The 230,686-nt window shown below is 34.5% G+C and carries 232 protein-coding genes, 2 pseudogenes, 1 riboswitch and 2 other annotated features (2 of these 237 running past the window's edge); of the genes and pseudogenes, 44 read left to right on the top strand and 190 right to left on the bottom strand.

What is annotated here, in order from left to right; genetic code table 11:
- From pulA to J0J69_RS01985, 5 genes are all read right to left on the bottom strand, one after another.
- Positions 1-1,396 carry the 5' portion of a type I pullulanase gene (gene pulA / locus J0J69_RS02005; protein ID WP_212725829.1) on the bottom strand. The gene continues 2,891 nt to the left of window position 1, outside the view, so the window shows 1,396 of its 4,287 coding nt (coding positions 1-1,396); the start codon lies at positions 1,394-1,396; its stop codon lies off the left edge, out of view.
- A 164-nt stretch (positions 1,397-1,560) separates the two neighbouring features.
- Positions 1,561-2,736: an alpha/beta hydrolase gene (locus J0J69_RS02000; protein WP_212725830.1), complete on the bottom strand. Its 1,176-nt coding sequence runs from the start codon at positions 2,734-2,736 to the stop codon at positions 1,561-1,563.
- 485 nt (positions 2,737-3,221) lie between these two features.
- Entirely contained in the window at positions 3,222-4,391 is a 1,170-nt protein-coding gene (locus tag J0J69_RS01995; protein ID WP_055275759.1) for an aminotransferase class I/II-fold pyridoxal phosphate-dependent enzyme, read from the bottom strand.
- Positions 4,388-4,867, bottom strand: a complete 480-nt coding sequence (locus J0J69_RS01990; RefSeq protein ID WP_055244170.1) for an Lrp/AsnC family transcriptional regulator — start codon at positions 4,865-4,867, stop codon at positions 4,388-4,390. Before J0J69_RS01990 ends, J0J69_RS01995 begins: the two co-directional genes overlap by 4 nt.
- A gap of 45 nt (positions 4,868-4,912) precedes the next feature.
- Positions 4,913-5,146 (bottom strand) — a binding site (T-box leader).
- Between the two features lie 63 nt (positions 5,147-5,209).
- Entirely contained in the window at positions 5,210-6,562 is a 1,353-nt protein-coding gene (locus J0J69_RS01985) for an MATE family efflux transporter (RefSeq protein ID WP_055304182.1), read from the bottom strand.
- 238 nt (positions 6,563-6,800) lie between these two features.
- Here J0J69_RS01985 and J0J69_RS01980 point away from each other — a divergent pair, with 238 nt between their 5' ends.
- The gene (locus tag J0J69_RS01980) at positions 6,801-6,950 is read left to right on the top strand and encodes a hypothetical protein (protein WP_162492327.1); all 150 of its coding nucleotides are present in this window, start codon (positions 6,801-6,803) and stop codon (positions 6,948-6,950) included.
- A gap of 391 nt (positions 6,951-7,341) precedes the next feature.
- On the opposite strand, the gene J0J69_RS01975 is transcribed toward J0J69_RS01980, so the two are convergent.
- Complete coding sequence (locus tag J0J69_RS01975; protein WP_212725831.1) at positions 7,342-8,487, bottom strand: AI-2E family transporter; 1,146 nt, start codon at positions 8,485-8,487, stop codon at positions 7,342-7,344.
- A gap of 96 nt (positions 8,488-8,583) precedes the next feature.
- Positions 8,584-8,865: a DUF503 domain-containing protein gene (locus tag J0J69_RS01970; protein ID WP_212725832.1), complete on the bottom strand. Its 282-nt coding sequence runs from the start codon at positions 8,863-8,865 to the stop codon at positions 8,584-8,586.
- 143 nt (positions 8,866-9,008) lie between these two features.
- Here J0J69_RS01970 and J0J69_RS01965 point away from each other — a divergent pair, with 143 nt between their 5' ends.
- Positions 9,009-9,161: a hypothetical protein gene (locus J0J69_RS01965; RefSeq protein WP_172676242.1), complete on the top strand. Its 153-nt coding sequence runs from the start codon at positions 9,009-9,011 to the stop codon at positions 9,159-9,161.
- Positions 9,162-9,217: 56 nt separating this feature from the next.
- Complete coding sequence (locus tag J0J69_RS01960) at positions 9,218-10,366, top strand: DEAD/DEAH box helicase (protein ID WP_212725833.1); 1,149 nt, start codon at positions 9,218-9,220, stop codon at positions 10,364-10,366.
- 26 nt (positions 10,367-10,392) lie between these two features.
- Here J0J69_RS01960 and J0J69_RS01955 read toward each other — a convergent pair whose 3' ends face one another.
- The 3 genes from J0J69_RS01955 to J0J69_RS01945 all read right to left on the bottom strand — a co-directional run bounded on the left by J0J69_RS01955 (position 10,393) and on the right by J0J69_RS01945 (position 13,478).
- The gene (locus tag J0J69_RS01955) at positions 10,393-11,403 is read right to left on the bottom strand and encodes an aromatic acid exporter family protein (RefSeq protein ID WP_212725834.1); all 1,011 of its coding nucleotides are present in this window, start codon (positions 11,401-11,403) and stop codon (positions 10,393-10,395) included.
- A 23-nt stretch (positions 11,404-11,426) separates the two neighbouring features.
- Positions 11,427-12,884 (bottom strand): cardiolipin synthase, encoded by a 1,458-nt coding sequence (gene cls, locus J0J69_RS01950; protein WP_212725835.1) that lies wholly within the window; start codon positions 12,882-12,884, stop codon positions 11,427-11,429.
- Positions 12,885-13,025: 141 nt separating this feature from the next.
- Positions 13,026-13,478 carry a YaiI/YqxD family protein gene (locus J0J69_RS01945; RefSeq protein WP_212725836.1) on the bottom strand — a complete coding sequence of 151 codons (453 nt, stop codon included), beginning with the start codon at positions 13,476-13,478 and terminating at the stop codon, positions 13,026-13,028.
- A 160-nt stretch (positions 13,479-13,638) separates the two neighbouring features.
- Here J0J69_RS01945 and J0J69_RS01940 point away from each other — a divergent pair, with 160 nt between their 5' ends.
- The 3 genes from J0J69_RS01940 to J0J69_RS01930 all read left to right on the top strand — a co-directional run bounded on the left by J0J69_RS01940 (position 13,639) and on the right by J0J69_RS01930 (position 16,569).
- On the top strand, positions 13,639-14,487 hold the full coding sequence (locus tag J0J69_RS01940; protein WP_055244186.1) for a DegV family protein: 849 nt from the start codon (positions 13,639-13,641) through the stop codon (positions 14,485-14,487).
- A 73-nt stretch (positions 14,488-14,560) separates the two neighbouring features.
- A complete protein-coding gene (locus J0J69_RS01935) occupies positions 14,561-14,977 on the top strand; it encodes a hypothetical protein (RefSeq protein ID WP_055244188.1) in 417 nt (138 codons plus the stop codon).
- 158 nt (positions 14,978-15,135) lie between these two features.
- Positions 15,136-16,569: an alanine/glycine:cation symporter family protein gene (locus J0J69_RS01930; RefSeq protein ID WP_055304192.1), complete on the top strand. Its 1,434-nt coding sequence runs from the start codon at positions 15,136-15,138 to the stop codon at positions 16,567-16,569.
- A gap of 42 nt (positions 16,570-16,611) precedes the next feature.
- On the opposite strand, the gene J0J69_RS01925 is transcribed toward J0J69_RS01930, so the two are convergent.
- From J0J69_RS01925 to ade, 4 genes are all read right to left on the bottom strand, one after another.
- Positions 16,612-17,040 (bottom strand): EamA family transporter, encoded by a 429-nt coding sequence (locus tag J0J69_RS01925; RefSeq protein WP_055244192.1) that lies wholly within the window; start codon positions 17,038-17,040, stop codon positions 16,612-16,614.
- 76 nt (positions 17,041-17,116) lie between these two features.
- A complete protein-coding gene (locus J0J69_RS01920; RefSeq protein WP_055275746.1) occupies positions 17,117-18,229 on the bottom strand; it encodes a radical SAM protein in 1,113 nt (370 codons plus the stop codon).
- Between the two features lie 123 nt (positions 18,230-18,352).
- The gene (locus J0J69_RS01915; protein ID WP_055244196.1) at positions 18,353-18,778 is read right to left on the bottom strand and encodes a hypothetical protein; all 426 of its coding nucleotides are present in this window, start codon (positions 18,776-18,778) and stop codon (positions 18,353-18,355) included.
- A 118-nt stretch (positions 18,779-18,896) separates the two neighbouring features.
- Positions 18,897-20,642 carry an adenine deaminase gene (gene ade, locus J0J69_RS01910; protein WP_212725837.1) on the bottom strand — a complete coding sequence of 582 codons (1,746 nt, stop codon included), beginning with the start codon at positions 20,640-20,642 and terminating at the stop codon, positions 18,897-18,899.
- A 179-nt stretch (positions 20,643-20,821) separates the two neighbouring features.
- Between ade and J0J69_RS01905 the strand changes: the two genes are divergently transcribed.
- Positions 20,822-21,913, top strand: a complete 1,092-nt coding sequence (locus J0J69_RS01905; protein WP_212725838.1) for a DUF3810 domain-containing protein — start codon at positions 20,822-20,824, stop codon at positions 21,911-21,913.
- Between the two features lie 50 nt (positions 21,914-21,963).
- Positions 21,964-22,647: a TIGR00266 family protein gene (locus J0J69_RS01900; RefSeq protein ID WP_212725839.1), complete on the top strand. Its 684-nt coding sequence runs from the start codon at positions 21,964-21,966 to the stop codon at positions 22,645-22,647.
- A gap of 38 nt (positions 22,648-22,685) precedes the next feature.
- On the opposite strand, the gene J0J69_RS01895 is transcribed toward J0J69_RS01900, so the two are convergent.
- From J0J69_RS01895 to J0J69_RS01880, 4 genes are all read right to left on the bottom strand, one after another.
- The gene (locus J0J69_RS01895; RefSeq protein WP_212724812.1) at positions 22,686-23,465 is read right to left on the bottom strand and encodes a hypothetical protein; all 780 of its coding nucleotides are present in this window, start codon (positions 23,463-23,465) and stop codon (positions 22,686-22,688) included.
- A gap of 5 nt (positions 23,466-23,470) precedes the next feature.
- Positions 23,471-26,005, bottom strand: a complete 2,535-nt coding sequence (locus J0J69_RS01890; RefSeq protein ID WP_212724811.1) for a UvrD-helicase domain-containing protein — start codon at positions 26,003-26,005, stop codon at positions 23,471-23,473.
- A gap of 288 nt (positions 26,006-26,293) precedes the next feature.
- Complete coding sequence (locus J0J69_RS01885) at positions 26,294-27,712, bottom strand: MATE family efflux transporter (RefSeq protein ID WP_055275736.1); 1,419 nt, start codon at positions 27,710-27,712, stop codon at positions 26,294-26,296.
- A gap of 286 nt (positions 27,713-27,998) precedes the next feature.
- On the bottom strand, positions 27,999-28,199 hold the full coding sequence (locus J0J69_RS01880; protein ID WP_006785622.1) for a cold-shock protein: 201 nt from the start codon (positions 28,197-28,199) through the stop codon (positions 27,999-28,001).
- A gap of 479 nt (positions 28,200-28,678) precedes the next feature.
- Here J0J69_RS01880 and nhaC point away from each other — a divergent pair, with 479 nt between their 5' ends.
- A complete protein-coding gene (gene nhaC / locus J0J69_RS01875; protein WP_055243652.1) occupies positions 28,679-30,076 on the top strand; it encodes a Na+/H+ antiporter NhaC in 1,398 nt (465 codons plus the stop codon).
- A gap of 42 nt (positions 30,077-30,118) precedes the next feature.
- Here the strand turns inward: nhaC and J0J69_RS01870 are convergent, their stop codons facing one another.
- The 4 genes from J0J69_RS01870 to J0J69_RS01855 all read right to left on the bottom strand — a co-directional run bounded on the left by J0J69_RS01870 (position 30,119) and on the right by J0J69_RS01855 (position 32,345).
- Positions 30,119-30,571: a hypothetical protein gene (locus J0J69_RS01870; RefSeq protein WP_055304330.1), complete on the bottom strand. Its 453-nt coding sequence runs from the start codon at positions 30,569-30,571 to the stop codon at positions 30,119-30,121.
- Between the two features lie 2 nt (positions 30,572-30,573).
- A complete protein-coding gene (locus J0J69_RS01865; protein ID WP_068759657.1) occupies positions 30,574-31,116 on the bottom strand; it encodes a GNAT family N-acetyltransferase in 543 nt (180 codons plus the stop codon).
- 18 nt (positions 31,117-31,134) lie between these two features.
- Positions 31,135-31,722 carry a hypothetical protein gene (locus tag J0J69_RS01860; RefSeq protein ID WP_055275728.1) on the bottom strand — a complete coding sequence of 196 codons (588 nt, stop codon included), beginning with the start codon at positions 31,720-31,722 and terminating at the stop codon, positions 31,135-31,137.
- Positions 31,723-31,865: 143 nt separating this feature from the next.
- Positions 31,866-32,345, bottom strand: coding sequence for a hypothetical protein (locus J0J69_RS01855; RefSeq protein WP_055275726.1), 480 nt, complete (start codon positions 32,343-32,345; stop codon positions 31,866-31,868).
- A 195-nt stretch (positions 32,346-32,540) separates the two neighbouring features.
- Between J0J69_RS01855 and J0J69_RS01850 the strand changes: the two genes are divergently transcribed.
- Complete coding sequence (locus J0J69_RS01850; RefSeq protein WP_212725840.1) at positions 32,541-34,055, top strand: bifunctional metallophosphatase/5'-nucleotidase; 1,515 nt, start codon at positions 32,541-32,543, stop codon at positions 34,053-34,055.
- A 40-nt stretch (positions 34,056-34,095) separates the two neighbouring features.
- On the opposite strand, the gene J0J69_RS01845 is transcribed toward J0J69_RS01850, so the two are convergent.
- Positions 34,096-34,272 carry a hypothetical protein gene (locus tag J0J69_RS01845; RefSeq protein WP_212725841.1) on the bottom strand — a complete coding sequence of 59 codons (177 nt, stop codon included), beginning with the start codon at positions 34,270-34,272 and terminating at the stop codon, positions 34,096-34,098.
- A 191-nt stretch (positions 34,273-34,463) separates the two neighbouring features.
- Between J0J69_RS01845 and J0J69_RS01840 the strand changes: the two genes are divergently transcribed.
- Complete coding sequence (locus J0J69_RS01840; RefSeq protein WP_055275722.1) at positions 34,464-36,416, top strand: aryl-sulfate sulfotransferase; 1,953 nt, start codon at positions 34,464-34,466, stop codon at positions 36,414-36,416.
- 208 nt (positions 36,417-36,624) lie between these two features.
- On the opposite strand, the gene J0J69_RS01835 is transcribed toward J0J69_RS01840, so the two are convergent.
- Together J0J69_RS01835 and J0J69_RS01830 are read right to left on the bottom strand one after the other, a co-directional pair.
- Positions 36,625-39,408, bottom strand: coding sequence for a calcium-translocating P-type ATPase, PMCA-type (locus J0J69_RS01835; protein ID WP_237252559.1), 2,784 nt, complete (start codon positions 39,406-39,408; stop codon positions 36,625-36,627).
- 25 nt (positions 39,409-39,433) lie between these two features.
- Positions 39,434-40,288 carry an SGNH/GDSL hydrolase family protein gene (locus tag J0J69_RS01830; RefSeq protein WP_055275720.1) on the bottom strand — a complete coding sequence of 285 codons (855 nt, stop codon included), beginning with the start codon at positions 40,286-40,288 and terminating at the stop codon, positions 39,434-39,436.
- Positions 40,289-40,561: 273 nt separating this feature from the next.
- On the opposite strand from J0J69_RS01830, the gene J0J69_RS01825 reads away from it, so the two are divergent.
- Positions 40,562-41,932: an MATE family efflux transporter gene (locus J0J69_RS01825; RefSeq protein WP_055275719.1), complete on the top strand. Its 1,371-nt coding sequence runs from the start codon at positions 40,562-40,564 to the stop codon at positions 41,930-41,932.
- A 50-nt stretch (positions 41,933-41,982) separates the two neighbouring features.
- On the opposite strand, the gene J0J69_RS01820 is transcribed toward J0J69_RS01825, so the two are convergent.
- From J0J69_RS01820 to J0J69_RS01760, 13 genes are all read right to left on the bottom strand, one after another.
- A complete protein-coding gene (locus J0J69_RS01820; protein ID WP_055243631.1) occupies positions 41,983-42,369 on the bottom strand; it encodes a Fur family transcriptional regulator in 387 nt (128 codons plus the stop codon).
- Positions 42,370-42,493: 124 nt separating this feature from the next.
- Positions 42,494-42,742 carry a GIY-YIG nuclease family protein gene (locus J0J69_RS01815; RefSeq protein WP_212725842.1) on the bottom strand — a complete coding sequence of 83 codons (249 nt, stop codon included), beginning with the start codon at positions 42,740-42,742 and terminating at the stop codon, positions 42,494-42,496.
- Positions 42,743-43,076: 334 nt separating this feature from the next.
- On the bottom strand, positions 43,077-43,247 hold the full coding sequence (locus J0J69_RS01810) for a hypothetical protein (protein WP_212724804.1): 171 nt from the start codon (positions 43,245-43,247) through the stop codon (positions 43,077-43,079).
- A 106-nt stretch (positions 43,248-43,353) separates the two neighbouring features.
- Positions 43,354-43,710 carry a hypothetical protein gene (locus J0J69_RS01805; protein WP_055243626.1) on the bottom strand — a complete coding sequence of 119 codons (357 nt, stop codon included), beginning with the start codon at positions 43,708-43,710 and terminating at the stop codon, positions 43,354-43,356.
- 534 nt (positions 43,711-44,244) lie between these two features.
- Positions 44,245-44,376 (bottom strand): hypothetical protein, encoded by a 132-nt coding sequence (locus J0J69_RS01800; RefSeq protein WP_256637906.1) that lies wholly within the window; start codon positions 44,374-44,376, stop codon positions 44,245-44,247.
- Between the two features lie 264 nt (positions 44,377-44,640).
- Positions 44,641-44,904, bottom strand: coding sequence for a DUF1294 domain-containing protein (locus J0J69_RS01795; RefSeq protein WP_055305850.1), 264 nt, complete (start codon positions 44,902-44,904; stop codon positions 44,641-44,643).
- Position 44,905: 1 nt separating this feature from the next.
- The gene (ybaK, locus tag J0J69_RS01790) at positions 44,906-45,388 is read right to left on the bottom strand and encodes a Cys-tRNA(Pro) deacylase (RefSeq protein ID WP_055305851.1); all 483 of its coding nucleotides are present in this window, start codon (positions 45,386-45,388) and stop codon (positions 44,906-44,908) included.
- A 141-nt stretch (positions 45,389-45,529) separates the two neighbouring features.
- Positions 45,530-47,182 carry an aspartate 4-decarboxylase gene (aspD, locus tag J0J69_RS01785; RefSeq protein WP_055305852.1) on the bottom strand — a complete coding sequence of 551 codons (1,653 nt, stop codon included), beginning with the start codon at positions 47,180-47,182 and terminating at the stop codon, positions 45,530-45,532.
- A gap of 832 nt (positions 47,183-48,014) precedes the next feature.
- Positions 48,015-48,566, bottom strand: a complete 552-nt coding sequence (locus J0J69_RS01780; protein ID WP_055243617.1) for a type II toxin-antitoxin system PemK/MazF family toxin — start codon at positions 48,564-48,566, stop codon at positions 48,015-48,017.
- 4 nt (positions 48,567-48,570) lie between these two features.
- Positions 48,571-48,744 carry a hypothetical protein gene (locus J0J69_RS01775; RefSeq protein WP_237252561.1) on the bottom strand — a complete coding sequence of 58 codons (174 nt, stop codon included), beginning with the start codon at positions 48,742-48,744 and terminating at the stop codon, positions 48,571-48,573.
- Between the two features lie 766 nt (positions 48,745-49,510).
- A complete protein-coding gene (locus J0J69_RS01770; RefSeq protein WP_055243611.1) occupies positions 49,511-49,750 on the bottom strand; it encodes a hypothetical protein in 240 nt (79 codons plus the stop codon).
- A gap of 64 nt (positions 49,751-49,814) precedes the next feature.
- The gene (locus J0J69_RS01765) at positions 49,815-50,462 is read right to left on the bottom strand and encodes a type 2 periplasmic-binding domain-containing protein (RefSeq protein WP_055275712.1); all 648 of its coding nucleotides are present in this window, start codon (positions 50,460-50,462) and stop codon (positions 49,815-49,817) included.
- 220 nt (positions 50,463-50,682) lie between these two features.
- On the bottom strand, positions 50,683-52,395 hold the full coding sequence (locus tag J0J69_RS01760; RefSeq protein ID WP_055243607.1) for a glycoside hydrolase family 13 protein: 1,713 nt from the start codon (positions 52,393-52,395) through the stop codon (positions 50,683-50,685).
- 727 nt (positions 52,396-53,122) lie between these two features.
- Between J0J69_RS01760 and J0J69_RS01755 the strand changes: the two genes are divergently transcribed.
- Complete coding sequence (locus tag J0J69_RS01755; protein ID WP_055305855.1) at positions 53,123-53,983, top strand: hypothetical protein; 861 nt, start codon at positions 53,123-53,125, stop codon at positions 53,981-53,983.
- Positions 53,984-54,065: 82 nt separating this feature from the next.
- On the opposite strand, the gene J0J69_RS01750 is transcribed toward J0J69_RS01755, so the two are convergent.
- From J0J69_RS01750 to J0J69_RS01725, 7 genes are all read right to left on the bottom strand, one after another.
- Positions 54,066-54,431: a hypothetical protein gene (locus J0J69_RS01750; protein WP_212725843.1), complete on the bottom strand. Its 366-nt coding sequence runs from the start codon at positions 54,429-54,431 to the stop codon at positions 54,066-54,068.
- Positions 54,432-54,802: 371 nt separating this feature from the next.
- Complete coding sequence (locus tag J0J69_RS13475) at positions 54,803-54,958, bottom strand: transposase domain-containing protein (protein ID WP_082704926.1); 156 nt, start codon at positions 54,956-54,958, stop codon at positions 54,803-54,805.
- A 42-nt stretch (positions 54,959-55,000) separates the two neighbouring features.
- Positions 55,001-55,381: an IS66 family transposase gene (locus tag J0J69_RS01745; protein WP_256637905.1), complete on the bottom strand. Its 381-nt coding sequence runs from the start codon at positions 55,379-55,381 to the stop codon at positions 55,001-55,003.
- Positions 55,344-56,435 (bottom strand): IS66 family transposase, encoded by a 1,092-nt coding sequence (tnpC, locus tag J0J69_RS01740; RefSeq protein ID WP_256637903.1) that lies wholly within the window; start codon positions 56,433-56,435, stop codon positions 55,344-55,346. The genes J0J69_RS01745 and tnpC overlap by 38 nt, the downstream gene beginning before the upstream one ends.
- A gap of 63 nt (positions 56,436-56,498) precedes the next feature.
- Positions 56,499-56,819 carry an IS66 family insertion sequence element accessory protein TnpB gene (tnpB, locus tag J0J69_RS01735; RefSeq protein ID WP_305888113.1) on the bottom strand — a complete coding sequence of 107 codons (321 nt, stop codon included), beginning with the start codon at positions 56,817-56,819 and terminating at the stop codon, positions 56,499-56,501.
- Positions 56,820-56,893: 74 nt separating this feature from the next.
- Positions 56,894-57,088 (bottom strand): hypothetical protein, encoded by a 195-nt coding sequence (locus J0J69_RS01730; RefSeq protein WP_055276830.1) that lies wholly within the window; start codon positions 57,086-57,088, stop codon positions 56,894-56,896.
- Between the two features lie 471 nt (positions 57,089-57,559).
- Positions 57,560-58,087 (bottom strand): Yae1 family protein, encoded by a 528-nt coding sequence (locus tag J0J69_RS01725; RefSeq protein ID WP_212725587.1) that lies wholly within the window; start codon positions 58,085-58,087, stop codon positions 57,560-57,562.
- Positions 58,088-58,281: 194 nt separating this feature from the next.
- Between J0J69_RS01725 and J0J69_RS01720 the strand changes: the two genes are divergently transcribed.
- A complete protein-coding gene (locus J0J69_RS01720; RefSeq protein WP_212724308.1) occupies positions 58,282-58,944 on the top strand; it encodes a hypothetical protein in 663 nt (220 codons plus the stop codon).
- 180 nt (positions 58,945-59,124) lie between these two features.
- Here the strand turns inward: J0J69_RS01720 and J0J69_RS01715 are convergent, their stop codons facing one another.
- From J0J69_RS01715 to J0J69_RS01630, 18 genes are all read right to left on the bottom strand, one after another.
- A complete protein-coding gene (locus J0J69_RS01715; RefSeq protein WP_055306062.1) occupies positions 59,125-59,919 on the bottom strand; it encodes an endonuclease/exonuclease/phosphatase family protein in 795 nt (264 codons plus the stop codon).
- Between the two features lie 10 nt (positions 59,920-59,929).
- Positions 59,930-61,585 (bottom strand): PTS transporter subunit IIBC, encoded by a 1,656-nt coding sequence (locus J0J69_RS01710; RefSeq protein ID WP_055306061.1) that lies wholly within the window; start codon positions 61,583-61,585, stop codon positions 59,930-59,932.
- A 36-nt stretch (positions 61,586-61,621) separates the two neighbouring features.
- Entirely contained in the window at positions 61,622-63,286 is a 1,665-nt protein-coding gene (locus tag J0J69_RS01705) for a glycoside hydrolase family 13 protein (protein WP_055243470.1), read from the bottom strand.
- A 293-nt stretch (positions 63,287-63,579) separates the two neighbouring features.
- The gene (locus J0J69_RS01700) at positions 63,580-64,533 is read right to left on the bottom strand and encodes a carbohydrate kinase family protein (RefSeq protein ID WP_055243469.1); all 954 of its coding nucleotides are present in this window, start codon (positions 64,531-64,533) and stop codon (positions 63,580-63,582) included.
- 153 nt (positions 64,534-64,686) lie between these two features.
- Entirely contained in the window at positions 64,687-64,989 is a 303-nt protein-coding gene (locus J0J69_RS01695; RefSeq protein WP_055243468.1) for a Dabb family protein, read from the bottom strand.
- Between the two features lie 93 nt (positions 64,990-65,082).
- Positions 65,083-66,459: a CehA/McbA family metallohydrolase gene (locus tag J0J69_RS01690; protein WP_212725588.1), complete on the bottom strand. Its 1,377-nt coding sequence runs from the start codon at positions 66,457-66,459 to the stop codon at positions 65,083-65,085.
- A 134-nt stretch (positions 66,460-66,593) separates the two neighbouring features.
- Complete coding sequence (locus J0J69_RS01685; RefSeq protein ID WP_212725589.1) at positions 66,594-67,142, bottom strand: hypothetical protein; 549 nt, start codon at positions 67,140-67,142, stop codon at positions 66,594-66,596.
- An 18-nt stretch (positions 67,143-67,160) separates the two neighbouring features.
- The gene (locus tag J0J69_RS01680) at positions 67,161-67,520 is read right to left on the bottom strand and encodes a zinc ribbon domain-containing protein (RefSeq protein ID WP_055243465.1); all 360 of its coding nucleotides are present in this window, start codon (positions 67,518-67,520) and stop codon (positions 67,161-67,163) included.
- On the bottom strand, positions 67,517-67,801 hold the full coding sequence (locus tag J0J69_RS01675; RefSeq protein ID WP_212725590.1) for a hypothetical protein: 285 nt from the start codon (positions 67,799-67,801) through the stop codon (positions 67,517-67,519). The genes J0J69_RS01680 and J0J69_RS01675 overlap by 4 nt, the downstream gene beginning before the upstream one ends.
- Positions 67,802-67,812: 11 nt before the next feature.
- A complete protein-coding gene (locus J0J69_RS01670; RefSeq protein WP_256637901.1) occupies positions 67,813-68,340 on the bottom strand; it encodes a sigma-70 family RNA polymerase sigma factor in 528 nt (175 codons plus the stop codon).
- 237 nt (positions 68,341-68,577) lie between these two features.
- The gene (locus tag J0J69_RS01665) at positions 68,578-69,495 is read right to left on the bottom strand and encodes a PTS sugar transporter subunit IIC (protein WP_336511270.1); all 918 of its coding nucleotides are present in this window, start codon (positions 69,493-69,495) and stop codon (positions 68,578-68,580) included.
- A gap of 350 nt (positions 69,496-69,845) precedes the next feature.
- Positions 69,846-70,373, bottom strand: coding sequence for a transcription repressor NadR (locus J0J69_RS01660; protein WP_068759640.1), 528 nt, complete (start codon positions 70,371-70,373; stop codon positions 69,846-69,848).
- Between the two features lie 103 nt (positions 70,374-70,476).
- On the bottom strand, positions 70,477-71,658 hold the full coding sequence (deoB, locus tag J0J69_RS01655) for a phosphopentomutase (protein ID WP_068759639.1): 1,182 nt from the start codon (positions 71,656-71,658) through the stop codon (positions 70,477-70,479).
- 75 nt (positions 71,659-71,733) lie between these two features.
- Complete coding sequence (xerD, locus tag J0J69_RS01650) at positions 71,734-72,675, bottom strand: site-specific tyrosine recombinase XerD (RefSeq protein WP_212725592.1); 942 nt, start codon at positions 72,673-72,675, stop codon at positions 71,734-71,736.
- Between the two features lie 63 nt (positions 72,676-72,738).
- Positions 72,739-73,173, bottom strand: coding sequence for a Fur family transcriptional regulator (locus tag J0J69_RS01645; protein ID WP_055275455.1), 435 nt, complete (start codon positions 73,171-73,173; stop codon positions 72,739-72,741).
- A gap of 45 nt (positions 73,174-73,218) precedes the next feature.
- Entirely contained in the window at positions 73,219-73,941 is a 723-nt protein-coding gene (locus J0J69_RS01640; RefSeq protein WP_055243457.1) for a stage II sporulation protein M, read from the bottom strand.
- A gap of 192 nt (positions 73,942-74,133) precedes the next feature.
- On the bottom strand, positions 74,134-74,679 hold the full coding sequence (locus tag J0J69_RS01635) for an NUDIX hydrolase (RefSeq protein ID WP_212725593.1): 546 nt from the start codon (positions 74,677-74,679) through the stop codon (positions 74,134-74,136).
- A 2-nt stretch (positions 74,680-74,681) separates the two neighbouring features.
- Positions 74,682-75,872 (bottom strand): DNA polymerase IV, encoded by a 1,191-nt coding sequence (locus tag J0J69_RS01630; protein WP_212725594.1) that lies wholly within the window; start codon positions 75,870-75,872, stop codon positions 74,682-74,684.
- 95 nt (positions 75,873-75,967) lie between these two features.
- Here J0J69_RS01630 and J0J69_RS01625 point away from each other — a divergent pair, with 95 nt between their 5' ends.
- Complete coding sequence (locus J0J69_RS01625) at positions 75,968-76,111, top strand: hypothetical protein (RefSeq protein ID WP_172676275.1); 144 nt, start codon at positions 75,968-75,970, stop codon at positions 76,109-76,111.
- A gap of 43 nt (positions 76,112-76,154) precedes the next feature.
- Here J0J69_RS01625 and J0J69_RS01620 read toward each other — a convergent pair whose 3' ends face one another.
- The 11 genes from J0J69_RS01620 to J0J69_RS01570 all read right to left on the bottom strand — a co-directional run bounded on the left by J0J69_RS01620 (position 76,155) and on the right by J0J69_RS01570 (position 88,570).
- On the bottom strand, positions 76,155-77,990 hold the full coding sequence (locus J0J69_RS01620) for a glycoside hydrolase family 10-like protein (RefSeq protein ID WP_055275448.1): 1,836 nt from the start codon (positions 77,988-77,990) through the stop codon (positions 76,155-76,157).
- Between the two features lie 189 nt (positions 77,991-78,179).
- Positions 78,180-78,989, bottom strand: a complete 810-nt coding sequence (spo0A, locus tag J0J69_RS01615) for a sporulation transcription factor Spo0A (RefSeq protein WP_055243453.1) — start codon at positions 78,987-78,989, stop codon at positions 78,180-78,182.
- A gap of 207 nt (positions 78,990-79,196) precedes the next feature.
- On the bottom strand, positions 79,197-80,375 hold the full coding sequence (gene spoIVB / locus J0J69_RS01610; RefSeq protein WP_055243452.1) for a SpoIVB peptidase: 1,179 nt from the start codon (positions 80,373-80,375) through the stop codon (positions 79,197-79,199).
- A gap of 129 nt (positions 80,376-80,504) precedes the next feature.
- Complete coding sequence (recN, locus tag J0J69_RS01605; RefSeq protein ID WP_068759634.1) at positions 80,505-82,190, bottom strand: DNA repair protein RecN; 1,686 nt, start codon at positions 82,188-82,190, stop codon at positions 80,505-80,507.
- A 12-nt stretch (positions 82,191-82,202) separates the two neighbouring features.
- Positions 82,203-83,009: a TlyA family RNA methyltransferase gene (locus tag J0J69_RS01600; protein ID WP_212725595.1), complete on the bottom strand. Its 807-nt coding sequence runs from the start codon at positions 83,007-83,009 to the stop codon at positions 82,203-82,205.
- A 16-nt stretch (positions 83,010-83,025) separates the two neighbouring features.
- Complete coding sequence (gene dxs / locus J0J69_RS01595; protein ID WP_212725596.1) at positions 83,026-84,897, bottom strand: 1-deoxy-D-xylulose-5-phosphate synthase; 1,872 nt, start codon at positions 84,895-84,897, stop codon at positions 83,026-83,028.
- Between the two features lie 186 nt (positions 84,898-85,083).
- A complete protein-coding gene (locus J0J69_RS01590) occupies positions 85,084-85,959 on the bottom strand; it encodes a polyprenyl synthetase family protein (RefSeq protein WP_055243448.1) in 876 nt (291 codons plus the stop codon).
- Between the two features lie 3 nt (positions 85,960-85,962).
- Positions 85,963-86,190, bottom strand: a complete 228-nt coding sequence (gene xseB / locus J0J69_RS01585; RefSeq protein ID WP_055275441.1) for an exodeoxyribonuclease VII small subunit — start codon at positions 86,188-86,190, stop codon at positions 85,963-85,965.
- Between the two features lie 14 nt (positions 86,191-86,204).
- Entirely contained in the window at positions 86,205-87,557 is a 1,353-nt protein-coding gene (gene xseA / locus J0J69_RS01580; protein ID WP_055275439.1) for an exodeoxyribonuclease VII large subunit, read from the bottom strand.
- Positions 87,558-87,572: 15 nt separating this feature from the next.
- The gene (gene nusB, locus J0J69_RS01575) at positions 87,573-88,052 is read right to left on the bottom strand and encodes a transcription antitermination factor NusB (protein ID WP_055243445.1); all 480 of its coding nucleotides are present in this window, start codon (positions 88,050-88,052) and stop codon (positions 87,573-87,575) included.
- A 146-nt stretch (positions 88,053-88,198) separates the two neighbouring features.
- Positions 88,199-88,570 carry an Asp23/Gls24 family envelope stress response protein gene (locus tag J0J69_RS01570; protein ID WP_055243444.1) on the bottom strand — a complete coding sequence of 124 codons (372 nt, stop codon included), beginning with the start codon at positions 88,568-88,570 and terminating at the stop codon, positions 88,199-88,201.
- Positions 88,571-89,001: 431 nt separating this feature from the next.
- Here J0J69_RS01570 and J0J69_RS01565 point away from each other — a divergent pair, with 431 nt between their 5' ends.
- Positions 89,002-89,235, top strand: a complete 234-nt coding sequence (locus J0J69_RS01565; RefSeq protein WP_055243443.1) for a FeoA family protein — start codon at positions 89,002-89,004, stop codon at positions 89,233-89,235.
- Between the two features lie 17 nt (positions 89,236-89,252).
- Positions 89,253-91,385 carry a ferrous iron transport protein B gene (feoB, locus tag J0J69_RS01560; RefSeq protein WP_055243442.1) on the top strand — a complete coding sequence of 711 codons (2,133 nt, stop codon included), beginning with the start codon at positions 89,253-89,255 and terminating at the stop codon, positions 91,383-91,385.
- Positions 91,386-91,637: 252 nt separating this feature from the next.
- Here feoB and J0J69_RS01555 read toward each other — a convergent pair whose 3' ends face one another.
- The 15 genes from J0J69_RS01555 to J0J69_RS01485 all read right to left on the bottom strand — a co-directional run bounded on the left by J0J69_RS01555 (position 91,638) and on the right by J0J69_RS01485 (position 104,203).
- Positions 91,638-92,471 carry a Cof-type HAD-IIB family hydrolase gene (locus tag J0J69_RS01555; protein ID WP_055243441.1) on the bottom strand — a complete coding sequence of 278 codons (834 nt, stop codon included), beginning with the start codon at positions 92,469-92,471 and terminating at the stop codon, positions 91,638-91,640.
- Between the two features lie 102 nt (positions 92,472-92,573).
- Positions 92,574-92,753 carry a hypothetical protein gene (locus J0J69_RS01550; protein ID WP_055243440.1) on the bottom strand — a complete coding sequence of 60 codons (180 nt, stop codon included), beginning with the start codon at positions 92,751-92,753 and terminating at the stop codon, positions 92,574-92,576.
- Between the two features lie 183 nt (positions 92,754-92,936).
- On the bottom strand, positions 92,937-93,122 hold the full coding sequence (locus tag J0J69_RS01545) for a hypothetical protein (RefSeq protein WP_055305575.1): 186 nt from the start codon (positions 93,120-93,122) through the stop codon (positions 92,937-92,939).
- 135 nt (positions 93,123-93,257) lie between these two features.
- Complete coding sequence (locus J0J69_RS01540; protein WP_055245327.1) at positions 93,258-93,776, bottom strand: amidase domain-containing protein; 519 nt, start codon at positions 93,774-93,776, stop codon at positions 93,258-93,260.
- Between the two features lie 85 nt (positions 93,777-93,861).
- Positions 93,862-94,791 carry an ATP-binding cassette domain-containing protein gene (locus J0J69_RS01535; protein ID WP_055244523.1) on the bottom strand — a complete coding sequence of 310 codons (930 nt, stop codon included), beginning with the start codon at positions 94,789-94,791 and terminating at the stop codon, positions 93,862-93,864.
- Positions 94,791-95,858: an ABC transporter ATP-binding protein gene (locus tag J0J69_RS01530; RefSeq protein WP_055244522.1), complete on the bottom strand. Its 1,068-nt coding sequence runs from the start codon at positions 95,856-95,858 to the stop codon at positions 94,791-94,793. The genes J0J69_RS01535 and J0J69_RS01530 overlap by 1 nt, the downstream gene beginning before the upstream one ends.
- Positions 95,859-95,874: 16 nt before the next feature.
- Complete coding sequence (locus J0J69_RS01525) at positions 95,875-96,792, bottom strand: ABC transporter permease (protein WP_055244520.1); 918 nt, start codon at positions 96,790-96,792, stop codon at positions 95,875-95,877.
- Positions 96,792-98,285: an ABC transporter permease gene (locus tag J0J69_RS01520; RefSeq protein WP_055244517.1), complete on the bottom strand. Its 1,494-nt coding sequence runs from the start codon at positions 98,283-98,285 to the stop codon at positions 96,792-96,794. The genes J0J69_RS01525 and J0J69_RS01520 overlap by 1 nt, the downstream gene beginning before the upstream one ends.
- A gap of 77 nt (positions 98,286-98,362) precedes the next feature.
- The gene (locus J0J69_RS01515) at positions 98,363-100,393 is read right to left on the bottom strand and encodes a peptide ABC transporter substrate-binding protein (RefSeq protein ID WP_212725597.1); all 2,031 of its coding nucleotides are present in this window, start codon (positions 100,391-100,393) and stop codon (positions 98,363-98,365) included.
- 559 nt (positions 100,394-100,952) lie between these two features.
- Positions 100,953-101,117 (bottom strand): hypothetical protein, encoded by a 165-nt coding sequence (locus tag J0J69_RS01510; RefSeq protein ID WP_156344113.1) that lies wholly within the window; start codon positions 101,115-101,117, stop codon positions 100,953-100,955.
- 351 nt (positions 101,118-101,468) lie between these two features.
- Positions 101,469-101,672: a Sec-independent protein translocase family protein gene (locus tag J0J69_RS01505; RefSeq protein ID WP_055244513.1), complete on the bottom strand. Its 204-nt coding sequence runs from the start codon at positions 101,670-101,672 to the stop codon at positions 101,469-101,471.
- Between the two features lie 73 nt (positions 101,673-101,745).
- A complete protein-coding gene (locus J0J69_RS01500; RefSeq protein WP_055275430.1) occupies positions 101,746-102,213 on the bottom strand; it encodes a hypothetical protein in 468 nt (155 codons plus the stop codon).
- 95 nt (positions 102,214-102,308) lie between these two features.
- Positions 102,309-103,085 (bottom strand): glutamate racemase, encoded by a 777-nt coding sequence (murI, locus tag J0J69_RS01495; RefSeq protein WP_212724291.1) that lies wholly within the window; start codon positions 103,083-103,085, stop codon positions 102,309-102,311.
- Positions 103,086-103,221: 136 nt separating this feature from the next.
- Entirely contained in the window at positions 103,222-103,533 is a 312-nt protein-coding gene (locus tag J0J69_RS01490; protein ID WP_055305580.1) for a hypothetical protein, read from the bottom strand.
- A 13-nt stretch (positions 103,534-103,546) separates the two neighbouring features.
- Positions 103,547-104,203, bottom strand: a complete 657-nt coding sequence (locus J0J69_RS01485; protein WP_055244505.1) for an FMN-dependent NADH-azoreductase — start codon at positions 104,201-104,203, stop codon at positions 103,547-103,549.
- Positions 104,204-104,335: 132 nt separating this feature from the next.
- Here J0J69_RS01485 and J0J69_RS01480 point away from each other — a divergent pair, with 132 nt between their 5' ends.
- The gene (locus tag J0J69_RS01480) at positions 104,336-104,977 is read left to right on the top strand and encodes a phosphatase PAP2 family protein (protein ID WP_068759626.1); all 642 of its coding nucleotides are present in this window, start codon (positions 104,336-104,338) and stop codon (positions 104,975-104,977) included.
- Positions 104,978-105,079: 102 nt separating this feature from the next.
- On the opposite strand, the gene J0J69_RS01475 is transcribed toward J0J69_RS01480, so the two are convergent.
- From J0J69_RS01475 to J0J69_RS01420, 12 genes are all read right to left on the bottom strand, one after another.
- A complete protein-coding gene (locus tag J0J69_RS01475; protein WP_055244500.1) occupies positions 105,080-105,541 on the bottom strand; it encodes a GNAT family N-acetyltransferase in 462 nt (153 codons plus the stop codon).
- A gap of 26 nt (positions 105,542-105,567) precedes the next feature.
- The gene (locus J0J69_RS01470; protein ID WP_370456878.1) at positions 105,568-105,978 is read right to left on the bottom strand and encodes a methylglyoxal synthase; all 411 of its coding nucleotides are present in this window, start codon (positions 105,976-105,978) and stop codon (positions 105,568-105,570) included.
- Positions 105,979-106,245: 267 nt separating this feature from the next.
- Entirely contained in the window at positions 106,246-107,742 is a 1,497-nt protein-coding gene (locus J0J69_RS01465; RefSeq protein ID WP_055244496.1) for a glycoside hydrolase family 32 protein, read from the bottom strand.
- 187 nt (positions 107,743-107,929) lie between these two features.
- The gene (locus J0J69_RS01460) at positions 107,930-108,424 is read right to left on the bottom strand and encodes a GNAT family N-acetyltransferase (RefSeq protein ID WP_237252409.1); all 495 of its coding nucleotides are present in this window, start codon (positions 108,422-108,424) and stop codon (positions 107,930-107,932) included.
- Positions 108,425-108,495: 71 nt separating this feature from the next.
- Entirely contained in the window at positions 108,496-109,995 is a 1,500-nt protein-coding gene (locus J0J69_RS01455) for a carboxypeptidase M32 (protein ID WP_212724289.1), read from the bottom strand.
- Positions 109,996-110,066: 71 nt separating this feature from the next.
- Positions 110,067-110,564, bottom strand: a complete 498-nt coding sequence (queF, locus tag J0J69_RS01450; RefSeq protein ID WP_055244492.1) for a preQ(1) synthase — start codon at positions 110,562-110,564, stop codon at positions 110,067-110,069.
- Position 110,565: 1 nt separating this feature from the next.
- On the bottom strand, positions 110,566-111,225 hold the full coding sequence (gene queC / locus J0J69_RS01445; protein ID WP_055275419.1) for a 7-cyano-7-deazaguanine synthase QueC: 660 nt from the start codon (positions 111,223-111,225) through the stop codon (positions 110,566-110,568).
- A gap of 12 nt (positions 111,226-111,237) precedes the next feature.
- Entirely contained in the window at positions 111,238-111,834 is a 597-nt protein-coding gene (folE, locus tag J0J69_RS01440; protein WP_055275417.1) for a GTP cyclohydrolase I, read from the bottom strand.
- Between the two features lies 1 nt (position 111,835).
- The gene (gene queE, locus J0J69_RS01435) at positions 111,836-112,504 is read right to left on the bottom strand and encodes a putative 7-carboxy-7-deazaguanine synthase QueE (RefSeq protein WP_212725598.1); all 669 of its coding nucleotides are present in this window, start codon (positions 112,502-112,504) and stop codon (positions 111,836-111,838) included.
- The gene (gene queD, locus J0J69_RS01430) at positions 112,504-112,935 is read right to left on the bottom strand and encodes a 6-carboxytetrahydropterin synthase QueD (protein ID WP_055244484.1); all 432 of its coding nucleotides are present in this window, start codon (positions 112,933-112,935) and stop codon (positions 112,504-112,506) included. The genes queE and queD overlap by 1 nt, the downstream gene beginning before the upstream one ends.
- A gap of 924 nt (positions 112,936-113,859) precedes the next feature.
- A complete protein-coding gene (locus J0J69_RS01425; protein ID WP_055242270.1) occupies positions 113,860-114,636 on the bottom strand; it encodes an endonuclease/exonuclease/phosphatase family protein in 777 nt (258 codons plus the stop codon).
- A gap of 172 nt (positions 114,637-114,808) precedes the next feature.
- A complete protein-coding gene (locus J0J69_RS01420) occupies positions 114,809-115,972 on the bottom strand; it encodes a CD0519/CD1768 family membrane protein (RefSeq protein ID WP_055305404.1) in 1,164 nt (387 codons plus the stop codon).
- A 549-nt stretch (positions 115,973-116,521) separates the two neighbouring features.
- Here J0J69_RS01420 and J0J69_RS01415 point away from each other — a divergent pair.
- Complete coding sequence (locus J0J69_RS01415; protein WP_212724286.1) at positions 116,522-117,343, top strand: hypothetical protein; 822 nt, start codon at positions 116,522-116,524, stop codon at positions 117,341-117,343.
- 237 nt (positions 117,344-117,580) lie between these two features.
- On the opposite strand, the gene J0J69_RS01410 is transcribed toward J0J69_RS01415, so the two are convergent.
- The 5 genes from J0J69_RS01410 to J0J69_RS01390 form a co-directional block, all read right to left on the bottom strand.
- Positions 117,581-117,823, bottom strand: a complete 243-nt coding sequence (locus tag J0J69_RS01410; RefSeq protein WP_144436976.1) for a hypothetical protein — start codon at positions 117,821-117,823, stop codon at positions 117,581-117,583.
- A gap of 334 nt (positions 117,824-118,157) precedes the next feature.
- Positions 118,158-120,467 (bottom strand): bifunctional glutamate--cysteine ligase GshA/glutathione synthetase GshB, encoded by a 2,310-nt coding sequence (gshAB, locus tag J0J69_RS01405; protein WP_212725599.1) that lies wholly within the window; start codon positions 120,465-120,467, stop codon positions 118,158-118,160.
- Positions 120,451-121,779: an MATE family efflux transporter gene (locus J0J69_RS01400; protein ID WP_212725600.1), complete on the bottom strand. Its 1,329-nt coding sequence runs from the start codon at positions 121,777-121,779 to the stop codon at positions 120,451-120,453. Before J0J69_RS01400 ends, gshAB begins: the two co-directional genes overlap by 17 nt.
- Before the next feature lie 13 nt (positions 121,780-121,792).
- On the bottom strand, positions 121,793-122,191 hold the full coding sequence (locus J0J69_RS01395; protein ID WP_055242258.1) for an arsenate reductase ArsC: 399 nt from the start codon (positions 122,189-122,191) through the stop codon (positions 121,793-121,795).
- Between the two features lie 5 nt (positions 122,192-122,196).
- A complete protein-coding gene (locus J0J69_RS01390; RefSeq protein WP_055242256.1) occupies positions 122,197-122,496 on the bottom strand; it encodes an ArsR/SmtB family transcription factor in 300 nt (99 codons plus the stop codon).
- A 358-nt stretch (positions 122,497-122,854) separates the two neighbouring features.
- Between J0J69_RS01390 and J0J69_RS01385 the strand changes: the two genes are divergently transcribed.
- Positions 122,855-123,349: a DedA family protein gene (locus J0J69_RS01385; RefSeq protein ID WP_212724284.1), complete on the top strand. Its 495-nt coding sequence runs from the start codon at positions 122,855-122,857 to the stop codon at positions 123,347-123,349.
- A gap of 174 nt (positions 123,350-123,523) precedes the next feature.
- Here J0J69_RS01385 and J0J69_RS01380 read toward each other — a convergent pair whose 3' ends face one another.
- Positions 123,524-123,937: a YtxH domain-containing protein gene (locus J0J69_RS01380; protein WP_212725601.1), complete on the bottom strand. Its 414-nt coding sequence runs from the start codon at positions 123,935-123,937 to the stop codon at positions 123,524-123,526.
- A complete protein-coding gene (locus J0J69_RS01375) occupies positions 123,937-124,221 on the bottom strand; it encodes a hypothetical protein (protein WP_070099785.1) in 285 nt (94 codons plus the stop codon). Before J0J69_RS01375 ends, J0J69_RS01380 begins: the two co-directional genes overlap by 1 nt.
- Before the next feature lie 232 nt (positions 124,222-124,453).
- Here J0J69_RS01375 and J0J69_RS01370 point away from each other — a divergent pair, with 232 nt between their 5' ends.
- Positions 124,454-125,056: a DUF445 domain-containing protein gene (locus J0J69_RS01370; RefSeq protein WP_212725602.1), complete on the top strand. Its 603-nt coding sequence runs from the start codon at positions 124,454-124,456 to the stop codon at positions 125,054-125,056.
- A 166-nt stretch (positions 125,057-125,222) separates the two neighbouring features.
- Here the strand turns inward: J0J69_RS01370 and J0J69_RS01365 are convergent, their stop codons facing one another.
- Positions 125,223-126,269: an alpha/beta hydrolase family protein gene (locus J0J69_RS01365; RefSeq protein ID WP_212725603.1), complete on the bottom strand. Its 1,047-nt coding sequence runs from the start codon at positions 126,267-126,269 to the stop codon at positions 125,223-125,225.
- Between the two features lie 285 nt (positions 126,270-126,554).
- Positions 126,555-126,683, bottom strand: coding sequence for a hypothetical protein (locus tag J0J69_RS01360; RefSeq protein ID WP_256637900.1), 129 nt, complete (start codon positions 126,681-126,683; stop codon positions 126,555-126,557).
- 824 nt (positions 126,684-127,507) lie between these two features.
- On the opposite strand from J0J69_RS01360, the gene J0J69_RS01355 reads away from it, so the two are divergent.
- Positions 127,508-127,672, top strand: coding sequence for a hypothetical protein (locus J0J69_RS01355; RefSeq protein WP_212725604.1), 165 nt, complete (start codon positions 127,508-127,510; stop codon positions 127,670-127,672).
- A gap of 163 nt (positions 127,673-127,835) precedes the next feature.
- Here J0J69_RS01355 and J0J69_RS01350 read toward each other — a convergent pair whose 3' ends face one another.
- Positions 127,836-129,146: a GNAT family N-acetyltransferase gene (locus tag J0J69_RS01350; protein ID WP_212725605.1), complete on the bottom strand. Its 1,311-nt coding sequence runs from the start codon at positions 129,144-129,146 to the stop codon at positions 127,836-127,838.
- A 395-nt stretch (positions 129,147-129,541) separates the two neighbouring features.
- Here J0J69_RS01350 and J0J69_RS01345 point away from each other — a divergent pair, with 395 nt between their 5' ends.
- From J0J69_RS01345 to J0J69_RS01335, 3 genes are all read left to right on the top strand, one after another.
- Positions 129,542-130,225: a response regulator transcription factor gene (locus J0J69_RS01345; protein ID WP_212725606.1), complete on the top strand. Its 684-nt coding sequence runs from the start codon at positions 129,542-129,544 to the stop codon at positions 130,223-130,225.
- Positions 130,218-131,507 carry a sensor histidine kinase gene (locus tag J0J69_RS01340; protein ID WP_212725607.1) on the top strand — a complete coding sequence of 430 codons (1,290 nt, stop codon included), beginning with the start codon at positions 130,218-130,220 and terminating at the stop codon, positions 131,505-131,507. Before J0J69_RS01345 ends, J0J69_RS01340 begins: the two co-directional genes overlap by 8 nt.
- 111 nt (positions 131,508-131,618) lie before the next feature.
- Positions 131,619-132,377 carry an exodeoxyribonuclease III gene (locus J0J69_RS01335; RefSeq protein WP_212725608.1) on the top strand — a complete coding sequence of 253 codons (759 nt, stop codon included), beginning with the start codon at positions 131,619-131,621 and terminating at the stop codon, positions 132,375-132,377.
- Between the two features lie 29 nt (positions 132,378-132,406).
- Here J0J69_RS01335 and J0J69_RS01330 read toward each other — a convergent pair whose 3' ends face one another.
- From J0J69_RS01330 to J0J69_RS01310, 5 genes are all read right to left on the bottom strand, one after another.
- Entirely contained in the window at positions 132,407-133,660 is a 1,254-nt protein-coding gene (locus J0J69_RS01330; RefSeq protein ID WP_256637899.1) for a chloride channel protein, read from the bottom strand.
- Between the two features lie 56 nt (positions 133,661-133,716).
- A complete protein-coding gene (locus tag J0J69_RS01325) occupies positions 133,717-134,511 on the bottom strand; it encodes a CPBP family intramembrane glutamic endopeptidase (protein WP_212725609.1) in 795 nt (264 codons plus the stop codon).
- Between the two features lie 168 nt (positions 134,512-134,679).
- On the bottom strand, positions 134,680-135,252 hold the full coding sequence (locus J0J69_RS01320) for a hypothetical protein (RefSeq protein ID WP_212725610.1): 573 nt from the start codon (positions 135,250-135,252) through the stop codon (positions 134,680-134,682).
- 102 nt (positions 135,253-135,354) lie between these two features.
- Positions 135,355-136,215 carry a DMT family transporter gene (locus J0J69_RS01315; protein ID WP_212725611.1) on the bottom strand — a complete coding sequence of 287 codons (861 nt, stop codon included), beginning with the start codon at positions 136,213-136,215 and terminating at the stop codon, positions 135,355-135,357.
- 102 nt (positions 136,216-136,317) lie between these two features.
- On the bottom strand, positions 136,318-136,908 hold the full coding sequence (locus tag J0J69_RS01310) for a glycosyltransferase family 32 protein (RefSeq protein ID WP_212725612.1): 591 nt from the start codon (positions 136,906-136,908) through the stop codon (positions 136,318-136,320).
- A gap of 282 nt (positions 136,909-137,190) precedes the next feature.
- On the opposite strand from J0J69_RS01310, the gene J0J69_RS01305 reads away from it, so the two are divergent.
- Complete coding sequence (locus J0J69_RS01305) at positions 137,191-137,823, top strand: hypothetical protein (RefSeq protein WP_212725613.1); 633 nt, start codon at positions 137,191-137,193, stop codon at positions 137,821-137,823.
- 92 nt (positions 137,824-137,915) lie between these two features.
- On the opposite strand, the gene J0J69_RS01300 is transcribed toward J0J69_RS01305, so the two are convergent.
- The 8 genes from J0J69_RS01300 to J0J69_RS01265 all read right to left on the bottom strand — a co-directional run bounded on the left by J0J69_RS01300 (position 137,916) and on the right by J0J69_RS01265 (position 146,121).
- Entirely contained in the window at positions 137,916-139,823 is a 1,908-nt protein-coding gene (locus J0J69_RS01300) for a PTS fructose transporter subunit IIABC (protein ID WP_212725614.1), read from the bottom strand.
- Positions 139,824-139,838: 15 nt separating this feature from the next.
- The gene (gene pfkB, locus J0J69_RS01295; protein ID WP_212725615.1) at positions 139,839-140,759 is read right to left on the bottom strand and encodes a 1-phosphofructokinase; all 921 of its coding nucleotides are present in this window, start codon (positions 140,757-140,759) and stop codon (positions 139,839-139,841) included.
- Positions 140,756-141,502 carry a DeoR/GlpR family DNA-binding transcription regulator gene (locus J0J69_RS01290; protein WP_212723675.1) on the bottom strand — a complete coding sequence of 249 codons (747 nt, stop codon included), beginning with the start codon at positions 141,500-141,502 and terminating at the stop codon, positions 140,756-140,758. Before J0J69_RS01290 ends, pfkB begins: the two co-directional genes overlap by 4 nt.
- A 426-nt stretch (positions 141,503-141,928) precedes the next feature.
- Positions 141,929-142,105 carry a hypothetical protein gene (locus tag J0J69_RS01285; protein ID WP_172678164.1) on the bottom strand — a complete coding sequence of 59 codons (177 nt, stop codon included), beginning with the start codon at positions 142,103-142,105 and terminating at the stop codon, positions 141,929-141,931.
- 293 nt (positions 142,106-142,398) lie between these two features.
- Positions 142,399-143,829: a proline--tRNA ligase gene (proS, locus tag J0J69_RS01280; protein WP_212725616.1), complete on the bottom strand. Its 1,431-nt coding sequence runs from the start codon at positions 143,827-143,829 to the stop codon at positions 142,399-142,401.
- Between the two features lie 122 nt (positions 143,830-143,951).
- Positions 143,952-144,172 (bottom strand) — a binding site (T-box leader).
- A gap of 182 nt (positions 144,173-144,354) precedes the next feature.
- A complete protein-coding gene (locus tag J0J69_RS01275; protein WP_055242216.1) occupies positions 144,355-144,633 on the bottom strand; it encodes a hypothetical protein in 279 nt (92 codons plus the stop codon).
- A 451-nt stretch (positions 144,634-145,084) separates the two neighbouring features.
- On the bottom strand, positions 145,085-145,519 hold the full coding sequence (locus J0J69_RS01270; protein WP_212725617.1) for a hypothetical protein: 435 nt from the start codon (positions 145,517-145,519) through the stop codon (positions 145,085-145,087).
- Positions 145,520-145,809: 290 nt separating this feature from the next.
- On the bottom strand, positions 145,810-146,121 hold the full coding sequence (locus J0J69_RS01265) for a hypothetical protein (RefSeq protein WP_212725618.1): 312 nt from the start codon (positions 146,119-146,121) through the stop codon (positions 145,810-145,812).
- Between the two features lie 458 nt (positions 146,122-146,579).
- On the opposite strand from J0J69_RS01265, the gene J0J69_RS01260 reads away from it, so the two are divergent.
- Complete coding sequence (locus tag J0J69_RS01260) at positions 146,580-148,367, top strand: glycerophosphodiester phosphodiesterase family protein (protein WP_212725619.1); 1,788 nt, start codon at positions 146,580-146,582, stop codon at positions 148,365-148,367.
- Between the two features lie 132 nt (positions 148,368-148,499).
- Complete coding sequence (locus J0J69_RS01255) at positions 148,500-148,757, top strand: hypothetical protein (RefSeq protein WP_212725620.1); 258 nt, start codon at positions 148,500-148,502, stop codon at positions 148,755-148,757.
- Between the two features lie 172 nt (positions 148,758-148,929).
- Here the strand turns inward: J0J69_RS01255 and J0J69_RS01250 are convergent, their stop codons facing one another.
- Positions 148,930-150,459 (bottom strand): hypothetical protein, encoded by a 1,530-nt coding sequence (locus J0J69_RS01250; RefSeq protein ID WP_212725621.1) that lies wholly within the window; start codon positions 150,457-150,459, stop codon positions 148,930-148,932.
- Between the two features lie 205 nt (positions 150,460-150,664).
- Between J0J69_RS01250 and J0J69_RS01245 the strand changes: the two genes are divergently transcribed.
- Complete coding sequence (locus tag J0J69_RS01245; protein ID WP_055242202.1) at positions 150,665-151,054, top strand: (deoxy)nucleoside triphosphate pyrophosphohydrolase; 390 nt, start codon at positions 150,665-150,667, stop codon at positions 151,052-151,054.
- 43 nt (positions 151,055-151,097) lie between these two features.
- Here the strand turns inward: J0J69_RS01245 and J0J69_RS01240 are convergent, their stop codons facing one another.
- The 4 genes from J0J69_RS01240 to J0J69_RS01225 form a co-directional block, all read right to left on the bottom strand.
- Complete coding sequence (locus J0J69_RS01240; RefSeq protein ID WP_055275360.1) at positions 151,098-153,929, bottom strand: DEAD/DEAH box helicase; 2,832 nt, start codon at positions 153,927-153,929, stop codon at positions 151,098-151,100.
- Between the two features lie 109 nt (positions 153,930-154,038).
- Positions 154,039-154,722, bottom strand: a complete 684-nt coding sequence (locus tag J0J69_RS01235) for a hypothetical protein (protein ID WP_212725622.1) — start codon at positions 154,720-154,722, stop codon at positions 154,039-154,041.
- 559 nt (positions 154,723-155,281) lie between these two features.
- On the bottom strand, positions 155,282-156,244 hold the full coding sequence (locus J0J69_RS01230; RefSeq protein WP_212725623.1) for a helix-turn-helix transcriptional regulator: 963 nt from the start codon (positions 156,242-156,244) through the stop codon (positions 155,282-155,284).
- A 112-nt stretch (positions 156,245-156,356) separates the two neighbouring features.
- Positions 156,357-156,614, bottom strand: coding sequence for an SH3 domain-containing protein (locus tag J0J69_RS01225; protein ID WP_212725624.1), 258 nt, complete (start codon positions 156,612-156,614; stop codon positions 156,357-156,359).
- 184 nt (positions 156,615-156,798) lie between these two features.
- On the opposite strand from J0J69_RS01225, the gene J0J69_RS01220 reads away from it, so the two are divergent.
- Positions 156,799-157,449: a phosphoribosyltransferase gene (locus J0J69_RS01220; RefSeq protein ID WP_212724266.1), complete on the top strand. Its 651-nt coding sequence runs from the start codon at positions 156,799-156,801 to the stop codon at positions 157,447-157,449.
- A 24-nt stretch (positions 157,450-157,473) separates the two neighbouring features.
- Here J0J69_RS01220 and J0J69_RS01215 read toward each other — a convergent pair whose 3' ends face one another.
- From J0J69_RS01215 to J0J69_RS01200, 4 genes are all read right to left on the bottom strand, one after another.
- Positions 157,474-158,307 (bottom strand): L,D-transpeptidase family protein, encoded by an 834-nt coding sequence (locus tag J0J69_RS01215; protein ID WP_237252412.1) that lies wholly within the window; start codon positions 158,305-158,307, stop codon positions 157,474-157,476.
- 102 nt (positions 158,308-158,409) lie between these two features.
- Positions 158,410-158,835 (bottom strand): flavodoxin, encoded by a 426-nt coding sequence (locus J0J69_RS01210; protein WP_055242192.1) that lies wholly within the window; start codon positions 158,833-158,835, stop codon positions 158,410-158,412.
- A gap of 23 nt (positions 158,836-158,858) precedes the next feature.
- Positions 158,859-159,407 carry a DUF3793 family protein gene (locus tag J0J69_RS01205; RefSeq protein WP_212725625.1) on the bottom strand — a complete coding sequence of 183 codons (549 nt, stop codon included), beginning with the start codon at positions 159,405-159,407 and terminating at the stop codon, positions 158,859-158,861.
- A 275-nt stretch (positions 159,408-159,682) separates the two neighbouring features.
- Entirely contained in the window at positions 159,683-160,570 is an 888-nt protein-coding gene (locus tag J0J69_RS01200; protein WP_212725626.1) for a glycoside hydrolase family 73 protein, read from the bottom strand.
- Positions 160,571-160,863: 293 nt separating this feature from the next.
- Between J0J69_RS01200 and J0J69_RS01195 the strand changes: the two genes are divergently transcribed.
- Complete coding sequence (locus J0J69_RS01195; protein ID WP_212725627.1) at positions 160,864-162,171, top strand: IS1380 family transposase; 1,308 nt, start codon at positions 160,864-160,866, stop codon at positions 162,169-162,171.
- Positions 162,172-162,474: 303 nt separating this feature from the next.
- Here J0J69_RS01195 and J0J69_RS01190 read toward each other — a convergent pair whose 3' ends face one another.
- From J0J69_RS01190 to tnpB (J0J69_RS13470), 4 genes are all read right to left on the bottom strand, one after another.
- A complete protein-coding gene (locus J0J69_RS01190; protein ID WP_212725628.1) occupies positions 162,475-163,029 on the bottom strand; it encodes a DUF3793 family protein in 555 nt (184 codons plus the stop codon).
- Complete coding sequence (locus tag J0J69_RS01185; RefSeq protein ID WP_212724261.1) at positions 163,022-163,750, bottom strand: DUF434 domain-containing protein; 729 nt, start codon at positions 163,748-163,750, stop codon at positions 163,022-163,024. The genes J0J69_RS01190 and J0J69_RS01185 overlap by 8 nt, the downstream gene beginning before the upstream one ends.
- A 192-nt stretch (positions 163,751-163,942) precedes the next feature.
- Positions 163,943-165,382 (bottom strand): DEAD/DEAH box helicase, encoded by a 1,440-nt coding sequence (locus J0J69_RS01180; protein ID WP_212725629.1) that lies wholly within the window; start codon positions 165,380-165,382, stop codon positions 163,943-163,945.
- A 720-nt stretch (positions 165,383-166,102) separates the two neighbouring features.
- A complete protein-coding gene (gene tnpB / locus J0J69_RS13470; RefSeq protein ID WP_370456890.1) occupies positions 166,103-166,276 on the bottom strand; it encodes an IS66 family insertion sequence element accessory protein TnpB in 174 nt (57 codons plus the stop codon).
- Between the two features lie 362 nt (positions 166,277-166,638).
- Between tnpB (J0J69_RS13470) and J0J69_RS13585 the strand changes: the two are divergent.
- A pseudogene (locus J0J69_RS13585) lies at positions 166,639-166,806 on the top strand (IS30 family transposase); the annotation flags it as partial.
- A gap of 109 nt (positions 166,807-166,915) precedes the next feature.
- Here J0J69_RS13585 and J0J69_RS01170 read toward each other — a convergent pair.
- Genes J0J69_RS01170 through J0J69_RS01155 form a run of 4 tightly spaced genes read right to left on the bottom strand, consistent with a single transcriptional unit; the run spans position 166,916 to position 172,008 of the window.
- Complete coding sequence (locus J0J69_RS01170; protein WP_055305905.1) at positions 166,916-168,388, bottom strand: glycoside hydrolase family 32 protein; 1,473 nt, start codon at positions 168,386-168,388, stop codon at positions 166,916-166,918.
- A gap of 49 nt (positions 168,389-168,437) precedes the next feature.
- Entirely contained in the window at positions 168,438-170,099 is a 1,662-nt protein-coding gene (locus J0J69_RS01165) for an extracellular solute-binding protein (RefSeq protein WP_212725630.1), read from the bottom strand.
- A 31-nt stretch (positions 170,100-170,130) separates the two neighbouring features.
- Positions 170,131-171,030 (bottom strand): carbohydrate ABC transporter permease, encoded by a 900-nt coding sequence (locus J0J69_RS01160; protein ID WP_055305903.1) that lies wholly within the window; start codon positions 171,028-171,030, stop codon positions 170,131-170,133.
- A gap of 9 nt (positions 171,031-171,039) precedes the next feature.
- Positions 171,040-172,008 carry an ABC transporter permease gene (locus J0J69_RS01155; protein WP_212725631.1) on the bottom strand — a complete coding sequence of 323 codons (969 nt, stop codon included), beginning with the start codon at positions 172,006-172,008 and terminating at the stop codon, positions 171,040-171,042.
- A 499-nt stretch (positions 172,009-172,507) separates the two neighbouring features.
- On the opposite strand from J0J69_RS01155, the gene J0J69_RS01150 reads away from it, so the two are divergent.
- From J0J69_RS01150 to J0J69_RS01140, 3 genes are read left to right on the top strand one after another with little or no spacing between them, the layout of a single operon-like run.
- Positions 172,508-173,575, top strand: a complete 1,068-nt coding sequence (locus tag J0J69_RS01150) for a LacI family DNA-binding transcriptional regulator (protein ID WP_055305901.1) — start codon at positions 172,508-172,510, stop codon at positions 173,573-173,575.
- 25 nt (positions 173,576-173,600) lie between these two features.
- The gene (locus J0J69_RS01145) at positions 173,601-174,242 is read left to right on the top strand and encodes a YesL family protein (RefSeq protein WP_055305900.1); all 642 of its coding nucleotides are present in this window, start codon (positions 173,601-173,603) and stop codon (positions 174,240-174,242) included.
- Between the two features lie 22 nt (positions 174,243-174,264).
- Positions 174,265-174,858: a hypothetical protein gene (locus J0J69_RS01140; protein WP_055305899.1), complete on the top strand. Its 594-nt coding sequence runs from the start codon at positions 174,265-174,267 to the stop codon at positions 174,856-174,858.
- Between the two features lie 110 nt (positions 174,859-174,968).
- On the opposite strand, the pseudogene J0J69_RS01135 reads toward J0J69_RS01140, so the two are convergent.
- The 12 genes and pseudogenes from J0J69_RS01135 to J0J69_RS01085 all read right to left on the bottom strand — a co-directional run bounded on the left by J0J69_RS01135 (position 174,969) and on the right by J0J69_RS01085 (position 184,795).
- A pseudogene (locus J0J69_RS01135) lies at positions 174,969-176,292 on the bottom strand (IS3 family transposase).
- Positions 176,293-176,418: 126 nt separating this feature from the next.
- Complete coding sequence (locus J0J69_RS01130; RefSeq protein WP_082427846.1) at positions 176,419-176,970, bottom strand: IS66 family transposase; 552 nt, start codon at positions 176,968-176,970, stop codon at positions 176,419-176,421.
- On the bottom strand, positions 176,963-177,115 hold the full coding sequence (locus tag J0J69_RS01125) for a hypothetical protein (protein WP_156344119.1): 153 nt from the start codon (positions 177,113-177,115) through the stop codon (positions 176,963-176,965). The genes J0J69_RS01130 and J0J69_RS01125 overlap by 8 nt, the downstream gene beginning before the upstream one ends.
- A gap of 126 nt (positions 177,116-177,241) precedes the next feature.
- Positions 177,242-177,439, bottom strand: a complete 198-nt coding sequence (locus J0J69_RS01120; protein ID WP_212725632.1) for a hypothetical protein — start codon at positions 177,437-177,439, stop codon at positions 177,242-177,244.
- A gap of 278 nt (positions 177,440-177,717) precedes the next feature.
- Entirely contained in the window at positions 177,718-179,484 is a 1,767-nt protein-coding gene (locus J0J69_RS01115; protein WP_212725633.1) for a helicase-related protein, read from the bottom strand.
- 357 nt (positions 179,485-179,841) lie between these two features.
- A complete protein-coding gene (locus J0J69_RS01110; RefSeq protein WP_055242179.1) occupies positions 179,842-180,393 on the bottom strand; it encodes a biotin transporter BioY in 552 nt (183 codons plus the stop codon).
- Between the two features lie 104 nt (positions 180,394-180,497).
- Positions 180,498-181,460: a biotin--[acetyl-CoA-carboxylase] ligase gene (locus tag J0J69_RS01105; RefSeq protein WP_212725634.1), complete on the bottom strand. Its 963-nt coding sequence runs from the start codon at positions 181,458-181,460 to the stop codon at positions 180,498-180,500.
- Between the two features lie 585 nt (positions 181,461-182,045).
- Positions 182,046-182,402, bottom strand: a complete 357-nt coding sequence (locus J0J69_RS13465) for a DUF2752 domain-containing protein (protein ID WP_172676286.1) — start codon at positions 182,400-182,402, stop codon at positions 182,046-182,048.
- A 6-nt stretch (positions 182,403-182,408) separates the two neighbouring features.
- Entirely contained in the window at positions 182,409-182,822 is a 414-nt protein-coding gene (locus tag J0J69_RS01100) for a TM2 domain-containing protein (RefSeq protein ID WP_055275339.1), read from the bottom strand.
- A gap of 151 nt (positions 182,823-182,973) precedes the next feature.
- Complete coding sequence (locus J0J69_RS01095; protein ID WP_156343898.1) at positions 182,974-183,150, bottom strand: hypothetical protein; 177 nt, start codon at positions 183,148-183,150, stop codon at positions 182,974-182,976.
- A complete protein-coding gene (locus J0J69_RS01090) occupies positions 183,140-184,027 on the bottom strand; it encodes a S66 family peptidase (protein WP_212725635.1) in 888 nt (295 codons plus the stop codon). The genes J0J69_RS01095 and J0J69_RS01090 overlap by 11 nt, the downstream gene beginning before the upstream one ends.
- Positions 184,028-184,042: 15 nt before the next feature.
- Positions 184,043-184,795 carry an MJ1433 family protein gene (locus tag J0J69_RS01085; protein ID WP_055275337.1) on the bottom strand — a complete coding sequence of 251 codons (753 nt, stop codon included), beginning with the start codon at positions 184,793-184,795 and terminating at the stop codon, positions 184,043-184,045.
- 332 nt (positions 184,796-185,127) lie between these two features.
- Between J0J69_RS01085 and J0J69_RS01080 the strand changes: the two genes are divergently transcribed.
- The 3 genes from J0J69_RS01080 (at position 185,128) to J0J69_RS01075 (ending at position 186,290) form a co-directional block, all read left to right on the top strand.
- The gene (locus tag J0J69_RS01080; protein WP_212724256.1) at positions 185,128-185,280 is read left to right on the top strand and encodes a hypothetical protein; all 153 of its coding nucleotides are present in this window, start codon (positions 185,128-185,130) and stop codon (positions 185,278-185,280) included.
- A gap of 353 nt (positions 185,281-185,633) precedes the next feature.
- Positions 185,634-185,774: an IS3 family transposase gene (locus J0J69_RS13460; RefSeq protein ID WP_370456889.1), complete on the top strand. Its 141-nt coding sequence runs from the start codon at positions 185,634-185,636 to the stop codon at positions 185,772-185,774.
- Between the two features lie 12 nt (positions 185,775-185,786).
- On the top strand, positions 185,787-186,290 hold the full coding sequence (locus tag J0J69_RS01075; RefSeq protein ID WP_336510824.1) for a DDE-type integrase/transposase/recombinase: 504 nt from the start codon (positions 185,787-185,789) through the stop codon (positions 186,288-186,290).
- Between the two features lie 271 nt (positions 186,291-186,561).
- Here the strand turns inward: J0J69_RS01075 and J0J69_RS01070 are convergent, their stop codons facing one another.
- From J0J69_RS01070 to J0J69_RS01010, 14 genes are all read right to left on the bottom strand, one after another.
- A complete protein-coding gene (locus tag J0J69_RS01070) occupies positions 186,562-187,989 on the bottom strand; it encodes a glycosyltransferase family 2 protein (RefSeq protein ID WP_212724253.1) in 1,428 nt (475 codons plus the stop codon).
- 34 nt (positions 187,990-188,023) lie between these two features.
- Positions 188,024-189,112 (bottom strand): HEAT repeat domain-containing protein, encoded by a 1,089-nt coding sequence (locus J0J69_RS01065; protein WP_212724252.1) that lies wholly within the window; start codon positions 189,110-189,112, stop codon positions 188,024-188,026.
- 15 nt (positions 189,113-189,127) lie between these two features.
- Positions 189,128-191,188 carry a hypothetical protein gene (locus tag J0J69_RS01060; RefSeq protein ID WP_212724251.1) on the bottom strand — a complete coding sequence of 687 codons (2,061 nt, stop codon included), beginning with the start codon at positions 191,186-191,188 and terminating at the stop codon, positions 189,128-189,130.
- Positions 191,189-191,207: 19 nt separating this feature from the next.
- Positions 191,208-192,704, bottom strand: coding sequence for a CotH kinase family protein (locus J0J69_RS01055; RefSeq protein ID WP_212724250.1), 1,497 nt, complete (start codon positions 192,702-192,704; stop codon positions 191,208-191,210).
- A gap of 10 nt (positions 192,705-192,714) precedes the next feature.
- Positions 192,715-193,383, bottom strand: coding sequence for a DUF4956 domain-containing protein (locus J0J69_RS01050; RefSeq protein WP_212724249.1), 669 nt, complete (start codon positions 193,381-193,383; stop codon positions 192,715-192,717).
- Positions 193,384-193,399: 16 nt separating this feature from the next.
- The gene (locus J0J69_RS01045; protein ID WP_212724248.1) at positions 193,400-194,092 is read right to left on the bottom strand and encodes a polyphosphate polymerase domain-containing protein; all 693 of its coding nucleotides are present in this window, start codon (positions 194,090-194,092) and stop codon (positions 193,400-193,402) included.
- A gap of 12 nt (positions 194,093-194,104) precedes the next feature.
- Positions 194,105-194,881: a hypothetical protein gene (locus tag J0J69_RS01040; protein WP_212724247.1), complete on the bottom strand. Its 777-nt coding sequence runs from the start codon at positions 194,879-194,881 to the stop codon at positions 194,105-194,107.
- Positions 194,882-195,653: 772 nt separating this feature from the next.
- The gene (locus J0J69_RS13455; RefSeq protein ID WP_370456888.1) at positions 195,654-195,863 is read right to left on the bottom strand and encodes a DUF1919 domain-containing protein; all 210 of its coding nucleotides are present in this window, start codon (positions 195,861-195,863) and stop codon (positions 195,654-195,656) included.
- A gap of 322 nt (positions 195,864-196,185) precedes the next feature.
- On the bottom strand, positions 196,186-197,421 hold the full coding sequence (locus J0J69_RS01035) for an IS110 family RNA-guided transposase (RefSeq protein ID WP_212725294.1): 1,236 nt from the start codon (positions 197,419-197,421) through the stop codon (positions 196,186-196,188).
- 214 nt (positions 197,422-197,635) lie between these two features.
- Positions 197,636-198,709 carry an alpha/beta hydrolase gene (locus J0J69_RS01030; RefSeq protein ID WP_212725493.1) on the bottom strand — a complete coding sequence of 358 codons (1,074 nt, stop codon included), beginning with the start codon at positions 198,707-198,709 and terminating at the stop codon, positions 197,636-197,638.
- 263 nt (positions 198,710-198,972) lie between these two features.
- Positions 198,973-200,838 (bottom strand): molecular chaperone HtpG, encoded by a 1,866-nt coding sequence (gene htpG, locus J0J69_RS01025; RefSeq protein ID WP_212724504.1) that lies wholly within the window; start codon positions 200,836-200,838, stop codon positions 198,973-198,975.
- A gap of 150 nt (positions 200,839-200,988) precedes the next feature.
- Positions 200,989-203,142, bottom strand: coding sequence for a YhgE/Pip domain-containing protein (locus J0J69_RS01020; RefSeq protein ID WP_212725494.1), 2,154 nt, complete (start codon positions 203,140-203,142; stop codon positions 200,989-200,991).
- A 26-nt stretch (positions 203,143-203,168) separates the two neighbouring features.
- A complete protein-coding gene (locus J0J69_RS01015; protein WP_055275334.1) occupies positions 203,169-203,582 on the bottom strand; it encodes a Fur family transcriptional regulator in 414 nt (137 codons plus the stop codon).
- Positions 203,583-203,743: 161 nt separating this feature from the next.
- Positions 203,744-204,463: a gamma-glutamyl-gamma-aminobutyrate hydrolase family protein gene (locus tag J0J69_RS01010; protein WP_055242162.1), complete on the bottom strand. Its 720-nt coding sequence runs from the start codon at positions 204,461-204,463 to the stop codon at positions 203,744-203,746.
- Between the two features lie 228 nt (positions 204,464-204,691).
- Here J0J69_RS01010 and J0J69_RS13450 point away from each other — a divergent pair, with 228 nt between their 5' ends.
- Positions 204,692-205,024, top strand: a complete 333-nt coding sequence (locus J0J69_RS13450; RefSeq protein WP_055275332.1) for an SLC13 family permease — start codon at positions 204,692-204,694, stop codon at positions 205,022-205,024.
- On the top strand, positions 204,940-205,998 hold the full coding sequence (locus J0J69_RS01005; RefSeq protein ID WP_336511268.1) for an ArsB/NhaD family transporter: 1,059 nt from the start codon (positions 204,940-204,942) through the stop codon (positions 205,996-205,998). The genes J0J69_RS13450 and J0J69_RS01005 overlap by 85 nt, the downstream gene beginning before the upstream one ends.
- A 3-nt stretch (positions 205,999-206,001) precedes the next feature.
- Here the strand turns inward: J0J69_RS01005 and J0J69_RS01000 are convergent, their stop codons facing one another.
- Together J0J69_RS01000 and J0J69_RS00995 are read right to left on the bottom strand one after the other, a co-directional pair.
- A complete protein-coding gene (locus J0J69_RS01000; RefSeq protein WP_055242155.1) occupies positions 206,002-206,826 on the bottom strand; it encodes a sporulation peptidase YabG in 825 nt (274 codons plus the stop codon).
- 419 nt (positions 206,827-207,245) lie between these two features.
- Positions 207,246-208,397, bottom strand: a complete 1,152-nt coding sequence (locus tag J0J69_RS00995) for an alkaline phosphatase family protein (protein ID WP_212724509.1) — start codon at positions 208,395-208,397, stop codon at positions 207,246-207,248.
- Positions 208,398-208,568: 171 nt separating this feature from the next.
- Between J0J69_RS00995 and J0J69_RS00990 the strand changes: the two genes are divergently transcribed.
- Positions 208,569-209,099, top strand: coding sequence for a hypothetical protein (locus J0J69_RS00990; RefSeq protein ID WP_156343896.1), 531 nt, complete (start codon positions 208,569-208,571; stop codon positions 209,097-209,099).
- A gap of 448 nt (positions 209,100-209,547) precedes the next feature.
- On the opposite strand, the gene J0J69_RS00985 is transcribed toward J0J69_RS00990, so the two are convergent.
- Together J0J69_RS00985 and J0J69_RS00980 are read right to left on the bottom strand one after the other, a co-directional pair.
- On the bottom strand, positions 209,548-211,227 hold the full coding sequence (locus J0J69_RS00985; RefSeq protein WP_212724510.1) for a PTS transporter subunit EIIC: 1,680 nt from the start codon (positions 211,225-211,227) through the stop codon (positions 209,548-209,550).
- Between the two features lie 522 nt (positions 211,228-211,749).
- Positions 211,750-212,541 carry an EFR1 family ferrodoxin gene (locus J0J69_RS00980; RefSeq protein WP_055275325.1) on the bottom strand — a complete coding sequence of 264 codons (792 nt, stop codon included), beginning with the start codon at positions 212,539-212,541 and terminating at the stop codon, positions 211,750-211,752.
- 141 nt (positions 212,542-212,682) lie between these two features.
- Here J0J69_RS00980 and J0J69_RS00975 point away from each other — a divergent pair, with 141 nt between their 5' ends.
- Positions 212,683-212,928 carry a hypothetical protein gene (locus J0J69_RS00975; protein WP_055275323.1) on the top strand — a complete coding sequence of 82 codons (246 nt, stop codon included), beginning with the start codon at positions 212,683-212,685 and terminating at the stop codon, positions 212,926-212,928.
- Between the two features lie 31 nt (positions 212,929-212,959).
- Here J0J69_RS00975 and J0J69_RS00970 read toward each other — a convergent pair whose 3' ends face one another.
- The 3 genes from J0J69_RS00970 to yaaA all read right to left on the bottom strand — a co-directional run bounded on the left by J0J69_RS00970 (position 212,960) and on the right by yaaA (position 215,096).
- Complete coding sequence (locus J0J69_RS00970) at positions 212,960-213,724, bottom strand: MFS transporter (protein ID WP_172676276.1); 765 nt, start codon at positions 213,722-213,724, stop codon at positions 212,960-212,962.
- A gap of 230 nt (positions 213,725-213,954) precedes the next feature.
- Positions 213,955-214,104: a hypothetical protein gene (locus J0J69_RS00965; protein WP_156343895.1), complete on the bottom strand. Its 150-nt coding sequence runs from the start codon at positions 214,102-214,104 to the stop codon at positions 213,955-213,957.
- A 224-nt stretch (positions 214,105-214,328) separates the two neighbouring features.
- On the bottom strand, positions 214,329-215,096 hold the full coding sequence (yaaA, locus tag J0J69_RS00960) for a peroxide stress protein YaaA (RefSeq protein ID WP_055242145.1): 768 nt from the start codon (positions 215,094-215,096) through the stop codon (positions 214,329-214,331).
- 173 nt (positions 215,097-215,269) lie between these two features.
- On the opposite strand from yaaA, the gene bcp reads away from it, so the two are divergent.
- Positions 215,270-215,740 carry a thioredoxin-dependent thiol peroxidase gene (gene bcp, locus J0J69_RS00955; protein WP_055242143.1) on the top strand — a complete coding sequence of 157 codons (471 nt, stop codon included), beginning with the start codon at positions 215,270-215,272 and terminating at the stop codon, positions 215,738-215,740.
- Positions 215,741-215,791: 51 nt separating this feature from the next.
- Here the strand turns inward: bcp and J0J69_RS00950 are convergent, their stop codons facing one another.
- Positions 215,792-216,970, bottom strand: coding sequence for a cation diffusion facilitator family transporter (locus J0J69_RS00950; RefSeq protein WP_055242141.1), 1,179 nt, complete (start codon positions 216,968-216,970; stop codon positions 215,792-215,794).
- A gap of 869 nt (positions 216,971-217,839) precedes the next feature.
- Here J0J69_RS00950 and J0J69_RS00945 point away from each other — a divergent pair.
- A complete protein-coding gene (locus J0J69_RS00945) occupies positions 217,840-218,826 on the top strand; it encodes a threonine aldolase family protein (protein ID WP_237252356.1) in 987 nt (328 codons plus the stop codon).
- A 12-nt stretch (positions 218,827-218,838) separates the two neighbouring features.
- Here J0J69_RS00945 and J0J69_RS00940 read toward each other — a convergent pair whose 3' ends face one another.
- The 15 genes from J0J69_RS00940 to J0J69_RS00870 form a co-directional block, all read right to left on the bottom strand.
- Positions 218,839-219,057: a hypothetical protein gene (locus tag J0J69_RS00940; RefSeq protein ID WP_055242137.1), complete on the bottom strand. Its 219-nt coding sequence runs from the start codon at positions 219,055-219,057 to the stop codon at positions 218,839-218,841.
- A gap of 185 nt (positions 219,058-219,242) precedes the next feature.
- Positions 219,243-219,746 carry a MogA/MoaB family molybdenum cofactor biosynthesis protein gene (locus tag J0J69_RS00935; RefSeq protein ID WP_237252358.1) on the bottom strand — a complete coding sequence of 168 codons (504 nt, stop codon included), beginning with the start codon at positions 219,744-219,746 and terminating at the stop codon, positions 219,243-219,245.
- A complete protein-coding gene (gene modA, locus J0J69_RS00930) occupies positions 219,733-220,488 on the bottom strand; it encodes a molybdate ABC transporter substrate-binding protein (RefSeq protein ID WP_212724511.1) in 756 nt (251 codons plus the stop codon). The genes J0J69_RS00935 and modA overlap by 14 nt, the downstream gene beginning before the upstream one ends.
- 19 nt (positions 220,489-220,507) lie before the next feature.
- A complete protein-coding gene (locus tag J0J69_RS00925) occupies positions 220,508-220,948 on the bottom strand; it encodes an MOSC domain-containing protein (RefSeq protein ID WP_212724512.1) in 441 nt (146 codons plus the stop codon).
- A 1-nt stretch (position 220,949) separates the two neighbouring features.
- Complete coding sequence (gene moaA / locus J0J69_RS00920; RefSeq protein WP_212724513.1) at positions 220,950-221,918, bottom strand: GTP 3',8-cyclase MoaA; 969 nt, start codon at positions 221,916-221,918, stop codon at positions 220,950-220,952.
- Positions 221,890-222,975 carry a molybdopterin-guanine dinucleotide biosynthesis protein B gene (gene mobB / locus J0J69_RS00915; RefSeq protein ID WP_212724514.1) on the bottom strand — a complete coding sequence of 362 codons (1,086 nt, stop codon included), beginning with the start codon at positions 222,973-222,975 and terminating at the stop codon, positions 221,890-221,892. Before mobB ends, moaA begins: the two co-directional genes overlap by 29 nt.
- Positions 222,968-223,990 (bottom strand): sulfate/molybdate ABC transporter ATP-binding protein, encoded by a 1,023-nt coding sequence (locus J0J69_RS00910; RefSeq protein WP_212724515.1) that lies wholly within the window; start codon positions 223,988-223,990, stop codon positions 222,968-222,970. The genes mobB and J0J69_RS00910 overlap by 8 nt, the downstream gene beginning before the upstream one ends.
- Positions 223,990-224,766 (bottom strand): molybdate ABC transporter permease subunit, encoded by a 777-nt coding sequence (modB, locus tag J0J69_RS00905; protein WP_212725496.1) that lies wholly within the window; start codon positions 224,764-224,766, stop codon positions 223,990-223,992. The genes J0J69_RS00910 and modB overlap by 1 nt, the downstream gene beginning before the upstream one ends.
- Complete coding sequence (moaC, locus tag J0J69_RS00900) at positions 224,750-225,238, bottom strand: cyclic pyranopterin monophosphate synthase MoaC (protein WP_055305604.1); 489 nt, start codon at positions 225,236-225,238, stop codon at positions 224,750-224,752. The genes modB and moaC overlap by 17 nt, the downstream gene beginning before the upstream one ends.
- An 18-nt stretch (positions 225,239-225,256) precedes the next feature.
- Positions 225,257-226,462 carry a molybdopterin molybdotransferase MoeA gene (locus J0J69_RS00895; protein WP_212725497.1) on the bottom strand — a complete coding sequence of 402 codons (1,206 nt, stop codon included), beginning with the start codon at positions 226,460-226,462 and terminating at the stop codon, positions 225,257-225,259.
- Position 226,463: 1 nt separating this feature from the next.
- A complete protein-coding gene (locus J0J69_RS00890) occupies positions 226,464-227,489 on the bottom strand; it encodes a molybdopterin-binding protein (RefSeq protein WP_212725498.1) in 1,026 nt (341 codons plus the stop codon).
- A 66-nt stretch (positions 227,490-227,555) separates the two neighbouring features.
- Positions 227,556-227,692: riboswitch (molybdenum cofactor riboswitch) on the bottom strand.
- The gene (locus tag J0J69_RS00885) at positions 227,693-228,640 is read right to left on the bottom strand and encodes a TDT family transporter (protein WP_212725499.1); all 948 of its coding nucleotides are present in this window, start codon (positions 228,638-228,640) and stop codon (positions 227,693-227,695) included. It abuts the riboswitch before it with no gap.
- Positions 228,641-228,665: 25 nt separating this feature from the next.
- Positions 228,666-229,898: an NAD(P)/FAD-dependent oxidoreductase gene (locus tag J0J69_RS00880; protein WP_212725500.1), complete on the bottom strand. Its 1,233-nt coding sequence runs from the start codon at positions 229,896-229,898 to the stop codon at positions 228,666-228,668.
- A gap of 1 nt (position 229,899) precedes the next feature.
- On the bottom strand, positions 229,900-230,310 hold the full coding sequence (locus J0J69_RS00875) for a 4Fe-4S dicluster domain-containing protein (protein ID WP_055305609.1): 411 nt from the start codon (positions 230,308-230,310) through the stop codon (positions 229,900-229,902).
- A 1-nt stretch (position 230,311) separates the two neighbouring features.
- Positions 230,312-230,686 carry the 3' portion of a molybdopterin oxidoreductase family protein gene (locus J0J69_RS00870; RefSeq protein ID WP_212725501.1) on the bottom strand. It continues 1,713 nt past the right edge of the window, so only the last 375 of its 2,088 coding nucleotides appear in the window; its start codon lies beyond the right edge, outside the window; its stop codon occupies positions 230,312-230,314.

The raw sequence follows: 230,686 nt of genomic DNA, 5'->3' as shown, positions 1-230,686 counted from the left end.
AACCAAGTTGGGTCATTGAACCAATATCTTTTAAATTAATTTTTGCTACCTTCCCATACTCATCAAAACTTGTAAATGGATAGCCGGCTCCTTCTGCTTCATCCCCCCATGCCCAAACATTCCAGTTTTTATAATCTTCAGCATAGCGATAATAATGAACAAACACTTGTAACTCTGCTTCTTCATCTGAAATGTAATCTTCAAACTCATCTTCTGGAAGTTCAACACGCCCTTCACTTGGTCCTATCGCATTAAATCCATTTTGTCCTTGAGAAACCCAAATTTCAGTATCTCCTAAAACAAGCAATTTTTGATCATCTGAATGATTTTTTTCTGACCAATCATTTTTACGAATAATGTACCCAAAAGTATTTCCAGTTTTCACTTTAAATTCAGCTACTCGGCCAAATTCATCTTCATACTCAAATGGTTGTGAGTCTACAAATTCTGAACCTGTATCCCATAACCAAATATCCCAATTATCATAATCTTGATTTTCTCGATTATAATGAATCGTCACCGTTGAATATGTTCCGACTTCTTTGTTAGGGTTAGAATAGTGAATCGTATCTGCCCCTTGTTTAACGTAAATATGGGCCACATATTTATCCACATTTGATACAAGTTGTAATTGATTCAAGTCAAGATCTTTTTTATCTCCCCCATCTTTATGCTCATACCACGATGAACCTTCAACATCTTCATAGAGAATAAATCCAAAATTTTTCACATCTTGTAAACTGTCAAATGAGATTAATTTATTTGTCCCATAATCATCTTGATGCTCAAACGTTTTAAATGTTTCGCCTGCTCCCCACGTATAAAGCTTAAAGTCCTCATAGTCTTGATTTTCACGCTCATAATGAATGACTAGATCAAGTGGGGTTTCATCCGGAGCACTCAAATCCGGTCTTTCATTGTCATATCCATCTTGTCCTTGGGTAATCCAAATTTCAGTCGGTTGCGTAATTTTAATACTTTGATCATCATTGTGATTTTTTTCTGACCAATCACTTTTACGAAGAATATAATAATACTGTTTATCTGGTGTTAACTCTAATTCAAATAAAAGACCAAACTCATCCTGTCCACTCGCTTCAACTGCATGTCCTTCGACCCCATCTTCCCATAACCATAAATCCCACCCCTCATAATCAGCCTTGCCTCGATTATAATGAAGTGTTAACGTATAGGTTTGTTCTTGATTAGTATCTGTTACTGAATTAATGAGTTCATTTTCAAGCCAAGCTGAACCCTGCTCTACTTCCTCTAGCCGCTCTAGCTGATCAATCTCTGTTGCCTGAATCACTGGCCATGCCGATGAGAAATTCCCAATGAGCAAAGCAACAATTAATAGCCATGAAATCGTCTTCCTCCATTTTTTGATGACGTTCATTATTTTAAGCCCTCCCCTTTATCAATTTCATTATTTTTATAGCGCTTTCACCGTGTCGTTTTTCCTCCTTTTTTTGTTTATCTCTTATGTAACCGGTAACCTATTATACATTTAGACATTACAACATAAAAAAGAGCTAAATGACCCATAAGATTCATTTGCTCTTATTGTAATAAATTTGAGAAGATGTCTCCTACCGTTGTTTCGTCTGGTGCTTCTTCTGCTTGTGGAAACTTCTTTGCAATGAGGTCCTTCATCCACTGATAGATTATACTTTCATCTTCATTTGAAAAATAATGAGCGGAGTTATCTAAAATAAGCACCTCTTTTTTAGGAGCTTGTAATTGTTCAACCCAAGACTGTAATAATGAGACCGAACAAATATAATCATCAACACCTGTAGCAAAATAGATAGGAATTTTCACTTCTTTTATTTCCTCAAATAAATTGACCGCTTGCAACTGGGACCAATATTGACTCTGCTGTAAGGTTTGATGGGAGGCTCCAATTAATGTATCATACGCTTCCTTCAACGTTAAATCAGGACAAGCTAAAACTTGACCCATCCAATTTAAAACATTAACATTTGGTAATCCCTCCCGCCATTTAACATACGCATTACTTTGGTTTAGAATTTGCTGAAACCTTTCTTGACTACTTGCTTGTTCATAAGGTGGCTGACCCAATTGCTTTAACGATGAAACAAGTTGATGATGACCTGTTGATTCAAATTCATCTAAGAGCCAATCATATAATACTTGTTCAGATTGAAGGGGATGAACAACTTGAGATAAGCCAAAATAAGCATATAACTGCTCCGGAATTTCATGGACAAGTCGCATACCTAAAACACTCCCCCATGAATATCCGATTAAATAGATTTGATCTACCTCAAACTCACGTCTTAAATAGGTAATTAACTCTTTAGCATCTGCCTCTACTTGTTCATAAGTAAAAGACACGTCTGAGGGATTGGTACTATAAGTTTTTCCGGCGCCTCGTTGATCCCAATAAACAACCGTACAATGTGAGCTAATCGTTTCCAACTGATGCCGACTACTGATTCCATAAGGCAAAGATAAACCTGGGCCCCCATGTAAAAATAAGCAAACCGGATTATCCATGTTCTCTCCCTCAATAGCGATATATTGTAACATATCACCTAGTAGCACTTCTCGTACTTCACTGATTCCACCAGTGTGATTTAACTCATTCGCTGATGATAAAATAGACTGTCTAAAGAGTTGACGCATGACAAAGAAACCACCACTAATAAGGAAAATCATTAAGCCGATCGATATTAAGCATCGAATCATCATTTTTAATACGACTTCTTTCAATCTTCTCTCTCCTTTTGATGAGTCTCTTTCAAAACTATGAGTCACGTCCTTCAAATATGATAAAAGCCGTCATTTTATTTAATGACGGCTTCCTTTTTAGTCGTTTATCTTTGAGCAATCCAATTCTTTTTGTTTTAAGTTTTTAAATTCTCGTAAAAGACAAATCAAAGTAATGACAATCGCTAATATATCAGAGATTGGTTGTGCGAGCCACACCCCATTTAGTCCAAATATTAGCCGTTGTTCCGATTCCAACCAACATGCCACATGCTAGGATAATTGTAGAAATTGGCATAGTCATCCCAACTCCTGTAATAGCAAGTGGACCCTCCCCCTAGATATTCCCGATAAACATTCGATTCACCACATTATAAAGGGCATTAACCATCATCCCAATGATGGCAGGAACAGAATATTGAATAAGTAATCTTGTCACGGGTTTTATTGCTCATTCATCTTGATGCTTCAAACTTTCACCTTTTTTTCTATTTTGATAATGTTGTTAAAAAATGCTCAATACGCGCTAGCGCTTCTTTAATATTTTCCATTGATGAAGCGTAGCACGCACGAATATACCCTTCTCCACAGTCACCAAACGCATTTCCTGGTACAGTTAGTACTTTCTCACTTAATAGTAGCTTCTCACAAAACTCATCAGAAGATAGGCCGGTTGACTTGATACAAGGGAAGACATAAAACGCTCCAAGTGGTTCAAAGCAGTCTAGACCAAGTTTTCTAAATCCATCGACTAACACACGACGACGTTGATTATATTCCTTAACCATCATCTCGACACTAGTATCTCCATTTTTCATCGCTTCAATCGCAGCATATTGCGATGTCGTAGGTGAACACATGATAGCATATTGGTGAATTTTTTTCATAGCATTAATTAAAATTGGATGTCCACACACGTAACCTAAACGCCATCCTGTCATCGCATAAGCTTTTGAAAAACCATTAATAACAAGAGTTTGATCTTTTACTTCAGGGAAACTTGCAATTGAAACATGTTGCGTCTGATAAGTTAGTTCGGCATAAATTTCATCTGAAATAATAATAATTTCTTTATCTTTTAAGACATCGACAATTTCTTGAAGCTCTTCCTTTGTCATAATCGCCCCTGTTGGGTTATTGGGGAATGGCATAATTAAAACTTTTGTTTTTGGAGTAATCGCTTCTAATAATTCCTCTTTTGTTAATTTAAACTCATTTTCGGCTTTTAATTCAATCACCTTCGGCGTCGCTCCTGTAAAAGTTGTACAACCTTTGTAAGCAACAAAACTTGGTTCAGGAATAATAACCTCATCACCCGGTCCAACTAAGGCACGTAATGCTAAATCAATCCCTTCACTTCCACCGACAGTCACTAAAATTTCATTTTCTGGATGATAAGATAGATTAAAACGGCGATACAAATAGCGTGAAATTTCATAACGCAACTCTAAAAAACCAGCATTTGATGAGTAATGGGTATGCCCTTTTTCAAGTGAATAAATTCCCGCTTCACGAACATTCCATGGGGTTACAAAGTCTGGTTCACCAACACCAAGTGAGATAACCCCTTCCATTTCATGAACCATATCAAAATATTTACGAATCCCTGATGGGGGCATATTTTTTACATTTTCTAAAATCATATTTTCTAGCATCATAAGAAGATTACCTCTCGATCATCAAATTCTTTTTCCTTAAAGATCGTTCCATGATCTTTATATTTTTTCAAGACAAAGTGTGTCGAACAGCTTAAGACGTATTCTTGAACAGCTAATTTCTCCGAAACAAACATCGCCACTTCTTTCATCGTTTTACCTTCTACAATGACTGTTAGATCAAATCCACCAGACATTAAATAACACGCACGAACTTGTTCAAAATTATAAATACGCTCTGCGACTTTATCAAATCCTTCTCCGCGTTGTGGGGTCACTTTTACTTCAATTAATGCCGTCACGGTTTCTTTCCCTGTATTTTCCCAATTGATTAAGGTCGTATATCCGGCGATGATGCTACGCTCTTCATAGTCACGAATCGCTTCACGAACTTCTTCAACAGTTTTTCCAGCCATGACTGCAATTTCTTCATCTGTATAACGACTATTTTTTTCTAAAATCTCTAAGATTTCTTCCATTTATTTAAACCTCCTGTATCAAATAATAAAAAAAACCTTCATCCCAAAAGGGACGAAGGTTTAGCTTCGCGGTACCACCCTCATAAGCCACATCATAGTGATCTGACCCACTCGAAACTCGTAACGTGAGTTAACGGCTACACCTACATTAAGAGTTCTCTTATTTCTCAGTGCGCGATTCAAAGACTGCTTCAATTTAACGATCCTTACTGAATTTCCACCCTCATCAGCTCTCTAAAAAGTTCGTCTAAATTTACTCTTTCTTCTCGTTATCTTTGCTATTTTTTACTATTATAACGGGAAATTGTGTCTCTGACAAGCTATTTTTGTAATAATACGTTTTTAAGCCATATCTTTAACCATATTATTAATCCATTTATTTGATTTAAAACGACGTCGTAAAATAAAGAAACGTAAGACTTCTTCAAATGTCGATAAAAAAATTACTGAAGAAATGGACCATTTAAACACATAGGCTGCAATGAAAGCAAGTGGAATTCCGACTAGCCACATCGATAATCCTTGAGCAATCGAACCATACTTAGCATCGCCCCCTCCGCGTAAAATTCCGACGATTTGAACCCCGTTATAAACACGCGGTAACATAAAAATAGCATAAATCATTAGAATCTTCATCGCATCGTTACGAACCATTTCAGACACATTATACACTTGAACAATGAACGGAGCTAACACGGCTAAAGTAATCGCCATAATAATTCCAACCACCACAGCTAAACGAATAATTTTTTTCGCATAGGTAATTCCTTCTTCCTCACGATTAGCTCCAATTTCATTCCCAATGATAACGACTGAGGCATGTGCCATTCCAAAGATGACAATGGTAAATAAGTTGATGATCGTTGATGTAATTTGCGTCGTGGCAATAGCATTCACTCCAATATGACCATAAATCATCGTGTAGGTAATATTCGCCAGCCCCCAGCAAGCTTCATTTAAAACAACTGGTAAAGCTGTTTGATAAAGAAGTTTCACCATCGGTATTTCAATGTGTTTAAAATCTTTAGATGACAAACGAAGCGGCTTAACTTTTAACGTAACGACCGTTAAAATAATTAAACATTCAACAATACGTGCAATTAATGTTGCAATCGCCGCTCCAGAAACACCTAAGGCAGGAGCCCCTAATAAACCAAAAATTAAAATAGCATTTAAGACACCATTAATCACTAACCCAACTAAACTCCCCCACATGGGTAAAGCACTATTTCCAATACTTCGTAACGCCCCGGCGTAAACAAACGACAAGGCTGAGACAAAATAACTAAAAATAGAAATACGTAAGTAGTCACTTCCTAGACGAATAACCTCCGTATCTGAATTAAATAATCCAATAATCGTCTCTGAAGCAAAGAAGCCAATTATCATAAAAACAAGTGCAAAGCCAATGGCTCCGATTAAACCAAGTTTTAGAACCGAATGTATTTTCTCTTCATCTTTTTTCCCCCATAATTGGGCAATTAAAATGGAACACCCGGCACCTATTCCCATCACAAGTAAACTATATAAAAAATAAAATTGATTGGCAACTCCAACAGCAGCTAATTGGACTTCACCAAGATTACCAATCATTAAGGTATCTAACATATTTAATGAGGTTGTAATTAAGTTTTGAATGACGATCGGTAACGTTAGAATTAACAATCGCTTATAAAATCGTTTATTTTCTGTCATAAAATCCCTCTTTCTAACATACTGATTTTCTTAAAAATTGCATACAAAAACCCCCAATTTGAAGTTTGTTCAAAGTGGGGGTTCAACACTTATAGTAAAATATCTATTTTTTTACAATATCCATCACATTATATCTAATTTTCATGAAAGAATCAAGTCTTTTTCATGAAGAAGACTAGTCAAAAACATCATTTTTAGATAGAATGAAGGTAAAACATGTTAGAAAGGAGCATCTATGATGAGTCAAACCAAACAATCGATTAAAGCATTATTAGAACAAAAAAAACAAGCGACAGCCAATCAAAAGGCACAATTATTGCCAAGTCGTGAAATGGTCAAAGGACAAAAAGGAAAAAGTAAACGACGTAAAGCAGGTATTTTAGGTTAAATCATTCGCCTCTGTTACATCTTAAAGTTAAAAAAGCGATAGACATTCAATGGGTCTATCGCTTTTTTTCACTTTAAATACAGAAAAATCGAAGCCTCTTTCATCCTTAATCATCAGAATACTAGTGACTCAATGACATCGTTGATCATTTCTAACGACTATTTGCCTATTGTCCTTACCTCTAAAAATCATTAGTGCTTCATCTCTTCTTCATTTTCTAATTAATTGAATCCCAACACTATTAGAGAATTATCTAAATTTTTTATTATATAATTATATTGTTTTTGTTTATTAAAAACGCATAACTTCTAGACTAGTCATCAGTTACTAAAAGTTATGCATTTAACCTACTACTGGTATTCTCTGAAGGAATTATCAAAGAAGCAGGAATTTATACTGCTTCTTCAAGCGATTCCTCTTTTTGTTTTTGAGGGGACAGATATAACTTCTCATACTCTTGATTAATAAATTGAGTGAAATAAAGCTTAATCACCCCCATGATGGGTACACCTAAAATCATTCCGATGATTCCCATAAATTTTCCACCGATCGTCACAGCTAATAGCGTAAGAAAGGGGTTAAGTCCCATCTTTTGTCCGACAACTTTAGGGTCAATAATTAAAGTTTCTACCTGTTGAACAATTAACAAAAAGACGAGTATCATTAAAGCCACGAAAGGACTATAAAAAAAGTTAATTCCAACCGCAATCAATGTCCCGAAAATAGGTCCAATAAAAGGAATCATATTCGTAATTCCAAAAATAACACCGAGTAACAGCGCATATTTGGCTCCCATTAAAGATAAACCAACCACCGCACAAATCCCAACAAATAAAGAATCAATCGATTTCCCTATTAAATACTTACCAATGTTTGAATGAAATAAGTGAGCCATATGAAAAACATGCGTCGCTAGCTTAGGTCGACAGATAATACCAACTAATTTTCTTGTGATTGAACTAAACTTTTCTTTTTCAAGCAACACATAAATACTAATAATAAATGCTAATAAAACGTTACTTGTCCCCATGAGCGCATGATATGTTGCCCCAATAACAGACGTTAAGAAGTTCGTTAAAACATCCGTTAATTTCGGAATAATTCTTAAGATTTGATCCTGAATCGCAGCTAAATCACCAACATCTATCTGTTTAAACTGACTTGTCCAGTTAGTTAGCCAACTCTGAATCTCACTCGCATAGACAGGAATTTGTGAAACTAAATCTTTTGAACTTTGATAGATAACTGGAAATAAAAAACTCGCGCCAAGATAGCAAAAAAGCAATAAGCCGATATACGTCATCGCAATACTTACTGTTCGCTGACACTTAAACTTCTTTTCTAAAAACACAATGATGGGATTAAAAACATAAGCCAAAACAAAGGCAAGCAAAAAGGGCCAAATGGTTGCCAACATTCCATTGATCCCATTAAATAAAACTTCATAATGATCAATGACTTTAATCAAAATATAAGCCATTCCAACAAACAATAATCCCTTAAAAAAAGAGAGAGAGATGTTATTCATTCGATTCATACAGCACTTCCTTTAGTACAACATAATATAACAAATTATACTATTTCATACTAAAGTTTACAATTTAAGCTATTAAAATTCTACCTTTATTCTACATTATAAAATATCAATTTGTATTTCATCGATACTTACCTCATAATTCGATTCAATAAAGTTAACGACCTGATCCAAAACAGATTGAAGCTGTGCCGTTGAATTCGAACCGGTCGTAATGCCTAAAACAATCTGTTGATGAACATCATGATCATCGATTTCATGAACCGAAACATTGAACGTATTTCGAATTTTAGCCACTAAACTTCTTACAATCATTCGCTTTTCCTTTAAACTATGGACCCAAGGTGCACCTAATTTAATTTCTAAACAACCAATTTTCATTAAAAATACCTCACATTCTTGAAATTACCTTTACTTTTTTCGACAAATCTATCATGAAGAATAGATAAAACGTCTTAAATATTATAAAATAAGAGAGTTAATAAAATTTTAACATCATTATTTTATGTGTAGGAGAACAAATTATGGCAACAAATATGGATTTAATGAAAAAAATCATTGAAGAAAAACGTCAAAAAACGAAACAACAAGATAAATTAAAACGCCCTGACAAACAAATTGGTGAAGCACGTAAACGCATTAAACAACATAAAGGTGGCGGATTATTCGATAAATAAGACGAGCCAACCTTTTTAAGCCAACCGTCAAATGACACGATAAAAGGAGGATGACTATGTCTTTATCATTTGAAACTCTTAATCTAAGTCCTTCATTAATTGAAGGTTTAGCCAAACAAAACATTACAACACCGACAACGATTCAAGCGGAAGCTATTCCCGTTATTTTATCACGTCAAGATGTGATTGCACAATCACATACGGGAAGTGGGAAAACATTAGCTTTTGTCACGCCACTTTTCCAACTGATTGATAGTAGTAAACGTGAAATGCAAGTTTTAATTTTAGCTCCCACTCACGAATTAGTCATGCAAATTGATGCTCAGATTAAATTACTAGCTGCTAATTCAGGTGAACCCGTCACATCAACGACAATTATTGGGGGAGCAAACATTGAAAAACAAATTAAAAAGCTTAAAGAAAAACCTCACTTCATCGTCGGTTCAGCAGGACGTATTCTTGAATTAATCAAAAAGAAAAAAATTACAGCCCATACGATTAAAACAATTGTCTTAGATGAAGCGGACAGCTTATTAGATAATACGAATACGAAAACGATTCAAGATATCATTAAAACAACATTACGCGATCGACAATTATGTCTATTCTCTGCTTCAATTAGTGATAATACTTTAGAATTAGCCAAATCATTGATGAAAGAGCCGGTGGTTTTAAAAACAGCTGAGACAGTAGAAATGAATCCTAATATTGAGCACTTCTACTTAAAAGGTGATCGACGTGATAAATTTGAATTACTACGTAAATTAATTGTCGCTGAAGAACCACAACGTGCTTTAATCTTTGTTAATCAAAATGATTCAATGCAAGAAATTGCAGAAAAATTAAATTATCACCAAAAAGAAACATTTATGATGCGTGGAAACATTAAGAAAGAAGAACGCAAACGCGCCTTAGATGCCTTCCGTAGTGGAAAAATTAAATTATTAATTTCATCAGATTTAACCGCTCGTGGTCTAGATATTCCTGAAGTGACACATATCATTCATTTAGATTGTCCATCAAATCCAAATGAATATTTACATCGTGCTGGACGTACAGCTCGCGGACACGCCTCAGGTAAATCAATTTGTATCGTAACAGATAAAGATTTAAGTACGTTAAAAAAATATCAAAAGAAATTTAAGATTCATTTTGAAGAAATGAAAGTAAGCCATGGAAAGTTTATTTCAGCTGCTTCAAATTAAAAAAGATGACCTTGGCGTCATCTTTTTTAATTGATAGCTTCTTCAAGCGCATACGGATTAAATTTTCGAACTTGTTCATCTGTTAAATTCGCAATAAATTGGCGTTTAATTTCAAGCAAATGCATCACATCATTCAAATATTGAAATAGCATCGCACGATTTTCAAACTCTTCACGAGTTTTTGGTAACTCTTGATTTCGACAACTCGTTAAGACTGCTTTTGTCTTTTTAATCAAGTCATCTGCTGTATTGAATTCATGTAAACTCATTGCTATATGTTCAGTTAAATCAGCTAGCATGATTGACTGTTCAAGTGTCATGACTACTTTTCCAAGCGTTTGTCGCATATTCGTTAAGACGTGATATTGCATCGTGCGCATCTCCATATACTGTGCGTAATACGTCATCTCATCAAATAAGTAATTTTGACGATTTTGTTCTGCGCGAAGCCGTGCTACTTCTAAACGATTGGCTAATGATAAAAATAAAGCTTCTTCGTCAATTGACACCGATTGACTTCTCGTCGTATTCGCTAAACAAAATAAAACAGTACGTAAATGTTCCTCAATGTCATCTTGATCCTTCTTAATTTGATGTATCATTTTTGGCATATATAAGTTAAAAATTAAGGCGATTCCTGCTCCAATGAACATCAGCATCAATTCATTGATTAAGAGCGACAAATTAACATACCCCTCACCTAGTAAATGGGTAACTAAAACCGAACTCACAACAATCCCATCGCTTAATTTAAAATGAGCAGCTATTGGAATAAAAATTAATAAGTAGATACCAAAGGCAACTGGATGAAACCCTACTAACAAAAATAAAATACAACTAATTCCTAACGCAAGCAGCGTCGAATTTAATCGTAAAAGAGCAATTTCTAATGATTTTTTCTTGGTATTTTGAACACTTAAGACGGTAATAATCCCTGCTGATAAGGCGTATTTTAACCCTAATGACTGGGCCATTAAAATTGCAATGGTCGCACCAATTGCCGTTTTAATCGTACGCATACCTAATTTATGTTTCATTTTTTATCTCCTTTTTTTCTCTCTTACATTAACATTGAAAGTAGTCGATAAACAGATTCTTCTGCTTTCATAAACCATGATTTACTTTTTTCGTATTCAAAGTCTAAGCGACGACAATCTTTTTGATCTAATTTAAACTGCTCCACTAATTGTTTAGCCATCGTATCATTATAAATAAAAGCAGCTAATTCAAAATTAATACTAAAACTACGAACGTCCATATTAACTGAACCTACCGTTGCCATTTCTTGATCAATGATAATAATTTTCGAATGTAAGAATCCTTCGTAAAAGTATACCTCAATTCCCGCTTCGAGTAACTCTTTGATATACGATGTTGTCGTTCGATGAACAAAATGATTATCCGGAATCACGGGAATCATAATTTTAACATCAATTCCTGAATGGGCAGCTATTTTTAAAACATGTAAAAATTCACTATCTGGAATAAAATAAGGTGATTGAATCCAGATACTTTTTTTTGCCGTCATAATTAATTTAATATAGGCAGCACGCATATGATCTGTTTTTTGGTCAGGCCCATCACAAACCAGTTGCATAAACGTCTCATCTTCATCCAATGAAACCGAGCGGAAATAACGCTCAATATTTGATTCTACCTCATTTAAATCAGAGATATCTTCAATGACAGCCGCATAATCTTTAAAAAAGCGCAGCTGTAACAATTGGACAATTCCCCCTTTGACTCGCAGATGCGCATCACGCCAAGGCGTAAATTTAGGATTTTTCGATAAATATTCATCACCAATATTCATTCCTCCTAAATAGGCAATGGTTCCATCAATCACGACAATTTTTCGATGATTTCGATAATTCCAATTTAATGTAAAGATCTTAAATTTAGCGGGATAATGTTTGACAACAATTCCTCCAGCTTCCTTTAAAGGTTTAAAAACTGATGAAGGTGTCATAAAACTTCCTCCATCATCATAAACTAAGCGAACTTTAACACCTTCACGAGCTTTTTTAGCTAAAGCCTTAATTAAAGCTTTTCCACTTTCATCACCACGAATAATAAAATACAGGACGTTAATCGTATCCTGCGCCTGTTCAATATCGGATAGTAAACGTTCATATTTATCATTCGCATCACTAAAATACTCTAGCGTATTACGGCGTGTTAAAATGCTACGATTATAATTTAAGTTAAATTTTATTAAAGACATATAGGATGATTGTATTGTTGACACCGAATCCATCATTTCAAGTTGTGAATCAACGGCTTGTTGATAGTATTGTTCTTCTATCGCATCTAAAAATGTTCGCTTTTCTTTAATAATCGGTCCATGTCCAAATAAAAGGTACAATAAGAAACCGATAAACGGAATAAACGTCATAATCATTGTCCATGCAATAATATAAATAGGTTCATCTCTTCGACGAAAAATCATAACTAAAATCGTACATAAGTTAAGAACTTGTATCACCATAAGTGATAACGCAATAATCCAAGCAATCATGAACAAACCTCCAATCCCTCACCTCTTCGTATCCAATCTCAAAAGATGAGCATTTTCCTTCCTTTGCGTGATTTTATCATGATTCATGAAAAAACATAAGCTTTCCTATTATACCTTAAATTTCGACTTTTGGTAAGAGGGCTAATGTGACTGCCCTTCTTGTATCGATTTAAGAAAATTGGTTAAAGCTAAGATAAATTGTTGCGTATCTTCTCTCGTTCGTTTCTTTGGTCCTTTTAAACGCTGACCTGATTGACGTAACTTCGACGAAAGATGGCGGGTAAATAATAGCTGATCAATATTCTGATCCTCATACCTTTTTCCATTTTGATTCATCGCATAACCTTTTTTGGCCAATACAAGCGCACCTAAGCCATAATCTTGTGTAATTACTAAATCACCCGGTTGTAATCGATTAATAATTTCATAATCCACCGCGTCTGAGCCTTGCATGACCGTAATCGTCTGAACTCCCTCATGCATAAAATAATGAGCAGCATCACAAACAATAACGACGGGAACTCCAAATTGCTTAGCCACCTTAATCGTTTCTTTTACAACGGGACACCCATCGGCATCAATATAAATATTCATTTCTTTCACTCCTATTTCACAGCTTTAATTCGATTCATTTCTGCTATATTCAAAAAATTAATGGGAAATTTGTGAAAAACCTTATTTTTTCAGATTACATCGGATATAATTAACCTTATCAATAAATCCTATTTAACACAAACATGATTGGAGGCCTCATATGTCTGTTAAAATTATTACCGATAGTACATCATACATTCCTGAATCTATTCGTCAAAAACTCGATATCACCATTATTTCTCTTAATATTATCACGGATACCTCCTCAAAACGAGAAGTAGAAATAAATCTAGATGAGTTTTATCAGGAACTCCCTCACCTTTCAGCCATTCCAACCTCTTCTCAGCCAAGTCCAGATGAAATGTTAGCTGCCTTTGAGCAATTAACGAACGAAGGACATGAGGTACTCGGAATTTTTCTTTCCTCTAAAATGAGTGGAACGTATTCAAGTGCACATTTGATTAAAAATTTAATCCTCGAAACAAATCCCGATGCAAAAATTGAACTTTTTGATTCGTTAACGAACTGTATGCAAATGGGGCTAATCGTGATGGAAGCTGCTAAAGCAGCCCAATCAGGCTCATCTTTAGAAGAAATCTTATCGCTTATTCACACCGTGCAACATAACAGTCGTTTTTTATTCACACCACACACCCTAGATTATCTAAAGAAAGGTGGCCGAATTGGAGGGGCTTCCGCTCTACTTGGAAATCTATTTCAAATCAAACCAATCTTAACCGTTGAAAATGGTGAAACGACAGTATTTACAAAAGTGAGAACGAAGAAAAAAGCTATTCTAAGCATGATTAACAAATTAAAAGAAGACCTTGATGGTCATGAACTAGGAGGTCTTTTCGTGCATCATATTAGTTGTGAAGATGAAGGTCTAGAATTGGCCAAACAAATTGAATCTGAACTAAATACGCCAATTCAGATTCAATCCATTGGACCGGTCATTGGTTGTCATGTAGGCCCTGGTAGTATAGGAATTGCATATTTTGTAAAATAATGATTGCGACCACTCATAATGAATGATATAATGCAAAAGCTAAGAAAAACTATTAGAAATGCGAAGTGAGATTATGAAGAGTTCAGCTATTGAAAAGCGTATTGTAAAAATCGATCAAGAAATTCAAGCGATGAACATTGCTAAGAAATATTTAAATAACCATGAAGAAATTAAACAAGTGATTTTAGAGTTAAATCGCGAACGTCAATTATTAGTTAATGATTTATATCGTGATGATAAAGCGTCTTATGCCATCGTACGTGATCACATGGAATCATTAGTTGAAGTTGAATTAGATGCTACACAACAAAAAGAATTATTAGAGTACATTAAAGAAACATTCGGTCGTCAAGCGGCTACAGATGGAAAAACAGCCACAGGATTAAATGCCTGGTTAAAAAAATTAAACGTTAAATTCAATTGGCAAACAACAGATAATTCTGATTGGGCAACGTTAATTATTACGGGATTCGAACCATTTAAATGCTAATGATGAAAGACCTTTAGAACTTTTTTCTAGAGGTCTTTTTTAATTTTCTATTTTTTTCATTTAACTTCAGTTTTATTCCATTATTCTACATTTTAAGGTATACTTATCTTCGGAGTGTCAAAAAATGATGAAGACATAACAGACAAAGGAGGCTCATTATGGAAAAATTACAACTTATTGGAGAACGTATGTTAGCATTCCTAAGCGATTTGATTAGTTTTGGGAATACGTACATCGGAACATACTTATTAATTATTTTATTATTAATCGCAGGGTTCTATTTTACTTTCAAAACGCAATTTGTACAATTTAGAATGATAAAAGAGATGATTAAGCTATTAGGGGATGGCGTTGGAAAATCATCAAAAGATGGAAAGGTTTCATCTTTCCAAGCCTTTTGTATTAGTACTGCCTCACGTGTTGGAACAGGAAATATTGCAGGAGTTGCCTTAGCAATTGCTGTTGGAGGGCCTGGTTCAGTATTCTGGATGTGGATCATTGCGTTAATTGGTGGAGCTTCAAGTTTTGTCGAAAGTACATTAGCGCAAATTTATAAAGTGAAAGATGCGTCAGGAGCTTATCGTGGTGGACCCGCTTATTATATTGAAAAAGGATTAAACAAACGCTGGTTAGGGTTACTGTTCTCAATTTTAATTACAATCACTTTTGGATTTGTCTTTAATGCCGTACAAGCAAATACGATTACAGAAGCATTCCAAACAGCATTTGGTATGGATAAATTATTCATGGGAATTATCTTAGCCATTGTAACAGCTGCCGTGATTTTTGGAGGAGTTCAACGTATTGCTAAAGTCTCTGAAATTATCGTCCCAGTGTTAGCCGTTGCTTATGTGTTAGTAGCCCTCTTAGTGATTGCGTTAAATATCACCAAAATTCCAGCAATGATCAGTTTAATCGTTTCTAATGCCTTTGACTTCAGCTCATTCGCATCAGGTGCTTTTGGGGTCATGTTCATTCAAGGGGTTAAACGTGGGTTATTCTCAAATGAAGCTGGGATGGGATCTGCCCCAAATGCAGCTGCTACAGCAGAAGTTAACCATCCCGTTCAACAAGGTTTAATTCAAACGCTTGGAGTCTTCACAGATACCATCTTAATTTGTAGCTGTACAGCATTCGTGATTTTATTATCAGGAATTTATGCGGATTCAGACTTAACAGGAATTCAGTTAACACAAGCAGCTTTAACCTCACAAATTGGCGTAATCGGTAACTACTTTGTTGCCTTCTGTATTTTATTATTTGCATTCAGTTCAATTATTGGGAACTACTACTATGGTGAGTCAAATATCGAATTTATGAGTGCAAAAAAATTCTGGTTGGTCGCTTACCGTATTATCGTAGTTGGAATGATTATCTTTGGTTCATTGACAAAAGTCGCAATCGTTTGGGATTTAGCTGACTTATTTATGTCATTTATGGCGATTGTTAACTTAATCGCAATCTTACTATTAGGTAAGTTTGCATTTAAAGCCTTAAAAAATTATACTGATCAAAAGAAACAAGGAGTTAAAAATCCTATCTTTAAAGCGTCTGACATCGAAGGTTTAACAAACGTTGATGAATGGAAGTAAGCAAAAAAAACAGTTCTAGTCTATCTAGAACTGTTTTTTTGTTTAGGCTAAGGCAACAAATAAGGACCCCGCCGCAATTAAAATAACGCCGATGATTCCTTTAAGTGTGATTTCTTCTTGGAAAATTAAAATAGATACGATGACTGTCATCACAACCGATAATTTATCAATCGGTGCCACCTGCCACGTCTTTCCAGTCTTTAGAGCAATATTTAAAAACAACCAGGATAAAGCTCCTGAAATTCCTGCTAAAATTAAGAAACCAAAATCTTTTTTGTAGGTCACCAACTCTTTTAAGTGTCCGAAGTCCCCTTTGGTTGCAGAAACAATCACTAAAAAGACGGCCATAATCATCGCTCGAACTGAAGTTGCTAACGTAGGGGTTAAATGGTGAATCCCGAGTTTCGTAAAAATAGTAACAAAACTGGCACTAACCGCTGCAAGCAAACCGAAAATTAACCACTGAGCCATATAAAACCATCCTCTCTCACGCTACGGGATGATTATACGCTATGAATCCTCTCTTTTCAATCACTCGATTTAGATGTTAAGATTGAATCTTTCTTAACACTTGAATGAGCGGTTGATTTTGGCTATTTTTCACACTAAGTTGTGGGAAAAATAACACATGATGTTGCCCGTTAAAATCATAATGAAATAGTAATGGCCCCACGACACAACGACAAATAAATGGATTTCCACTTTCTAATACAATAGTCACGTAAGGTCGTGTCTGACGAATAAATGAAATTCGTGCCTCAAGCTCACTTAATTCATTAGCCCCCAACTGTTCAGATGGTGCTCCGTGAGAGGTTGTCACATACCAATTCATTCGAGAGCCTTTACGAATTAAAGGTAAAATAAAGTCATCTGAGGTGACAAATTTCAGGTTAGACTGTTTTGTTGGTGTCATAACCCCAAATAAGATGCCATGTGCTTTCATCCGATCTAATGAAGCTAGAATCTCTTGATAAGTTGAAGGTTCTATATATTGCTTAATTTCATCTCCTCCACCTTCTAAGGTGACTAACGGCAAAACATTTCCTAGTTTAGATAAGGCAAGACAACGTTGATCATTCAGTAAAACGCCATTTGTTAGAACGATAAATTCCATATCATCATATTTTTCATACACTTTAAATAAGCTATCGTTCATCAATGGATCCCCGCCAGTTAAAACGATAATATGAATGCCAAGCTCTCGTGCTTCAGCTACTAGTCGATCAATCTCTGCTAAAGGCATCGCTAAACTCGGATCTGATTTACATAAGCACCCTTTACACGCTAAAGAACAATTCATCCCAATATTGATAACGAGCGAGTGAGGGACATTAACTGAATATTTTTGTGACATTTGTTCTCGGATAGAAAGCCCCTCCCATAGTTCTTTAACTGCAATATTTTGTAAAAAGTGATTTAAACACGTTTTATTCGTATTATATATCATATTTTTAACATATCGCTTAATCGAAGGGTGGCTATCATAATAGCCTTTAATTTGTCCAATAATTGCCTTTATCTGAGAATCAGTAATAAAAGTTCCCGACATTTCATATAATTTCTCTACTCCATTATCAGGATCCTCTTTTAGCACTTCGACAATATTAGCCACAATAAAATTTTTCGGCAATAAATTCATATTATTTAAAAAGTTCATCATGTTCTTCACCTCATTTTTTTAATTCGATGAAACTTTACTTCATTTCATTATATTGTCGATTTTTATTATTCATGACTTTTCTTTGATGCTTTTGCACAAAAAAAGAAGAGACTCACTCTTCTTTTAATAAAATGTAACGTTATGATAATCGATATCGACTGAAATAGGTTGGGTTTTATTTTGTAACAAGAGGGGCTTTAAAAGTTGATAGACATAGGCGCGTGCATTACCCTCATCTGTATCAAAAAAGATAAAAACATATCGTAATCGTTTGCCTTTTAATTTTTTCAGTTCATAGGACGTTGAAGTATTAAAATGATTAATCGCCACAACATAATTCACTTCATCTTGTTCATCATTGAGCGTCGCTAAATGATGAGCAATAATACAAGCTTCATTGATTCCAAACCAATGTTGGTATAAATCATTAATCAGATCACTACTGGCGCCTTCTTGATAGTAGCGAACTGCTGAGCTATTTCGTCCAAACTTTTCAACAGCTTGTTGTTTATGATTTAAAATCAGAACTTCAATACGGTTGATATTCATGACACTTTCATCCCCTCTCTCTCATTTGGAGGGCATGCTCACTAGACTCCCATCTACTTCTGCTCTGCCTTTAATTAACACTTTATTATATGCATCATTAGGCAAAAATGGAACAATTCTATTCTGTCACTGGAATAAAATCAAAGATTGTCACATCAAATAAACCTTTATCCGTCAACTTAATACTTGGAATAACGGGTAATGTTAAAAAAGATAACGTTAAAAATGGATTAAAACCTAGATTCGGTGATAGCTGTTCTAGTGCCTCATGAAGTAAACTTAATTCAGAAACGACCTCATGTGCTGGACGAGCAGTGATTAATCCAGCTATTTCAAGCGCGATTTGAGCTAATACTTTTCCCTCATTCACCACAACAATTCCTCCACCTATATTTTTAAGCTGTTTAGCCGCCTCTAACATATCCGCATCATTTGTTCCACAAACGATTAAGTTATGTGAATCATGTGAAATCGTTGTTGCAATAGCTCCTTTTTGGAGTTTTAACCCTTTTAACATCCCTAAACCAATATTCCCTGTTAGATGATGCCGCTCAATGACTGCCACCTTTAATAAATCTTCTTCAATACATGATCTCACGTCGTTTGTCATATTTAGAGCTTTTAATTCATATTGGCGATGAATCGTTTCTAGCTTATTTGGAATAATTTCAATGACATTAAGCTTTTGGCAGTTGCTCGCCTGAATTTCAAACGATTTTTCACTTAAGTTTTCTGGTAAATGAACCGTATTTTCAAAGATGAAACGTTTGTTCTCACGCTCCTCATCTAGTTGAAGTTGTCCTTGTCTCACGACACACTTACCATTTTTATAAACCGAATTAATTTTAAAGGTCTCTAACTCATCTAAAATAATAAAATCGGCAATAAACCCAGGTGCAATCGCTCCTTTATTTTTGAGTTGATAGCATTCAGCTGTATTTAACGTACTCATCTGAATCGCTGTTTCAATTTTCAATCCACTATTAACGGCAATTTTAATGGCTTGATCAATACTTCCTTCACGAATTAAGTCATCAATATGTTTATCATCCGTACAGAAACAAATACGACGACTATTTGAAATACTGGCCACCTGAATTAAATCTTTTAAATTTTTAGCAACACTTCCTTCTCTCATTAACACATACATCCCACGACGTAAACGCTCAATCACTTCTTCAGCCGTATGACATTCATGATCTGTTAAAATCCCAGCTGTGATATAGGCATTTAACTGGTTCAAATCAAAACTAGCCCCATGTCCATCAATTCGATAACCTTTGGTTGTGGCATCGACTAACTTTTGTAACATATCGTCATCCCCATTGAGGACTGCTGGGAAATTCATAACCTCAGCCAATCCAATCACTTTTTCATAACAATACAAGGGATTTAAATCCGCGGCGAGTAAGGTCGCGCCTGAATTTTCAAAAGTTGTCGCCGGAACACATGATGGTAACATTACATACATATCAAATGGAATATTCTTTGATAAGTTTAACATTAACTCAATTCCTTTAACCCCTAGCACATTAGCAATTTCATGTGGATCCGTAATCATTGAAGTAATCCCATGTTTTAACGCTTCTTTATAATATTCTTTAGGTGATACAAGGGATGATTCTATATGAGCATGCGCATCAATGAGACCTGGACAAATATATTTATTGGTTCCATCAATTTCATTGATTCCCTCATATGACCCTATTCCGACAATATATCCTGCTTCTATCGCTACATCAGCCATAAATCGATCATTTTGAAACACATCAATGACGGTAATATTTTTGATAACGAACGATGCCTTTTGTTGATTTGAAGCACATTTAATACGTGTCTTTAATTCCATTAACTTCTCTTTCATCTGTCTCACCTCATGAAGTTTTTTTCTATTCAATCATATCCTCTTTAAAAAGTCTACTATTTGAACTTGTTTTTTATCATTTTATGTCCAATTTCAGTTTTTTATCCTAACTAATTACTACATTTTTACTTTTTTTGGTATAATAAGATAACTACTTTATGACTGGAGAGACAGAAAGAATGAATTCCTATAAACGACAGCTATTATGTATTGGATTAGGGATTGTTATTGCTCTTTTACGAGCTCTATTATCGGCTTTCCCTACTGTGATTGACACGTATTACTCCAAAGGGATTAATAAATGGTGGATTGAGCAACTAAGTCGTTTGAGCGCTCTATTTCCTTTTTCAATTTTTGAACTTCTCATCTATATCGCGATCGTGGTCTTCGTAGCCGCTCTTATTTTTTATTCGATTAAACTCATTCAAAATCATAAGAAATGGGGCTCTCTCATCCTTCAATATTTATTAAATCTTCTAGCAGCTTTCTCGATTGGCTACTGTATTTTTATCCTCTTTTGGGGACTCAATTACGACCGTCCGTCATTAGAGGCTGATTTCTCGTTGGCGAGTGAAGGACATGACCCAGAAGAATTAATTGCTCTTTATGAGCAATTAATTCAACAAGTCAATGAGGCCCGACTGAATACCCGTGAAAATGAACAAGGTATTTTTATCGCTAACGGATCTTATCATGACATTTTCAAACGAGCACCCATTGGTTATGAGCATGCCGCTCAAACATATCCTGTCTTAAGTGGAACATATGGGCTAGCAAAACCCATCCTTACATCCAAACTAATGAATTATACGAATATTACAGGAATCTATTCCCCCTTTACAGCAGAAGCCAATGTTAATGTGGCGGTACCAGATTCCACACTTTTATTTACAACAATGCATGAAATGGCTCATCAGCGAGGTTATGCGAGTGAAAATGAAGCAAACTTCATTGCTTTTTTGACCTGTATTCATCATCCAGACCCAGACTTTATTTATGCAGGTTATCTATCGGCGTTGAAATATACGAACGTGGCGCTTGCAAAAGTTGATTCTGAGTCATTAATCGAGCTCAATGCACAGTTAAGTGATGGCGTCCGGCGAGATATGCGCTATTTAAATCAATTTTGGGCGCAATATGAAGGGAAGGTCGAGGAAACCTTTAACTCTATGAATCAAACCTATCTCACACTCAACGGTATAAAGGATGGTGTTAGAAGCTATGGACGAGTGGTTGATTTATTATTAGCTTATTATGATCATGAATCGTAGGATAGTCAAATTCATTGAAATATGCTATGTTAAATTCAGGAGGGATTCAAATGAAATGTAACATTTTTGGAAATGATTTACCAGGTGTCTCAATTGTTCTAGATAAAGGCGAAAGTGTCTATACACAGTCCGGCGGAATGGCCTGGATGGATGAGAAAATTAAAATGGAGACGAATGTAAAAGGGGGGCTGATGAAAGGAATTGGGCGAATGTTTTCAGGCGAGTCACTGTTTATGGCAACCTATACTTCGATGGCCCCCGCACAAGAAATTGTCTTTGCCTCGACTTTTCCTGGTCAAATTCTTGAGTTTGATTTACTAAAAGGAGATGAGTGGATCTGTCAAAAAAGTTCATTTTTAGTCGGTGAACCTAGTATTCATTTAAATGTCGAGTGGACTAAGCGACTTTCTGCTGGCCTATTCGGTGGGGAAGGATTTATTTTACAACGTATTAGTGGACAAGGTAAAGTCTTTTTAGAAGCTGCAGGAAGTGTCGTCAAGCGAGAGTTAAAACATGGAGAAATTATCAAAGTTGACACTGGAAATGTCGTTGCTCTTAGTCGTGGGGTTAATTACGAAATTGAAACCGTTAAAGGATTTAAAAACATCTTCTTTGGTGGGGAAGGATTATTCTTAACTAAATTAACCGGACCAGGAACCGTTTATTTGCAAACCTTAACGATGCAAAACGTTGCCACTCGATTAATTCCATATATTCCAACAACTTCAAAATAAAAAGCATAGTGGAGTCATACCATACTCCACTATGCTTTTTATTTATTTAAATTCACAAAGACTGATTTTTTAGCTTCAGTTTGACAAATTAATTGATGATTTAAACGTTCGAATGAAACAATATGATTTAAAATGACTTCTTTTTCTAGTGTAAATAGATGGAATCTCATTAGTTTTGTGTCAGATAAGTAGTAAATATTAAATCCTACCACCACAAAATCTGTTGCATCTAATGAATGACGAGCCATCGGGATTCGCCCATTTAAGACAAATACGTCACCTGTCTCTTGATGGAGGGCAAACACTGTATCATTTTCACAAACAAGCTTTTTAGCAAGAATTCCATCAATTGGACCATTCTCATTTTCATTTTCCTTGGCCATTGCCATCAATTGATGCGTCTCCGTTTCAATATAATAAACATGACGACGATCTTCTAGGGCGATATAACTTGAACTTGCTTGCCCTTCTTTTTGATTCCCATCATCCATCGTTTCACGATCACTTAAACGCATAATTTTATCTTCAATTGCTGTTAAACGCTCGAAGTACTCCTCTTTAAATTCATCAACATGTAATAAACGTTCATACGTCTGCGAAATTTGATCTAAATTTTGATTTAATAATTGGATTTTTCGGCTCCCCTTTTCAGATAACTCTACAATCTCCTCGAGATGTACCATTTCTACAAGCTCATCTAAATTTTGGCGTAACCCCTCTACCACATCCTTGAAGTTTAAAATCGTTGTATCTAATGTTTCCAGTCGTTTAGCTGTTTTTTCAAATGTTTTTATTAAATCTAAAAATTCCGTTTCCATTCCTCTCATCCTTTCAACTCGTGTATCGTTTCAATCATTCGATCAATGACCTGTGCCTGTTTTAGAAGATGTCTTGAATATAGCTTATTAAATCGCTTCAACCAAGTGACACGTACGTCTTGCTCATAAACAAAAGTTAAAACATCACTTCCTTCTTTCTCAAACTCTTGTTGGATTTGAGCAAAGGGTAACTCCTGAAAGACCAATGCCTTTAAATAGTTGAGTCGGTCATGTCCTTGACGATAACAAAGCGCTGCTTTTTCATACTCTTTAAGGTGCATTAAGTCATGTCCCGCTTCAATGTGATGGCCCTCTTTGTTCTTCATTAATGCACGGCATCTTGCAATATCAGTTTTTGCTTCTTCAAGTTGTGATAGTTCATATTCCGTAATCGCTTGCTCATAAAGCTCACGACGCTCATATAATTGAGCTTCTTTATAAAATTGATTATCCGTTGATAATTGATTCAGCTTTAATTCGGTTTCATCAAATGTATCAAAAGATAAAAACTCACTTTCAAATTGCTCATAAAGTGACGGTGGCATATCTTCTTCAATGAAACATAAATGATGACGAGCTCGTGTCAATGCCACGTACAATAAGTTAAAGTAATAACGATATTGATTTTGATACATCACATCTTGATTTATGATTGTTTCCCACGCCGTTTTATACTTCGTCATGACATTATAGCAAATGATATACTCCTTTTCGATTCCTTTAATCTCTTCAACAGTAAAGACAGCTCCCTTTTGTTGAGTGAGTCGTTCAAAGTTTTTCTTTTCTTCTTCATCTGGAACAACAATGGCTACATAATGTCGATTGAGTCCCGTCTCAATTAACTTAACCATCTCAAGGGGATGTTTCGCATCAAAATAATAAATCGGATGCTGTTCTCCTCGAATTGGAATTTCATGATAATCATTTTTTTTATTTAAACCTAAACGCTGAATTCGCAAATTAACCACTTGATTAGCTAAATCGACAACTTCTTTCGTACTTCGATAATTTTTAACTAATTGATGTTTAATAAATCCTAAATGCGTATTTGACGTTTTTAAGATACTCTCAATTCGTCCTGTATGAAAATAAGTCGGGCGAATGGTTTGATTGATATCTCCACTAAATAATAAGTTATTTCGATTTCTGGCCAGACGAATTAAACAATAAATTTGAATTTCTGTTAAGTCTTGAATTTCATCAGCAATGACAAAATCAAATAAAGGAACATTTTGATTCATTAAACGATTGAGAAATTGTCTTGCAATGTCATTCTCGTCCACTTTTCCTTCAGCAGATAAGAACATTTGGTATCTTAAGGTTAGTTCATATAGTAATTCACGCTGAGACGATGAATATAAACAATACTGCTCATCTAACTTTAAATAGATTTCTTTTGGAATTAGGGCATGATTGAGTAAATACTGATCGAGAATTTGATGCATAAGTAAAACTGCTTTGAGTTCATATTGATCTAAAAATCGAGTCTTTGCTTCATAAAGTTTTTCGGCATGAAGCACGAGATCTTCTCCATCCACATGACCTAAACCTTTTTTAACAATCACCTCAACTAAATCTGATGCAAGAGACCACTCATTCATATTCACTCGATAATCTATCCATTCTTTTGGAATCATCCCTTTAATAATTCCTCGAATTTCTTTCCAAATATCATAAATTCCGATTCCTAATTGTTTTAAAAGCAAGGGCTGACGTTCAATAACCCACGTGCGAAACTGTTCATAACTCACCGTTTGATAAATTGAAACTTCTTGAGAAATATAATCGTTCAAATGATAAAAATGAACACGCTTTAATAATTCATCTGCACGATACTCCGGTGACTCTTCCAAAATTTTTTGAAATAACTTCTTCGCATCTTCGACAAGATAAGAAGAATAAGTAAAGTAAGCAATCTTAATGGGTTGCATCGCCAAAATAAACGCTTTATGAATATTAATTGTTGTTTTTCCGCTTCCGGCACTACCAAAAATAAAGGTAGGGGCATCTGTTGGTGCCAAGCATTCAAACTGTTCATCATTCAAATAATAAACCGCCTTATCCTCACGTTCATCTAATAACTGTCCCATGGTCTCGACATTGATGACACGAGTAATCACGCGATTAGGATCGTAATCAAAATTGATATATTGCTGATCGATGAATTCATCAATCGACTCTTCGGATGTCAAATATTCCTCAACTTGTTGATTTGAAACTCCAATCATTCGTCCTCGCATCGCTTGATCATCATGATGGCAATAATCTAAAAACAAAATCGCTTGACGGTATTCTGAACGTACCCGATCCGTATCAAACGTAAACAAAATCCGATCTCCTTTATTAATTCGGAGTTTAAAAATGCGTAACCCATTTCGATTATTTTTAATTTCACGGACGGATACACCTGCACGCATAGCAGACATATTAAACTTTGAAGCAACATATTCATGAACAAACTGACTCATTTTTTGTAGGACAAAGGATTCTTTCCCTTGAGGGATGTGACTTAAAAATAATTCAGTAACTAATATTTTCATAACCATATCCCCTTTCTACATAATCTTATCTCTATTCTATCAAATTAGACACTAAATGTATATTAAAACGTCGATACGCTGTCGTTAGTTGATAAGAATTTCTTCAAAAATTGTTTTATGAACGAAAGAAATCTTTTCATCTACACTAAATCTTTCATTTCCTTTATTTTTAACCTTTATTCTTTAAGTCATCCATGCTCGGTCAGTTCAGTAGGAATAAAACGAATAGATCAAAAGATTAAAAAAGCCGAATAACCGCACAGGCGCTTATTCGACTCTAAAACAAGACTAAGATTCGATTAAAGGAGGACTACTTTCTTCAAAATTATCCTCAGTATCGAGATCAAACTCTTGCATATCGTATAACTTTTTTCGTTTTTGTAAATAAAAATAAATCACAACTAAAACAATTCCCTTTGCCACACTGCTTAATGAAATAGCCCACCAAACACCATTAATTCCTAAAAGCGTAGGTGTTGCAATTAAATAAGCAAGGGGAATACGAGCAGCCGTTAAAATAATCCCCACTGCAGAAGGAATATACGTTCGACCTAATCCATTAAATAATCCTTGTGTTGTAATCTCAATACACATAAACAATTGTGAGTACCCTAAGATTTTTAAGTAATCTGTTCCTTGGTGAATTGCCTCTGCTTCAGGTAAAAAGAAGGTAAAAATAGGACGACCAGCAAAGATGAGTAAGGAGGTCGTAAATCCCCCTAGTCCTAAGGCTAACATTAACGTGGTACGATAACCTTTCTGAATTCGCTCATATTGTTTTGCACCATAGTTTTGACCAACAAACGCTCCTAAGGCTGTTGAAAAACCACCAGCTGTCATCCAAGAAATCGATTCAATCTGTGATCCCACTTTTTGAACCGCAATTGGAACTGCTCCATAAACCGCGACTAATCGTCCTAAAATCATCGCAATTAATGTAAATGACCCACTTTGGACAGCCCCTGGAAGTCCGAGTCTACAGAGTGTTTTCATGGATACAATATCCGGTTTCTTAAAAAGATCCACTTTTAAATCATTCACTTTACTTCTAATCATTACCACTACAAAGCAAATTGTGACCATAATTTGTGCAGCAACAGTAGCTAACGCGGCTCCTAATACCCCTAAGGCTGGAATAGAACCAAATCCTAAAATTAATAATGGGTCAAATATAATATTGAACAATAACCCAATCGTATTAATAATAAATGGAGTTTTACTATCCCCTGATCCATTAAATATAGCAGTTAAAACAGGATTAATAAAATAAAAAATCATTCCGAATGCCATCACCTCTAAATAGGTATATGACATCTGAATAATCTCAGTATCACCTAAGTTAAAGAAACTAATCAACGGTTCTTTTAAAATAAGTAAAACTAGCATATAGATTATGGCAAGTATTAAGTTAATTTGAATGGCACTTCTAACATACATTTTCGTTTCATCAAAACGCTTCGCTCCAGTTGATTGAGCGACCTTAATCTCAGCTCCATTTTTTGAAATCATGATAAAAGCCATCGCAAGCCACGTAAAAAAACCAGCCGTTCCGATAGCAGCCACTGCCTTACTTCCAACTTTACCAATCCAAATCATATCCGTCAGATTATAAGCCATTTGGATAAATGATGTTCCCATAATTGGCAATGCTAATTTAACTAACGTTCTCACAATGGGACCTTTGGTTAAATCAATACGCTTCTCCAAACTATAACACCCCTTTTAAAATTCATCTCTTTTAATTCTTCCTATTAATCCTTAACATTCCAAACTGAAAAAAACAAGAGATTTTTGATGTTTTGAATCAACTTTTGCTACTAGCTTCTAATCATTCATCTCATTTTAAACCTCATTGACAATTAGCGCATCATGACTCAATCATTGTTTTCTATAAAACATTTTACTAGATTCTCCATCTTCATTTAATCTTTTAATCCATAAGAAAAAAGCTAGTGATAAAATGATCACTAGCTCTAAAAAATGTTATGAATGATTATAATTTAACAACGTTAGAAGCTTGAGCTCCACGGTTTCCTTCAACGATATCGAAAGAAACTTTTTGTCCTTCTTCTAATGTTTTGAATCCTTCACCAGTAATTGCTGAGTAATGTACGAATACATCTTCTCCACCTTCAACTGAAATGAATCCGAATCCTTTTTCTGCGTTAAACCATTTAACTGTACCTGTATTCATAATAAATACCTCCGAAAACAAATAAAAATTTGTTACTTAATACTATTTTGCTACCCACATCATTACCCTTAGTTATAAACCCCAAGAAAATTTATTCATTTGAACCTGTGAAAAATACCAAAAGAATTATTAAGTACAGGTTAAATATAGCACGTTTTTCAGAAAAAGACAACCTTATATATAATATAATTTGAAAATCATTTCAAAAATATTCCTCTTCCCCCTCATCTTTTTTATTTTTTTGTTCTAAAACAGTGGTTCATGATGTTTAATTAACCCTGGATTAATTACCAAAATTTACGTTTCATTATTTTCAAAAAAACATTTGCAGTCCATCTAAGAACATGTTATATTATGTTTCGGCAATTCTCGATATTTTTCGTTTTTTTATTGGGTAAATTCTCATTAAATTCGGTTCATTAGACTAAATTCAATGTCAATAAACCATCAACATAATTGAGAGGAGAAGAGAGAATAAGATGAAACAACAACGAAAAGCAACACTATTTGAATCATTGATTCCTATCGTATTTTTAATTATTATTTTAGCGTTATCCTTAATTGTCTTTAAGGTGGATCCTCAAATCCCACTTTTATTAGGGACAGCTGTTGCTTCCTTAATCGGAGTCTATCGACTTGGCTTTAAATGGTCGGAGCTTGAAGACGGAATTATCGAAACGATTAAAATGGCTATCCAAGCCATTCTGATTTTATTAATTGTAGGAACACTAATTGGAACATGGATTTTAAGTGGGGTTGTTCCTTCAATGATTTACTGGGGATTAAATATTTTGTCACCTAGTATTTTCTTAGTGGCAACGTTATTAATTTGTTCAATTGTTTCTGTTTCAACAGGTTCGTCTTGGACAACTGCGGGAACAGTTGGGATTGCTCTATTAGGAATTGGTCAAACATTAGGAATTCCATCACCCGTTATTGCAGGAGCCATTATTTCAGGGGCTTATTTTGGTGATAAAATGTCACCTCTTTCAGATACAACCAATTTAGCACCAGCTATGGCAGGTGCAACTTTATTTGATCATATTAAGCATATGATGTATACGACTGTTCCGGCTTATGTCATCGCAATCGTCATCTATGCGATTCTTGGCGTTAAATATGCCGGTCAATCATTAGATATGGCTCAAATTAACATCATTAAAGAAACATTAGTTTCAAACTTTAACACCTTATCTCCAATTCTTTTATTAGCTCCTGTCTCTGTTATTGCCATGGTTATTTTAAAACTTCCTGCACTTCCAGCCTTATTAACAGGAACATTAATCGGTGGTGCTTTTGCAATCATTTTCCAAGGAGCAAGTTTAGGTGATGTCATGTCAGCCATGCATTACGGTTATCAGTCACATACAGGTGTCGTAGCGGTTGATGACTTATTAACTCGTGGTGGATTAGATAGTATGTTATGGACTGTTTCTTTAGTTGTATGTGCACTATCATTTGGTGGAGTCCTTGAAAAAACAGGTATGCTTGAAACGATTGCAACACGTATCTTACAGTTTGCTAAAGGAACATTCGGTTTAGTTTTTGCAACAATTATCACATGTATCTTTACAAACATTGTAACTGGAGATCAATATTTAGCAATTGTCATGCCTGGACGCATGTATAAAGACGAATATGCGAAACGTAACTTAGCAGCTAAAAACTTATCACGTGCGATTGAAGATAGCGCAACAGTAACATCAGCTTTAATCCCATGGACAACCTGCGGTTCATACATGATTGCCACATTAGGGATTAATCCAATTGCCTTCTTACCATATGCTTTCTTTAACTTATTATCGCCTATGATTTCATTAATTTTAGCAGCCACAGGATGGACAATGGAAAAACGTCAATCAACAGAGCAAAAATAGAAATAAAAAAAACTCTCGATTTCGAGAGTTTTTTTTATTTCCTTAGTCTATTAAGATTAATGACGGATGAAAAAATGTCACCCCAGTAACAATCCCCTTAAACTCCCAGCCAACTCTAACATAACAGTTATCTGCAGGAATAGGATAGGTCACACAAATTCGTTTAAAATGTGGAGTCACTTCAGAAGCAACATTATGACAACAAACATCAATACAAGAATCAGCTTCATTATAAAACGCAACTTTATAATTGATTTCATCCACATCATTTCCCCGAATAATCAATCCAATGGTCAATTGTCTTTTACCTACCGTGTTAATTGTTTCAGTATAAACTAAGCGCTCATAATCCTCTTTACTAAAACTAAGGCTACCAACCTTATAACCATCAATCTCTGTTTGATCAAAGTGAAGTTGTCCATCCGTTTTAAAATATCGGGGAAACTCCCCTTCCCTTTCACACCACACACTATTTTTAATGCTATTCCCTTTCATATTCACTCCCCCAATATTTCATACGATTGGCTTAAAGAAAGCTGATAAATATCTGTATTAAACCAATTCGGTGCTTGATTTTGCTTGTAAATCATTTCAACTTGAAATCCCACTTTTTGATAAAGCATCAACGCTCGGTGATTAGTTGAAAACACACTCAATCTTAACGTTTTAAGATGCCAATTGGTAAAGCAATCATCAATGAATGCTGTAAGAACCTTTGTTCCTATTCCCATGCCCCACCAAGTTGGCTTTATACCTATACTCATCCAAGCCTCACTTTGATCCTCATTAAAGTCAGTTAAACTAATAAAACCTATCCATTCTTTACCGCCTTCCATCCAAATTGAAAAGTAATACTCATCCAAAGAATGAATAGAATGCTCATACCAATCTTCTAACTGTTGTTTTGTCTGTCTGTCTTCATCTATTTTTCCGTATCCTTGAATAAATAATTTATCCTGGTATAACTTTAACAGTTCTTCTAAATCAGATTGATTTAAGGCACGATAACTAACGCTCACTGACTCTTCTGCTTTCAACATCTTAAAACTCCTCTAGACTTAACGTCCTTTAAATAAGATAATTCTTAAATCTAAACAAATAAACACCGTCATAATAAGGTCAATAATCCATAATAGATAACTTAAAAATAAAACAAAGCCTGGAGTAAAACACCAGCTAAGAAAAAATCTATAGATAACGATTGAAACCAAAATCCCAATAATCAAAGCAGCAATTAACGTCACCGGAGTCAAACATTTATAAAGAAAATGCATATCTCCAAAAAAGAGCAAATACACAATCGCCACAAGGGCTGCTCCTGTGAATAAAAAGTATCCAACTCCCCATAGCCAGCTCTTATAGCAAAACTGAATTAATACTTGTGAGACTAAAAATAATGATAGAATACTCGCTAAACTTCCGAAAAGATAGCATTCTTTCATGACTTTCCGACCTTTTCCTAAATTAGAATTCATAAATAGTGATAAAACTCCGATAATGGGTAAAATCAGAGCAAATAATTCGATTAAACCAATACTAAACCGTAGTGCCAGAATACAAATTAGCGTGACTATAAAACAAAAGGCATTAATCCCACAATGAACCTGTAAAATGAATTGTCGTTGATATTGGATTGGACCTCTCATCCTCACCCGCCTCCCTCATAAAGTCATCTAGTACAGTGTATTCTCGATGACTTTAAAACATGAATAAAGAAATGTTCTATAATCAAACACATTTTGATAAGAAAAAACAGCTAAGAAAGGATTCTCTCTTAACCGTTTTCATCTTATGACTTTTTACTAGTCACCACTCCATAAATCGCTGCCACTGTAAATAAGGCAACCGTTCCATAGCCCATTGTTTTTTTATGTTGTTCACTGAAAAAATACTGATCTCTTTCATCACACTTTTCAACTTTAATGGTTAATTCTTTTAATAATTCAATTAACTCTAACTTTAATTCATGAGCAATATCATCACGCTTTAGTAATTTCATAATCGCTTTTGACACTTTATAATAATATTTTTTCGTTCGTTTACTTGATTTCATGGTCTGTTTCATCGTTTTATGACTTGATTTAAGGACAAGTTTACTTTGTTTCACTAATTGAGGAACTTTTTTAACAGCTAACTCATAAAGTTCAGCATCCAGTTCTGCTCCCGATGTTAATAACTCTAAGAATTCAGTTCCCTCTAAATCTTTCCATTCTTTAATTGGTGACATGTTGATTTCAGACTTGTTATAATCAATTATTTTTTCTGTCATCTTTATTCTTCCTTTTTAATCCAAGTGTCTTTTTTATATTTTATCATAGTTTAGTGAATTACCTAGTATTTTTCACCCTTTTTTCCGTTACATCATTATTTTTTACATGATTTCATTAAATTATGCGACAATAACACTGTAGAAAAACAGTTTAATGTCGATTTTTGTGGTATAATTCGAATTGAGGTGTTACATATGAAACAGTTAAAAATTTACTTTACATCTGATTTACACGGTTACGTCTACCCAACAGATTATACCGATACAACAGAAAAACCAATGGGACTATTAAATATTTTGTCTCACTATCAAAAAGATGGAAACACATTAATTATTGATGCTGGTGATACCATTCAAGGCTCACCATTTATGACTTTTTTAAGTACTGAAAATCTAGAAAAACATCCGGTTGCAACCGTTATGAATCAAGGTGGATATGATTATATCACCTTAGGTAACCATGAATTTAACTATGGCTATGACTATTTAAAATCGTATTTAACAAACTTAAACGCGAAATGTTTATGTGCTAATATCATAGATAAAACTGGCATTTTACCGATTGCATCATCTGACATTAAAGTCATGGAAAATGGATTAAAAGTAGGTGTCATTGGATTTACAACTGACTTCATTCCAATTTGGGAAAAAGCGTATAACTTAACTAATTTTGATGTATTAGATACATTTTCTTCGATTCAAAAGATTCATGATGAATTAAAACCAAAAGTTGATGTTTTAATCGGGATTTACCACGGTGGATTTGAATATGATTTAGAAACTCACGAACAACTGAGCACATCATCTGAAAATATTGCTTATAAAATTTGTAAAGAATTACAGTTTGATCTCTTATTAACTGGACATCAGCATGTCCCACTTCAAGATCGAGATTTATTTGGAACGCATATTATCCAAACTCCACATAATGCCTCTAAGTACGCTCAAGTCAATATAACAGTTGCAGACGATCAAAAACTTTCTATTCATTCGTCTTTGAATGCCGTTTCAATCAATCCAGAGCCCCATTTATATCAAGAATTAATGCCGTTAGAAACTCGAGTTCAGCAATGGCTAGACTCTCCAGTGGGTTATTTAAATGTTGAATTACAACCTGCAGAGCGTATAGATATGGCAGTAAATGGTTCACTATTAGCGAACTTTATTAATCAAATCCAATTAGAAGTAGCTGAATCAGATTTAGCCTGTACATCCTTTGCTAATGCAATCAAAGGATTTGATACAAGTGTCACTGTTCGTGATATCGTGTCAACGTACGTTTATCCAAATACGCTTGTTGTCCTTGAAGTCACTGGAACGGTCTTAAAACAAGCATTAGAAGTTTGTGCTTCATACATTCATAATGAAAATGGTGAACTTTCAGTTTCTCGTCGTTTCTTACAACCAAAAGTCGCTCACTACAACTATGACTTCTTCTCAAATGTCTTCTATACCTTTGATTTAACCAAACCAGTTGGTGAACGCGTCACATCCATGATCGTAAATGACAAAAAAGTTCAACCTGAAGATACTTTCAGTTTAGTCATGAACAACTATCGTTCAAGTGGTGTTGGAGGTTATGAATTCTTCCGTGACTGCCCAGTTATTAAAGAAATCCAAATTGAAATGACTGAGATTATCATCAATTACTTCAAAAAACATCAATACATTACCGTCGATGATCGTCAATTTATTAAAGTCATCAAATAAAATTTAAAAAAGCCGTCCGTTTAAATGACGGCTTTTTCTATTAATCATCTTTCACTAGGCTACTGAACATCTGATAAACGCTAATCACAAACAAAGCAGCCATCCCAAATCCCAAAAAACATTGTCCATCAAAAGCACGTTCTTCCATAATGTGATGTTTAAAAAATGAGTAAGAAAGATAGACATAAATTGTAATAATCCATCGTTCTCTAATCATTTATAAATCTTCCTAAACTGAGTATGTTATATGCGCTTATTGATGTAAAAATATATGAAAATTACATTATTTTATTAAAATCTCCCCTTTTTTGAAAAAAAACATAATTTTGCTTAAAATTTACTAATTTTTATTATTATTTATATGATACTATAAGAAGGATTTTACAATCTTTTAGAAAGGAGACCTTTATGAAAAAAAGTTATCGACAATACTTACTAGGCTGCATTTGTCTAATCATAGCAATACTCGTTCTGTTTTTATATCACTCTAATTCCCCTTCTGTTGAAATCGTTCAAGATACCTTAACTTCTCAACAAGAGATTGATTCTACCTTAAGCGAAACGATCACAAATGGAACGTATACTCTAGAACAACCTTTTGTCATTCTGAATCCTTACGGGAATGCTCCTTTATCAGCTTTAATTGCCTTTTCAACTGAAAAAGAGACGTCTGTAACGATAACAGTTGCAGGAAAAGATGAACAATCAACCTTCACGCATGAGTTTGGTCAAGCTACCTCACACCTAATTCCTGTTTATGGACTTTATGCTGATAGCTTAAATCAAATCACACTCACTTTAAGTGATGGTCGTACACAAACAATTGAAATCCAAACGGATCCACTCCCTAACGACTTAGCACTTCCTTCATCTGTCTATGCGGATAAATCTAGGTTAGAAAATGACCTCTATTTCGTGACTCCATCCTCTCAAGGCTATACAGCTGCATATGATATCAATGGCGATGTCAGATGGTATTTAACTAGTAAAAATGTTTGGGACGTCAAACGTCTAGAAAACGGAAATCTCTTACTCAGCTCTGATCGAACGATGGCCCCACCTTATTATATGACCGGTCTAATGGAAATGGATTTACTCGGTAAAGTCTACGTAGAGTACGTCCTTGAAGCAGGATATCACCATGATGCTATCGAACTTCCAAATGGAAACCTATTAATCGCTGGTAATAATCCAGATCGCATGACGGTAGAAGATTATGTTGTGGAACTTGATCGTACAACAGGACAAGTCATCAAATCTTGGGACTTAACATCTATTCTCCCCACTGAGGCAGCAAAAAGTGAAAATTGGACTGAGCATGATTGGTTCCATAATAACTCCGTTGATTTTGATGAAGCAAATCAAGCCATTATTTTATCAGGACGCCACCAAGATGCTGTCATCAGTATTGATTACAAAACAGGTGATTTAAACTGGATTGTTGGGGATTCAACAGGTTGGCCTGAAGAAATGCAACACTATTTCTTTACTCCTATTGGCGAAAATTTTGAATGGCAATGGTCACAACATTCTGCAAAAATCTTCCCAAGTGGAGATCTTGCGATTTTTGATAACGGAAACAATCGTTCAAAGAATCCTTATAATTATGTCAATCCAAATAATAACTATTCACGAGGCGTGATTTATCACCTAGACACTAACAATATGACGATTGAACAAGTCTTTGAATATGGAAAAGAGAGAGGAAGCTCATTCTATTCTCCCTATATCTCAGAAATTGATTACTTAGGTGCAAACCATTACTTAATTCATTCTGGTGGTATCGGATCCATCAATGGGGAAGCTTTAAATCAGCCGGCTTTCTTCTATGAAAATGCCAATTTATCTAGCCAAACCGTTGAAGTTTTAGATGGTGAGCGCATTTTTGAACTCGATTTACCCAGTCATTTTTATCGTGCATCTAAGTTAAGCCTTTACACTGATTCAAATAACTATTCACTAACACCTGGAAAACGCGTCGGAACACTTGGAGAAACCAAAACCTTACCGATTAAAGTCAAGGGGTTACGTTTTAATAAAAATGAATTAGGTGAGGAGTATCAAATTAAACTCACGCAAGAGTCCGATCGTTTAATATTAACTGGAAATTTCAAAGAAGGACAAAAAGTCAAACTTATTTTAAATAAACTCGGTGATCAACGTGTCTATGACATCAGAATTACAACGACTGCTTATACGGCCATGTGTGTTGATTTATTCAATCCTGATCAGGTGACAAATGCTGATCGTCTAAGCATTACTAAATATGTCAATGCAGAGGGATTACTTGGACAATATGAACTATATTTAGAAGTTGACAATATCGTCTACCCTCTTCATCAATCCGTTACTTTTCAATAGTGATTTCCCCTATCACCTTCTTTGGTAGCTAAAAAGTTCTTTATGTTTGATCAAATGATCATTACTACTTAATGAATAGGGAGAAATAGATTTATTAATGTATACTTGATATAAATCTTGTCACCTAAGTACAACTTGTATATCTTTCAAAGAAAAAAGGATATCTGCTCGATATCCTTTTTTGCTTGTTTAAAGAGTTAGATTAATTCTAATTTGAAACCACAACGTCATGTTTTTTTGCACGACGTGCTCTCTTACGTGATTGATTAATTAAACGTAAAATCCATTTAAACACTTCATTAAATAAAACGACGGTTGAACCAACTCCGATAATCTTTAACCACATCACTCCACTTAATGGAACTGTGTGGAAGAAATCTCCTGCTACTTGTGTCACAATCACCTGGATTCCAAATGTTAGCGCTAAAATGAGAAGAGCAATTTTATTTTTAAAGAAATTCATAAAGATACTAACTAGTCCAAATTCTCGACAGTTTAAGGCATTAAACAGAACTAAGCTAACAAACAGACTAAAAATAACTGTTTGCCCTTCACTTGCACCACTGGTCACATGATTTAAATCCGCTCCAAGGAAGTTAAATTGTAATTGACCTAATAACACAATAATCATAAATAAACTATTAATCACAATGGTATGAATCATAAAGCGGTTAATAATATTTGCATTTTTTGATGTTGGCTTACGTCTCATTACCGTTTGTCGGACAGGTTCCATTCCTAGAGCTAACGCAGGTGGACCATCCATGATAATATTTACCCATAATAAATGTATCGTTGTAAATGGCAGCGGTTTGTCCATTAATTGAGTGATGATCGTAAGTAAAAAAGCAATGACATTAACTGTTAACGTAAATTGCAAGTAACGTTGGAAGTTATTATAAATCCCTCTTCCCCACTTAATTGCCTCAACAATCGTATTAAAACTATCATCTGTTAAGATAATATCTGCTGCATTACGACTCACTTCAGTTCCAGCAATCCCCATGGCAATTCCAACATCTGCTTTCGTTAAAGCTGGGGCATCATTAATCCCATCTCCTGTAACGGCTACGACTTCTCCATTTTTTTGAAGCGCAGCAACAATTCGCATTTTGGTATTTGGCATTGAACGTGCCACAATCGCAATATTTTTAATTTCTTTTCTCAATTCAGTATCGGTTAAGCCATCAATATAACTCGCTTCAACCGCACGTTTATCAGGTGTTAAAATACCTAGTTCATTTCCAATGGCGATGGCTGTATGGATATTATCCCCTGTCAAAATTTTTGTTTCGATTCGTGCCTGACGTGCACATTCAATAGATTCTTTAACGCCCTCGCGTAACGGATCATTAATCCCAACAAATCCATGAAACGTAAATTGCGCACTCCAATGATTTTTATCCATAAAATCTTCTTTTTTTGTCGTTTCTTGATAAGCAAAGGCAATAATTCGCATAGCATTTGATTGTAATTCTTTCATTTTATCTAAAATGGCTTGTTCACGAACTTTTGTTAATGGACGAACTTTTCCATCAACGATCTCATTTTTACATTGTTTTAAAATGACTTCTGGGGCACCTTTAGATAAGATGAGATACCCAGTTGGTCGCTTAGTGACCGTTAACATATATTTGTTCGATGAAGTAAATGGAATTTGATACACAATCTGTGCCGATTCTCGAACTTGTTGATAACTTGGATTGTTAATCATCGAGATAATCGCACCCTCAGTTGGATTCCCAATGTAATTTTGATGAGTTCCATTAAATTCAACATCAGCCGAACTGTTAACTAAACAGTTTTCAACTAAAATCGGATGTTCATTTACCTCTTTAAATAAAGTTTCATGGCCATCCACAAAAACTTTTCCAACTTTCATTTTATTCTCAGTCAATGTCCCTGTTTTATCGCTACAAATCACACTAACAGACCCTATTGTTTCACATGCTTCTTTCTTGCGAATTAAGACATTAATTTTGGCCATTTTAGCCATTGTCATAGCAAGCGTGATATTAACCATGGTTGGTAACCCTTCTGGTACGGCAGCGACAATCAATCCGACACAAACAACAAAAGCCGTTTTAATACTTGGGAATACCATGTTAACATCGTGTAAAGAATGAACGAAAGCATCCCAGCTAGAGAATTTCAACTGAATTTGACTATCTTTAAAGATTTGAATAATCATGTAAATAAAGAGCATCGCTGCAACTGCAGAAGAAATCGAAGAAATTCGCTGTCCAAGTTTTCCTAATTTTAACTGGAGTGGCGTCATTTGTTCTTCTTGATTTAAATCTTTTGCAATTACTCCCATTTCTGTGGCATCCCCAATTTTAGTCACCTGCATTAGGCCATATCCGTTTCCAACGAGTGTTCCGCCGTAAACAATATGTTCTTTTTCTTTTGTGACCTGATCAGCTTCACCTGTTAACATATCCTCCCGCAACTTTAATTCTGTCGCCTCTAAAATGACGCCATCTGCTGGAACCATATCTCCTGTTTCTAGATAAACTAAATCATTAGGCACGATTTCGGTTTTGTGTACCATCTGTCTTCGTCCATCTCGTAACACTTTAACTAAAACGTCGTCTGTCATTTTAGCTAATGATTCAGCGGCTTTTTTTGATCTTCCCTCTGTGACGCGTCCGATAATAATTCCGAGTAGCACAGCCATACAAATCCCTATTCCATCCTGATACTCTCCTACTAAAAAGCTCATTCCACTGGCAATAAATAAAATCACCATGAGTGGTTCCTTAAAAACATCAAGTAACTCAAATAATAGGCCACGTTCTTTTGGCTTTGTAAATTCATTAGCACCGTATTGGGTTCTTAAAGATTCGACTTCTTGCTGTTTTAATCCTGTTTTTAAATTTGTAACGACGATATTAGCTGATTCTGCTTCATTTGCCAAACGTTTAATGACCGACACCTTCTTTCTTTTTATTTTACAATCAACCTTATGCGGATTAACTAAAAAATAGAACAAAAAAAGCTCCTCTTAGGAGGAGTTTTTAATCATTCATTTCTTTTTCTAAAAATCCACGAACTAATTGTTCAATCATTTGAGCTGCCATTTTATTTTGATGGACGGTGTCAATTGTTAAACTTAATCCCGCTTCCTGTGAGATTTCCTCCCAGGATTTTTTCAGAACATAATGCTTAAAAGATGGGATAAAATAAGCGAAAGGAGAACGAACTACTCGTTTCTGTTTAGTCGGGCGATGGGTTTCATAATATTCGAGCTGACGCTCGTTTAGTGGTAAATAGGTGATGTTAGTTTCTTGCGCTACGGCGTGAATTTGTTTACTATACTCAACAGCCGCTTTAAAAGCAACTGAATCACTATCTTCGCTAATCAACGGCAAAGATAAAATCGCAATTTTCGCATTCGTGTGTAACTTAAGTAAGCTAATTAACTGTCTCAGATTTTGAATAAACCATGATTCGGTCGGTTTCTGTGGTAACTGTTTTTTGATTTCAAAATGAATTTCGTTTGACTTACTTAAACGAGCTAAAATATCGTTCGTTCCAATTAAAATAATAATATAATCTGGTTCACATTCAATAACATCTTCCACACGGTGTAACGCATTATAAACTAAATCCCCATTCACTCCTGCATTAATAAAATCATATCCTTTATCCCCCATCTGAACGGCTAAATCATTTACAAAGTTATGAGCCATCGTTCCTTGAGTATGACTATCCCCTAAACAAGCTACAACCTTTCGAGAAAAGTGTTCTGACTTGAGAAATTTTTCAGGTGTATTGGCGGGACGTTTACTAAAGCGATACACGGTATACCCAGCAATCGTCGTCACAATGCCCCCCACTGTAAATAACAACCATTTTCTTTGTTTTTTCATTTGAGACCTCCCACTCATAAGCTTCTCATCTATTCTATCATTGATTTGCTTCATAATCATCGTCTCATCTTGATGATTTATTAAATCCAATAAGAAACAAGGTCTAGCTTGAGCTTCTCTTTCTCATGCCATTTATCCAACACACTCCTTTGATTCATTCTAATAACCAATAAAGCTAACTTATTTTTTTCCATTTCATATTTCCCCTTACGTCAAAATATAGTATCATTATTTGATGAGAAAAGTAATTTTATTTTCTATAGGAGGAATATGATGTCTACACAAACAACAGATTTAGGGAGAGATTCTATTGGAAAACTCCTTTTCAAATTGGCTACTCCCGCTATTATCGCCCAGTTAGTCAATGTTTTATATAATATCGTAGACCGAATTTTTATTGGCCGATTACCAGAAGGAGATTTAGCAATGGCAGGTATTGGCGTAGCCTTCCCAATTATCATGCTAATCTCAGCAACCAGTGCTTTAATCGGAATGGGAGGTGCCCCACTCGCAGCCATAAAAATGGGAGAACAAGATCATGATGGGGCAGAAAAAATTATGAGCAATGCACTCTCTATGCTAGTTATCCTTTCAATTTTATTAATGATGAGCTTACTAATCTTTAAAGAGCCTTTATTATTAGCATTTGGCGCTAGTAGCCAAACCTTAGTTTATGCCAATGATTATTTAGGTATTTATATTCTAGGAACATTATTTGTTCAAATCGCTATTGGAATGAACCCTTTCATTAATACACAGGGCTTTGCTAAAATCGGGATGATGACCGTAATGGTTGGAGCAGTGGTTAATATTATTCTTGATCCCATCTTCATTTTTGGACTCAATTTAGGGGTTAAAGGAGCTGCATTTGCAACGATTACCGCTCAATTTATTTCAGCCATTTGGGTCATTCGCTTCTTATTCGGTAAGAAAAGTACATTAAAGATTAGAAAAGAGTTCTTAATCCCTGAACCAAAAGTGGTCTTACCTATCATGGCCCTTGGAGTTTCACCATTTATTATGCAAGCAACAGAAAGTATTGTATTAATTTCATTAAATAATCAATTAGCACACTATGGGGGAGATTTAGCAGTTAGTGCCATGACGATTATCAGTAGTGTGAATCAAATTATTTTATTACCCTTAATGGGATTAACCTCAGGAGCTCAACCGATCATTAGTTACAACTACGGAGCGCAACAGTTCGATCGCGTCAAAAAAACCTTTATCCTGTTGCTAATTGTTTGCTTGATTTATACAACTACGATGTGGTTAGGCATCCTGCTCGTTCCAGAAGTCTTCGTTAATATCTTTAATGATAAACCAGAATTGGTGGCCATCACATCTCGTAGTCTTCGTATTTTCTTCGCTGGAATATTCGTTTTTGGTGTACAAGTTGCTTGCCAACAAACATTTTTAGCATTAGGACAAGCTAAAATCTCATTAGTACTTGCCTTACTTCGTAAGATGATCCTATTAGTTCCATTAATCTTCATTTTACCAGCGACACTAAAAGCATTTATGGCCCCATTAGACTTAGTCTTCATGGCTGAACCCGTCGCTGATATTATTGCAGCCTTAACAACAGTCATTTGCTTTATTATATTCTACCGTAAAACATTTGTCCATTCCCCACAAGAATAGGAGCTTGAAACTTAAAAAAATCCGTTTAGATATTATCTAAACGGATTTTTTTAGTTAACGTGTTTTGATTTACATTTTGGACAAACACCTTTAAATGCCATTTCACATTTTGAGATGTCGGCACCTGTTGATTGTTCCACAACTGATCCGATTCCATATAATTCTTGAATGAATAAATCTTGAACTTCTCCACACTCTAAACATAAAAAGTGGAAGTGATCTTCTAAGGTTCCATCGAAGCGATCAGGATAGCCAGGAATACTGACTTTTCTAATCATATCATGATCCGCAAGCTGCGATAAATTACGATAAACAGTCCCTAAACTTAAGTTCGGATTATCTTTCTTTAACATTTCATAAATGGCATCGGCAGTTAAATGCATCGGGTTATCCTTAATACAATTATAAATCATTTCTCGTTGTTTTGAATATTTCATCTAAACCACCTATTCTACATTTTAATACCCAATTATAGTATATACCAATATTATAATAATAATGATTACTAATTTAAGTATAGAAGAATAGTTTGAGAATGTCAATATGCTTCACCATATAAACTTAAGCTTTCTTTTTGATTAACTCTTCTTTTTTCACACGTGATAATTGCTTAATCTCATATTCACGTCGACAAGCTGCTTGACGACTTTCAAAACTTTCTGCATATCTTAAGACAACGGGACGACGGCATCGAGTATACTTTGCTCCTTTTTTAGATTCATTATGCTCTTTAATCCGTTTCTCAACATTTCGTGTATACCCCGTATAGTACATTCCATCTGAACACTCTACAATATAAATCCAGTGCATCTCTTTCTCCTTTACTTCTTCCAACCTCATCTATTCCCTATTTTACCGAAGTGAATTCTAATTGACAAATCATAAATTTTGTCAATCAGAAAAAGATAGGATTCTATCTTTTTTATTTAATCATTCTTAAGTATGGATTAATCTCCTCTACGAGTAGAACCAGAAATTCTAACGTAATGACAAATTGATTCGTCAGACTAATACACTTGATTTAATTCTTGAACCTCCCTATCTGTTAAGTTGGAGTCATCAATGACATTCCTACTAAATCAAATAATACCCGCTACCTCTAGCTTAACGAATTGTTCATAACGTGCAGCATTTTAACCTTCCATTAATCAAAACGATTCTGCATTTGGCGGCTATCCGATAGGTCTATTTCTAAGACATCATAGGGTTCTAAGATCTTTAATTCAAGCGGCGAAACATCATTTGCTCTGACTTCACATGACTCTAATTCATAATAAATTTGAGGAACTTCTAACTCTTGAGATAATAAACTCATTGATTTTAACTCTTTTTAACTTCCCCCAATTCGGACAAATCCCAGGTGTTTCAATCGTAAAACAGCACACCCTCTTTATAAATCATGTCCTCCCCCATCAAAATGATTAAAGTTGTTCACTCTGATTGACGATATATTCAATTAAAGTTTCTGTCATCGGAATAGCATCTGTTAAGTAACAGTCAAATTGTTCATAATAATCAATCGGATCTTCTACTTTCCCAAGTAAAAACCGATATCTCTTACCATATGGCCTTGGGATATATAATAATTGAATATAGGATCCAGCATGATTCCAACCTTTTGCTACCACGACATATCTGACTAATGCTCCATCACCTGCTTCATAAGTTCCCATCTCTAACTTTTTTAACTCCGCTAGTTGATCAAGATATTCAATTAATAATCCGACACGAACAAATCCATTTCGTTGATGATGAATCTTGTCTAAGTCTTTAATCATCTCCTCACACTCCTTTATGTGCCTTACTTAACTATATGCAGCATAAAACTCTCACATGAGTTCTGAGGTGATGATTTCCAAAGTAATAGCCAAAATGAATTAAAATTTGATGTTTTCTACTTTAACTCGCCTCATAAACACAACATTCATTCACAAATGTTTGTCACACTTCAGTTTTTAATCAATCGATCGGCTCCAATTCAAAGATATCTTGATTTAAAACAATAAAGTCCACAAACTTTCCAACGTTTAACGAACCTTTTACACACTCTTTAAGTGTTAAAGCTTCTTTTATATTCCACCTGATTCTAGTTGTCCCGATAAATCTTGACGTATGATCGCACAATATAAATTAAGACATATTCAACCCCACCATCCGTTCCAAGGGAACTATGAATCCCTTTATTCAACATTATTTTAAAGGCGTATAATGCTTAAAATCCCCCTTATCCATACGACGATTAATCATTGGTGTATTAAAATCTAAGAAAACCAGTTGAGTATAAGGGAATATATTCAGCTTTACCAATCGTTCTAATCACCCATCCTCGTGATTTGACAACGGCCAATTCCACGTGGATGATCTTGATGATATTGGAGTGATCCAATGCCATTTAAAGCAGTCTCAATCGCTAAATCTCCAATGGCGTAAACGGCCACCTGCATCTTAGACTTATGATTTCATTTAACGTTTCTTGTGAATAACAAAGATGAGTTGATGGAAATAGGGCTGTCTCATCCCTGCAATTCTTCCACCAGGTGATTGCTGTTTTCATTTCCTATCCCTCTATTCGACTTCCTCATGTAAAAAAAGTAGGTCGGTGTTGACCTAGCTTCATCCCGTCAGTTTTAAAAATAAGCTTCTATCTCATACCATCGCCTTATTTCTTACATCTATAAAAAACGATATCGTCTATACTACATTTTTTGTCATTTCATCATTTGAAAGCCATAGCTAACCAATAAGAGTTGAATGACCATCAAACAAGGAATGCCGATTTTAAAAGACCAGTGTTTCGTTTTATGCCGAAATTGCTGCATGCCCGCGTACACTCCAAAACTTCCAAAACAAGCGGCGCATGTAAATAATGCTTTTTCACTGATTCGCCACTTTCCCTGAATAGCACGTCGTTTATCAATTCCCATTAACGTATAGCCCACTACATTCATGCCAATCCAAACAAACCACCACATCCTATGATTCCTCCACAACAACTGAATCAAACACGACTGAAATAACCTTTGATAAATCTTGTGGATTGAGTTCCATCTGTAATCCAATCTTTCCTCCACTCACAATAAATGAAGAAAGGTCTTTTGCACTTTCATGAATGATCGTTTGATAATTTTTCTTCATTCCAACTGGTGAGCACCCACCTCGAATATATCCAGTTAATTTATTAATCTCACTGACTGCAATCATCTCAATTTTTTTCTCTTTCACCACTTTAGCTGCTTTTTTTAAATCTAATTCTTTAGCGACTGGGATGACAAAAACATAAATCTCTTTACTATTTCCTCGTGTCACCAGCGTTTTAAAAACTTCTTCTGGATCACGTCCTATTTTATTTGCAACTGAAACCCCATCAATAGCCTCCCCCGCTTCATACGTCATGAGTTCATAACTAATTTTATGTTTATCTAGTATGCGTATGGCATTTGTTTTAACTTTTGACATCATGTTAACCTCCTGATTATTCGATAAATTTATTATACAATGATTTTCTTAGTTTATCATACCTTTCCCTTAGATTTATGTAAAAACCTCCCACATCTACGCTAGATGAGGGAGGTTTTGATTCATTTATCAGTTTAAAAACTACGCAAACGCTTTTTGATGTAGACGCCAATCTTTAGCATATTCATCAAATAGTTCATTAATGGCTTGACCAATTTGTTGATAATCTTGCTCGTTTAAGTTAGCTAATGATACACGAATAGACCACGCTGGACCTTCAAATCCACTTCCATTTAAAAGAACAATGCCATAGCGATGTGAAAGATCAAATAAAAATTCTAAAACACTTCGTTCATTTTCTAAATAAGTGGCGAATGATGCCCCGTATTTTAATTTTGCCCAAACTAATAAATCATATTTATTGTAATAAGCCGTATTCAATTGGTTCTCAAGATACGGATAACCTTTTAACTCATTGTAAACTAATTGCTCACGACGACGACAAATAGCTTTTGTTTGTTCTTTATAACGATTTTCTTCATCAAGAATCGCAAAGACTGAGAAAATGGCCATCTGTACTTGTTGTGGCGTCGATAATCCAGCAGTGTGATTTAAAGCAACCTGACGACTATCTGCCACAATGCGATCAATAAACGGAATGGCATGAGGTGTTGTTGTTAAAGCTTCATAACGGTGGTGTAAGATTTGTTTTTCTTCGGCTGGTAACTTTGCCATCAAGTCGTTATAAACATTCTCTTTAGCTAACGCAATGACACCTAAGCGCCATCCTGTCACCCCAAAATATTTAGAATAAGAGTAGACACCTAATGTATTGTATGGCATCGTTACCATTAATGATTTAAACCCATCACAGAATGTCCCATATACATCATCTGTAATAATCATTAAATTAGGATGATAGGTTGTGACAATTTCATTTAAATAAGCCATTGATGCTTCACTCATCGCAACTGCTGGTGGATTACTTGGATTGACCACACAAGCTAATTTAATACTTGTATCTTTTAATTTATCTAATTCCTCTTTTGGATATTGCCACGTTGGTATCCCATCTTCATTTACCTCAGATGCATGAATCATAACAATCTCGAACTCATTGGATGGTAAATTTGCAATTTCAACATATGGAGTAAAAATAGGCACAAATAACGCAATTTTATCTTTTGGTTTTAAAAGATAATTGGCTTTTAGTGAATCAAAAATACAGCACATCGCCGCTGTTCCACCTTCAACAGCAAATAAATCATGCGTCGACGTTTTAACATCTCCACCCATTTCTTTTATTAAATAATCTTTAACCACTTGTTCAATTTTAATCAGCATTCGATCAGGAACTGGATAATTATCACCAATGATTCCATCCACTAATTCAAAGACCCAAGCATCTGGATTAAACTGATGTTCTTCAATTCCATATTCCACAATGGCACGCAATAAATCAATACCTGGGGCTTCTTTATGCGTTTGAACATAGGCTAAAAAGCGCTCATAGGCTCCTTCTTGCTGTGGCATTCCCGCCAAATCCCCCTCACACCATGTTAACTGCGTTTCTTCAACAGCAAACTGACCTAAGGTAAAAAAGGCTTGGCGTGGTGTAGCCGCCGTCCAATTGGGATTTCCACGTCCTGCATTTAAAATCTGATGATTACTCACCTGTTTTGATTTTTGTGCCATTTTAATAAATTCATCTTTTAATTCAAATGGACTTAATGTTTTTACTTTTTCAATTAATTGTTTAATGTCATTTCTTCTTAAATTTCTCTTTGTTGTCATACTTGTTCGATACCCTTCTATTATCAACTACCTATCCTTCCACACTTTCTAATAAAGGCCGGATATTGCTAGATATAAATAGCTTCTGATTTAAAAACAAAAGCTATGTTAGATGTTATTCCCCATCAAAGAATCACTGATATTAATCCTCTTGTGATGAGAGAAATCAACTCATTCTTTGAATCAATATATAATTAATACCAAATTCAATCTGGTCATCTAACCAATCTACGATTAAAAGCTTCATCTAGCATAACTAATTTACCATACTCTTGATTGAAAACAAATAGCTTTAACATAATATTCGATATTTTATTCTCGTTTAATCTAACTGAATGACATGAGATCAATCTACCGCCATCACCTCATTCATTTTGAACCGATTATAGTCATCACCTTTTGGGGCATAGATCCTAAGATACTAACTATAACCTATCCTCTTATTTTGTACAATATGACACCTTAGACTAGCATGATTATTGCACCCCCCCATGAACTACCACCAAATAAATCACTAAATCGTTCCATCTTTTTAATATGCTCATAAGAAAAGGGCCACCATTTCTATGATAAAAAATAGGATAATAGCTCGCCTTCTCAACCTTTATTAAAAGGACTTCTAACATCTCATTTCATCCTTCCTCTAAAAATAAAACTTTGATAAATGAAACCATTCCGATATAAGATAACGTCTATTTGTCTAATCCAATAGAAATTTTAATTTTCTTTAAAAGGCAACGCTATCAACGTTTTAAAACCTCAATAACATGGTCTAACAGAGCGAAAAATAAAAAGAGGAATGTGAGCTCATTCCTCCTTACGTATCCTTTACTTATTCTGAACGTATTTTTTTGACAGCTAAGCACTCAGCAAAGCGCATCATTAATTCATCCATATCAATGTCGCTTTCTTCAATTTTTAATCGCCCCTCTACATAAAATAACGTATTTTTATAAACACGCTTTGGATCATTCACGGTAATGTAACAGTCATTTCCAAGATAGTAGAACTGATCCAAATCATTATGTTCAATGAGTCGTTTAAAAATAGGGCGCTGCTTATGTTCTTTCGTTAATGTCGCGATCGGTAGAACGACGACAAATGGATACTTTTCATTATGGTTATACTGATCTTTTTGAATAATAATGCATGGGCGTAACTTAATTCCTGTCACCACTTCAAGACTTTCTGAACGACGTTTTCCGGTTTCAGGTTCTGAGACTCCTTCAAATCCATCTGGTCGTTCGATGATTCGATATAAGTCTTCATGCTGTCCATCTTTCTCGACAAACCGAAACGGTCTTCCCTGCGTATACGGTAATGCGACATAGAAGATTTTCCCTCGATGGATATCTTTACTTTGAACAAGTCGGGGTAAATCCATTCGATTATTCTTCTTTCTTCACAGCATCTTCAAACTCTTTAACACCTGAACGATTTTCTTCTAAGTCAATGATATCGAATAAATTTTCTTCAAAGAAAGCCGCGACGTCAAATTGTTGAAGAGGTGTTTTTTTGTGGTTACGCGTACTTGAGGAAGACTTTGTTTCTCTTTGTAACATACCTTTATTCCACCCATCTTTGCCTCGATTAACCATTTTCTTCACCTCGAATTAGAGATTTCCTAAGTTCTTATCCTACTTTAAAACAACTACAATCCTTGCTCTACTGTATCTTATTCGTCTTTAGGTTTGAAATATATGTAATCGCCCGATGAATCGTAGATTTAACAACTTTATTCATGAAAAAAGAAGCGACTAAAAACTCTTCCTCATATGGTTAACAAAAGGGGTAACGTCTTTTTTGACGTTACCACATCTTTTATTCCTGTTTTAAATACTTATTAGAATCTTCATTAGTAGATTTAGACTCTAATAAAAGATCCTCAACTTTTTATTTCAAATGATTTCCATATAAGACTAAAATTCTTAAAATAATGTGACCGAATAGATCATAATTGGGAATTAACTCGATTCCACATACTTGAACCATCAGTGGAATTAATGAAAATAAACTTAGCTAAAATCCATAATTTCTGACACGCCACTTTAACTAATCTAATAGTTGTTTCATTTCAACTCATCTCCTGAGGGATTGATGAATTTTATTCTTCTAGTTAAGTTTACTACGTCAAGTGAGACAAATAAAAGCCAGAAGCAATATCTGTGATTTAGCTATCTATCCATAGAACGGTACGGGGGTGAACCCTTCCCCCACGATACTATATGAAATAGAAAAAAATTTGACTTTTCCTTTGTCTCATTCCACTCAAACAAAAAAAGACCTCATCATCCCTGGCCACTTCTGCAAGGTCTTAAGGTCTTTTTTTTATTTTTTTTCTTGTTTTTGAATCAGATAATAACTCCATACACAACCAATCAATGCAATAATCACACACCCATAGCGTAACCCTTTCGTTTCAATCCAAGGTAGCATACTTTTAGTTAAACCTAATAAACCTAAAGTTATTAATGTGACTAACAAATACATCTGAGGCTGTCTTCGGTACTGTTTTAGCACGATTATAAAACAAGCCATCAAAATCATTAGTTGAATAGCGACTTTCACAACGTTCTCCTTTATTCATCTAGCTTAGTTTAATTTTATCAATGGAAAATAGCTAAGACAATAGCTATTTGAATGATTTATTTAAAAGAGCTAAAATCAAGTCCGCACTCTCCTCTTGTCTTAACGAATTACTCAAGACCGTCACAACTTTATTTTTTGTCTCTATTCCTTTGGCCTCTAATAACTTATTTCCCTCTAATCGAATGGCATAAACATGGTCATCCTCTGCTAAAAGATAATCACTTGAATCGATTCCCTCTACTTCTTGTAACAGTTCATCCAGTGGTTTAAAAAGTCCTTGTTCGTAAAAATATGAGAAATCATTCTCCTCCAAGATAAACACATCCAGTTCACTAATAGCCACTTGAGCAACAAACTTCTCTAAATAGACTTGGGTTAAATCACTAGAACTACTTTCGATATTATTAAAAGGATAAGTATAAATGCGAATCGTTTCGTTCTCTTCTGCTTCAGACTTAACTAGTTGAGTTAACTGCTGTTCTAACTCCGTTACATCCGTCCTTTCATTGATCATTTCTGAAATCACGACATTTAGCAAAATAGTTGACTGGTTAGCTACCTCCCTTATAACAGTTCCCATCAATACAAGAATTAAACAAGCCCCAATCACATGATATCGATAATAATCCCAAAAATAACTGCATCGTTTTTTCATGGTCATCTCTTTTAACTTAATATTTTGTTTCACCATCTCTACTCCCCCTTTATCTTATGATGGGTCTATTTTACCAAATAATTTAGAGATTGAGTAGCATAAATGCAACCGTTTTCTATTTTTGAAATTGAATCCTGTGTTTAACTTTCAGTAACACCTCCTAACGAAGGCAATGAACCCTATTTCTTCTCTAAAAAAATCCGGCATGAAACTGATTCAACAGTAGTTTCATGCCGGACACTAAGATTCAATTAATTTATTTCTCTAGTTCAAAAATAATCGATTCAAATGGTCTTAGAGTTAAACAAGATAACTGCATCGATGAATCTTTGTAATTTGATAAAATAATTTGTTTAGCTGTAAATTTAGGTAAACAAATAATCGCAGGTTTCTCAAAGAAGTTTGAGACAACTAATAATTGTTGATCATTTGATGTTCTTAAATAAGCATAAACATTCGGATGGTTCTCACTTAATTGTGTATACTCACCGTAAACAATGACATCTTTATAAGAACTAAAACGTCTTAATTCAATTAATTTACGGTAATGTTGTAAAATTGAATCTTCGTCATTGATTTGATCTTGAACATTAATCGTTTGATAATTCGGATTTACTTTAATCCATGGTGTTGCCGTACTAAATCCGGCATTTTCTTCATTACTCCACTGCATTGGTGTTCTTGCATTATCACGTGCCGTTACGGCAATATGACGTTTAACTAATTCTTTTGGATGTCCTGCTTGCAATAAGAGGTCAATACTTTCAAGAACTGAAACATCACGATAATCTTCAAAATTTTCATAATTAGCATTTGTCATCCCAATTTCTTCACCATTATAAATAAATGGCGTTCCCCACATCATAAATAAACTTGTCGCTAACATTTTTCCAGATTCTTTATGATAATGAATCGGGCTACCGTATTGTGACATGACACGTGGATGATCATGATTTAACCAATAAAGTGGATTCCATGCCTTATTATATAAACCTAATTGCCATTTTTTAAATACTTTCTTAAGTTCGATTAAATCGGTTTGATTACTCCATGTTTCACTTAACGAATTAAACCCATTATTTAACCAACAGTGATCAAACGTAAATACCATATCTAACTCATTAGATGAAGTCGATGCATATAATAAAGCATCGTCTACACTTGCTCCTCCACCTACTTCACCAACAGTAAACATATCATAATTTGAGAACACTTCTTGATTTAACTCTTTTAAGTAATCATGAACCTTTGGAAGATTTGAAAATTTTGACCAATCTGGTTTATATCGGCCATCACTTTCTAATGTTGAATCAGTAAACGTTAAATCGCGATCAAGATGCGCTACCGCATCAACGCGGAATCCATCAATTCCTAATTCAAGCCACCATTTCACCATTTTATATAAATCTTTACGCATTTTTTCGTTTTCCCAGTTTAAATCAGGCATTTTTCTTGAAAAAATATGCATATAATATTCATTTGTCGCCTCATCTTTTTCCCAGCAAGACGGTGTAAAAAATGAAGCCCAGTTCGTTGGCTCTGTTTCATTTCCAAATTCATCGACTTTTCCTTTTTGCCAAATATAGTAGTCACGATAAGGACTATCAACAGATTTTCTTGCCTCTACAAACCATGGATGTTCATCACTTGTATGATTTAATACTAAATCCATCACAATTTTAATGTCACGTTTTTTAGCTTCTTCTAATAATTGTTTAAACTCCTCGATGGTTCCAAATTCTTGGGCAATTTGATAATAATCTGAGACATCATATCCATTATCATCCATCGGTGACTGATAAACTGGACATAACCAAATAATATTAATTCCTAAATAGGCCAAATAATCTAGCTTACTAATAATCCCTTTTAAATCACCAATTCCATCTCCATTGCTATCACAAAAGCTTTTTGGATAGATTTGATATCCTACGCCTTCTTTCCACCATTTACGTTCTGCTCCTGTCATTAACTTCATCCCCTCTTAGCTTTTTTTAGTTACAGCACCATTTTATCATAGGTCTGAAACTCTATCTAATCATTCCTAACTGTAATCGTTTCCATGTTATCACTTTATTGGTATAATATCCCGTTTTTTTATTTAAGGTAAAAACGACGTCATCACTGTTATAAACTAATCATTCATTACATGATAAAAGAAATTAATATTTAATCCTATAAATAAGGTTAAACTTGCTGTTAGGTAATGCCTAATTACTATTTGGATTTTCTCTCTTACAATAACTTGATTCGTCTCTTTAAATAAATCAGACGTTTTACTAAATCACATAATTCATCTCACCAATAAGACATTCGTCTCATTTCGAAAATTAAATCATAAATTTTCATGTCATTGCTAGGCTTATTTTCAATTTTCTTATCTTAATTCTCATTACTGAATGATAAGTGTTAACTGAGCTCATTGGTACATCCCCATTCAATATTTAGTTCAATAGGACGCATATGCTATAAAACATTATCCATTACTATAAAATTCACGACTTTTACAAGATATCCATATTCTTTTGAATTTTATACCATTAAAAGCCAATTCGATGCTAATTTTCAACATTTTTTATGTTTTTTTTATGTTCTTTGTTAAAAAAAACACAAAAAGGACTTACTTTATTGTTCCTTTATTGCTAGAATATAGCTTGTCTTTGAGATACAAAATTAACCGTAGGGGGTATAAACACATGTTAAAAGGTAAACTTTTAATCGCGTTAGCTTCGGCTGTCTTATTCTTAGGGGCTTGCTCAAATGAGACACCACAAGAACAAGAACAACCACAAACAACTCAATCAGAATCTCCTTCAGAGACAACTGAAGGATACACAGGAGCATTAACTTACGAACGTTTATATGATCCAACTGGAGCAAAAACTGATGTTGTTTCAATCGTCATGGAATTTGAAAACGGAAAACCTACATCAGTTGATATCGACGTATTAATGGATGGGCAATCTAAAAAAGAATTAGCTGCTAGTGGTGAATACGTAATGAGCACAGAAGAAGGTGCATTACAATGGGATGCACAAATCGTAGAATTAGAAAAAGCTTTAGCAGATAATAACTTTGACACAACAAAAATCAACATCACTGATGATGCTGGACATACAGATTCAGTAACAGGAGTATCAATTAAAGTTGGAACTTATGTACAATTAGTACAAGAATTGATCGATGCTGTTGCACAAGGTAATACTGACTTTGAATTCTCTGGTGTGAAAACAACAGAAATCGAAGGTGAAAAAGGAACTAATATCATCGAAATCGTTTATGATAATGGAAAAGCTGTTAACTTAAACATCGATATGATTCAAGAAGACGGATCTTCTAAACGTGCCGCTTCTGAAGAAGGAACTTATGACATGGGTGGAGAATTAGCTTGGCATGAGCAAATGGACTTATTAGAAGACTTCATCGTTGCAAACAACTTTGATTTATCAAAAGTAAACTTAACTGATGAAGATGGACACACTGATGCAGTTTCTGGTGTATCAATTAAAGTTGGTTCTTACTTACCATTAATCGAACAAGCTTTAGAAAATAAATAATTTCTGATTTAAGAATAGATTGAAAAAAAGGTGTAGAATGCTGATTCTACACCTTTTTTGTCATTGTTTTAATCAATTAAAATCAGAAGTCATTTCCAAACGTGTTGTTTCTACCGCAACATTTGCAGCAATTTTGACGACGACAAGCGCACCATCCGCGACGATAACCTTCACGTAACCCTTGTTGATAAGCATGGCGAGCACAACAACAGCAATTTTGACCCCATTGACAGTTACTAGCTCCTTGATTACTGTATTCTTGATTAGCAGATTGAGAAGAGGTTGTTGATGAAGACGTATAACTTCCCATCCATTCATCAGAAGCGTTATACATCGATGCTGTATTTGTACTCGCTTGTGAAGCAGCCATTCCCCTATTACCAGATAATTGATAAACAGACCCTGTTGCTAATACATTTCCGGTTGCTAATACTTCTTTATCTGTCATGATTGGACGTTCATGAGGTTTTAGAGGCGGTTTTTTACCTCTTCCTCGTTCTTTCTCATCTTCTTTTTTATCTCGCTGTTTTTTACAACGTTCTTTTCTGTCAGAGTCTTTATGACGTGCCTCTTTAGCATCATTTTTTCTTTCATCATCGTCTTCTTCAGCATATTCTCAGTCGTTGTTTTGTTCAAAACTAAAACTTTCATCACAATCAAGATATTTAGTTGTAATATTATAATTATTATACATTTCGTTGTCCCCTTTGTTCGTTGTAATTTCAACTACAGTATAACTGTAAGCGGGTAATAATAACATGTATAGAAAAAAAGAGACCTCACCTGTAGACTGAAAGTACAGATGAGGTCTCTTTTCTTTTAGATTCCTTTACAATGTTCTTGAACCTTTTTTGCCCATGGTAAAAAGTCCTCCAAGAGCTTTGGTTTCATTAAAAACTCAACATTTGGTAGGTGTTCAAATAAATAAGTTAAATACTTATAGACATTTAAGCCATGTTCCTTAGCCGTTTCGATGGGTCACCTGGCGATTATCGAAGATAATCTAATCCTCCACTGCTAGGGAATGACGCTATAAATGATCGTATTGGCTTCAGCCCCTGATAAGCTTGTTGAAAATAAGTAATTTTTCCGTCCAATCACCACGGTTTTGATGGCACGTTCGGCACGATTATTCGATACTTCTAATCGTCCATCTTTCAAAAATGCCATCAGTTCTTTCTTTTGATTTAAAACATAGTGAACCGCAGTTTGTAACTTACCTTTCATGGGAATGAAGCTCCCTAGAAAGTCATAAAAAGCTTCGATCACTGGCTTGACTTGTAACTGACGTTGCTCATAACGCTCCTCAGGCGATAATTCCTGGAGTTCTCGTTCAATCTTAAAAATTTGGTTACAGTAGTCAATGGCTTGTTTTGCTTTCCCATTCTTCCCTGGCACATCCTTGAACTTGCGACGGGCATGCGCCCAACATCCCATTCCCTAATTCAATATTCGGTAAGTTCTTATATCCGGAATAACCATCACAATGCAGGTAGCCTTTAAATCCATCGAGTAATTGTTCAGCGACGACTCTTGCACGAGTTAAATCTGCGTGATAATAAACGATGGGTGTTTCGCATTCTTTACCTGTTTGAATTAACCAGATTCGTGCTTGAGATGTTGCGTCACGTCCATCCATTCGATTTAACACTTGATAGTGCGTTTCATCGGCATGAAGAACTTCTTCTTTTACCAAGATTTTGGCGAAATAATCGTAAAGTGGGCGCAACCAATCCTTCGCCACCGTTATCATCCAATTCGCCATCGTGCGTCGACTTAATTGTAATCCGTACGTCTTCCATTCCTTTTCTTGGCGATAAAGCGGAAGACTTAATTCGTATTTTTGATGAATCATCCAGGCAAGAACACTAGGTCCTGCTAAGCTTCTTTGGATCGGTCCTTTAGGGACTTCAGCACATTGAATCGGCTGTGTTTCATAGGAGTCATCATGACAATCACACTTATAAGCGTGTGAATAGTACACTTTTTTATATAACTTGGCTGGGATAAAGCAGACCTCTTCGCGAATGAGTTTCTTTCCCATCGGTTTCATCTTTTGACCACACTGGTCACATGTACAATCTTCACCATGTAACTCACAGTGAATTTCTTCAACGGGTAAATCTTTTGTTAGCTCGGCTTTACGACCAGATGCCTTACGGCGGCGATACGTGATTTCTTCTGTTGGTTCAATCTTTGTTTGGTGGTTTTCTAAATGAGGATCCTCAAAAAGTGAGAGTTGATTTGGATCAACTTTAGTTTTCTCGCTTGAGGATCCATAAAGCTTTTTTGTTAAAAACTCAACCTGTTCAGTTAATTGTTTAATTTGTTGATCTTGTTCAGTGATTCGTTGAGTTTGTTGATCCAATTTTTTTAATAGGTTCTGATTTTCTTTGATTAGTTTCGATTCAAACGTACTCAACGGTGCCACCTCTTTTTCTAAATGATTCATGTTAGGCTTAGTATGCCCAAAATCAAATAGAAAATACAGGTTTTATTACCATTTTATAATGATTTAAATCAGACATCCTGTTTGAGCTGGTTTGATGGCTTTAGGTTGTTGAATAGATAAGCCTTCAAGTAGCCAACGAAGCTCCTGATGGGTTAAATTTTTGACTTCTTCTTGGTTTCGTGGCCATTGAAGGTTACCCTTCTCAATCCGTTTATATAATAAGATAAAACCGTCTTTATCCCAATAAAGGGCTTTGAATCGGTCTTTTTTTCGTCCACAAAATAGGAAAAGGGCATCGTTAAATAAATCAAGATTATACTTGTCTGTGATGATACCTGCTAGTCCATCAATGCCACAGCGCATATCAGTGTGACCACAAACGATGGGTCACCTACCATTTACGAAGTAAATATCTCCTCCACTGGTAGGGAATGAATATGTTTTGAACATTCGAGAAATTAACGAGCATGTTTAGACATCTCCGCTAAAACGGCATGTAAGATATGTTTATCAACTCCATTATAAAAAGTGGCTTCAGCTCCATTCATTTTAAGCTGACAGGAAGGGATAGAGCCTTGAGTTTTAGTACGATGTGCTTCAACCAAATTCGATTGATCTAGCTGAACGGGAACAATGATTGGATTCTCTTTCATAAAAAAATTGACCTCCTTTTCTTTGATAGCTTCATTTTAGCTCAAAGTTGGAGGTCAAAATAGACAGGTTTATATTACCCGCTTACGTATAACTTATTCATTTATAAAAATAATGGATATAGTTTGGCCTATAGACACTATGAATTCTAGAAAATACTCAAACTAAATCCGCTAGCAACAAGACCAATGTTTCATAATGAGCACTATCTAATAGCCACTAACTTGCGATGCAGCTACCTCCTTATCTGACTGTTGGAGCATAGGCACACAAGCTTGATTCAGTCACTTATAGAAAACACGCTATCATTAACAATAACTTCCCTTATTTAGTTTATAATCATTGAATTACCATAACTATTCACATCAAACGAGTTTACATGACTTTAGTCAAATCCTATTATTAAAAAAGTTATATCTAACTTGTCATAACAACAGCTTAGATATAACTCATTTTTATGAATTAATTAATGTCTAAAATAAAAAGAAATCATCAGCATTGTTCATGTTTGTATTTGTAGTTGAATTATTTGCAGTGAATCGACTGTTTCCAAAACTGCATCCATTGTTTGATCCTTGGCGGTACCCATCTCTAAAACCTTGTTGATAACCTTGACGACACCCATCTCTAAAACCTTGTTGATAAGCACTGCGACTGCGACAGCAACATCCACCGCGTGTCATAGATGTTCCAGTCGTACTTCGCGTACTTGATGTACCTGATGTACTTGATGTATTTGAATTATTTGAAGTCAAGTTCTGATTACTAATTGTAGAATTAGTTGAGTTACCTACACGGTAAACATTCCCTGTTGCAAATACATTTCCAGTTGCTAAAACATCTCCACTTGTAATGATTGGACGATAATCACGTTCTCGATCATCAGGATGACGACGATTTCGTCTTCTACATCCACAGTTATCATCGTCATTATCAAAATTAAAGATTGAATCAGGGTCAAAATTAGTAGTATTTATATTATTATTATTTCTATTACGCATATTTCTTCAGCTCCTTTGAACATGTTAATTTCAACTACACTATAATTTATTCATGAACTTTATTTTTGCATATGCTTTTATCAATATTCTTGCATGATGTTGATATTTATCGTTTAACCATAGAAATATCTAACATCTTTTGTTATAATGACCTAATGGATTAGAAAGAATATACAATAGAGGTGATCATCAGGATGACGCAAAATAAAAATCAATATGAAATCGATAATGATGTGGTTAAATTAACAGTTTTCAACAAAAAAGGAAAAGCCTTTACGGCTCAATTTGATTTAGAAGATCTTGAAAAAGTTAAAGCATTAGGAACGTGGCATGCCCAATGGAATAAAGACTTTAATAACTATATCATTCAAACCAGTACAGAAGTTATTCAAAAAGGTAAAAAGCGTTATATTAAACCTACCCTACAATCAACCGTCTTAGGAACAAGTCCTAACGCACCAATCCGTCATTTAAACGGTGATTTATTAGATAATCGAAAATCGAACCTAGAAATATATAATCGTCGTCAAATCAACGATTATGATGTTTTAGAGAATCAGGTCATTGCCATTCATTTAAAGGACCGCTATGGAAACTTAGTCAATAAAGCATTAATTTCTGCTGAAGACCTGGATCAAGTCGTAAATGAAAAATATACATGGGTTTGTCAGAAGAAAGCAAATGGTCAACCTTATGCCATTGCTCATACAGAAGCGGGACGTGTTTACCTAGATACTTATTTAACAAACTGTCAACCAGGGTTCCGTGTTCATCACATTAATAAAAACCCATTAGATAACCGTCGTCAAAACTTAGAGGTTAAAGCACTAGAGATTGCTGAACCAACTGAAATCTAATAAAAAGCAACTGAAATCTATCAGTTGCTTTTTATGTTCGTTTAATGATTATTTTCATAATTTAATAAACTCCAGAAAACATTTTCAATTACCGCAATCCTTTAATCGTTCTAAGAAGCTAAAGTACAGCTTTTCCCATACCCCATAAAAACCCCGCTACCAAAGTAGCGGGGTTTTGTATTAATGAGTTAATTCTAATTCCACTTCGACACCAAAATGATCCGAGACCACTTCTTTATTTTTGCCATTAAAAATAACATGTGATGACTTGACTCTGACTGGTTGATTCGTTAAAACTAGATCGATACGTAAATCTTTTTTATTGTCAGACCACCCATCGATCTTACCTTCAACGGTCATTCCCTCATCGTTTATGTTCGCTACCTTATAAGTATCGATTAAACCTTTACTTAATAAATAGTCATATCCTTCGTCACGAATATTTGCATCATTGTTAAAATCTCCCATAACGATATTGAGATGATTTGGATTTAACTGCGCAACTAATTCATTCACTTGCCCTTGAAATGGCTCTTCTTCATCATGATACCAACCTAAATGACATGAGTATACCGTAACGGGTTGATTTTCATGCATGATTTCTAACCCAATGACACGACGAGTACGGAAGTTTTTAATATCGTCACTCTTTGTCACTAAAAAAGATTTTGCATTGTTAATTTCACATCGTGTTAAAATGGCTAATCCTTCTTCATAAATATCAAACCCAATATGAGCAAGATCCCACACAAATTTATAATCATTAACGCCTAACTTCATTAATTCACTTAATAAAACGACTGCATAATTATCTTGTTTTACTTTCTCTGAAGTCGTTGTGTCAATTAACTGCATGACTTCTTGTAAAGCAATGACATCATATTGTTTTTCTTTAATGACTTGTGCTAAATGTTGAATTTTTTCAATTTGGTTTTCTTCTTGCCAAGCATGACAATTTAAGGTTAATAACTTCATAAATAATCTCCTATAGACCTAAAATATCTTGAATTTCTGATTTTAACACGTCTGCTTTTGGTCCATAAATCGCTTGGATTCCATTATCTTTAATGATTAATCCTAATGCTCCTGTTGCTTTCCAATCTGGTTGGTCTGAAACAGTTCCTGAATCTTTAACTGTCACACGTAAACGAGTCATACAAGCATCTACATCTACAATATTTTCAGCTCCACCTAACAAGAAAATGATATCATTTGCTAATTGACTACCAGATGCTGCTGTTGTTGATGTTGATCCTTCTCCTTGTGTTTCATCTTCTTCATTATAATTTCCTAATCGTCCTGGAGTTGCAATTTTGAATTTTTTAATCGCAAAGTTGAACACCCCGAAGTTTAAAGCAAAGAACCCTAAACATGCTAAGACAAAGTTAATCATATCTCCCGTTAATCCTGCATTCGCCATCATTGGAATACGAGTAATGAACTCAATGATACCAAAAGCATGGATACGTAAGTTAATAATATCAGCTAAAGCAAATGCTAATCCCGCTAAAATTGCATAGCATAAGTATAACACAGGTGAAATAAACATGAACATAAACTCTAATGGTTCAGATACCCCTGTTAAGAATGTTGCTAATGCTGCTGAAATAAACATTGATTTGTATGCTGATTTTTTATCTGAATCGACATTTCGGAACATGGCAAAGGCAGCTCCCATTAAAGATGCAGTTGATAAAATAACTTGACCTGCTTTAAAGCGAGCTGGAGTCACTGCATTTAATAACGAGTTATAAGCTTCCATATCACCTGCTGATTTTAAGTTATTTAAATCTGTTACCCAAGCTAACCATAAAGATTCTTGACCTGCAACGATTTGTCCAGCATTTGAACCTGTTAAGATTTCATACGTTCCACCTAATTCTGTATAATTCATTGGAATAGTTAACATATGGTGTAAACCGAATGGTAATAATAAACGTTCCCCTGCTCCATACACGAATGGTGCAAGAATTGGTGCTGTATCTTGTGAAGTTGCAATCCATTGACCAAAGTTATTTAAAGCTCCTTGAGCAAATGGCCAAATAATTGATAAAACTAATGCTGTCACTACTGATCCACCGATAACAACGAATGGAACAAATCGTTTCCCATTAAAGAAGGCTAATGCTTGTGGTAATTTATTAAAGTTATAGTATTTGTTGAATAATGATGCTCCTAAGAACCCTGAGATAATCCCAACAAACACTCCCATATTTAAAGCTGATGCGCCTAAAACTTCAGTGAAGTAATCTGAAACAACCATCTCAGATCCAAAGAATGATTGAACGGTTGCAGTTGGATCTGCCAACATCGCTGTTGATACTCCAAATAATGCTCCCGTAATACGGTTAATTAATAAGAATGCAATTAAAGCTGCAAATGCTCCACCTGCACGTTCTTTTGCCCATGATCCCCCGATGGCAACCGCAAATAAGACATGTAAATTTCCGATAATTGCCCATCCGATATCTTCCATCACTGTAGCAATCGTTGCAATAACAGCAATATCTCCCCCTGACATTCCAACTAATTTCCCTAAAGAAATCATAATCCCCGCTGCTGGCATAACAGCAATTACAACCATTAAGGCCTTTCCAAATTTTTGCCAGAAATCAAACGACATAAATCCTGGTTTTTTCATAACTATTCCCTCCTAATAACTCTATATCATCATAGCTTAATTTAAGCTGTAGATGCGTGCTTCAAATGGCTTTAATGTTAACTCTTGAATTGACTCATGTTCCTCAACTGGGATATTTGATAATAATAACTGATCCGTTGAAACTGTGATCTTTTCTAAGTTAATACTTGTTTGCTTATTCGTTAAGTTACATAAGATAAGCACACGTTTTTCACCTAATGTTCGTGTATAAGCATAAATCTCTTGATGATCTTCAAACACTAAGTCATATGTTCCATAAACGAAGATATCTTCTGATTTTCTTAAAGCAATCATTTCTTTATAGAAGTTTAAAATCGAATCTGGATCTTCTTCTTGTGCTTCAACATTAATGGTTTGATAGTTTGGATTAACTGCTAACCATGGTGTTCCAGTTGTAAATCCACCATTTGCTTCATGACTCCATTGCATCGGTGTACGACTATTTCCACGTGCTGTGGCCCAAATAATTTCCATAATATCTTCATGACTCATTCCTTGTTCAAGTTTAGAATAATAAAGTCCCGTACTTTGAACATCTTGATAATCCTCTACTTTATCAAACTGAACATTCGTCATTCCAATTTCTTGACCTTGATAGATAAATGGTGTTCCCTTCATCATAAAATACATCATTCCAAGAGATGTAGCACTTTCTTTCCAATAGTTTTGATCATCCCCCAGTGTGGATACAATACGGGCTAAATCATGATTTTCAATGTATAACGCATTCCATCCGACACCTTCTAATCCTTTTTGCCACTTTGTTAAGATTTTTTTCAATTGACGGACATCTGTTCCTTGATCGCCATTATCCTTCCATAAACCTAAGTGCTCAAACTGAAACACCATATTAAATTTTCCTTCTTCTTCGCCAACCCATAGATGAGCATCCTCAATTTTAACGCCGTTAGCTTCCCCTACCGTCATAATATCGTATTTATCAAACGTATTTGCCTTTAAGTCGTCTAATAAAGGATGAATCCCTTCCACATTCATATGTTTATCAAATGATGAAACATATTTTAATGCGTGGGGATTTGGCATATCTGTTAATCCCTCTTCTTTTTTAATATGACTAATCGCATCTACTCGGAAACCATCAATTCCTTTATCTAACCACCAATTCACCATTTCATATAATGCTTCACGTACTTCAGCATTTTCCCAGTTTAAATCGGGTTGTTTTTTTGAGAATAGATGCATATAGTATTGTCCAGTATTTTCATCATATTCCCAAGCTGAACCACTGAAGATACTTTCCCAGTTATTAGGTTCCGCTCCATTTACTCCATCTCGCCAAATATACCAATCTCGTTTTGGATGATCAACCGATGAACGAGATTCGATAAACCATGGGTGTTCATCACTCGTATGATTGATGACTAAATCTGCAATTAATTTCATTCCACGCTTATGTACCTCTTCTAATAAGCGATCAAAATCTTCCATTGTTCCAAACTCATCCATAATATCTTTATAGTCACTAATATCATAACCACAGTCATCATTTGGTGATTTATAAAATGGGCTCACCCATATGACATCGATTCCTAACGCTTTTAAATAATCAAGTTTTAAAATAATACCGTTGAGATCACCAATTCCATCTCCGTTCGAGTCCATAAAACTTCTTGGATAGATTTGATAAGCCACAGCTTCTTTCCACCATACTTTATTCATCTTCTCATACGACTCCTTTTTCTTCTTTCCTGCTGCTTATGGTAAAGTGTCACCTTCATTTAAAACGTTTACAACGGAAACTGTTCCGAAAGTAAACGCATTACTTTCTTCGACACCTTGATTATATCGCTTTCACAATAAGAAGACAACAGATAATCAGTATGTAACCGATAACACGTTTTTCGACAATAACTGTTCTTTTGTATAAAAATAGTTATAAAACTTATTTTTATACAAAAGAAAAAAGATGTCGTTATAAATAACGACATCTTTTTTCAAAGGTCTATAAGATTTTAGAATGTTGTAACAGTCCATTCAATAGCATCTATTTTTTCCTTAACATAATCAACTGCCATCTCTGGATGAATCGTTTCTTCGTGTGAAATTGTAATGATTGACATGGTTTGTGCTAATTTAACTGTTTCTAAAATTGATAACTGATTTAAATACGCATAACCTACACCTGCAATAAATGAATCACCAGCACCTGTTACGTTGATGACCTCTACACGATTCGGTTTAACAATTCCTTCTTCATCAGCTGTACAATAATAGACACCATCAGCATCTAAACTAATAAAGACATGTTTCACACCTAATGAAAGTAAATACTGACCTGCTTTACGAACATCTTCAACTGTATTAATCTCAAATCCACATAAAACTGCTGCTTCATGACGATTCGGTTTAACGGTATGGAAGTAAGGTAATAAATGTTTAACCTCTACTGCTTTCGCAGCAGATACTGGATCTAAAACAAACTTTGTTTTACCTTCATATTTTTTTACAATATATTCAAGAATTTCAGGATTATCAGCACCAAAGAACATATATTCTGCTTCTTCAATAACTGACGCTTTTGAATCAATAAACGCTTCCGTGATATGGTGATCAACATTAATATCAACAATCGCAGAAACCATTTCACCATGCTCATCTAAAATCGCAACATATGTTGGTGTTGAAGCTCCTTCAACAATAAGTGAATCAGACATATCCACATTCATTAGTTTTGAATGTTCTAAGATACTCTTTCCTTTTTCATCATTTCCTAATACAGAAATAAACTTCGTATTCGCACCGACACGAGCCATATTTTCGGCGATATTACGACATACTCCTCCAAAGGATACTTTCACACGTCCAGGATTTGAATCATGAGAACGATAGTTCATATTTGTAAATCCAAAAATATCATAAATTGATATACCAAAGACTAAGTTATATGCTTCTTGATTGTTTTTCATGCTTGCTAGCCTCTCCCTTTAGTTAAAATGGTAGATCAAAGTGAATTCTACTTATTCTGTCATTATATTAAATTTTCGATAACCGACAAGTCATCTCACCTTTCTCCACTAAAAAACAAGCAATAACAACAAGTCGTCATTGCTTGTTATTTATTACATTTCGTAATCAACGACAATGCGAGAAGTCGCAGCTGGTTTAACAACCTCTGTTGCTGCTTTAACATGTAGTGGATGATTTTGATAAAAATCTAATGCCTCTTTGTTTGCTAACTCTGAATATAAAACAACATCATAAGATGCATCTGATTGTAAGAAATCAATTCCAACTTCTAAATGAATTAATCCTTCGATTTTTCCATTTAAATCTTCTAATGTACGCTTAATTTCTTGTGCAGTCTCTTCTTTAGATTGACCATTAACACCTTGAATCTTCCACATAACGATATGTTTAACCATCATGTACCTCCATTTATTTTTACTTAATTTTATTTTACTGAAAACTTACACAATATTCAATACTTCGACGACTTTTGGCTTATTTTTTTCTTATCATTTTAAATAAATTGGGTTTGAAATCGCATACTCATAAGATTTACTAATCACTTCGAATACAACCCATTGATAGTTTGACAAATTTAAATTAATCGTTCCAAGTGTCGGAACATCTTCCGCTAATGGAATGGTTTCAATCACTTGCCCATCTGCGATGACATTTAATGCTTCTAACGAGCCCTGATTAGAAGCGATAAGATACGAAATTTCTGCTTCATTAGTACTAACCACTCGATCACCAAAAGTTGCTTCATTTAACGTTACATCCATTAACGGACCATTTGTAATAAAAACATGTCCATCTTTAATTCCTTTTAAAATGCCTTCAACACTCTCTTCCTCTACTTTTACATAGTTTCTAGGATTTCCATTATATAACCCTTGGGCAATCCATTCGTTAAACTGCTCATTTTCACTAATTGGTGCCGTTATACTTTCACTACTAATATCATGATTATCTGAGTTACCAAGTGCCGTTATTTTAACTCCTTCTGACAATAAATCAAACCACTTCTGTTTACTTATTTGATTATATGCAAATTCTTCATCAATATCGTTCAAATTCGGAATGGGTGGCATCGCCTGTCCATTCCAAATTTCTATCGCATCAAATTGCCCCCCTACGTTCCAAAATGAAAAATTTCTTCCTGGATGATTAATTTGTATCATCCCACCTTGATGATGAGTTTCATCAATCATTTGATCTATTTCATCTTCGGAAGTAAGAGCGGTCACATCAATTAAATTCGACGTATTTAAAGCTAAGTAATGTCCCTGATTTGTTGTAATCTCTTGTGCTGGAATCGCTAAATAACTTAGCTTTTGTGATAATGATAGCCATTCGTCATTTCCATCCACTGTGTTATGATCAGCCATTGCTCCAAAATCTAAACCATTGGCCAGATTTGCAATTAGAACTTCTTCAACTGTATTAAGTCCATCATCACTAAACTGAGAGTGTTGGTGTAAGTCACCACACAAATAACTTTTAGCTGTCCAATCCATTAATCGTGTAAGACTTATCGACTTTAAATTAAGAGGATTTTCTTTCTTTACTTCAATCGGCAATTGTTTCATCTCATATTCATAACCCTTAGATACTTCTAAGTTATAATGGCCTTCATCTAATAGGATTTCAAAGTTTCCGTCTATATCCGTTTGAATTCGCTTAATGAGTGCTCCATCACTATCAAAAAACCTCAATTGAGCAATGACTGGCTTTCCATCCTTTCCCACAATACTTCCCTTTACCTCTCCTTGTACAATTTCTACCCATTGGGAAGCCAATTGCTCACTTTCTTGAATCAGGGGTTGAAGTTGGCATAAACCTAAGATTGAATATAGTATCATTAAACTATGAATCCAGCGTCTCATCAATATCACCTTTAAATTTCAACATTCCACTCTACTCTACCCATTTAATGCCTCATTTATTCATCCTTACTCATAAAAAAAGCAATCCATTATCGATTGCTTTTTTATTATCATTAATAACTATAAAAGGTGTTTTACTTCATGAGATCTAAATGAATGGTTGCACTACCTTTAAAAAAATTAGCATTCAATAAAACTCCATAATTCCCTGATTTTTCGATCTTAAATTCGCCTTCTGCACCAATCGCTAAATACTCCTCTACCCCATTTTCACTTAATAAACAATATTCTGCATAACCTTCTTCTACGTTACCGGTTGCTCTCCATTTAAGAGTCGTCCCTTCTTTTAAATACCATTCCTGTACCATCAATTGTTTACTTTTTATTTTAGAAAACGTTTCTTCTTTTGTGAACTGAACTTGGTTCCCATTCCAACTTGGGTGTTCTAGATTAGCTGTTGAATCCATCTTTAAATTCACTGCTTGATAGACATAATCTTCTGGAAGTGAACTTTGGTAATCATAATCATTTAAATAGCCATTAAACGTCTCTACCATCGTGTCATGCTCACTAAATGTGATAGACATAAATCCCCACATCGATATAGCAGGTAAAATTGCAAGCAAAAGAGACACCATCACGACTGCTATAAATGTTTTTTTATATTTTAAAATAATCTTCATCTCTTTTTCTCCTTTATTTTATAACTCTTTTGAACAGCTCGGACAATAATTCCAACTTTTTTCAATTGAACGTCCACAGTTTAAACATTTTTCTTTTAAATGTTGACCACAACGTGGGCAAGTGACATAATCTGGTCTAATTTTTTCATTACAAGTTGGACATGAAGACGCATAGCTACGACTAATAAGTAAATAAACAATAAGTGGTAGTGGTAATAAATAAGGCATAAAAATAGGAAATACCGCAAAAAGAGCCCAAACGACCTTCAAACGATCTCCTCGTTCTTTAGCATCTAAATAAATCCAAACAACTTGCCCAATTCCAAAACAAATACAAACAAATAACAGTAGACACATCAGTAAAGTTACGATTATCACAATACATTTCCTCCCTCAACTAAGACACGAACTAACAAAATAATGGTTCCTATTAAAAGATACCCCCCACCTATTAAAAACACTTCTTTTTGAAATCCAAAGAGTTCAAACCAAATCCATTGCCCTAAAAAGCAACATCCGATCATAAGTATAATCAAAAGTTTTAATTGCTTTTGACGTTTTTTGATTTGTCGTTGATTCGCCTCTTGAATAATTTTTAACGTATCAACTTTGGGAATTAGTCCTGCTTCTTCTAATTTTTCATCTTTCAAACACTCCATAACTATTCCTCCTATTCTAATAATTTTTTTCGCATCGATTGAATCACATAATGGATTCTTGACTTCGTTGTTCCGTGAGCAACATTAAAATAAGTTGATATTTCTTCAATACTGTAACCATAATAATGCCTCAAAATAAAGCTCACTCGTTGTTCCTCATTCATTTGTTGCAAGGTGTCTAATGCCTCTCTAAATTGTAATTGAGTAAACACTTCACCTTCAGCATTAACACTCAAATGCTGCAACGCTTCCTCATCATAAATCATCCGTTGTTGTTTTCGGACTTCATTTTTATAGCAATTCGTTGCAATTTCAATTAAATAGGTTGAAAACTTACAATCCCCTCGAAATTTTTTTATATTTAGCGTTGCCTTTAATAATGACTCTTGTACTAAATCTTCTGCCAAATGAACATTTCCACACAATTTAATTAAATAGCCAAAAACCATTTTGTAATGCATATCGAATAAAATATTTAAACAGTGTCGATCACCAGCTCTAGCTCGTCTGACTAGTTGCTCCTCATCCAAAACTCTCACCCTCTTTCATCCATTAGACCTCATTCTCTTGTTTATTTTTTCCTCTCTATTTATTAAAGTTAGATTATTTGAATGATGAGGTCCCTCCGTTTAAAAAAAGTTCATTCCTATTTTTATAGCTTCATGAAACTTTTTCTCTCACTAATAAGACACACAAACTGATAAAAAGTTCATTATTTTTTTTAAAATTTTAATAGAAAAAGACTATTTCTGATCAGAAATAGCCTCTAATCTCATTTAATTTAAAGATAATTTCAAATCAGCTTGCTCAATTAATCCTTTTTGATGCATTACTTTTGAAACGACTAAACTAAAAACAGCAGGAAGGATAAAGTGCAAAATCACAAGAGCTGGAATCACGCGGGGTCCCATGACAGCGATGGTTTGTATTTGTCCAACGAATCCACTACTTCCCATGCCTGCTCCTAAACTATTACATTCAATCTCAAAAAGAGTCGTCGATAGCATTCCACATAACAAACTGGCGACCATTGTAGGAACAACAATGTACGGATTTTTAACAGCATTAGCAAACTGAAGCTTTGACGTTCCAATTCCTTGTGAAAGTAATCCATTAATTCCGTTTCCTCGATATGAAATCACTGCAAACCCAACCATAGAACATGCACAACCAACAACAGCGGCACCACCAGCTAACCCTTCAAGTCCCAAACTGACAGCTAAAGCCGCTGATGAAATGGGTGATAAAATGACTAAACACATGACAACGGAAACAATGGCTCCCATATATAACGGCTTTAGTTGTGTCGCCTCATTGATAAACACACCAATCATTTTAGTTACTTGAGCCATGGCAGGTGAAACAAAGACCCCCACTAATCCTCCGATAACTAAACAAATCATAGGAACTAAAATAATATCAACCTTTGTTTTGCCAATCACTCGGTTTCCAACCCATGCTGTTGTTAACGCTGCTAAATAGGCACCTGCTGGTTTACCGATACTTAAAACAATTTGTCCATCTACTGAATCCATAGCTCCTGCTCCAATCGTGGCAGTTACTATAGAGGCAAATATCACAAGTGGCTTAGCATTTAAAGCATAAGTGACCCCTACTCCAATAGCAGCTGCCATGAAGACTTTCGCAAATCCTCCCACTTCATTTAACAATGAAAGGTTTAAAAGGGTTCCTATTTAAACCATAATAGTTCCCACCACTAAAGTGGCTAACAATCCAGTTCCCATTCCATTTAACGTTCTAATCAATTTATTCTTCACTTCAATCCCCCTATTGTGTCAACTGCTGTCTTGTCACCAAGTTTTTTTAAAAAATTTCATGACCAAGCCATGAAATTGATTAATGATAAATTTACCATATTTTAGGATCATCACCAAAATTGGTTCTTGATTTTAAAAAAATATTTTCTTATTTAAAATGATGTTTAAATTACACGGAAAATAGCTAATTTTAAGACTAAAATTAATAGTTTTAATAGCAAGAAATTGTCAAGCGCCATTTTTGGTGAAGACTCATATTTTATTTATTATTTCAATCGCTCATGAATGAAATGATGTTGTTTTAATTCGTTGACAATCTCTTCATACATCTGTTCATTTTCGACTTCTAACGTATGATAATGAATGCCCTCTGTTAACAAAGATAGAGGCTTTGTTTGAGCTTGACTCACTTTTTCAATAAACGTTTTGACATCGTTTAAATAATTTAAGTTTAAAACGACTCGAATCTCACCGTAAACCGGATGTTCAACAATCACATCAATCACTTTTCCACCATACGAAATAATTAACTCTAATTCCGTTTGTAACTCTTCAATCGTATGTCCATGTTTACAGCAAATCGTTTTCAAAAGACCTGAGGCTACAGGTTCTTGAATCATATATCCAGAAGGAGTTGCCACTACTTGGATTCCTTTCGCACGTAATAATGCGATATCTTGCACAATAACTTGACGACTCACTTGATACATTTTAGCCAGTTCACTACCTTTAATCGGTTGGATGGCCTTCGATAACGTCTCATAAATCGCCTCGCGACGTGTTACTGATTCCATATTTCTCACCCTCTTACATTAAAGCTTTTCTTTATTTTAATAAAAATTTACAACGCTGTCTACTTCTGAATAAAAACTCAAGGTTACCCTTGAGTTTTTCAAATTAGTTTAATTGATTTAAATAACTTTCTCCAATGGCTGGCATTTCTACACCAAAGTTTTCGGCCACTGTTGCTCCAATGTTAGCAAATGATTTACCGATTGGTAACTCCCCACTTGCTTGCATCGATGGTGAATACATAATGACTGGGATATACTCACGTGTATGATCGCTTCCTGATGCAATTGGATCATTTCCGTGGTCAGCAGAGATAATTAATAAATCATCTGCTTTCATTTCTGATAACACCTCTCCTAATTGAACATCAAATGCTTCTAAACATTTCGCATATCCTAATGGGTCACGACGATGTCCATACATCGCATCAAAATCAACTAAGTTTAAGAAGGCTAATCCATTGAAGTCACGTTTCATCACATTTAATAATTGATTCATTCCATCTTCATTTGATTTTGTTAAGATAGCTTCTGTTACACCTTCTCCAACATAAATATCATTGATTTTACCAATCGCAATCACTTCTTGACCTGCATCTTTTAATTCATTTAAGACCGTACGTCCGAATGGCTTTAACGCATAATCATGACGATTTGGTGTACGTTTGAATTCCCCTCTTTTCGGCCCAACGAATGGACGTGCAATAATACGTCCAACTTTCCATTCTTCTTTCATTGTGATCTCACGTGCAACCTTACACATATTCCATAACTCTTCAACTGGAATAACACCTTCATGAGCTGCAATCTGTAGCACAGAATCCGCTGATGTATAAACGATGATATCACCTGTTGTCATGTGCTGCTCTCCCAATTCATCTAAAATTTCCGTTCCAGATGATGATTTATTTCCAATTACTTTACGACCTGTACGCGCCTCTAATTCATCAATTAACTCTTTAGGGAATCCCGTGTCCGTGAAGGTACGGAACGGTTCTGTAATTTTAAGCCCCATGATTTCCCAGTGTCCAGTCATCGTATCTTTCCCTACTGATAACTCTTCACACTTCGTATAATATCCTTTTTCTGGTCGAATCGGTGCCACACCTTCAATTTCAGTTAAATTTCCTAGTCCTAATGCTTGCATATGAGGCATATTTAATCCTTTAGCAGTCTCTGCAATATGTTTTAACGTATTTGCCCCTGTATCATTATAATCTTTTGCATCTGGTAATTCCCCAGCCCCTACAGAGTCCATAATAACTAAAAATATACGATTATACTTCATAAATAACTTCCTTTCTAACGTACAAACTAATACAAACTTAGTATTAATCAATCCCGTTTACTTATTTATTATATTTCATTTTTCCAAACTTTGCGAGAAAAAGCCTTCATTTTCAGCACTTGTTTTCCCGCTTCGTGGATGCGCTTGCTCAAATACCCCACGTAAATGATCTTTACTAATATGCGTATAAATTTGAGTGGTTGCAATATCAGAATGCCCTAACATTTCTTGTACTAAACGTAAATCGACCCCATTTTCAATTAGATGTGTGGCAAAGGAATGGCGAAGCTTATGGGGAGATAATTCTTTTGTAATCCCCGCCATTTGAGCTTGTTTTTTTAAAATTTTCCAAAAACCTTGGCGTGTCATCATCTCACCGAAACGATTTAAAAACAAGACATCTGTCGGTTTCTTTAAAAGTTTAGGTCGGGCAATTGTTAAATAAAGATCTAGCACCTCAGCAGCCACTTCACCAATCGGAACGATTCGTTCTTTATTTCCCTTTCCTTGACATTTAATAAATTGCATCGATAAATGTAAATCTTCAAGTCTTAAATTCAAAAGTTCAGTGACACGAAGACCTGAGGCATATAATAATTCGACCATCGCTCGATTTCGAAGGTCTCCTGGTGTATCTTGTTTAAAACTTTCAAGTAATGCATCGACTTCCTCGATACTTAGAATTTCCGGTAAATCACGTGTTAACTTCGGGCTTTCAATTAAATCACATGGATTTTTCACACAAACTTTCTCAATGATTAAATACTGGTGAAACGCCCGAATCGCTGACAAATGACGAGCGACTGACTTAGTATTGAGCCCTCGCTCATATAGTTCAATCAAGTAAAGCTGAATCTGCTCGCGCTCAATTTGATTGAGTTGCTCAACAGATTGCTGTTTGATAAAGCTTAAGTAACTTCTTAAGTCTCGTTCATAATTCTCTTTTGTATTTAAGCTTAATCCACGATCAATCATTAAATAAGTTAAAAATCCGTTCAATTCCATTTGATAGTTCATCTATTTCTCTCCTTAAAAAGAAAAGAGCTTCTACTTAAGTAGAAGCTCTTAACATTCCTTTGATTATTGACATGATGCGCATGTTCCATAAAGGGTTAGATCATGATCAGTGACATTAAATCCATACTTTTCTTTGATAAAGGCCTCATAACTTTCTAATTCATCCGCAATTTCAATGATGCGATTACACGTGGTACAAATTAAATGGTGATGAAAATGATTTTGCTCATCTAAATCAATTACATCATAATAATTAACCCCATCATTTTTTATTTTAACATTGCGAATAATTTTTAGCTTTTCAAACAGCTCCAACGTTCGATAGACGGTTGCAATTCCAATCGAGCTGTCAATATGTCTCACTAAATCATATAACGTTTCGGCAGAAAAGTGTTCATCTGAATGATCAACAATGACTTTTAAAATTTGTTTACGCTGTTTGGTTAATTTCGAACCTGATTTAACGATCATTGCTTCATATTTTGAAAGTTGTGTCATTTTTTCACCATCTTGCTATTAAAATCTAAATTTAGTTATAGTTTATTATAACACTTCTCTTTCAAAATTAATATTTATTTGCAACATTAGATTTGATGTCGCATCAGAAGACGTCGAAATAAAGTCATCAGCTGACTGTTCTACGGGCTGAGCTTGACCTGCTTTTTCAAACTGATGGTAGACAATCGGTTGGATTAAGTACGTCACTCCTGAAGTCACCAATGTTAAAACCATAATAATGAATAACTGATAAAAGTAATATAGTAAATGCTTTTTTAAAAGAGTCGTATTCTTCTTAAAGAAAATAATTTTGACCGCCATAATTACAAAACGAACACTAAAATAACCACTTAAAATGGTAACACCTAAAATAAGTGAATACTGAATTAACCAAAGAAAACTTGTCCAAATGGCTTGCATAGGTGCTAATGTTTGAAAGATAAAGAAGACATTAAATCCAGCAATGACTCCTTTTAAGAAAACTAAAAACAAATTGACGACGACACCAATGACAGTTAATCCTAACACCCACATACTTCCTTGATACATGAATTGTTTATAAAATAATTGATTAAATGACCATTGAGTTTGATCAAACGCATTAATATTTTCATTCACATAGTTCACCATTAAACTTTGTGACGATTGTTCCAGTTTAATATAAAGTGAAGACCCAATAATATCACCAATGATGACGAGTAGTAGTAGAACATACATGACATATAAGACATAAGAGAACGATTTTTTGCGACGTTTTTGTGCGACCATGAGCACTTCCCCCTTTCTTTTCTAACTTTATGAAAGAAAAAGAGAGACTATGCTAAAAAATAGTAAAGATTTATGGTTATTCTTTAAAATCAAAGACCGCCGACACATTCGCTTAATATTCCTCAATGATATGTTCTAATTTAACGATGGTTTCTCCCCCTATGACAACTCTTGTCAGTTTAAGAATGCTGATTACCACTGATGATGAAGGATCAAGTATTGAATCGCATAAATCGTTTTAAAATCACAAATACGCCCTTCCTCTACGAACTTTAAGGCTTCCTCTTTTGTGACATGATATAAATTAATAAATTCGTCTTCATCTCCAGCCACTTCATAATCTAGCTTTTGGGGATTAATGACTAAAAAGTTTTCAATATATTCATTACAAAAACCTGGTGACGTGGCGAAACGACCAATCATTTGTAGCGATTCACACGTGTAGCCTGTCTCCTCCTCTAATTCACGCTTAGCTGTCACACCAGTTTCTTCTCCGGGTTCAATTTTACCAGCTGGTGTTTCCAAGGTCGCTTTTTCAATCGGATAACGATATTGCTCGACTAACATTAAACGATTCGCCTCATCTAGGGCGATTAAATTCACTCCTCCTGGATGATGAACAACGACACGTTTGGCCTGTTTATCATTTGGTAAAATGACCTCATCCTCTGTCACCTTTAAAAATGAGTTGCGATAATACTCCTGACTTGTCAATTGTTTTTCTTTCAATTTTTTCATAATCACTTTTGTCCTTTCTGAATCCCTTTTTGAATAAGATGGGTCCCATGTTTTGTTTTTATTTGTTGAATGGTTTGGTTTAACTTCTCTTCACTCGCAAACGACTGATAATTAAAGAGATTTAATTGTTGAGTCACTTTATTCGTATTGACTAAATTCGTCGTATTCACTCCAATTAAGCGCAGGGCTTGTCCTTCCCAATGTTCATCAAATAGCTCTTCAATGATTGGATAGAGTTCATTCACACTTTGAATCGGAATTTGAACCGTTTGACTCCGTGTGATTTGTTTAAATGACGTATCTTTTAATTGAATACTAATCGTCTTAGCATATAAACCATATTTTTTTAATCGATTCGACGTCTTAATACACATTCGCTTGGCCTCTGCTTTTATTTCCTCAGCAAAACAATAGTCTTTAGAAAAGGTCGTCGAATGACCGATGCTGGACGGGACTTCATACTTATTTGGGTTGATTGGATTTTGATCATTGCCTTTTGCATTCTCAATCCATTTGAGTGCATGATGCCCAAAGAGTTGCTCAATTTTATCAACGTCTTTATAATGCACCAAGTCGCCAATTGTATTTATCCCTAATTGCTTTAATTTAGGTGAAGAGGCTTTACCTACCCCAAACATCTCCTCAATCGGCATCGGCCATAGGATGTGTGGCAAATCTCGTTTCCTTAAAACCGTTATCCCATTCGGCTTTTTCATATCAGAAGCCATCTTTGCTAAAAACTTATTCGGTGCGACACCAATACTGCATCCAATCTTTAATTCATTGAATATGCGTTGTTGAATTTGTTGTGCTAAGTGAAGCGGGTGAATCTCTTGATAAAGGTGAGTGACATCCACATACGCCTCATCAATGGATGCCTTTTCAACTTGATCACTATATTCATGTAATAACTGAATAAATTGCTGAGATATTTTTCGATATAAATCAAAGTTCGCCGATGCAACCACTAAATGTGGACACTTTTTTTTAGCTTGCATCAGTGGCATGGCACTATGAACCCCATATTGACGAGCAACATAATTTGCAGTAACCACAATTCCACGCTTCGAAGACTTCTCACCTGTAATAGCCAACGGTAAGTTTTGCAATTCTGGTCGTAATATCGTTTCACACGAAGCGAAGAAAGCGTTTAAGTCAATATGGAATATAATTCTAAATATCGGCGTTCCCAAAGTTAAATCCTCTTCCTTTTTCTAAGCATTTATATTATAATAGACTAAGTTACAGTATACATTATAGCAAATTTTGTCTATGAGGTGAATTTAGTATGGCTAAAAAAGCACAACATAATTTAAACAAGATGAAGGGCACAAAAATCTTATTATTAATTTTAGCATTATCATTCGTCGTTGTCCCTTTAATTTCATTAATCGTAAGTATTATCAATCTTCGCGATATGCCTTTCTTTTAATAAAAAAAAATCATTTACTGACTTAGTAAATGATTTTTTTTATTTAAGGAATATATACAAATGAAACAGGGCTTGATTCTACTTGCGCTTGTGATAACGCGGTGACCGCATAAGTATAAACGGCATTTGGATCAGCAGTTGTATCTGTATAATGTTGAACAACTTCTCCTTTATTTTTTCCAATGACATCTAAAATATAACTTGCATCTGAAAAATCGATCGTTTCACGATATCTTGCTCGAGGAACCCGATAGATCACATAGTATTGACTATTATTTTCAAGTGAATCTTCAAATTGAATTAAAGTACATTCTTCATCACATGGTGTCACCATTAAATTTTGTACCGGATTAGTCACACGCATTTGTAACCATGGTCGAGGGGGTACAAGACTATAAGTGGTTAAGACTTCATTTTCTAAACGAGAAAGAGCCTGATTTAACACTTGTTGACCGGGCTCATTATTATCATAAGCAATTAAATTATGATAAGTAAAGAACACATAACCATCATTATCAGAAAGGGTGCGAAGATAACGTATTTGGTCGACGATTTCTTCAGGATTTTGCCAAGCTGGGTGCTGATAGTCTTCATTATAAAGATATAAACCTAATCCCATATAAAGTTGGGTACGAGAATTCCCAACCACTTTATTCCACCAGGCAGCTACTTCCGCAAACGATGAAAGAGAATCTGACAATGACCAATAATTTTGTGGCACAATATAATCTAACCATTCTTCATCCACCCATAGTTTTGAATTCACGTATTCACTTAAAGAGGATAACTGGGCTGATGAAGTATTCGAACCTACGCCCTCCGTTTCTTCAGCTGAGGCCCAAACCCCAAATGGACTGATTCCAAATGCAATACTTTTTCCATTTTCAACATCATATTCATGAATGGTGCGTGATAATGTGTAGACTAACTGATTAATATTTTGTTCTCGCCAGGTATCGATATCTTGATTAGGTTCATGATTAGCTTCATAAGTCGCATAATCTGGACTTTCATCAGCAAAGCTAATGACCGTTGGCTGTCCATTAACTTCTGCTTCATATGAATACGGATAGAAGTAATCATCAAAATGTACGGCATCAATGGCATAGTTTTGAACAACTTCCATGACGGTTTGAACAATAAACTCACGAACTTCTGGAACACCTGGATCTAAATAGATTTGACGATTAAAATAATAAACCCAATCAGGATGACGTCTCGCATAATGTGTATCACTCAATGAATTTAATAGACTTTGTTTCGTTGAGTTTGGATCACCCACTGGTGTTAAGCGGTACGGGTTAAACCAGGCATGAAATTCAATCCCTTCTTGATGGGTCACTTCAATCATCCATGTTAAGGGATCAAAGTCACCCCAATCGGGTTTAACGCCTTGTTCACCTGTTAAGTAAGCACTCCATGGATTGACACCTGATTCATAAAAGGCATCTCCTTCAGGTCGAACTTGAAAAAAGATTGCATTTAAAGTTAATGCTTTACAGCGACGAAGAATTGCTAAAAATTCAGATTTAAATAATTCCAGATTAAACCCATTCTCATAAACTGCCTTACTAGGAAAGTCATTGTTACGTACCGTTGTAATCCAAACCCCACGCAATTCCTCTTTTTTAGGTCCTAATACTTTCGGTACATAAACCACTTCTCCACCAACTGTAATAGGTGCCTGTGTAAAGGCATTGTTCAAGGTGATTAAATTGCCTTCGGATGTATCTTGTCGAGCCGTTTGTCTCATTAACTCATGACTCGTTTCTTGTGCCACCTCTGTATTCGATTGCACGGATGCGTTTGATGAACGAATTCGTTGACAATATGGACAATCACACGTTAATTGATAAGTATGAATTTTATAATATCCCATCTTCTCTTTTAAGAGATTGATGAAGTTTATTCATCAATCATCTTATTCCTCCTTTCATTATCATTTTCAGTCATGTTAGTCTCTTGATGTGAGTTACTTCCATTCTGAATTAATATATGATAAAAGTACAACGATGTTGAATACTATAAAAAAAAGAGCATTGGAACTCAATGCTCAAGGATTAGACAATTAAGATGCAACTTTATTTTTATGTTCTAAACGTAGTTTATCTGCAATCATCGCAATAAACTCTGAGTTTGTTGGTTTTGATTTTGAAACGCTTACTGTATACCCAAAGATATTTGAAATAGCTTCGATATTTCCACGGTTCCATGCCACTTCAATCGCATGACGAATTGCACGTTCAACACGTGAAGCTGTTGTCTTATATTTTTTAGCCACGTCTGGATACAATACCTTTGTAATTGATCCAAGAAGTTCAATATCATTATAAACCATATTGATTGATTCTCGTAAGTATAAGTACCCTTTAATATGTGCTGGTACACCCATTTCATGTAAAATATTTGTAATCTCTGACTCTAAATCAAACTCTTTTACTGCTGGACGATTTCCATATAAATGGTTGACCGGCTTTGATACTTCTGTCGTATCGAAACGAACATTAATATCACGAATGATTTTAACAATTTTATTAATTTCAAATGGTTTCATAATGAAATACGATGCCCCTAATTCAGCAGCACGCATCATGATTTTCTCTTGATTGAATGCAGTAAACATAATAATATGTCGTGGACGTTTATATAGGGTTGGATTTTCTTTTAATTCTTCTAATACACTTACCCCATCTAGATCAGGCATAACAACATCTAATAATAAAATGTCGATGTCGCGTTGTCTTAAAACAGATAATACCTCATTTCCATTTCCCGCTACTTCTACAACTTCCATGTCCTCTTGTAAGGAAATATACTCAGATAATACCGTTATTAATTCTTTATTGTCGTCAGCTAATAGAACTTTTAATTTATTCATTTTTTGGCCCCCTAATTTTTCCGGTTATATATCTATTAAATTACAGTTCCTTACATTTTTCAATAATTACTTCTCATTTTTTGAGAGATTATAAATTTTCATAAATATATTCGACAAATATTTTTTATCATGTTTTGTCTTTTATTTCGTTTCGGTTTAGTTTATCTTGTTGTTGTCTGATTATGTCGAAAAAACGAATATCACTTATTAGGCTGCATCAGATTGTGCTTCTTCGCTACGATAGTTGATTCCCGACTCTTGTAACATCCATTCAATAAAGATACCATATCCCATCGTTGAATCATGAACTAAAACGTGAGTCACAGCACCAACAATTTTACCATCTTGAATAATAGGGCTTCCACTCATCCCCTGGACAATTCCACCTGTTTGATTGAGTAAACGTTCATCTGTTACCGTATATTTAATTCCTTTTATTGCTTTTTGTGTTTGCATATTAACTTCGGTAATATTAATATCAAACGCTTCCACTTTATTTCCATTTAAGACAGTTAAAATTTGTGCGGGACCTGCTTTTACTTCATTAATATAAGCAATGGGCATTAAATCTTTTTGATTATGTAACTCTGAACTCATAACACCATAAATACCAAAATTATTATTTTTTTCTAATGTCCCTAACTTATCATCAAATAAGATGTCGGCGACTTTTTCACCAGGTTTACCACTTGTTGCTTTACGAACAGAAACTACATTCGAATTAATAATTTCACCATTTTTTATACTAACTAACTGATTCGTATCTTGATCGATTATTTCATGACCTAATGCTCCATATTTATGTGAATTCGGATCAATAAAAGTTAAAGTTCCGATTCCCGCTAATTTATCTCTTAAGTATAGTCCAGTTGTCATCACTCCATCTGTAGAGATCACAGGGTGAACAGTTAAATGTGATGTCTTTCCTTGACGGTTAATGGTTAAAATCATTTGTTTACTTTGCTCTGCGAGTAAAAGCTGCTCTTTATACTCCTCAATCGTTGAAACCTTCTGATTATTAACTGCTAAAATTAAATCACCTTTCATAATCCCAGCATCTTTAGCTGGATTAATAGTTCCTTCTGCTGTATTGACTTGATACGTATCTACCACCACAAGACCATCTGTCTGAATTTTGATCCCAATCGCGTCACCACCCGGGATTAACATATAGCGTCCTTCAGTTTGGTTAACTGGTGTCGATTCTTCACTTGAAGAATAAGAAACCTCATAGATTTTTCGTTTTTCATCAATATGTAAAAGTTGTTCATTATTAGATTGTGCCCATGCATACTCTTGTGCAGGAGCGCTAATACTTAATAAAGAGAAGACAAATATTAATATATTATGAGCTAAAAAGCTTTTTTTATTTATTTTTTTATTCATATTGCGCCTCCTTTCAACTTCATTCGACACGAACTACGCTATTATTATGGCTTTTTCAACACTAAATATAGAAAAAAAAGAATTCCAATTTTTTTGTTCAAATGAATAAAAAAATTGGAATTCTTTTCATTAAAGTTGTTGTAGGAGTTGTTTAGCATTTAACAAGGCAGATTCAGTCACATTATCACTACTTAACATTCTTGCAACTTCATGTATTCGTTCATCTGTTGTTAATTTTTTAACGGCCGTCACTGTTCGTCCTTCTTTTTCATATTTACTAACATGAATATGATGATCGGCAAGTGAAGCAACTTGTGGTAAATGGGTGATACACAGAACTTGCTTTTGCTTAGCAATTTCTTTCATTTTTGAGCCGATACTTGATGCCACTTGACCACTGACCCCCGTATCAATTTCATCAAATATAATGGTAGATATGTATTGCCCTCGATTGAGAATCGTTTTTAAAGCTAACATAATACGAGATAATTCACCACCTGAAGCAACTTTATTCAGTGGTTTCATTGGCTCACCTTTATTTGTACTTAATAAAAACTGAATTTCATAAATTCCATGTGTCGAAAAAATAGTATTAATCATATCATCTGTTTTTAAACGTGTAAATTCAATATCAAACTGAGCATTAAATAATTGAAGGTCTTGTAGTTCAGCAATCAGCTGTGTCTTAATTCTATTTGAGATTTCTAAACGTTTTTGATTTAATGCTTCTCCCGCTTCAATTAAGTGATGATACGCTTTTTCTAAAACTTGATACAAGGAATGCTCATAGTGTTCTGAATCTTCTACCTGCGCTAGTTCAGTTACAATTTGATCATAATAAGCCATGATTTCATCAACTTCTAAACGATATTTACGTTTGAGTTGTTGGAGTTCATTGAGGCGCGATTCAATTTCTTCAAGTTCTTCAGGATAGTAATTCAATTCATCTAATTTAGATGAGATTAAATTAACAAACTCCTCTAACCCATAATAAATATCACCCATTTGCGTCACAGCAGAAGAAAGACTTTCATCAATATTAGCTAAGGTTTGCGTCGCATTATATGCTTGATATAGTCGTTCTACTGCCCCACCGTCGCAATTTAAACCATGTAAAATCTGACCGTATGTTTTGTGAAGCTTATCTGAATTCAATATCAGGTGACGACGCTCTTCTAACTCTTCAAGCTCACCTTTTTTTAAGTTAGCCTTCTCAATTTCATTCTTTTGAAACAGAATTAAATCCAGTCGTTTTTGAATTTCTTCAGCGTTCTTTTTAAAATTAATGTAAGCCTGTTTAGCTTGATTATATTCTTTAAGTGCTTGTTGATAAACGTCGTTCGTTACACTAACTTGCTCCGTTAAATCAAAATTATCAATTAATTGATAGTTATACTCGTTATGGAATAACCGATGCGTATCATGCTGTACGTGAATATCAACTAAAAATTGTCCAATTTCCTTTAATTGATTCGCTGATAATAATTCACCATTAACACGAATCTGACCATTTCCAACTCGTTTAATCGTTCGTTTAACCAATAACTGTTCTTCAACTGGAATATTTTGTTCTAAAAGATAAGCTTTTAATGGCTTATTTTGTTCAATTTCAAAAATACCTTCAATCACTGCCATCTCTTCATGATGACGAATAAGATCAGTTGACGCACGATCACCGATTAATAAAGAAATAGCATCAATAATAATTGATTTTCCTGCACCTGTTTCACCCGTTAAAACAGTCATATTTTTATTTAAATCTAATTGTAAAGATTCGATAATCGCCATGTTCTGAATTGACAAATGCGATAACATATTAACCACCTACTATAACTGACTATGTGCATCGCTTACGATTTGAATAATATCTTTTTCGTAAACATTTGTTCGCATATTTTCATTATAGCCTATATGTACTAAAAATTCAATATTTCCTTCTCCCCCTTTAATGGGTGAGTAAGTTAATCCAAGCACACTTAAATCAAGGGCTGTAATAAATTCAAGAATCTCTTGAATAACTTTAATATGTACCTTAGCATCACGAACGATTCCTTTTTTACCAACTTGATCTTTTCCGGCTTCAAATTGAGGTTTAATTAATGCAACAATCTCACCCTCTTTAGCTAGTAATTGCTTTAAGACAGGGAAAATGATTTTTAACGAAATAAATGAAACATCGATACATGCAAACTGAGGAGCTCCAAACTTTAAGTCTTCAGGTGTCATATATCGGAAGTTCGTACGCTCCATGCAAATAACACGCTCATCCTGACGCATCTTCCAATCTAATTGATTGTATCCTACATCAACAGCATACGATAACTTAGCTCCATTTTGCAGGGCACAGTCCGTAAATCCACCTGTTGACGCCCCAATATCGATAATCGTTTTATCGGTTAAATCAATATTAAACGTTTTAATCGCTTTTTCAAGTTTAAATCCTCCGCGGCTAACATATGGACATACATTTCCTTTAACCGTAATTTTTGCTTCTACAGGCACTTTTTCTCCTGGTTTATCGACGCGTTCTTGATCGACTAAAACAAGACCCGCCATAATTGCACGCTTTGCATTTTCACGTGAATTAAAATATCCTAATTGTGTTAATAACACATCAATACGTTCTTTTTTCATGTTTTTTGACACCGACCTACTTTTTAATTACTTGATTAATTTCTGCTTTAATATCATCTAATGAAAGATGGAGTTCTGCCAGCACCTCTGGGACACTCCCATGTTGAACATAAACATCTGGAACTCCTAATCGTTTCACCTTAACTGTTTGGTTTGTTTCATTATAATACTCTAAAATGGCTGTTCCTAGTCCACCAATCATCGCTGACTCTTCATAAACAATGAGCGGAACCTCAAGTTTTGCTAACTCATCTAAAAGACAAGTATCTAGTGGCTTAATGAAGCGGGTATTAATCACTCCAACGTGAATTCCTTCGGCTTCACTTAAATCTTCCGCTAATTGAACTAAATCATCAAGAATCGGTCCCATCGAAAGAAGATAAGCATCTGCTCCTGATTTAAGCGTCGTCCAAGAACCAACAGGTACTGATTGCCACGACTCATAATTTGGTACCACATTGAAAACATCACCACGCGGATAACGAATCGCAACTGGTCCATTAATTTCATATGCCGTATACAATAAATCATACGCTTCTTTCGCATCTTTCGGCATCATGATTGTCATATTGGGAATGGGGCGTAACATTGGAATATCATATAGCCCTTGGTGAGTTTCTCCATCAGCCCCTACAATTCCTGCACGATCCACGCCAAATACAACATTTAAATTTTGTCTTGCAACATCATGGTGAACTTGGTCAAACGCACGCTTAAAAAACGTTGAGTAAATGGAAACAAATGGCTTCATTCCTTGAGTTGCCATTCCACCAGCCATTGTTACCGCATGTTCTTCTGCAATCCCTACATCTATTAATCGATCAGGGTAAAGCATTTGATAATCATTTAATGCTGAGCCATTAATCATAGCAGGTGTAATCACTGAAACGCGTGAGTCATGTTTAGTTAACTCAATTAATCCGTTACACATTAATTTACTCCAAGAAACACAATTTTCTTTTTTATGAACTGAAACTTCACCCGTTTCTTTATTAAACTTCCCAACACCATGCCACGTTCCAAGTTTATCTGCTTCTGCAAACGAATAACCTTTTCCCTTTTTCGTTTTCACATGAACAATGACTGGCTTGTCTGCTTTTTTAGCAAAGTTTAAATTTTTAATTAAATCATCTAGATTATGTCCATCTACGGGTCCAAAATACTTGAATCCCATCGCATCAAATGGTGTCTCACCGATAACAAAACGTTTTAAACTTCCTTTCGCACGATACATCACACGATTTAATAATTGCGTATTTTTCAATAACTTTTTCAGACGACGTTTCGTATTTAAGTACGATTCATTCGTACGAATACTTCCAAAAATATTATGAAGCGCCCCTACATTTGGTGAAATGGCCATTTCATTATCATTAATGATGACAATTAAACGTTTATTCGTATGACCGATATGGTTTAATGCCTCATAAGCCATCCCACCTGTTAAGGATCCATCACCAATCACTGCCACTACGTGATAATTTTCATCATTTAAATCTCTAGCATAAGCCATCCCGACTGCTGCTGAAATCGAAGTTGAAGCATGTCCTGTTTCCCAGCAATCATGCTCTGATTCTTTACGCTTGGGAAAACCAGATAATCCCTTATATTGTCTTAACGTTGAAAATTGATTTGCTCTTCCCGTTAACATTTTATGAATATATACTTGATGTCCAACATCCCAAATGAATTTATCTTCTGGCGAATTAAACACTTTATGCATCGCCACTGTCAACTCTACTACCCCAAGATTTGATGATACATGACCACCTGTTTTTGATAAAGAATCAATCAAAAATGTTCTAATATCCTGACATAACACTTGCATTTCTTTAGTTGACAAATTCTTGATGAATGAAGGATTTGTAATCTTCTCGATGTCATACATCTTAATCACTCCAACCTTGTTTCACATATTTATTATCTGTCATTTTAGATAAAAATTCTATTTTTCTATCTCTTTTTATCATACCATATTTCGACCTTAATTCCTATAAACTACCTCTTCTTTTCCTCGGTAGATCATTGACTTTAAACATAATAAAAGGCGATTATATAAAAATCGCCCCCTAATTTATGCTTGACGTTCTTTGACGTAATCGGTGATCGCCGCTAATAATGAAGTCTCATATGGTAACTCCTCTAATATCGCTAGAGCTGCTTCAATTTCTTCATTGAGCATCACTTTAGCTTCATCTAATGAAGTTAATGAAACATAGGTACTTTTCCCATTTTCCATATCGCTTCCAACATCTTTCCCAATTAAATCACCTTTACCTTCCACATCCAAGATATCATCTTTAATTTGAAAGGCTAATCCAACATGCCCCGCAAATTGACGCAGCAATTGAATCGTCTCTTCAGATGCCTGTGCAATAACAGCTGCGGCAACAATTGAAAACTCGATTAAACGTCCCGTTTTATTGACATGAATCTGCTTTAACTGTTCAAGTGTAATTGGCTTCGTCTCTGCTTCCATATCTAACATTTGTCCAGCTACCATTCCCATAGGCCCAGCTGCCATTGATAACATTGAAACAAGCTCTAAACGTTGTTGTAACGATAAACCTTCATCACTACAAATCACCTTAAACGCATGCGTAAGCAAACTATCTCCAGCTAAAATCGCAGTTGCTTCACCAAACACTTTATGATTAGTTGGTTTTCCACGTCTTAAATCATCATCATCCATAGCAGGTAAGTCATCATGAATAAGTGAATACGTATGAATCATTTCAAGAGCAGAAGCGGTTTGATAACCACAGGTTGCCTCTAATCCTAATGTATCTAAAACAGCAAATAATAAAATTGGTCTTAATCGTTTTCCACCCACAGAAAGCGAATAAAGCATCGATTCTTTTAACTGGTTTGGAATGGCTTCACCTTCAATTAAACTCATCATGTACGCATCGAATGGTGTTTTATGTTTTGCAATATACTGTGCTAACATCTATTATTCCCCCGATACCTCAAAATCAGTCATCGAACCAGTTGGATCCACGAGCTTAGCAACCTCTGATTCAATCTGTTGTAATTTTTGATGGCACTCATTTGAAAGCAACATTCCTTGCTTATATAACTCAATTGAGCGCTCTAATGGTAAGTTTCCTGCTTCTAATTGACGCACGACTTGTTCTAATTGCTGTAATGCTTCATCAAAATTCATTTTTGATTCACTCATTCAAAATCACCCCTTTAATTGCTTTCACTTGGTTGAATTTCTTTGATCGATGCTTTCACGGTTCCATCATCTAAGGCAACTGAAATGATCTGACCTACCCTCATAGATTGAACCGTTGTAATCATCTCTTCATTTTCATCAGTAATCACTGAATATCCTTTTTTCAAAATGGATAATGGATTTAACATCTCAAGTTTCGTTAATAGCACATGATAGTTTTGCTTATGCTCTGATAGGTGCTCACTCATCAATGCTTTTAACTGTTGAGTTAAAAAGGCGACGTGTTGTTTAGAACTGTCAACCTTGACCATTGGATTAAATTGAATTAATCGATGATAATCCGTTGCAAACTGAGCTTTCCGTTTAGTTAACTGATCTTGTAAAACAAATTGTAACTTATCATTCAATTGATTCACATGCATTAATCGTTGCTCAAATAAAGCATGTGGATTTTTCATAATATAATGATTACTTAGCTGTGCTAATTGATTCTTCTTTTGTTCAAATTGAACATTGAAATTATGATTGAGTCGAACATTTAGTTGATTAAAATGTTTTAACACATCTGGTAAATTGGGAACGGCCATCTCTGCCGCTCCTGTTGGAGTAGGTGCACGATGATCTGCCACAAAATCAGCAATCGTAAAATCTGTTTCATGACCTACCGCTGAAATAATTGGAATTTTTGATTCAAAGATTGCACGAGCTACACCCTCTTTATTAAACGCCCATAAATCCTCAATTGAACCTCCTCCACGACCAACAATTAACGTATCCACCAGCTTCATTTCATTCGCTTGTTTAATACATGATACAATCGAAGCTTCTGCCTGTTCACCTTGAACAAGTGCTGGGTACACATAAACTTTGACGAGTGGGAAACGACGTTTAATCGTGGAAAGAATATCACGGATCGCAGCACCTGTGGGTGAAGTAATCACCCCAACCGCCTGGGGGTAAGTTGGGATAGGTTGCTTGAATCTTGCATCAAATAATCCCTCTGCACCTAAACGCTCTTTCATTTGCGTAAAAGCAACATAAAGATTTCCAACTCCGTCTTCCGTCATTTCTTTAACATACATTGAATAAGAACCGCCCGCTTCATAAACGGTAATATGGCCTTTGACAACCACTTGCATTCCCTCGGCCGGCACAAAAGTTAAATGTGAAGCTGCACTGGCAAACATCACCGCATTAATTTGTGCCTCATCATCTTTTAATGTAAAGTAAAGATGTCCACGTGAATGTCGTTTGACGTTTGATAATTCTCCCTTTAGAAGGAGGTGTTGTAAATTTTTATCATAATCGAATTTTAACTTAATATATTTCGTTAACGCCTTAACGGTTAAGGGTTGTCTCTCCTCCATCGGTTTCACATCCTACTATGCAAAGTGCTTACTAATTTGGTCTAATACTTTATTATTAAAGCTACGTGCTTTTCCATCTCCAGTATCTGAGAATTCTTTTGTTAATTCTACCGCTTCATCGATGATAATTTTATGAGGTGTCTCTTGACAGAATTTCATCTCATATGTTGCTAAGCGTAAAATGGCTTTATCAACTTTATTTAAACGTGAAAAACTCCATCCTTTTAAGTTTTCATCAATGATTTGATCTAAATCTTCTTTATGAGTTAAAACACCGTTTACTAATTCAAAATAGAACTCATCTAATGTAAATTGACGTTCGACTTCAAGAATTTGATGTGGTGTTACTTCTTCAGCCATTAATTCCATAGCTTCTTCTTTTAAACCTTCAACCATCCATTCAACGTTTTCGATGGCTTCTTCTTTGGTCATCTGCCCCACTTCCATTTGGTATAATGTTTGTACTGCAAATTGACGTAATACATGACGAATCACAAAAATCCCTCTTTCTATTCAAATCTTCTAAGTTGCTACAACTATATTGTATACTATTTTTAAAGGTTTCAACTATATATGTTATCATATTTATCAAGAATTTGCCGAAAAAAATAAAAATAAACCACTAAAAGTGGTTTATTTTTTTAATCAAAATCAATCGATACGACATGAACGTAAATTTCAGACGTTTTGACAGATGTCATATGATAAATCATTTGATGAATGTTTTTTTGGATTTTCTCAGCGACTTCATTAATGGCATAACCCACTTTAATACTCACATATACATCAATAACTAATCCATTTTCATCAAATTCAACTTCAACACCATTACGGTGTTTTTTACTATTAAAAGTATCGGCAATTGATTGTGAGATACTTTCAAACATCTTTGAAACCCCTTCAATTTCTGCTGTGGCGTTATGGGCAATCACTTCAAAAACTTGTGAATGAATTTCAATATTCCCAATTTCTTGGTTTGCTTCTTCAATACGATAATATTTTGACACAGCCATCAATATTCTCCTCCAATCATATGCAACTACTATAATAATACTATAGTTTGAACCGTTGTGCAAATACTATCCCATCCATTAAACAAAAACTGTAAAAAATGAATGATTTTGTTTTTTGTCACCTTTTCTCACCTTTCTCATACGATATAGGGACTAGCATTCAAAAGTTAGCCCCGGCTAAGATTTATCAATGGTTGATAGAGAGCCAGAACCCTCTAAATTCCCTTCAGTTCTCCCCTGCTTTTGACGAATCTGCCCATTTTTATAAAATGACACGAAACGATGTGCAAACATACGTTTTATATCATATTTTATACAAGTCAATGAAATAAAAGATCCAAGAGTCAATGAAGAATCACCTTCTCATTCGATTATCTTCTCTTTTATTCTAAAAGTTAGCCATAGCTAAAATATTAATTGGAGTGATGATAATGAAAAAATTAAACGAAGTTGAATGCCAAACGACAGTTAAAGTTACAAAACTCACAGCAACAGGCTTATTACGTGAACGTTTATTAGCATTAGGAATTACGACTGGTGCTTTAATCGATGTCATTAAAAAAGGACCTAAAAACAACCTTACCGTCTATAACATTCGCGGAGCGATGATTGCACTACGAGAAGAGGAAGGAAGTTTAATTATGGTTAAACCCATTCATGATTAATAAGGAGGAATGACTCAATGGGATTGACGTATAGTTCAACTAAAAGGAAGGCTTTACAAGATTTATTTAATATTGATAGACGAGACGACCAATTCGTGATCGCCTTAGCTGGGAATCCGAATACCGGAAAGAGTACAGTCTTTAATACGTTAACAGGACTACATCAACATACCGGAAACTGGCCAGGAAAAACGGTGACCAATGCTCGCGGAGAGTTTAAAACAGCCACCCACGATTATGTCTTAGTGGATCTCCCTGGAACCTATTCTTTATTTGCGACCTCAGAAGAAGAAATCGTGGCTCGTGATTTCATTTGCTTTGGAAAACCCAACCTCGTCGTTGTGGTCACAGACGCCACTGCCTTAGAGCGTAATCTTCATCTGGCCTTTCAAATTATGGAATTAACTGATCGTGTGATTTTATGTGTTAACTTAATCGATGAGGCAAAGAAAAAAGGAATTGTCGTGAATAAAGCGGAAATTGAAGCAGACTTAGGCATTCCAGTTGTTTTAACCTCGGCTCGAAACGGAGTCGGAATCAATGACCTAAAAGCTGCCATCGATCAAGTCATTGATGAAAACTATGACTTTCATCAACAACCTCTGCTTTATAATCAGGAAACTGAAGCTTATGTGAACGAACTGATGCCGCTTCTTGACAAGCAATTCCCCAATCTTAATCCACGCTGGTTAGCCCTTCGTCTCATGGATGGTAATGAGAGCATCTACCAATCTATGAATCAATATTTAAGCCCTGAACAATCTCAATCCCTAACTGAAATTGCTACTCACATCCCATTGCCTCTTAATAAGGAACAAATTCGTGATCACTTAACTGAAGTTAGTTATGCTAAAGCTGAACAAATCAAAAACGATTATGTTTATACACTTGATCAAAAGCAACTCGCACGCGAACGCGATTTAAAAATTGACCGTGTCATCACTTCAAGATGGTTCGGAATCCCACTAATGCTTCTTCTTTTATTGGTAATTTTTTGGTTGACCATCGTAGGTGCGAATGGTCCATCCCAACTACTAGCTAACTTTTTCTCTTGGGTAGAAGGTTATATTGATCAATTCCTAGATTGGATTCACACACCTACTTGGCTTCATAACATGCTTTTATCCGGTGTTTATCAAACCTTAGCAAATGTCGTCTCTGTCATGTTACCACCAATGGCTATTTTCTTCCCACTCTTCACTTTACTCGAAGATTTAGGCTACCTTCCTCGCGTCGCCTTTAATCTCGATCACTTATTTAAAAAAGCCTGTGCTCATGGGAAACAATGCTTAACCATGTGTATGGGATTTGGATGTAATGCAGCAGGAATTATTGGATGTCGGATTATCGAATCCCCTCGAGAAAAATTGATTGCCATTTTAACCAATAACTTTGTCATTTGCAATGGACGATTTCCCACTATTATCGCGATTGCAAGTGTCTTACTACTCACCTTAAACTTAAACACTTTTCAAAACAGTTTAATGAGCGCACTTGTCGTAAGCTTAATTATTATTTTAGGTGTCATCATTACGCTACTTGTTTCTTATGGGTTATCTAAAACCATTTTAAAAGGAGTTCCCTCATCCTTTACCCTTGAGCTTCCTCCATATCGTACCCCACAAGTAGGACGCATCCTTTATACATCGATTATTGACCGTACCCTCTTCGTGTTAGGACGTGCCATCATGATTGCGGTTCCTGCAGGAATTATCATTTGGTGCATGGCCAATCTCTATATTGGTGACTTAAGCATTTTAACTTATATCGCCAATTTCTTAAATCCGTTTGCCCAATTCATCGGACTAGATGGTTTCATTTTAATGGCTTTTATTCTTGGATTACCTGCTAATGAAATCGTTATCCCTATTCTGTTAATGGCGTATCTATCAAGTGGTTCCATGGTGGAATTTGATAGTATCACGACTTTAAGTCAAATCTTAAAAGATAACGGATGGACATTATTAACTGGACTTAATGTCATGCTGTTTACCTTATGTCATTGGCCTTGTTCGACCACATTAATGACGATCAAAAAAGAAACTGGAAGCTATAAATGGGCAGCCCTCGCGTTTATCATTCCAACTTTAATTGGGATTGCCCTCTGCTTTGTTACCACTGTGATTTTCCATTTATTTGGATGGGCCTAAATGAAACCGAGTCGTTAACCTGACTAATCGCATTTAATTAAGCAAGAGCGACTCTTTTTTATTAAGTCACTTCCTCGTTCATTTTATTAATGGTCTTAAAAACAGAGAGAACAAGAACAATGTCCATGGATAACTAGCCATTACGAAAATAGATAAATACATTTGAAGCGTTTTAATATCGGAGCAAAAGAAAAAGGGTTGTCACACCGCTAACGAAATCAGTTTAGTTAGCAATTTGACAACCACTTAATTTTATTTTTGAGTAGATTCATGACGCTCTTTTAAGTATAGGGCAATAGCGTCTTCATCATGATGACGAATAACATTAGTTGCCACTGCCTTAATTTCATCTACTGCATTTGCTGGAGCGTATGCTTCATCTGCTAGTTCAAACATCGGTAAATCGTTTAAATTATCTCCGAATCCAATAATTTTTTCAAATTCAACATATTTTGCTAATGCTTTAATCCCATTTGCTTTTGAGGCATTAGCACTATATAATTCCATATATCCAAATCCTTCTTCACGAGTCGGATAATAAGTCGCATTAATTCCTTCAACTTTTTGAACTTGACGATAAGCTTCTTCAATTAACTCTAACTTATCAAAGACAAGTATATTTACAATTTGGTGAGTCGCCACAACAGATTCAAACTCATCAACAGAGGTAAACGTCTTTAGAGTTTTATCTTTACGTTGCTCATAAAAATTTGTTGAAACCGGATTATTAATTTGACGATAAAAGACTGATAATTGATCATCTTTAATGCCGTAAACCATTGGCTCTAATCCTAATTGATCAAAAATTTCTAACGTTTGCTGCGCCGCTACTTTTGAAATATCAACAATCTCAAGATATTTTCTATTTTTTAAATCGTAAATTCCTACTCCATTCATAATGGCGATAGGCATTTGAATATTTAATCCTTCTAATAATTCAATAACTGTAGCATGTGTACGAGCAGTTGCTACTGTAAACTTTACCCCTTTTTCAATTAACTCATTAATAATCGTGCGACTATTTTCAGAGACTTCACTTGCTTTATTTAATAAGGTACCATCTAAATCAGAAACGAATAGTTCCATATCCTCACCCTTCCTTCATGTTGTTATCTACCATTATACTAAAAAAAGACACAAAACGCTATGAGAAAATCATTCGCGCTTTGTGTCACTAACCTTAAAGATTTAGTAAGTTTTTTTGTTTTTATTTGGATGTTCTTGAGTCGCTAATTTATTGGTTGACGCCCACTCATTACTAAATTCAGTTTTTTCTACATGATCACTGCTATTTCCAATTGCTGCTTGACCACACCATTGATTATTTGTTTCTGTTTTTGCTGCTTTTGCTTTAGATTTACAACTCATAATCGTAACCTCACTTTCTTGTCGAAAAACGACACTATTAGTATGAGAAAATGACTTAGAATCATTCGTGTCAGAACAACCCTATAAAGCTTATTTTTTCCTATTAATCAATCACAAATAAAAAAATCATGACATTTGTCATGATTTTTTTATTTCAACATTTTAGGATTTGGATTGCTTAAACTAGCATTCTTTGTTGTTTGAATTGTTTCTGCAATTGTTTGAAGTAGCAAAATCAGTCGCAAACTCTACATTAGCATTTGTGTTTGCATTAGATTTGTTACGGTTAGATTTTGCATTTACATTTGCATTTGTATTTGCATTATAGTTTGCTTGATTTTTATTGTTGCTGTTATTATTATTTTTCATTTTGAATTCCTCACTTTCTTTATTGTTGTCTTAAACAACAGTAATAGTATGAGTCCAAAATTCGAAATCATTCTTCTTTTTCAACAGTTCAACGAGGTATTTTATAGAATAATTGGATTATTTTTTTATAAAGAATTAGGCATAATAACCATGAATTTTAATATAACTATGAACACCATCTTTTTGTGATAACGGAAAATCTTTTAAATCATAAGAATGTTGACAGACTAAATAGTCAACAATATTCCCGTACCGATCTAATACTTTTGAAGTCACAATCATCGTGTGTGTTAAAACACCATTCACCCGTTTTTGGACTAAATCCCCAAGTTCAAGTTCATCATATTCACAAAATGAGGCATAAATCCCATAATTTTTTGTCCCTTCTTTATTATTATTTAATAAATAGGTCTCAAATGGTTGAGCTGCCGTCCAAGAGGGTGTCCGTGAGTAATCACTGTACCAATACCATTTCGTTGTCACATCTCGCCCTGATTCATCAAATGGAATATCTCCTGCATGCAAACACTGAGAAATATAATTCGTACAATCACCCCCATATTTTTCATAATCATGATACACAGGATTTCGCCCTAACGCCCATGCTCTAGCATAATCAATAGCTTTCTGACGCTCATAACGTTTAAGTTGCACCACTATCACTCCTTTCTATATAACCTTATTCTAGCATGATCTATTTAAGACAAAAAAACGACTCAATGAGTCGTTTTTTTTGAATTTATTTAACTTTAGCCGCTTTTCGGTACGCCTTTGCTTCAGCTTCATTTGCCCAAACAAAGTGACCAGCTGTAATTTCTGTCCATTTTGGTTTATCTACACTATAATCGTGTTCTTCACCTGTATAAACAATCAATTTTTTATTTTTCTCAAGACGTGGATCCGGAATTGGAATAGCAGATAATAAAGATTTAGTATATGGATGGAATGGATTTAAAAATAATTCCTCTGCCTCTGCTAATTCCACAATACGTCCTTTATGAATAACCGCAATACGATCTGAAATAAAGCGAACGACTGATAAATCATGAGCAATGAATAGGTAAGTAAGCCCACGTTCAGCTTGCAATTTTTTTAGTAAGTTTAACACTTGGGCACGAATTGAAACATCCAGTGCCGAAATCGGCTCATCTGCAATGATAAATTCTGGCTCCATGACCATGGCACGGGCCATCCCAATTCGTTGACGTTGTCCACCTGAAAATTCATGAGGATAACGTGTGACGTGCTCTGGTAATAATCCAACTGACGTTAAGGCATTAACCACTTTTTGTTTACGATCTGCCTCATCTTTATATAAATTGAAATTAATTAATCCTTCAGAAACGATATAATCAATCGTTGCACGTTCATTTAATGAAGCAGCAGGATCTTGAAAAACCATTTGGATATTTTTAACGATATATTTATTCATATCGCGTGTAATTTTTCCATTAATTTTTTTACCCTTAAATAAAATATCACCTTTAGATGTTTCATTAATACGGATAATGGCACGTCCAATTGTCGTTTTTCCCGATCCTGATTCTCCGACGAGTGAAAACGTTTCTCCTTTATAAATATCAAAATTCACATCTGAAACAGCTACGAAATCTTTAAATTTAATTTCAAGATCACGAACTGAGACTAACACTTCACGCTCTTGTGCCATTAGTTCGCACCTCCTTGTACTGACCCATAAATTGAAACAAGTTTTTCATGTAAATTTTGAAGAGGTTCTGGCATCTCTATTTTTGGAGCACGCGGATCACGTAGCCAAGTTTTTGCAAAATGAGTCGGTGAAATCTCAAAAAATGGGGGTTCTTCTTCAAAATCAATGCGCATCGCATATTGATTACGAGGGGCAAAGGCATCTCCGATAATCTCATTGTATAAAGATGGCGGTGTTCCATCAATTGAAAATAACTCACTCCCTTTTTTCCCTAACTGAGGAAGTGATGAAAGAAGGGCCCAAGTATAAGGGTGAGCGGGTTCATAGAAAATTTCTTCTACTTCACCATACTCAATAATTTGCCCAGAATACATCACCACGACACGATCGGCAACATTTGCTACCACCCCTAAGTCATGCGTGATATAGATGGTTGTAAATCCATACTCTTTTTGTAAATCTTTAATTAACTGTAAAATTTGTGCTTGAATCGTGACATCAAGCGCCGTCGTTGGTTCATCACAAATTAAAATTTTCGGACGACAAGCTAAAGCAATGGCGATGACAATCCGTTGGCGCATCCCTCCTGAATATTGATGTGGATAATCTCCAAAACGCTTCTCAGGATCGTTTATTCCAACACGTTTCATTAAATCAATGGCTTGTGCTTTCGCTTCTTTTTTAGATACTTTTTGATGCTTAATAATAACCTCAGCAATTTGTGATCCAATCGTACGAACTGGGTTTAATGACGTCATCGGATCTTGAAAAACTGTTGCAATCTTTGCTCCACGAATCCCTTCCCATTCTTTATTTTTCGTCTTTTTACTTAAGTCTTCACCCTCAAACAGGATTTCTCCTCCACTGATGATTCCATTTGACTCTAGCATTCCGGTAAATGATTTAATGAGAACTGATTTCCCTGATCCTGATTCACCGACAATCGCTAACGTTTCTCCTTGATATAAATCTAATGAAATTCGACGAATCGCATTTAAATAATGATTACGTACTCTAAATTTTATTTCTAAATCCCTGACTGTTAAGACAGCTTCTTTTGTACTCATACTATCACTCCCTTTCCTACATATGAGTTCTTGGATCTGATGCATCTGCTAATGCTTGACCAATCACATATAACGAAACCGTTACAACGGCTAATGTTAAAACTGGAGCCCAGAATAAATGAGGATATCCATTAAAATAATTTGAATATTGATTGATCATACGTCCTAGTGATGGAATTGAAACGTTTAACCCAATTCCTAAGAATGATAAAGTCACTTCTGTTGAAATGGCAGCTGGAATTTCAAGTGAAACACTGGTCATCACGACTGAAAGTAAATAAGGTAAAATATTTCGAGTGACTAAGCGAAGCGTTGGTGTTCCTAAGCACTTTGAAGCTAAGTTATATTCACGATCGCGAATAATCATTACTTGTGTTCGAATAAAATAGGCAGTTCCCAGCCATCCCGTTAAACACATCGCTAAAACTAATTGCCAAAATCCACGTCCAAATGCATAAAGTAATACGGTAACAATTAAAATATAAGGCACACTGGAAATGATGTTATAAATTTCAAGCATGACTTTATCGATTGCTTTTGAGAACCCCCAAATCGCTCCAACTAAGACACCAATAAAGGTATTCACCCCTGTGACAATAAATCCAACTAGTAAAGATGTTCTTGTTCCAGCCCAAACGACGTCCCAAACTGAACTTCCGACCCCATCCGTTCCATAAGGATACTGGAATGATATTCCTAAAAATCGCATTTCGGGATTATTAATATTCGGTGAAATCATTGGATCATAACCCGATAAAGCTGGTTGAATAAGAGCAATCAAACTCAATAAAACAATTACAATTAATAAAAATACAGTTAATTTTTTTCCAAAAAACTGCCTTGAAACTGAGCGCCAATAAGAATATGAAGGCGCTGCAATATGTTCAGATGCACTCGCATCATGGGTAACAAATTCAAATCTTGAATCACTCATTATCGGCTTCCTCCTTTTTCATCTAGACTAATACGTGGATCAACTAATGTTAATAACCAGTCACCTAGGAAAGTTGATAAGATACTTAATGAAGTAAAGATAAACGTTAATCCAATGACCATTGAGTTATTATAAATCGAGATAGAATCAGGTAAGATTTTCCCCATCCCCGGAATACTGTAGACACCTTCTGTAATTAACGCTCCTGAAATACACAAAATAACCGCAGCTGGAAGTCCATGAGCAATTGGACCAATGGCATTTCTAAAGATATGTTTATAGAAAATTTCATTTTCAGATAATCCTTTAGCACGAGCAAATTTCACATAATCCATCGTACTTTGATCAATCATATAGCGACGCATCCACATCATACGACCGGCTACTGACCCTAATGTTAATGAAATAATTGGTAAAATATACGATTTTGGATGACTTGCTCCCAGCATAGGAAACATTGATGGTAACCCAAAATATTTTCCTCCAATAAATCGAACTAAGACAATATAAGCAAGCCCTGGAATAGCATTCATGAATACAATATACCATTGACCAAGCTTATCGACCCATTTACCTTTATGATTCGCCATTTGAATTCCAAGTGGTAAACCGATGACATAAGTTAAAAGTAATGAAATAATTCCCATCGTAAATGAAATTTGCATCATAGATGGATCACTTTTTAATGTTTCACAATCTGCATAGTGATCGGTAAAGTTTTTCTGATCCATATTATCTAAGGTTTCCTTATACTTACAGGTGTAAAAATTTGTTGAAGATTCTTTAACCTGACCATTTGGCATCATGACCTCTTTTTTGACTTTTTCTCCTTGTGAACTTGTCACAACCTCCAATACGCCTTGTCCACTATAGGTTGGATACGAAGTCCCTAAGTTAATACTAATCCAGTTTTGATGAATAAATGGAAAGTTCCCATCAAAATAAACGAGATATTTATTTTCACATCCTGTACACATTAAGGCAGGACGCCCATTAAAGTCTTGGCCAACATAAACTTTACGTTCTAATTCTGTATTCTCTGTTTGAACCTTTCCTGGATAGTCAATTTCAATTAAATTTGCCCACCAATTTAATGCCCGTCTTAAGATCGGAACTTCTTCGACTGCATACGCTTGTTTTGAGACTTCAAAGAAGTCAACGTCCCAACCTTCTTTTTCTTTCAACGCAACATAATCTGCTGTTTCAGACGATTCAGGTAAGATACAGTTTGAATATTGTTCATTAGCTGATCCATATAATTGTTTACAGTAATCTTGAATCGTATCATAATTTAAGTACCCAAGTTTTTCCCATTGAACATATTTATAGTTAGCATAATCGTCTGGTCTTTTTTGAATCTTTTCAATATTTGTATCCGAAAAGAACACACGATCACGAGGGATAACTGAGTAAATTAAAGTAAAAACAATCGTTAAAACCATGAAAATTGAGAATAACGATCTTAGAAATCTTTTAAACATATAACGCTTCATTGGCTGTCCCCCCTTATTTTTATATACAAAAAGATTAGGGTTTCACCCCAATCTTTTTGTATACTTTTAAACTTGTATTATTTTTTCAACTCTTCTTGCCACTCTGCAATGATTTCATCACGTTGTGCTTTTGTTACAACTTCATCGGCCACTTGTTTATATTTGTATTTATCATCTGATAAACCATAAGCCCCATATAAACCACTACGTGGAACTAATTTTGACACACTGTATCCTCCACCATTTGAACAATATGGGATGAAGATGGCATTATCTAATAAGAATGCTTCTGCTTTGGCATATAATTCAAAGCGTTTATCGTTATCATCTACCACAGCATCTGCTGCATCTTTTAAGGCTTGGAATTCATATAAGCCAATGGCTTCTTTTGCCGCTGCATCGTTACCTACTTCTGATCCCGTCCAGTTTAATCCTTGATAGGCTAACATGTCTCCACTATCTGGATCGAAGACATCAACATAAGTTTTTGGATCCCCGTAGTCTGGTCCCCATCCACGACCAATATACATATCCCAGTTCATTTGTTCGGCTTGTTTAGCGGCATTTAATGTATCTGTATCTGAAACAATGATATTCACCGCAACAAAGTCAGCTAAATTGGTCTCTAATGTATTTTTAAAGGCTTGTGCGACACGAACCCCTTTTTCACTTGTCCCATCCACTGAAATATCTAATTGAATTGGGAATTCGACCCCTTCTGCACTTAATTCTTCTTTTGCTTGATCCGCATATTGTTTAGCTAAGTCTAAGTTATAATAAGCTAATTGTCCATCTGATAAATCGAATCCTTCTGGATATTCTGTTGGATTAATCTCTGTTAAAGCTGCTGATACTAACTCTTCATATGGTACCCCTTCGCTTGTTAAAACGAATCCTGGTTGAGTTAATGTATTACGTAAGCGTCCAAGTTTTAAATCATCTCCAACGACTTGCGCAGTTAAATTAGAAACATCTAATCCGTACATAACCGCTTTACGGAAGGCACGATTTAATTTTGCTGCTGTAGTATCTTGACGCTGTTTATCAGTTTGTGGTGAAGCATCGACTGTTTCATCTGCCACTGATGAATAAGCATTACGGTCAAAGTTCCATGAAATCCAGAATGATGATGAACTTAAATCTGAAACATAAATTGAATCTCCATATTTATCTTTAGCCGTTTTATAAATCGCTGCATTATCTGTATAAACAGGAGCAGCTGAATAATCACCATTATCAAATCCTGTAAATAAGTTATCTGGATCTTTTCCATCATAATAAACTAACTTAACTTTTGGAATATAAACATGTTCTGCATCCCAATAATCTGGATTAGCTGTATACTCAATCACTGATTTAGATACATAGTTTGATAAGATATAAGCACCGTTATAAAGAATTCCGTCCGCTGCAACTTCTCCGAATGAACAGTTACCTGGATCCGGTGCACCTAATTTACATCCCTCACCTTTACTTTCTAAAAATTCTTGATTGACTGGCATTAAAACTGAATAAGTTGTAATGGTATGGAAATATGGGGTTGGGGCTTCAAGTGTATACTCTAATGTATAATCATCTAACGCTTTAATTCCAACTTCTTCCCATTCCACTTCGCCATTCACATAAGCATCTAAGTTTTTAATTGCATATTGGACTAAGTACATGGTTTGTGATTGAAATTCTGTTGCGTGACGTAATCCAGTCACAAAGTCATGTGCTGTTACATCAGCATATTCTTCACCTTCATCTGTCACCCATTTTACACCTTCACGAATCTTGAAAGTAAAAACAGTTGCATCTTCATTGACTTCATAACTTTCTGCAATCGCTCCAACTAATTGTCCATAACGATCATGTTCTAAAAGCCCGTCAACAAAGTTAGCTGTGTGCTCATTATCAGCAGCTTGGAATGAATATACATAGTCAAACGTATCTGGATCTTCACTATAGACATAGTTATAATCATTTCGATAAACTTCTGTTTCTTTTGGTGTTTCATTTGGTGTTCCACTGTTTTCTGGTGTGTCAGCTGGCGTCTCACTGTCATTACTACATCCCCCAACAGCAAGTAAACATGCTCCAGCTAACCATAAATGTTTCTTATTCATTTCTGGTCCCTCCTTCAATCTCATCACTATTTTTTGTGATGTTATTGTGTATTATATTTCCAATATTTGTAAAAGTAAATAGTCTTTAGTGATAAAATCGCTTTCAAGTGTAAAAAATATGGTTATTTAATGACTATTTAATGTTTTTAATGTGTCTAATTCATGTTCTTTCTATTAAATCATCTTATTTCTTATAAATTAATTATTTCTTTTTTATTATTTTATACTATACATAACCTCAATTTTTCTCTGATTTTGGAGCGCACGCTAATAAATTTGATTTTTTAATCTTTTGTTATGAAACGGTTAAAAATGATTCAATTGTCAGTTGTCAACATAAGGGAGATTCCCCCTTTTTCAAATCTCATTCCAAAACTGAAAAACATACTGAGTAGTGTTATTGCTGCTCACTGTCTAAATTAAGTTTCATTCTCAGTACAAACTAATCACGATCCAATTTTATTTGCTAAAATTACTTATCATTCAACTCTTACTACCTCTCGTTCTGCTTATGCCACCATCTCATCAGAACGTATTCAATTTTGAACTTAATAATCCATCAACCCATATAGTCACTATAAGGGATTCCTTTTGATTCTGTGTAATGTTTAACTGAAGTTGAATACGGAATGAATAACGCCTTATCGTTTAGATAGGGCTTATTCTTTGCATATAACTTGAAATATTTATCATCGTTATCTACTGCAACCCAACGTCTTTTCATGATTCAGAATCATATCATCCGATGACGCTTTGACAACTGTCTCATCTCACTTCAGAACAATGCCAGTTCACCCCTCACTATCGAAATATACCTACGTTCTCTGCATCGAATCCCTCGACCTATATTTTTCAATCGCCAACTTGAATCCATCACTCAATCACGTTTCATTTGATTAGCTGTTTTAGAGATAGATAAGATTGTTCACTCAGAGACCATTAAATTGACGTTAACAGATCTTTCTCTAAAATAGCTTAATAATTTTAAGCCATTTTTAAATCTGATCATTCTTCCTTTTATCAAGATAAAAAAATCATAAAGAAACAGTCGTTCTTTATGATTTTCTATTTAAGCTTATTTATTGTCTTTGTTATTCATTAACATTTCTTCACCGACTTCAACCAGGCGTTTTGTAATCATCCCTCCTGCTTTTGCTGATAGAAAGGCACGTTGGGCTTCTTGATCCAAATAATGGTCTAATGGGGCAAAGTCAGAACCAAACTCAACATCTAGTTGCTGATGTTTATAAGGAGAAGCTTGATGACTGTAGTGTTTCATGCATAATCACCTCCGACATACTTAGTATGTGCAAAGAAAAAAAACTCATGTTAAAAATTCATTTTAACATGAGTTAATCACTGTCATTCATTGCTTTTAAGTTTTTTATTTCCTCTTCTAATTGTTCCATTCTAAGCATGAGCTTTTCAATGGTTTCTTGTAACTTTATGATATGTAACTTATCGTCTGTTGAGCGCATGTCGGTGTGTGAATCATCGGCTCCACGTGATGATTTCGGTAAAATCTCCTCTTGCTCTGGCGCTTGACCTGAACTACTGACAGTTGATCCACTTTGTGAACCTTGTTCATTATTTTGACAAAATGGATTATCCACATTAAAACTATCAGGTGTAAAATAACGCCCCGGCCCTTGTTGATAATATTGTTGTTGTGCATTATAAGTTTCAATTGCCTGTCCAACAAGTTGTAGCCAGTTGCCAACAGCATTCTGTACGTTAAACGGTAATTCATTTGCAATGACATTTCCAAGTAATTCACCAACAACGATAAATAACTCAGGATTTACGTTTTGAAAGTCCATGTTATCACCACATTTTTTATAAAATAATCTGACAACTCAAGACAATTTTATGATAGGGTTTAACGACATATGACTGTTGATTAAAATTCTGACAATTAAATTGCCTTTAATTGTTTTAAGATTTTTGTGAAAGGTTCAATCTCTTGACTTGACTCAAGTTTCTTACTTGAGCGGTAAAAGGTCAGTGAAGCATTGAAACAAGGCTCTACCTTTTGTGCTAAGATTAATTTTTCTAAGTGAGAAACCGTCCCGCTACTTCCGTCAATTAATCGAACTTCACTAGAGAAGATTTTTTCAAAATGATGAGCAAATAATGGAAAGTGTGTACATCCTAGAACAACTGCTCCATATTCACTAATATCAAAGGATTGTAAACATTGTTTCAAATAAGGAAGAATCGCTTCATCCGAAAATTCATATGATTCTGCAAAACTAACAAGATCGGGTAATGGCAATAAATCTGTTTGATGGTGTTTATCTAGACGCTGAATTAACTGTTTTAACTTTTCTTCTTTTAATGTGAGTGGTGTTGCAGTGACTAAGACACGCTTTGTACTGTTTTCTACAGATTCAATTGCCGGTTTTACAGCAGGTTCCATTCCAATAATCGGAATAGAATATTTTTGGCGTAGCTCGGATACAGCAATACTTGTTGCCGTATTACAAGCAATCACAATGATTTGGGCTCCCTCATTTACTAAAAACTCAATGGCCTTGAAGACATACTCACGAACTTCTTCCTTTGGCTTTGGTCCATAAGGGGCATGATCTGTATCTGCATAATATAAGTATTCATGATTTGGAAGTCGTTTTAACGCCTCGCTTAAAACCGTTAGTCCCCCAATTCCTGAATCAAAAAATCCTATTTTCATGTTAACCTCCAAAACTTTTATATTTTAAAAATTTCTATATAAAAATTTCATACGTATGAGCATTATATCATGAAAGTTCTATTTTTGACTACCTTCCCTAGATAAACAGGCTACCTCCATGAGATAGCCTGTTTATTTATTTATATAACCTTAAAAAGTTTTTCCAGCCCTCTAAGAGTTCTTCACGGCTACCAAAGTGATTTTTTGTGATTCCAGGAACCGCATTATCATTTTCATAAACAAAATCTACATCATAACCGCCACCGTCTGGAAACGTAATAATCCCATATAAGTGTACTCTTTCTTGTAACTGTTTAACGAGTGTGATAGCTGCACGCTCGTGACCTTCACGATCTTCAAAGTACTCCTCATCAATTTTTATAGCATCATAATAAGGGTGGAAACTCTCTTCAAAATGTTCAACTTCATCTCTTACACAAAATTGCATTCAAATACCTCCTTTATTCTTTTTCGAATTCTAGATGTTTCACAACTGCCTTAATTTTCTTTTTCGCTTTTTCAATTGCTTTTTCTTTTTCTTCCGGTGTCTCACCTGTTCCATCAACTAATAATTCTTCAAATTTCTTAATTCCCATGAATTTCATCATATCTTCAATGTAATGTAGGCCTTTATTAAATAATGGATTCATCATCCACATGATATTAGCACCTGAGGATTGAACATAAACAACTGTTCTTGGTTTATCATCGAGTAATCCCTTTGGCATCATTCCCTCAAAAGAGATTGTTTTACCCACTTGAATAATACAATCCATATATTCTTTTAAAGGAGCGGGAAAAGACAAGCTCCACATTGGAGTGGCAATAACAACGACATCAGCCTCTTTAAATTGATCACATAGCTTTACAATTTTATGAACTTCTTCTTGCTCTTTTGGAGGTAATTTCTCTAAAGCTTCTTTTTCAACCATGCAATTACGTGAGGCAAAATATTGATACTCAAGTCTCGGAATATGGACTTTATATAAATCTAACTCCTCAACTTCAAATTCAGGATAGGTTGAGGTAATCTCATTGACTAACGCACGTCCAACAGTTCGACTTGCCGATAATGTCTCTGGCTTGGAATTGACTGTGATATATAATAACTTTTTCATGTTGCCACCTCGATTTTAATCAATTGCTATATTAGTATAGACATCCTGCATTCAATTATGTAATAAATCCATTGGAGTGAATTCGATAGTTTTTGTTATACTAAAACTATATCATAACTAAGGAGCGTCATTATGAAACGTCAATTGAATCCTATGATTCCTTTTCTAATCGCCGTTATTTCAAGCGGCTGCTTTTTTATCCTGGCAGACTATATTTTCACATCAGATTTAACAAACTTCCAGCAGTCTGTCTTTAACTTTATTAGCCGTCTTCGTAACCCACATTTAAATACCCTCATGATCATACTAACAAAGACCGCTAATCCATTTCCCATTAGTGTATTAACCTTAATATTGACGTTTATTCTCGTCTTCAAACATCAAAAAAAAGAAGCTCTATTTAGCTTCTTACTCATCCTTTTAACCGCAGGAACAAATACCCTTTTAAAACACCTGTATCTTCGTCAGCGCCCAATCGTTGGTTCATTAATTCATGAAACAGGTTTCAGTTTTCCAAGTGGTCATTCAATGATTAGTTTAGCACTAGCCCTGTTACTTAGCTATCTCTCTTTTCATTTTTTATCTCGTAAGCTCATTGCTTACTTATTGAGTGCCTTCTTGTTAGCTTATACCTTTTTAATCGGATTTAGCCGTGTTTACATTAACGTTCATTATGTAGGAGATGTATTAGGCGGTTGGCTTGCCTCTATAGTAGTTTTTTCTATTCTCCTTTGTTTATTTAATCTATTTTCTCGTACAAAAAGACCATTATGATGAACATGAAAAAAGAAACTATTTAAATCATAGTTTCTTTTTATTTTTGAACATAAGATCTTTACCTAAAGTAACCGGTTACCGTTAACTTCAAAAAAATAATTAACGTTGTTCAGTTAATTTTTTGTAATAAATCTTATTTGTTTTTTCATTTAAGTCGCTCTCTAATTCTCGCCATCCATGACGGCGATAATAATCGGTTTTCCCTGTTGTAAGATAAACTTTAGGATACCCTAGTAATTGGGCACGATGAATGACATGATTCATTAATAACTGCCCATAATTACGCCCTCGATAAACTTCATCGATATATAATGATGTAATCCAAGGATATCGATCAGCCTTTTTTAAGACATCATTTTTAATTAATCCGCAGCATCCAATAATTTTTTCATCATTGACTAGCACATAAAAATCATTTAAAGAGTCACCTGCTAGTGATAAATGGCAGATTTCATCATAAAACTGGGACACTTGATTTTGATGATTCCAAACATTTTGAATATATTGAATAGCTTTCTCTGTCCCGATAGGACTTTGTTTAATATTTACGACCTGTAACATGTTTTTCCCCCTATCAAACACATTTGTTACGAATGTTTTTTTCTTAATTTTCGCCAATCTAAATCGCCATTATCGAGTGCTCTTACAAAAATTTCTGCTGATGCTAAATTTGTTGCAATCGGTACATAATGAACATCACATAAACGAATTAAAGCTTGAATATCCGTCTCATGCGGTTGTGGTGTTAATGGATCACGTAAGAAAATGACAAGATCAATATCTTCTGTAACAATCATCGCTCCGATTTGTTGATCTCCACCTAATGGTCCAGATGCTAATTTATGGACACTTAAAACTGTCCCTTCTTCAATTCGTTTTCCAGTTGTTCCTGTTGTATACAACCCATAGTTTCTTAAGATATGTTGATATGCATAACAAAAATTCACCATTTGATCTTTCATTTTATCGTGTGCGATTAATGCGACATTTAGTTCCAAGTTCTTCACCCTCATTTCACATGGTTTCCTTAGGCGTACACCTATATTACCATTTTTAATTTTGTAATTCCAACTTTTTCAAACTAAACATTTCTACGTTTTTTGACAGACTAAAAAAAGACATGACAACTAACGTTAAAGTTTAGTTATCAAAATCTGATTTTTTCATGATAAATCTTCATCTCTCTATCTCCGAACCTAGCACTTCGACTAAAGCTAAGGGGGAAGTACTTTAGTCGATTTTACTAAGTTAATAAAATAGATTCTTTACACGTTTAATTCCCACTTATGAACCGTCATTTCTACTGTTCGATCTGCAATAAATTCAATTCCTTCTGCACATAAGTCCGAATAAACCGTTGAAGTCATCGTATGTGCACCTTCTTGAGCAAATAACTCAACTGAATAAGTATCCATTAATAAACGAAGTGATAACTTACCGTCTACTAATGGAACTGGCATTTCACGATAGTTTAATCCATCAATACCACTTCTACTTTGACGACGATCAAAACTTAAGACATGACGATCCACGTCATACACGATATTTGTTTCTTGATCTTCACCTTTCATGACTTTAATTTCAAAATATTTTGCCTCTTTGAAGTCAATGACCATTTCCAGATCTAAATGACGTCCCTTTACTCCTGCTAATGTTTTACTTCCTTCAAATATGACTGACTCATGACCAATATGACCACTACGATATTTCTCAATTTCACGAACTGGCCATTGATACATGACATCGCCTTTAATGCTTAATTCACGGGGAATCGTCATTGACGTCACCCATCCGTATTTATCGGTTGGCATATTTTGATGCCATGATTGCATCCAAGCAATCATAATCCGACGCCCATCTAAGCTCTCTGTTGTTTGTGGAGCATAAAAGTCTAATCCATAATCGATTTCTTCCATCACACGACGCTCAAAATGAGCCGTTTCATAGTTTAACTCTCCTAAACAGTAAACCGTTGTATTCGTATTTTTATGGCGAAATTCTTCAACAGGAACCCCTTGTGGTGACATGATTAACACATCTTGTCCATCTAAGTGGAATAAATCTGGACATTCCCACATATAGCCAAATTCATGATTACTTTCCCCTACTATTCCAACATATGTCCAATGGACTAAATCTACTGATTTATAAAGTAACACACGTGCACTGTTCTCATCACTCTTACTTCCTAAAACACAATAGTAGACTCCATCTTTAACCCATAATTTTGGATCACGGAAGTCAGTTAAACTTGAATGCTCCGGCATTTCTTCGGTCTTAATGACTGGATTATTCACATACTTATGATAATTAACCCCATCCCCAACAGCTAAGCACTGAACTTGACGGACCCAAGATTCATCATCAGGATTTGGATTAGTATGTCCTGTATACATTAAAACGTGTTTTCCATCCACTTCTAAGGCACTTCCAGAGAAGCATCCACCTGTTTCATACTCTTGATCAGGCGCCATCGCAACTGGTAAGTACTCCCACTTAATGAAATCACGACTTTTTACATGGCCCCAATGCATCGGTCCCCATTTGACATCATATGGGAAGTATTGATAAAACAAATGATACTCGCCTTGATACACTGAGAAACCATTTGGATCATTCATCCATCCTACTTCGGGCATATGATGAAACTGATTGCGCTCCTTTAATGATAAAATCTCATCTTTTTTAGATTCTACATAGTCACGAGCTTGCTGTAACTTTTCACTTGTTCCCTGTAATAACTGTTCCTTTTCAATGAACATTTTATCCACACTCCTTTTTCTTACTCCCCAAAAACGTCCACTTCCTCTGAAAAGTCCTTCTTTTAATAAAAGCGTTTTAGGTACCCTTTTATCTTATAAGATTTTTAATATTTTATCAACTTTTTTATTAAAATTTTAGTTAATTTTTTGCTATTTAATTACCAAAAAAAGTCGTCTATTGGACGACTCAATCCTCATAACTCATCACTTTAAATTTAATATTTTGACTATTAAACTCCCCAATTTCTTTAAACCCTACCTTTTGATAAGTCTTGAGGGCACGTTGATTAAAATCGGCCACAGTTAACCTCAACTTTTTAGCCTTAAAATGATTTTTAGCGTAAGCCATTCCTACTTGAACAAAACTTGCCCCATGTCCCTTTCCACATAATAAAGGATTCATACCAAGCCCTATATCTAAATACTCATGATCACGATAAAAACCTTCCATCTTTCCAGCTGACACTTGAGCCGATTGGCCAAAACAGAAAAAGCCAATCAGCTGTTCTTTCTGATTAAGTACTGAATAATACTCATCATATAATAACTCTTCTAAACATTCTTCACAACCTTCAAGATTATACCAATCATACGGGGGAGAATACTGCCAAAATAATATTTTAAAGGCATCTAATTCACTCATCTTTCTAATTTTTAACTTCATATCCTCACTCCAATCCATCAAAAAAACTCCAGTGATAAAATAAATCCTCACTGGAGTATATGATACATTGCCCGCTTCAATTAATTAAATTAGAAATGATAAATTCTTGAATATTTTTCATTTAAATAATCTAGGAAATATTGTGGATTCAATGGTTCCCCTGTCACACGTTCGACTAACTCAGCTGGCGTATAGAGATTTCCTTGTTCATGAACATTCGTTTTCAACCAGTTAAAGATTTCTGTTAAATCCCCCGCTTCAATCTGCTCAGTGACATTTGGAATATCTTTTTTCATTTGATGATAAAATTGAGCACCATATAAATTCCCTAAAGCGTAACTCGGGAAGTACCCAATTAAAGCTTCCGACCAATGAACATCCTGCATTAACCCTTCTGAATCATTCGGCGGTGTGATTCCTAAATACTCTTCGTATTTTTGATTCCAAAGTGCTGGTAACTCATCTACACTTACTGCACCACTAACCATGAGCTTCTCGATTTCGTAACGAATAATCACATGTAACGAATACGTCACTTCATCCGCTTCTGTACGAACAAGTGATGGTGTCACTTTATTAACAATTCGGTAAAAGTCTTCTAACGAAATCTCTTGATACTCAGGGAAGATTTTTTGTAACTTTGGATAAAACGCACGCCAAAATGAAAGGCTACGGCCGATTATATTTTCATAGAATCGAGACTGCGATTCATGAATCCCCATCGATGGTGCTTCATCTATTCCATACTCCGCTAACTGATGGGGCATATTTTGATCATAAATCGCGTGTCCCCCTTCATGAACTGAACTAAAAATCGCACTTTCGATACTTTCTTCATAATAATGTGTCGTAATACGAACATCCTTGGGTCCTAAGGATGTGGTAAACGGATGTTCCGTCTCATCAACACGTCCTGATTCTTTATAATCATACCCCATCGCATCTAAAAGCATCAGGGATAACTGCTCCTGACGATCTTTATCAAATTCCCCTTCTGGATGATGAGGTTCATCTTGCTTCGCTTTCATGATTTTATCTAACAACGCTACTAATCCATCTCGAAGTGGTGGGAAGATACGATCTAACTCTTCGACCGTCATTCCTTTTTCAAAATCATCTAAGAAAGCATTATAAATATGCCCTTCATACCCTACACATTCAGCTTGTTTTATCGCTAGATCAATCACCTGTTTTAAGTACGGTTTAAAAATCTCATAATTTTGTTTTTCTTTTGCTTTTTTCCAATATTGACTTCCTTTTGACGTCGCAATTGTTAGTTCACGCTGTAAAGATTCAGGGATTTTTTTATTTTTTTCATAAGAATCTTTAAAATTTTCCACTAGTTTCGTCTCATGTTGAGTGAGACTTATTTCACTACTAAGCGCCTCTAAAGCCTCTCCAATACGAGAATCCGTTGCTAATTGATGATATTGTGTCGATAAATACCCCATCACTTCACTTCGATAATCAATCGCCTGGCTAGGTGCCATAACTTCCATATCCCATGATACGATGCTTAACGTTGAACCTAGATAATTCATCGTTTTTAATTGTTCTTTTAAAAAATTTAATGCTTCTTCTTTATTCATGACATACTCCTCCTTTTTTAGGCTTCTACGTGATAGCTTACCACATTTTAGGAGTATTAAACTAGATTTGACTAACGATTATCTACCTTTTCTGGATATAAATCATGATTCATTAAGCGATAGTTTGCCATTTGTTCGTATTTCGTTCCTGGGCGACCGTAGTTACAATACGGATCGATACTGATTCCCCCACGTGGAGTGAATTTCCCCCAAACTTCAATATATTTTGGATCCATTAACTTTACTAAATCTTTCATGATAATATTCATGCAATCCTCATGAAAATCACCATGATTACGGAAACTAAATAAATATAACTTTAATGACTTACTTTCTACCATTTTCTCTCCTGGAATATACGAGATATAGATGGTTGCAAAGTCAGGCTGTCCGGTAATTGGACAAAGACTTGTGAATTCCGGACAATTAAACTTCACAAAATAATCGTTATTTGGATGTTTATTCTCAAACACCTCTAAAATAGTTGGATCATACGAATATTGATAAGTTGTTCCTTGATTCCCTAGTAACGTAATATCTTTTAACTCTTCTTTTGTTCGTCCTGCCATGTTATTTTCCCTCTCCTTTTCGTGCTAAATACGTCTCAAGTCCTCGTTGTCTAAGTTCACAAGCTGGACATGTTCCACACCCATTTCCTTTAATTCCACGATAGCATGTTAAAGTATGCTCACGAACATACTCAAACTTCCCAAGCTGATCAGCTAACTCCCACGTCTGTGCTTTATCTAACCACATCAACGGTGTATGAATGACAAAATCATAATCCATACTCAAATTAAGCGTCACATTCAATGATTTAATAAACATATCTCGACAATCTGGATAACCAGAAAAATCTGTTTCACAAACGCCTGTGATGATATGTTTTGCGCCTTTAACTTTAGCTAAAACGCCCGCAAAGCTTAAAAATAACAAATTTCGCCCTTCAACAAACGTCGAAGGCAACCCGCCATTTTCTCCTGTCTTAATGTCAATATCTTGACGTGTCAACGCATTCGGCGCTAATTGGTTTAATAATGACATATCTAATAGATGATGTTCAATTTCGAACTCTTCACAAATTCGTTTAGCGCAATCTAACTCCGCCAGGTGACGTTGATTATAATCGAAGGTAACAGCAATCACTTCTTCAAATTGCTTCATCGCCCAAAATAAACACGTTGTCGAATCTTGCCCTCCACTAAAGACCACGACCGCTTTTTGATTCATTTCTCTCACTCCCTATTTCATTAACATTAATAATTCTTGTCTTAAATCTGAATCATGATTGATTCGTTCGCCTCGGTAAGTCACCGTTGTCGTTAACGTTCCTGGCTTTTTAATTCCTCTTGACGTCATACAACTATGCTCACCATGAATCATAACAATGATGGCGTCACTTTCTGTTATTTTTTCAACAATCTCGGCAATTTCCTCACCAATACGTTCTTGAAGTTGTAAGCGTCGTCCGACCATATCAGCAATACGTGCGATCTTACTTAATCCAATCATTTTTTCTTTCGGTAAATAAGCGACACTAACTTTCATGTTGTACATTAACGCTAGGTGATGTTCACAGTAACTAAAAATTGGAATATCACGAACGATCACACAGCGATTAGATGATTGCTCAACCATGTCCTCTTCATCAAAGGTCGTTCCAAATAACTGCGCAATTTCATCGTTACTCAACGTCATTCCGGCAAATACTTCTTCATACATTTTAGCCACACGCTTCGGAGTGTCTCTCAATCCCTCACGGTCAGGATCATCCCCTAAGGCGATTAAAATTTCTCTAATGCAACTTGAAATTTTTTCAATATCAATCTGACGTTTCATCTTAAACTCCTCTCATTTCTTTTGGCCAAATATATTTATGAAGTTGCAATTGCAAACGAACGTCATTTAATTGATGCTCTTTCATAAATTCAACGATTTTTGATGGTTCAATGAACTCAGTGACGGGACTCAAATAGACGCGACATTTTTCTGTTAAATGATAACTTTTAATAATCGATAAGGCCATATGTAAATCTTCATAACCAGCAACGACAAACTTATAAATATCTTGCTGATCAACGACATTTAAATTTTGATGACACATTTGCGCACTCATCTTACTAGTAGGACATTTATAATCCAAAATAAAATGAATATTAGAATTTTTATACCTTTCCTTTAACCCCGTAATATCGATTGATCCATTACTTTCAACATGGATACTCAGCGCCTCATCCTCAGCTAGTGCATCCAATAACCATTCGATATTTGGCTGAATGAGTGGCTCACCACCGGTCAAAGTCACATTTTTAGTTCCTGCTTTTTTAATCAACTCATAGATTTCTTTCGTACTCATCTTAGTGATACAAGCTGTCCCATCCCACGAATAGGTTGTATCACACCATATACATTTTAAATTGCAACTTGAAAAACGAATAAACGTGGCTAACTCTCCTGATGTGGGCCCTTCCCCATCAATCGAGACAAACGTTTCAATGACATTAAACATTAATCTTCCTCCGTATAAATACAACTATTCGTTGGCGTTTCAAATAACTCAACCTCTGTTACTCGTACCCCTCGTTTTTTAATCTCGTTAAAAATATGACGCGACATTTCTTCAGCTGTTGGTCGATAAGGAACAAATAAAATCTCAAACACTTTCCCTGATTCATTTAATTTTTCCACCACTCGCTTTCCTTCTTCATTTTCCTCAATGACTAATTTATGATCAAATAAATCATGAACTTCTTTTAACACAGCTTTTACTTCCGAAAAATCATCTACCATTCCGCGTAATTGACCGCTTTCATGTAAAGTTTGGCTAGACACTTTAACAACTAATCGATAACGGTGACCGTGGATATTCTTACATTTCCCAACATATCCACTTAAATAATGGGCCATATCAAATTGAATTTCACTTTTGAGTGTAAACATAACATTCTCCCCTTAATTTTAAAAAAGCTTCTTTTTGTATGAAAAACTAGACATACAAAAAGAAGCTTTTATTTCTATGATAGCAATAAAAAAGGGCGCACAAAGGCGCCCATAGTTTCTTATCTATACGAGCCTAGTTTTGTTTAAAGACAGGATGGTCTGAATGAACTGTCTATTTAAATTAACAACCTATTTATACCATTAATATTAATTTTTTACAAGTAATAATTCGATTTTTTTCTTCATTTCAAAATACCGTGACATAAAAAAAGGAGGTTCTTTCGAACCTCAAAACAGGGGATGATTTATAAATATTGGGATGAAAAGAGAGAATATTACGAAGTTTTTGGGGGAACTTCGTAAATATAAATTAGGGTAGTGTCTTGTTCTTCAAGACATTTATTATTATGCCACACAACGCTCTCTGATTTGTGTTCTTTTCGTGTTAAATGTCGGATTTTGATATTTTTTTGTTCTGCTTATCTTTTTTAAAAATAAAAAAAGGAGGTTCTTTCGAACCTCAAAACAGGGGATGATTTATAAATATTGGGATGAAAAGAGAGAATATTACGAAGTTTTTGGGGGAACTTCGTAAATATAAATTAGGGTAGTGTCTTGTTCTTCAAGACATTTATTATTATGCCACACAACGCTCTCTGATTTGTGTTCTTTTCGTGTTAAATGTCGGATTTTGATATTTTTTTGTTCTGCTTATCTTTTTTAAAAATAAAAAAAGGAGGTTCTTTCGAACCTCAAAACAGGGGATGATTTATAAATATTGGGATGAAAAGAGAGAATATTACGAAGTTTTTGGGGGAACTTCGTAAATATAAATTAGGGTAGTGTCTTGTTCTTCAAGACATTTATTATAATGTCACACTTTAATTATGGTATCTTTTTTTGTTTTTATCATTAGTTTCTCTGCTAAATTAAACAAACATCTGCCAATAATGGATAATGATCAGATGGGAATCTCCCATTCACATTATCTTTCACAATTTGTGTTCTCAAGACTTCATATTCAGGTGAGACAAAAATGTAATCTAAATGCATGCCGTGATGACGGTCTTTAAAGCCTCCCATGGTTGCTTGCTGATAAATCGATCGATCAATCTCTTGTACCGCAATCAGCTGTTGAGTATTTAACTCACCTTCAAAAAAGCCTTTAATTAATCGATGATTAGGATTCGCATTAAAATCCCCCATTAAAATGACGGGAAGTTTTTCAAACTCTTGTTGCTTTTCGATATATCTCATAATTTTTTTCAGTCCATATCCTCGTGCAGGGGATAGATAACAATCCAGATGAGTATTATAAACGCGAACAATCATTCCCTCCTCTAATTGAATCTTTGCGGTTGTACAAATACGAGGAAAAATAGAATACCAAATGGAACTTCCTATTTTTTTAGGCTGATTCGATAACCAAAACGTCTCTTGATCTAAAATTTTATGACGTTTGGAAACTAATATATTATTATGTTCAACAAAGAATTTTTTACTTCTTGCTTGTCCAACAATTTGATAATCATGTAATTTATTTTCTAAATCGGCATGCATTTTTAATGTCACTTCTTGTAATCCAATAATATCACATGCATATTTATCTAAAATATCGTATACAATTTCCTTTCGACTATTCCAGCGATTTTTCCCATCAAAAATCGAATCTGAACGAAGGTTAAACGTCATAACTCTCATCTTACACTCACTCCTCTTTAAATCATAAAAATTACTAAATCCCCCCTATTTTTCATAAGATTATTATAACACGTTGTGATATATTCGCCTCTACTTTTTTTCCTGTTTTTTATAAAGTCACCTCTTCCTCATTATTACTGTATATAAAAAAAGTTGCCAAAATAGCAACTTTTTATACAAATAATAAATACAAGAAATGCGCAACCATTCCTGCAGCAATTCCACCAATCGTATGAGAAATAATGGCTTTACTACTTAATTTACGCACACCTAAGGCATCCATCATCCCAACATGTGTACTTAAATATCCACTCCAGCACATTCCCATTGCGGTGAAAACGGCAATATCGTTTGGAGTAATCACATTTTCAGTAATAAATCGTGGAACTAAAGACATTGCGGCTCCAACAGCTCCTAACGATGTAACTGGAAAAGCGATTGCTTGAGCATTTGTAAATCCAAATAATGGATTCAAAATAAACATTAATTTCTCACCTAACGCTGGGAGTAAAGCGACTCCTTCATAAGCGACTCCTAAATAGACAGCTTCTCCTGTTACTGGATCAGTCGATGGTCCAAATGTTAACAACATCACAAAGGTACAAATAATTAACACACCTGGGATAATCGATAATCCCATCTCGACCCCGGCTTTCCCACCTTCAAGCATCGCATCCAACACTCGTTGGAATAAATTACCATCACGAATTTCACGGTAATCTAGTCGTTCAATAACTTCTTCCTCGTTACTTTCTTCTTGTGGTTGATTGGCATAATATTTTTTTGTAAAATGAAGCATTAATCGAACACTAATGATACTTCCAACAATCGCTCCAACATTTCCAATTAAAGCAGGAACAATGAAATCTGATCCAAGCGCCATCATGAATGTTGTCACAATTAATCCCATTCCAAATGCTGTTCCTAAGTTACATAAAGCTGGAACTTCGTAACGTTTGAAAAATTTTTGAAACTCTTTATCTTTAGCAAATGAAATAATCGCTGGATTATCTGATAAATAAGTAGCAATCGCTCCAATAATACTTGCCCCTGGCAATCCATATAAAGGACGAATAAACACTGATAATAATCTATTAATTAAGGTAATGACTCCAAATTCAGATAATAAGGCACTCAGTGCTCCTGCTAGGACTGCAAGTGCCATAATAAAGAACACCGTATCTAATAATAAGTCATGGGCTGTTTCCATAATGACGCTAAACATGATTCCCACGCCCATTTTGTTACCAATATAACCAAATCCAACTAATAAAACACCTAAAAACACAAAGGTTTCAAGGCTAATCGATTTGACCTTTCGTTTTTCTTGATTCATTTCTTTGACTCCTTTTCTCACTTTAACTCATAACCTCATTATATTTAAAAAGCACTCCTTATTCAACGACAAAACCTGACACAATTTTTACCATTTCATCATCTATTATTGAAAATAATTCCAAAAAATAAAAAACCACAGTTTAACTATGGTTTTCAAGTACATAATTGTATATTTTTTGACGTTTAAAACAAATGAACATCATATCCTAAACCTTTCATAAGCCCCTCGTGATTACCGATTTGAATCATTCGCCCATATTCAAACTAATGTATCAATAGTTTGACCTAACCCTGGCAGAAATAACATCTGAATACAAGCGGATAAAAACACAAACACAATCCCAATTAGATTAGAGACTTTATAGTCTTAAAAAGCTGATTATTACTTTTTTTCATCATCCTCATCTCCAACCTAACATCCTATCACCTATCAATTTAACATTTTTCATAAACGAATAAATATAATTTTGAAATTTTTTAACTTTTATGATAAAGATTCCACTAAATCGACCATAATATTAAAAACTAGTTTTTTTGGGAGGCTATCATGAAAATTAAACAAATTATACCGTTATGTTTTCTAGGAGGTGTATTCACTCTCTTCGGTCTTTACACCACAAGAATTCCCTTTAAGCCTGAGTTGATTCAAGAGTCCTCTATTAGACTCGACTCAAGTCGGACTGTTTCAACCCCTCTTTCTAAATTATTGGAAAATCAGACTTCGACATTAGTAAATGCTACTTCGCAATTCCAACTTCTTAATGAGCAACGTGAAGATTTAGAAATTGAAATTCAAACCCTAAAACAACAGATCGACGAATTGATGATTCAAAGAAATATTTTAGTGGAAGAAATCAGTCCTTATATAGAATCGATTTCGATTCAAATTTTAAATCCTTTAACAAAAATTCAACAACAACTTGAAAAACAACTTCAAAAAAAATCACAAGATTCTGTGATTGAGGAAGTTCTTTATGTAATTAGCCACGCTACCAATGCCGTTGAGCAATATATGACAAATCCAAATGAACCTACTTATGAGACCTCACTCCAAACTGCATTTAGACTCATGGATGATGAACTAGCTCAACACGATGTTAATTCTGTTATGAGTGTTGCTTCTGAAATGATACAATCTGGCTATACGAATACTATGATTCGAATGAAGCTTCAACAGTCAAAGGAACTATTACAAGCCTTTGAAGCCAATTATATCGCGGTTGAAAATGATGAGACTGCCCAGTTCAAAAGAAGTAAACAACAACAATTAGCTACGGAAGACGCTTTAAATTTAAAAGCACTTCAACTCGATGAGTTAGCCCTTCGTTTAAGTGGAATTTTAGATGAAATCGAGCAAGTCACCCAATAAAAGAACAATCTAAGAGTAAACAACTAAGAAAATACATCGAATTAAAAAAATTTAAAAGACTTTATTATTAAAAACCTAAGAAAATAAGTATATCAATGCTTTTTTCTTAGGTTTATTTTTTCTTATATCATTTTTACAATCTCAAGTGAATGAGAAAATTATACCCTTAGTTCATCTTAAAAAATGATAATCCTCTCTTTACTTAAAGTCGAAATCACATGATGTGTTACCATTCTTTTATTCTCTATCTCCTGTTTCCATCCCCAACATTGCACCATAAGACTCAAATAAATTGTTATTAGTTTGTTCAATAAATGCTTCATGCTTGTTTTTGTTCAAAGACGTAAAGTTATTCAGATCACTTAAACCATCCATACTAATTCCTTGTTTGATGACCTCTTTAATCAAACTTTGTGTCACTACGTCTAAATCTTCAAATCCTACTAATGAAAATGGTTGATGCAATTTATAACATATCATTTCTCTTATTCCGATATCCCCCCTATTTAAACTAAATATAACGCTAAACCTAATTAATCATGCATTCAAAAATGTAAAACAACAAAATGAACGATGCTACTTTCTAAGGTTTTAACAATATAGACTATCCTAACGCATGTTATATTTAAGAATTATGTGTTTAATATTCTTAAACGTACCCAGGATTCCTACTCTTATCATTCTTTTGAAGCTATCTTTTTTTGCTCTAACTTTTTATGCTTCAAAAATTCCTATACTCATTAAAGCATGAACTAATAAAAAAAGGTTATCTCTCGATGACTATAAAATTTTAGTCATTTTGAGATAACCTCTTTTAACTAATGAAATTTAAAGCTTTCAAAATGGACTGAGCCACTGGACGACCTTTTCCGATTAACGGATATGTATGAATATGAATGGCAGGATTATAATTCATTTCAATAATAGAATAGTTAGATGACTCATCTCGCCAATCCTCAATAATCATATCAACCCCGCAAATGGCAACATTTAAATCTTTAGCTGCTTTTCTAGCAATCTCTTTAAAACGTGAAGGCATTTGATCCGTCATGTCAACACTATCTCCACCAGTACTAATATTAGAATTTTCTCGTAATTGAATCTTCTCACCTAGTTTAGGAATAGAGGTAAGTGTTAGCTGTTGCGCCTCTAAATAAAGATGTAAACTAGCATCAATTTTAATTTTTTCTAACGGGCGATTATAATTTACTCCCCGTATTGGGTGTTCATTTTTTTGTTGAATTAACTGTTCAATCGTATGAATTCCATCACCTGTTACATTAGCTGGAATTCGTTGTAAAACACCAACAACCTCATCATCTATCACTAAGAAACGATACTCATTACCCCTTTGAAATTGTTCAACTATTACGCTTTGATCATGGTTAAAAGCAATCTCGAGTGCTTGCTGAAACCATTTTTTCGAATTCAATTGTTCAATCATTGTAATCCCAAGACCAAAGTTTGTACTTTTCGGCTTAATTACAATATGTTGATTAATAAATTGCGAATATGAAGCTAATGCAGCTGGTAAAGAGGTAAATACTTCTCCCATCGGAACAGAAATCCCTTTATCCCTTAACATCCTCTTTGTTATCACCTTATTCTCCATTGCTAATACCGCACTGTAAGAATCCAATGATGTTTTAGTTGCTTGTTGAATAAACTCTTCCCGCTTCCCTTTCTTTAAGCAGATGAAATTATCTGAGCGATCAAGCACTTCTATGTGAATGCCTTGTTTAATGGCCTCCTTGATCAAGATTTGTGTAGATAGCTCCAAATCTTCAAATCCAGCTAAGGAATAAGGCTGATCCAACACGTTCTCTTGATATGTTCTAGCTAATTCAAGATTCACCTTCACATAATCACTATCAGAAACAAGCTCTATCATTTTTGCCGAAATCGTTTCATTTGGATTCAAAATTTGATGACGTTTGTCTTCTAAAATCTCATCTAAATTAAATGAAAAGGTCTCATTAATTGTTTGCATTTTATCTAAAATAGATTGTGCCCAATCTGACAATAAAATCTCCTGCCCATTTTGAATCAACCATAATTCTGATTGTAATCCATCCATTGCCACTCGACGTTCATTTTCAGTCGCCTCTTCTTGCCACTCGTCGTATTCTCGCTCATCCATTTCAAGTAAAAACAGAATAAATAAATGGATAAATTGTAAATCGGCCAATGAAATTCCAGTCGCCTCAAAGGGATTTAAATCAATGGAACGGATTTCAATGTACTCAATTCCATCCTGAAGTAGTGATTCCATTAAATGAATAGGATCTTTTGCTTTTAAGCGAATTGGACTATAAAACTCTTTAAAACTCGAAATATCTCCACGTTCAATATACTCATTTAATGAATGAACGTAATGTGTCGTATCTGTATAATCAACATAAATCGGCATGTGATTTTGATAACCACATGGACTATTTCTAAAAGAAACTGCACCTAATTTTGAGTAACTATGTGGGGCAACCTCCTTTGATGAGACGCGACATTCACTACAGTAGCTCTCATCGACAACGGGTGATGCCCCTAAAAGATAAATCAATAACCAGCGATAGCGAATATAGTTGCGGACCACTTTTAAATAGATTTGATCTTTAAACAATCGATACTCTAATTCGTGATGATTGGCTTCATATAGCTTTTGAATTAACGATTCATTAAATGAAAAATTGTAATGAATCCCTGAGATCAGTTGTTTTTTTCCTCCATACTTCTCAAGCAATGCCTGGCGATAATTCATTGCGGCCCTTCCCGCTTCACCCTCTTCATAAAGGGCAATTGGAATTTCTTGCTCCATACTAATGAGACAAGGCATCGATTGCGGCCATAAATATTCATCTTCTAATTCAGATACGGTTATCTGATAAAGCGCATTTAAGAATTGGTAAGCTTCTTCGACAGTTGAATAAGTTGGGGTAATCATTTCAATTTGACTTTCTGAAAAATCAGTGGTGATATACGGATTTGACAGTTTATTCCCAAAAGCTTTCGGATGGGGTGTTAACGCTAACTCTCCTTCAGGTGTCACACGTAACCCTTCACGCTCGATTCCAAAATTAGCATACCACAAATCTTCTTTATGTAATTTTTCTTTAAATTGCAGCAACATCCATGATTCCCTCCTTTCCTTTTTTATGATAAACATAACCTGCTAAAATACCTTTTAATACCATACTCACACTAATACTCAGCCAAATTCCATTCACACCCATCCAGTGAGTAAATAGCCAGGCCATTGGAATTCGTGCTGCTGTAAAAACAATACTAATCGTAGCGGGAATTTTAGGCATTCCTAATCCCACAAAGGCTCCATTAAAAATAATTTCAATTGCCATAAAGACTTGAGTTAAGCCAACAATTCGCAGATAATTAGCAGTAATTTCAATCGTTTGTCTATCCGTCACAAAACATCGAGCCAACGACTTAGGAAACACTAAAAATAAAACAGTCGTTAAGAGCGCGTAAAGCAATCCTATGATGATTGCCACGCGTACCCCTTCTTTAATCCGATTAAAATTCTTTGCACCATAGTTTTGTCCAACAAAACTCGCAATCGCACCATTTAGTCCACCAATCACCATATACGTGATTGATTCAATTTGTAAGCCTATTTTTTGTGCCGCAATAGCCTCTGTGCCAAACGACGTAATCATTTTCGCTAAGAGGATACTAACCAGAGTAAATAACAGTCGTTGAGAAGACATCGGAAGTCCAAGTCGAATCATTTTCAGATACGTTGAAATTCCATATTTAGCGGTTAAATCTAGCTGGAACAACTGTTTTGATTTGATATAAAAATAAAGTGTCATGACCACATTAGCGATTAATGTGGCTAACCCCGCTCCTAAAACACCTAATTTGAAGGTATAAATAAAGAGTGGATCTAACATGATATTTAAAACAACCCCAATGGCACTAATTTTTAATGCCATTTTATTTTGTCCAAAACTATTAAAAACACGCGTATACCAAAAATTAAAAAATGAAAAGATTAACATTGGTGAACTGACGACTAAATAGGCATAGCCTTGTAACTCAACCCATTCATTTTGAACATTTAAAAACGAAATAAACGGCTTTCCTATCCAAATAACAAACAGAGCAAAAAACAATCCAAATAATAAATTAAGACGAAAACCCGTACTTAAATACTTTGATTGTTCTTCTTCATCTTTTCGTCCAATAGCATGCGAAACTAAAATCCCAGTACTAATCACAATACACGCTTGAATGGCATTAGCTACTCCAATTAAAAAACTTGATGTTCCAATACTTGCAACGGCATCACTTCCTAATCGTCCAACTAAAAGCATATCTATCAGATTATATGTGAGTTGTAACACTGAGCTCGCCATAATAGGTAAAGCCAAGGCTACTAAGACAGAAACGACTTTTCCTTGCGTTAAATCAATTTTCTTCATAGCCACACCTCTTTTACAACTCGTTTCTTCGAATACGCTCGACTAAATCCTCCATCTTTTCTTTAATCACATCGCGTGTCTGACGAAAGATTTCATCACTTTTTCCACTTGGATCTTCAAGTCCCCAATCCTCTCGATGTGTACATGGTAAATGAGGACACTTTACATTACATCCCATAGTAATTACAATATCTACTGATGGAATTTCGCTTAATAACTTGGGACGCTGTGTTAAAGTCATATCAATCCCAATTTCTTTCATCATGCGAACGGCATCTGGATTAATACAATCACGTTCTTCTGTTCCTGCAGAATAAGACTCGAAGACATTTAAACCTAATACTTTTCCAAACGCTTCTGCCATTTGTGAACGGCATGAATTATGAACACAAACAAATGCTACTTTTTTCATTTTAACTACTCCATTCTTTCCTTATGATGAGCAGATTGCTCACTTACTTCTTGAATTAATTGTGCAACAAACGGATAGCGGATAAATACATTTTCTGGTATATAATAATGGACCCACTGTCCTCGCTTCGTTGATTGAATTAGACCTGCTTGCTTTAGCTTGATAAGGTGCTTTGATGTGGAAGACTGAGAAATCTCTAAAGCCGGTTCAATTTCACAGACACATTTTGTTCCTTGCATTAATAAGCACATGATCTGAAGTCTTTTTTCATCTGCTAATGCTTTTAAAACATCAACATAGGTCATAGTTACCTCCTTATATTCCAATTCGAGAATATTCTCTTATGGGAATATATTAACTTAAATTAAATTGTCTGTCAATTTAAATACTCCCCTTTAAAGTGTATTTTCAGTTCAAGTGATTCAACCACTATATAGAAACAGAAATGTATTGTATATTTCTAAATCAGTTCTAGTTAGTGATTTGCTTTAATACTAAAGCGGACTATATTCGAAGACACTGTATCCTCACTTGCAGGTCCTAAAATTTTTTAAGCTGTACAAACTTATCTTTACTGACATAAGTTCAGAGAAAATGTTAAGATGCTTCCTCACTTAATTTATGCTATAATGAATTTAAAACTTATAAGTAGAGGAATGAATCATGCTATCATCTGATATTTTGAATTATTTAGACCAATATGGGCCACTGCTCGTTTTTGTCATTATGTTTTTAGAAGCCTTAAACTTAACTGGGATTCCTTCTTACATCATTTTGCCGGCAATCGGTTTTTTTATCGAACAGAGCCCATTTAGCTTTTTATTTATTTTGGTCATGACGCTTCTTGGGAGTATTAGCGGTTGTCTCCTATATTATATCGTGGCTCGAAAATTCGGTCGTTCAATGTATAACTACTTTTATCAAAAGTTTCCTTTAGCCAAACGAGGACTAGATAAAGCTAGCGAATTAAGCGAACGTTATGGAGCCATGATGTGCTTTACTGGACGAATTATCCCTACTGTTCGCGTCTTTATCTCACTCATGTCTGGAGTTTTCCAAATTCCATTTAAAACTTATCTCATTTATTCTGCTGCTGGAATTACAGTATGGAATTTTATTACGCTATTCATTGGATATTTAACCGCTCTTTATTCATAAAAAAACCTTCATATTGAAGGTTTTTTTTATTCTATACTATGTGGTGTAGGTGAGATTCTCACTCCTCTTCTTTCGGACAAAAAAAATAAAAGGAATCAAACCGCTCAAAAAGCAGTTAAACTCCTCTCAATTACATTTATAAAAATTCTTTACTCATACGAGTTGACAAACAACCTATTTTTCTAATTCTTCAACTTCTTCTAAGTCTTCTAATGTTTGTAATGTCTCAAGCATTTTTTCATCTTCTAATTCATCAGCTAAAGCTAATGGTGGCATTATTTCAGTTTGATGTTCTTCAATCACGACTTTTAAATTTGCTACTCGTTCATTTAATGCTTTAAATTTTTCTTCAATGATTTGAATCGATTCTGAGAAATCAAAATTAGTAATCGATGTTTTAATTTCTTCTAGCTGTTCTTTACAAGTTGTCTTAAACGCCTCTTGATCAAAATCTTTAATTTTATCTTGTAAATCTTCCACTTTTTCTAATAAATCGGCTTGTAATTCTTTCCCTGATTTAGGTGCTAAAAATAAAGCAGCCGCCCCTCCAACTAAAGCTCCTAGTGCGAAAATATAACGTTTTTTCATTAACTCATCATCCTCTTTTTTAATTTTCGTTTCTTTCTTTGACGTCTAACAAACATAAAAATGCGCCAACTAAGTTTTAGACGATCTTTCATTTCATTCAGCTTTGAATGCATCTCCCAAGTTACTGACTCAGGTATTGCTTTTAACTGCTCCGTACTACGTTTAATTTCAAGTGTTTGCTGATCAATATTTTTTCGCGCACGATTTAGTAAAAAAGTGCCTGAAAAAGTGATGACAATTAAACATGCAATTGATGTGAGCATTAACCAATCATACAATGTCAAGTGTATCTGCCCTTCTTTCTCCTAATGACTCTGCTTGTATTATAAACCGGTTCAAAAACTGATTCAACACCTTCCTGCGTTTCATTAGAAATTTTTACATTTTATAGTCTATTTTACCGTATAAAAACATCACCATTCAGCATCAGACAGCTTATCTATTCAAACAAGCTATTTTACTTTTTACATAGTCTTATGTTAAAATGAAAGATATTTTTGTTTAGGAGGAAGCTACATGAATCACATGATGACCATCCTTATTTTGACAATTGTAGGGGCCTTAATTGGATGGATTACAAATATTTTTGCTATTAAGCTTTTATTCCGTCCCCTTAATCCTATTAAAATCCCATTTACCCCATTTGTTCTCATTGGTTTAATACCAAAGCGTCGCGCAGAACTTGCTAAAACGATTGGAGAGGTCGTTGCTCACGAATTACTTTCCGTTGAGGAATTGATTGATGAAACCGTAACTGATGAAGACCTAAGAGAGATTAAAGGCTACGTCAAACGAAAAATCAAAACTGTAATTGATGAAAAAATGTCGATCGTTCCCTTTCCATTTAAGGCGATGATTCAAGGACCGATTGATCAGATGATAGATGAAGAAGTCGACCAAGGATTAAATGAAGTCATTGTTAATATTAAAGATATCGTTCAAACCCGCTTAAATATCGAGCAATTGGTTGAAAAAAATATTAATGCTCTAGATTTAAAAGAACTTGAACAAATCATATTAAAAGTGGCCAAAAAAGAACTTCGACATATTGAATGGCTAGGCTTTTGTCTAGGAGGCCTGATTGGACTTGTTCAAGGAGTTATTTTAATGTATTTATAAACAAAAGACTGTATCGCATTTGATACAGTCTTTTTACTTCGATTTAAATTTTACTCTTATTAACTAAATCTCAGACTTAAGACAACGAATGAAACTAATTGCTAATAACATTTGATGTGACATCAATGAAGACGACATTAAAATAATCCCTTTTAATGATCATTTCTTATTCATACTCTTTGACGATCCATTGATTATAAAAATCGATGATTTGTTGCATGACCGATAAATCCAGTCGCTTTTCTAACTCATATAAGATTTCATCATACATCTGACGAGTTTCTTTAGGCATTGCGTGGTAGGAACCATACTCTTCCTCTATTTGCGTGCGTAGCGTTTGATTTAACCTTTCATCCACCACAACATCGTGTCCTCGATTTTGATAACTAATAAATTTAAAATTGCCTCTCGTTCCAAATAAGGCTTCATACTTAGAAAAAGATTGATCATAACTAATTACCTCATCATCTTTACTATGCATAAACATGACATTAACATTCGTATTAGCTAAAACTTCTAAGCCATTTAAACTCGCATACTCCCCAAATTTAAGCTGTTCATACAACCTAAAATAAGGTTTTAATAGATGAAAGACTGAACCAAACATTTGACCTCCAAGCTCATCAATAATGTCTGTCGATTCATAAAAACCAGACCGTTCAACAACTGCTGTAATATCTGAATGATGATTTAATACAGCTATTACGGCATAACCACCCATACTATGACCGTAAAGCATGATAGGTAAGCCATCAAATTGTTCATCATCTTTTACGTAATTAATTGCATAATCTAAATCAATCACCGCCTGTGGAAGTCCAACAATACTTTTTCCTTCACTCTCATCATTCCCTGTCCCATCATAAGCAAAAACAGTATAACCATTTTGAGTCATATAATAAATTTCAGGTAAATATGTATTATGTCCCGCTCCTAATCCATGAGCAACAATAATCACTCCATTCGGGTGGACGACTTCTGGATTGGTATACACATATCCAGCCAATAACTGATTATGATTTGACTTAAAGTATGCTGGAATTTGCTCTAAATTTTCAAAATCAAACACCTCATATTTTAAATGCTGAGGTGTTTCATTACGACTACCAAACTGCTTTTCATAGATAATCACACTACTCGTCATCGGGATTACAAAAAAGATGAAGATACTAGTTATTAAACCAATGACGAGATACTTCTTTCGTTGCTTCAATCTAGCTCCCTCCCCATTTTCTCACGGATTGCTTGCTAGATTATATGAATTTTTATGATAGTTATTCTATGAAAAATTTCTAATCACCAGTAATTGCAATAATAAATCGATAAAATTTAAAGTTTAAAACAGTCGCTTTAGAGTTTAAAGACCATTCATATAGTTTGCCCTCACTATTTGGAGAACCTGTCGTTTGATAGACCGAAAATAATGAATTCTTTTCATTTGTATTACTTAATCCCAAATCAAGTAAGCGATTATCTCCTTGATTAAATTCATTAAACTTTACCTTAAACGGATAACTTGTCCTTCATTAAGGATATTTCCATTTCCATCTCTTGCCCCATCGGTTAGTGTGATTGATGTGATATCTATTTTAAATCCATTAATCACAAATGTCTTTGTTTCCTCCATCTTCTCATCCCCTTTCTCACCTATTACTACGTTTAAAATCTTTAATATCCCTTAAAAAACAAAAAAAGTCGCTCAAGCGACGTTAAAAATTAAAACGTTTAGATGATTCAATCAAATATGTCACCAAACTAACCATCATCCGAATAAGGTAACCGATCATTAAAAAGAGAATGATGGCTATGGTACACAACATAAAGGCACAAGCAACCTTTGTTAAAGCTGTGACCTTAAGCAAAAATTGAGTTAAACCAATTATACAACCACAACAAAAAATCGAAAATATAACAACCACTATTATTACGAGTAATATTAAAAGTTCAATCATCGAATTCCCCCATGATTCATGATTACTATTCGTTTAGCTTTACTCTTATTTTAACATATCTATCTCACATTTTACATAAATCACCTATATTTGTTAATAATATTAAAGATTTACTCACATCTTTCAATGGATTGAATATTATTTTTACACTCTCATACTGCCTCACCGTTAGTCTTGTCGTTTCTTTATTCATAAAAAACAATAACTTATTTGAGAAAAACACTAAAAACCAAGTCTTATTAAGATTATAGAATTAAAAAGAACTTCGTCATTGACAAAAACTGATAAACTAAGCCGATGTGATGTACACCCCAAATATTAGACTTAAAAATCTAATGTTACGGGGTATTTTTATATTGAAATATAACTTAGAATTTAAAGGACAAACATTTAGAATAATCTTCAAGTTATACTTCCCTTGATCAGAAAGATAAAATCCTAAGTACGAAACAAATTCAGGAATGGGTGAGACAACACAAACGATATGGGGGAAAAAGAAGTGATATACAAACAAACATACGCTGGTAAATTTAAGTTAAATGTATTAAACGATATGAAAACGACAGGTACCTCATATAGTATGACTGCTAATCACTTTGAAGTTTCAAAGATTAGAACAATCGCCGATTTCATTAACTCGCGAACAACCATTAGAAGAAGTTAAATGATTAAGAATCGAGATTGAATCCTAAAAAAGTGCAAGGCGTACGGATTGGAACCCTGGAGTTAGAAAACGAAAGCTAAGCGAAAAATTATCCAATAACTAACGTCTGAAGTTGATAGAGGCTTTACTCAACGCTCCTCAGATTGAGTACTGATGTCTTTTCTCAATTAAATTCTGTCGCATTATCAGGTAATGAATTAATTCGATGTAAAAACTTCGTGACTATCTCACCTTGCGATTGATCGTAATCATAGCCTAAAGTTTGAGCAATTTCAATCGCTATTTTTTGAATAAAGGAACCCATGAAAAATAAACGATCCCATACTGAGTTACAGCATTTATTTGGATATAAATGTAAGTAATCATTGTATATACTTTCAGGTAAATATCGTTTTAACCATCTTTTTTTTCGTCCTAAATCTATTTTCCATTCATATTTCAGCCCAATTTTCCAACTTAATAGTGTCGTCACTCGTTCAAGTAACATTTCTTCATAAATAGAACTAACTAAAGTAACTTCATCTCGATACAATGCTTTCGCCACTTCAATTTGATACCACCAAATGTCATTTAATAACTGATTAAACTCTTCTTCAGTTGGGCATTGAAGATAATGGGCACTATCATTAGGATCATCAAGAGGAGGTAAGAGGCCATCTTTATCTAAAATGACTCGACATAATGTTTCTTCGTAAACAGCTCCCCATAAATTAACAAGTGAAATAAATTCTAAATCCAATCTCACTCCATCTTGAAATTGTATTTGAAATAAGTAAGCAGACTTTGAAAGAATTGTTTTTTTAACAATCACTATATCACCAAAATGATGCATCCAATCGGTACAATTTAAATAATCTAAAAAAGTTTCTTCATTAACAAAAAGACGATAATGATAATCACGCATTAAGTCAATCGGCGCATTTCGATTAAGACGTAAACCGGTTTGCATTAAAATTCGAATCTCTTCTTCATTTTTAACAAATTGTAGCACTTGACTATGTACTAAACTAGATGAACGCATTTTCATCATGGGTAATTGTTGATAATTAGTTAATGTATAGGTGACTAAAGCACAATCATGAATCATTGTTTTTTCCTCTAACCGCATCCCGAGTCGTCTTAGAATACGAATCATATCAAAGTTGATGGCGCGGACTTGAATCATTAATCGTTGAATTTTGAGAGAGTTAAAAGAATAATCAATCTGTAATTTTAATAGTTCCTCCATTAAATCTAATCCTATTTCCTCTCCATCAATATGATAAATCATTTTAAAAGTCACCATATCTGGTAATTGTTTCAAAGCAACAGTCCCTACTTGTTTTTCAGTTTCATCTAAAATAATACTCCACTCTAAATATAAGAGATTATCTTCTGGTTGAATGAGTGGATAGGGTAATTGGTCCCACTCATCAACCAGAAGGTTTTGACTTTTATTTTTGACTAAGTGACAGTGACTCGTGTGTAAATACATCTCGAACTCTCCCATTTCAGTACAAGTTATTCGCTTACATTCTATCTTAATCTTATGCTTTTCGATAGGTTTTATGTATCTCTAAATGAAAACTAAGTAAAATACTAATCAAATCAAATTAAATCTTCTATTTGCTTTTTATTCCTTTTCTTTCTCATGATGACTTGCAACGTATCATCTTTTTTAATCTAGCCACCATCTTATTTTCACCTTCTAGGTAGAAGGAGATAATTTTTTGTAACTCTTACCTTTAAATGAACACCTTAAACTATGATGAATAGAAGCTAACAATAGAAGTTGTAAAAATGACTACTCTTATATATTTTCTCAATCATCTTTTTTCTTTCAGATTGTTTTAAGATATCTGTGCTAAAATAAAAAAAGAGGTGACAAATATGAGAATTTTACTAGTAGAAGACGAAAGACGATTAGCCGACGCTATCGGGCAAATTTTAAAAAGCCAAAAATATATAGTTGATATTTTCTACGACGGAGCTACTGGATTAGACTACGGACTAAGTGGAATTTATGACTTAATCATTTTAGATGTCATGCTCCCAAAGCTAAATGGTTTTGATCTTTTAAAAGAACTTCGTCAATATAACCTTTCAACACCTGTCTTATTTCTAACAGCAAAAGATGACATTTCACATAAAGTTCATGGCCTCGATTTAGGCGCGGATGACTATTTAACCAAACCGTTTGCAACAGAAGAATTACTCGCCCGTGTTCGTGCTTTATTACGCCGTCAAGGTGAAGTGGTGACAAATGACTGCCTTAAATTTGAAGATAGTCAACTTAACCTTTCAACTCATGAGCTTTGGTGTCAGGAGAAAAAAGTTCAACTTGGATTAAAAGAATTTAATATTCTCTCTTGTCTAATGAATCATGGGAATCAGATTGTGACTAAAGAGCTATTAATCGAAAAAGTTTGGGGATATGATGCAGATGTTGACTATAATAACGTAGAAGTTTATATTTCATTCCTTCGCAAAAAGCTTCAATTTATTAAATCCTCTGTTTGTATCAAAACAGTTCGCGGGGTTGGATATTGCCTTGGAGTAACAACAAATGATTAAAAAATTAAAACATCGCTTCATTTGGATTAATCTATCCATTTTATTAACGATTTTCTTTGCCATCTTTAGCAGTACTTATTATCTCATGTATCAATCAGGAAAAGTCCAAGCAATTAAAGTCATGGAACAAATCGCTCAAAATGAGGGAATAATTATGAGAACGCCATTTAAAGATTTTAATGGTCCGCTTAAAAAAAATCCATTACCTATTAATCAAACGTTAATGCGCTCAAGTTTTACCCTTCTTTTAGATAGCTCCAATCATCTCATTAAAACGATATCAAACATGCCAGAAGAAACCAATTTAAGTAATCCTGAACAATTAGTTGAACAAGTACTATCATCTGATAAAGACACTGGGATCATTTCTTTTAATGACTTAAAATTACGTTATTTAACACACGTTCGTCCTAATGGTAGCAAACTAATTGTCTTTCTTGATCGTTCGACCGAACTTGCTACCTTATCCCAATTGATTGTCGTTCTTGTAGCAATTGGAGGCGTTAGCATTGTTATTCTTACCATCATTAGCTATTATTTAGCGAATTGGGCTATTAAACCGATTGCTCTCGCTTGGGAAAAACAACAACAATTTGTAGCCGATGCTTCTCATGAACTGAAAACACCACTGACTGTTATCCAAACGACCACTGATATCCTTTTATCCAATAAAGATCACACCATTCGTAGTGAACAAAAATGGATGGATTATATCCAATCAGAAACTGAGCGTATGTCTAAACTAGTCAGTGATCTCCTCTATCTTACAAAATTAGATAACAATGAATCTCTCATAAAATCAAGCTCTTTTAATTTAAGTGAATCGATGATGAATGTCATCCTTCCATTCGAGTCCCTCATCTTTGAATCTGGAAAAGAGCTTCAAATGAACATCGAACCCGATCTCATGTATACCGGTGAAGAAGCGCGTTTACAACAAGTCGTCGTTATTCTCCTTGATAACGCCCTTAAACACGCCCCTATTCAGACAAAAATCGAAATAAATCTTCATCGAATTGGAGCTATTTATCAATTAGAAATTAGCAATGAAGGTGAAGGAATTCCTTCAGAACATCTTCATAAAATTTTTGAACGATTTTATCGAGTTGATTCTTCTCGAGCACGGGAAACGGGAGGCTACGGTCTTGGATTAGCTATTGCCAAATCAATTATTGACCAACATCAAGGAAAAATTTCAGTCACTAGTACTGTAAATGGTTTAACGACCTTTCGTGTTACACTTCCGACAAAACCTATTCATAAACGGTTTAAATTATATTAAACAAAAAAAGGTCGATCTCATTGATCGATCTTTTTAAATAGATTCTCAATCATCCAATTGGACTTTTTGACTGATTTAGGGTAAACTTATCGAAAAAGGAGGAAGATGAGAATGAAGTTTATCTCTTGGAATGTAAACGGACTACGTGCTTGTGTCAAAAAAGGATTTTTAGACTTTTTCAACGAGGTTGATGCCGACTTCTTCTGTGTTCAAGAAACAAAGCTACAAGAAGGACAAATCAACTTAGAATTGGATGGATACTATCAGTATTGGAATTATGCTATAAAAAAAGGATATTCAGGAACAGCCATTTTTACGAAGCATGAACCTTTATCGGTGGCTTATGGAATTGGGATAGAAGAACACGATCAAGAAGGACGTGTGATTACACTAGAGTATTCAGATTTTTATTTAGTAACGGTTTATACACCAAACTCACAAAATGAACTGGCTCGTTTAGATTATCGTATGCAATGGGAGCAAGATTTCCGTTCATATTTAACAGATTTAGAGTCTAAAAAGCCTGTGATTATTTGTGGTGATTTAAATGTGGCCCATCAACAAATCGATTTAAAAAATCCAAAAACAAATACGAAAAATCCTGGATTTACACCTGATGAGCGTAACCAAATGACACATCTTTTAAATGCTGGATTTGTTGATACGTTCCGTCACTTTTATCCAACAAAAGAAGAATGCTATTCATGGTGGTCATACCGTGCGAATGCTCGTGCTAAAAATGTTGGATGGCGTATTGACTACTTTATTGCATCAGCCAAGTTAACAGATCGCTTAGCAGATGCTTGTATTTATCCTGAAATTTTAGGTTCTGATCACTGTCCGGTCGGTCTAACGTTAAAAGCCAACTAAAAAAGATAGGGATACCTATCTTTTTTCATTCATGATTTAATTTGTGCTTCAAATAGTTCCTTTTTTCCTTTCGCAAGTTTGTTCGTACTAAAAAGGTCATAAAACCCGGAAATCATATAAGTTATGGTCATGACAAGAATAATGGCCATCACTTCATTCGCGCCAAAGTACTCGATTGCCATAACTATTCCGGTTAAGGGTAAACTAGCAGCTCCACAAAATACACCAATCATCCCTAATGCGGCAACAGAGGGAATCCCGAGATTAAAGTAAGGCGCGATAGCACTCCCAAAGGTCGCTCCCACAAAAAAGGTTGGATTTCCACGCCCACCTTGAAAGACTGAACCTAATGCTACAGCCGTAAAGATAATTTTCCAAATCCATTCCATCAAACTCACAGATTCTTCAAACGACTTTGCAATAAAGGATTGACCTAAGCCATTATAATTATCTCCTGCAATCCAAAATAACACAATCGTTAAACATCCCCCTACAATCCCTTTAATAACTGGATTTTTGATTAATTGACTATAAACTTTAGGTGCTGTATCTAGTGCCATATTGAATAAAATGGAAACAACTCCAAACAAAATTCCTAACCCGATTAACTTCACAATTAATAGCAATGAAAAACCACCTAAGTCTAATGCTGGATAAACAATTGCTTGATCTCCTAAAAGATATGCCACTTTGTTCGCGACAACACTACTTACAAAAGCAGGAACCAACGCTTCATAATGAAATTTCCCTTTCAGCACTAATTCCATGCCTAAAATTGCTCCTGCTAGCGGTACATCGTATAATACGCCGAATCCACTTCCAACACCTATCACGACGAGTGTTCGTTGTTCCTCCTCACTTAATTTAAAACGGTGAGCAATTGCATCGGCTAGTGTCCCTCCCATCGCAACACCCGCTGCTTCTTTTCCTGCCGATCCTCCAAAAAAAGTCGTTAAAAGGGAACCAAAAAAGATCAGGGGCACCATATAGATAGGAATATCTTTTGAAGCTTGCATCACTTCTGATTTCAATAAATTTTCTCCTGTATATGCATTTCTGCCAGCTTTAACATATAAATAACTAATCAATATCCCTGCCAAAGGGAGTCCATAAATTAACCATGGATGATCACCACGAAATTGATTGGCTAAACTTAACACCTGTTTAAAAAAACCAACGATAATTCCCACTGGAATTCCCATAAATAAACTCAATCCGATCCAACGAATTAGCGGGACGATATACTTTTTAATTGATTGAATTAGTGTTCGTTCTTTATTCACAACTATCACCCTTTTTATCGTTTAACTTCTTTTATTTTATCCAATAAAAAGCGTCTCTAGTCGGGCCGGATTGAATTCAAGCGTTTGATTGTAAAAAATAACAAAATCATTCCTACACTTAACAAGACTAATCCCTCTTTAAACTGATGATTAATATAACTTTGAGTCAAGGCGGCTAATGATGGATGAACCGCTTGCCCTAACGAAAAGGATAAGCAAGTTAACGCATTGTTTAAAAGATGAACTAAAATAGGAGCCCAAATATTTTCGAATTTGAGATATAGCATTCCACATAAAAATCCAAATATGGTTGCTCCGAGGAAATCAACCCCATGAAGAAAACCAAAACAAAGCGCCATGATGGCTAACGCTCCTATCATTGAAAACCAATTCATGAATCGGGACAGAATCACTCCACGAAATAAAAACTCTTCAAAGATAGGGACTAAAATTGAGACAGTGAGACACGCAAATAATAAATCTTGCTGGCTACTAAAGCGAAGTAAAGGTTCTTCATAAACTTGAATCGCTAACCTCTCGTTCGTATAAAAAAGGATACTTAAAACAACTTGATATCCCCCTACTGACATAAAATATTGAGTCATAAAAACGAGTAAAACACACCAAAGTAACTCTTTATTTTGTAACCCTCCTATATCTTTTTTAAAAGATTTCAAACGATAAGTTGACTGCCAAATGATATAAGCACTCATCATAACATAACAAATGGCTTCCACTTTCCAAGATAATTGTCTCACGGTACTTGCACTCATCATCGCCATTAAAACTTGGATGATTCCACATCCTATAATGGCGCGAAAAATAGTGACTTTTGAAAATTCACTTCTCAATGCTACTTCCCCCTTATCCCCTCGAACATGAATTGGCTCTCCTCTATCCAAAACTTTTTCAATCCCTAAGTCATTTCCTCCACTAAAAGTGAATGATTTATTAATAGTATATGCACTTTATTAATCACTAACATTAAAAAAAGACCATCTAACCCAATAGATAGTCCACTAACTTTGCTTTTGTCTCATCTCTGCTCGATTAAATTGATGTATCTCTAATAAATAAGTAATTTGATTTTGTAGATAATGATAATTGTGATTAATCTCTCCAATAATTTTAAACGTATAAATTATTAATATAAAACTCCACATCAAGCTAAACATCATCATGTCTGAGGCCAATCGATAGGTATAAATGGTTGGTAAAAATAAGGTTAACAGGAGTAGCAACATTAAAACTACGACACCACACATATTCATTCGTAACCTGGCACTAATTCCGACCAATAACTTTAATGTATCTGCAAGTTTATAATTTCTCATCTCTAATAATCGGCCTGGAACTTGATCTTTCGATTGTTTAAATGACCGAGTCATGTTTTTTGTTAAAGTCAATTGAATTAATAAATACTGTCGAACAACTCCAACAACGATACCATTCGTTACGATTAAAATTAGAATCAAACTATATATCTGAATGGTCTGACTATTTAACAAGGCTCCACCTAGTGAAATTAATGCTAAAATCGCCCCCAAATTAAATCCTTCCAAAAATGTTGTAAATGATTTAGGATTTTTCATCGTGCTTCCCCCTTCATATTCTCTTATTTTACCATGTGAAAAAGAAGGAACTTGTCTATCTCTGTCATGCATAAAAAAATATCTCACACTTGTGAGATATTTTTATTTATCTTTTGTAATCGCATAGGACGATAGTAAAATAAATGCACAACCAATCAGTTTCATGATTGAAAGTTGTTCATTTAATAATAATACTCCACAAACAACACTTGTAATCGGTTCAGCTAAACATAAAATAGAGGTCTTTGTACTTCCAATTAATCGAATTCCGATTTGAAGTAAGGCCACAGCACCTACTGTTACAAGCAGTGCTACCATGAGTGTCAAAAACCAAGACCATGGTGTTAATGAGAATGCCAAGGTTTGTGTCGAAATTCCATAAATAAAGACACAGATGGAAACCACTAGACTTAAATAAAAGGTCAATTTAAACGGATCCATCTGTTTTAAGCCACTCTTATCAATATATAAGATATAAAAAGCATAGGTCACGCCTGATAAAAATGCTAAGAAAACGCCTATGAAACTAATATCCCCTGTTTGATCAATAAAAGTCAACATCCCAAAGATCGCTAAACCAATAGCGATAATTTTAGCATGTGACCATGACTCATGATAGTATAAAACACCTACCAGTACCACAAAAATAGGATAGATAAAATGTAACGTCGTTGCCATTCCAACTGATAAATGATTATACGATGCGTACAATGTTAACGTTGTTAAAGTTTGTCCTAAGCCACCCACCATTAACAAATGCATGACTTCTTTTTTTGTGATCTTTAATGAAACTCCTCGACTGTTTAGAATAACATACAAGACAGGAAGCGCCATAAATGAGCGATAAAATGTCAGGCTAATGGCGTTGCTTCCTCCTAGATAAGTCCACTTTGCTAAGATGGGGGTAAATCCGAATATAAAAGCTGATAAAAGAGTTGCTAAAACCCCATAATGTTTTCTCATATTATTGATATCCTTTCAAATATTAATCTTTAAAGAAGAATATCAAATTTATGAGGAGGAATCAAGAGAATTTACTAACACTTAAAGGATGTCTAACTCCCCCTAAAGAGAGGCTAATAATTTAGCCCGATGAGCGGCATAACTTTTTTTAAGATTAGCTTGGCAACTTTGTTCTGGAAAAAAAACTTCCTGTTCAACAACTGTAACTTGAGGCATCCATAACAAATATTTCGTAATATAAATCGGTCCACTCTGCTCGTCAATCGTCAAATTATAATCAGACTTTATAGAAGCAGGTATTCCTTCAACTAATTCACACATGAGCTCATGATAAGGAACACAGCCCATCAATTCATTTGAAAAATAAAAATCATCTTCAGTACCGACAAAAAATTCAACCCCATCTAACAATGGCTCAATGTTTTTGAAACATTCCATATCAATATCCACATAAACCCCTCCAAAACGGTATAGTAATTCATATCGTGCAATATCCGCTTTTTGTCGAATATTTGTCGTTGAATCATAAAGCTCTTGATTCTGGAGTTTAATCATATTTTCATCAGTCCATAATCGATACTCCCAATCTGAATGATGTTTTTTCCATGAATCGATATACTGTAAACATTGTTTAGGAATTTCTGAATCGCCAATCCAAATTTGATGAATAATTTTAGGAATCATTTGACTCATGTTGATCTCCTCCTTTCCTTTTCTATTAGTTTATGCACCTCTCTTAGAAAAAGTTCGACATTTTTTAACAACACTTTCACTTTTCAATCACTCCCTTTACCTTTCTTTTCACCTTTGAAATCTTTTATTTTAAACTCAAGAAAATAATCTAAATTGTAAACTATTTCATCTTGCTTAACTTAAGGTTTCAAGTTATCATTTAGTTCGAGATTATTCGTTCTTAAATGACGGAATTCAAGAAGATAAAATTTTATTTTACAAAAAAAAGAGGAGAGAAACATAATGAATGTTATAACAAATTTTCGTGTCTATGATTTAGAAGAGACCCTTATTTCAAGTGGTTATGCGATGATCGAAGAATATGATGAACAACATTGTATTGAACAAGCTAACCTTTTAAAAGAAGAGATTACTGGTGAAAATCGTCACTATACACGTGCATTAAAATTATTAAAAGCTCCTCTAAATAGTGGACACTGTTCATTTGCTAAAGGAATTGTTGTTAATATGGACATTACTTTTACAAATAAAGCTTGGATTGAATTTCAGCGTTATCACTTTGCGGATATCATTACAGGGATGAGTACCATGCATCGTATTAGTAAATTTGATTTAGAAGCAGCGTTTAATGAATATACGGACTCAGTCATTATTGAGCGTTTAAAAGAACTTCAACAAGTTTATAACGAAACAAAATCAAAAGAAGATTATTTAAAACTTCTATACTCAACACCTGCTGGCTTAAAAATGACGGGACGTATTTCAACGAATTATCTGCAATTAATGAACATCTGGTCACAACGCCATAATCATCGTTTACCTGAATGGCGTCAATTTTGCGATGAATTAATCGTTAAACTGCCATTATTTAAAGAATTCTTAATTGCCAATGGACAATTAAAAGATTGCCAATAATCACTAACCTTAAGAGCTATCTATGACGATAGCTTTTATTATGACATAATAAAAAGCTTGAGACACATTGATCTCAAGCTTTTTAGCGCTAGCTATGCTTTATTTTTTGAACGTTTTAAGAATCCTAAAATGACAGCTCCAATAATTGAGCCAACTAAAATAGCTACTAAATACATAAACCAATTTCCGATTACTGGTAAAACGAAGATTCCACCGTGTGGAGCTGGTAACGTACAACCAAAAATCATCGTTAATGCCCCTGCAACAGCTGAACCAATGACACATGAAGGAATCACCTTTAATGGATCTGCAGCTGCAAATGGAATCGCACCCTCTGTAATGAATGATAATCCCATGATATAGTTAACTTTCCCTGAGTCACGTTCTTGTTTTGTAAATCGATTTCCGAAGAATGTTGTCGCTAAAGCAATCGCAAGTGGTGGTACCATCCCTCCGGCCATAACCGCTGCCATAACCGCTTCATTTCCTGACTCTAATGAGGCAATCCCAAAGACATAAGCGGCTTTATTAAATGGTCCTCCCATATCGATTGCCATCATACCCGCTACTACAATCCCTAAAATAACTGCTGAACTTGTTCCTAGACCATTTAAGAATCCTGTTAACGCATTATTAACGAAAGCAACTGGTGGATTAATAATAAATGTCATAATGACACCAATTAACAGTGTCCCCAATAATGGATATAATAAGACTGGTTTAATTCCTTCCAGTGATTGTGGTAAGAATGAGAAGACTTTACGTAAACCTAATACTAAATATCCAGCAATAAACCCAGCAAGTAAAGCCCCTAAGAATCCTGCTCCACCTGTACTAGCTAATAATCCTCCAACAAATCCAACAACCATCGCTGGACGATCGCCAATACTTACAGCAATAAATCCTGCTAAAACTGGTAATAAGAATCCGAACGCTGCATCTCCGACTGTTTTAAAGAATGCTGCAAATGGGGTATTTGATCCAAAATTAGCTGGATCAATCGCACGATCATCGAATAAGAAGGCGAGGGCAATTAAAATCCCCCCTGCTACAACGAATGGGAGCATATTTGAAACTCCATTCATCAAGTGTTTATATAATTGGCGTCCTAAACTTTCGTTTGATTCCTCTTCAACGTCACTAGAACCCTCTGCACTATGATAAATGGGAGCATCTCCGTTAATAGCACGAGTGATTAACTCCTCTGATTTATGAATTCCGTCTGCTACTTTTGTTTGAATGACTTTTTTACCATTGAAACGTGCCATTTCAACCTTTTTATCAGCTGCGACGATAATCGCATCACAATGTTCAATCTCTTCTTTTGTTAAAACATTTTTAGCTCCTGCTGATCCATTTGTTTCAACTTTAATTGAGATTCCCATCTCAGCACCTTTTTTATTTAATGCTTCTGCCGCCATGAACGTATGAGCAATCCCTGTGGGACAAGCTGTGACTGCTAAAACACGAGGATATTGAGCATCTCCACGTTTTGGAGTTTCATAGAAATCATCTTTTGGTTCTTCCGTTTCTTCAGGGAAAGCCTCTGTTTCTTTTGCATCAATTAATGATAAGAACTCATCGACTGAGTTGGCATTCATTAAATTTTTACGGAAATCTTCATCCATTAGAATCGTTGATAAACGAGATAATACTTCTAAGTGTGTATTATTCGCTCCATCTGGAGCGGCAATCATGAAGAATAAATGAGCTAAACTTCCATCAAATGATTCATAGTCCACCCCTGATTTACTGACAGCTGCTCCTAAACAAGCTTTTTTAACCGCTTTCGTTTTGGCGTGTGGAATAGCGATTCCCTCGCCAATTCCCGTTGTACTTTGCTCTTCACGAGCAATAATGCCTTTTTTATACGCTTCCTTATCACTTAAGTTTCCACTTGCATGAACTAAATCGACTAATTCATCAATGGCAGCTATTTTACTAGTTGCTTTCAAATCTAGGTTGATTGACTGTTTACTTAATAAGTCTTTAATCCTCATCATTTAACCTCCATTTTATAATTTAGTTACATTAATTTGTGATACTAATTCATCAATATACCCTCTAGTTGCCACATCACTTGAAAAAGCTGTTGCACTTCCACTCGCAGCCCCTAATCGTAATGCCTCTTCGTAACTAGCATCTTTTTGGTAACCTGCAATAAATCCAGCTACCATTGAATCACCCGCACCAACCGAATTTTTAACTGTTCCTTTTGGAACATTACTACGATAAATCTCTCCAGTTTCTGAAATTAAAATCGCACCATCTCCCCCCATTGAGATTAAAACATTTTGTGCTCCCATCTCTTTTAACTGATTTCCGTAATGTAACAAATCTTCTGTACTAGAAATCGTTACATTAAACATTTCGGCAATTTCATGATGATTCGGTTTAATTAAGAATGGTTGATATTTTAAGACATTTAATAATAAGTTTTTCGTCGCATCAACAATAACCTTCACTTGTTTTGGTGCGACATATTTCATGATTTGTTCATAAAAATCATCTGGTAATGAAGCAGGAATACTACCAGCTAGCACTAGCGTGTCTTCAGAAGTTAAACCATCTAGCTTTTGATATAATTTTTCAATTTCCTCATTTGAAATCTTTGGTCCTGATCCATTAATTTCTGTCTCATCAGATAGTGTCTTCACTTTCATATTGATACGTGAATATCCTTCTTTTAACTGAATAAAGTCTGTTTTAATCCCTTTTTCGTGTAGGCTACTCTGTATAAAATCACCTGTAAACCCACTAATAAAACCAAGTGCTATATTATCAATCTCATGCTGATTTAAAATTTGCGAAACATTAATTCCTTTTCCACCTGCATAAAAATGTTCTGTGTTTACTCGATTGACTGCACCTTCCGTTAATTGATTCATGTTTACAACATAATCAATGGAAGGATTTAGTGTTACCGTATAAATCATTTTCTCACTACCTTCACTGTTGTTTTATCTTGATATTGTGTCAAATCATCGTCACTATTTGTAATGATGGTTGCCTCACCTATTTCTGCAAACCTTGTAAAACTGACCTCTCCAAACTTACTATCATCTACTAAGATAAAGATGTCATTTGAAGCTTTAATCGCATTTTCCTTAATCATTGCTTCTTCTGGGTCAGGGGTTGTAAATCCATGTAACGAATGAACCCCATTACTTCCCATAAAACATTTATCAAAACGGTAACGATGAAGGGCCGAAATAGCTTCATAGCCAACAACCGCTTTTGTTTTTTGCTTCACTTTTCCACCAAGGACGAAACAAGGAATATTGTATTCAATTAGCGATTCAACATGTGATAACCCATTGGTTACCACAACAATTTCTTTCCCTTTCAAATATTTAATCATCTCGTAAGTCGTTGTTCCAGAATCAAGATAAATACTATCTCCTTCGTCGACTAATGAAGCAGCATACTGGGCAATCAGATCCTTCTGTGCAACAAATTGATGTGATTTATCATTAAAGCTTTTCTCAACAAACTTATTCTGAACAGGTACTGCACCACCATGTACACGTTTTAAGTAATTTAATGCCTCTAATTGAACTAAATCACGACGAATCGTGGATTCAGAGATATTAAATTTTTCAACAAGATCTGCGACTCTTACTGATCCTTTTTGCTTTAATTCAGATACAATCAATTGATGTCGTTCTTCCGTAATCACTTTTTCACCTCATCTCATAACTTATCCAATTATTACTGATATTATTAACTAAACTTATTTTTTTGAATGTTTTAACTTAATTACAATTTTATTATAAGAAAAGCGTTTACAAAAGTCAATCCTTTTCAATCAAATTCATTCATTTTCATTCAAAATCAATCACAATAACAATCTAAATAGATGATGGCTACATAAATTACTATCAACTCACTCATTTTCATTCATTTTTCTTTTTAAAACCTTCATTTTCATCTTTCATTGACTCATTGAATCTATTTTATTCTAATCACCAGATGTTTAATTATTATAAAAAAAAGCTTTATTTAAAGGATAGTAACAAGTGAGACACACTTAATACTTCTTCTAAATAAAGCTAAATTAATTTTTCCCCTTAATTTCTATGTTTGTTATCCTTATTATATAGGACTAAAGTTCCCGTGCAAAATAATATAAGCAACCGTTGACACCACAAAGTCGCCATCCTTCTTTTCCAAGTTCATTTAACTTTTCTTCAAGCTGATCATGAAGCTCAGTATATGCTGGATTTAAAGCTGATTTAATATCAATATGTAATTCCTCTAATCGGTATTCAAATTTTTTCATGATTATTAGCTCCTTTAATGTTCTGATAACACATTATAAGAAGCAAATCATTAAAATATGCATAAAATTTTAAACTATATAAAATTAATAAATCTTTTATATGTGTGGCGTCAAAGTTAAAGTTTTAAAATGTTAGAAACATCGGATAACGATAGAAGCAGTAAAGTTTTCCATCGTAAAAACTTTACTGCTTCTTATATATTGATTAATTTTTCCCACTTTGATTTTCTTGTTATTTTCTCACTTGTTTAATGTTTAAATAGCGATAGCTTGACTTTTAAAAATAGAATCGATTAGTAAGCTTTGGCCCAGTAAACCATCGTCTTCGCTTTTTCTCCACAACAGACGCACGTTTGTGAAATTTCTTCTTGAGCAAATGGCATACAGCGTGATGTAAATCCAACTTCTTCTTTAATTTTATCTTCACAAGCTTGATTCATACACCACATAGCCTTTGTGAAACCTGGACGATTCTGTGCATTTTCTTTTAATTCATCCATCGTCTTCGCTGTATATGTCATCGCTTCACGCTTCGCTAAAGCTTTTTCATATAAATGACGTTGGATGTCTTCTAATAATTCTGCAACTTTTATTTCTAATTCATCGAGTGATACGACGATTTTCTCACGTGTATCACGACGAACTAAGACTGCTTGATGATTTTCAATATCTTTTGGTCCGATTTCTACACGAACAGGAATTCCTTTCATTTCATATTCACTAAACTTCCATCCTGGTGTTTTATCAGATGTATCACATTTGACACGAGCGACAGTTGCTAAGCGTGCTTGTAATTCATTCGCTTTTTCAATCACACCTTCTTTGTGTGCGGCAATTGGAATAATAACGACTTGTGTTGGCGCTACTTTTGGTGGTAAAACAAGACCTGAACTATCTCCATGTACCATGATAATCGCACCGATTAAACGTGTTGTCACTCCCCATGATGTTTGATGTGCATATTTCATTTCAGAATCTTTATCTGCAAATTTAATATCAAAAGCTTTCGCAAATCCGGTTCCAAAATTATGTGATGTTCCACTTTGTAATGCTTTTCCATCGTGCATTAAGCTTTCAATCGTATACGTTGAATGGGCTCCAGAAAATTTTTCTTTTTCTGTTTTTTGCCCTTTAATTACTGGAATGGCTAAGAATTCTTCACACATTTTGGCATAAGTATCTAACATTAACAAGGTTTCTTCTTGAGCTTCTTCAGCCGTCGCATGAACGGTGTGACCTTCTTGCCATAAGAATTCAGTGGTACGTAAGAATGGGCGCGTTGTTTTTTCCCAACGAACAACCGAACACCATTGATTATATTTTTTTGGTAAATCATTATAACTTTGAACAATTTTTGAATAATGATCACAGAATAAAGTTTCTGACGTTGGGCGAACGACTAATCGTTCTGCTAACTTCTCATTCCCACCATGTGTCACCCATGCCACTTCCGGTGCAAATCCTTCGACATGATCTTTTTCACGTTGTAATAGTGATTCTGGAATTAACATCGGCATATAAACATTTTCATGCCCTGTTTCTTTAAATTTTTTATCTAAATAGCTTTGAATGTTTTCCCAAATGGCATATCCATATGGACGGACAATCATACACCCTTTTACACTCGAATAATCAACTAATTCTGCTTTCTTTACAACATCGGTATACCACTGCGCAAAATCTTCATCAATGGCAGTAATGGCTTGAACAAATTTCTTACTCATCTTACGTCACTCCCTAAAATCTAAATTAAGTTCCTAGATAAGGTTCATCCTTATCTTTCATCTAGTTTAAGGGGCATCTCGGCGTTTCCTGTATACAAAAAAAAAGCCGCTTTGCTCCCCAAGTAAGGGGCCAAAAACGGCGGTACCACCCTAATTATGATCATAGTCCATGGCTCTATTATCATATCTTTAAAATCGATAACGAGATTAACCGCTGTAGCTTACTCAATCTTTCGGTACAGAGCTCCAAGGCTGGTTCAAGATTCCTTTTTGAGAATTTTCACCAACCATTCTCTCTCTACAAAAAAGGTTAATCTCTACTATTCCTCTTCAACGCGAATATTTGTATTCATCTTAGCTAATAAATTTCGAATTGTAAAGTCTTTTTTTCGATTTTTTTAGTAAATAGAACGTTTTCATCTTCACTATATACCATAATTTTCCTTAAAATAGATATATTATTAATACGAATCAATCAAAAAATAGAGCTTAATTCGCTCTATTGTTACTATTTTTTTATTTTACTTAAGCTTGGAATGCTAAGTCAAAGCTTGATGCTTTTCGATTCATAGCTGCCATCGCTAATGCCTCTAATCCTTCTATTGTAATTTCTTCTAATCGCCCCATTGATAATATTTCTGCATGTGATAATGAGCACACAAAACGTGTATAAATATGATCAACCACTGGGAATTTTACCTCAGTATCTTCACAAGATAAGATGATACTTTGTCGGTTTCCTCGGATTTTAACGTTTGTTGGACATTCATTAATATAGTTGATAAATTCTTTCTCAGTTCTCATGCTAGAAAACCCCTCTCATGTTTTTTATTGATATTTTCCTTGATGTCTTCATTATAGCATGTTGTGAATTTTTGAACAATAACTTTGTGAAAAAAAACTCAATGAAACTATATGAAAACGTACACAATTTTTTTGAAACTCTATTCCCCATAAGATGAGAGCGTTATAACGCCTAGTTTTGTCGAATTTTATCCACCAATCCTGACTGCGCTAACGTATACCGCATTTCAATGATATTTAATATAAATTATTCCAATATTTTTCCTTGAAGATACCTCAATAAATGCCCTCATCACCAGCATCTCGCTATGGTCAACTGACCATTGCAACGATGTCACCTCTTTTTAAATGCTTTGCTCTTATTAACGTCTTTGTTGCACCAACCCTTTTAATTTTTCAATATTTTACTATTAAAAAACCTTCCTAACCGAATGGTTAGAAAGGTTCTATCTTAATAGCACTGGAACGAATCAATTTGATTAACATCCATTCCATAATAACTAAATCCCCATCCTGATGATCTAAAACCAGCAATACTTCTGCGACCTACATACGTTAAATAAAGCCAAAATCCTTGATTTGAACTTGATGGCCAAATATATACCCATCGATATAAGCAGCCACTAATACTACCTGCATCAATTGCAAAGGTACTAAATTGATTTTGATTTTTTTGAGGCGTAAAATTTGGAGCTGGCGTTGTTGGCATCATTTGACTACCAGAAGGCTGCGAACCTCCACTTGATGGCATATTATTTCCTATGCTAGGTCCATAAAATGGAGGTCTCGATGGAATTTGAATACTATTTAGTCCTTGATTGATAGTTGTCCACCCAAGAGCTGGATTGAAAGGTTGATTGACGATTCGAATATTTGAATAATTCATTCTATCACTCCTAACTTTTCATCTTATTTTATGAAAAATGAGAGCAATTGCTACTATCTCGAAATAAATAACCACTTTCATTTGCTACGTTAAACTTAAAGTTCTAAAACAACTTAAACGGAAACTAACGGCAGAATAAAAAAACTTGTCTTAGTTTCGCTATTTGATATGAGACTTAAATAGACCATTAAAACAGGCAAAATAAATGTAAAAAAAGATAATAACCTTTCAATAATAACGATTGCTCATTCCATTTTACTTCTTACTTATAAAAAAAGTAAGCTTAACGCTTACTCATTCATCTCTTTGGTAACAATATAGTGTACTTCTTCTTCGCCTGCTTCATTCGTTTTAATCTCAGTTTTAATTAATCCACAAGCTAAAAGTTCCTCAAGTCCTGGTTCTAAATCCTTTTTCGCCTCATCAATTCGACTGAGTGCATCTAAAACATCTTCTACATTTTCAGTGATTAAATAGATGAAGTAAATATAAATATTTTTAGCCGCATCTGATAATTGTTCACTTTCTAGAATATGCTGCGGAATGTCCATCGTATTTTCATCATAGTAAAATTCAAAATTAGTATAATAACGTTTTTTCATATTTAACCTCACTTATTTGTTATAACTTCTATTATACAAGAACTACATCTAAACTCAAAGTCTATTTCATTCATTATAGATTAAGAATGACTAAACTTTACTCTTTATTTTTATCCCTTACTACCTAATTTTATAACATATTATCTAATATTATCTCATGATTCAACACATATGCGGTCATACTATAAACTATAACCTCTGATATTTAATCAATTAGTAAACAATGATTGAGGTTTTTAACTTCCTCTTTCAAGCTAGTTTCACCCTAAAAATTTCAAGTTAGTCAATTTTACGCTATTCTGTCTAAAAGATAGGTCGATCCCCTCAAGAACTCGTTATGACAAATCAAAGACCACTCACTTTCATCATGTCTTTGATTAAATCTTTTCATCATGAAGCAAATTAATTAAATCTTCTGCATATGATTAAGCATTACGGCGGATAGGGAGGACAAGAGAATGCTTCATCTGATTAAACAAACACTATACTATATGAAATGGAATTGGCTTACCCTCTTATTATTTGAACTTATTCATAAATTCTTTGCTTTAGTCGTCATTATTCCTACTTTTTTTTCAATCTTAACCTCAATGATGCAACAAGCCGATTTAACTTATTTAAGTCCTAGCGTCATCTATCACTTTATCTTTTCCCCCTCTACCCTTATTCTAGGTTTTTCAATGATTCTTTGTTTAGGCTATTATTTCTTTTTTGAAATTCAGGCCATTTTCATTCTCATTCAATCTGCCATTTATCAACAGAGACCTTCTATTTTTAGATTAATTGAGCAAAGTATTAAACAATCCTGTACGATCCTTTATCCAAAGAATATTATATTGCTATTTCCTTTAATTTTTTTCATCCCAGTATCCGCCTTTGTTTTTAAATTTGTCTTTTTAGATGGAGCCTCGATGACTGAGTTTTTATTTGACTTTATTTATCAAAGGGCTCCCTTACATCCAATGTATTTCGCTTTTATCGTCCTCATTGAATTATTATGCCTTCGCTTTATTTTTACTTGTCCGGTTTTTATTTATAAAAAAACATCTGTTTTATCCGCTTGTCAGGAAAGCTTTCAACTGACCCAAAAAAACGTTCGTCAGCTTATCCCCTTACTAATAAGCTGGTCATTATTAGTCGCGATTGCCTTTATGACCCTTTATGGATTTTTTATTTTCAGTTGTGCACTTGTCATTAAAGTAATACTTCCATCATCGCAAGCCATGATGGTCTTTTTTAACGCTTCCTTAATGATTAAAAACATGTTAACCATCATCGCTCCAAGTCTATTCCTAATTGGAACTTGTGCTTTTATAACGACATTATATGTTCAATCGCCTCATAGTTTTATCCCTCACCTCTTTTCAGGCTATGCTTCAAAGCGCCAACATCCAATTCTATTAGTAAGTACGACTCTTATTTTAAGCCTGTTAGTTGGGGAGCTCATTAGTCCAGATAATCTTTACAATGTTAACCAACACTTATCTGATGAAATGCAAATCATTGCTCATCGAGCGTCAGCCACTCATGCACCTGAAAATACATTAGCCGCCTTAGACTACGCCATATTAAGTGGCGCGCATATGGCAGAAATTGATGTTCAACAAACAAAAGATGGTGAAATTATCTTAATGCATGATGCTAATCTCAAACGAACAACTGGCTTTAATCGAAAAGTCAGTGAAGCCACTTATTCGGACATTCAAACACTTGAAGCAGGAAACTGGTTCTCTTCAGAATTTGACGGCGAACCAGTTCCAACGCTTGAAGAAGTCCTACAACGTAGTAAAGGTCAGATTACGTTGATGATTGAAATTAAAGCAAAAGATCATCCCGTTGATGTTGCACGGAAAGTCATTGAACTCATTAAAACATATAACATGGAAAAAGAATGTCTCATCGGTGCGATGGATTATCGCGTTTTACAAGCCGTCAAAATGATCAATCCAAAAATTCAAACCGTCTACATCACTGCGTTAGCTTACGGCGATTATCAAGATCTTGAAGATGTAGACTATTATTCCATCGAAGCCTCATTTATTTCATATGCTTTAATTGATCAGATTCATCGCTCTGGAAAGCAAATCTATGCTTGGACTGTCAATAAAGAATCAACCATGCAATCCATGATTTCCATGCAGGTCGATGGAATCGTCACCGATGATCCCGTTCTCTTACAAAATCAACTCACTCATATTAGCGATCGCTTCATCTCATTCATTTCAGACCTCCTTTTTGGCCAATGAAAAAGATTTTTTCCTAGAAACCACTTTTTTATGAATTTCAAAAATCTCTATTATGTTGAAGCATCTCTCTATTGATCACTACCTATATTTCATATAAAATTACTAAAAAAAGCGGATAATCTAATAAAGACGATGTATTGGATACGACATGCTAAACCTGATTTTGGAGTTCATGGTCAATCACGTCCATTAACTAAAGAAGCACAACAAACTACAAATGAAAATACCAATGGTCTTCTTGGACAATTCTCGCAGAAGAAGACAAACTTAGCACAAGTTAATAATGAAGAGATTAATCAGACATTCTGTCTCATTATTCATCAACCACGAAAATGTTTAGGGAAGAAAACTGCATGGGTCATCTACCCACGAAGCGGTATCCTCCTCTAGTAGGGAAGCGAGCTATTTCATCAGAAAGTATCGTATTTGTATTAACAATTCGTCTTATACAAAAAACCTATAGAATAGCCATTGTTTGATAGTGTCTATTCTATAGGTTATATTTCATATACGTTCTAATATTCTTTTTTAATTAGAGTTAAATTTGCTGTATTGATTGCTTCTAACTGTCACTTTGTTGATTCATTGCCTGAGCTCGTAATGTAAACATGTTCTCAAGTCCTTCTATTAACCCCGGATAAACTTTTTGCAATTCACCATTCATTTGATTCAAACTATTAAAGTATGCATTTAAGTTACCATTTGAATGACAGCAATTTGAGTTGAAATAACGTGCTTTCCAAACATCACATCCATAATAAGGATTTGCTGTTCCAAGATACAACTCATCTTCACGACTCACAAGTAAAGTCCTTCCGCCATAACTATATGGATCATGTAAACCATCTAAGACTCTTGGTGTAAAATGACAACCATCGGTGGATGTATAGAGATCAAATCCTTTAGGATAGTTATATTTATTCAATAAGCATAAAATTTTCGAGTATGCTCTAACAATCTTTGTATAATTCTCTATTCCCATATTTTCTATATATTGCTCTTTATTTTGACGAAACACCTCATATAGGAGGCGTACATTCGTTGAAGCATCATAGGTGGTAAGAATTAAATGATTCTCATATTCTTTAATTTGCCACCCATAGACATTAAAGATGTTATTAAATCCTGAATTAAATCCCGAAATGCTTTTATTTCTTTTTCCAGTCGAAGGAGAGGATGGCATTAATGGATTCCCTCCTACAACAACTTCCCAGTTATCATTTTTATCGACCCGAATTAAATCAAAGCCCATTGGAGCAAATAAAGCTAGTGGTAACTCTTTAGTGACCGCAATATACAGATGATTTTTAAAGACTCCAGTAGACATCACATTTCGATTCATTGCATCTCCAAATCCTTTATCAGCAACTAGTGTCCAATCATTCATGGTTGGATAGCTATCATTCGAACGCCAGATTTCAGCTCCACTTTCAGTCTCAATCCCTACATACAGTTTATGATTAAAAACTTGTAAGCTATCAACTCCACCAACTGGATTTTGGCTTGGAATAAAAGAACGACTATTAGGGTTAATCACTAACTCAAAAGGTTCAAATTCAGGATCTTGGCTTGAATATAAATATGGCATTCCTCCACCTATGGCTTCATCCAATGTGGCGATATACAATCTACCATTCAAAGAGGCAAAAGCTCTCGAGCTTGTCCCAACCAATTCAGGGGTGTATAATTTTTTCCAGTGTACTCCATCCTCACTTTTAAAGACATACACCTGTTCACCAATGGTTGCGGCATAAATGGCACAAGAATACTCCGATTGATGTGTAATCATCGCTCGAAATCCATAACTATTATCGGAAGAATTAGTCTTAAAGACTCGTTGCCATGGACAGCTTCCATCCTTTTTATATCTCCAAATTTCAGCGTTATTATCGATTCCAGTTGTAATGATAGGATTTTGATTTAATTGACCACTAAAACTAGTAGCAGCAGAAATCAACATATTCCTGCAAGTTCCCACATAAATATAATCTCCTAATTCCACCATTGACCAAGCATAACTATTTTGTCTTGCATTAGCTGGATCATTAATATCAAATCCTTGAATTTTATTTAATCTTTCAAACCATAACATACGATTTCTCCTTTAGTCTCAAACTATTCATATAGTTCATTATATGGAAGAATGGCTCGTAAAGTGATGACTAGAAAGTTACTTTCCCTCTTTTCTATCATGACTGAGACTAACCTCCTAATTCAGATACTCCATACATGTTAATCTTTTTCCCAACGTCGCTTTTTATGATATAATGGTTATTATTAATAAACAGGTGATACAAATGAAAAAAACAGTCAAAGTCGTTGGTGCTATTATCATCAATGAGTGTGATGAAGTGTTATGTGCGCTTCGTTCACCCAAGATGAGCCTACCGAACTATTGGGAGTTTCCAGGTGGAAAGATTGAGCCTAATGAAAGTATCGAAGATGCTGTTATTCGTGAAATTCAGGAAGAATTAGACTGTACAATAAAAGCTCTTCAAGTATTCAATGATTATACGCATGAATATGAACACATTTTTGTCAACTTAATCACCGTCCTCTGCGAGTTAGTTCAGGGGACACCGAATGCTAATGAACATGCAGAATTACGCTGGGTGTCAAAATCTCAACTCAATAAATTAAACTGGGCACCCGCTGATCTTCCTGCTGTCCATGAACTAATGAAATAACAAAAAGAGTCTTTGAAACCAAAGGGTTCTAGACTCTTTTTTGTTATACTTTATAATTAAATTCTCGATATAACGCTGCTGGGATTTTATGCTCAAGTTCCATTTGAATCGTTATAGGCTTATTTCCTTCTGCGTGAATGGTATTTCCTCTTCCAATATAGATATATGGTTGAACTTCACCATCAATCTTTTTAAATTTACGCACAAATAAGTGAAGATTAATTCCCTTCTCTTTATTATGAATAATCTTTTGTCCACGTTCTGAATCTTGAGTTGTAGCATTTGGAGACTGCCATTGAAACTTATCTGCTGAAATAAACTGATCTTGATAATTAATGCTTTCTTTTATGTCTTCTTCTTTATGTAAATCAACAAATAAGAAGAAATCATTCTGATAGGTTAACAATCCACTTCCTCTAAATGCACTATGTTTTTTATCATAGTTTGCCAGTTTAGCAACCTCCTTCATCGTATAAGATTCATATAACTTGAAGAAAGGTAATCCATAATCATTAGTTCCAAATTCCTCTTGGTAACGGACTAATCCATACATTAAGACATCTTCTAAATAAGGTTTAAAATGAGGGGCATGACGTAATTGATTAAATACCGGTAATACGACTATCGTTTGACCGAGACACTCGAAAAGTTTTAAATACTGAGAAACTTCACCTGTGTCATAATAAACTTGACCTAAACATTGTAAGGCATGTAACACACTTTCCTCACACACGGCATCGACATACTTTAATACCTCTTTGATAGCCATCTCTAAATCTAGATGCATCACTTCAGGATGACGCATTAAATAATTTAATAAGATGAACTCATATGGTCGCCTTAGAGGAAGTTGACCTGACCATTCACGCACTACTTTAACAAATTCATCGGCACCTAAAAGTGACAAAAGAAATGAATCTTGTTCAACTTTAGCAACAAAATTAAGATAAGTTTTTTCTTTTTTAATGAACGATACTGGATCAGGTGCCCCTTCATATTTTAAATAATCACTTAACATATACGGCGTCTGTCCTCGATTCATTCGTTTAAATTCTTGGTAAGTTTCCCTTAAATATGCCATCGAATTAAAATTCTCAGACTCTAATTGTGTTAAAATTTGCTCCTTTGAAATACTATCTAAAATGATAAAACTGTCTCCTGGAATATCAGGGAATCCCGTTGATACGGCTACTTTCAAACTATCTTTATCATAAAAACGATCACCATTTAGTGCAATCGCAGTTAAGAATGATTTATGATGATTACCAATAAAATCTAAAACAGTTAAAAACTCTTTATTTTCTTGCTTACGTAATCCACGACCTAATTGTTGGATAAAGATAATTGGCGATTGTGTCGGACGAAGCATAAGTACCAAATTAATAGATGGAATATCGACTCCTTCGTTAAAAATATCAACCGTAAAAATCACTTCTAATGGATCCTGATCATCTTCTAGACGTTGAATTATGACTTGTCGCTCTTCGGGAGAATGATTCCCCGTTAAACAAGCACTTACAACTCCCGCTTCATTAAATTTTTGCGTCATATACTCCGCATGCTCCACACTAACACAAAAACCAATTGCCTTACGATATTCCCCATCATACCCAAATAATTGCATCTGCTCTAAAATAAAATTAACCCGTTCATTGACTTTAAGTCGCTTTGTTATTTCATGAATTTGATCCAACTTAACATCACTTAAATTCACACCTTCGATATCACGGATCCCAAAATAATGAAAAGGAACAATCAAATTTTCTTCAAGTGCTTCACGAAGACGAACCTCTAATGCAACATGACCATCAAAACAATCAAAAATATTAAAATCATCACAACGTTCTGGTGTTGCTGTCATTCCCAGTAAAAATTTAGGTGTAAAATAATCTAATAATTTTTGATAGGACTGGCCACCAACATGATGTGCTTCATCAATAATGACATAATCAAAATAATCACGTGGATACTGCTCATAGTAACGCGACATCGTCTGTACCGTTGCAAATAAATAATCCGCCTCTATCTCTTTCACATTCCCCGTATAAAGCCCCATCGATATATTACAATCCCCCATTACTTTCTCAAACGTGACCTTCGCACTTCGTAAAATCTCCTCTCGATGCACTACAAACAATAACTTTCTAGGTTTGACCTGACTGACATCAAATGCCGACATATAAGTCTTACCAGTTCCTGTTGCTGCAATCACTAAAGCTTTCTTTTCTCCTCTTTGACGAAGTGAATTCAGTCGTTTCATGGCCGCTTGTTGCATCAGATTTGGACGAACCTCACTTGGTAATAATAGTGCATCTTCTACTTCTAACAAGCTCTCTCTTTCAAAAGCCTTAAATCTTTGATAGCTGGCTTTGTACTTTTCTAATTTCTCTTTCGTTAAACTACCTGCAGCTTCCCATAACAATTCATAATCAGATAATACGTCCTCAACCATTACATCACTCTTTGATTTAGTTAACTTCACATTCCATTCAATATTTTCTTTTAATGCACTCGTCGTTAAATTGGATGAACCAATATAAACCTCAACAAGCTCTCCTTTCATAAATAGATAACCTTTTGCATGAAGTCCCCCTTCAATGACTTGATCATATAAACGAACTTCTATATTTTTAAAAGATTGTAACTTCTCAATCGCCTTCGGTTCTGAAAATTGCTGATATGTTGATGTCAAAACGCGACCATAAATACCACGTTGTTCCAATTCACTTAACTTTTGAACTAATAGCTGAACTCCACCAAACGTCATAAAGGCCACCGTAAAACAAAAACCTTCACACTGATCCAGTGATTGAAGTAAGTCACTCAGTACTGTCACGCCACCTTGGTTTCGAATAAATACTGTCTCTTGTTCCATCTCTGACACTCCTTACAACATTTCACTTACAATAAGATCATTTTAGCACAGTATTCCTCAATCGATCTACGACAAAAATAAAACTAGAGGATTTCCTCTAGCTTTATTTTTATTCAATAACTTCACCTTCCCCCTCTTCATATTTTTCATTAGTCCCCCATCCATATAATTCATCATTTCCTTGATACTTCATGCTTGTTAGGATTGCTTTAATATATTCAGCTTCTCTCAAAAGTCTTCGATATTGCTTTGAAGCACATGAAATCTCTGAAGTGATAAATATTAAGTTAACCTCTGGCATCTTGATATTTCGAGTAATCATTTGAACTTCAAGTCGTGTACAAACCTCATCAGTGTTTTGATGATTTCGATGATTCATCTGAAAAATTCGTTCATTTATTAACTCGACTGAGACAATATCACAAAAATCAAAAATATGTATCCTTTCATAATCTGGCATAACCTTTTCTTTTTGAATCACAAACCATTTGTTATGTCGACTATCTACATAAATGGTCGTCTTATCATCTCCCATTTCTTCATCAAAACTTAGTTTCAACTTTTGATAAACTTCATTTAATTGCATTCCTTGATGAAGTCGATGATTATATCTTTCATGTTGTCTATTTTTGATCATCGGTAATTTGATAAATCCAATCGCCATTAATCCTATAGCAATGACTAATAAAAAATGACCGACAATGCCTAAAACATAGAACGTCTTCAGACAAATCCATCCTATCAACACACTCATGACGAAATACCATACTGCCTCGTTTCTTTGCTCATTCATCTGACCACCTCAAATCTACTGTTCTAATAAAACTCTCAATAGTATCTAACAAATAACCTATATTTATACCAATGCTTTATGGAATGAATCTTAGATTTTCGTTCAACAACAACTTTACTTTTTAACTATTTTCCACCCGATTATACTAACATAGCTAAAAATAATAGGAGGGTGATTCGACGAACATGGAATTCAGCGCAGCCATGTCTTCCAATCCATGTCAACAGATATGTATTCTACATCTCACGTAATAAATAAAAAATACTAATAACTTTTTCATATCAAAATCTATAGTTCAAGGATTACTAAACACTTTCAATTTTCTCTCAAGAAAATTTATCCGGACTTATATACAAAATTAAAAAGCCACCTGAAGAAAAATCTCTTCAGATGACTTTTACGTAAAGTTTCTAACGAAGAACATGATACATCTACCCATTTTTGACTCTCTAATTAGAAAATGCTATCCCACATTGATTTTCTAATTTTTTCTTTCGTATTCCCTTACCCTTTTATTATAGTCAGTATAACCGACAGATTTTGTCGGATTTTATATTTTTTAATATAAATTTATGATTTTCATCAATTTCTCTTTCATTTTCTCAACTAAATGATGAGGGGTTAAAACTTGTACCCATTCCCCCTGACTCAACAGCCACATCAATAATCCTTGTTCATGAGACACCGCCTCAATAATACAATAACCGTCTCCATCTTCAATCACTCGTGAAACTGGAAACTTATCTAAAACAGCTTCGACTGAATGTCCAGTAAATCGGAACGTAAACTTTATTAATTCACCTTGATACATCATATTAATTTTGTTTCTGAAATCACCCGATTCAAATCGTTGAGAATAGGGAATATTAAATGTTTCAGTTAAAATCTTATACGATAAAATGCGATCTAATCGGAAAGAAATCGGATAAGGAATTGATTTCCCCACGACATAACTGACCGCATAAAAATAATAATCTGAAAACACCAATCCTACTGGACAAATCGTATACGTACTAATGCTATGATTCGCTTTTTTATATTCCATCTGTACTTGTCTATTGGCTTCGATTGCCGTACTAAAATCCCAAAGTCGAGGAATGAGTCGCTCACCATGCTTAAGCGGTGTAAAATGAAGACGCTCATTTCCTATAAATGATTGAATTTGTTTTTTCTCAGATTCATGAAGATGATTAAGTAAATGCTTAATGAGCTCATCTAAATCCTCTTGAGCAAAAGCTCGGCTCCCAAGTAATAGTTTACATAGTGATAAGACCTCTTCTTTTGATAATTTTGAATGATCTACTTGTGTTAAATAGTAACATTTTTGCTGGTGATCATATTCAATGTCATTTGTTACACTCTGATTCATTCGTTGACCAAAATATGTCCTTAACGTTGCGATATCTCGTTCAAACGTTCGACTATCAATTTCGAATAATGCTTGAATCTCTGATTTATTCACCGTTCTTCCTTCTAATAATTGTTGTAATAAATACAAAACACGTGTACTTTTATCGTACATTTTCACACCTCATCCTACTATCAAATCCCAAAATATAACATACTATTATCTTACTTGATTCGACTTTTACATACAATAAAATCCTTATCTAAAAGATAAGGATTTCCATCATTTAAATAACCTCTTTTTGAAAATTAAGTTGCAATGATTTCTCGACTAGCCCACTGACTGAAACCGATTGTTTAATGACAAAACCAATATGACCTTCATATACTACTTTTAACCACAAGCCATCAACATCAATCACCTCAAATTTCGTATGACATGGGATTACTGTTAAAACTTCAGCAATCATTGATTTTTCCGCTCGTAATTTTAAACTTGTCCATGTATATTGATAGACAGACATGTGGTGTTTCAAAACTTTCACTTTAAATTCATCCTTTCTAATGACATTTCAATGCATTTTATGCTAATTTTTTGAATTTGTTACCGATGAATTTTTAAATCTTTCCTCACCTTGTTACTTTTTTTGAATCGTTAGTTTTTGATGATATGAATCACCAAAAATTCACATAATAATCAAAGCATTTTTAATGAAAGAAGGAATTTAGATGCTTTTTAAAGACCGATTCGATGCAGGCCAACAACTGGCTAATCAACTTAAACGATTTGAGAATGATCATCCTCTCATCTTACTCGTTCCACGTGGAGGCGTTGAAGTTGGGCTCGAGACTATTCGCCGTTATCAACTAGATTGGGATTTTATGATTCCGAGAAAAATCGGTGCCCCTCATAATAAAGAAATTGCCATCGGTGCCGTCACGATGGATGGAAATTATTTATTATATGAAGAATATGTTAATCAAATCCACGTTTCTTCTGACTATATTCAAGAACAAATTCAACAAGAAATGATTGAAATTAAACGCCGACTCCAGCAGTATCGAGGAAGTGAAACGTTCCCACCTGTGACGAATCAAACGGTTATCTTAATTGATGATGGGATCGCCACAGGCTTCACCTTACTTGCTGCCATTAAATCCATTCATGCTCACGCCCCTAAAAAACTTATTCTGGCTGTCCCTGTCGCCCCAACTGAAACGATTGAAGCGTTCCGACAATTTGTAGATGACATCATCTGTCTTCATTCCATTGATCGCTTCACTTCAGTTGGCGCTTACTATAAATCGTTTCCACAAGTGACAGAAGAACAAATGAAGTCTTACATTGATTTACTCAACAAACAGCAGGTGATCATGTAAAAAACGCCCTGTATTGGGCGTTTTCTAATGGATAAGAACTGTGGTACCGTCTAAGATATTATCATAAATCCATTTCGCATTCTCCGGAGCTAATCGAATACAGCCATGACTCAGTGCCTCCCCTAACCGATCATCGATAATTCGTGTGCCACTTGGATCATATAAAATGGAATGATAATAATAACCATCTTTAATTCGGGTCGCATGTTTCACTTGATAACGGTCGGTTCCAAAAGAAGGTTTACGACCATTAATATGAAAAGTTCCTGTAATCGTTGGCGTAGCCGGTGCACCAATTGTACTTGGCCAACGATATAATTCTTTCCAAGTCCCTTTATCATCTTCAAAGACATAGGTTTGTTTTGCCTTTAAGTCTGTAGCTAAGAGAAATGGAGTTGGACTTTTAATTTTATTGTCATTGACATATTTCGTCATATCAGTGTAGAATACGGCTAATTTATCTGGGTCTGACTTCGCCCCATCATCACTTAAATACCCGCTATAAATAAATCCAAGCTTTCCATTATAAAAAACTTGACTCCAAAGTCCATCTTGATCAACGACTTCAACTTCTTGATGTTTTTTTATCACTTTCATGGACTGAGAGTTTTTCGATGGTTTGGCTCTTAAATGAACATTACTTGTGGTGACCTTCGTCACCGAGACATAATCTTTATAAACATAACCGATTTGGTTATCGTATAATACTTTCAACCATTCATCATCTGAGTCTATGAGCTCAAATCGAGAATAGGCTGGAATCACCGTAATAATCGTGGCCGATTTAGAGGGCTCTTTTCGCAAATTAAGATTCGTGATGGTATATTTATTAATTGGCGCTCTCATGTCTTCACTCAAAACTACTCACACCTTTCACTCTATCTTTTGCTATCGTATGACATATCTTTAAAATAAGTGATTAAATGACAAAAAGAAGCGGGAATATTCCGCTCCTTCCTCTTATTTTACTAATGACTGTCCAAGATGGTAGCAGGCATCTAATGCTTCTTCATCAGGATAATCATTACAAATCACGCTTTGACAAACTAGATTTGCTGAAGCTTCTGAACAAGTAGACTCCCACTCTTCCATCCACTGACCATCACCCCAGCCATATGAACCAAATAATGCAATATTCTTATGCGCAAGCTCAGGTAAACAAGCTTCAAACATCGGTTCAAACTCACTATCTTCTAACTGTTCCACGCCCATGGACGGACATCCAAATGCAATAGCGTCATACGTAGCAACTAAGCTCTTCTCAAACTCAGCAGCTGTAAATAAATCTACCTCGGCTCCTTTACGCTTTGCACCTTCTACTACTTGGTTTGCCATCGCTTCCGTATTTCCTGTTCCGCTCCAAAACACAACTGCAACTTTACTCATCATTCCACTCTCCTTTAATTATATTAATCAGCAACAATTAATTGCTGAATCGAAACACCACTTCCAAATCGTTGCTTATAGATATGCTTACACTTTTTAAACTTTGTAAAGAGCTTAATACTCTCCACTACATCCCCATACACCTTCCAATATCCTGTGTGCTTACTATTTTTCCCTTGATGCCTTATAAATCCAACGACATCTTCTACAGGATAGCCAAGAAATAATCCTATTTCATGTGGAAATGTTTCTTGATAACAAAGACGTTCCTTTAATAATTCTAGGCATGGTCTTAGCATTACACTAGAATAACCAACTTTTAATAAGAGTTGTTGACTCTCTAATCTTGATAAATCCATTTCTAACTGTTGATGACGATACACATAAATCAAAGCTGAGGTTTGACGCAGTCGTAAAACTTCACAATAAAGACCTTTATCATTTAACATTTGATTCGCCATCAACACCTTTTGATCCAACTCTTCACGAGTTGAAAAAGATAAATTAAATAAACTCGCTGTCTTTAGCCCCGCTAACGTGGGTGCACAATGTTCAACTAAATACTTCTGCATCTTTATCCCTCCACTTTATTCAAGTTAGCTTATGCTAACCTAATCTTAAAAATAAAAGACACTTCTCAATCTTTATTTAAAAAATATCTTTTTCAACGAGTTAGCATAAGCTAACTAATCTTTAAAAATAAAAAGTAGTTATCAATATCCCCACACCAAGTTAGCAATAACTAACTCGATACTTAAACTATAGCATGTTTATCAATGATTGAAAAGCCTCAACGATGAAGTTCTAAATATAATCAAAAAAACCTCTATTTAAAAATAAAGGTTTTCTATGAATATAAAACAGCATGATCAATTAATTGTAAATTATATTGACGAATTAATTGACCTAGCATTTCAGCATAAATTTTATCCCCATTTTCATCTTTAGCGGTACTATATCCCGCTTCTTCTAATGCTTTTGCCTGTGTTCTATAAGTCTTAGCTTCAAAAACACCACTTTTAGTATAACGAGGATTGGCTACTAAAAATTGACCATGATCAATGATGGATGCATTAAGCGATGGATAACTCCTAAACTCATCGATAATATACTCATCAAAGCCTTCTTTCGTTTCAAAACTCATGACTTCACCTGACCAATTCGTCCCTTTTTTAATTCCAAATAAATTATTCGCTTGATTTGCTAAATCTGATTGCCCCCAATCAGATTCTAATATCGCTTGGGCAATCGTAATAGACGGCAAAATTCCATATAACTCATAGTTTTCAATCGCCCCTGCTTTAATTGACTCAATAAATCTCATCTCAAAAGATTGGGGATCCGTCTTAGAAGGAATATAACCATACTGTTTTAATTGATTCAGGTTATCATAAGCTATATTCTTATCTTTCTCATTTAAATCTAATTGATTGAGAACTTCATCAAAGGATAAGACTCGATGATGGCTGATAAAAAGTGAAGCTTGTTGCTGTAATTCTTCCTCTGAAATTTGACTTAAATCTTTTTTCGGGTCCATTGCAATTATCGCCACGATTTCTTGCCAATTAAGTTGAAAGTTATCGCCTCCAAGCTCGTCGACCTCATTGACGATATAAGGTAAATCTAGTAGCTCTTTCGCTAAAGGAGGCCGAACAAACATCTTTAGTTTCCACGTCAAACCCATACTTATCAGAAGGAGTAAAATAAGGACTCCGATTAGATATTGTTTCCTCATAATCTCTGCCTCCTTACTCTTGCTGTCAATATCATCAATATTTCAGTATCATGATTCGACACCAACTCTACTAATTATCCATTTTCACTTATCTATCATATCGAAAAATAATCAATATTTAACCTAAATTATTCACTATAAAAATGTAAAAAGCGTTGAGTCCTTAGTGGAATCAACGCTTTTTCTTTATTTTTTATTTCACCTTTTAAGTGAAGCATTTTACTATGAAAATAATCTCTCTTTTGATATCGTTTTAATCGCCAAACCAAAACTAAGGAGAGATTACATTTTTTATGATACATCAAGAACAACTTCGTTTCAATAAAAAGATTAAATTTAATTTCAAGGGTGGGGATTTAACGTCGGATGCAGGACTGTTGTTAATCCAAGAATTTATGCATCACATGAAGTTTCCAGAACTCTTAAAACAGTATTTTTATTTAGAGACTGATCAGGCGATTCGAACTCATACGAATCACGACCTCTGTCTCCAACAAATTTATCAAACCATTGCTGGTTATCACTGTGCTGATGATGCGGATGAGTTACGAGTTGACCCTTTATTAACTACTTTGCTTGATAAGCCCTCGTTAGCTTCTCAACCGACTTTATCTCGTTTTACTCATCGATTGACGAAGGAAACAAGCAAGCAATTTGAACTCATCAATCAAAAACTATTATCGCAATTTTATCAAGTCGAAACGCCTCATCATTTTATTTTTGATGTGGATTCCACTCATTTTCAAACCTATGGTCATCAATATGGGAAGGCCTTTAATGCCCACTATCAAGCACAAGGCTTTCATCCTCTCATGGTTTTTGATGGAATGACTGGAGACTGTTTAAAAGTTGAGCTTCGTGCGGGGAATGTTTATACCTCACGAAATATCGTTTCTTTTATCGGTCCCTTATTATCACACTATCAAAAGAGGTTTCCATCGAGCTATCGAATCGTTCGCGGAGATAGTGGATTTGCTCATAAGGAACTGTATAAGTTATGCGAAACGTTAAACACAAACTATGTGATCCGTTTAAAGGCAAATGCTACTCTCTATCGTTTAGCTAAAGAAGTAATGGATGTTTTTTTGGAAGAGTGTTCACTTCAATATTCTCAACAATTCTATGGGGAGTTTGAGTATCAAGCAAAAAGTTGGGATCGGCCAAGACGTGTCATCGTTCAAGTGAGACGAAAAGCAGGCGAACTTATTCCCGATTATTTATTTTTAGTGACGAACATGGAAACAAGACCGGAGATGGTTATCAGTCTATACGCTAAACGTGGGACGATGGAAAACTATATCAAAGAGTGTAAAAATGGATTTAGAATGGATAAAGTCAGTCATCAGCACTGGATGACAAATGTTAACCGAATTCAACTCATGGTGTTAGCTTACAATCTCATCAATGGATTCAGACGATTAACATTACCTCATGAGTTTTCTAAGATGCAGATTGAAACCTTACGGATCAAACTCATTAAAATCGCTGCCAAGCGAGTGAAACAATCACGAAGAATCATGTTCAAACTCTGTAGTCACCATCCTTACAAAGAAGTTTTCCATCATTGTTTAAAAACGATTCAGGCCATTCAGTTAGAGTAAGTGACTGAAGTCGTTCTTTGAAAATGAGATATTTTTTAGAGAAACACATCACCAAGGGGGGAGTCTACCCTTTTTTAGAGATTTGGAGTATCAATTGACTCAAATTTAAAATCAAAACGATAAAAAGCTGTGGTTTAGACTAAAATTTAGTCTGTCCACAGCTTTTTTGAATGGTCATGAATAATTCAGGTTTAATAATAAAAGAGTAGAAAAACTGTAAAATCATCAACCTTCCTTCATACAAACCGACGATACAATTAATAAAAATTTTTATAATTTACAACAATGACTACTTCTTATCTATTAATCTATTATTTTATCACACAAACATTGTAGCGATATTCCTTCTTTATATTGCTTAAGGTAGTATTGTTTACAATCTGCATATTTTTGAAATAGATTTTTCATTTCCTCAACGTTTGCATAGACCTTCCAGTATCCTTTGTAAGCATAGTCTTTCCCCTCATGTTCAATAAATCCAATTACATCATCATACGGATAACCCAGGAAAAATCCTATTTCATGTGGAAATTCTTCACTGATCATCAAACGTTTTTTTAAAAGGCTTAAACAATCTTTAAGCTTAAAGGATTGATACCCGATTGACCTCAAAAATTGTTTTACTTTCAATTTTCTTAATTCGATTTCTAACGCTTGTTGCTGATAGACATAAATTAAGGCTCTTTTCTTTCCGATTTTAAGTAATGTGGCGTAAATACCAGATGGGTTCATCTGTTCATTGACCGCCCTTAACTCTTCTTTGAGAGTTTCCAGAGATGTGAGGGGATAGCTAAATAAATTAGCGACTTTAATATGAGCAAGTGTTGGCGCACAATAGTTAATGATAAATTCAATCATCGATACTCCCTCTTTCTTTCGTTCTAAAATCAACCATCATGGCACTCACTTGGTTCTCTCGAATTATCGCTTTTGATAGATTGAAATAACTAAGACACGAATCTAAAACAGCAGCATCCGTACTGACGACATGTCCTTTGTTTACAAGTAGCACATCTGCATTAGGAACCAATTCCACTTCAACAGAAAGAGACATCGCCTCCATGATCGATAAAATACTGGATTTTAACCGTTTAGAGTTTGAAACGGGTGCATCTAAATAAAAAATGACATGAGAAACTTCATACCTCTTTAAAAATTGTCCCAGTAGTTGAAGAGCACGTTCAGTTTCTTCAATCATTCGATAACTTCCTCGAAGTCCTGCTAAGTCACGAATATTCCCATCATTCCCAAACACTAAGGTACCACCACTTAATGCTACTTCAAGCGTAATAATCAAATTGAACCCATCAATATAGAGTGTCTTTCCTTTCATCTGCTCTAATGGTAACTCTTTTTTCATACGTTTTAAACAACATGTGCTTGAACAAATCACACGCTTTAATGCTTCACGTTGGCGGTTTGAAAATAAAAAGCGATTACTAACAAAAGTAACACTTCCTTCTAGTTTATACCCTCGATTGATAAGCCAAGTAATATCATGATTTGCCTGTTTTAACTTCTCCAATTCTACTTGGGAAAACCAGCGTTCGTCTTGGTTATCGTACCCACGTCGTACCATTTTTACACCTCATTTTGAAAAAAAGCAGACGAAATCCTCCCCGTCTGCTTTTATATCTTAATAAAACTAGTATGACAAATTGATGGCTTTGCTATGCAATAAACTAGCATTTCCGTCCATTTACCAACGTATTAATCATATCAAAAAAAGATCGGCGAATTTGCCGACCTTACTTTTCATCTTTTAAATCGTTTAGTTATACGCTTTTTGAACCTTTAGTTTTTTCCCTTTAATGGTCTTCGTTTTTAAGCCATCAATGACACTCCAACCTTTACCATTTAAAATATCAATATAAGTAACATTTTCCTGAATATCAATAATTCCGATATCTTCTTTTTCAATGCCTTCAATTGATAAAATGGTTCCTACAAAGTCGATGGCACGAAGTTTCTTTTTCTTCCCACCATTTAAATAAATCTTCATGATTTCACGATTTACATCCGCGCGTTTTTCCATTCTCATCTTTGGTTTTGCTTTTAACTTGGCTTCAAATGCAGCTCTTGATTTTTCAACTTCAGTCGCCACTGGACGTTCGGCAACCGGTAGCTCAAATCCAATATAGTTTTGAATTTCTTCTAACCATTTCGTTTCAAATGGTGTCACAAATGTAATAGCTTTTCCTTTTTCTCCCGCACGACCAGCACGTCCAATACGATGAACAAAGGCGTCTTTTTCTTCTGGCAAATCAAAGTTAAAGACATGAGTCATTCCACTGACATCAATTCCACGAGCAGCTACATCGGTTGCCACTAAATATGCAAAACGTCCCATTTTAAATTGACGCATAATATCGAGACGATCTTTTTGTTCAAGCCCTCCATGAAGACGATTCACCGGATAACCTTTCGCTTTTAATCCTTGATATAAAGCATCGACCGCTTCTCGTGTTGAGCAGAAAATAATGCAACGTTCTGGATTTTGTACGGTTAATAAGTCTTGAAGTAAACGAACTTTTTCTTGCATACGAACTGGATATAATTCATGTTCAACTAATTCCGTTGTCACATGCTCAGATTCAATTTTAATTTCAATCGGTTGCGTTAAATAGTTTTGTGCTAATTCTTTAATACGATTAGGCATCGTTGCTGAAAATAGCATCATTTGACGAGTACTTGGTGTCATTTTAATAATCATTTCCACTGTCTCAATGAACCCCATTTTTAACATTTCATCTGCTTCATCTAACACAACACACTTAATTTTTTGTAAGTTTAATGTTCCACGCTCAATATGATCTAATACTCGCCCTGGTGTTCCAACAACAATATGTGTTTTTTGTTTTAATTCTCGAACTTGATCTTTAAACGGAGACTTCCCATAAACAGCAACTACCTTTAATCGCTTAAAGCGTCCAATATGCATCAGTTCTTCCTGAACTTGAACGGCTAATTCTCGAGTAGGAGTTAAAATAAGTGCTTGAGGCTTATTTTCTTCCCAATCTATTTGTTCACAAACTGGAATTCCATAAGATGCTGTTTTCCCACTTCCCGTTTTTGATTGAACCATTAGATCTTCTTTATTTAAAATGGTTGGAATAACTTGGGCTTGAACCTCTGTAGCTTCATGATACCCCAGTCCATTTAATGCTTTTAAAATGTCTGAACTAAGTTTGAATTCATTAAATGTTGTCATCTTTATACCTCTTTTAATTATTACTATCTTTTATTATATCACTTATTTGTCTTTTTGACGCCATTACTTAATTTTTATCAGATAGATTGTAATATTGTATGTGACCCATAAAAAAACTCATAAAGAAGTTACCACACCAAATTCTGAACATTATCGGATTAAAATAATGAAATTTGAGCATCAGCTACCTTCGTCTTCTCACTTAGAAAATTCAAATCTCTTTTTATTCATATACTGAATCTGCACAGTTAGTTGGCGAAATTTTTCTGCGAGTGATTGATTTTTAGTGAATAAAGCTTTATTTCGTTCTATTAATTGTTGTTCAAGTTCTGTCATCCAAGTCGCCTACTTTGAAAAGGGTTTATCATTACAACTAGTATAAGTAATCATAAAAAAATAGAAATAAGGGATTTTATCGAAAAAAACGCTTATTTCTATTAGTATAAGCAACCTGTTTTACATCTTGATTTTGTGGTCATTGTAAATTTTCATTTTCGATTCTAATATATATAAGTCCAGATAAGTTTTTCATATCGGAAAACTTTTAAGCCCTACTAATGGAGGAAACATGCTTCGCATGGTAGGTGACCCATACCCTAGCAAAGGAGGAGTAGATTTCTTTCAGAAATCGCTAGGTGACCCCTGGACGATAGTCTGTCTTAGTATTAAAGCAATCGATTAACTAAGACTGATGTAGAATGATGAAATACATTTCTGTTTCTATATATAACAACATAAATCCGTCACGATCCTAGTATAAAGCTTTGTCTCAATCTTTTTTCTCCCACAAAATAAGAAGATAGTCTGATTAAATAAATCTAAATCATATTTATCAGTGAGGACATTAGTTAAACCCTCATTCCCACAACGCATATCGTTGTGGCGACAAACAATGGATCACCGACCATTTACGAAGTAAATGCCTCCCCCCATTAGTAGGGCTTAAAGATATTTTGAATCGTAGTAAAATTAATAAGCATACTTAAACAGCTCCATTAAAACTTCATCTAAAATATACTCTTATTTCCCCATTGTAAAACGTGACTTCAGTATCCTTAATTTTAAAGTAACAGGCAGGCATATCCTTACCGGTCGTAGATGCTGACTAAGACTTTAAATTAGGGTCACTCAATGTGACTGGAACTATAATATGATTTTCTTTCATAAAAAATTGACCTCCTTATCTTTGATAGCTACAGTATAGCTCAAAGTTAGAGGTCAAAATAGACATATTTATATGACGTACTTCCGATTGAGGAAAAGCGTTTGCTTGTTATTCCAAAGTAGAAGCTGATTTAAAAGTTACTGTTTATTTCGCAGATGCCTATTCGTCTTGGCAAAGAGGAAGTAATGAAGAGATTAATGAGGCAGAGTGCCTCATTAATCATCGACTACAAAAATGTTTAGGGTGGAAAACTGCATAGGTCACCTCCCCACGAAGTGGTATCCCTCTCTGGTAGGAGTCGAGCTATTTCATGAGAAAGTGTCACAGTTGTATTAACAATTCGTTAGTCTAAAAAAATTAATCTTTAATTATTTCACTAAATCATATTTTACAAGATTTAGCGTTATCTCTTCATCGCTAAAAAATGAAATTCCCTCAGCATTTAAATCAGTAAAGATTAACATAGTCATTGCTTTATCACCATCATTAATAAATGTCTCAATACTTTGTTTATCTAAAATGAGTCTGAGTTTTAACAAACCATCTTTTAATGGTACTATTGCACTTTTTTCATTCAAAACAGCTCTTCTACAACCCGAAAATTTTCTATCCATTGTTAATAAGGATTTTTTCACATCGTATTTAATTGCAGTATAGCATACTTCATCTTGTGCGAGTTTAATTGAAAATTCATCACAGTTGATACTTGGTTTAACGATAACTTCTAAATCAATTCTTCGTCCTTTAACAGCCTCAAATGTTTTATTACCTTTGAATGTAACTTCTTGATATTCAACCTTATTTTTTCGGTAATTTTCAATTTCTTTAACTGGGTTTTGAATTAATCGATTATTTATAACGTGTAGTTCTCTTGGTATACTCATTTGTCCAAACCATTCTCTACCTGGATTTTGTAAACCATTTGTGTCCCAATTTGCCATCCATCCTACCATAATCCGTCTTTGACTCTCAGTAAGAACAGATTGTGGAGCGTAGAAATCTAACCCATAATCAATTGCATGATTAATTTCTTCTTTAAAGATATTGTTCTCATTATCAAAATCACCGATTAAGCAAGCCGTTACATTCCCACCTCCATATTCATATCCTTGTGGTAAAACATCTTGTGGGCTAATTAATAATACACCTTTTTCATTCAACTCAAAGAAATCAGGACACTCCCACATTTTCCCTAGCCTATTTCCATTATAAGATAAAATATCTTCATATTTCCAATCAATTGCGTTTTTACTACTAAATAGAACAACTTGTCCACTACCATCTGCTGGTCTATTTCCTACTACGCATAAATAGCTACCATCTTCTTTTCTCCATATCTTAGGATCTCTAAAATCTACTTTACTACATCCTTCAGGTAGCATATCTGCTGTGATAACTGGATTATTTGGATGTTTTTTGTAATTAACACCATCTCCAATGGCAATACATTGTGTTTGAATATCGGTTTCCTCACCATTTGGAAGTTTTACTTTTTTCACACCTGTATACATAAGTAGGTGCTTACCATCATCTAACGTTACAGCACTTCCAGAAAAACATCCAAATTGATCATACTCTTGATCAGGTGCTAACGCCGTAGGCAGATACTCCCAATTAATCAAATCTTTACTTTTAGCATGTCCCCAATGCATCGGTCCCCATGAAGCACTATATGGGTGATATTGATAGAACATATGGTATTCATTATTATAAACACTAAATCCATTAGGGTCATTCATCCACCCAACTCGTGATGCTAAATGAAAGTCAGGTTTTTGTAGCTTAATTGCACCCTCATGATTCATCTCATACTCTCTAGCTTTATTTAAAATTATATTCATATTTGATATCCTCATTTCCCAGACATATTGAGATACGTTATTATCCTAATTATTCATAAGCTGCATCTAAATATTTTTGATGAATTTCTAAATATTCTTGTAGTCCATAAGCGTCTAAATCTTTCAGGTACTGACTCCACTCTTCATCAGTAACACCATTTTTAATCCAATCAGCTTTTTTAGTATTTATTAATTTTTCCAAATCAGTTTGAAGATTTGCTAAGCGTTTAGTATCTTCTTGATCCATAAAAACTACAGGATATACATATTCATGATTCATATCTGGTGTAAAGTACTCTTCAATCCACTCTAAACGATATTGTGCATCAGCTGGTGTAGTAACATAAACACCATAATACTCATCAAGAATAGCCAATGGGCCACCAACAGACTCAGCTTCACGAACTTCAACAGGTGATGCATCACCTAGAGGCGCATGTTGTAACATTTCTTCACCATCTGCATTTTTCCCTAATTCAAAGATATCAAACTCATCATCTTCACCATAAGTTCCCCAATTGTTTTGTGGAGATTGAAATGGATCATACATTTGATCTAAATATGCACATACTAATGCTGGATTTCCAGCTGCAGCTGTCACTACTGCACGCCCAACATCTACACCACTAGTAAATGAACCATTTTGAGCTGTTAAATTTGTCACATCAGCAGTTAGAACTGGTAATGGAACCCAATCATTAAGATTATCAATGTTTGCAATATCCCAACTAAAAGCAACTCCATAACGTCCTGATTTCCCTTTTGAGACATATGTAGACCAGTCTTGAGTAAACGCTTCTGCATCAATTAAACCTTGCTCATATAAAGAATGTAGCCATTGAATACCTTCTTTGTACCCCTCTTGTACAGCAGTACTAATGACTTCTAGATTATCTGTTACTGCAATATGTCTACTTTTATCTGGATCGCCGTATCCTTCCCCAAATCCATTAATTAATATTGAAGGATCTTGATCACCATCATTAATAATACAAGACATTGGAATAATATCTCCATCTATATTAAATTCTTTTTGTAAAGCTTCCGCATTATCTCTAAAGGCAATTAATATCTCTTCAAATTCCTCTACCGTTTCAGGTATTTCTAAATTTAAGAAATCAAGCCATTTTTGATTAATAAAACTCATATTTCCAACTGTTTGAATAGCTTTTTTCCCGCTACCTAATTGCTCAATCCAAGGTAGAGACCAAATATGTCCTTCTGAATCAGTAATCATAGTTCTATATTCTGGATATTTATTTAATATATTACTCAAGTTCGGCATATACGCTTCAATATAATCTTCTAATGGAAGAATAACTCCTTGTTGTGCGTATCTTAATAAATCACTTGTAGAAAATCCTGCATTCATTACAAAATCAGGTAATGTATTAACATCTGACATTGCTAATGTGATTTTATCTCCCCATTGATCTGATTGAATGGCTGTCCACTCCACCTCTACATTAGTAGCCTCCTGTAACCTTTTAAAAATTGTGCGGTTATTTGGATTAGATTCCGTATTAGCTGGAAACGTTGTCATTCCTTTGATAGTCGTCGTTTCTTGTAAAGGAAATTGCAGAGTTGCTACATCAACCTCTTGAAAATCCGTTTGACTTCTTAACTCTACTTTATTCCCACTACAACCGACTAAGGCTATAGATGACGCTAAAAAAAGACTAATTCCCTGCATAACTGTTCTACATTTCATTTTTTCCCCTCCATAAATTTTGTATTTTATATTACCCTTTAATCGATCCTAACATGATTTCTCCATCAAAATATTTTTGGAAAAATGGATACATCACAATTAAGGGTAAACTCGAAATAATAATTGTAGAATATTTTAATAACTCCGCTAGCTGAGCTCTTTCAGCCGTACTTTGTATATCTGAAATCATTCCAGACTCAGGTTGATTTTGAATTAATATCGAGCGCAATACAAGTTGTAATGGTTGCTTAGATGCATCATTTAAATAAATCATTGCATCAAAATAACTATTCCACATTCCAACAAATTGCCACAATGATAATACTGCAATAATTGGAAAACAAACTGGTAATAAGATTTTAAAGAAATAGACTAATTCATTAGCACCATCTACTTCTGCAGCTTCTCTTAACTCACTTGGAATACCTTTATAATACGTTCTAGCAATAATCATATTCCATACGCTAAAAGCCCCTGGCAAAATTATGGCCCAAATTGAATCTAATAATCCTAGATCACTTATTAATAAATATGTTGGAATTAATCCTCCCCCGAAAAACATTGTAATCATAAATATTAGATTAAAAATCTTTCTACCTTTAAAATCTTCTCTTGACATAGGATAAGCCGCTAGCAACGTCACTATAACCGAAATGACAGTAAATAACACTGAGTAAATAATAGCATTTTTAAATCCTGTCCAAATTGATGCATTATCAATTACCCTTTCATATGCTGTTAAGGTCCATTTACTGAAATCAAAAGTAATTCCTTGATTTTGTAAAGTTACTGGATCAACAAATGATGCAAAGATAATATATAATACAGGTACTATAATAGCTAATAAAAATAACCCCAATACCAAAAACGATAGCAGTAAAAATAACTTATCACTAACACATAGCTTATGAAATTTTTTTATCCTCTCCATACTATTCACCTACAATCCTTTTCCGTCATTCATTTTAGCAATAATTTTATTCACTAAAACTAATAAAATAATATTAATTACTGTATTAAATAATCCTACTGCTGTTGAGAATCCATAATCACCCTGTAGCAATCCGATTTTATAAACATATGTAGATATTATTTCAGAAGCTTGTAAGTTTAAATCTGTTTGCAGCGCATATGCTTTTTCAAAGCCGATACTCATAACATTTCCTGCTGCTAAGATAAATTGAATCACAACGATATCTTTAATCGCTGGCCATTCAACAGCCTTAATTTGTTGAAAAATATTAGCTCCATCGATAATCGCCGCTTCCTTCAACTCTTTACTTGCATTCGAAAGTGCAGCCGTGTACATAATCGAAGCCCATCCAGCAGTTTGCCAAATACCTGAGGCAATATAAATTGTACGAAATGCTGAGGGCATAGTCATAAAGTCTATATCTGTATTAAAGAATAAATTAAGCGGCCCATTTACTGATAATAATATTCGTATAATACCGCACAATACGATAACAGATATGAAATTAGGTAAATATAATACCAATTGAACTTTTTGTCTTATTTTAGAACTACTAATCCGATTTAATAGGAAAGCTAAGATAATAGGTACTGGGAACCCCCATAGTAGGCCATATATACTCAACTTTAAGGTATTAACTAGATATAAAATGAAATCTGGAGATTTCATAAATCTTATGAAGTGTTCAAAACCAACAAATTCACTTCCCAATATCCCCTTTATCGGATTATAATCTTGAAATGCAATTAATACCCCTCCCATTGGTAAATATTTAAATACCAATGTTAATAATAAAGCTGGTAAAAGAAATATCACATATAACTGCCAGTGGGATTTTATATATAATATTGTTTCTTTTGATCTACCACGCTTTTTCAGTTGTCTACCACGCTTTTTCACTTGGTTATTTCCCAAAACATGTGCGCTATTTTCCATGACTCTTCTCCTTTCTAAAATTAATTCACTCCACAATACTTTTACAAATGTAACACTACAACCGTTTACATTAGTATTTATATCAGTGTTTTTACACATTGTCAATAAATATTGTTATTTTTAACCAAAAAATATCCCAAATTTTACATCTACAACACCATTAATTGCACAAATTATCTTTTGTCGTTTGCACAATTTTTGTTACATTATAAAGCGCAAACATTGTGCAATTGACTATTTTTTATTCGTATATTATAATAATTATATATTTCTATATTTTTCCGATACCCAATCATTCACTAAACCTAAATATATAAGTCCTGATAAGTTTTCATAACTGAGAAAATTTTAGCATGACAATAGTTGATCTTTCTGTCAAAAATATTGATAGGATAAACCTGATTCTGAGATTATGAAATATATTTCACTACTTATATAAATATAAAAAATCATTCTGATAAAAATATCAATATTAGAATGATAAAAATAAGGAGGATATATGTCAAATAGAGTAACAATTCAAGATATTGCTGATGCTTTAGGTATTTCTAGAAATACTGTTTCTAAAGCACTTAATAATACTGGAGTTATAGCAGAAGCAACTAGGGAAAAAGTTATGCAAAAAGCTATAGAAATGGGATATAAACAATTTTCAATCGCAGAATTTTCAAACTTTAATAATTTCAACGATCTAGTTTCTAATTCTATAAAACAAAGTGAAATCATTTTATTAACATCCACCTTCTTAAATAATTCACACTTTGCATCATTAATGCTTGATAAATTTCAACGTGAATTATCACAATTAAATTATACGCTTACAATCATCAGAGTTTTACCTGAAGAATTAAGCTCATTAAAACTTCCCTCTTCTTTTAACAAACATACTTGTGCTGGGATTATTTGTTTTGAAATGTTTGATAAAGATTATAATCATATGATTAGTAATTTAAATATCCCTATCTTATTCGTAGATTCACATGTTCTAACATCAAATCCTATCAATTCCGATTTCCTGTATATGGAAAACACATCAGGAATTCAACAACTTATTTCAGAAATGGTTCATCGTGGCAAAAGAAAAATAGGTTTCATTGGAGAAATTAATCACTGTCAATCTTTCTATGAACGCTACCTAGCATTTCGTAATGGTCTATTGTTTCATAATATAGAGTATTATGATAAATTCTGTTTTACAAATCATAATGTAGATAAATCGCTTCAAACACAAAGTTCATATTTGGAATACTTGCACAATTGCCTTGATAATTTAGATGAGTTACCTGATTTATTTATATGTGCAAATGATTTTATTGCATTAGATGTTATTAGCGTTTTAAAAATTAAAGGCTATAAGGTTCCCGATGATGTTCTTTTATGTGGATTTGATAATTCTCCTGAATCAAGGATTATATCTCCTCCACTAACAACTATTCATATCCACAGTCAAATAATGGGGGTTTGTGCTGCTGAACTATTATTTTCAAGAATTAAAGAACCTACTTTAAATTACCGTAAGATGTATACCGAAACAACACTCATACTTAGAGAATCAACAAATCACTAATGAGATTAAAAAGGAGAGATTTTTCATGGGTAATCTATTCGAGTATAACAGTCCTGTTTCAAAAGCACTCACAAACATCTGCTACAGTGCTTATTTAAATATTTTATGGTTTATATTTTCAATTCCTATCTTTACTATCGGAGCCTCAACGACAGCTTTATATAGTGTCTCACTAAAAATTGTTCGTAATGAAGAAGGTAATCTTACTAAAGATTTCATTAAATCTTTTAAACAAAATTTTAAACAAAGTACTTCTGTTTGGATAATTTTAACACTTTTAGGTACCCTTCTTTTAATTGATGGTTACATTTTATATCATAAAGGTCTAGATAATATTTTTTGGACCATCCTATTAGCCTCGTATTTCGTAGCTTGTGTAGCTTATCTTCTCATTAGCCTTTATATTTATCCATTAATTTCTAAATTTGAAAATAAAACACTCTATGTATTTAAAAATGCTTTAATAATTGGACTTCGTTTTTTAATGTGTAGCGCTGTTATCACTTTCATTCATTTTATCATTTTTTATACAATTATATTTATTTTCACACCACTTATTATCTTTGGCATGGGAATCACAGCATTAATTAGTTCTTATTTAATGTCTAATATTATACTTCAATGTGAACAGAAAACTAAAAGGCTTGACGAACAAAAACTAGTCTAGAAAATAAAGGAGAAATATATAAATGAGTGTGGAATTTAATAAATTAAGATATTTTTATGACTATTATAAATTTCATGTTTTAGCTATTATCCTACTACTATACTTCGTCATTAATATAACTCACGGCCTCCTATTTAGAAAAGATATCATTCTTAATATCGGTTTAGTTAATGTTAATTTAAGTGATCAAGCATCACTTGTTATAAGTGATAATTTTATTACTACTCTTACTATTGATGATGCTAAAGTACAACTTTACGATAATCTTTATATTAAAAATAATCCAACTCAAGAAGAATACGAAATCACCTATGCCTCACATTTAAAACTTCTAGCAACAATCAATGCTCAACAGTTAGACATAGTCATAATGGATGATTCTTCTCTAAATTATTTTAGTGAAAATGATTTCCTATATTCTCTGGATGAATTAAGTTCTAATAGTTCTCTACAAAACCACTTATTAACTATTGACGACACTTCCTCTGTTATCGAGATAACGAATAGCCCTTTAATGTCCAAATTTAATTTTAATGGGAATCTATATTTAGGAATAATTAAAAATTGTTCAAATAAAGATACTGTATTAACTTTTTTAAATTATTTATATCCTTAAATTTCTAACACTCTTTTTTTCAATCAGTATTTATCACTTGATATGAATTAAGAAGCGTAATAATAAGGTAATCTGGAACCTATGTCAAGGACATTTCAAAAAAACATGAGTTAAGCTACATTTAAAAGATGATTTCTGTACCCCACAGGAGTCATCTTTTTTAAATTCCATTGATAACGTGCTATATTATGATACATCTTATATCGTTTGACTTCGTATTTTACCTCATCTAATGTTTGGCATTCTTTAATAGGGATTCATCTTTGAAGTAATCAAAGAAAGATTATTGTGGTGCATTATCCCAACAGTTTCCTTTTCGAGACATGGATTGACCTAATCCCTTTTTCTTTAATAGAGCTTGGAAGGTTGGGCTGGTATCATGGCTCCTTGATCAGAGTGGATAAACGCTTCTGGATGAAGTGGGATTCGTTTATTCCTAAATAGTTTTTCAATGGTTTCAGTCCCCAATGGCATCCCTAAACTATCCGAAACATGATAAGATAAAATTTTAATGGTAGAGGCATCTAAAATAATCGATAGATAGGCTACTTTTCCAGTTCCATAATATAAATAAGTAATATCAGTGAGTAAGACTTTACCTGGTGTTTCTTCTCTAAATTCTCGATTTAAAAACGCGATGTTCTTCTGTTGCTTTTAGTTGTTTTAAATAGGGTTTCCTTCGACGATGGGGACAGATAATTCTCTATCTTTTCATGATGCGTCTAATTCGTTTAAGGCTATAAACAATCCCCATTTCACCTTCTAATGTCATTTTAATTTGAAGAGATCCTTTTTTGTATCCACGATGATTAAAAATATTCAAAATAAGATCCCTAACCATTAAATCCACTTCTTCACATTTTAGTCGATTCTATTTTGCATCACCACTAAAATAGCGATAATAGCCTGAGCGTGAGACGTTTAAGGTATCACAAAAATAGCCGATGACACCTTTTAAGTTAAAGTGTTCAATGACTTGTGTAATTAACTCATATTTCTGTGAAGGAGTGAGGGATTTAACTACTTTAGTCTCCCCCTCTCCATCAAATATACCTTTTTTAATAATTCATTCTCTGCTTCTAATAATTTAATTTTAGCTTCAAGCTTAGCTGTCTGCTCTTGAGCGGTTAACTCTCTATTTAAACGACGTGCCGAATTCATCGGAAGCGTATCTTTTAATCCAAATAATCCAGGTTTTTCATAAGCCAATTTCCAACTAAAAACAGCAGATCCAATCCGTTTCATGCCGATCATCTCAACATTAAATCCTGCTTGTTAAAAAAACATACGAGGAGTTTTTCCTTCATCTAGTTGTACAACTAATAAACGTTTAAATTCATCATGACAAATAATTGCTTTTTCTGATACCTTTTTAACATAAGGGTTTTTATTTAAAATGTTGATTTCTTTATCTGTAAACTTCTTTTGACTCATTCTCTTCACCATACTTCTCTTAAGTTATCTTTTTTTCTATTATAAAATAAAAGGTAACTATTCAGCCTAGTACAAGAGGGTAAGCTAAAAAGAGGTACCCATTTCATGAAGTCCCCCTCTTGTATTTTATGAAAATTGAATCGTATTTCCTCTTAAAATGGTTTCAATACTTTCAATGATCGTTAATCCTTGCTTTTGACAAGTTGAAATGAATCCTCTGATTCGTGCGAAACAATGAGCCCCTTTTTCTGTTCGAAAACAGCCTGATATTTTTTGTTTCGTTTTAGTCATTCGGACATCACGCTCAGCTAAATTATTATCAAATGGAACTTCAACTTGATATAGAAATTCTAGCACCTCTTCTTGTCGTTTCGATAAACGATTGAGTAATCGAACTGGATCTGTATTTTTTTCATGAGCTTTTAAAGGATTCGCCAGATAGCCTTCTTCAATGATTGTTTGATATCGCTGCCCAAATTCTTGAACCTTATCTCGTGGTAAAGGATATTCAGTCTCTTCTGAATAAGTTTTAGCTTCAAGCAATAATTCCGTCATGTCCTTTGCCCACTGTTGGTTCTCAAACTCGATGATTCCTTTGAATTCTCTTAAATGATGAACGTTACATAAAGCATGAGTGCAATCATCATATTTAAAATACGGTGTCCAATGATCATGGATGACGGTTCCTTTGAAAGTTTAAGGAGGATAAATCGAAGACTTGACGCTTCATCGTTTTTTCAGGCTTAACATCTTCCAAACGGCATCCACACCCTTGGCAAGTTTGTTGATGATGTGTCACAACATGATTCGGATTTTCTACCATTTTTAAGGTTGAACCTTTATGCCCGACTTGACCACCCGTTTTTTTGTTTGAAGGTTGACGTAAACTTTTTGTCTTTTTGAAACCATCGGTTGAGGGAGGTCATTACCCTACTAGTGGTAGAAACATTTATCGACGATAAATGGCAGGGAACCCACTACTGTTTTTACTTGTTTTATTTGATTGTTTTTCAAGTTTTTTAAGGCGAGCATCTAAATCTGAAACAGTCTGAGATAACTCAGAGATTTGAGTGGAAAGTCCTTGAACTAAACTAATAACGGATTGAATCCCCTCCTGATAAACTTTGATGATTTCATATTCTGACATGAGATGACACCTTCTTCTAAAGTTGGAATAGTAAGGATATTATAACTCAAATTTTACAAGTAGGTAAGTAGGTCAATAGAACTACATATCATTAACAAAACCACCAAGAAACGGATGTTGTTTACTTGGTGGCTGAATAGTTACAATAAAAGAACCTATAAGCTCACACTTTTTCAAGTATCTATCTTATAGGTTCTTTTTTAAGGAGCTGTTGCTTCTTTTTATTATTTTTCAGTATTTAATTTCTCACCTATTATTACTTATATCATCTTTTTTCTTTAATATTTACCATTTACTAAAAATTCATTGATTCGTTCACTTACTCGAAGTCGTTCTTCATATACCCAGTCTAAATCAAAGGGAATGTCGAAATTTTTACAGAAAGAGTAATACAGATTTACTTTCTGATAATACGTTTCAAGTGTTCGTAAACTTTCTTCTTTTTGATAAGGTTTTGGAAGTTCATCCTGATCTTGAATAAAATAATTCTCAATATAGGCAAGTAAGGTTGCGATAATCTCCTCATTATGAACATCCATTGGTAATTTCATCAGACGCCACTGATCTTCTTCACTTAAATGATAGCGTCTAATTTTATCTAAAATCAAAATGTAATCTCGGATATCCATTTTTCGGTACCATTCAACATCAATAGCCGTTGTACTCCAAAGGGCGAGTTTTTCTTTTAAAGGTAGCCCCTCAATTTCTAAAATGGCTTCACTTGGTCCCATGACTGCCTCTTGAATCGGGTCATCTTCCATTTCAATTTTTTCTTTTAAGAAGGAGTATCCTCTTCCATACGAACAAACATAACCCACTTCATAAAGCCCTTTTCGTCCTGCACGTCCTGCAATTTGCTTCACTTCTTGGGATGTTAGCCAACGTTCTTCTTCTCCATCAAATTTTTGAAGACTCATAAATATAATTCGTCTAATCGGTAAATTGACCCCCATCCCAATGGCGTCAGTTGAAACAAGAATAATATTCTGTTGATTAATAAAATCATGGTATTGCATCTTACGTACTTCTGGAGGTAAATCACCATAAATAACACTTGCCTTAATCCCACTTTCACGATAGAACTTTGCTAACTCTAATACTTTTCGTTTAGAAAATAGAATAAAGGCATCTCCAACTTGCGCATCACTTAACTTAAAGGGCTCTTTAACAATCTCAAGTGGAACTTGACGTATGTACTCAATAATTTCATAGTCATCCCCGCAATCCTTTAAAATTTCCACTAGTACCTCTTTTGAATTGAGTGCACCACAGAGATGAATTTCTGGACATCTTAAACCAAGTAAAGCTCGTGTCCAAGCTGCCCCGCGTTGAGAATCACCAATCATTTGGATTTCATCTATCACAGCAACTTCATACGTCTCATTAAGGTTTAGTTTTTCGATGGTCGAACTTTGATGATTCGCACCTTCAATGAGTACTTCTTCTTCACCTGTTAATAAATCACATGAAATACCTTCTTCATTCAAACGCTCAAAAATCTCTAACGCTAAAATTCTTAAGGGCGCTAAATAAATTCCATTTGTACTTTGTTTTAATCGTTGAATGGCTTGATATGTTTTTCCAGTATTTGTTTGGCCTAAATGGAGGTAGACTTTTCGCTTAAGTGCTCTTGCTTCTGGATACTCATCTTTAGGATTATGCGGAAAATGTGTTTGAAAGGCTTCAGCCATTAGTGTTGGGATGTGACTACTTACTAAAGCCGTTAAAATACCTGATGATAAATATTCAGTTTCATATTCTTGAGCAATTTCATCGAACTTAAATTGTGTTTGGTTCTTTTCATTATAATCTGCAAGTAGTCGTTGTGAAATCTCATCAAGAAGCTCACGATAATCCATCACCAAGTTATCAAACCCTTTAATGGAGCGACCATCCATCTGAGAAAGTTGCTTTAGCTTTTTTCGGACCGCTGATTCATGTGTCCAAAGGTTTCCGATTTTTGTATGCTTAACGACTTGACGTGTCCCGATTAATTGCTCTTTTAATTGTTTAAACTCTCGATTATCTTTGCGATTTTTTTTCACTTTTATCACCTATTTATAGGATGAACCATTTTATAAAAATCATCGCTCAAAAAGAGTCGTTTTTCAACATAAAAAATCAAACGATGCATCGACGTTTCGATACCATCATAAAATCTAATTTTCTTTCCTAATAACGCCAAACAATGTTTAGAGTATATTCATTAAAGACTGAAAAAACTTGTGGTCTGTAACGTTTATAAAATTTCAACCCTATACTTAAACATAGCATTATTTTAAAAATAATAGATAACATGAGATCACTTATATGGAAAAAAATGAGAGTTATTTAGATTGCTCTCATCTTTTTACATTGATATCCACTAGTACGAGTTCTATTTTCATCCATAGAATGAAACGCTATTCATAGGAAGTCACCCATTTTGTACTAGAAGTTAATCTTTCTAATCGCAAGGCTAGTGTACTAGCAATGATACACTTCAGCGTATCGCCAATCACAAAAGGAAGAACCGCAGCATTTAATGTCGCAATCAAACCCATATGGGTAACCACACTCATCCAAACAGCACCTATGAAATAAATAATTGGCATCCCAATAAAGACTGTCACTTGTAAATAACGTTTAAAGTTAACAGCTACTTTTTGCCTCATAAGACTTATGACAGGAGCAGCTATTAAAAAGGCTAAGAGGAAGCCTCCACTTGGACTTACAATATAAGCTAATCCTGAACCGCCTCCTGCGAAAACTGGAAATCCAAGCAACCCCATCAAAAGATATAACATTACAGTTATAAATACTTGTTGTGGCGTGAGTAGTAACGAACTTACATTAATCATAATTGTTTGTGCGGTAACCATCGTTGGTGTAAATGGTAATGGAAATGATAAATACGACGATACACTCAGTAAGGCTATACAAATTGCCATTTTTGTTAAATCCTTTGTTTTCATCACTATCCCTCACTTTTTGATTCGTAAATCACCTAATAATCAGCGTTTTGTTTCACTTGTAAGTAAAATAATTAAAGAACTTTCTAATTTTTCAATTATTAAATTTATATCCATTGAATTGAAATTTCACCTGAATTCAAGGTCATCTGCTCTCCACTTTTCAATCGAACTTTTAGTCCTCCTTGAGCATCAATATCTTCTGCTAAAGCTTCATACCTCTGTTGATTTTGCATGAATGTGATCCACTTCCCTAATACATTAGATCTTGATTTGTACTCATCGAGTAAAAATGGATGACTGAAATCCTCACAAAGTGGAAAAATTTCATTTAACAAATGAGCACATATTTGATTGCGAGTGACTACCTCTGGATTCAAAGAGCCTGCAATCGCTTGTAGCTCAACTGGAAAGTGTTTAGTATGAACATTCAAACCAATCCCTAAAATCAGATATTCTACATTCCCACTTTCAAAATCTGTCACTGCTTCTGTTAAAATCCCACAAATTTTCTGTTGATTTAAATAAATATCATTGACCCATTTAATTTGTGGTTTTTGATTCGTTAACCTTTCAATCACTTGGCAGATGGCCACCGCAACTGAAGTCGTGACGTGAATCGATTGACTAAGATGTAAATTGGGACGTAAAATCATACTCATATAAATGCCTGTTCCTTTAGGAGAATAAAACGTTCTTCCTAAACGTCCACGTCCAGCTGTTTGCTCTTCGGCTAATATCACAGTCCCATGAGGTGCTCCATTCATCGCTTGTTTCTTTGCTTCCGTATTCGTTGAATCAATCTGTTGATGCACCTCTATAGGTACGTTGTGATAATCCGATGATAAATAACATCGAATTCCTTCAGCTGATAATAAATCACACGTCGTATCTAATCGATATCCTTTATTTGAAATAGCATCAATCTCATATCCATCCTCTTTTAATGCCTTTATAGACTTCCAGACAGCTGTTCGACTAAAGGAGAGGCGATTCGCAATCTCTTGTCCAGATAAATATTGTTCACGATTTTCCTCTAATAATTTCAATATCTCTTGTTTTAATCCCATGATATTTCACCTTCCAATAGTTTACATCTTAACACCCAATATTTTTATTGTCAACTATTTTGAAAATCAAAGTTAACGTTTGATATAAAAAAACAAGTAGAAATTCTACCTGTTTGACATTTTTTCATTCAACATCTATTCATTTTATAGCGTGCTATAGATGAAGGATGAATAGGATGGATTGGATCATTAATGAATAACAAGAATTCAATGACTTTTCGCTTCCTGATATCCAGTCCATTTAACGATTCATCTCAAATGGACAGTTGATTTTCACGATAGAGACTCGAAAGGGGGCTTTTTCTAATCATTTATTTCTAAAGATTTTTACGTAAATTCTCCTTGATAGATGAACGAACTGATGAAACATAAGCCATTAGAGCTCGATGCTCCAGCTTAATAAGTTCATTTTAATAACAAAATTCGCCAAGAACGTTTTTATCATTCACGATAAAAAAAGTCGATGAAATGATTCATCGACAAAATAATTAAAATCCAGCTACGTATCATGAACCCATCGGTTTCTTAGCTAAATCATAGGATATAGATGATGTTTCTATTAATAACATTGCATCTGAAGTAGATTTAGTTAAGTTTTTTAAAGCGATTCAAATTAGGATATAACCATCGTGCTCCATGCATAAAGGTTCGTTCCAGTAAACTCAATCGATTTGATTTGGTCATGATCATCCAACTATCTTGAATCACAATTGCCCACCCCAATGGAACGAATAGGACCATTTTATTATAACTAATAGCTTTCAAAAGCTCCCCGTTCATGAAACAAAAAAAGGAACGGGTAAACCCACACCCAAAACAATCGACTTGAAATAAATGATACCATAGACATAATCGATGGTTTTCAATAGCTCCTAATGGAATCAAATAAATAACAATGAGTCCTACAACATAACATATGAGTCGATAATACCGAAATTTCATCATGGGTTACTGTAGTAAATTTCCATCGCTATCTGTCGTAATTACTGTTCCGCAAATAATTAAGATACCTTCAATAAATCCCCATAGACCAACAATCGCAGTTGTCACACCACATGTAAAAAATCCAAGTAGAACACTTAATATTAATTGAACGACTCCAATTGTTGTATAGCCTAAGTAAAAACGATGAATCCCAAATGCTCCTAAGAACACTCCTAATAGTCCCGCTACAATTTTTGACTTAGGCTCTCCATTTAATTTTTTTAACTTGGCTCCACATTTTACACAAACGTCAGCTGCCTCATTCGTCTCTGCTCCACAAAACGAACAGTAAGCATTCCCTTTGTTCGTTGACACTCCACAACTTGTACAATAATCAGCATTTTCATTCAATTCTTTCCCACAATGACGACAATACACGAAAATCATCCTCCCCCATAAATAGTCTAACACTAAAATTTTATGTCTTTATTTTCTGTAAAATGACAACAAAAAAACCATAATCCTTTTCAGGAGTTATGGCTTCATCCAATCGTTAAGTTTCACCTATATCATTAAAGTCTCTATTTGATTATTTTTCTTGAATCAAAAATGGGTAAGCATGAACATTCTTCACCCAATCCTCACACTCAACCTCTTCATCAGAAATGGCTTCTCCATGAAAATAGTAGCCATGATGACTCGTACAATAATTATTGACATTGTACTCACAAGTCCCACAATGACTTTGTTTTTGTTTATCCTTCATTTCCATTCCCCTCCTCACGTCCTAGTGTCAAAAGTTCACCAATAATGACACACTTTGAATCTGGGCCATGTCCAATATCATCCGTTTTCACAATGGGTAAATCTTGATTACCGACAATCTCTTGGACTAATGAAACAATATCGGGCTCATATCCTTTTTGTTGCATTTCTGTGAAGTGGCCTAAAATCAAACCATTAATTTGATCAAAAACTCCAAGTTGTTTATATTGATTTAAATAAGTGGCCATCTTCGCCACATCGCCGCTATAACTTTCAAGTAATAAGATTTTTCCATCAAAAGATGGTAGATACTCAGTTCCAGCTAATTTTAAGAAACAGCGAATATTTCCACCAACAACCTCACCTTTCATTTTCTTCCCTTGAATCCATGTGGGTTGAAAATTAAAAAGTGTATTTCCTCCTTGCATCAACGTTTCTTGGAACATTCCTTGCTGAATCTCTGCCATGGATCCAACTAAATTTCGAAGTTGATAAAGATACGTTGGATGACTCGTTTTAGCATAAATGGCATTGACTACAACCGATAAATCACTATAGCCAAAAAACAACTTTGGATGACTGCGAATGATATCATAATCTAAATAAGGTAATACTCCATTGGCTAAATCACCACCAGAAACATCAAAAATAGCTTGAATATGATTATCCTCATAAAAATCCATTAACATTTTTGCACGTTCTTGATCCGTTGCATGATAAATGCTGTCCTTTTTAAATAAAGAAGCTGGCCACTTCATTTCTAACCCTAGTTTAGCTAATACAACTTCTAATTGTTCAATTGTTTGACGTTGACTTTCACTTAATCCATTCGATAAAGCAATAATCCCAACGGCTTGATGCTGATTTAATAAGGTCACACCTATCGCCCCTTCTTAGTTAGTTTCTAAACTACAACGTTGATGCTTTTTGTTAAATGGACTTAACATAATAGCGGTATTGAATAATCCTGGATAATGTTTACTTAAATAATCTAAATAATAACACCACTCATAAGTTAAATAGCGATATAACGCCGACATGTCTTGCTCTAAATGCTGACGTTCAGCTTCAGATAAAGAAGTAATATCTCTCACATCTAACTCTTCTTTTAAATGCATAATTAACATTAACATTTCAGTAAACGTCTCATGATCATGTAAACTTTCTGTTGTCATTAAAGTGATTAATAAATTCTTTCCTTCATGCAACATATGTTTTAAATCGCCTAATTCAATTTTGGCTAATTGAACTTCATAGTGATAAGATGAGTTCAATTGTTGTAAACGTTTAAAATAGGCATCATTCCAAATCGATGGGTCTTGAATACGTAATTTTTTACAAATGGCAACTCGATCATCTTGATCAACAAAGTATGCTAATAATTGTGTCCCAATTTCTGCATAAAATACACCAACAAGCATATTTAGTTTCTCTTTATCATGTTCTTTTTCACGTCTTTCCAACATACGCTCTAAAATCATACTAGTAAAGAAAACTTCCATTGGAATAAAAGCAATATCAGCAACTAAAAAAATCATCGTATGATGAATATCTTTAAAGATAAGGACATGAACAAAATGTAATAACAATGATAAGGTAACTAATCCTGCTCCTATTATAATATTTTCCTTTACCCGCTTTTTCATTATGTGGTAACACCCTTTCTAATTACATAATTTAACATTATTTACATGAACTAAATTTTTTTCCATAATAACGCTTTATTACATAATTATAAACAATCTGACCAACTTTGACAATGTGCCCCAAACGATTGCCTGTATATTCCTCTAGATATAACTCTTCTATATCACAAAATTCAAAAAATACAAAGAGTTCCCCTCTCTCATAATATTCATCTATAACTATATAAAAAGAACAGTATGATTGATATAGTAGCTCTATTGTAGACAAAAAATAAAAAGACTCTCTATTGACCATAATAGGGAGTCTAAATGTCTATGATGGAGGCATTTTTATGTCTTTAAAATTAATCAATAAAAATTACACCTATTCTTCTCAACTAAAAATGAAAGCTGTTAAAATGTATCAAGCCGATATTCCACGCTCAATAATTGTTAATGAATTAGGAATCAAGGATAAAAAATGGGTGAATGTTTGGGTTAAATAATTCAATGATAATGGAAGTGATGCCTTCATTGAACGACGAGGAACACAGTCAACAGGAAGACCTAAGAATTCATCCTTTATGTCCCTAGAGGAAGAAGTTAAATATCTACGTGCTGAGGTACTATACTTAAAAAAGTCAATCAAGCAAAAAAGGGGATGTTAACAAAATTCGAACGATTTCAATTGATTCATGATTATCTAAATCAGTTCAAACTAAACCTCTTACTTCAACTAGTAGAGGTTTCACACTCAGGTTATTATAAATGACTTAAAACAGTTGGTTCTTCACCTAAACAAACAAAAGATGAAGCTTTATTTCAACTGATTCATCAACTTTTTGAGTAACACCAAGGAATTATAGGCGTGATTAAGATGAAACATGGTTTATTAGAAGAATTCGGCCTTATCGTTAATTACAAATATATTCGTCGGATTATGCATAAATATAGACTTGTTTGTAAAATAAGAAAAGCACGTTTTAAACATGCGAAGTAACCTCATGGGACGATTGAAAATATCTCGAATCGACATTTTCAAAGCGATAAGCCTCTTCAAAAATTAACGATAGATATGACTTATATTCAAGTGAAAAAACCATATAAAAATTGGATTTATTTATGTACGGTTAAAGATTTATATCATAACCAAATTATTGCGTATTCCTTTGGAGTACCCAATAATTTGGAACTTATTTACGACTGTTTAAAGCAATTAGAACAATTGCCATTAGAGGCCGAGGCCATTTTATATACCGATCAAGGATTTCAATTTACTCATCCTCAATACATAAAAAAAGTAGCTAAAATGAAAGTGATAGAATCGATGTCCCGCAAAGGTAACTGCTGGGAGAATGCTTGTATCGAAAACTTCTTTAGTTATCTCAATGTTGAGATGCCACCCTTGAGTTCACCACAAACTTTAGCAAAAGTTAAACAATTCATTATTGACTACATTCACTATTATACCTCAAAACGAATTCAAAAAATACGGCACAAGTCCAATAAAGTATAGACTTCGTGCCGTATAAAGTTCTTTTTTTATTAAAATGTATTAGCAATTTTGTTGATAATAAAATGGCTTGTGCCAACGATGATTTGATTTAAAAAAGTGATTAATTCTTTAAATCAATGTAGGAGATGCTTCAATTTCAACATTTTGATCTATAACCTAGTTTTTTATTATTATCTACTTGACACGTAGTAGTTCATAGAGTAGCCTCTTTTTACAGTATCTATTCTATAGGTTACATTTTATTTTGAGACAGCCCCTCTTTCTTATATTTTTATGTTTTATAAATTTGCGGCTTGAGTTTATTATGTTGAACTCGATTAATTTTTTTCCATTGATGCTTTTGCTGACGATAGCCAATAAAAGCACTTAACCGATAAAAAGAAAGAAGCTGGTGATAGCCGAAATTCTCAATTATACTAAATAAAATGAGCTTCATTTTATCACAAAATGATAACGAACCTTGAAACATAAATTCTTCGCATTTAATGGCTACAATAGATATCACCATATTATATATAATATAAATCAGCATAAAAGTAATAAAAAATGAGAAATTTAAAAATCCGGTAAAATAGGAAATCATAATAAAAATTAACCCAAAAATGTCGACTAAGCACGATAACATTTCATATACGATAAAATAGCTATACGAAAATAGACCAATAAATCCATAGTGAAAATTGAATGCCATATAACGATGATTAAACAGTGAGGTCATCAATCCAATTTGCCAACGTCGACGCTGATTTTTTATATCTTTTAAACTCGAAGGAACTTGGGACCAACAAATTGCACGTGGCTCATAGCCAATTCGATAAGGTAATTGGTTTTTACGATAAAAAGAATGTAATCTTAAGACTAAATCCATATCCTCACCGACACTATTGGTATCATAGCCTCCAACTGCAATCACAGCATCTTTACGAAATAACCCAAAGGCCCCTGAAATAATCAAATTCCCATTAAACTGATTAAACCAAACCCTTGTATTTAAAAAAACGCGATAATACTCAATGAGCTGCATCATCACAATAAACTTTTTAGGCGACAGATACTCAATGACTCGTCCTTTATCTAATACGACTTGATTAGAGACTTTTACATTTCCACCAACGGCAATGGTTCGACTATCTTTCATAAAAGAAACAATAATCTCACTCAGTGAATCATACTGTAAAACAGAATCTGCATCTAGACACACAATCAACGGATACTTAGCTACATTGATTCCCATGTTTAAAGCATCTGCTTTTCCTCCATTAACTTTATTGATTAAAATTAGATTGATGCCTTCTCGAATCTTTCCTTCATAAATGCTTATTTCTTTTTGACAAGGGACAACACGTTTGATCGGGCGATTTATTTCTTTTAACTTAAAATGCTGACGAACCAATTCTCCCATTTCATCCGTTGACCCATCATTAATTACAATTATTTCAAACTCTGGATAATCCAGATAAATATTAGATTCAATACAATCAATGATAGTCTGTGATTCATTATAAGCTGGAACTAAAATAGAAATGGGAATCGAATTCTCTTCACTTTTTAAGCCAAATGTATACTCATATTTACGATAAACTCTATTTTTCTCTAACTCAATGATAGATGAAATTGTCGAAATAAAGAAAATAATAGCATAAATAACAATATAAATCATGAAAAAATAATTAATACTATCGACCACGAATTCTAGCATCTACTCACCTACTTTCTTAATAACTTCTCTCCTACTAGCTAGCCTGTTGCTTTAAGGATAATGCATATAACAAAATATCTTTTGAATAATGATCTTCCGTATGTTCGATATAACTCAGAATTTTCTCATCTATATGATACGAACACAAAGTCATAGCTGAGTTAAATCGGACATACCAGTTTCGATCCCGACTTGCCGCAAATAGGTGATTAATAACGTCGTCTTGTGAAAAATGTTGTAAAGCTTTTGCACTAAGGGCTCGATATTCCCAATCAGCATGCTTTAAATAATGTAAAAACAGTGACTTGGTCATTGAACTGGGGTAATTTGTAAAATACTTAATTGCACCTAAATGCAGTTCTTTCTCCTTTTCTTCTCCTCTTTCCAATAAATCAAGTAATAATGGTTCAATAGGCTGCCAAGATTTGAGCGTAAAATAGTGGATTAAAGTTATTTGAAATTCCTTTGTAAACTCACTAAAATACTCTAACAGCTGATTATTTAAGCGAGTTTGATCCCCAGTAAATTTTGCCATGATATCAATTAATAATTTTTCGTTATAAAGAACATATTCCTTAGAAATATAACATAGCGCATCATAAAATGATGTAACATTTCCAATTTGTGATAATGACATTAAAACATTTAACTTCAAATACATCGAGTTTTGTTTTAAGCAGTCTAATAAAAACAGATGGACTTGAGGTGAATCGACCTGATAATAGCCAATTAATTTAGATAGTTTTAATTTAAAAAGATCATTTGCTCCTAACTTTTTCTTTATTAATCGCTCTAATAGTTTATCAAAATAATTCATATATTGACGAATAACAGGACGATAGTCTTCTGATTGATAGGTTTCAATAATGACTTCATTAAACAAATCAAAATAGACCTGCCTTTTTAATAAAGAAAGAACTCTCTTCAATTGAGTAGGTGAAAGGGGTTGATTGTTTTTAACGGCTTCGAGCTGACTTTGAATTTCTAATTTAAAATTGTCATGTCGTCTTAACTTTTTTTCATATCGATGTTCTCGATGAACACACCAAGTTAAATACAATTCGGTACAGAAAATGAGATAAATAAAGAATACAACCATTAAGACAATAATAAAGACATTCATCACTTCTCCCCCTTTCTAATCTGATAAAAACGCTTCTTGTAATAAATTATACGCTAATTTTAATCGTGGCTCGTATGTTGGTGACGTCCATGATGTTAAACTATAATTTTTTGAAGATAGATGCATCATTTCTGAGTCTTGAGACTTAATAGTTAATCCAATGCCTATAGCACTAATTTGAAACGATGAAATACCGAAGTTTTCATAATAGTCATGATGAATTTGACATGTACTTGGGTCAGCAAAATTTAAAATCCCCCATGGAATTTTAATTTCCACATAACCTTCTCCTCTATAATAATTAGCTAATGAATTAAAGTCAGGGGCAGATGGATTTGCATTTCCTTCAAGTAAACGCCCTGCTTCTTGCACCACCGGGTCGATAAAGCATTCTTGATTTTCATCATATTTCCTTGATTTGACCTCCATTAAAATCGGTTCAAACTCATCCATATCTGAAGAAACTTCGATTTGATCAGGACGAATTTGAAGACTTTGACGATTTTGTAAAAATTCATAAGTGTGATAATATCGCTGAACTAACACACGACTCTGGTTATTGGCATCAATATTAACAATGAAATCGACTGGTCGATCAAAACTTAATCCTTCTTTCTCATAAGAAATACTCCCAGAATTCGGGGTGACATCTAAATCAATCCAATACGAAACATCTGCCGGAGGTGTTTCGTTCCACTGTATCAAAAAGAACAGTCCTGCTTCATCTGACTTGACGGACAATTGAACCTGCTCATTTTCGATTAACACGTTTTCATCCTTCCAATCATCGGTTCGATTATCTGGATAACTGGTTGAGGAATCAAACGTATATAAGCCCCCTGACTGTAAATACGTCAGTTCATTTTTCCAATAAGGACTACGATCTAAAATGATTTCCTCGACGGTCGTCCAGGCTGTTCGATCCCAGCGATCTTGCCAATCTGATACAAAACTTCCCATCACATTGGATTGCTTAAGGGTTTCATAAATCATGACCAATGCATTTGCCTGTTCTTCCTCATTAATCCCCACTAACTCTTCAGTTGTCTCTTTATAAATGACTTTAGCTGATGGAAGCCCATATTCAGAGATAACGACTGGTATCTCATGAGTATTCTCAAGGGCTACTAACATCGAGGCAACGGAATCTTTCATTCCCTCACCAAACACTGGATATAAGTGATATGAAGCAAAATAACCACTTTCGAGTGCATCCGTTGTTTTAATTTGATTTAAATCAACAATTTTTTTGATTGTTTGTTCCCCTCTCATTCCTTCTTTTTTATGTTTCATTAAATAGTTCAATGTTTCTTCAATATTTGAACCTACCATAGTAATTAAATGTTGAGTTCCATAGTGATCGAATTCATAGCGGATTAACTCATCCATCAGTTCCGCTAAAAATGATTCCACACTAGAAGCCTCGTTTGTTGTATAAAAATATATTCCTTCATAAGGGGTCAACTCTCCCATAATCTCAGAAAAAATAAGATCATGGCTCCCCCATTCCATTCCTAAACTATAACCAAGTAAATAAGGGGATACGTCCACGCTCTGATTTGAGAGTGGCAACTCTTCACTTTCAGGGTATGCTCCACCGTACAAACAATCAATCATTCCTTTTATTTTTGTTACATAAGGCTCACGCAACGCTTGTAAGTCCATACCATCTGCCAATGCGATCTCATCAAAAGCTATACCTTGTAAAAGATAAAGGGGCGTTGACTGTGTTTCATTAAACGTTAACAGAGCTTCATAAAAGGTCAGCGGCATCAAGTCAGGTAACCGTAAAACCGTTACCCCCAATTGTTGAATTAAGGTTAACCATTCTAAATAAAGGGATTCCTCCAATTCCTCTTCATTAGGAAAACTTCCTGGAAGAGCTGACGTCAAATTCATTCCAATCATGTCAAATGGCTCTAACTCCCCTTGAACATTTTGATAAATTTGTTGATTTGAAATACTAAAAGGTATCTTCAGCATCTTTTCATCATCCATCAAATAATAAAATTGATTGGTGATCAACAGGAAAAGGAGGATAAAAAGAAGCGTACAAATCATTAAAAATTTTTTCATCGTTTATTTCTCTCCTTTTTTATTCCGCCCATTTTAATAAGCTGTCGATATGATCATCAATCCACGTTCCACGTTCACTAATAAATTTCTTTAATTTATCAATTTCGCTATCATAAGACTGTGCTCGATTTTGCGTGTCAACGGTATATTGAGGATTTTCTTCTAAAAATGTCATCAACGCATGAACATCACGTTCATACGGTTTAATCACTTGATAATACTTCTTCAACATTTCAGATTGATTACATAGCTCAACCGGCCATTTTTCAAAGTTTCGCTGTATAGCCTTACCTAACTCCTCGACATAATTATCGATTTGAGTGAATAAATACTCCTCACTTAAATAGGTTCTACGTAAGAGGTGATACCGATTAATCATTTGCTTTACAAACTTTCGATCCTTTAATAACTGTTCAAACCAAGCGGTTCGAGGCATATAAAATCCAGTTTCATCATAATATGGAAATAAATGCGTACTATTTCCCATAGCTGAATCAAAATCCCATACCGGTCCCGCTTTAATCTTACTCTCATAATCTTTATATAAATACGTACTAAAAATTCCGGCATCCGTATTCTTAAAAAATTCATTAATAATAAAATAATCAATAAAAGAATCTACATCGATATGAGCTACATACCCCTCAATCGGATCATCAAATCGATCGGAATAAAGCACTCGTTCAAACTCACTAATCGTCTGATTAATATAAATCTGCTTCTCATCTGTCAATTCCGACTTTGGATACTCCACAATCATGTTATAATCATACAAATAGATTTGAGATCCATAATTTTTCAACAAATTATCTGACGGCTTAATTCGGTTACGTGAAACAATAAAACTAGTCTCAGCGAGATGATTCATGGTTTGTGAGATATCTACTCGTGACTCATCACGCCCAATTTTCTCAACTAATAAATAAATTCCCATATAATGAGCAGTTGTCAACGGCTGTTCATCATCAATTAAATAGACCTCACAAAACTCTGAACGAGGTGCATATTCCATAATTTCCCTTGAAATATCATAAGCTAGCTTATTTCGAAGCAAGGATTGATCTTCAAATGAGGCGTTTAAAATCCATTTTTCACTTTTTGGCATCCCCAGTAACGATTTAGCCTGTTCCTGACCCTCTTTATTTAAAAGTGTTAAAGTATATTGCTTTTTAGGTAATAATCGCGAGGTATTTCCTCGAACCCCAATATCAATGTTCATCTCCAATTGGGCTGCTAAATTCCCAGCTTGAAAATCTTCAGGAACATAGAGACTGAGCCTCCCTTGAACACTTTCTCCAGAACTCTCACCTTTTTTCCTATAGATGACCTCCTGGCCCTTCGTATCAATGACGACAATCGGTAAAGAGGATTCGGCTAAGACGTCTTCAGGTAAGGTTAACGTTGTCTTCACTTTTTCTTTTACTTCTTTGGCATCAGATTCTTGAATTAGCGCAATCACAACGGTAATTAACACTAATAACAATACCGTCATACATCCTGCGAACAATCTTTTCATCATGATTCACCTATCCAATCGTCTCACCGTTTTGAGCCACTAAATTGACACTTTGTATCCCTTCGATTTGATAAAATGTATCCAGTAACATTTTTTGTTGGTCATTCTTTAATGACACTTGATAAATCATTTCCATCGTTTGATCGGTTGAGTTTTTACCACGAAGTTGTGCTCCTTTAAACTGCTTAAATAAATACGACATAACCTCGCTTTCACAACGACGCTCGCCTCGGATAATGAGTAAATAGCGATCTTCTGCTCCAAAGCTTCCAAAACTAAATGCAATTAAAACAATCGCTAAAAAGATTGACCCTACTAAAGCAACCATATAGTTTTGTGTTCCCACACTTAATCCAATACCAATACACCAAAAAATATATGCCGTATCTCGTGGGTCTTTAATGGCTGTTCTAAATCGAACAATAGATAATGCTCCAACCATTCCAAGTGATAAAGCGATATCACTTCCAATGACAATCATAACCATCGTTGTAATTAACGTTAGCATAATCAATGACACATTAAATTTTCGGTTATATAACACCCCGCTAAACGTAAATTTATACGTCCAAAACACGATCGCGGCTAATAGTAACGCCACTATTAATATTTCAATCGATTTAAATATATTAATCTCCCCACTACGTGTCACTAAATATTCATATAACATCTCTTTCATCATATCTCTCCTTTAATTATGCTAAATATTGATCAAATAATGATCGTGACAAACAATACTTACTCAATGATTGATTAACGGTATCACGCCCCTTTAAAACCTCTGTAATCCAACAAAATAAGTCTCCATTAAACTTCACCTCTAAAATAGCATTATAAGTTGTAAAGGCTGGAACCATCAATACATCTTCAGAAAACAAATCAAAATCTGTTTCACTACTTCGAATTTGACTATCTAACGTAATCCGAATATTATTTTCTTCATGATAAAATGCTCGTCGATCATAATCAATGAGAACAACTGGTCGATATTGTCCGAGGCTCATAATATTATAAATGGTCTGAGCTGTTTTTTCTTCATACTTCAATAAAACATCATACTTCATCTCAATCAGCGCTCTCGCATCTGATGCACTAATCCAAACCGTTTCCTTAACTTGATTCACACTTATTTTACGTTTCAGCTCGAGTTTGACACGATCCGTGTGAACATCATAAAGGCGAAGGCGAATTTTTTTTCGGACCTCTTCGCCACTCATCTTACTATAATAATCATCATTCATCGGTGTATCAAAATATAAGCTTCGAATCGTATAGCTTCCCTCTTTAGAATGCGGATCGACCTTTAAAATAGTATTAAATAAATTTAAATAACGATAATAATCTACCTCACTAATGGAATACTTGATTTCTCGTCGATTAACAATCAAACCATTCCCTCCCTAATGTAAATCTGAAGCGTCAATAAAATTAAACTCTTTTAGAATAATCTCTATTGGCTCACTTAATTCCTGTACTTTAGATAAGTTTCCATCTTTTACATAAACATTAAGGTGAAATCTCATTTCATCACCTTCTAAAATTCCATGCGGATAGTCCCACCTATCAATTAAGCGTCCAGCTTCAAAGCGTCCCTCATACATCTCAATTTGAACTTTATCTTCCAAGTTATAAATACGATAACTCGTTAGTGGAATTCCCTCTTCACAATCTAAAACTAACCGTTCAGTTGGACGAATAGAATTTCCCACTTGATTGTAGGGCTGAACGATAAACTGATAATTCCCTTCTTTTAACCACGGACTTTCCTGTTCATTGTCAGTTTCATCCCATGCGGAAAACTCAATATCAACTTCATTTTTATCATCAGCATACAAAAATGGACTCACCATGACATGAGCTGGAATTTGATCTAGATTTCCTTCTAAGACAAATTCATATAGCCCCCATCCTTTAGCATCTAAGCTCACAATCTCAGCTGCCAGGACTTCGTTCTTAGACCCCATTAATCGTAAATGAATGCCTCCTGATTCATCTTGAAAGACAACTTCTTTTGAATCCGAGAAAATATTGTTTCCTGGGCCAACTCGTTTCCCATCAGAATCCTTCACCCCAAATAAAAAATGATTTAACTCATAACACGTTTGGTTCCGATTGAGTTTAGGCTGTTCTTTATATTCACATCCCATCAAACATAAAAGTAAACAGCTGCTCAACATTAAGCATTTAATTCTAATCCCCCTCTTTCTTTATTAGAAAAAATTGGTATTACATATTATACATTATTATACATTATTATACATTATTTATAAATAATATCAACCTTTCAAATAGTATAATGCTTCTCTACAAATATGCTGAGTTCTAAGCTCCTTATTTACATATCCTCAACATATTAACTCCATAAAAAACCTTAATGAATCATTCACTAAGGTTTTAAAATATCGATGAATATTTGATGGTAAAGCAGTTTTTTAATCCTCTCTAACGAATCAAATACTTTTTAAATAATGAAGATTTAGTGACAATCATCGTCGACTTTATATTGTAGATTAAAACTAACGATACTGCCTATTCTGAAAACTCATAAGCTTCACGCCAGATGTGTGGTTCTAGACAAATGTCACATAAATGGTAAACAGCATCTCATTCTTCACTGCATTTTACCTTTACATCGCCACTTCCATACATCAATACTTGCTTCGTCTGATAGCTGCTATTTATTTCGAATATCTAGTCTTTATTATCATTAATAATTAAATGCCAGTCTACTAGATTAAGTACAATTTTAGGTAATCAAGATTTATTCTCCATCTGGCTAACTCTTTCAGAATGATAAGTATTCTCACAATTGTATTTATTGTACGTTAGACAAATCTTTTTTATAAGTTTTATTTTCAAAAGCTTGTCTATATGTATTTCTTCCGTCAATTCATTTTCTGTTAACAAGAAAATAGTTTTATTTAAATCAATTCATCTAATCTGATTTAACTATTTCCTGTGTGCCTCTTCTTGTGAGTAATAATGCGTAAAATAAATTTCAACATTCCCTATTTTTCCTATTGGATAATTGATTAAGTCTTTATTATTTCTAATGAACTCATTTTTCCTCTCACTTACAGTTATAAATTTAATATCTTTAGATATATACTCTTTCAAATTCTCCATAAACTTCAAATAATTTTCAGTTGAAAAAACAATCCTACTATAGGAATAAAATATGCTAATCCAAAGAATTAATAAACATAATCAGCTGTACAATTATTACTAATAATTGCTACATCTTTCTATTTTAAAATTTTAGTTTCAATAAACTCTTTCATTTGATTAAAATAAGATTGAATAATTTCATCCTTTTCTACTATGAAAATAAATACAAACTCCCTCCGTGAGGTCAGCTTTGAAAAGACCTCCCTTGTAGGCCTCGAATCATGTCATAAATTACTGTCGAAATAAAGGCAACTTTCAACAACAATTGTTTGTGTTTTTATGTTTTAAATCACTTGTTTTTTACGATAATAAATTATCCGACTGGTGATATCGTAGAATGCTCATCAACTCTGTATCCTAAAGCAGCTAACTTTTTCAGGTATGAGTTGATTTTTTTCTCGGTATTAAATTGATGGTAGTAGTCGGATCCTAAATCAATAAACTCCTGGTCGTCTTTCAACATATGATAGATGGCGATTAGGATGGAATGAGCGACCGCCATGGTGGCTCTATTTTTTCCTCTTCTGATGGCAATTCGTTGATACTGAGCATGAAAGAAGCTATTTTTATTCTTAGCTGCTGATTTCGCAGCCTGTGCGAGGGTCGATTTTAGTATCTTATTTCCTTTGCGGGTTCGCCCGCTTTTTCTTTTGCCCGCACTTTCATTATTTCCAGGAGCTACACCTGCCCATGAAGCTAGATGCCCCGCAGTTGGAAATTGATTCATATCCAATCCGATTTCAGCTAAAATAATTTCCGCACTTTTCTTTCCGACTCCAGGAATTTGTTCAAGCTTCTTAATCGCTTCCCAATATTCTGCCATATACGTCTCAATGATGATATCCATCTCTTCAATTCTTTCAGATAATTCATGAAGATGCGTGAGAACTTGTTTCATCATCATTTTTTGAAAAGGGGTCATAATTCCTTCCATCGCCTCTGTCACCTCTTTAACAGAAGCCGATATCCGACTGATAATTAAGGTTTCAGCTGTTTTTTCATCCATCATTTCATCATTGTTTAGAACATAATCCAGTAGATTCATCGTTGTTTTACCTGTAATAGTTGAAAGAACCGAACCAATTTTAATATTTGCACCTTCTAATAATTTTTGAAGTCTGTTAAGGGCACGAGCTCTTTCTTCAGTTATCGCTTTGCGATACCTTGTCGCCTCTCTTAATTCACGTTGTTCACGACTTGGAATAAAGCTTGATTTAAGTAAACCGTGGCGAAGTAAATCGGCTAACCAAGCACTATCTAAAACATCTGTCTTCCGACCAGGAACAGCTTTAAAGTCTTTGGCGTTCACGATCATATAATTTAAACCGCGCATTTCAAAGATGTTAACCAGTGGTTTCCAATAAACAGAAGTCGATTCCATCGCTACCATTTCACATTGATTCTCTTCAAGCCAATTAGCCATTGCTTTGATATCTTTTGTTTTGGCACTAAATTCCTTGATTTCTTGCTTGTGGCCTTTACACAAACAGGCAACCAATTTCATCTTATGCACGTCAATCCCACAACAAGTTTTGTAAAGAACATCCATGGTCTGAATTCTCCTTTGAATATAATTTACGTACAATGCCAACTTCATGATTATTATTCTACTATACGTCCTCAGGGACAAAATGTGGTTCAAAGAGAAGTTGTCAGAACAGTCTATATATCGGTCTATTCGATCCAAGAAACATCGTCCTTGATTGTACAACATATTGTGAGTGAACCTAAGCCATCTCATTCAACGCACACTTTATTTTCGTTTATTGTGGTGCCTCTAGGGCGTGATGGTCTATATACAACTCGTGCTGTGCATTCTCAATTAAATAAAAATCAATTTCATGAGCTGAATTTGCAAAAGAATATTGACCATATGGCAGCACAGCTCTATCCTCTTCTGCTTGAAATAATAAGATTGGAGCGTCTATGAAAGCAATATTTTCTTTCTTAAGTGCTTGATGAATGGCATCGATTGATGCTCTTACCCATTGCCAAGAAGAACCGAATGTTGGAGAAGTGCTACTTGTAAATCGTTGTTGATACATAAAACTTCCTCTCTTTTGACTATTGGTTAATAAGTGAGTTGAAGTGATTTCTTGCTCTAATTCTTGACGATAAGGTTCTCCCACTAAGTAATCTGTTTTCTTTCCTAATAGGCAACCTAACTTAATATACGGATAAGCAAATCCTTCCCAAATTCCTGCAGTATCTACTTGAAACATTGGTGATGATAAAATCAAGCCATCGATAAGCGTTGGATACTGCTCAGCTAATAAGGCAGCAATACACCCGCCCATCGAATGTCCGAATAAAACGATTTGAGTCATCTTCACTTCTTTTATAACAATCTCCTCGATTAAATAACGCAAATCATTCACATAAACAGCATAATGATCTACATCAACTAAATTTCTATCACTTGGACTACGGGTTGACTCTCCATGACCATATTGATCAAAGATATAGACTTGATAGTTCATATTTAAAAAATAATAAATTGCTTCTTGATACTTCTCTTTTTTCTCACAGTTTCCATGTATCATAATAATCGTCGCTTTAGGTTCTTCGAGAAGATAACTTTCATACACAATCGTATGTCCATCATTCATAAAGCTCTCACTTTTTCTATACTTCTCTAGTTTGGGGTACACATATTTAGTCATATTTTCTATATAATCTTCTTCTGATAAATAAAAATCGTCGATTGCTTTTTCTAAATTCAATACTTTTAATTTTGAACAACTTTCATCATATCTAAATAGAAACTGATAGATCATGACATAAACGACAGCTATCAAACATAAAGTGAAAACACTGTAAAGGATTACCCTTATCATTTTTATCCCCTACTTAATTTTGCTAGTTTATCATCGTTATTGTAAGTCTATGAAAATAAAGTTTTAAAAATTCCTTTGTTTCGTCTTTACTCTACCAAAGCATATTAAACCCGCATTACCCTACATTTTTTAATAGCAATTCAAAAGACAACTTAATATCACTGGATTTAATTCTTTTGATTAAAGTTCCATTTCTATTAATTCATTAAACAACTTTTTATCCTATCAAAAAAGGCGACTATCATTGATAGTCACCCATTTTTTTATTTCATTAATCGACAAACATTATTTGTAAAGGCCACTGGATCTTCAATATCTAAACCTTCGATTAAGCGTGCTTGATTATATAAGACATCTGTAAATAAATCAAACTTCTCTTTGTCATGTTCATATGCAGCTTGTAATGATTTAAACACATCATGGTTAACATTAACTTCTAATACTTTATCAGCTTTTACTTGCTGACCATTTGGCATTGAGTTTAATACCTTTTCCATTTCAATTGATAAATCCCCTTCATTAGCTAAACAAACAGGATGAGATTTTAAACGGCGGCTTGCACGAACAGTTTTAACTTTTCCGCTTAATACTGACGTCATATTTTCAAATAACGTTGCAAACTCTTTTGTTGCTTCCTCTTCTTTTGCATCTGTATCTAATCCTAAATCCGCACTAGAAACTGATTTAAATTCTTTGTCTTGGTATGACATTAACATTTTAATCGCAAATTCATCAATATCTTCTGTGAAGTATAAAATCTCATATCCTTTATCTAACACAGCCTCTGATTGTGGTAACTTTTTAATACGATCAATAGAATCTCCTACGGCATAGTAAATATGCGTTTGATCTTCTTTCATACGAGACACGTATTCATCTAATGTCACTAATTTATCTTCATGAGATGAAGCAAACATTAATAAATCTTGTAGCACGTCTTTGTTTGCTCCAAAGTCTGAATAAACACCATATTTTAATTGACGTCCAAATGATTGATAGAATGTTTCATACTTTTCACGATCATTTTTAATCATTTTTTCTAATTCATTTTTAATTTTCGTTTTAATGTTCTTTGCAATTAATTTTAATTGACGGTCATGCTGTAAAATTTCACGAGAAATATTTAACGATAAATCTTCTGAATCGACAATTCCTTTGACGAAACTAAAGTAATCTGGTAATAGGTCGGCACATTTATTCATGATTAAGACACCACTTGAATAAAGTTCTAATCCTTTTTCATACTCTGTTGTATAGAAATCGTATGGCATCTTCTCTGGAATATAAAGAATAGCATTATAGCTTACTGTTCCATCTACACTTAAATGAATATGTGCTAATGGTTGATCAAATCCAAAGTGTTTTTCATTATAGAAGTTTTCATAATCTTCATCAGTTAATTCGCGTTTATTTTTCTTCCAAATTGGAACCATGCTATTAACTGTTTGTTCTTCTGTGACTTCTTCATATTCACTTTCACTACCTTCTTTTAGTTGTGAGCGTGTTAAATCCATTTTAATTGGATAACGAATGAAGTCTGAATATTTTTTGATAATTGATTTTAATTTATAGACATCTAAATACTCATCAAAGTTTTCATCTTCTGTATTTTCTTTTACTGTTAAAATGATGTCTGTTCCAACCGTTGCTTTTTCACATGGCTCAATCGTATATCCATCGGCTCCACATGATTCCCACTTATAAGCTGTTTCTGCTCCTAAAGCTTTTGAAATGACAGTCACTTTATCAGCCACTAAGAAAGCTGAATAAAATCCAACCCCAAATTGTCCAATAATATCATGACCATCTTCTAACTCTGTATCTTTTTTAAATTGTAATGAACCACTTTTAGCGATAACCCCTAAATGTTCATCCAACTCCGCTTCTGTCATACCGATTCCTGTATCAGAAATCGTAATCTGACGCTTTTCTTCATCAATAGAAATTTTAATAAAGTAATCATCTGCATTGAAGCTTAAATCTGAATCTGTTAAGGCTTTATAATATAGTTTATCAATCGCATCACTTGCATTCGAAATTAACTCACGTAAGAAAATTTCACGATGTGTGTAAATTGAATTAATCATTAAATCTAATAATCGTTTTGACTCTGCTTTAAATTGTTTCAATTTAATCGCTCCTCTGTTCTTTTTTTATCACTCTCATCATTAGAGTGCTAACACCCATATCAAATATATATCATACCCTAAATTTGGTGTCAACATTTTAATCCGCTATCACAGTAAATTCCAAGAAAAAATCGCATGATTTTCATGCGATTATTCCCCTAACCCACTTTCTTCAAATTTCTCAGCAAATCCTTGTAATAACTTATTAATTGGTTTCTTTAAAAATAATGAAATAAGAACTGCCCCCACACTATAGATACACATAATGATAATATCTTTTGCTAAAACATTTTCCACGATTCCACCAATCGATTCACGTGCAAAAGAAATCGCATATGTAAAAGGCAAAAATGGATTAATAATTTGGAAGAACTTAGGTGTTAATTGAATTGGGAAAGTTCCTCCTGAACCTGCCACTTGTAAGACTAATAGAATAATTGAGACAACCTTTCCAACGTTACCAAATACTGAAACGAGTGAATAAACGATAAAAGTAAATGTGATACTCGTGAATAAAATTCCAACAATAAATAAACCTGGATTGACACAGTAGATATTTAAAAGATATAAATCACCTAATGCAATAATAAGACCTTGAACAAGTGCAATTGTTGCAAACAACAAGAACTTTCCAAAATATTCTTCACTTGGACGATATTCGCCTTTTGCATGAACCGATAACATTGAAATTAATAACGTCATTCCGACCCACTGAGCGAGTACACTATAAAATGGTGTCATCGCAGTACCGTAGTTATGCATTGGGAAGATGGTTTCCTCAACTAAATCGACGGGAGATGACATAAAGTTTTGACGTTCCGTCACTGCTTCTTGAAGTAACGTTAACACCTCTTGTAAACTTTGGCTTTCATTAATATCACCAAGTTTTGCAGTCACTTCTCTTACTTTATTCTCTGCTTCAGGTAATTTTGAGTTGATATATTCAATGGCGTCAATTCCTTTATCTGCTCCTTCATACGCTGTATTTAATAAGGAAGCAACATCTGGTAATTTTGTTTCAGCCTCTTTTAAAACTTGTAAGACATTAGTTGCTGTACTATAAGCCTGATCAATGACATTATTTAAAGATGGCACAATAGCACTATCAAAACGATTATAAATGGAACTCGCTGTACTTGAAACACTACTTAATAAAGTTTTGATGTTATTTAAAACCGTTAAATTAGGTTCTCCACCATTAACAGTAGTATCATGTAATTGTTGTAAAAAGTCTTTAGCTTTATCTAATTCTCCATTCACACCCTGTAACTGTGAAATTAAATCATCAAATCTCCCAGCTGGGAATTTATTGAAACTCTCTAATACTTTAACAAATGATCGCACTAAACTTTGAGTACTTTCTACTTTTGTAATTAAGTTCTCAATCAATTCAGGAGCTTTGTCTGACCCACTTAGAATGGCCTCTTCTATTTGACTCACATAAGTATTTAGTTCATCAGCAATCGTCTGAATTAATAACAGATCATTTTTTAAGGTCGGCATGAAATCACTTAGCGCTGATTTTGAAGTATCCATGAAACTTTCTAAAGAAGTAATCGTTGTCTTTGCAGAAGTAATGGTCGTTTCAATCAATGGTAAATCGGTCTGAATTGAGGCAATTAAGTCTTTTAATTGAATTCCACCATTATGAGCTGTTTGCACTAAACTATTCATATCGCCAAATTTTGAAATTAATTCTTCTAATTGATCATAAACATGCGATAACTGAGGTAATACGGTTTCTTGAATTTCTAAACCTAATCCTTTTCCCGCTTCAAACAAAATACCACTAACCGTTTCAACAATTGTTTGATTGATATTCTCTTGAACACCAGTAGCCCCTTTACTAGTTAACTTAGGAGCAATAGCATTAATTTTTTCATTCACTCGATAAATCATTTGTCCTTTTTTTACATCACTTGTCACTAAAGATGTAATATCTTGTGAAAAATTATCAGGAATCGTAATCGTTGCATAGAAGGTTCCCTCTTCTAATGCCTTCTCTCCTTCTGCTTCGTCAACAAATTGCCATCCCATTAAATCATTTTCTTTTAATTGATCAACCACTTGATCTCCAATATTAATGAGTTTTCCATTGAACTCAGTTCCCTTGTCATTATTAATCACACCAATTTTAATTTGACTCGTTGCTTGCTGACCATAAGGATCCCACGATGCTTTAATATTAAACCACGCATAAAGTGACGGTAATATACATAAGGCTAAAATAACGATAAGAGCGGCATAATTTGTAAAAATACGCTTAAGGTCCTCTTTATAAATCGTCCAAATATTTTTTATCATTTTAAATCTCTTCCTTCTTAACTAACTCATTCTATTTTACAATCCCTGCATTGTCCATAAAAGATCGTATGACTTAAATCTAATTTAAAGGCAGATTTTTGCTCGAAGATTGCACTGATTTTTTTTATTTCTTCACACGAAATATTTTCAACTTTACCACAGCGTTCACACTTTACATGACAGACGAATGCCTCGGTTGATTGTTCGTCCACATAACGATAACATGCTGTTGGTCCATCACCACGTAAATACTTTCGAATAATCCCTTTTTCTAATAATAAATTAAGATATCGATACACCGTTGATTTGCCTATCTTTGTTCCTTTAGAACGAAAATGGCTAATAATCTCTTCTGCAGTAATATGTCGATCCCGATTTGAAGCTAGATAGCTTAAAATTAAGCTCCGTTGCCTCGTCTTATAGCCTTTTGACTCGGTCATATTCACACCTCATTCTCATAAATTTGAAACTCAGTTTCAAATTCTACTCCTCTTTGCAGAAACTGTCAATAAATTTTATCTAATGGACCAACAAAAAAGAGAAAGGTGTCTTTTTTTAGGATACCTTTCCCTTCAAATTTCATACATGTGCAGACTTTAATTTATGTTCTTTTACAACTATTCACAAACTGTTCAAAGAGCATTCTTTCTTGTTCATTTGTTTTACATCTCGATTCAGGATGCCATTGAACAGCCACTAAAAAGGGGTAATTAGAATGATGAATCGCTTCTATTAAGCCATCGCTTGAAAGAGCTTCAACCATTAGTCCTTCACCTAACTTTTTAATGCCCTGATGGTGTCTGCTATTCACCTGTAAAGTATTCACATTTAACCACTGAGCTAACAAGCCACCTTCGACAAAAAAAACTTCATGAACCGGTTGATCATACGGGATTTGTTGTCGATGTGAGAAGTTGCGATCTTTTTTATATTGTGTTGGGATGTCTTGAAAAAGTGTCCCCTTAAAGAAAACATTTAAGAGTTGTAGTCCTCGACAAACCCCAAAAATAGGTTTATTTTGCTCTATTATTTTTTCTACTAATTTCAACTCAAATCTATCCCTAGAATCACACATTTTCCCACATAAATCAGTAGCTTTTTCATGATAAATGTTCGGATTGATATCGTGTCCTCCTGTTAAAAACAATCCATCAATTTTTGAAGCAATCTCTTCAATCATAGCTTCATTTTGTACAAGAGGTAGAATGATAGGCATACCTCCCGCTAAGGTAATAGCCTCAAGATAATCTTGCTCCATCCAAACGCACTGCTTTCCATCATCCCATAATGGAGCTAATCCAATGATTGGTGAATTTTTCATTTTATTTCTCACTCCTTTTTCTACCTACTATTTTTTAATATATTACCCTTTTCATAAAATAACACCCTGTATACAGTCTATATTATGCAAAAATAAGAAACTTCTCAAATGGAGATTCAAAAAATGTCTAAAAGTAAAAAACGAGGAATTTTATCCTGATTCAATAACACAGATTTATCCTTCTTTCAATATGATATACAGAAAGTCTATTAAAAAAGAGGTATAGCAATGAATATTATTCTTATTATCATTACTATTTGTGTTTATATTCTCATGATCCTCAACACCAAAAAAAGAACAGCTACTGCACTGTTAGGTGCTGGAACATTATTACTCATAGGAACACTAACATCTTCCTTTGATGTTGCAAAAGCTTTTACCTCATTTCCTTCTGAGATTATCATTCTTCTGATCGTTCTTTCACTTTTTACGGATATATTTGAACGTTGCGGTGTCATGAATCGGATCAGCTATAAATTTTTGTCGAGCTCTCGAAAGGAAGTCAAACTTTTATTATTCTCGTTCTGCCCTTCCTTATTTTCTTTAGTTCCTTATTTATGAATAATCTAAGTGTCGTTCTACTCTTTACCTATACTACCATCTATTTAGCTAATCAATATCATATCCCGATTACTCCTATCTTAGTTAGTTTAGTTGTTTCTTCTAATATTGGAGGAGCAGCCCTTCCATGGGCTGACACCCCTGCTGTGATTCTGACTCTATACACTGATTTCTCACTTTTTGATTTCTTAAATATAATGTTATTCCCTTGTTTCTTATTTATTGTTTTCCTTTGCGGTTATACATATATTTGGTATCGTTTTTTTTCAAAGCACTGGCGTGAATCGCCGGTCATTAAGAAAGAACCTATTAAATGGAAAGAATTACGTATTCCATTAATCCTATTCGTTGATTATATTATTGGTTTATGTGTGGGTCCCTTTTTTAATGTCTCGATTGCCTACGTTTCTTTATTCTTTGGGGGATTAGCCTTACTTTCAAATCATAAAGAATCTATGGATCTTCTTAACGACTTGCCACTACTGGACTCGATTGCTTTCTTAATCGCTTTATTTTTAATTGGTGGTGTTTTAGAACAATGTGGAATTCTATCTTCTATCGCCGAATATATTTTAGCAGCTACACAACAAAATCCTTATTTAATGTGTCTCTCTATTTTAGGATTATCCTTTCTAATTGCCACATTTTTATCAGATGGACCTGCTGCAGCCACTTTATTACCCATTTGTACATCTTTATCTTCGCTCGTTCCTTTTCACTTAATTTATGCTGCTTTAGCACTTGGTATTTTATCAGGCAGTAGTATGCTCCCTTGGTCGGCTACCGGTGGACCCGTGTTACTGAGCCAAACTAAACGATTTATTAAACATATTAGAATGTTACCCCACGAGAAAAAAGAGCTTGAAGAAATCTTTGTCTTAAAAAATTATCTTGTCTTCTCGATTCCATTCGCTCTTTTTATGGTCTTATTCTCTGCCCTTTATATAGTAATTTATATTGCGATTACGATTTGATGACTAATATCCAGGTTTAATGATTCGACTTTTCCCTCTCGTTTCTAAACCACCAATATCTGTATCTGTGAACAAACCACTTTCTAGTAGGACATTCAAATCAATAACGGTTGAGATTGAAGAAGTAGAAAGGATAGAGGCAACATAAACTGGGTCATAAATATTAATCAGTGATCGTTTAGGAGCACTTGCAAAGTTTGCTCCTGCATTCATCAGAGCTTCGTAATTCGATTGACACCCTCCAGCAAATATAATAAGATCATCATAATCTTTATAGACCTTCCGTGCCGCCTTAATCGATTCAACAAAAAATCGGGAATTTTTATAATCAGACGGTGTCATAGAGTAACGCTTCTCTTTTGTCATTGAATCATGACCTGTGAGGATTAAGATATCTGGATGATGCAAGCTAAGTAATTCTGAAATAAACAGCGGTTGATGGCATTCTTTGATACAGTAAGCATCAACTGTTAAGTTTAACTTCTTATACAATGAACAACATTTTTTAAAATATAACATATTTCCATCTAAATGCAGAATTCGACCAAACTTCATATTTTGATGATTCGAGATGGTTTGATAATGAGGGTATTGCTTTAATAGCTTAGGTGGTGAATCAATTAATTTTGAATCTTTATTTTTTAGTTTACACCATTTATTTGAAATCAATAACCTTGATTCAACACATTCTAAATCATCCAGATCTGCATCTGCAATTAAGCGATAATTTAAACCGTTCAAGATAGCCTGATGATTGATAATTTTAACAATTGTAAATTTCATGTCTTTCTGATAAGACTTTCTAACAATGACATCACCTACTTGCATAGAATACTACACCTCTTTATTATGCTATACTTCATCATATGTCGGTGAGTATAAACATGTAAAGGCAATCTTCTTTTCTTTTTCTAAACTATCATCCCCAGCTTATCCAATTTCTTTACTAAGATTGAAGCACCATATACCTATGAGGGTTAGAAGAAATCAATAAGTTAAATGTCTATTCACCATTTAAATCCTATCAAAATAATATCGTTTTAAAAGCTGTTTGTTTTTACTTAAATGCATCATACATCGGGATTATTGACGAAAAATATGGTGATTAAAAATCAATATTACTTCGATGCTTCGCTGATTTACAATCATTTGACGGGGAATAAATTACGGACAATGCCCCCATTGTGAAAGACTAAAAAAAGAACCTAGAGACAGAAATCGTTCTTCTGGACTAGGTTCTTTTCATTTTATTTTGATTCAACTAGGATTAATGGGACTAACATTTCTTCACGTGTTAAACCCGCATGAGTCGCTGTAAATTCAAATTTCTTCGTTTTAGTCAGCGGCATGTAATCAAATAATTTACGCCCGGTTGCACAAGCAATATAATCACCAATAAAATCTAATGTTTTTTTATGAGGTTCTCCAGGACCAAATAATTGCTTCTGTAATGCTTCCTGTCGTGTTAGTAAGATGAAATCATCACTAAATAACTCATTAAAGCGTTGCTTAAACGTATCACGTAAATCTTCGCGAATGAAGAATGACATTAAACGTCCTTCAATGAATGGTGGCATTAAAAAACAATCGGTTAATTGAGGATACTCATTTAAATACGTTTTATTCTCTACATCAATTAAACCGTGATCAGCAGAAACAATAATTAAGGTATCTTCTAGCGTCTTTGATAACGACGCTAATAAATCATTGATTTCTTGTAATTTTTGTTTTGTTTCTTCTGAGTAACATCCAGTTCCATGCATCGTTTTATCTGGATCCGTCCAATAAGCAAAGATGAACTTCTCTTCATTTGTTTGACAAAGCTTTTCTACCTCTTCAAAAAATCCTTTAGCATCTTCAACACCAATTTTTTGATTTTTACCTTTGTAATCAATATAGGCCGGTTCTACCATATAAGCCTTTGTCTGATGATGGGTTACCTGTTCAATTTGATCAAGAATATGAGCATATGGCATTAATTCATGCCCGGCATGAGGAAGTTCTAATTTTTCTCCAGTATGACTATCAGTATTGATAAAAGTATCGATATAGCGTCCATATTCTTTAAAATATAAAGACCATCCTAACCAACCATGTTCAAGTGGAGATTTTCCAGCATAATATGCAGTCATCGCCGCTGTTGTTGTCGATGGAACGACTGATGTTAGTTCAGATTTAATGTGTTGATTTAAAAAATCAGTTGGTTTTAAGTTTTTCTCTAAGGCGTCAATGCCCATTCCATCAAACACCATTAAAACAATCGTTTTATATTTCTTAGCAAGAGCTGCTTCAAGCTCAGGTAATACCTTATATTCACATGGAAGTCCATAATACTTCATTACAGTTGCAATTGTATTTAAAATACAACAATTATAGTTTGGATAGATAATATTTTTCATCTTGTCACCTCATTTATTTCCCTTATATTATAAAACATTTTTCAATCCATAATCTACTTTCACGAATATTATTTTGTAAATGAAACATTTGGGCAAGAGTCAATGCCTTTTTAGGAAAAAATAATATACTATACTGTAACTGAATTACAAAGTGAAAGGATGTAGCAAATTATGAAACAAAATATGAGATGTCCAGGTAGTGCTCCAATTGTAGGAGGTGCACCTGTGATGGGTGGTGCACCTATGGGAAGTGTACCGATGCCAACTATGCCACCAATGGGTCAATATGAAACTTGTTGCCAAGTCGTTGAGCCAACTGTTACTTGTGTTCCTCAGCAACATCATTATCACCGTGTCGATCATGTCATTCCAGTTGTGGTTCGTAATGTCCACCATCACCATAACCAACACAATTATGTCGTAAATCGACAAGAAAGTGTTGAATCATATCGTTATGATGAATACTTAGCAGGTCCAACCGTTATTAACCAGCCAACGCTTTATGCTCAACCAACTCAAGCAATGGCTCAAATGGCAACGCAAGCACCTGTTACAACACAGCCTGCAATGATGAATCAAACAGCTTATATGCAACAAATGGTGGGACAACCAGCAGTTACCCCTCAAAGTACTTTAACTAATCAAGCACCATTGATGAGTCAATCTCTTTTAGACCAAATGATGGGGCAAAGCTTAATTTAAAGTGAGGGAGATTATAAAGACTAGTCTTCATAGACTGGTCTTTTTTCTTTACTTTTTAGATCATCAATATGATCGATATGTAATTTTTTATTAACTTATATAAAAGCAGAAATGTATGTTACTATTTTATAGCAGCTTTAGTTAAACATTAGCTTTCATACTAAGACGTCATATAGTCCTTGGGTCACCTAGCGATTTCTAAAAGAAATCTATTCCTCCATGACTAGGGCTTGGGTCACCTAGCGATTTCTGAAAGAAATCTATTCCTCTACTGCTAGGGCTTTAGTTTTTACAATATGAAAAACTGATCTGAACTTATATATCAATAATAGATTTACAGTAAATCATTCAATCACTTAAATAACACTCCGTTCTATAACCATTACTATAAAAAAATGACTAACCGAATGGTTAGTCATTTTCATTTGAAGTGTTATTATTCTATTGATTAGTCACCAATAATATCTAAAATATGGTTTTTAAGAGTATTTGAGTTTCCACCGAAGATTGCTTGAACTCCACCTTTAACTTCCATAACTCCTGCCGCACCTAAAGCTTTTAAGCGATCTTTATCAACTTTAGAAGTATCTCCAACTTCAACACGTAAACGTGTAATACATGCATCTAAGTTCTCAATATTTTCTGCTCCACCTAATGCTTCTAATACTAATGGTGCTTTTTCTTTCCATTCATCAGTTCCAGCTGTAGCTGTTGTTGCTTCTGCAGATCCACCGTTACGTTCTTGGAAGTCTTTTTTAGAGAATAATTTTACTTCTTCGTTATCATCTTCACGACCTGGTGTTTTTAAGTTTAATTTTTTAATTAAGAAGCTAAATACAACGAAGTATAAAGCAAAGTAAACAACACCAACAACTAATACCCAGTACCAATGAGTCGCTACACCAGCTCCTGCAGGTAATAATCCGAATAAAACGAAGTCAATTAATCCACCAGAGAATGTCATCCCGATGAATACATCTAACATTGCCATTAACATGAATGATAATCCAGCAAATACAGCATGTACAACGAATAACACTGGTGCAACGAATAAGAATGTGAATTCTAATGGTTCAGTAATACCAGTTAAAATAGTTGTTAATGCAGCAGCTCCTAATAAACCACCCACAGCTTGACGTTTTTCAGGTTTAGCACATTTGTACATTGCTAAAGCCGCACCTGGTAAACCGAACATCATGAATGGGAATTTACCAGCTAAGAAACTTGTTGTTCCCATAACAATTTCATGCATTCTTTCTGAATCTAAACCTACTAAATCTCCCATTGAACCTAATTGAACGAAGTAAGCAGTGTTTGCTCCTTGAACAAGAACATCTTGTCCACCAATTAATAAGTTAGCCTCAACGAAAGATCCATACCAGAATGGTGTATAGAATACGTGGTGTAATCCGAATGGCACACATGAACGTTCAACTAATCCAAATAAGAATGAACCAAAAATTCCTGATGAATTAACAACATTTGCTAATGCTCCAATTCCATCTTGAACGAATGGCCAAACAAAGGCTAAAACCACCCCAACTAATGCCATTACTAATGAAGTAATGATTGGTACGAAACGAGATCCTGCAAAGAATGATAATACAGGATGGAATTGAATGTTAAAGAATCTGTTATGTAACGCAGATGTTACCATCCCTGTAATAATCCCACCAAACACTGACATGTTTAATGTAAAGATTCCGACATTTGTTGTTACGTAAGTTCCATATTCTCCAACATTGTCAGCAGTTACGACACCTAATTTAGTCATTCCTAATGTTAATAATGTTGAAATAACTTGGTTCATTACTAAGAAACCAAATACAGCAGCTAACGCAGCAGTTGCTTTATCTTTTTTAGCTAAACCAGCTGCTACCCCAATAGCGAATAAAATTGGTAAGTTTCCGAAAACAATATTTCCAATATCATTCATAATTGTTAAAAGTGCTGTTAAGAAATCTGAGTTATTAATTATATTTGCAATTGATTGATAAATAGCTGGTGCATCAGTCATTCCAGCGATACCTAAAAATGCTCCACCAATTCCTAATAAAATACCAGCGATTGGTAAGGCAGCGATTGGAAGCATTAAGGCTTTCCCTGTACGTTGTAAATACTTAAACATACTTAAATCCTCCTCCTAAGTAACCATAAAACCATTATTTAATTCGATATCAAATGTGAACTTTCATCATATTAGCCACATTGCTTACATGTATGATTATATTATATTTTTTCACAATTTAATATCCCTTTCATTAAATAGGTAACCGGTTACCTACGTTTTTTTTACAGTTTTATGGTTTTTTTAACATCATTAAACTGTTTTTTTTACATCAATTTTTCTACATTTTTGGTCATGTTAATATAACTTATTGAGCGTCTTTTTAACTACTTTTTATTCAAACGACCCGCTATGACCTAAAATTGATTTATGTCTAATAAATAACATTTAACATTAAAATTATTTGCTTTCTGTTCGAATATATACGTTATTGGCTCACTAAAAAAAGACTGCATTAAACGAATACAATCTTTTAAAATGATAAAAAATATGTATCATCCTTAATGATTAATTATATCCTTTGTGGAAACGAGTTAATTTTTAACATTTATTAGTAAAGAAATAAATAAAAGAAGCCGATATTTATTCGACTTCTTGAGTTTGATTTAACTGATACCATAAAATATCGGGATGGGTATATCGTGATTTATTTCCCATGTGGTGCCCATACTGAATCGCAGATTTAGGACAATAATGCAAACAGGCCAAACATTGAGTACACTCTCCCTCCCACATTGGCTTCCCTTCAACCGTAATACATCCCGTAGGACATATTTTTTCACAGACCTTACAAGAAATACAGTGGTCATTGGCAAAGAATGGCTTAACACTTCTGCCAAATGAATGAAAGAGGCGTCCTCCTACAGTCGTTAAAAGTTTAGGTAGTGACCCTTTAATAAGCTGTCTCTCAACTTTTAAATGAGCGATACTTTTATTTAAGTGAAGAATCTTCTCTTTAACTAAGTGAAGCTTTTCTCTCCTCTCTTCTTTAGAGTCCACTGTTCCTAAAATCAGATAATTATTAGGCATGACTAACGTATAAAAACTCTGTAATGCCCAACTTTTTTGTTCAAATAAACGTTGAATGACACGTTCAGTTTCTCCTATATTTTCACCACATGTGACAACGACACTTAAATAACTTGGCACACTTCCATTAAAAGAAAGTTTTTTTATAAAATCAACAACTAGTTGAGGCGGTGACCATGCATAAATAGGAAACACAAAAATAACTTTTTCTTCTGACTCCAATGAATAAGTCAATTGTTCTAATTTCATGGCTTGAGCAATCGAGACTAGTCGTTCGTTTTGATAACTTCCAATTTCATTCGCCACTGCTTGTGAGTTTCCAGTTCCACTAAAATAAAAAATCATACGATACCTTCCTTTTTCTTATTTATACGACATACTCTACAGTACTATACCTTAAAAATGCTGCAAATTACTGTATGAAACAACATTTCTTGCATAAAATATACAAAAAACAGGGAGTATTCTAATTAGGAGGTGATTTATATGTCAAAAACTGTATATGATTTAACTAATTATGAAGACTTAAAAGCTCAATATGAAGATTCACAACGACAGCTGAAACAAACAGAACAGCTTTTAATTCACTTAACTCAAATCAAAAAAGAAAATCGAATTCCCCATAAAGCCAATTATGTTGATCGAATGTTAAATGAACAATATGAAAAATATGAAATCGAATCACAAGTGATTCATGAACTCAAGCAACAACTAAATCTCTTAAAAGCATAAAACGTGACTCATTGAGTCACGTTTTATGCTTTTATTTTCTAATTAGAGCAATCGTTCCTACAATCAAAAGATTTAATAAACCAATGACTTGAAATGCTTGGGCTAACCCAACTCTTTCTCCTAACCATCCACAAAGCGGAAAAATTAAAATCATCATAAGGGAAAACATCATACTACTTACTGAAATAATCGTTGCTCGCTTTTCAGATGGCGTCTCTTCATTCATATAAACACTGCTAATCGGATATAAAATAGCACTTAAGAAATTAATTAAGCAAAAAACAAAAATGCCAACTTTAGCCTCAACATATCCAAATATACAAATCATCACACTCATACTAAGCGGTACAAATAACCAGGCCTTTCCCTGGCACCACCTTTCAACTTTTTCAGCTAGTAATGCACCAAGTGCACTCACTAATCCATTCACTAAAAAAATGAGGGAGATAGTCGATTTTGAATAAGAAAAGTCTGAAAAATAAGCTTGAGCATAAAAATAGATGACCGTTGTAAATGTCATCATTAACGGAAAATAAAGTAGCATAGCTAACAGACGACGATTTAATTTCATCATGATAAAGCATTGTTGAAAATGATCTTTCACAGATGAACGCTCTTGAGTTTCATGAATCATTGGTTCTTTAAATTGTAAAGCGACACTCAAGGACCCTATCGCCATTAAAATTGCAATCAGATAGCTTAACTCAAAACTAACTTCAGCTAAAAGACCTCCAATAAAAACAGCTAACGCTTGAGCCACTTCAATCAATACATTTAATCGACTATTAAATGGCAAATACTCTTCAGTTTGATTAATCGAAATAAAACTATCGTAAACGAGCGCCTCTTCAGAATCTGAATTTAAATTTCCGCTAAAAGCTGAGAAAATAAAGCCAATCGCAAATCTAACAAAAGACTGGAGACTAGTAAAACGATGGACGAGATCATAGCTGCTAAGCGTGAAAGAATAATCATTTTTTTACGCCCGAGCAAATCTGCCATCGCTCCAGTTGAAATTTCAAAAATTTAATTGCAACTATGATAAATGCTCTCTAATAACCCAATTTCAATGAGTGTCATCCCTTTATACGCCAAAAATAAGACCCAAATCGCTGCTGTTATATCAAATGATGATAAAAATCGGTAAATATAATCAATTCCTATATTACGTTTCATTTTCTTCACTCCTATGTCGTTAATTAACATGGAGCTACTTTATCGTAACCCCATTCTAAATGTGCATTAGAATGGGCGGTCCACTAGCAAAGCGTGCAGTTAATCTTCATTAGCTGCCTCTCCCCTCTTTTAATCTCAAATAATTTCACCCGATCTCTCTTCGGATAAAAATCTCACCCTTTATTTATTGAAAATTTCACCATTTTATCGCTATGACAGTCAAGCTAACGGGTAAAAATCCATGTTTTTTCGGTTGATAAATCTGGATTAAACGTATAGCCTCCTTCATTAAATGCTTTAACTTGTTCAACCTCATGAATTTGATGGTTTAAAATATAACGCGCCATTTGACCGCGTGCGCGTTTAGCATACATCCCCACTACTTTAAACGCCTCACCTTTTTGCTCTTTAAATTCAATCGTAATCACAGGATACGTTTTCTCAATTTGTTTTAAATTTAAAGCTTTACTGTACTCTTTTGATGCTAAGTTTAATAGGACTTGATCCCCTTTTGTTTCACTTAATTCATTTAAGAAATGAACCGTTAAATCTTCTTTCCAATACTGATATAAATCTTTCCCATGCTCTCCTGACCATGATAATCCCATTTCTAAGCGATAAGGATTCATCACATCAAATGGTTTTAATACTCCATAAAGTCCAGATAAAATTCGAAGCGACTCTTTTGAAAATTCAAGTGCTTCTTGATTTAAACTTAACGAATCTAACCCTTTATAAGCTTCTCCTTCAAAGGCATGAATGGCATACATGCCTTGTTGATTTTTTTCATAAAATTGAGCGAACCTTGTTACATTTACCTCTGCAAGCGCTTCAGACATTTTCATTAAAGTTGATAACTCACTCACCGAATAAGTTTGTAACTGATTAACCAATTGTTTTGTTTTATTTTTAAAAATTAATTCATTTGATAAATCTAATGGTTCTAATTCAATGGTTTTAAATGTTTTTGCTGGTGATAACATCATTAACATTTTTGACACATCCTTCAACATTTTTTCAATTCACGTATAAAATTTATTTATCTCGTTCACAATGATAGCGCAAAGTGCTTTAATATCTTATCATATTTCTTTACAACCCGACTATTATAGCGCATAATTATTTGTAAATCATTACATAATTTAACAAGAAAGAAGTGAGTTTTATGGAACCAGTTATTTTAACGGAAGGAATGGAAGCTCCTGACTTTACCTTAATGGGATCTGATCATCAACAACATTCATTACACGATTATCGTGGACGTAAAGTGATTTTATACTTCTATCCACGTGATAATACACCTGGTTGTACAAATCAAGCGAAAGCTTTCCGTGATGCTATCGAATCCTTTAATGAACAAAATGCGGTGATTTTAGGAATTAGTCGTGATAGTGTCGCTAGTCATGAAAAGTTTATCGCTAAACATGAGTTACCCTTCATTTTACTCTCTGATCATGAAGAAATCGTCTGCCATTTATATGATGTTTTAAAAGAAAAAAATATGTACGGTAAAAAAGCCATTGGTATTGAGCGTTCAACCTTCTTAATTGATGAAGCGGGAATTATCACAAAAATTTATCGTAAAGTAAAAGTGGCTGGTCACATTGAAGCAGTATTAGAAAGCTGCTCATTATAATAAAAAGCTCATAGACTAAACACCCTAATGTGTAAGTCTATGAGTTTTTTATTACGTATAAATTTTATCAATGACAATGACACAACGATAGCTTGGATGTGACATTTGAATACGCTGAGTGACTTCATCTTTGATACTCTGTTCCGTGATTTCTTTTGTTAACTTTGAACCATCAACAACTAAGTCAAAGATTAAATTTCTATTCGGTTCGTGCCCAATGATTCTAAAGTCATGCATCGACATAATCACATCATGCTCGTTAATGATGTTCTCTAATTCAGCTTTCATCACTCTAATCTCTTCTGTTTCAATACAAACAGGATCCATATGAATGACTAAATGTAAATTTAATTCCTCTGAGATTTGACGCTCGGCCTCATCGATCACATCATGAATCGTCATGATATCGATATCAGCTGGAATTTCAGCGTGGATTGAAGCAATGATACGTCCAACACCATAGTTATGAATCATTAAATCATGTGCCCCTGTGACATATTCAAACGATAACAAACGTTCATAAATTTGATTCACTAATTCTTCATCAGGTGCTTCGCCTAGTAAAGGACTAATCGTTTCTTTGACTAATGAATACCCCGCATACAAAATAAAGCATGCTACTAATACCCCAGCATATCCGTCAATGGGGAACGTTGTAAAACGTGCCACTAAAAATGAAAGTAACACCGTACTTGAGGTAAATACATCCCCTAACGCATCAACAGAAGCGGCCTTTAAGGCTGTTGAATGAATCGTTTCTCCCATTTGTTTGTTAAATCGGCTCAGCCACAGTTTGACTAACACAGAAACTGCTAATAAAATAAAAGAAATCCATTCAAACTTGATTTCACTTGGATTTAAAATACGATTAATCGACGATTGAATAAATTGTACGCCAACTAACATAACCATAAAAGCAACAATTAAAGCCGAAATATATTCAATACGCCCATGTCCATGTGGATGTTCCTTATCGGCTGGACGATTCGCTAACTTAACTCCGACCATCGTAATAACAGATGAGGCCATGTCAGAGAAATTATTAAAGGCATCTGCCATCACCGCAATACTTCCTGCTAACATTCCAACGATAAATTTAATGATGAATAATAAGACATTGGCCACTACTCCGACCATGCCCGCCACATAAATATATCGTTCTCGAACCGTTTCATCTTGGACTTGATCACTATTTTTAATTAAGTGTTTCGTTAACCATTTAGTAAGCATCAACAACGACTCCATTCTATCACTTTACATTATTATCGTTATAATATCTTATCTTATTCCATACATTTTGGCTAGTATTTCAGTTAAAATTTGTAAGCACCTTAATCTTTTTTCCTCATCAACCGTTCAATCTTCTTATCCGCGCGATGAGGCATATAACAGGATTTTAACTAGTCATCATTAAATTCTTATCCATTCTACTCAAATTATTGCAAATGACTATACTTTATCATGCAGCTGATTGAGCTTGTTTGAGGTTCTTGTATTACTTATTCATGTTTACTTATCACAATCATTTTAACAATTCCCGCTACTGAACGTGAAACGAATAGTAGGATAGTAAGACCAAATCAAATGATTTAAAAGTAGTAATCTTGAGCCTCCGATCATGAAAGATTTGTTTCATTCTTATCTTCATAATGAAGGAATTTGAGTTAAAACGACTAATGACAAGTAAATCTTAATATTAAATAGGAATGAAACGAACAATTTGATATTCTTTTCGGTATGAATGTGACGATTCTCTTTCCGACTAGTATGTATGGAGTAGAAATCTATTCGAATTTAGAAATGACGTTCCGTATTTATGCATCCACACTATAAGTTTTAAAGTTAAATCAAATCTCTAGGAAATATTTCACACGATCTGGATAGATTTTTATCGTTTTTAAAGAACGTTGCTCTTGTCTACTCCTTTTATATGACCTTAGATTTCTTAACATGTTTCCCTCATCTACTGAATAAAGTATACCAAGAAACTAATACGGATGGAGAGGAGGAAAGGAGACACCTAATCGTCTCCTCAATTCATGATTAATTTTCAAATTGATTATGCTGAAGGAGCTCATCCTACCATTATGAGCGCCTTAATGCAAACAAATATGCTACAAACACCAGGGTATGGGACAGACTATTATTGTCAACAAGCAAAAGAATACATTCAAACATATCTCAATCCAACAAAGTGCGATATTCACTTTTTGATGGGTGGCACTCAAACCAATTTAACCTTTATTTCACACGTCCTAAGACCTTATGAAGCAGTTCTCTCTCCTTCAACCGGTCATATTGCCTTTAATGAAACAGGTTCAATTGAAGCCACGGGACACAAAGTCATCGAAATACCAAGTATTGATGGAAAAGTCACGCTTGAAGCATTACAAAAAATCGTTGCCGCTCATAACACGGTACACATGTTAAAACCTAAACTTCTTTATTTATCTAATCCAACTGAACTTGGAACCCTTTATTCTAAGCAAGAGTTAGAGAGGCTCTCTCATTTTTGTCAAGATCATCAACTTTATCTCTACTTAGATGGAGCTCGGCTAGGATCCGCTTTAACCGCTCCCTCTAATACGCTACAATTATCAGACTACGCTCATCTAACTGATGCCTTTTATATTGGTGGAACAAAAAATGGCGCTTTATTTGGCGAAGCACTCGTCATTTCAAATCCACTGCTTCAAGACTGCTTTCGATTTAGTATGAAGCAAAAAGGAGCACTTTTAGCCAAAGGACGTCTTCTTGGCATTCAATTTGCAGAACTTTTTCAAAATCAGCTTTATTTTAAAATTGGGCAAGAAGCAAATAGCATGGCACAATTATTAAAAGAAGGTTTAAGCACACTTAATTTTCCATTTCTCGTCGATAGTGATACTAATCAACTCTTTCCGATTTTTCCAAATTCTTTAATTGACTATCTTCATCAACGATTTACGTTTTTAGTCTGGGATACCTATGACGAGTCTCACTCGATCATTCGACTCATTACGTCATTCTCTACGACTCGTCAAGATATTTATGAGTTTCTAAGTTCAATTATTCAATTTCAAGAAAAGGATGCCCTTCAACGATGAAGAGCATCCTTTTTAATCATGTCCAAGGCAACCTATCCGATATAAAAACCAAACGACAAATAAAATAATGACTAAAACTCCTGCAAAAGTACTCCCCTTATACCAACTACCATTTGCATTCGTCGTTTGCTCATTCTGGTTACTTAATTGATTATTCAATTGAGACGTCTCAGATAAAGACTCATCCTCATCAACAAGATCTTCTTCAATACTTGGCGTATTTATTAACATTCAATTCTGCAACAGATGATACTGCTGCCTCCCTCCTTTCAATCATCTAGCTCATCATGGACGAATATATTTGTTTGAGTCTCTATAGTATATTCACATCCTTTCTTTCAGGTGGCAGATTATCTATTCTTTTTAATAAGAATCAATGAGCTCAAAAGAAAAAGACACCTTGGTGTCTTTTACCTTTATTTTCCAGCGCAATTACTCGCTTCTCCACGTAAAATTTCTAATCCATGGCGAAGTGAAGGAATAATATACTCTAAATTTTCTCGAACTGCTTTCGGGCTTCCTGGCAGATTAATAATTAATGAATTTTGACGAATACCCGATACTCCACGTGATAGCATGGCACGTGGAGTAATTTGTAAGCTATGATAACGCATCGCTTCACTAATTCCTTGAACTTCTTTTTCAATGACTGCTTTTGTCGCTTCAGGGGTATTATCTCGTTTAGACAGTCCTGTTCCACCTGTCGTTAAAACTAAACTAATATTTTGATCACAAACGCGAATTAAACTATTTTTAATTCCATCTAAATCATCACTAATCAGTTCATAATGAACCACTTCATAATCATTGGCTTCTAAAATTTCTTTAATCACTGCTCCACTTTCATCTGCTTTTTCAGTTGACTGTGAACGTGAATCAGACATGGTAATAATAGCTGCTTGAATTCTATTCATATCCATATGATTTTAAAACCTCTTGACCGGCATCTGATAAAATATAGTCATATAATTGCTCGGCTTCTTTCTTCACTTCATTTTGTTTAATGATTCCCATGTAGTATTCGCTAATCACATCATACTCATTCGGAAGATAAACGACAGTTACTTGATCGTTAACGTCTGGTGTTAAATCCGTTTGATAAACAAAAGCAGCATCGCCTTCATTTAAGGTGATTTTCATCAACACTTGGCGAACATTTTCTTCACGCGACACAATATTTTGATCAATGGCTGCTTTAAATCCTGGTTCATTCTCATCAATTGAATCAATAATCGATGCTGCATATTGACCAATTGGGACCGATTCATTAGCAAGTACCACTTGAAGATTTGGTTTAGCCAAATCATAAACACTTTGAACTTGATGATTATTTGTCACAATAACGACACGATTGGTTGCAAATAATGAACCCGCTTCAATTTTTCCTAACTGCACGAGTTCATCATATTGTTTAAAATTCGCTGATAAAAATAAATCCACATCAAATCCTTCAACAATTTGTGTTTTTAGAACATTCGATCCGCCAAAATTCAATTGAACCTTTACATTAGGATAGAGTTCCATGAAATCAGCTGCAATTTCTTGCATTGCTTCTTGTAATGAAGAAGCAGCTGAGACATTGAGTTCAACGGTTGGTTCTTGCTTTTGACTACATCCGACTAATAAACAACCGATTAATAAGCTTAACCACCATTTTTTCATTGTTAAAATCTCTCGCTTTCTACTCGACTGGTAACTCATACGTCATCTCATCGCCTACTCGGATAACGCCACCTTTTAATACACGAGTGAACACTCCATTTTTAGGCATGATACATTCTCCCATTTTATAATAAATTAAACAATGATGATGACATTCTTTACCGATTTGAGTTAACTCTAACTCTACCTCATTACATTTAAAAATAGTTCCAATTGGAAGTGACGTAAAATCAATGCCTTCGACAACTAAATTTTCACCAAACGCTCCATCCTTAACTTCGGCCCCGCGTGAATTGAAATCAGCAATTTTTTCATAAGCTAATAACGAAACTTGTCGATGCCATTTTCCTGCATGCGCATCATTTTCAATTCCAAAATTCTCAATAAATGTTGCTTCTTCAATAAATGATTTTTGTGTTCCTTTTTTTTCACTAATACAAATTGCATGTACTTTTCCCATGTTATCCTCCTATTTGAACCATCATTCGTTGGTCAACTTCTTCTTCATTTAATACTTCATTAAACTGGTGTTGCTTTGGTTTCTTTTGTAAACTTTCTAAAATTGCTTCCTTTAAATTGCCTGTGGCAATATGAGCTTTTAAATCGATTCCTTTTTTAAAGTGAAGGCACGTTTTTAAATATCCTTCACTCGTTACGCGAACTCGATTACATGTTGAACAGAAACGATGACTCATCGCTGAAATAAAGCCAACTTTTCCTAAAAATCCTTCAATCTCATAGTAATGAGCTGGCCCATTTCCTAGTTTCCCTTCAAATGGTTTAACGCCTTCATAATGCTTACTTAATAAATCAAGGACCTCATCTTCGGAAATCGGTGTTAAATTCTTTGCATAACCGATCGGCATTAATTCAATAAAACGAACATGTACACGAGTTTGATGAGCTAGTTCGACTAAATCTAAAATCTCATCCCCATTAATCTCCTTAATCAGGACACAGTTTAATTTAACTTTAGGAATAGAACTCTTAATCGCACACTGAATTCCTCGCATGACGATATCAAATTGATTTCGACGCGTCATGAGTGCATACTGAGCAGGTTTTAATGTATCTAAACTAATATTGATACTATCAAGCCCAGCTTGCTCTAAATCATCTATCATTTTTTCGAGTAAGACACCATTTGTTGTGATACTTACTTCTTGTATTCCAGCCATTTTCTTAATGCTTGCAATCAGTTCAATAATATCTTTACGAACAAGCGGTTCTCCACCTGTAATCTTGACTTTAGTCACGCCTAATTCTTCAAACGCTTTAACAATCTTTAAAATCTCTTCGGTGCTCAGTAACTTCTCATGATGAATAAAGTCAACTTCTTCACCTGGCATACAATACGTACATCTTAAATTACAACGATCCGTAATTGAGATGCGGACATAATCAATTTTTCGTTGATATTGATCTCGCATTTTTTCCACCTAGAACCTTTCTATCAATCACATCCATGATTTGATCGATATCATCTAATGAGACGACATCAACACTTTCATGCGTTAAATTTGTGTTGGTTGCAATAGCTAGTAATGTGTTGGGATCACAGACAATCTCATTCGATCGTCCTTCTCTAACCACCTCTATTTTAGGATAAGACGAATGTTTCATTCCCTCCATAATGATGACATCTAAATCAGATAAGTAGGAGATTAATAACTCTAAATCAATCACAGACCAATCTTTCATGACAGCATATTTGGTTTTTGAATAAATAATCGTTCCCGTACTCCCAGCCAATCGATGTTTATGCGTATCAGTATTTTCAACATCGATTTCAAATTCATGACCATCGTGTTTAATGACACCAACACGATAATTTCTATCTGTTAATTGTTTAATAATTTTCGTAATCAACGTGGTTTTCCCACTATTTTTAATCCCACTGACACAAAATATGGCTGGTTCTTTTAATACATCAAACTCCTCTTTTGTATTAACGTTCATGACGACAGATTCATCAAAACAACTGTATTCAAGAGAAATCACTTTAGTTTTCGCTCGATTAAGCAATTGCATTAATCGGTGTTCCTTCTTCTCTATCATTTCTTCAATTATCGGCAATAATGACTTTTTATAAATGGCACATAATGGATGTCGTTTGCCTCCCGCTTCAATCACATAACAATCATAATCAGAACTAATAAATTGTTGCATATATAAAATTAATTCGGTTGTTAGCTTTGGCATATCTGTCGCACAAACAAATAAATACTCCTGTCGACAGATTTTCAGACACTCATATAAACCAGAAAGTGGTCCAATATTTTCATAAACATCTTGAATCAGTGGATAGCCTAGTTTTTCATATGGTTCACGTTCTCGAACGGAAATAAGTAATTCATCAAAAGGTTTTAATTGAGTTATCATTCGTTCGATAAACGTTTGATTTTGATACATTAAAAATGATTTATTTTCACCATTCATCCGACGGCTCTTTCCACCGACTAGAATAGCTGTACTTAAGTTAATCACAATGACCCTCCAAAAAAATAAATTGATGAATCTTAACGTTAAGCTGTTGATGAAGATGAAGATGATGCTTTGCTGCTTCAAGCGGTGAGAGTTTCATCAATAAAGGATGATGAAGTCCATTAAGTCTTAAATAAATGGTCACGGATGTCAAATCATCGATCACTTTTTCTACGTGTGCAGGTAACCCCTCCTCATGAATACTGACATGAGTCGCTTTAATCCCAATAGACTTCACTTGAACATTTGAAACATCAACTTCAAATAATCGTTCATCAATCTTCAACTGCCCATCTTCACTAGACGCTTTGAAAATATTTTCAACCCCAATAAAGCGGGCAGTTTTAATGTTACTCGGGAAATGAAACATCTGTTTCTTCGTCCCTTGTTCAATTAGTTTTCCATTCTCAATAAATAACACGTAATCACTTAATTGATACGCTTCATATAAATCATGAGTCACAAATAAGATCGGAATATTTAATTCTTTTTTTAATGTCTGTAAATAATCTCTTAGTTTTAATCTCAAATTTGGATCGAGCGCGCTAAAGCCTTCATCAATGAGTAACAACTCTGGTTCACTCATCAATGTTCGAACGATTGAAACACGTTGAGCTTCTCCACCGGAAAGTTCACGAACTCGCTTATTAAGATGTGGACGTAACTCAAAGATATCGAGATAGTCTTCAAGTTTTTTCTCATCCAGGGGCACTCGACTATACGTCAGATTTTCCCAAACACTTAAATGGGAAAACAGCTGAGCCTTTTGTTGAATATACCCAAACTTTCGCTCATGAACCGGGATAAACGTCCCTGTCTGAATATCCTGATACGTCACCGTATCACTTTTTATTTGAACATTTTTTCCATGAATAACACCTGTGATTAAATTTAAAAGACTAGATTTTCCTGATCCGCTTTTTCCAATAAGCGTTGTAATTTCTCCCGCTTTTAATTCAAATTCCGCCTCTATTGTTAAAGTGTCATGAATCAAATGATTAATACAAATATGAAACATTAAGTATCACGCTCCTCACTTAAAAGATGCGTGCTCACTAAAACGAGTAAGGCAAGGATAAACATGAAAAATGAAATGAATAATGCATTATTCATATTTGATTCCATTGCTGAATAAATGGCAAGTGGTAAAGTTTGCGTCACTCCTTTTAAATTTCCAGCAAACATAATCGTTGCTCCAAACTCAGATAGACCTCGTGTCCAAGCCATTAATAACGAAACAATAAGTCCTTTTTTAGCAAGAGGAAATGTGATTCGTTTAAACACTTGAAGCGGGGAATCTCCAAGAATGCGTGCAGTCGTTTCTAACTGCTCATCCACCTCTGAAAAGGCGACACTAACCCCTTTAATAAAAACAGGTAATGACACAAAGATAAATGTCAAAATAACAGCGAATGAAGAGAAACTTGTTTTGATCCCCATCGCTAACAGATAGCGTCCGATAAACCCATGACTTCCATAGGTCAAAAGCAGTAATAATCCGATGACGGCGGGAGGTAAAATCATCGGCAGATTAAACAAAGTATCAAAAAAAATTTTATATTTAAAGGAATGTCTAGCGATATAATAACCCGTTGGAAGTCCAAGAAGGATGACAATGAGCATCGCAATCAGACTACATTTCAGGCTCACCCATAGACTCGAACTAATGACCTGCCAATCCAACGCATTAAATTCAACCAGACGTCCTCTTATAATAAATGCTAAAAACGGTAGAACTGTAAAAGTCAACGTGAAAACATAGTTAAGGCGTAACCATTTATGATCTTTCTTCATTGACGAAGACACCACTTTTACCACCTGATTTATAACATAAACGAATATCTGTTAACTCCATTTTTTTATCAATGGCTTTACACATATCATAAATCGTTAATAAAGCGATATTAACCCCGGTTAAAGCTTCCATCTCAACGCCTGTTTTTTGATCCACTTTCACCGTACAGCTCGCTTCAATATAACTTTCTGCTTCATTAATTTCAAAATCAATGGCACATTTACTAATAAATAATGGATGACATAAAGGAATGAGTTCAGATGTTTTCTTAACAGCCATGATCCCAGCAATTCGAGCAATTCCAAGAACGTCTCCTTTTTCAATCTCATTATTTTTAATGCGATCGATAATCTCCTGACTCACAACAATTTTTCCTTTCGCAACGGCTTCTCGTTGTGTCGCCACTTTATCTGTGACATCGACCATAATGGCATGCCCTTCTTCGTTAAAATGTGTTAATTTATCGCTCATCCTATGACCTCCATTTATTTAAAGTAAAACGACTTCAACCGTTTCATTTTCTGCTAATCCAGCATTTCCAGCTTCAATATCAATGAAACAATTACATCCTAACATGCTCGATAAAACCGATGAAGCATGTTCTCCTGTTGGAATACTAACAACGCCATCCTCATAATAAGCTCGAATAAAGCGACGTTGTTTGCTTCCTTTATTAAATGTCCCTTTAAATCGTGCCTGTTTTCTCACACAAGTATACGTATTCGTATGCATAGCTTGTGAAAGGATTGGACGGAATAATAATTCAAAAGTTGTAAGAGCGGCAAATGGATTTCCGGATAGCCCTAACATTAATTTATCTTGATAAAGACTTGCAAGAACTGGCGTTCCTGGACGCATATTAATTCGCCAAAATAAACGATTGGCCTCCAGCTGTGAAATCACTTCATGCATAATATCTTTTTTACCCACTGAAACGCCACCTGTTGTAATCACTAAATCAACGTTTTTCATTTGTTCTTTAATAAAGCATGCAACGGCAGTTGGATCATCACTAATTTTTTTAGAGAAAACAACTTCAACATTTAACTGCTTTAAACGTGACGTTAAGACAAATCGATTACTATCATAAATTTGTCCCGGTTTTAACGCCTCAGGTGCCTCGGCTAATTCACTGCCACTACTAATCAATCCGACCTTAATTGGGGCTAATACCTCCACTTTCTCCATTCCTAAACTAGCTAAAATGCCTAGATGAATCGGCGTTAAAACGGTTCCTGCTTGAAGCATTAACTGACCTTGTTTAATATCTTCTCCAATCGCACTATAATTCATAAATGGCTTCACACTCGCGTAAAGCTCAACGACTTCATCTCCGTAATTTGTATCCTCTTGACGAATGACTGCATCAAAACCATCTGGAATATAAGAACCGGTCATGACAAGAACCGCTTGATTCGATTCTGCTTTTAACTGAGCATAATCTCCTGCCATGAGTTGCTTGATGACTTGCAACTTAATAGGCGTTTCATGACTTGCACCTGCAGTTTCTGAAGCTTTTACCGCATATCCATCCATTGCTGAACGATTAAAAGATGGCACATTAATAGGGGCATATACATCATGAGCTAATACTTGGTTTAACGCCTCGAATACAGATACAGTCTTTGTTTTCGTTTGTTTTTTAGTCTGCTGAACTAATACTTCAATCGCTTGTTCTAATGTAATTCGTTCCATTTTAGCTACCCTTTCCAAATTCACAGTGTGGGAACGTACAAACTGGACATTTTAAGCAAAGTCCACCATGTCCTAATGCTGCGATTTCTTTCTTTGTAATCGTATCTTTTGCTAAAATACGAGGGAACATTAAATCAAAACTTGTCGCCTTCGCATACATGACACAACCTGGTAATCCAACGATTGGTGTTTTATCTTCAAAATATCCAAGTAAGAACATTGCTCCCGGTAATACAGGTGCACCATATGTTAAAATTTCTGCTCCTGATGCTTTAATTGCTCCTGGTGTTAAATCATCAGGGTCCACACTCATTCCACCTGTACAAATGATAAGCTCCATTCCTAAGTCACGACATTCTGAAATGGCAGCTTGAATTTTTTCAATATCATCATTCACAATGATATGATGATTAATCTCTAAATTATATTTCGCTAATTTATTTTTAATCACAGGTGTAAACGTATCTTTAATACGTCCATAATAAACTTCATTTCCTGTTGTAATGACTCCGACTTTGAAATGATGGAATGGCTTAATTTCAAGAAGTGGCTGTTCATTATGAATCGCTTTTACCTGTTCTAACTTATCCTTGTGAATCATGAGGGGAATAATTCGCGTTCCCGCTAATTTGTCATTTGCCTTAATCACGGTGTTATTATGACGTGTGGCAATAATGATTTCACCGATTTCGTTAATCTGTTGTAAGCGATCGATATCAACTTTTAAAAGTCCACCTTCTGTCGCAATGACTTCAATTTTTCCTTCTTTAACTTCTGTTGGTTTCATGTAGTCATTTTTACAAACGTTATATAAAATATCTGCCGCATCATTTTCATGAAGCATCGATTCATCCGCTTCATAAATATACAGATGGTCTTTCCCTACAGATAACAAGACTTCAATATCTTCTTCACGAACAACATGACCTTTTTTAAAAACCGGTCCATCTTTAACATCTTTAATAATTTGCGTAATATCATGACATAAAACATGACCTACCGCATCAATTGTTTTAATTTTTTTCATATTATCCTCCAATCGTTAATTTAAAAAAGTCAATTTGCGCATGATAAAAAGGCAAATTGACTTAACAATTTTAAATTAACTTCACCTTTTCAAATGTGGAAGGCTGATTGATTTCTCGCTCAACCCTGTAAGTCATCTAAAGACTTAGGCTCAATACCGTAGAGACACTCCTTAGGTATTTTTGCTCGGTTACTTTGGGTTATTTAGTTTTGTTTTTGATATGAACGAACTAACAGTCGAACAAAGTTATAAGCAACAAATCCAATAATAATCGTTGTCGCGTATAACTGGATTCCTGAAACTTCTTTCACAAATAATCCGAATACTTCAAATCCTTGTGCTGTTAAATATCCAGCCATTTTGGTTGATGCAACGACACCAATCGCTAATGGGAATGTTAACGCTGCAAAACCAGGATGGAATTCAAACTTAAAGAATTTAGGAATATTAATTAGTATGAAGATTAATGTCGCAAATATAGCTGCATATAATCCATAAACCACGATTGCATTTGGAGTAGCAAAGGCATTTAAGTAAGCAACTAAACATAAGCTACTTGGCGCTAATAAAATTGCTGCTGTTTGAGTTAATGGTGCTGGTAATGGACGACGAATCATGCGAACGATCATGAATGGAATAATCATTAGGAAAACAATGATTCCATAAATAGCAATAATTTTTAATAAGCCTGGCATATTCATCCCTGTTCCGACTACCGCAGAAACTAAGAATCCATTATAAGTGACAAACCATGTTGGAACAAATGTGTCTTTATTTACACCTTTGATCACATTTCGATACGTGAAAATTAAAATATGAATGAAATGTAATACAACACCTGTTAACCAGATTCCTTTACCGATAGCAGGAGAATAAGTAAAGATATAGCTCCCTAAAATCATCGTTAACATCGTAAATGCCGCATATAAACTTGCTGGAACAACATTTGCATATTCTTTTTTAAATATTTGGAAATGAACAGTTAGTTTTAAGAACGCTGCTGCCCATACTAAAATTCCTACAAACATCGTAATATGTTTAATCCCTGAATATCCTAATGAGGCATACATATTAGAAAGGGTTGCTAACCCTACCATCGTTGCAATTGCTCCAACCGGTAAGTTAGCAATCTTTTGTAATAAAGTTTTCATCAGTAAAATTCTCTCCTCGTGTCAATTAATCATTGTATGTAAATTGGCAGTTATCTGTTAAGTGGAAGAAATCCGAATAATCGATTTTAAAGATTGATTTTTCAACCTTATCAATATTAATCTTTTCTCTAATTAACTGCGTTAATACACCACTATATGATAAGTCTCCTTGAATAAGAGCTCCATAAATGACACCGTCTTTATGAATAATTTTTTTATAGTTTCCTTGCCCGTCTTCTTCAATGTCAACTTTATAAGTTTCATCAGCTGGTTCTGGTGTTCCAAGTGACATGGTTGGAATATGTAAGAAATTCATGGTTGATTTACTTGCAAAGAAATCAGTTAATTCACGTTTATGTCCACACATATTTGTTGCTGCGATAATGGCTTCTTTTACAGCAGCTGGCCAAATTGGATTACGTCCTGAAATATCTCCTGCACCGTAAACAGATTCATCACTTGTGCGTCCATACTCATCAAAGATTAATCCGAAACGATCGCATTCAATGCCACTATCTTGTAAGAAAGCAACATTTGAACGAACACCTGTTGCGACGATTAAGAAATCACAGTCAATAATTAATCCATTCGATAAAGCTAATGCTTTGACAGCCCCTGTTTCATCCATGATCACTTCTTGAACGGCTGTATCATAATATTGCGTTACTCCCTCATTTGTAAACGCATCTTGATATGTTTTAGCTGCACGTTTATCTAACTGAATTGATAACATATGTCCTTTGAACTCAACTAATGTTAAATTCTTTCCATAATGTAATAATCCCGTTAAAGCATCAATTCCAACAAGTCCTGCTCCCATCACGACGATGTTTTTTGCATATTGAGCTTTTTCTTTAATTTCAATCGCATCATCTAAGTTTCTTAATCCAAAGACATTTTTTGCATCATTTAAGTTTTTAACTGGTGGGAAGAAGGTTGATGCACCTGTTGCTAATAAGACTTTGTCATATGACACCGTACGTCCATCAGATAAAATTAATTCTTTTTGTTTTGGTTCGATTTTTTCAACCCCAACCCCTTTAATCCAGTTAATATTATTTTTTTCAATAAATCCATCTTCTACGAATTCTAACGCTTTAATATCGCGAATTCCTTCTAAGTAATGATGTAAAATACAACGTGAATAAATATGCTCGTCCTTTGAAATTAAGGTAATATTTGCATCCGGTTCTAGTTGACGAATATATTTAACTCCATTGACTCCTGCTGCTGAGGCACCTACAACTACATAATTCATCTTACTTTACCTCCTCAAGTGTAATAGCTTCCATTGGGCAGTTCGCCACACATTGTGGAGTTTTTGCATCATGTGATGTACACATATCACATTTCATAATATATTTTTGTTTTAAGCGATCTGCTTTTAAAACCCCATAAGGACATGCCATGATACACATATAGCAACTTGCACAACGTGTTCCATCATATTGAACATAACCAGTTTCTTTATCTTTAGACATTGCACCTGTCATACATGTATAAACACATTCAGGTAAATCACAATGACGACAGAAAATTGGTGAATTTTTTCCTTCGCTATCAACAACCACACGGTTTCTTGAATCACAGCTTTCGTGAGACACGACGCAAGCTGTGACACAAGTTAAACAACTAATACATTTACTTCTATCAATCTTAATACGTTTCATATTAAGCCCCTTTCACTTTATTAATTTGTACTGGTGTACTCTTATATGAAGGTTCTTTTGAATATGGATCATAAACAGATGGTGTTAAGGCATTTGTCTCAATATAGTGAATTGGAGCAAATAATTCGTTGTATGCCACTGTATCTGAAACCATCGCCATGAAACGACGTGTCACACCATTAATTGATGTAATTTCAATCATTTCTTGATGCTTAATTCCTAAATCTTTCGCTAACTCTTCATTGATGTGAACATATGCAACGTGTGAAACTGCATCATTAACAAAAGCAATTTCACGTGTACGTGTTTGTGTATGCCATTGACCGACTGTTCCACGTCCTGTATTGAAAACATATGGGAATTCTTCAGTTAATTG

This window comes from Turicibacter bilis (assembly GCF_024499055.1).
GTDB classification, from domain to species: Bacteria; Bacillota_I; Bacilli_A; order MOL361; family Turicibacteraceae; genus Turicibacter; species Turicibacter bilis.
This window is presented reverse-complemented; position numbering and strand designations above follow the sequence as displayed.

What these genes read in the sequence shown, in the direction of transcription:
- J0J69_RS01995 (WP_055275759.1), bottom strand. Translation starts at nt 4,391, where the DNA reads ATGATGCTAGAAAATATGATTTTAGAAAATGTAAAAAATATGCCCCCA.
- J0J69_RS01990 (WP_055244170.1), bottom strand. Translation starts at nt 4,867, where the DNA reads ATGGAAGAAATCTTAGAGATTTTAGAAAAAAATAGTCGTTATACAGAT.
- J0J69_RS01985 (WP_055304182.1), bottom strand. Translation starts at nt 6,562, where the DNA reads ATGACAGAAAATAAACGATTTTATAAGCGATTGTTAATTCTAACGTTA.
- J0J69_RS01980 (WP_162492327.1), top strand. Translation starts at nt 6,801, where the DNA reads ATGAGTCAAACCAAACAATCGATTAAAGCATTATTAGAACAAAAAAAA.
- J0J69_RS01975 (WP_212725831.1), bottom strand. Translation starts at nt 8,487, where the DNA reads ATGAATCGAATGAATAACATCTCTCTCTCTTTTTTTAAGGGATTATTG.
- J0J69_RS01970 (WP_212725832.1), bottom strand. Translation starts at nt 8,865, where the DNA reads ATGAAAATTGGTTGTTTAGAAATTAAATTAGGTGCACCTTGGGTCCAT.
- J0J69_RS01965 (WP_172676242.1), top strand. Translation starts at nt 9,009, where the DNA reads ATGGCAACAAATATGGATTTAATGAAAAAAATCATTGAAGAAAAACGT.
- J0J69_RS01960 (WP_212725833.1), top strand. Translation starts at nt 9,218, where the DNA reads ATGTCTTTATCATTTGAAACTCTTAATCTAAGTCCTTCATTAATTGAA.
- J0J69_RS01955 (WP_212725834.1), bottom strand. Translation starts at nt 11,403, where the DNA reads ATGAAACATAAATTAGGTATGCGTACGATTAAAACGGCAATTGGTGCG.
- cls (WP_212725835.1), bottom strand. Translation starts at nt 12,884, where the DNA reads ATGATTGCTTGGATTATTGCGTTATCACTTATGGTGATACAAGTTCTT.
- J0J69_RS01945 (WP_212725836.1), bottom strand. Translation starts at nt 13,478, where the DNA reads ATGAATATTTATATTGATGCCGATGGGTGTCCCGTTGTAAAAGAAACG.
- J0J69_RS01940 (WP_055244186.1), top strand. Translation starts at nt 13,639, where the DNA reads ATGTCTGTTAAAATTATTACCGATAGTACATCATACATTCCTGAATCT.
- J0J69_RS01935 (WP_055244188.1), top strand. Translation starts at nt 14,561, where the DNA reads ATGAAGAGTTCAGCTATTGAAAAGCGTATTGTAAAAATCGATCAAGAA.
- J0J69_RS01930 (WP_055304192.1), top strand. Translation starts at nt 15,136, where the DNA reads ATGGAAAAATTACAACTTATTGGAGAACGTATGTTAGCATTCCTAAGC.
- J0J69_RS01925 (WP_055244192.1), bottom strand. Translation starts at nt 17,040, where the DNA reads ATGGCTCAGTGGTTAATTTTCGGTTTGCTTGCAGCGGTTAGTGCCAGT.
- J0J69_RS01920 (WP_055275746.1), bottom strand. Translation starts at nt 18,229, where the DNA reads ATGATGAACTTTTTAAATAATATGAATTTATTGCCGAAAAATTTTATT.
- J0J69_RS01915 (WP_055244196.1), bottom strand. Translation starts at nt 18,778, where the DNA reads ATGAATATCAACCGTATTGAAGTTCTGATTTTAAATCATAAACAACAA.
- ade (WP_212725837.1), bottom strand. Translation starts at nt 20,642, where the DNA reads ATGAAAGAGAAGTTAATGGAATTAAAGACACGTATTAAATGTGCTTCA.
- J0J69_RS01905 (WP_212725838.1), top strand. Translation starts at nt 20,822, where the DNA reads ATGAATTCCTATAAACGACAGCTATTATGTATTGGATTAGGGATTGTT.
- J0J69_RS01900 (WP_212725839.1), top strand. Translation starts at nt 21,964, where the DNA reads ATGAAATGTAACATTTTTGGAAATGATTTACCAGGTGTCTCAATTGTT.
- J0J69_RS01895 (WP_212724812.1), bottom strand. Translation starts at nt 23,465, where the DNA reads ATGGAAACGGAATTTTTAGATTTAATAAAAACATTTGAAAAAACAGCT.
- J0J69_RS01890 (WP_212724811.1), bottom strand. Translation starts at nt 26,005, where the DNA reads ATGAAAATATTAGTTACTGAATTATTTTTAAGTCACATCCCTCAAGGG.
- J0J69_RS01880 (WP_006785622.1), bottom strand. Translation starts at nt 28,199, where the DNA reads ATGAATACAGGTACAGTTAAATGGTTTAACGCAGAAAAAGGATTCGGA.
- nhaC (WP_055243652.1), top strand. Translation starts at nt 28,679, where the DNA reads ATGAAACAACAACGAAAAGCAACACTATTTGAATCATTGATTCCTATC.
- J0J69_RS01870 (WP_055304330.1), bottom strand. Translation starts at nt 30,571, where the DNA reads ATGAAAGGGAATAGCATTAAAAATAGTGTGTGGTGTGAAAGGGAAGGG.
- J0J69_RS01865 (WP_068759657.1), bottom strand. Translation starts at nt 31,116, where the DNA reads ATGTTGAAAGCAGAAGAGTCAGTGAGCGTTAGTTATCGTGCCTTAAAT.
- J0J69_RS01860 (WP_055275728.1), bottom strand. Translation starts at nt 31,722, where the DNA reads ATGAGAGGTCCAATCCAATATCAACGACAATTCATTTTACAGGTTCAT.
- J0J69_RS01855 (WP_055275726.1), bottom strand. Translation starts at nt 32,345, where the DNA reads ATGACAGAAAAAATAATTGATTATAACAAGTCTGAAATCAACATGTCA.
- J0J69_RS01850 (WP_212725840.1), top strand. Translation starts at nt 32,541, where the DNA reads ATGAAACAGTTAAAAATTTACTTTACATCTGATTTACACGGTTACGTC.
- J0J69_RS01845 (WP_212725841.1), bottom strand. Translation starts at nt 34,272, where the DNA reads ATGATTAGAGAACGATGGATTATTACAATTTATGTCTATCTTTCTTAC.
- J0J69_RS01840 (WP_055275722.1), top strand. Translation starts at nt 34,464, where the DNA reads ATGAAAAAAAGTTATCGACAATACTTACTAGGCTGCATTTGTCTAATC.
- J0J69_RS01830 (WP_055275720.1), bottom strand. Translation starts at nt 40,288, where the DNA reads ATGAAAAAACAAAGAAAATGGTTGTTATTTACAGTGGGGGGCATTGTG.
- J0J69_RS01825 (WP_055275719.1), top strand. Translation starts at nt 40,562, where the DNA reads ATGTCTACACAAACAACAGATTTAGGGAGAGATTCTATTGGAAAACTC.
- J0J69_RS01820 (WP_055243631.1), bottom strand. Translation starts at nt 42,369, where the DNA reads ATGAAATATTCAAAACAACGAGAAATGATTTATAATTGTATTAAGGAT.
- J0J69_RS01815 (WP_212725842.1), bottom strand. Translation starts at nt 42,742, where the DNA reads ATGCACTGGATTTATATTGTAGAGTGTTCAGATGGAATGTACTATACG.
- J0J69_RS01810 (WP_212724804.1), bottom strand. Translation starts at nt 43,247, where the DNA reads ATGAGTTTATTATCTCAAGAGTTAGAAGTTCCTCAAATTTATTATGAA.
- J0J69_RS01805 (WP_055243626.1), bottom strand. Translation starts at nt 43,710, where the DNA reads ATGATTAAAGACTTAGACAAGATTCATCATCAACGAAATGGATTTGTT.
- J0J69_RS01800 (WP_256637906.1), bottom strand. Translation starts at nt 44,376, where the DNA reads ATGCAGGTGGCCGTTTACGCCATTGGAGATTTAGCGATTGAGACTGCT.
- J0J69_RS01795 (WP_055305850.1), bottom strand. Translation starts at nt 44,904, where the DNA reads ATGTGGTGGTTTGTTTGGATTGGCATGAATGTAGTGGGCTATACGTTA.
- ybaK (WP_055305851.1), bottom strand. Translation starts at nt 45,388, where the DNA reads ATGTCAAAAGTTAAAACAAATGCCATACGCATACTAGATAAACATAAA.
- aspD (WP_055305852.1), bottom strand. Translation starts at nt 47,182, where the DNA reads ATGACAACAAAGAGAAATTTAAGAAGAAATGACATTAAACAATTAATT.
- J0J69_RS01780 (WP_055243617.1), bottom strand. Translation starts at nt 48,566, where the DNA reads ATGGATTTACCCCGACTTGTTCAAAGTAAAGATATCCATCGAGGGAAA.
- J0J69_RS01775 (WP_237252561.1), bottom strand. Translation starts at nt 48,744, where the DNA reads ATGTTACAAAGAGAAACAAAGTCTTCCTCAAGTACGCGTAACCACAAA.
- J0J69_RS01765 (WP_055275712.1), bottom strand. Translation starts at nt 50,462, where the DNA reads ATGGTGAAACAAAATATTAAGTTAAAAGAGATGACCATGAAAAAACGA.
- J0J69_RS01760 (WP_055243607.1), bottom strand. Translation starts at nt 52,395, where the DNA reads ATGACAGGAGCAGAACGTAAATGGTGGAAAGAAGGCGTAGGATATCAA.
- J0J69_RS01755 (WP_055305855.1), top strand. Translation starts at nt 53,123, where the DNA reads ATGTTAAAAGGTAAACTTTTAATCGCGTTAGCTTCGGCTGTCTTATTC.
- J0J69_RS01750 (WP_212725843.1), bottom strand. Translation starts at nt 54,431, where the DNA reads ATGACAGATAAAGAAGTATTAGCAACCGGAAATGTATTAGCAACAGGG.
- tnpC (WP_256637903.1), bottom strand. Translation starts at nt 56,435, where the DNA reads ATGAATCATTTAGAAAAAGAGGTGGCACCGTTGAGTACGTTTGAATCG.
- J0J69_RS01730 (WP_055276830.1), bottom strand. Translation starts at nt 57,088, where the DNA reads ATGAAAGAGAATCCAATCATTGTTCCCGTTCAGCTAGATCAATCGAAT.
- J0J69_RS01725 (WP_212725587.1), bottom strand. Translation starts at nt 58,087, where the DNA reads ATGCGTAATAGAAATAATAATAATATAAATACTACTAATTTTGACCCT.
- J0J69_RS01720 (WP_212724308.1), top strand. Translation starts at nt 58,282, where the DNA reads ATGACGCAAAATAAAAATCAATATGAAATCGATAATGATGTGGTTAAA.
- J0J69_RS01715 (WP_055306062.1), bottom strand. Translation starts at nt 59,919, where the DNA reads ATGAAGTTATTAACCTTAAATTGTCATGCTTGGCAAGAAGAAAACCAA.
- J0J69_RS01710 (WP_055306061.1), bottom strand. Translation starts at nt 61,585, where the DNA reads ATGAAAAAACCAGGATTTATGTCGTTTGATTTCTGGCAAAAATTTGGA.
- J0J69_RS01705 (WP_055243470.1), bottom strand. Translation starts at nt 63,286, where the DNA reads ATGAATAAAGTATGGTGGAAAGAAGCTGTGGCTTATCAAATCTATCCA.
- J0J69_RS01700 (WP_055243469.1), bottom strand. Translation starts at nt 64,533, where the DNA reads ATGAAAAACAATCAAGAAGCATATAACTTAGTCTTTGGTATATCAATT.
- J0J69_RS01695 (WP_055243468.1), bottom strand. Translation starts at nt 64,989, where the DNA reads ATGGTTAAACATATCGTTATGTGGAAGATTCAAGGTGTTAATGGTCAA.
- J0J69_RS01690 (WP_212725588.1), bottom strand. Translation starts at nt 66,459, where the DNA reads ATGAGACGCTGGATTCATAGTTTAATGATACTATATTCAATCTTAGGT.
- J0J69_RS01685 (WP_212725589.1), bottom strand. Translation starts at nt 67,142, where the DNA reads ATGAAGATTATTTTAAAATATAAAAAAACATTTATAGCAGTCGTGATG.
- J0J69_RS01675 (WP_212725590.1), bottom strand. Translation starts at nt 67,801, where the DNA reads ATGGAGTGTTTGAAAGATGAAAAATTAGAAGAAGCAGGACTAATTCCC.
- J0J69_RS01660 (WP_068759640.1), bottom strand. Translation starts at nt 70,373, where the DNA reads ATGGAATCAGTAACACGTCGCGAGGCGATTTATGAGACGTTATCGAAG.
- deoB (WP_068759639.1), bottom strand. Translation starts at nt 71,658, where the DNA reads ATGAAGTATAATCGTATATTTTTAGTTATTATGGACTCTGTAGGGGCT.
- xerD (WP_212725592.1), bottom strand. Translation starts at nt 72,675, where the DNA reads ATGAACTATCAAATGGAATTGAACGGATTTTTAACTTATTTAATGATT.
- J0J69_RS01645 (WP_055275455.1), bottom strand. Translation starts at nt 73,173, where the DNA reads ATGACACAACTTTCAAAATATGAAGCAATGATCGTTAAATCAGGTTCG.
- J0J69_RS01640 (WP_055243457.1), bottom strand. Translation starts at nt 73,941, where the DNA reads ATGGTCGCACAAAAACGTCGCAAAAAATCGTTCTCTTATGTCTTATAT.
- J0J69_RS01635 (WP_212725593.1), bottom strand. Translation starts at nt 74,679, where the DNA reads ATGAAAAAATTGAAAGAAAAACAATTGACAAGTCAGGAGTATTATCGC.
- J0J69_RS01625 (WP_172676275.1), top strand. Translation starts at nt 75,968, where the DNA reads ATGGCTAAAAAAGCACAACATAATTTAAACAAGATGAAGGGCACAAAA.
- J0J69_RS01620 (WP_055275448.1), bottom strand. Translation starts at nt 77,990, where the DNA reads ATGGGATATTATAAAATTCATACTTATCAATTAACGTGTGATTGTCCA.
- spo0A (WP_055243453.1), bottom strand. Translation starts at nt 78,989, where the DNA reads ATGAATAAATTAAAAGTTCTATTAGCTGACGACAATAAAGAATTAATA.
- spoIVB (WP_055243452.1), bottom strand. Translation starts at nt 80,375, where the DNA reads ATGAATAAAAAAATAAATAAAAAAAGCTTTTTAGCTCATAATATATTA.
- recN (WP_068759634.1), bottom strand. Translation starts at nt 82,190, where the DNA reads ATGTTATCGCATTTGTCAATTCAGAACATGGCGATTATCGAATCTTTA.
- J0J69_RS01600 (WP_212725595.1), bottom strand. Translation starts at nt 83,009, where the DNA reads ATGAAAAAAGAACGTATTGATGTGTTATTAACACAATTAGGATATTTT.
- dxs (WP_212725596.1), bottom strand. Translation starts at nt 84,897, where the DNA reads ATGTATGACATCGAGAAGATTACAAATCCTTCATTCATCAAGAATTTG.
- J0J69_RS01590 (WP_055243448.1), bottom strand. Translation starts at nt 85,959, where the DNA reads ATGTTAGCACAGTATATTGCAAAACATAAAACACCATTCGATGCGTAC.
- xseB (WP_055275441.1), bottom strand. Translation starts at nt 86,190, where the DNA reads ATGAGTGAATCAAAAATGAATTTTGATGAAGCATTACAGCAATTAGAA.
- xseA (WP_055275439.1), bottom strand. Translation starts at nt 87,557, where the DNA reads ATGGAGGAGAGACAACCCTTAACCGTTAAGGCGTTAACGAAATATATT.
- J0J69_RS01570 (WP_055243444.1), bottom strand. Translation starts at nt 88,570, where the DNA reads ATGGCTGTGTCAAAATATTATCGTATTGAAGAAGCAAACCAAGAAATT.
- J0J69_RS01565 (WP_055243443.1), top strand. Translation starts at nt 89,002, where the DNA reads ATGAAAAAATTAAACGAAGTTGAATGCCAAACGACAGTTAAAGTTACA.
- feoB (WP_055243442.1), top strand. Translation starts at nt 89,253, where the DNA reads ATGGGATTGACGTATAGTTCAACTAAAAGGAAGGCTTTACAAGATTTA.
- J0J69_RS01555 (WP_055243441.1), bottom strand. Translation starts at nt 92,471, where the DNA reads ATGGAACTATTCGTTTCTGATTTAGATGGTACCTTATTAAATAAAGCA.
- J0J69_RS01550 (WP_055243440.1), bottom strand. Translation starts at nt 92,753, where the DNA reads ATGAGTTGTAAATCTAAAGCAAAAGCAGCAAAAACAGAAACAAATAAT.
- J0J69_RS01545 (WP_055305575.1), bottom strand. Translation starts at nt 93,122, where the DNA reads ATGAAAAATAATAATAACAGCAACAATAAAAATCAAGCAAACTATAAT.
- J0J69_RS01535 (WP_055244523.1), bottom strand. Translation starts at nt 94,791, where the DNA reads ATGGCACAAGAGCGTGAAGTGTTAGTCTCAGTTCGTGATCTTGAAATT.
- J0J69_RS01530 (WP_055244522.1), bottom strand. Translation starts at nt 95,858, where the DNA reads ATGAGTACAAAAGAAGCTGTCTTAACAGTCAGGGATTTAGAAATAAAA.
- J0J69_RS01525 (WP_055244520.1), bottom strand. Translation starts at nt 96,792, where the DNA reads ATGAGTGATTCAAGATTTGAATTTGTTACCCATGATGCGAGTGCATCT.
- J0J69_RS01520 (WP_055244517.1), bottom strand. Translation starts at nt 98,285, where the DNA reads ATGAAGCGTTATATGTTTAAAAGATTTCTAAGATCGTTATTCTCAATT.
- J0J69_RS01515 (WP_212725597.1), bottom strand. Translation starts at nt 100,393, where the DNA reads ATGAATAAGAAACATTTATGGTTAGCTGGAGCATGTTTACTTGCTGTT.
- J0J69_RS01510 (WP_156344113.1), bottom strand. Translation starts at nt 101,117, where the DNA reads ATGAAAAGACGTTGGGTTGCAGTAGATAACGATGATAAATATTTCAAG.
- J0J69_RS01505 (WP_055244513.1), bottom strand. Translation starts at nt 101,672, where the DNA reads ATGAAACACTACAGTCATCAAGCTTCTCCTTATAAACATCAGCAACTA.
- J0J69_RS01500 (WP_055275430.1), bottom strand. Translation starts at nt 102,213, where the DNA reads ATGGACTTTCAAAACGTAAATCCTGAGTTATTTATCGTTGTTGGTGAA.
- murI (WP_212724291.1), bottom strand. Translation starts at nt 103,085, where the DNA reads ATGAAAATAGGATTTTTTGATTCAGGAATTGGGGGACTAACGGTTTTA.
- J0J69_RS01490 (WP_055305580.1), bottom strand. Translation starts at nt 103,533, where the DNA reads ATGCAATTTTGTGTAAGAGATGAAGTTGAACATTTTGAAGAGAGTTTC.
- J0J69_RS01485 (WP_055244505.1), bottom strand. Translation starts at nt 104,203, where the DNA reads ATGAAAAAGTTATTATATATCACAGTCAATTCCAAGCCAGAGACATTA.
- J0J69_RS01480 (WP_068759626.1), top strand. Translation starts at nt 104,336, where the DNA reads ATGAAACGTCAATTGAATCCTATGATTCCTTTTCTAATCGCCGTTATT.
- J0J69_RS01475 (WP_055244500.1), bottom strand. Translation starts at nt 105,541, where the DNA reads ATGTTACAGGTCGTAAATATTAAACAAAGTCCTATCGGGACAGAGAAA.
- J0J69_RS01465 (WP_055244496.1), bottom strand. Translation starts at nt 107,742, where the DNA reads ATGTTCATTGAAAAGGAACAGTTATTACAGGGAACAAGTGAAAAGTTA.
- J0J69_RS01460 (WP_237252409.1), bottom strand. Translation starts at nt 108,424, where the DNA reads ATGGATTGGAGTGAGGATATGAAGTTAAAAATTAGAAAGATGAGTGAA.
- J0J69_RS01455 (WP_212724289.1), bottom strand. Translation starts at nt 109,995, where the DNA reads ATGAATAAAGAAGAAGCATTAAATTTTTTAAAAGAACAATTAAAAACG.
- queF (WP_055244492.1), bottom strand. Translation starts at nt 110,564, where the DNA reads ATGGCAGGACGAACAAAAGAAGAGTTAAAAGATATTACGTTACTAGGG.
- queC (WP_055275419.1), bottom strand. Translation starts at nt 111,225, where the DNA reads ATGAATCAAAAAGCGGTCGTGGTCTTTAGTGGAGGGCAAGATTCGACA.
- folE (WP_055275417.1), bottom strand. Translation starts at nt 111,834, where the DNA reads ATGAAACGTCAGATTGATATTGAAAAAATTTCAAGTTGCATTAGAGAA.
- queE (WP_212725598.1), bottom strand. Translation starts at nt 112,504, where the DNA reads ATGTTTAATGTCATTGAAACGTTTGTCTCGATTGATGGGGAAGGGCCC.
- queD (WP_055244484.1), bottom strand. Translation starts at nt 112,935, where the DNA reads ATGTTTACACTCAAAAGTGAAATTCAATTTGATATGGCCCATTATTTA.
- J0J69_RS01425 (WP_055242270.1), bottom strand. Translation starts at nt 114,636, where the DNA reads ATGAGAGTTATGACGTTTAACCTTCGTTCAGATTCGATTTTTGATGGG.
- J0J69_RS01420 (WP_055305404.1), bottom strand. Translation starts at nt 115,972, where the DNA reads ATGAATCAAGAAAAACGAAAGGTCAAATCGATTAGCCTTGAAACCTTT.
- J0J69_RS01415 (WP_212724286.1), top strand. Translation starts at nt 116,522, where the DNA reads ATGAAAATTAAACAAATTATACCGTTATGTTTTCTAGGAGGTGTATTC.
- J0J69_RS01410 (WP_144436976.1), bottom strand. Translation starts at nt 117,823, where the DNA reads ATGATATGTTATAAATTGCATCAACCATTTTCATTAGTAGGATTTGAA.
- gshAB (WP_212725599.1), bottom strand. Translation starts at nt 120,467, where the DNA reads ATGTTGCTGCAATTTAAAGAAAAATTACATAAAGAAGATTTGTGGTAT.
- J0J69_RS01400 (WP_212725600.1), bottom strand. Translation starts at nt 121,779, where the DNA reads ATGAAGAAAATTGATTTAACGCAAGGAAAAGTCGTTTCTGTCTTAGTA.
- J0J69_RS01395 (WP_055242258.1), bottom strand. Translation starts at nt 122,191, where the DNA reads ATGAAAAAAGTAGCATTTGTTTGTGTTCATAATTCATGCCGTTCACAA.
- J0J69_RS01390 (WP_055242256.1), bottom strand. Translation starts at nt 122,496, where the DNA reads ATGACCTATGTTGATGTTTTAAAAGCATTAGCAGATGAAAAAAGACTT.
- J0J69_RS01385 (WP_212724284.1), top strand. Translation starts at nt 122,855, where the DNA reads ATGCTATCATCTGATATTTTGAATTATTTAGACCAATATGGGCCACTG.
- J0J69_RS01380 (WP_212725601.1), bottom strand. Translation starts at nt 123,937, where the DNA reads ATGAAAAAACGTTATATTTTCGCACTAGGAGCTTTAGTTGGAGGGGCG.
- J0J69_RS01370 (WP_212725602.1), top strand. Translation starts at nt 124,454, where the DNA reads ATGAATCACATGATGACCATCCTTATTTTGACAATTGTAGGGGCCTTA.
- J0J69_RS01360 (WP_256637900.1), bottom strand. Translation starts at nt 126,683, where the DNA reads ATGGAGGAAACAAAGACATTTGTGATTAATGGATTTAAAATAGATATC.
- J0J69_RS01350 (WP_212725605.1), bottom strand. Translation starts at nt 129,146, where the DNA reads ATGTATTTACACACGAGTCACTGTCACTTAGTCAAAAATAAAAGTCAA.
- J0J69_RS01345 (WP_212725606.1), top strand. Translation starts at nt 129,542, where the DNA reads ATGAGAATTTTACTAGTAGAAGACGAAAGACGATTAGCCGACGCTATC.
- J0J69_RS01340 (WP_212725607.1), top strand. Translation starts at nt 130,218, where the DNA reads ATGATTAAAAAATTAAAACATCGCTTCATTTGGATTAATCTATCCATT.
- J0J69_RS01335 (WP_212725608.1), top strand. Translation starts at nt 131,619, where the DNA reads ATGAAGTTTATCTCTTGGAATGTAAACGGACTACGTGCTTGTGTCAAA.
- J0J69_RS01320 (WP_212725610.1), bottom strand. Translation starts at nt 135,252, where the DNA reads ATGAAAAATCCTAAATCATTTACAACATTTTTGGAAGGATTTAATTTG.
- J0J69_RS01315 (WP_212725611.1), bottom strand. Translation starts at nt 136,215, where the DNA reads ATGAGAAAACATTATGGGGTTTTAGCAACTCTTTTATCAGCTTTTATA.
- J0J69_RS01310 (WP_212725612.1), bottom strand. Translation starts at nt 136,908, where the DNA reads ATGAGTCAAATGATTCCTAAAATTATTCATCAAATTTGGATTGGCGAT.
- J0J69_RS01305 (WP_212725613.1), top strand. Translation starts at nt 137,191, where the DNA reads ATGAATGTTATAACAAATTTTCGTGTCTATGATTTAGAAGAGACCCTT.
- J0J69_RS01300 (WP_212725614.1), bottom strand. Translation starts at nt 139,823, where the DNA reads ATGAGGATTAAAGACTTATTAAGTAAACAGTCAATCAACCTAGATTTG.
- pfkB (WP_212725615.1), bottom strand. Translation starts at nt 140,759, where the DNA reads ATGATTTATACGGTAACACTAAATCCTTCCATTGATTATGTTGTAAAC.
- J0J69_RS01285 (WP_172678164.1), bottom strand. Translation starts at nt 142,105, where the DNA reads ATGAAAAAATTTGAATACCGATTAGAGGAATTACATATTGATATTAAA.
- proS (WP_212725616.1), bottom strand. Translation starts at nt 143,829, where the DNA reads ATGAGTAAGAAATTTGTTCAAGCCATTACTGCCATTGATGAAGATTTT.
- J0J69_RS01275 (WP_055242216.1), bottom strand. Translation starts at nt 144,633, where the DNA reads ATGAGAACTGAGAAAGAATTTATCAACTATATTAATGAATGTCCAACA.
- J0J69_RS01270 (WP_212725617.1), bottom strand. Translation starts at nt 145,519, where the DNA reads ATGAATTATTCAAATATTCGAATCGTCAATCAACCTTTCAATCCAGCT.
- J0J69_RS01265 (WP_212725618.1), bottom strand. Translation starts at nt 146,121, where the DNA reads ATGAAAAAACGTTATTATACTAATTTTGAATTTTACTATGATGAAAAT.
- J0J69_RS01260 (WP_212725619.1), top strand. Translation starts at nt 146,580, where the DNA reads ATGCTTCATCTGATTAAACAAACACTATACTATATGAAATGGAATTGG.
- J0J69_RS01255 (WP_212725620.1), top strand. Translation starts at nt 148,500, where the DNA reads ATGTATTGGATACGACATGCTAAACCTGATTTTGGAGTTCATGGTCAA.
- J0J69_RS01250 (WP_212725621.1), bottom strand. Translation starts at nt 150,459, where the DNA reads ATGTTATGGTTTGAAAGATTAAATAAAATTCAAGGATTTGATATTAAT.
- J0J69_RS01245 (WP_055242202.1), top strand. Translation starts at nt 150,665, where the DNA reads ATGAAAAAAACAGTCAAAGTCGTTGGTGCTATTATCATCAATGAGTGT.
- J0J69_RS01240 (WP_055275360.1), bottom strand. Translation starts at nt 153,929, where the DNA reads ATGGAACAAGAGACAGTATTTATTCGAAACCAAGGTGGCGTGACAGTA.
- J0J69_RS01235 (WP_212725622.1), bottom strand. Translation starts at nt 154,722, where the DNA reads ATGAATGAGCAAAGAAACGAGGCAGTATGGTATTTCGTCATGAGTGTG.
- J0J69_RS01230 (WP_212725623.1), bottom strand. Translation starts at nt 156,244, where the DNA reads ATGTACGATAAAAGTACACGTGTTTTGTATTTATTACAACAATTATTA.
- J0J69_RS01220 (WP_212724266.1), top strand. Translation starts at nt 156,799, where the DNA reads ATGCTTTTTAAAGACCGATTCGATGCAGGCCAACAACTGGCTAATCAA.
- J0J69_RS01210 (WP_055242192.1), bottom strand. Translation starts at nt 158,835, where the DNA reads ATGAGTAAAGTTGCAGTTGTGTTTTGGAGCGGAACAGGAAATACGGAA.
- J0J69_RS01205 (WP_212725625.1), bottom strand. Translation starts at nt 159,407, where the DNA reads ATGCAGAAGTATTTAGTTGAACATTGTGCACCCACGTTAGCGGGGCTA.
- J0J69_RS01200 (WP_212725626.1), bottom strand. Translation starts at nt 160,570, where the DNA reads ATGAGGAAACAATATCTAATCGGAGTCCTTATTTTACTCCTTCTGATA.
- J0J69_RS01195 (WP_212725627.1), top strand. Translation starts at nt 160,864, where the DNA reads ATGATACATCAAGAACAACTTCGTTTCAATAAAAAGATTAAATTTAAT.
- J0J69_RS01190 (WP_212725628.1), bottom strand. Translation starts at nt 163,029, where the DNA reads ATGATTGAATTTATCATTAACTATTGTGCGCCAACACTTGCTCATATT.
- J0J69_RS01185 (WP_212724261.1), bottom strand. Translation starts at nt 163,750, where the DNA reads ATGGTACGACGTGGGTACGATAACCAAGACGAACGCTGGTTTTCCCAA.
- J0J69_RS01180 (WP_212725629.1), bottom strand. Translation starts at nt 165,382, where the DNA reads ATGACAACATTTAATGAATTCAAACTTAGTTCAGACATTTTAAAAGCA.
- J0J69_RS01170 (WP_055305905.1), bottom strand. Translation starts at nt 168,388, where the DNA reads ATGAATATAATTTTAAATAAAGCTAGAGAGTATGAGATGAATCATGAG.
- J0J69_RS01165 (WP_212725630.1), bottom strand. Translation starts at nt 170,099, where the DNA reads ATGAAATGTAGAACAGTTATGCAGGGAATTAGTCTTTTTTTAGCGTCA.
- J0J69_RS01160 (WP_055305903.1), bottom strand. Translation starts at nt 171,030, where the DNA reads ATGGAGAGGATAAAAAAATTTCATAAGCTATGTGTTAGTGATAAGTTA.
- J0J69_RS01155 (WP_212725631.1), bottom strand. Translation starts at nt 172,008, where the DNA reads ATGGAAAATAGCGCACATGTTTTGGGAAATAACCAAGTGAAAAAGCGT.
- J0J69_RS01150 (WP_055305901.1), top strand. Translation starts at nt 172,508, where the DNA reads ATGTCAAATAGAGTAACAATTCAAGATATTGCTGATGCTTTAGGTATT.
- J0J69_RS01145 (WP_055305900.1), top strand. Translation starts at nt 173,601, where the DNA reads ATGGGTAATCTATTCGAGTATAACAGTCCTGTTTCAAAAGCACTCACA.
- J0J69_RS01140 (WP_055305899.1), top strand. Translation starts at nt 174,265, where the DNA reads ATGAGTGTGGAATTTAATAAATTAAGATATTTTTATGACTATTATAAA.
- J0J69_RS01125 (WP_156344119.1), bottom strand. Translation starts at nt 177,115, where the DNA reads ATGGTAGAAAATCCGAATCATGTTGTGACACATCATCAACAAACTTGC.
- J0J69_RS01120 (WP_212725632.1), bottom strand. Translation starts at nt 177,439, where the DNA reads ATGTCAGAATATGAAATCATCAAAGTTTATCAGGAGGGGATTCAATCC.
- J0J69_RS01110 (WP_055242179.1), bottom strand. Translation starts at nt 180,393, where the DNA reads ATGAAAACAAAGGATTTAACAAAAATGGCAATTTGTATAGCCTTACTG.
- J0J69_RS01105 (WP_212725634.1), bottom strand. Translation starts at nt 181,460, where the DNA reads ATGGGATTAAAACAAGAGATATTGAAATTATTAGAGGAAAATCGTGAA.
- J0J69_RS13465 (WP_172676286.1), bottom strand. Translation starts at nt 182,402, where the DNA reads ATGAAATTTCGGTATTATCGACTCATATGTTATGTTGTAGGACTCATT.
- J0J69_RS01095 (WP_156343898.1), bottom strand. Translation starts at nt 183,150, where the DNA reads ATGAAGGATAAACAAAAACAAAGTCATTGTGGGACTTGTGAGTACAAT.
- J0J69_RS01085 (WP_055275337.1), bottom strand. Translation starts at nt 184,795, where the DNA reads ATGAAAAAGCGGGTAAAGGAAAATATTATAATAGGAGCAGGATTAGTT.
- J0J69_RS01080 (WP_212724256.1), top strand. Translation starts at nt 185,128, where the DNA reads ATGTCTTTAAAATTAATCAATAAAAATTACACCTATTCTTCTCAACTA.
- J0J69_RS01070 (WP_212724253.1), bottom strand. Translation starts at nt 187,989, where the DNA reads ATGCTAGAATTCGTGGTCGATAGTATTAATTATTTTTTCATGATTTAT.
- J0J69_RS01065 (WP_212724252.1), bottom strand. Translation starts at nt 189,112, where the DNA reads ATGAATGTCTTTATTATTGTCTTAATGGTTGTATTCTTTATTTATCTC.
- J0J69_RS01060 (WP_212724251.1), bottom strand. Translation starts at nt 191,188, where the DNA reads ATGAAAAAATTTTTAATGATTTGTACGCTTCTTTTTATCCTCCTTTTC.
- J0J69_RS01055 (WP_212724250.1), bottom strand. Translation starts at nt 192,704, where the DNA reads ATGAAAAGATTGTTCGCAGGATGTATGACGGTATTGTTATTAGTGTTA.
- J0J69_RS01050 (WP_212724249.1), bottom strand. Translation starts at nt 193,383, where the DNA reads ATGAAAGAGATGTTATATGAATATTTAGTGACACGTAGTGGGGAGATT.
- J0J69_RS01040 (WP_212724247.1), bottom strand. Translation starts at nt 194,881, where the DNA reads ATGTTGAGCAGCTGTTTACTTTTATGTTTGATGGGATGTGAATATAAA.
- J0J69_RS01035 (WP_212725294.1), bottom strand. Translation starts at nt 197,421, where the DNA reads ATGGATGTTCTTTACAAAACTTGTTGTGGGATTGACGTGCATAAGATG.
- J0J69_RS01030 (WP_212725493.1), bottom strand. Translation starts at nt 198,709, where the DNA reads ATGATAAGGGTAATCCTTTACAGTGTTTTCACTTTATGTTTGATAGCT.
- J0J69_RS01020 (WP_212725494.1), bottom strand. Translation starts at nt 203,142, where the DNA reads ATGATAAAAAATATTTGGACGATTTATAAAGAGGACCTTAAGCGTATT.
- J0J69_RS01015 (WP_055275334.1), bottom strand. Translation starts at nt 203,582, where the DNA reads ATGACCGAGTCAAAAGGCTATAAGACGAGGCAACGGAGCTTAATTTTA.
- J0J69_RS01010 (WP_055242162.1), bottom strand. Translation starts at nt 204,463, where the DNA reads ATGAAAAATTCACCAATCATTGGATTAGCTCCATTATGGGATGATGGA.
- J0J69_RS13450 (WP_055275332.1), top strand. Translation starts at nt 204,692, where the DNA reads ATGAATATTATTCTTATTATCATTACTATTTGTGTTTATATTCTCATG.
- J0J69_RS01000 (WP_055242155.1), bottom strand. Translation starts at nt 206,826, where the DNA reads ATGCAAGTAGGTGATGTCATTGTTAGAAAGTCTTATCAGAAAGACATG.
- J0J69_RS00995 (WP_212724509.1), bottom strand. Translation starts at nt 208,397, where the DNA reads ATGAAAAATATTATCTATCCAAACTATAATTGTTGTATTTTAAATACA.
- J0J69_RS00990 (WP_156343896.1), top strand. Translation starts at nt 208,569, where the DNA reads ATGAAACAAAATATGAGATGTCCAGGTAGTGCTCCAATTGTAGGAGGT.
- J0J69_RS00985 (WP_212724510.1), bottom strand. Translation starts at nt 211,227, where the DNA reads ATGTTTAAGTATTTACAACGTACAGGGAAAGCCTTAATGCTTCCAATC.
- J0J69_RS00980 (WP_055275325.1), bottom strand. Translation starts at nt 212,541, where the DNA reads ATGATTTTTTATTTTAGTGGAACTGGAAACTCACAAGCAGTGGCGAAT.
- J0J69_RS00975 (WP_055275323.1), top strand. Translation starts at nt 212,683, where the DNA reads ATGTCAAAAACTGTATATGATTTAACTAATTATGAAGACTTAAAAGCT.
- J0J69_RS00965 (WP_156343895.1), bottom strand. Translation starts at nt 214,104, where the DNA reads ATGAAACGTAATATAGGAATTGATTATATTTACCGATTTTTATCATCA.
- yaaA (WP_055242145.1), bottom strand. Translation starts at nt 215,096, where the DNA reads ATGTTAATGATGTTATCACCAGCAAAAACATTTAAAACCATTGAATTA.
- bcp (WP_055242143.1), top strand. Translation starts at nt 215,270, where the DNA reads ATGGAACCAGTTATTTTAACGGAAGGAATGGAAGCTCCTGACTTTACC.
- J0J69_RS00950 (WP_055242141.1), bottom strand. Translation starts at nt 216,970, where the DNA reads ATGCTTACTAAATGGTTAACGAAACACTTAATTAAAAATAGTGATCAA.
- J0J69_RS00945 (WP_237252356.1), top strand. Translation starts at nt 217,840, where the DNA reads ATGCAAACAAATATGCTACAAACACCAGGGTATGGGACAGACTATTAT.
- J0J69_RS00940 (WP_055242137.1), bottom strand. Translation starts at nt 219,057, where the DNA reads ATGTTAATAAATACGCCAAGTATTGAAGAAGATCTTGTTGATGAGGAT.
- J0J69_RS00935 (WP_237252358.1), bottom strand. Translation starts at nt 219,746, where the DNA reads ATGGATATGAATAGAATTCAAGCAGCTATTATTACCATGTCTGATTCA.
- modA (WP_212724511.1), bottom strand. Translation starts at nt 220,488, where the DNA reads ATGAAAAAATGGTGGTTAAGCTTATTAATCGGTTGTTTATTAGTCGGA.
- J0J69_RS00925 (WP_212724512.1), bottom strand. Translation starts at nt 220,948, where the DNA reads ATGGGAAAAGTACATGCAATTTGTATTAGTGAAAAAAAAGGAACACAA.
- moaA (WP_212724513.1), bottom strand. Translation starts at nt 221,918, where the DNA reads ATGCGAGATCAATATCAACGAAAAATTGATTATGTCCGCATCTCAATT.
- J0J69_RS00910 (WP_212724515.1), bottom strand. Translation starts at nt 223,990, where the DNA reads ATGTTTCATATTTGTATTAATCATTTGATTCATGACACTTTAACAATA.
- modB (WP_212725496.1), bottom strand. Translation starts at nt 224,766, where the DNA reads ATGAAGAAAGATCATAAATGGTTACGCCTTAACTATGTTTTCACGTTG.
- moaC (WP_055305604.1), bottom strand. Translation starts at nt 225,238, where the DNA reads ATGAGCGATAAATTAACACATTTTAACGAAGAAGGGCATGCCATTATG.
- J0J69_RS00895 (WP_212725497.1), bottom strand. Translation starts at nt 226,462, where the DNA reads ATGGAACGAATTACATTAGAACAAGCGATTGAAGTATTAGTTCAGCAG.
- J0J69_RS00890 (WP_212725498.1), bottom strand. Translation starts at nt 227,489, where the DNA reads ATGAAAAAAATTAAAACAATTGATGCGGTAGGTCATGTTTTATGTCAT.
- J0J69_RS00885 (WP_212725499.1), bottom strand. Translation starts at nt 228,640, where the DNA reads ATGAAAACTTTATTACAAAAGATTGCTAACTTACCGGTTGGAGCAATT.
- J0J69_RS00880 (WP_212725500.1), bottom strand. Translation starts at nt 229,898, where the DNA reads ATGAATTATGTAGTTGTAGGTGCCTCAGCAGCAGGAGTCAATGGAGTT.
- J0J69_RS00875 (WP_055305609.1), bottom strand. Translation starts at nt 230,310, where the DNA reads ATGAAACGTATTAAGATTGATAGAAGTAAATGTATTAGTTGTTTAACT.